The following is a 230,686-nucleotide window of genomic DNA, read 5'->3' as shown; positions in this document are numbered from 1 at the left end:
TTTGGGCGGGCTTGATGGGTTGCTGTCCTCGTTGGTGCCCGCAGGGGTTGTATCGGCTGTGGACGGGATCGGTGGGCTGTCGGATGGATTGGCGGGAGGAGCTGGCTCGCCGGGCGGGTCCAAAGCGGTGTCGATACCTGCACCCCCTCCGGTAGTATCCGTTGATCCTTTGCCGGTGTCTGTGCCAGGGCCATCTGTAGGTGATGGTGGAAGTTGAAGCTCAGGAAACTCTCCATCTTCGTGGGTATCCTTCATCACCGGGACGGATGGTGTGGTGGCGCCTTCGCCTGTGCCGGTCTTAGCTGCCGGGTTGTCGGCACTGCCGCCACGGCTTCCGCCGCCACTTCCATCCTTCGTTTCTCCTGCCCGGCCGGTTCCGCCTACGGTGTCACCCGGGCGCTCTCCGTTGGGTTTCGTGCTGATGAGTTCACCTTTGTTGTTATTGAAGTCCCATACGTTAAAGATCCCTACGGCCTGGAGCACAGCCAGGACGAGGGCGGTGGCAACGATCAGGAAAGCCAGGGGGAAAATCACCCGCATCCAGCGAGCCCTGGGTCTGGGCTGTTCCGCCCGGGGCATCATACGCTCCCTTGGTGGGGCATGGGCCGCCTGGCGATCAGGTTGCCTTGCCATCGCCTCGCGGGCTTGGTTGGTCGAGTTCGGCTGAAGTGGATTGGGTGCCGCGGGCCTGCTGGGCTGGGCCATCTGGGCGGCCTGGGCTGATTGCACGGCTGCACCCTGTGGCATACCTTGCGGAACAGGCTGCTGCTGAGCATGTTGGGGGACGGGTGCCGTGGGAAAAGTCGAGACAGGGGCAGCCGGAGCACCGGGGGTAGGTGCCGTGATGGTGGCGGAGCATTCCGGGCAGGGTCCGCTTACCCCCGCCATCTGGGCCGGGACTTGGAGTTTCATGCCGCAACTCGGGCAATGAAAGGTGATCATTTCGGGGTTTTGCATCAATCCTGTCTGGGTTGTTTCCGGTCGCTATTCCGGGCGCACATTCTAGCAACTCAGCTTGCGTTGTCAATCTAGGAAGGTTAAAACATCGCTAAGGTTTAATGTTTTGTTTAAAAAATCCTCCACCGGTCGATGGCGGAATATGCACTGGTTTTGAGCGGTTTAGGCGTCCATTTTCTGAAAGAATACTAGCTCGCAACGGTATTTACGGTGCATCAAACCTACCGCAAGAACCTACTCATTTTCACTATGTCCCACAACTCACCAGCAGCCACCATGCCCGTTAGGACAGCCGGACTGATCTTGTCGTTTATGGCCACATCGCTGTGTGCCGAGGAGGCAAAACCTGCCGCGGTCGATATCCCGGCACCGAAGTACTTCGAGGTGACCAAAAAGGTGCACGCATTGGTTGTCAAAAACTCCCAAGCCCAAACAAGCCTGGACGCCTATACCGAACTTGTTCCCAAGGCGGGTGGTGCCAAGCTCGCGATGTTGCCGGTGGCAGGTGGTGAGTTCCTACTCGGCTCACCGGAGGACGAGGAGGAGCGCAACGCCGACGAGGGGCCGCAGAAAAAGGTCAAAATCGAGCCGTTCTGGATGTCCAAACACGAGATCAGCTGGAAGTTCTATACGCCGTTCTATCAAAATGGCGTGGCGCGCGAGAAGGACGGCACGTTGATGAACCCCACCGGCAAGGAGGATCTCGCCACCATCGTCTGCCAGCCGACTCCGCAGTACCATGACATGTTTTTGAATAACGCCTTTGTCAATGATGGTGATCATCCAGCGATGGATATGACCCACCACGCCGCCAGCATGTTCTGTCAGTGGCTCAGCGCGCAAACGGGTCATTTTTACCGGCTCCCCACCGAAGCCGAATGGGAATACGCCTGCCGCGCCGGCACCACCACCCGCTGGTCGTTTGGTGACGATGAGGAGAAGCTGGGCGATTACGCCTGGTATGAGGACAACTCGAATTTCACCTACCAGGAAGTGGGCCTCAAGGAGCCCAATCCGTGGGGTTTCCACGATATGCACGGCAACGTCGCCGAGTGGGTGCTCGATCAATACAGCACGGATTTTTACCAGCAGATCAAAGAGGGCGCCATCAACCCATGGAACGTGCCCACCACCCGCTATCCACGTGTGGTCCGCGGTGGCAGCTGGGACGATTCCCCGGCCACCACCCGGAGTGCCGCACGCATGCCGTCGGACAAAGGCTGGAAGAGCAAAGACCCGCAGATCCCCAAAAGTGTCTGGTATCACACCGATAGCCAACACGTCGGCTTCCGCATCGTGCGGCCTGTCAAGATCCCCAGCGCCGAGGAAATGCACCGTTTCTGGAACACCGACTGGTGTACGCCCGAGCGGAACCGGGAGGATTTGTAATCATCCGGCGCTCATAATGGGAGAGTGGTTTTGAGAAACAATTGATTCTACCGCTGATTACGCAGATTTTAAACTGAGCTTAGGTTGAGAATTCACCATCCTGAATGCGGAGGATGTGCAATCAGTCCCGCAGCTGCGGGATCCGCGCAATCCGTGGTCTACATTACGAGTCCACTCTAGATCTATCCCTACGTAGAATCCTTATTTACGTGGGGCGGAAAATAATATCCCCGGATCTCACTCACGCATTGCCAAGCCGCGCCACGTCTCCCTATGCTGGCGCAGCCCGATGTCATTTGTCCACCTTCACGTCCACACGGAATACTCCACCCTTGATTCCACCGTCCGTACCAAGGAGCTCGTAGCCCGTGCTGCGGAGCTCGGTATGCCTGCGGTCGCGATGACCGATCACGGTAATCTATACGCCGCCGTCGAGTTCTATCAGAATGCCCGCAATGCCGGTGTCAAACCGATCCTGGGCTGTGAAGTCTACCTGGCACCGGCATCACTCCATCATAAAAAAGAAGTCCCCGGCAGGAAGAACTCCAGTCACCTGACACTGCTGGCGAAAAACAAGACAGGCTGGGAAAACCTCGTCAAACTCGTCTCCATTGGCCACCTCGAGGGTGATTACCTTGGCGAACCAAGGGTCGACCGCGAACACCTCGCCAAGTTTGCCGAAGGCCTGGTCTGCCTGAGCGGTTGTGTCAACGGCGCGGTCAACGAGTGGCTGCATGCCCATGATGTGGATGGTGCGCGCAAGGAGATCATCGGCTTGCGCGATATCTTCGGCGCCGAAGACCTCTACCTCGAACTCAATGACCAGAGCCTTGAAATCCAACAGGAGATCAACACACAGTTAAAGTCATTCTCCGAAGAGCTGGGCGTGAAAATGGTAGCCACCAATGACGTCCACTTCCTGCACAAAGAGGATGCCGAGGCGCAGGATGTGCTGATTTGTATCGGCCAGGGACGACTTCTGTTAGATGAAAACAGGAAACGCTACCCCGAGGACCACTACTTCAAAACGGCTGAGGAAATGCGCGCCTTGTTTGCTGATTTTCCAGGCGCGTGTGACAACACCCTCGAGATTGCAGAAAAATGTAATGTCGAGCTGGTATTGGACCCGACCAGTTCGGACAAATACCCCCAGTTTGACTCACCCGACGGCTCGCCGCGGGAGGAGTATTTCCGCCGGGTCTGCTTCGAGGGGCTGGCGCACCGCTATGCCGATGGAAAACTGGAAAAACTCGCGGAAACCGAAGGAGTCAGCGTCGAGGTGATGCAGAAAACCCTGGATGACCGGCTCAACTACGAGATCAAAACCATCAACGATCTCGGTTTCGCCTCCTACTTCCTGATCACCGCCGACTTCATCCAGTGGGCACGCGACCACGGCATCCCCGTGGGGCCGGGCCGTGGCTCGGCGGCCGGCTCACTCGTCGCCTACACCATGGGCATCACCGATATCTGCCCGATGCGCTTCGGCCTGCTCTTCGAGCGATTCCTCAACCCGGAGCGGGTGAGTCCCCCCGACGTCGATATCGATTTCTGCCAGACCCGCCGACCCGAGGTCATCGAATACGTCCGCCGGAAATACGGCGAGCGCTCCGTTTCCCACATCATCACCTACGGAACCCTCGGTGCCAAGAGTGTCATCCGCGATGTCTCCCGCGTCATGGGTATCAGCTACAGTGACGCCGATATGCTGGCCAAGATGATCGAGGTCAAACCCAAGGTGAAACTCCAGAAGGAGTACGATGAGAAAGAGGAGCTGCGCGAAATCATCCAGAACAGCACCACCTGGCAGGAACTCTGGAACTTTGCCCTCAAACTTGAAGGCCTGAAACGGAACACCGGTGTCCACGCCGCCGGTGTCGTGATCGGTGACCGTGCGCTCGACGACCACTGTGCCCTGACCCGGGGAAACGAGGGCGAGGTGGTCACCCAGTGTGATATGAATGCCATCACCGAGCTGGGTCTGTTGAAAATGGACTTCCTCGGACTGAAGAACATGACCGTCATCCAGGACGCGGTCAACCATATCAGGAAGCACACACCCGACTTTGATATCAACAATGTCTCCCTCGAAGACAAACCCACGCTTGCACTCCTGAACCGCGGCGAAACCATGGGGGTGTTCCAGCTGGAATCCGGCGGAATGGTGGAAACCTGCCGGAAGTATGGCATCGATAAAATCGACGACATCATCGACCTGCTCGCGCTCTACCGACCGGGTGCCATGCAGTTTATCGATCAAATGATCGAGGTCAAAAAGGGTAAGAGTGAAATCCAGTATGAGCATCCGTTGTTAGAAAAAATATGCAGCGACACCTACGGCGTGATGATCTATCAGGAGCAGGTGCAGAACGCCGCCAAGGTGCTGGCTGGATACACACTCGGTGGTGCCGACCTGTTGCGCCGTGCGATGGGTAAGAAAGACCCGGGGAAGATGGCGAAAGAGCGTGTTAATTTCGTCAAGGGAGCCAAGGAGACCAATGACATCGAGCCGGAGCTTGCCAACAAACTCTTCGATAAAATCGAGATGTTCGCCGGCTACGGGTTTAACAAATCCCACTCCGCCTGTTACGGCCACATTTCCTACTGGACCGCCTACCTGAAGGCCAACCACCCGGTCGAGTTCATGTCGGGCCTGCTCTCCAACGAGCTGAACAATACCGACAAACTCGGTATCTTCGTATCGGAGTGCCACCGCATGGATATCGAGATCCTGCCGCCGGACATTAACAAATCCCAGCTCCGTTTCGCACCCGAGGAAACCCCGTCCGGGAAAATGGCGATCCGCTACGGGCTGGCCGCGATCAAAAACGTCGGTGAAGGTGCCATGGCCACCGCCGTCGCCGAACGCAATGAAAACGGACCGTTTGCAAGCCTGGATGACTTTTCCAATCGACTCGACTCCCGTAGCGTCAACAAGCGTATTCTCGAAAACCTGATCAGGGCCGGGGCGCTCGACTGGACCGGCGAAACCCGCGCCGGAATGTTTGCCCGCGTTGAACAAGTGGTGGCTTCCGCCAGCTCCGCCCAGCGCGACCGCGCGCAAGGCCAGGTGTCCTTGTTTGATACCATGGATTTTGCCGGCGGCGCGCCCGATCCCGAGCAGTCGACCGCTAACGGGGAAATCGAGGAGTGGAGCAAGGATGAAAGACTCGCCAATGAAAAAGAACTGTTAGGGTGCTACACCAGCGGCCACCCGCTTGACAAGTACCGTGGCGTGATCGACTCGGACCGGTTTGAGAAAATCGGCCTGCTTGACGAACTTGACACCAAGGACAAGCGTGCCCGTTACCCCTTCGCCGGCATGATCAAACACGTCGAACACAAGGTGACCCGCAATGGAAAACCCTTCGGTGTGCTCCATATCGAGGATTTTACCGGGAGCTGTGAGGTCTTGTGCTGGTCGGAGAGTTATAGCCCGGCCCGTGAGGCGAATCTGCTGATGTCCGGGAATGTGATCCGGCTCCAGGCAAGTGTGCAAGTCGATGACCGGACCGAGACCCTCAGGCTGACAGGCTCCCAGATCAAGGAGCTCAAGCCCCGGAAAAACACGAACAACGGCGCGGTCCAGATCACGCTCTGGGTGGCCCGTCATCATGACAAGGACCTTCAGGCGATCAGGGATGTGCTCAGGCAGCACCCCGGTGACACTCCTGTCGAGATCCACCTCCAGAGCGGCACCGGCAAACGGGCGACCATCGAGGTCGGTGAAAACCTCCATGTTAAAAAATCAGCGGCCCTGGCCGAGGCTCTCGCTGAGTGGACTGAGTAGCTTGTCGGGCTGCTGGCAAAACCAGCTAAAGCGAGCCTCCTCCAGGGGCGTGTTGCGTCAGGGGCGGGCTAGGACTGTTGTTCGCGTGACCGTTTGCGGAACTGGCCTGTGCTGATGCCTTCTACTTCCTTGAAGGTGCGGTAAAAATGCGCCGCCGTCTCGTAGCCCACCTTGCCGGCTATTTCCGTGGCGCTCCATGTGGTCTGGAGCAGAAGTCTTTTGGCTTTCTCGACTCTCCGGAGCTTCACCTCGGTCATGACGCCGTGACCCAGGTATTGTTTGAAGCGCCGCTGTAATGTGGACCGGGAGGCGGCAGCGGCCCGACACACGTCATCCAGGGAGAGATCGGTACCGAGGTTTCTTTCAATGTATTGCAATGCCTCCCTCATCTCGGGTTGCTCGCGGTAGGTTGTATGGCGCTCCACCAGGCTGATGCCAGGGACCACCACGCGGTCGGGTGTATGGGGGTGTTTGCATACCAGGGCATGTAAGAGCTCGGCAGCAGTGAATCCTTGCTGCTCCAGATTCAGGTCAATGCTCGTCAATGGCGGGTCGGTATAGGCAGAATCAACCTCGCTGTGCTGCCCTCCGATGAGCTCCACGTCCTGGGGCACCCTCAGGCCGCGCTTTTTCACCGCCCTGAGCACATCCGCAGCCACCCGGTCGTAGGAACAGAACACTCCGGCTGGCAGCGCCATCTGCGCCAGTGCCCGGTCGATATGTTCGGAAACAGGCGACCCGGCATCGGCGAAGGCGGTGACATGAACCTTCAGACCTGCTGCCCGTGCGGCCTGCTGATAGCCGTCGATACGCAGATCATCATGCCATCGGCCACCGCACCATCCCATGTAGTGCAAATTGCGGACACCGTGTGCCACGAACTGCTCTGCGGCGAGCTTGCCCGCAGCCTTGTAATCGAGCAGCACCCTAGGAAGTGATAGCTGGGGTTCATTCAGTCCGAGGTCCACGACGGGCACCCCCAACTGCAGCACAAAGGCATTGAGTCCGGATAGAAGCCCCGGGGGTTCTAACGCGCTGATGACCCCCACCGCGCCGGAAACATCAATATGGCGGAATGTGTTTGGCAACACCACCGTGACCTTGGCACCGGTTTGGCTGGCACAGCGAGAGATTCCACGGTGAACCTCCGACTCATACGCGATAGGTGCATATATCCAGAGCGCATGGGATCTTTCCGCGCAGCTACTATTCACGGTACTCCGTGTAAACAGCTCCCCGCACCGAGTCGAGCAAATTGAGACGATACGTCATACTTTTGACTCCGTGAGACATAGACAGGGAAGTCGGAGATCTGGTATAGACACAAGTTCAGGCCAGAGATATTGTATCTGGCTCTGTGCGAAAATACAAATTGAACCATCAACTTAACAATGAAAACACACACACTTCTCCCCGCGCTGATTTTCTCGGCTGCATTCATGTCCACGGCATCCGCTGCCAGTTATGTCTATGACATCCAGAATGATCTTGGTGCAGGCATTAATAACACCGCCATCACCGATGCTGGATGGGAAGGTAACGGCACTTGGCAAACTCGTGCGTTTGACGGCTATTATTTTGCAACCCTTACCAACGGTTCTAACGTCGCTGGAACCCCCCATGTCAGAACGCTTGCCAGGGACCTGTCTTCTGTCCTGAATGCGTCCAATACCTCACTCACACTCGACATCAAAGTTCGGATTGATGGTGATGCCAACTATAAGTGGTCGTCTGGTATTGCCGATGGCACCACCATGCTGTTGGGTATCCAAAAGAATGGCCTCGACTGGGAAATTGTTCAGAACGGTATTGTATCCACCACCAAAGGGGGATTCGTTAGCGCGTCTAACGGAACCAACTATGTTAGCCTTGTTGTTGATTACGGTGCTGGCACGGTGGATCTCATGCATGGCGCAACCAAACTCATCAATGATTACGCACTCGATCCGACGCTGACAGCGGCCTACGTTGCAAACAATGCGGACGGCCTCCAGATGGGAATGGATACGAGTTACTATGTTGGTACGGGAAGTTTCACCATCGACACAGTCCCCGAGCCATCATCCTCCGCGCTGCTTGGTCTTGCGGGTATGGCACTGGTTCTGCGCCGCCGCCGCTAGTAGCGGATACAGGTGCGCCGCCGCTCACGCTACTACGGGACCGCTACTACGGGACAGACCTTTAGTAAACGGACCACACCGTGCGAGTATCTGCAGGGGCGCAGCTCGTGTAGCGAAGGATTTTCATCCTTCGTCGGTGAGCGCTTCGATGATCCGTTCACTGACGAAGGGTGTAGACTCTTCGCTACAGGAAACTACATGTTATTTAGCCAAATGATCCGTCTAAATGGTCTAACTGATGAACTCGATGCGCTTGAAGTTTCGGGATGCAGCGGTTTGTTCTGCATTTTTATTTTTTGACTAGAGTTCTAAATCCTCCATATGCCATTTTATGGTGGTCAAATGGTGGGTTTGCATGGTCACACATATTTTGCAATCGTGGATCTGCAAATATCTTGGCGTTCACTTCATCGCGATGTTCACGCGATTTGAACACTGCCCAAGCAAAGATAACGGTATCATCGGGTCCAGCATTGGCTGACTGTTTGAATGAAATCATGTCCTTAACTTCTAGGTCGTCAGCAACACACTCCCAGTAAGCAAGTGCACCATATTCCTTCCAAATGTCACCAGCCTTGTCAGCCATGGCGGAATATTCGTTTAGCTTGTCTTTAGATAGAGGTAATAGAAATCCGTCAATGTAGTTACTCATAGTTATATGTTGTTTATTTTTAGCAGAACATTGCTATTCGTTGACTCGGGTAATAGGAACTTACAGATGCTTGACCGTTTAGGATGATTAAGCAGAGAGTGTTTACCCGATCTATTTGCTGTGAGGGTAGTAAGTTCTGTTGGGGTGGGTCAAACTAAATAATAGTTAGGTTATCGCCCTAACGGAATTGTCGTCGCCTCACCGGTATCATCGTGGGTGAGCACGATCTGGTTGGGGCGGACGTCGCTGATGGTGTAGCTCTGGCCGCTGGTTTTGCTGTGGAGCACCGCCCACGGTTCGGCGGCGGTGGCCGGGATGCGGGCGGTCATTTTGCGGCGTTTGCCGGTGCCGGTATCCTCGATCTCCACCACCGAGACGTCGGCCGGTTTAGCATCGGTGATCTTGCTGTGGTTCAGCATGCGGCGGATGCTGATGACCTTGAAGCGGGTGCCATTCAGGTCTGTCCCTGAATTGGTGAACGCCAGGTGCACATCAGCGATCACCGAGCCGAAGCGATGAGCCTGATTTGCAGGAATTACTTGCGGCGACGAAGCATTAAGAAAACGCTTCCTAAACCGAGCAGTGCCGTTGACGTCGGTTCTGGAACCACGTTCGCAGTGATGTCAAAACCCTGAACATAGTAGGTATCGGAGCCGTCGATGGGGGTAATAGTTGGATGAATTCTGTTTCTCAATTGAAATTCGGTTGTGAAGTTGTACGTTTGGCTTGGTGCAAGTTCATAAGTGTCTGCCGTTTCACTTGTCGAGAAAGCAAGATCATGGCTAGAAACGGATCCTAAAGTGGCATTGGTAGAGGAATCATCTAAAAAACCGTCGGTGGTACTATCGGCAGCGCCATTAACCCCAATGCCTGCAAAGCTGGGGCGATTGTTACTCCCGTCAAAAACAAAGCCCCGACCAGTCGCATCGGTCCAGAGAAGATGATTTAGATCAAAATTGACTGTTACTCCTCCTGGTAGAGCTCCACCATTAAGTTGAACGTTTGAGAATGTGAAAATCAACAACTGGTTCTCACCCAACTGTTGAGCAGTAGTGGGAAGGCTGGTACCGAGTCCCAAGCCTGCGTTGCCTGAGGTCACATAAGCATTCGAATTCCCGGTGGTAACCGAGATATTTGCGGTGACGTTATTGCCAAGTGCAACATTTGTCCGTTCCAACAAGCTCGTAGAACCAACAACAATGGTAGGAGTTCCACCGTTAGTATTTGTTCTACGCCAGCTAAGAAGGGTGTTTGAGGTTCCTCCAGCTGTGAAATCGACTAGAGCGGCTTGAACGGGCGAACAAGCGATGATTGCAGCAACGCTGCTGATGGTGACTAGGTGGGTTTTCATATGAGTATTGTGTTAAGTGTTAATGGAATCAACCAACCCATCTCGGTTCAGTTGGGATGGCCGATTGTTGTTGAGAATAGCGAAATCCTCCCTTGGCGGCTACCTGCTAATATTAGTAGGTCAGCCTGTTGACCATCTGCCTACTCAAGCAGCCCGGAGCGGAACGCCTTGGCCACTGCACCGGACTGTGATTGGACGTGCAGTTTTTTATAGAGATTTTTGACATGAAAATTGACCGTGAAGTAGCTGACACCCAGCTCGTCAGCGATTTGCTTGACCGCAAGCCCCTCGGCCAAAAGCTTGATCACCTCCATTTCCCTCTGCGACAAACCAAATTGCTCCGTTGGTTTGGATATGTGCATTTCACGGATTACCGTTTTCGCAACGGCGGGGCTCAACGCTGCCCCGCCCTCGAAGACATCTTTCAAGCCACGGATGATTTCCTTGGGCGTCGCCGATTTCAAAAGATACCCGGCAGCCCCCGCATCCAAGGCGTCGAGCACCTTTTCCTTTTCTGAAAAAACCGTCAAAACCACCACGGCCACATCCGGCGCTAGCTCCGCCAGTTTTTGGATACCTTCTACACCACCCATCCCCGGCAAGCCGAGATCCATCATGACCAGATCCGGATGCGACTCAGTCGCAAGGGCTTCAAAGAGGGTGTTGCATGACGAAAAGACCTGACCACAAGCCATCTTTTCCTCCCGGTTCAAAAGGCGCTGCAAAGTCCGACGATAGCCGGAATCGTCTTCAACTAACCAAATGTTCATATTCGTCATGTCAGTTCGATGTTTTATAGGAGTGATCTGTTTGATTCAACAATGCCTTTAAGGGAACCCTCAGAACCACCCGGGTGCCCTCGCCGGGGGACGCGTCCAGATCAAGGTCGCCACCCATTTCCTGCGCACGGTTTCTGATGCTTTCCAGCCCCTGCCCTGTTGATGCTGCCGCCAAATCAAAACCGCAGCCATTGTCGCAGACAGACACCTGCAGCTGTTGCGCGACAATCCGGAAATCCAACCAGACCTGGGTGGCGTGCGCATGGCGGGCGCAATTGTGCACGACTTCCTTGAAGAACATGATCATATGGCGTTTGAAGGTCAGCGACACGACACGATCCGGACAATCCTGCGGAACTTCAACGGACACATCCACCCCGACCAGCACACGTTGGGCTCGCTCCGTCAGCTTATGAATCAGCACAGGCAGGCGGACCGTGTCCTTGTCGATGACCCACACAACTTCACGAAGGGAAGCCCAGGCCTCGCGGGAGATCAGCGCCAGATCGGAAAGATCCTCCCGAACCTCCTCATTCACATCGGCATGCCGCAGCTGCTCGGCAATCAGCGAAATACTGCCGAGACTGCTGCCCACATCATCATGCAGATCAGAATGAATCTGTCGGCGTAATCTGACCTGTGCCCGTTTTCTACTGCGGCGCATGAAAACAATAACCGCCAGTCCTCCCGCCAAAACCAGCAGCCCCAGCGCGACCAGCGCCCGTTCACGCATGAGCTGCCACCGCTCTGTCAACCGCAGTCGCTCGGCTTCCAGCCCCTCAAGCCGGACCTCATGTGGTTTGCCCGCCGCAAGTTGCCGCAGCCATCTTGAAACATGCAAAATATCCCGCCCCCCAACCTTTCCATCAACCAGCGCCCCCAATGCAGATCTCTCTTTCAGCCCAATACCCCGAAGTGTTACACGCCGGCCTCTCGACAAATTGCGCCCTGACTTGATGATCTCAATTTCACCAAGAGACAGCACCGCCTGCCCCTGATACACCGGAAAATCGTTACACTCGATCTCCAGGGCATCAATCAGACTGCCACCACCGGCTATCCGCAGCATGTTGTTGCCGGGATTCTTCAGCATGTCACGATCCACCAGGAGAAACCGCTGCTCCTTGCCCTGCGGACTCTTTCGGACAATGCGATGGATTTTCATCTCTTTCGGAAAGCCATACCCCGGAACATCGATCCTGTCAGGACTCTGCCCGGGAAACAGGTTGACCCAGCCTAGTTGCTCCGTTTTGTTCAATTCCACCCTGATCAGCAATGGCTTCTTCAACCTCGCTGCCGGCAACTCCATGACCAGATTGCCGCCAACGCCGCCCTGCGCCGAGAGCGGCATGCCAAGAACCTGTCGCGGAGAACTCAGATAATTCTGACTCCAGTAAGGTGCGGACTCAAAGCTCGATGAAACCGACATGACAACGGTCTTCTGTTTTTCGCCCTGGCGGATCGGATGTATCCTGCCCAGTGAAAAAAACTCGAGGCCATTTTCCTCATGTCCACCAAAAACCTCCAGTCGCAATACTCCCATCGGCTCCGCTTCCGGAGGAAAAGCAAAATAAACCGGGCGCATGCCGGGGTCAGGAAAATCCTGCTTCGTCCAATCGACATGAACCTTGCCTCGCTTTCCCCCGTCATCGACCGAACAGATTCGAAAACGTTTCGGAAATGCATAACCCCGAAGGTCTGATGATCGTTGATCGAGAGCAGGCACCATAACAAAGGCCCTGGTAGGAAAAGCCCCAGGAACAAAATCCAGGGTCCACAACGGCTCCTCCGGCACCCCTTCAACCGCCGGGATGTAATCACTGTGATAACCGAATGCATCGAACTGCTTCGCAGGTTGCAGCGGCGCCAATGCATCCAGTGCCTGTTTTTCCTGCTCAATCAGCTCCTCAATCCGCTTTAATCGCGCGCCAATTTTATAGAACGGAATCTCCGACACCATGGACACCTCATCCGCTGGCGGAGGCCGGAGCGGGTCGGAGTAGCCCTCGTACGCCTGCACAACGCTCCCGAATAAAACCAGCCCCCCAACAAAACACATCAACAACCGGCACATCTGCCCTGCTACTGGGACAACTCCAGCGAACATCTTTCCGGGGCTGGCCATGATGGGATGATTTCTTAGAGTCGCCTAGAATGCCAGAAATAAATGCGTAGCAAAAAGGCAGAGCAATCAAGCAGGGCAGCTTTTTCCCTGCTTGATTAGCCCGGCGAATTACCATGAAACTGTCGCATCTACGACAAACTCCAAGTCTACCACGTCGCAGCCGCCGTCGCCATAGCGGTTCTTGCCGGTGGACGCGAACAGCTCAATCCGCCATTGAACGCTACTACGGGACAGACCTTCTGTAAACGCTCTCGCATTGGGAGTGTTCCCGGAGCGGGTTCATATGGCGCGCAGGAGTAGCAAAGGCTACCCTCCGTCGCTGAAGCTATGGAGGCCAGGCTGGAGAATGAGTAACAACTCACTTGTAAGGCTGCTGCTTAATAACCGTTGGTTAGATGAGCAAGGAGTCCCTAACATGAAGGAGATATGGGTCGCTCTTCATTACCCTGAACAAAGAAGCGTTCAGGAAGTCTGATTGGAACCGCCGAATACAATGCACGATCCCTCCGGCGCAGCCACTTCCGCATAGCCGAAGGCAAAGCCGTATGTCCGGTGGTGTGGGACTCGTGGCTGACGCTAGTCAGTCACGGGGACCCGATTAGGCCTTGGTTTTTGAGTTACTGAAGCCCTCGAACCTGAGCATCGCAAACTGGGCAGTCGTGAGGCTGAGTTGCCTCAGGAGGCGTGCCTGATCCGACTCCGCCATGTAGGGGTGACTTCCCGTGTGGCTGAGCAATCCATAAATCTTGTCGATAGCCTCGCGCTCGCGCTTCTCAAGCAAGTCTTCGCGCTCAAGATAATCGCGAACCGCAACTGGGCGAGAATAAGTGCGACCTGCTAGATCCTCGCCAGAACTCAACCGTGAATGGTTTGAGGCGATCTCCTGCAATACCGATTCAAGAAACTTCCGGCTATTAGCTATGCAATCCGACCAACGTCCGGCACGGTAGTGATCTTCGGAGAGCCTAAGAGCTTCAAAAGCAACTTCTCGATTACCTAGATTCAGATCCTTGTGGAGACGATTGAGGACTCCTACTTCCTCTTCAACGTCGAGAACATCCTCTTCGGGGAAAAGAAGCGTGCCATCGCGGTAGACATAGCCGTCAAGCTCAAGCGCCCTCTTCATTGATGTCACGATCTTCTCATAAGACCGCTTGTAGTAATCTTCGGCCTCAGTGTAATACCAATGTAAAAACGCTTCAGCGATGTCATGAAGATAGCGCTGGCCAAGGGCTTGACGTTGCTCCCAGGTCCAATTCTTCGTCGCATTGACCTGGGACTCGCCGGTGTGTAGCCGAAGGATCCAATCCTTGAGATTCCTTGGGTAGTTTAGAGTCCGGATCGCATTACAGAACCAGGACTGAAAGTCGTTCCCGTAAAGGAAGTCGTAAAGATTTGTCGCATACACCTTCGCGCTCGAGTATTGCCCTCCACCACCAGAGAACTTCTTCACGTATGCGTCGGCAATCGTAAGCGCTGTTTTTCGCGAGATCATCGGTATATTCTTGACCGAACATTGTTATTCGTTGACTCGGGTAATAGGAGCTTACAGATGCTTGACCGTTTAGGGTGATTGAGCAGAGAGTGTTTACCCGATCTATTTGCTGTGATGGTAGTAAGTTCTGTTGGGGGGGGTCAAACTAAATAATAGTTAGGTTTTCGCGAGATCTTCGGGATTTCTGTTGTTGCTGGAGGTTTTATGACGGTTTCGGCTTTGGTCACAGATCATTGATTGCTGATCCGCCTTGGATTTATGCCTTTCTCTGGTTCGGTTGGGTGGCTGGTTTGCGGGCGGGAAAGAGCTTGGGGGATAACGCCGGGTTATCGCCCTAACGGAATTGTCGTCGCCTCACCGGTATCATCGTGGGTGAGCACGATCTGGTTGGGGCGGACGTCGCTGATGGTGTAGCTCTGGCCATCGGCGGTGCGGAAGTGTTGGCCGGTGCGGGCGGCGTAGGCCTGGCCGCTGGTTTTGCTGTGGAGCACCGCCCACGGTTCGGCGGCGGTGGCCGGGATGCGGGCGGTCATTTTGCGGCGTTTGCCGGTGCCGGTATCCTCGATCTCCACCACCGAGACGTCGGCCGGTTTGCCATCGGTGATCTTGCTGTGGTTCAGCATGCGGCGGATGCTGATGACCTTGAAGCGGGTGGCGGGGATGGTGTCGCCTTCCCTGACGGTGACCTGTTGTTGTTTCCCATACAGCATCCGGACCTGGGCTTCGCTGCCACCCGACTGGACGGCGTTGGTTTTTTCAACCATCAGAGGGAGTGGTTTTTCCTGGTAGTCGAGCATGGCAAGGTCACGGGCAACGTCGTCGGGGGTGGTTCCCTTGCTGGCGATGGTTTTTCCGGCGATAAACGGCAGGTGTTTTTTAGCGGGGGGGGTGGGCGAGGGCTTGGACGGTGAATTGGACGGCGGGTTGCTGGTCACTGCCGGAGTGTCAGGTGTCACGCCTGGCGTGTCTGGAGTCACTGAGGGAGTATGCGGTGGGGTGGCGGGTGGTGTGTTTTCGGTGCTGGGGCCATCGGGGGAGGGTTCCGTCTGTGGCATGTCGGCGGCGGCGATGACAGGCGGTGTCCAGTCGACCCCCTCCTCCTCGCTGGGTTCGGTGATGGTGAGTTCGGTGGCGTCCGGGTTCTGGTTGAGCAGGTTGGCGATGCTGGTGTGGTTGGATGCCTCCGCGACCTGGGCGGCGGTCCAGCCGTGTTCATTGACGGCAAAGCGGTTGGCTCCGCTTTCGAGGAGTGCGCGGACGGTCTCGGTGTGGCCGTTTTCCGCGGCGAGCATCAATGGAGTCATCCCGCCTTCGTGGCGCACGTAGACCGAGGCGCCGAAGCTGGTGAGGGTCTCGATGACCTGGTGTTTTCCCTGGGCGGCGGCGTAGAGCAGGGCGGTATCGAGCTGGCTACGCGAGTAGGGGGCGATTTCCTCAACACAGTCGGCGTGGCCGCCATCGATGGCGAGGATCAGGGCGGAGCGGTTTTTCTGATCCTTGATCTCGGTTTTGGCTCCTTGTTTGAGCAGGTAGCGGACCATGGTGTGATTGCCCTCGCGTGCGGCAAGCATCATGGGTGTGACCCCGTCGAGGCCGGGGGTTTCGATGTCCATGCCTTTTTCTAACAGGAAAGCGACGGATTCCTGTCGCTGGCTACGGGCGGCGAGGTGGAGTGCGGTCCAGCCGTTGTCGTCTTTACTGCCCAGGTCCATGCCTTGTTTGACAAAGAGTTCGAGAGCGCGGATGTCGCCATTTTCCGCAGCGCGGAGGAAATCCGCCGGTGTCGCCTGATAGCCGGATGTCTCCAGTTCCTGTGCCGCCTTTTCTTTTTTGTCACTGCACGAGACGATCAGGAACGGGCTGGCGGTCAGCGTGGCGAGACAGAGGAAAATTTTCATAAAGGCATACTACTTTATATTTCCTAAGTTTCAATCAAGAATGAGCCGGGCACGACGGGTGCTGTGCGGATGGGGCAATGTTCATCATGGAGGGTTGCTTTTTTTTAGCGACGAAAGACATTTGAGGCTGGCGGATGGTGGTGGATAAGTTATGGAGTAGGCACCGGAACTGGTCGATGCAGGTCAAGCGACGGTATGCAAAAGCAAGAAAGAATATGATTGAACGCAAAGAGGATGGTGCAGGTGATGGAGCGGATAGCGAAAAAGCCTATGCGGATCAAAAAGAGACCGTGCTGAGGGAATTCGAGGAATACTTCGGGATGATACCGTTCTGGCTGGTGGCCTCCCCATCGCGGGTTAACCTGATTGGCGAGCATATCGATTATTGTGATGGTTTTGTTCTACCGCTGGCGATCAACCGGTACGTGATGATCGCCGTGGCACCTAACGGCACATCCCAGGCCAATCTGGTCTCCACGATGTTCCCGAACGAGTCGGCGATCGTGATGCTCGATGAGCCACCCGTGGCGGGTGTGCCGGCCTGGGCAAACTATTTCCGTGGTGTGCTGGATGGATTCCGGCAGAAGGACTTCTGGCCCTTGCCCGGCTTTGACGCCCTGATTCATTCGACCGTGCCGCTCGGAGCGGGCCTATCCAGTTCCGCGGCGCTTGAAGTGGCCGCCGCGACCGTGGTCGAGGGTATGTTGGGTATTGACATCAACCCGAAGAACAAGGCGCTGCTCTGCCAGACGGCTGAACAGAGGTTTGCCGGTGTGCCGTGTGGTATCATGGACCAGTTTGCATCGGTCTTTGCTAAAAAGGACCACCTGGTGTTGATTGACTGCCGGTCTGAGGAGGTGCAGTTGATTCCGTTTGCCGATGACACTGTGAATGTGATTATTGCTGATACCAAGGTGCAGCATGAGCTCAGCGATGGTAGTTATGCCAATAGGAGGAAGCAGACCGAGATAGCGTTGTCCATCCTTGGCAAGCAATCCTGGCGCGAGGTGAGTATAGATGACCTTGAATCTGCTAGAGGGGAGATGAGCGAGGTGGTGTTCCGGCGGGCGCGGCACGTGGTTACTGAGATCGACCGCACCCAGAAGGCGGCGATGGCACTGGCCCGTGGTAAAACCGATGAGGTGGGTGAACTCATGGCGGCGAGTCACAGGTCGTTACGTGATGATTTCGAGGTGTCATGCAGGGAGCTTGATATCATGGTGGAAGCGGCCTGGTCCATAGGTGAGGAAGGTGGTGTGTTAGGCAGCAGGATGACCGGTGGCGGATTTGGCGGCTCGACGGTCACCTTGGCGCGTGCTGACCAGGCGAACGCCGTGATGGAGGAGATGGGCAGACGTTACTTCGAAGCGACCGGAATAGAACCGCATGTCTTTTCTACATCAGCTGTGGACGGGGTAAGCCTGGAAGAGCTGTGAGCCGGCTGTTGGCGCCATGCACTGGAACTACAAGCCAGAGCCGACGTCCATGGCAAAGAGGCAAACGTCATCGTCGAACTTGGCCTCGGCGGCATGTCGGCGTGCCTGGTCGATGAGGCTGTCCAGGCACGTTTCGAGATCGTCGTTGATGCATTTTTCCATGGTGGCGACAACATGTGGAATCCCCAGTTGTTCACCCGAGGAGTCTTCGACTTCATGGAGGCCGTCGGTGAAGATGAGAAGCCGGTCGATGCTGTTGAGGGAAACGGTTTCCGCGGTGTAGGGTGCCTGTGAAATCAGTCCCAGGGCCGGATTGGGTTTTTTGTGCGCGGGTTGGATTTGTTTTCCCTTGCCGCGCCTGACGGATATGGGTGACGGGTGGCCGGCGCAGGAGAAACGAAGCGTTCCCTCCTTGAGGTTGACCACGCAGTAGATCGCGGTGGCGAAGAGCGTGACCCCGGCGCGTTCGAAGATGGAGACCAGGCCCTCGTTGATACCGTAGAGAAACCACTCGGGACTGGTGGCGGAATCACGTTCCTTTTCCATCAGCCCGCGGAGCATGGAAACGACCAGCGAGGCTCTAACACCATGACCCATGACATCGCAGAGAAAGATGCCGATACAGTGTTGGGAAATGGGCATGACCTCGAAGAAGTCGCCTGCCATCGCGGAGGCGGGCGAGTACCGGCAGCCGAAGGTGACTTCCCGGTCATGACTGCGCAGAACCAGGCCGTCAAGGCTCTGGGGAAGCAGGGCCTGCTGGATCTCCCGGGCGAGCTGGAGCTCTTCTTCGAAAGCGACATTGCGTTGATGCAGCTCTTCCGCGGTGGCGGTGAGCTGGCGTTGCACCTTGACCAGGTCGGTGATGTCATGGCTGATGCCAAAGGTGCCGCACAGCTGGCCTTTGCGATCGAGCCATGGCAGCTTGGTTGCCTCAGCCCAGGTGGTTTCTTTTCCTTCGTAGGTTTCCTCCTGCAGGGCGTTGATCAAGGGGACGCGGGTTTCCATGACCTCCAGTTCGTTGGCCCGTGCGAGGTCGGCGTGGGCCTTGTCAAAGTAGTCCCGGTCCGATTTTCCAATCATGTCCTCCGCGGATTTGGCACCCAGCCTCTTGGCCAGCGAGCTGTTGGTCAGGACGAAGTTGGATTCCTTGTCCTTGTAGTAGACGTTGACTGGTATGTTTTCTATGAGTTGGCGGAGTTTGTATCGTTCTTCCTCAAGATTGATCTCAGCATATTTTCTCTGGGAGATATCGATGATGGAGCCCACGATCCGCTGTGCCTCACCATCCTCACCCCGGACACAAATCCCTCTGATCCGGAGCCAGTGCCAGGTGCCGTCGGGATGATTGTAGCGGCAGTCGAGGGCCAGAGTATCCTCACCCCCTTGAGCCAGCGTTTTTTTGAAGGTGGCCCGTAGCTCCGGTAGTTCTTCCTCGTGGAAGTACTGCTTGGCGTGAGTGATGATGTTAGGTGCTTGGTCTGCGGAGTACCCCAGAAAACCGAGCACCCGGTCCGAGTAGTAAATATCCTCTTCTCCCACATACCAGTCCCAGACACCTTCGTTGGATGCCAGGAGTGCCAACTCGAGCCGGTCCTGTGGGTTGGATTTCATTGCCTGCAGATCCTAGACGCTGGTGGGCGGGGGAATCAACACCGAAGGATGGGCTTAGAGATGTTTTTCCAGCCAGTCGATGGTCTCGGTGATAACCGTGTCGTAGTGCCCCTCGAACGAGTGGTCGGCACCCGGGACCGCTACCAGTCTGGCCGGACCACGGAGGGCATCGTGGAGATCCTGGCTATCGCGTGGCAGGACGACATCGTCGTCGCTGCCGTGGACGAGCAGCCAGGGCAAGCGCAGGCTTCGGGCCGCATCGAGGGTATTGTTGATGTGGTGCAGGTCGTCGACGTAGCTTTGGGACAGGGGGAAGTCGTCTTCCCACATGAAGTCTGCGTCGGGGGTGACGTCACCAAACTCTCGCTCACAGAATTCCCTGGTATAAACCATGCCTGCGAGGGAAACGAGTAGGGTGATACGCTCGTCGCGTGCCGCTGTGAGCGCGCCGACGGCTGCGCCCATGCTGTGACCGATGTAGACGATTTTCCTGCCGTCGCCGAGTTGGTCGATTACGGCGGTGAGGTCACCTATTTCCTTGGTGATATTGGAATCGGCAAACGAGCCTTCCGAGTCACCGTTGCCGGACCATGAGACACGCAGGCCCGGATAGCCGCGGTCAGCCAGGGCACGGGCCAACCAGAACAGCAGGGGCCGGTCTTTGTTGCCCGTGACACCATGGCCGAGAATAACCAGCACGTCATCGCGGCTGCCTTCGTGGTAGGCGGTATCGAGTCGTTCCCCTTGTGCATTGCGAATCGTCAGCATAAGAAATGAGTGATGTCGAGGTTGTGGTGATCAAGAACTTGTGCGCCCCTTGAAGGTGAGTTCGGCGATGCCCGATTTATCGAGCTCACCGAGCCCGAGCTCGATCATGCGCTGGTATTGGTGCTGGGTCGCGAGGGACAGGGGCAGGTCGAGTCCTTCCCTGGCTCCGAGAGCGTTGGCAATACCGCTGTCCTTGGCGGCGTGGGCGGCGGAGAACCAGCACTGGTGGTCGCGGTTGATCATGTCGTCGCCATCGGTTTCGAGGACGCGGGAGTTTGCCCCTGTCTGGGAGAAGACCTCACAGAGCATCCTGGTGTCCAGGCCGAGGGCATCGCCAAGTCCCAGGCCTTCGGCGAGGGCGGCGGTGTTGATATTCATCACCATGTTGACGAGAGCTTTGACCTTGGCCGCCTGGCCGGCCGGACCGATGTAGCGCAGCTTGCTGGAAAGCTGGTCCAGCACATCTTTACAGCCGTTGAATACCGCTTCATCACCGCCGATCATCAGGTAAAGGCTACCGTCGCGGGCCTGGCTGATGCTTGAGGCCATACAGGCTTCCAGTGAGCTGGCGCCCAGGGTGTTGGCTGCGTTTTCAATCTCCATATGCACCTCCGGTGATACGGTTGCGCAATTGATGAATATCCGGCCGCTTGCGTGCACTAACAAGTTGTCGGGTTCATTGAAAAATATACCACGCATGGCATCGTCATCGGTGACAACCGTGAGCACAAGATCGGCATCGCGTGTTGTTTCTGCTAGAGATGATGCCGCATGGCATCCCAGCTCCCCGGCAAGCGCCTGGGCGGTTTCCCGGCGGATGTCATAGACCGAGGTGATACGGTGGCCGCAGTCGTGCAGGCGCCGTGCCATGTTGGCGCCCATCCGGCCCAGACCGACGACGGCGATATTGCGTGGTGATTGTTGCATAGTGTTAGAAAATCATTGAGGCTGGTGGAAAGTAAGACCGCCTTCGTGGATACGGACCTGTTGAAACAGATCGGGACGATGGAAGTCGGGTGCCCCCCCGTCGGCTGGTGTAGCGGTGAGGAATTTCTGGTCGGGGGAATCGACGATGAAGGTGACATTCATCCGTGTTTCCGGACCGAAGTCCAGGCGTGCCTTGAGCACATCCAGCGGGATGGATGCGGCGGCCACCCAAGTGCCGTCGGGAGCGAGATCAGAGAATGTTTGCACTCCGGGAACCTCGACATCCTGCTTGTCAGCGCGCACCCGTGGGGCGGTGAACTCGGCACTCCACCAGGCACCGTTGGGAGCGAGATTGAATTCGAGGTAACGGCCTGATGTCGGATGACTGAGGAAAAACTCGGCGACGTCATATTTCCAGAGTTCCGGGGTGAAGATGCCGGGTCGGGCCTGGGGGTGGAGGCTGGCCGGCTTTCGGCGTGTGGCGACAAACCAGAAACTGGCGTGGTCGATGGCCAGGCCAAACGCGGCGGGCACATCGAGCTTGTGGCCAAACCAGTCGTTTTCGAGTCCGAAGAGGGCGAGGTCGAGAGCCCCCCACTGAAGAGGGGCGCTTTTGTGTTCGATCAGCATGCGTGCACCAATTGTGAGGCTGTAATGACAATTTGCCAAAGCTAAAAATCAGGCAAATTGTGGGGATATTTGCAATTTTGGAGGCTATATTGCGCATATTTTGCTTAAATGTGACATTTTATCACACTTCGATGAAAAATTCTGGCGTTTTGGGTTTATTTATGTTGTGAATAACTCGCTCACAATAAGTGCGCAACCACGATAAAACCTAGACTTTCCAGAGACCAATAACCATGGACACCATCGAATATATCGGACCACGCCCGAAAAAACCCGTACGCAAGTCATGGGGGGGTGGATGGTTGATGATCCTCTTTGTGGTGGTGGGAGTGGGTATCGTCGCCAAGCCGTTTATTTCCCAGCTACTCGCTCAGGATAATAAGGTTACCGAGCTCAAGGTCGAGGAAACCGTTGCTTGGCTCGGCCAGGGGGACGGCTTTGGCAACCAGCTTGCCGCGGCGGCACTGGAGCGCACCCGTGAGGAAGTCACCTACGACGATTCCTATTATAAGATTCCCTACCCCAACGGCGATGTGCCGGCAGGCAAGGGGGTATGCACCGATGTGGTGGTCCGCAGTTACCGAGCCCTCGGGATCGACCTGCAGAAGCTCGTCCACGAGGACATGGAGCGGAATTTCAGGATTTACCCACAACTCTGGAGCTTGAAGGGGCCGGACACCAATATCGACCACCGCCGGGTGCCCAATTTGCAACGCTTCTTCAGTCGTTTCGGAAAGGAAATAGAACTTCCGGAGGAGGGGTCGACAGCCGAGGATTTTTCCTTTGGTGACATCGTCGCATGGCGATTGCCACACGGCGCCACCCATATTGGAGTGGTGGTTCCCGGACCGGGTTCGCACAGGGATGAAAAATGGATTGTCCACAATATTGGTGGAGGACCCGAGTGGGAGGACAAGTTGCTCGAGTATCAAGTGATCGGCCATTACCGGTTCGATGGTACGAAGTGAGTCGCTGGTGGGCCGTTCAGTGGGCAGGTGGTGGAGCGTTGTGACCTGCCGTTTTTCCGACTTCACCACATACTGGGGTAATCAGATTTTTAACCCTTGCTTCTTACCTCTTTCCTCTCGCATCATAACCGCGTGAGTCAAATCCATGTTATCTTTGGTTCCGATGAGGGCACTGTGTCCGAGCAGGCGCTTGGCCTTTTTACTAAGCTGAAACCGGAGGGCGGCGATGATTTTTCCCAGGAAACGATCGACGGGGTGGTGGGTAATGCCGAGGATGCGTATGCGGTCTGTGGCAAAGTGATAGAGTCATTGCAGACCTTGCCGTTTTTCGGAGGGGGTAAAACGGTGTGGCTGAAAAATGCCAACTTTCTCGGCAGCGACCGCACCAGCGAGGCGGAGCGTGCGAAGGAGGGGACCGAGGCGTTGATCGCCTGCCTTGAAGACGGACTGCCGGGTGATGTGCATTTTCTGATCAGCAGCACGGCCATCCATAAGGGCCGGAGACTCTATAAATTCCTTAACAAGGTGGCCGATGTCAAAACCTTTGATAAGCCGGACATTAGCCGCGATGGCTGGCAGGAGAAGATCATGCCGGTGGTGAAAACCAAGGCCCGGAATCTTGGCCTGACATTGACCGGTGATGCCTTGCACCTGTTTATCATGCTGGTAGGCGTCGACACCCGCCAGATCGACAATGAATTGGAAAAACTCGATATCCATCTGGATGATCGACGCGAAGTCACGGAGGATGATGTCCGTGAGATTGTGCCACTCAGCCATGCCGGCGTGGTGTTCGAAATAGGGAACGCCTTGCAAAAGAAGAACGCCGCCCGTGCCTTTGAACTGATCGACCAACAACTCGCCCGCAAGGAGTCGGCCATCGGAATCCTGCGGGCGTCGATCATCCCGACGGTGCGTAACCTCTATATGTCGGCGGCAGCGAGCCACGGGAGGAGTATCCCTAACGGAAATTACAACCAGTTTTCCAGTGCACTGAACAAGTTGCCTGAAAACGAACGGGCATGGCTGCCACAAAAAAAAGACGGTGGGGTGAATGCCTACCCGTTATTTCTAGCGAGTCAGAACGCCGGTGCCTTCGGCGTGCAGCGTCTGGGTGAGGCGATGAAGGCCTGCCTTGACGCCGACAAATGCCTGGTCAGCACCGCCCTTGACCATCGCACGGTGTTGCACCGGCTCATCGCCACCATCTGTGCTGCCTGAATCCTTTCCGTCCAAGCGATGAAAACCCTCGCCATAGCCATAGTCACCGGGATAGTAGCAGGATTGTTAGGTGCTCTGTGCGGGGTTGGCGGCGGCATCGTCATGGTGCCTGCCTTTGTGACGGTTCTCGGGTTTAAGCAGAAAGAAGCGGTGGCAACCTCACTGGCCGTGATCATTATCGTGGCGCTTGTTTCGACACTGAACACCTCACTGAGAAAAGGGGAGTCGCTGATTGATTGGCGGGTGGTGGCATTTACTGCCGTGGCTGCAGCACTGGCTGCGTGGTTTGGCACCGACCTGATGCACAAGCTGAGCAATCAACACCTGACACGTATGTTTGGGGTGGTTCTGCTGGTTTTCGGAACAAAGATGTTACTTGGAAAGTAGTGGAGTCCGACTTGTTAGCTGACGAGTGAGTGTAGCTCGGAGGGATGGTGGAACAGGTAATCGGGTCTGGATTCCGCCAAGGCGGCGGCTGAGTTAAACCCCCAGCCGACAGCCGCGACTGGGATCTGTGCCTTTTTAGCCGCTTTGACATCGCGCAGCTCATCCCCGATGTAGATCATATCTCCGGGCTTGATGGAAAAGGTCCTGCAGATCGAGCGGAGGTGTTTTGATTTACCGGTTAGTTTGGAGGTGGAGGAAACAAAGGTAAAGATATCCTCCAAGCCATGGTGTTGAAGAAAGAGGTGGACGTTTTCAGTGGAGTTGGATGTCAGGATACCGAAGTGCTCGGTCTTCTGGCGCAAGCGGGGGAGGGCGTCGGCGATGCCCTCGATCAGAGGTAATCGGCTAATCCGGGACTTGAGCATCTGGGTGCCCTTGTACAGGAGCTTGGGGACGAGGAGTCTGGGGACCCCGAGATGGTCAAGAAAGTCATTGAGCTTCATGTGACGGAGAATATGAACCTCGTCCTCATCAATGGGTTTCAGACCATGCGTTTCAGCCATCTGGTTGTAGATCTTCAAGCCCTCGTCCAAGGTGTCGGCGATGGTGCCATCAAAATCAAAAACCAGTGTGCTGTATTTCATCATCAGTTCACTGTGACACTATGCGCAATTCCTTCAACGTGCGATGCAAAAAAGGTGAGCATTGTGTCACGCAATGGTTCGGTCCGACCGGATTAATCCGATAAACATGAAACGATCGACACCTTGCCCGACCGGATCAGCCACCGGATGTTCCAGCCATCGACCAGACAACCGTATTCACGGTCAGTCGTGTCATGCTGGTAGGCGGGGCGGGGGTCATTGGCCAGGGTCTTTTCGATCAGGTGTTTTGTTCCTGTGTCCAGGGAGTCGCCGACTCCATCCTGCCATTCGACGGCCATCAGGGCCGGCGGCTCCTGAGCGAAGCCTGCCAGGGCATCAGGCAACGAATCGGAGAAGGGGATGTAGGGTTTGATATCGAGAATGGGTGTGCCATCGACCAGGTCCACGCCACGCAAATTGAGGACCGGGCCATCCGGGTGATCCGGATCGATGCCTACCAGCCTCACGCATGACAGCCCGATTGGATTCGGCCGGAAAGGAGACCTGCTGGCGAAGACACCCACTTTCTTGTTTCCCCCGAGTCGCGGCGGCCTGACAGTTGGTTTCCAGTCATCTCGAATCGCCTGATGAAAAACAAACACCAGCCAGACATGGGAAAACCCTTCAAGTCCTTTGACGGCATCAGCTGACCGGAACTCCGGCTCGAAAACCAGCTCGCCCCAGGCTTCGTCGACGAGTCCCGGCTGTCGGGGGACACCAAACTTTTCCCCATAACAGGTGCGAACGTGGCCAATGATTTCAACATTCATCATTCAAAATTCAACCTTCAGAAGGGTGTCAATGCACATGCGCGTCACCACCTGCTCCCCATTCGAATCCAAACTGGAGCCAGACGCTGTGGTCCCCGCCACGTTCATCAGAGTGATCGAAGTTGTATTGCAGTCGCGCGACAGACTCGATTTTTCCGAGGGAAAAATAACACGCAAGGGAGGGGGAGACCCGGTGGCGTTCGGGAAGTTCAGGATCATCGACACCCTCCAGATAATCATAGCGCAGACCAATTTCCCACTTGGGGTTCAACTTGTAGAGAGCCGCTGAAGTGACGGCGAGCTCCTCGAATTTTCCTTCGTCGGTGCCAATCCTACGCAGCATGGCCTCGTTTCTCCAGGTGAATTGTTTGCCATGGTCCTCGTCCTGCAGCCAGGTGTAGGTGAGATCGACCCCGAAGAGTCGGCCGGTTTTCGCCATGAAATTTTCTCCCTGCAAATAACTAGCGCCGTAAATAAACTGACAGGTATCACTGGGCCAGACGATTGCCTGGTAATGCACGGAGAGAACGTTCCTATCCCAAAGGGCTTGCCCAGCTTCCTCGCTGTGATCGTGTGCACCGCCGGCGTGTTCCGCTTCCTCGTGATCATGGCTAACAGCATTACCAAACGACAGCGTCAATCGGTCGTTCCAATGGCTTGGTGCCATCCACGTGATTTCCACACCCTCGATGACCAGGCCATCGTCACCGAGGAAACGCACATTGCCGAGGTTGGCATCGACAAATTTCCAGGCATGGTTATGGATGTTGTTTTGAGTGCCGACGGTGGCCAACAGCCGACCTGCCTTCATCTCGAAGCCACCGGGAAGGTTTAAAAACCTGGCATAAAACTCTTCAAGCTCCGCATCCCAGCCGTCAACATCGTTCCACGAAATAATACCTTCAGTAAAACCGGCGATGTGCTCGCCATAAAGAATGTCGGCACCCAGTGAGAGACTGGGCACGCTGAATCCGGAATGGACGGGATCGTGTCCGCCGTGGGCGAGGCCAGCGTCCTCGAGATCCGTATCTCCCAGGACGGCCCGCAAGTGCGCGCGTGGCTCGATCAGCAAGGAAGGCCCCGTATCGTGATCGCAGTCGACACCCCCAAAGGGAATGTCCGCAGGGGCGCTTTCATTCCCCGTGGCCGGTGAAAAGAGGGCGCATAGGATCATGCAGGCGGGGATGTGAGAATAAAGCGACGGCATAGGGCTGGAAAAAATATCGGGACATGGCGGATGACCGCGTCCCGACACATTAGTCGTTAAGATTGGCACTGACCAACCCTAAATCGAGCAGATGGAATTCTAGCGTACTTCGCCCGGGCCCCAGTCGAAGCCAAACTGCAGCCAGATACTGTCTTCGTCGCCGTGTCCCTTGATGTCATCGTGGTCGTACTGGAGACGCACGAGGCCCGTGAGATCATTACCGAGGTCAAACCTTCTGGCGATGGACAGTGAGGTGCGTTTTCTTTCTAACAACTCGGGGTCCTCGACACCCTCAAGATACTCGTAGCGTAACCCGGCTTCCCAGTTCTCGATGAATTCCCAGAGCAGGGCGGTGTTGTAGCCGTTGTCCTCGAAGCCACCTTCGTCGTTCTCGACATCGCGCATGATCCACTCGCTGCGCCAGCGGAACTGGCGACCACCGGGTTCAAGTCCGTTTTCACGCCAGGTGTAGGTGAAATCAGCCCCGTAGATATCAGTGGTCATGTCGAATCCATTATCTCCTGTTAGGAAACTGCCGCCCACCTTAAAGCGGTGGAAATCGTTTGGCCCGAACTTCGCCTGATAGCGAACCACGATGACATCCCCGACGGGACGAGCCATTTCCGCCTCCTCGTGATGGTCGTGACCTACGTGCCCCTCGTCATGACCTTCATGTTCATGGGCGACCGGTGAGCCAAATCCGACGCTGAGAGAATCTGTCCACGGCGTGGGCGCGATCCAGGTCAGTTCACCGCCGTCATAGGCGAAGCCGTCGTCACCGAGGTATCTGACGTTGGCGATATTTGAGTTGGCAAAATCCCAAGCGTGTAAATGGTGCGCGTTCTGGTCGCCGAAACGTGCCAGCATGCGGCCCCCACGGACCTCGAAGCCTCCGGGCAGGTTGTGCAGTTTGAGAAAGCCTTCCTCAAATTCCGCGTCGAATTCTTCCCCGTCTGTTTTGAAAATATTCACCGTGGTAAAGCCGCTGACGTATTCGCCGAGGTAGATGTTGCCGCCGATTTCAAAGCCCTGGAAATTGAAGCCGTCCTCCGAGGGATCATGACCTGCAAAGGCGACTTCATCAGCGGGAAGCGAGGTGTTTCCGTGAGTCAGCCGCAGATGCAAGGTAGGCTCCAGCCGGATCGATGCTTCTTCTTTGACCGGCGGCACCGTGGCTTCTGTGTCCGGATTTGCTTCTGCTGTTAGGGTGAGAGGCATGACCCCAAGCAACGAGGAAACGACTAGGTATTGGGTGTTTTTATGGTACATTCTTACTTTTGTTGTTTTTGTTGTTCGTTTGCAGGCGTTTCAACGGCCCGTAGTTGGGGTTTACGAAATAGGCGATGAGGAAGATGATACCCAGCACCAGGACGATGGCCGGGCCGGTCGGGATGTTGAGGGGGACGGAAATCACCACAGCCAGCATGGAGCTCAGGCAGCCGACGATGCCTCCGCCCCAGAACAACCACCGCGTCTGGTTGGTGAAGAGTGAGACGATGGCACCCGGGACGACGAGCAGACCGATCGAGAGGATCGGGCCGACCGCTTGGAAACTTGCCATCAGGGCGAAAATCATCAGCGCGTAGAGCAGGTAATTCATCCAGCGCACACCCACCCCCTGCACGGCAGCGACATTCGGTTCAAACAAGGTCAGCAGGAGCGGTCGCATGAAAAGGGTCGCGCTCAGAAGGATGAAACAGGAGATGCCAAAGAACACCTGCAAGTCGGAGTCACTCACAGAAAGGATGTTTCCAAACAGCCAGTCCTCGAGATTCTGCACCGTGTGGGTGTACTGGATGAGAACGATTCCCAGCGCGAAGGCGGTGGTAAAGAATATCGCCAGCGCGGTGCTCTGGGGCAGCCGGGTGTTGCGGGTCACCGAGATCGAGCCGAGCCCGACAATCAGGGCGGCGAGCAAGGCTCCCGTAAACGCACCCGCCTGGGTCAGCGCGCCGGTGATGAGCACCACAATAACGATGCCCGGCAGCAGGGTGTGGCAAAGCGCGCTCAAGGTCAGCGAGCTTTTCCGCAACAGGACAAAGCCACTGACAAAGCCGTTGGTAAATCCGATCAGCGCCGCCGCCACCAGGGCGCGGCGAAAAAACGGCATATCGAGCATTTGCAGAAGTTCATTCATTGTCCGCTGTTTTGAAGGTGAGGTTGAGGTTTTCCTCGGTGAGCACGGTCTGGCACTCCCCGTAGGCCACAATGTTGCGGTTGAGTAACAACACGTGATCAAAGATATCCGCCAGCGTGTTGATGTCGTGGTGGGAGGCGATCACCAACCGGTGTTCCATGGCAAGCTTGCGCAGCAGACGGGTCAGGTTCGCCGTATGGTCACGATCAAGCCCCGTAAACGGCTCGTCTAACAACAGGACATGCGCCTCCTGCGCCACCGCCCGGGCGATGAACGCGCGTTGTTTCTGGCCTCCTGATAGCTCACTGATCTGGCGGTTGGCGAGCTCGCCGTCCATTTCCATCAGATGGAGTGCTTGCTCGACCGCGAGCTCATCTTTTTTAGTGAACTTCCCCCACGCGCCGAGCTGGGAGTAGCGCCCCATTTCCACAACGCCACGGACGGTGACCGGGAAGTCCCAGTTGACTTCCTCGTGCTGGGGAAGGTAGGCGAACTCGCCGCCACGGCACTGGACGTTGTCCTCGCCGCACCAGGAGACGCTTCCGGTCTTGCGCTTGACCAGTCCCGCGATGGCTTTGAGCAGCGTGCTTTTGCCCGCGCCGTTAGGCCCGACCAATGCCAGGCTGTTACCGCAGCGGACCTGAAGGTTGATGTTTTCCAGGACACTGACATCGCGGTAGGCGACTTCCAGGTCGCGGATGATCAACTCGTGAGTCTGACCTCGGTTGTGGGTATGGGTGCACTTACTCATGATGTCCTCCCGTGTTGTATTCGAAGGTTTCGTTCATTTCCCTGGAGCTGCTGAAAAAGGAATACTTCTGGCCTTCTCCATGGTCCGGGGAAATGCTCACCTGCACGAAGTGGTGGCTGCCGTCCACGGCATCGTCGGGCCAGACGACATCGAGCCAGTAGGTGACATCCCGGTGGGCGACGAGTTTTACGTCGCGGTAGTCCGGGTTTTCCGCAGGCGAGGCAACGCTGAGAAGCACCACGTCCTCCCCGCCGCTCTCCGATGGCCGCTTGAGGGTGTAGGACTGCGGTGGCGTTGAAAACGTAAACTCGATCTCGGCCTCCACCGTGTGCTCGCCATCGTCGTTTGCCTGTTGTGGGGCAGCCGGGGTGGCGGGCGCGCCGGTGTCGATGTAGAGACTGCCGGCAAATCCGACAATCGCCAGAACGACGAGCAACAGCAGGGCTTGGATCGGTGGCTGGCCTTTCATGCGTTAGAAAAAAAATCGGGCTACGTGGCAGTGACCGCCGGGTGTTAGCGAGCGAGTGCCGAGACGATTTTACTGACGTTGTCCCTCATCATCTTCTCGTAGTTTGTCGATCCGTCAGCCGCCAGCGTGCCTCCGATGCGGACACCGGCTTCCCTGGCGATGATCTGCAGCGACTTGGGGTTCGCCCGCTGCTCCGGGAAGATGGCTTTGACATGGTTTTTGCGCAGCTCGCTGATCGCCAGCGCTTGATAGCTGGCACTGGTCTTTTGCTGGGCGGTGAGGCCTTTCACCGGCAGAGCCTTGAACCCGTATTCCTTGCAAAAATATCCAAACGCGGCGTGCGCCGTGCTGAGGATGCGGTTTTGACGCGGGATGCGACTGACCTCACGCTTGATCCAGGAGTGCAGGGCAGACAGGCGTTTTGAGTAGGCGGCGGCATTGGCCTTGTAGGCGTCCGCGTTCGCGGGGTCGGCCTCGGCATACTCCTTGGCAATGACACGGGCGGCCTTCTGCATGTTGCTGACGCGGTGCCACCAGTGGGGGTCGATCGCACCGTGCGCGTGCTGCGGACAACACACATACTGACTGTCGCGACCACTGATTTTCTGCGACGGAATAGTCCTTCCCACCTCAACCACCTTGGCGCTGCTGCCCAGGGTGCTCCTGAGTTTGTCCAGATAGGTTTCCAGGTTTTTGCCACTCGCCAGATAGAGGCTCGCCCCCTTCGCCCTGAGCAGGGCCTTCGGCGTGGGCTTGAAATGATGCGGGTCCTCATGGGGAGCGATCAGCTGCACCACCTCGGCGTGCTGCCCCGCCACCTGACGGGCAACATCCGTGATCAGGGGGTGCAAACTGGCTACTTTCAACCGCGCAGCTTCCGTTGCTGTCGTAACCAGCGCAAGTATGGAAATTCCGAGGAGCAGAGAGATCTTTTTCATGGCGGAAGGAGCGTTAACGCAAGATAGAAACTATTGCAAGTATTTTGCGTTAACATTTTTTTGTTAAGTCCGGCCATTTGGTGTTTGGCGTTTGTTTCCTCGGGTTTAAAAGACAAACCATGGTCACTCGCTTTGCGCCATCACCGACAGGGATGCTTCATTTGGGGCATGCTTATGCGGCGGCCTATGCGTACGATTGTGCCATGGAAAACGGGGGACGTTTTCTACTCCGGTTCGAGGATATCGACGTGACGCGGGTGAGGGATCACTACTACCTCGCCATCGAGCGGGACTTGTCATGGCTCGGGTTGCAATGGGACGGAACGCCGATCCGTCAAAGCGACCGACTCCCTGCGTATCTGGAAGCCTTGGAAAAACTCAAGTCGCTCGAGGTGGTCTATCCCTGTTTCTGCACCCGCCGTGAGATCCAGCAGGAAATTGAATCGATGGGAAACGCGCCCCATGGTCCGGAAGGCACCTTGTACCCTGGGACCTGCCGGTCATTGTCAGCCATGGAACGCGCTGACCGGATCGCGGCCGGGCTGGGGCACTGTTGGCGACTCGATACCTGCTCCGCAGCCAGACTCGCCGGGCCACTGGGCTTTGAAGACGAAATCAAAGGCCGGGTGGAGGTGGATCCTTTTTTGTTAGGCGATGTGGTGCTTGCCCGAAAAGACATCGCCACCTCCTACCATCTCGCGGTTGTGATCGATGATGCTTTTCAGAAAATCACCGATGTCACCCGTGGCGAGGATCTGCTTGCATCGACCCATGTGCACCGGTTGTTGCAAAAATTGTTAGGCCTGCCGATTCCCACCTACCACCACCACCGGCTCATCCTCGATGATCAAGGAAAACGCCTCGCCAAGCGTGACGACTCCCTCAGTCTCCGCACCCTGCGTGAGCAGGGGAAAACACCGGCAGAGATCTTCGCCATGATGTAAGCAGCCTGGTTCTGGCTCCCCGGCTGTATAATTTACAGAGCATTTACACACAGGCGGGGAAAATGCGCCTATTCTACGATCATCAACGAAAGATGATCCCATGAATCGCAGAAAAATAGTTCAAATATTTGGTGGCACCGTAATTGCCGGTACCTTGAGTCCACGGCAGTTGTTTGCCCATGAAGAAAAACATCCAGCGCATCGCCACTGGCACCCTCCGATTTTGCCGCATGTCCGTCCCAGGCCCCACCATCCCGCACCAGTGCAGGTAAGTTCCGTGGACGTATCGGCGAGGATCGTTGGCAGGATGGCTACCACGACCATGACCATGTCCCTGCACAATCCGGGAAACCGGCAGCAGGAGTCCGTCGTCATCATCCCGGTTTCGGTCCATGCCGTAATACGCGAGTTCGGACTCGAGGGTGCCCAGGGTAAGTTCCCCGCCAAACTCGTTCCCCGCGACGAGGCACGCAAAATTTACGATGAAATCGTCCGCCGCTCACTCGACCCTGCCCTGCTGGAATTCGCGGCCAGCGGTCTGGTTAAATCGAGTGTCTTCCCCGTGACTGCCCATGGGACTTGCCGGGTGCGCCTTGTCTACGAGGAAATGCTTGAGGTCGACGGCAACCGGATCGATTACACGCTGCTCCGAACCGAGTCGCCCGAGTATCACGTGCCATGGAACGTCGCTGTCGACTGGACCGTCAAAGGTGGTCTCGCCGGTGTCTACTCACCCACGCATCATACCGGGGAAAGTCGGGTGGGCCCTAACCGGATCAAGCTGACCAACCAGGGGAAGATGCAGCCGGGTTCATTCCGCCTATCTGCGACGCAGCGCAAGAACAAGCAAGCCAGCGCCTCCATCATGGCCTATCCCGGTAAGGAAAAGGATAAACATGGCGGCTATTTCCTGCTTCTGCTTTCTCCACCTGCCGTCGAGAAAAAACAGCCCGTGTTACGTGAAGTCACCCTGGTCATCGACAAGTCGGGAAGCATGGCGGGAGAAAAAATGGAGCAAGCCCTGAAGGCCGCCACCCAGGTCATTGAAGGACTCAACGATGGGGAGGCATTTAACATCATTGTCTACAATGAATCGGTCGAGGTCTTTGCGGAGAAGCCCGTGATCAAAACGCGGGACAGCCTGCTGGCTGCCAGAAAATACATCTCCAGCGTGCGTGTCAGCGGTGGTACCAATATCCACGATGCCCTCCAGGTGGCTACCCAGCAACAAGCAACCCAGGGCATGCTGCCGATTATTCTTTTTCTAACCGATGGTGTGCCAACAATCGGCCAGACCCACGAAGGAAGGATCCGCGAGGCCATTGCCAGGGCGAACCGGCATCATCGCCGTATCTTCACCTTTGGGGTGGGGGTTGATGTCAATACTCCCTTGCTCTCACGCCTGGCTGATGACTCCCGTGCCCGCGCCACCTACGTATTACCGAAAGAGGATGTGGAGGTCAAGGTGGCCGCTGTCTTTCGCCGCCTGTCTGGTCCGGTGCTCAGTGACCCCGGACTGGTATCCACTGACGAAAACGGAAAGGTCACCCCTGGTCTGGTCAGTGATGTCCTTCCCGCACGCCTGCCCGATATGTTTGATGGGGAACAGGTCGTTGTGTTAGGTCGCTATCACCAGAATGGCCAACTCCATTTTAAACTAACAGGAAACGATCAGGAGGGGCCACGCACCTTCAAGTTTGACCTGTCATTGAAAAAAGCCCGACTGGGAAACTCCCATGTGCCACGACTCTGGGCGACCCGGAAAATTGCCGTCCTCACCGAGGCTCTACGCGATCTGGGGGCTGAAAATGGCAAGCCGGTCAACATGCAGGACCCCAAGGTCAAGGAACTGGTCGATGAAATTGTCCGTCTCTCCACCGAGTACGGTATCCTCACCGAATACACCGCCTTTCTGGCCACCGACGGCATGATGTTTAGCAACAACATGCACCGCGATGCGGTGAGCCGCGCTTCTGCGGAGATTCATCACAAAGCCGTCCAGAAACGATCCGGCGCCGCCTCCGTGAACCAGGATTACAACATCCAGCGCACCAAGTCCGCCACCCAGTTGAATCCCGGTAACCGATACCTCGACGATGGTCTCAAACAAGCCGAGGTCAAACAGGTCTGCCAGGTCGCCGACAAAGCATTCTACCGCCAAGGCAACGAGTGGGTGGATGCCAGTCTGGCCGGTAAGGAGATCGGCTCCACCCCAACCCGGAACATCAATGTCTCCAGTCCCGAATTCCAGAAAATAGCCACCCGTCTCATCGCCGACAACCGCCAAAGCTGTCTCGCCCTGGGCGAAAACATCCGCGTCGTCATCGACAACCAATCCTACCTCATCCAGTCAGGAAAGTAGGACAGCTTTGCAAGCTGTCGACAACCCAAGCAACAACAACCCAAGCAAATAAAAACCATGAAAACCCGAAACACCATCGCCACTGCCATCACCCTGGCAGCCCTCACACTCCAGCCCGCCATGGCTGAGAAACCCGAAGCCAAGAAACCCGACCAGGCGAAAGTCCAGATCGCCATCCTGCTCGACACCAGCAGCAGTATGTCCGGCCTGATCGAACAGACCAAAACCCAGCTCTGGAAAATCGTCAACACCTTCATCGATGCCCGGCAGAACGGACAGGTGCCCTACGTCGAAGTCGCGCTCTACGAGTATGGCAAAGACAGCCTCAGCAAAGAGGAACACTGGATCAGACAAATCCAGCCACTCACCCGCGACCTCGATGAAATCAGCAAACAACTATTCTCCCTCCAGACCAACGGCGGTGAGGAATATTGCGGTGCGGTCATCCGTCGCGCCACCCAGGACCTCAAATGGGACCCGTCTAACAAGGTGTATAAAGCGATTTTCATCGCCGGCAACGAAGCCTTCACCCAGGGACCCGTGAAAGCAGATGAATCGGTCAAAGCTGCGATCGCCGCCGGTGTTATCGTCAATACGATCCACTGCGGCAGCGAGCAGGCCGGGATTTCCGGAGGTTGGAAAAACGGAGCCATGCTGGCAGATGGCAAGTATCTGACCATCGACCACAACCGCGCTGTCGTCCACATCGAGGCACCCCAGGATGCCGAGATCGTCAGGCTCAATACCGAGCTGAACAAAACCTACCTCGCCTACGGTCGCATCGGTGCTGCCAAGCAGCATGACCAGGTCGCACAGGATAAAAACGCCGCCGAAAAGTCCTCCAGCGGGGCTGCTGTCCAGCGTGCCATTTCCAAGGGCAGTGCCAACTACTACAACGGCAACTGGGATCTTGTTGACGCCTGCAAAGACAAGAAGTTCGATATCGCCAAGGTCAAGGACAAGGACCTGCCGAAGGAGATGCAGAAAATGACCCTCGAGGAACGCAAGGCCCACATCGGAAAAACGGCCAGGGAGCGTGCCGACATCCAGGCCAGGATCCTTGATCTCAACCAGAAACGCAGTGCCTACGTCGCGGAAAAACGCAAGGAACTGGCTGAAAAAAGCGGGGTGCAAACACTCGACGAGGTCGTGGCCAAAACGGTCCGTGCCCAGGCGGAGAAAAAAGGCTACGCGTTTAAGAAATAGACTGCGTAAACCGGTTCGCCACAGCCCGTCCACCAAGGTCTCCTGGTTCCAAGCACTACTTAGAGCACCTTGGGCACGACCCGAAGAACTCGAGTTCGTGGTAGAGGTTTTTATAACCCGTGGTGAACCGGATTTCCTTTTCCAGCTCGTGCACCGGGCAGGGCGCATTGATGGGTTCTATGGAGCCGCATTCGGTGCAAATCAGGTAGTCACGATGCTGGCCGGGGAGCAGCAGGGCGAAATAGGCGGCCCGCTCGTGCAGGCCGAGCCGACGCAGGATCGCCTTGTCGGCAAGGCGCTGGAGAAGACGAAAGACAGTCGCTTTATCGCACTGGTTAGCGAGGCGTGGTGACTCGGCGAGTTCCGCCAGGGTCATCGGCCGGTCGCCCTCTAACAAGGTTAATAAGAGTTCCTCAAGCGCCTTGGTGCGCCGTAGTCCCTCGGCGCGGCAGCGGGTGATTAGGTTGTCTAGATCGGTGGGCATGGGGGGTAAGTTTCAAATACCAAACTCCAAATACCAAGCTGCGGTGGGAAGCGCTTTGGTGGTTAGCAGGCGTCGAGTAGTGGGTAAGCTGAGTGAGACATACAAAAGGCGCAAGCCTTTCGCTTTTTGGGTATTTGGAGTTTGAAACTTCACAGCAGTCCCGGTTGTTGTGGATCTGGTGTTGCTCCGATCTTGGTGTAGGCGGCGGGCAGGGCGACGCGGCCCCGTGGGGTGCGTTTGAGGAATCCTTGCATGATGAGGAAAGGCTCGTGGACTTCTTCCAAGGTGGAGGCGTCTTCACCGATGGCAACGGCGAGGGTGGAGAGGCCAACCGGGCCGCCGTTGAATTTATAAATCGCGGCTTCAAGGATGCGTTTGTCCATCTCATCCAGACCGTCACTGTCGATTTCGATCATCGCCAGCGCATCGTGGGCAATGGCCGGGGTGATGGTACCGTCGGCGCGCACCTGGGCGAAGTCGCGGACCCAGCGGAGCAGGTTGTTGGCAATACGGGGGGTGCCGCGCGACCGGCTGGCGATTTCCATGGCGCCGTCTTGCTGGATTTCAACGCCTAACAACTTTGCGGAACGCAGGATGATGTGGGCTAGTTGCGCGGCGGTGTAGTAGTCGAGCCGGTTGACCAGGCCGAAGCGCGACCGCAATGGTGAGGTCAGCATACCCGAGCGCGTGGTAGCGCCTATGAGGGTGAATTTGGGAAGGTTGAGCTGGATCGAGCGAGCGGACGGGCCGGAGTCGATGATGATATCGAGCCGGTAGTCCTCCATCGCGGGGTAGAGGTACTCCTCGATCGCCGGGTGCAGTCGGTGGATCTCATCGATAAAGAGGATGTCGCCTTTCTGGATATTGGTCAGGATGCCGGCGAGGTCGCCCGCCTTTTCAATCTGCGGGCCGGAGGTGGTGTGCAGGTTGGTGCCGGTGGCGTTGGAGACGATGTTGGCCAGCGTGGTCTTGCCGAGGCCGGGGGGGCCGGATAGCAGGATGTGTTCGAGGACATCGTCACGCATCCTGGCGGCCTCGACCATCAGCATGAGTCGCTCGGTGACCTTTTCCTGACCATGGAAGTCCTCGAACCCCGGTGGGCGGAGTGACTGGTCGAATTGTTTATCCGGCGACTGGTTGGTCTGCTGGTAGAAGGATTCGGACATGTTCAGGGGTCAGGGGTCGGGAGTCAGGGTTAGCGGATCAGGTCCTCCTCGTAGTAGACCTTGAAACCGGCGTTGTGGAGGACGGACATACCGAACTGGGTATCCTCGAGGTGCAGTGCCATGAGGGTTTTTCCCTCGGGGTGGGGCATGAGCGAGTAGGCAAAGTCGACGTTGGTTTCCGCTGCCCTGAGGACGTCGAGCGCCTGGGCAAGGCCACCGCCTGTTTCTGTGAGTCCGATGACAACGATCTCGGAAGTCATGTGCGGGATGCCTTTTTCCATGAAGATACGCATCGTGGTATCCGGGTCAGACACCACGAGGCGGGTCATGGCAGCATCCCTGGAGTCCTGGATGCTGAGTCCGATGACCTCGATGTTTTCGGATCTCAGCAGGCGGACCAGCGAACTCAGCGAACCCGCGCGGTTCTTCAACATCACAGAAAACTGGATGGGGGAGGTGCCGGGTGGTTTGATTTCGCAGTCGGGCATGGAACGGCGGTATTAAACCATGGTTGCCCACGTGTGGGAAGGGGATTTGTGGTTATGCCCCCCCTGCTAGAGTTCCTTGATATAAAGATTGCGCCAGCGGATCTCGCCACCGTGGGTCTGCAACTGGATGGGGCCTTTCTCGAAGATGGGTTTCTTGCGGTCGAAGTAGTTTTCCATGACGGCGGCGTCCACGACCTTTTCCCCGTTGAGGTGGACGGTCACCTTGTTGCCAACCATGATGATACGCATGCTGTTCCATTCGCCAAAGGGTTTATCCATGAGTTTGGAAGGGTTTTTGCCTGGCGCACCGGCGCTATTGTTCCACAGGCCACCGGAGCCCTTGTCGGCACCGTGTTGCCATTTGCCACCCTCCTTGGTGGTATCCCAGATCTGGACCTGTGGCACGCCGCGCAGGTAGATGCCACTGTCGGCCTTGGGGACGGTCTTGTATTCAAGCAAGAGCTCGAAATCGGCGTAGTCCTTGTTGGTGGTCAGATAGAGGCCGTGGCCGTCATTGACGAGTTCGCCGTTCTCAACACTCCAGTGTTTGTTGATGTCCATCCGGGTTTTCTGTTTGTGCGCCTCCAGTTCCTCGGGTTTCATTTTCCACAGCGTGCGTGGATCCTTGGTGCCATGGCCGAACCAGCCGTTGAGGTCCTTGCCGTTGAACAGGGCGGTGAATCCTTCCGGGGGGGTGTTGTGGGCTCCTGCATCCTTGGTCGCTCCAGCCGGAAGCTCGGTGATTTTCATACCCCGGAACTGCACGGGATCGCCGTGGCCGCAGAAGCAGATATGGCCGGAGCGGCGTTTGACCCCTGTGTGTTTCGGGTATTGTTTGGCGAGGTCATCAAGATTGGCTTGATTGATCACGGTGCCGTTGAGCTCGACGGTGACCTGACTGCCGTTGACCGTGATTTTCTCCTTGTTCCACTCGCCGACGGGTTTGAGGTGGCCTTTTTTCGCCGCCTTTAATGTATAGAGACCACCGTGGAACTGGTAGTCCATGAGTTTGGCATACTTCGGGTGGGTGTTGTCGAGCACCTGGACTTCCATACCGGTGTAGGCGGGGTTGCCTGATCCGGGGTAGTGGATACCGATGCCGTTGTTGCCGCCGGGGGGGAGTTTGAATTCAAATTCAAAGATGTAGTTGGTGTAGACCTTCCCGGTCGTCAGGTTGCGGCCTTTGGGGGTGCAGATGATGGCACCGTCCCTGACCTCGTAGCCAGCGCCCTTCCATCCGGTGAGGTCTTTTCCATTGAAAAGTGAGACGGGTCCCTCATTCGCTTGGGCGGAAAAAACGGAGATGGTGGCGATGAGGCAGCTGATGGTTAGTTTCATGGATGCATTATACATGGCTGTATGCGTAAATCTTCAAAAAAAATTGCGAAAACAGGAAGGCTGGGATAATACGGATGAGGGAGTTGTCTATGTCTATGTACCTATTTCTACGTATAAAGACACTCCGCCCGCACAAGCACCCAATAAGGATGATGGAATTTAAACAAAGAACCCTCAGTTCCGCTTTATCGCCATCTCCTCAAATCAAATACAGAATCCATATGAAAACAACAACTTGCGCGCTTGCGCTATCACTGGGACTCGCTGTTGCGAGTAATGCCGCCCTCAGTCTTACAAATGGAGACTTTAGCTCCGATACCAGCAACTGGAACAGTGAATTTGGCACCTCTCCCGACGGTTGGTTTTCCAGTCTTGCTTCAACCAATACCAATGGAAACTATGGCGAGGCCATGACTGGAGGTGGCGGATCCAATAATAATTTCACTTACGGGACTGGTAGAGTTGCTGCGCTCAAGCAAGTATCCGGCAACTACTACCAACAGACGATTGGCCTGGTTGGAGAACAAACAGGAGTTCAGGTGGATTTCCTCGGTGGATACCGTGCACATTCCTCTTACTCCACTGCCGCCCGCAACATTAGCATTGAGGTTTCCCTTTGGGATGCCACGCTGAATGTTGAGTTGGCTAGCACAACCATTGATTACGCCTACCTTGCCGCCGGTAATGCATTGGCTGCAGAGTCAAAAGTCCTCACTTATACAAGTGCCAATGGCGCTAATGATTTAGCATTACGCTTTACGAATGTCTCAGCTAACCCCTCCGGTGCAAATCCGAACACAGCCCTTATTGATGGTGTCTCCATCACAGCAGTCCCGGAGCCAAGCTCCGCGGCTCTTCTGGGACTTGGTGGACTCGCCCTTATCTTGCGTCGTCGTAAGTAGGCTGCTCTCTAATTTTCAAAAACCGCCATCCACTTTTGGGAGGCGGTTTTTTATTGGGCCGATTTCTATTTCGATTCAGTCAGCCGGATGCAGTGGCCACCGCCGGGGGCGAGTTTGGCGTTGATGGTGTCGCCTTTTTTGACGCTGATTTTCCGAACCTTGTACGACTCCCGGTTGGTTTTGTAGTGGGCGTCTGGGCCGTCCTCGTAGAGGGTGGCGGTGTAGCTGACGCCGTCCTTGAGGAAGTCGAGCTGGATGGGGAGCTGCCTGCCTTTTTCATCGCAGCAGGAGGCGACAAACCAGTCGTCGCCGCTGCGTCGTGCAGTGGTGATCAAATGGCCGATGTCGCCGTGGAGGATGCGGGTCTCGTCCCAGGTCATGGGGAGTTTGGCGATGAATTCAAAGAGATCGGCCTTGGCCTCGTAGGCTTCCGGGATGTCGGGGATCAGGCTGAGCCCGGAGTAGGTGATCAGCACCCGGGCTGTTTCCGCGGTGACGGTGGAGTAAACCTCGGCGAAGATCTTGGGCCGGTCCTTTTTGGCGTTGTTGAGGCTGTAGAGGCCGTTGCACATGTCGAGGGGGCCGGCGAGCATGTTGGTGAAGACGGTGGTGCAGAAAGTCTGCGGGGTGAAGGTGCGCAGGGCGTCCGACTGCGAGTGGCAGAACTCGCGGGTCACGTAGTTCGGGTAGGTGCGGCGGTCGCCGGAGGGGGCGACCGGGCCGTCGTGGAAATCGCAGAGCAGCTTGTGCTTTGCGCAGAGCTCGACGATGCGGCGGGTCTTGCGCACCTTGTCCTGGGGGGCGGCGCGCATGAATCCGTACTTGATGCCCGCGGCACCCCACTGCTGGTAGGTGGCGAGGGTTTTCTCAAGGTCGTGTTTTTTCTGCGCGGCGTCGTTGAGATAGAGAATGATGCCGACGTTCTTTTTCTTGGCGTACTGGATCAGGGCGGGCACGTCGATGGGGTGTTTCCAGTCCTTGGGCGCCGGTTTTCTAACAAGTTCTGGCTTGTCCGGGTGGGGTTGGATGATGAGGTGGTCGCGGCTGGTGGTGGGGTCCTCATTGGGGTCGAACTCGAGGCCATACCAACCGGCGTCGAGCAGAAGGTAGCCGAGTTTGTGTTTGGAGGCGAAGTCGATGTGGCGTTTCCATGACTCCATGCCGAGGTCGTACACAAAGCCATCGTCGGCGACGGCGCCCCAGGCGCGCCAGTCCCACATGGCGATGCCGGGTTTGATCCAGGAGGTGTCCTCGATGGCGCAGGGGGGATTGAGGTTGACCATGGTGTGGTTGACCAGCAGGTCTCCGGGTGTTTTTCCTAACAACAAGACCCGCCAGGAGGTTTCCGACGGCAGATCCACGGTGGATGCGGGCATGTTGGCCTGAAAGGCGGTGGGGCCGATGCGCTTGAGTGAAATGCCGGCGTAGTCGCTGATATGGGCCTCGAGGATGGAGGTGTAGCACTCGTCGGCGATTCTAACGGTCAGCGGAAGTTGCGAGCCTCTGTATTTGCTGAGGGAAACCGGGCCGTGGTTGGCGTTTTCGCCGTTGGCGCTCCAGCATGTGAAGTCGGCGGGGAATCTGAACTCCGTGAGGTCGGCGTCGAAGGTTTGTTTGCCTTTTCCCGGGAACTGATAGCGCACCGCCACAGCATGATCGAACACGCGCAGGACGATGTTGAAGGTTCTCTTTTCGCCGTTGGTTTCCTGCAGTTTCCAGACGGCTTCCTGGTAATGGTTCCGGATCGACGACGCCTTGCCCCAGACGGGTTTCCAGGTTTCGTCATGCGTACTGCGGTCCAGGCCGAGCTGTTGCAGGGGGCCGTAGCGAGTGGGTTTCGCTTGAAGCCCGAGGCGTGAGGACTGGATGACAGGCTGAGAGCCCATGTTGACCGACCAGTGGGGGATGCCCTCTTTGAGCTCAAGTTTGACGCGGGTGTTTTTATCCGGTGAGTGCACAAGGGTGCTTGTTTCCGCATGAAGAAAAGTGGCGGCAGCCAGGGAGAACGGGATGATTAGGAAGTAATGTTTGATTTTCATGATGAAATTGTGGGGATACTGTCATGGTCGCTGGCCGTAGATATCCACTGCCTGGAGGTGCAGGTGTTCGGGTGTCGGAGAGTCCAAGCCTACCTTGACATAGTGGGTGGTGACCGGGTTATCAAGGATGATATCCCAGGCGGTCTCAGCCTTCCGGGCCGACCAGATTTTTTGCCAGATTTTTTGGTCAGTGGAAACCCAGACAGTAAGCGTCGCGGCGCGCTCGATGTTGCTATTGCGGTTGGTGATCCTCAACGCCTTGACCGTGCAGGCGGCTTTGAGGTCGACGATGATGTGAGCGTCTTTTTCGGCATCGGTATGAAATGCGAAACCGCTTGTTGCATAGGGCCCTTTGAAGAGTGATGCGTGGTTCTTGGTGTCGTCACTGGCTGCGGAGGACATGGTGAAGTCGGCGTGGTCACGTGTGAGATTGTCACCGGGGTCCTTGCCAAAGAGGAGCGAATCCGTTGGCACCGCTTCGCGCAGTGGTATGCCAGCGACGCGGATACCGTAGCGGAGTATGGCTTTGCTATCCGGGCTTTCCGGGTCGATTTGATAAGCCTGCTGAAACGCCTGCCATGCTTCGGGGAGTCTTTCCAGGGCTACGAGCGTTTTTCCTTTGGCGCCGAGAATAAGGCACAGCTGGGAAGGGGGGTGCCGCTTGCTATCGAGCATGGCATCGATCAGTTGGAGCGCTTCCCCGGCTTTCTGGTCATTGATCAGACCCGTGATGTGGCGGACAAACTCCCAGTTTTGAAACGATAGCCGGGCTTGCCAGCCGGAGGTGTCTTCGGGGTCGGCCTGTTTCAATGCGTCGATGATTTTGGGTTCGTTGTTCAGCGGTAGTTCTACCAGCTGTGTGAGTAGGTTGATTTCTTTTGGGGTATCCTTGTTTTGGCGGGCTTCGGCAATCCGAGTGAGCAACGATGTGCGCTTGTTGGAAAGGTTGGTAATGTGATCAATGTGGCTTGCCAGGGCGGAGGGGGTGGTCAGGATTCTAAGCTCACGGCCGAAGTAGGATTTTAACAGGTGGCCATCGGGTCCGTATATCTGGACGGCGGGGTACGACCGGACTGTATTGGCATCCCAGCCCTTGTATGACGCGGCTTCCTTCTCCGCGGCCTCTTTATCGAGGTGCTGTTTGATGTGGATATTTGTTAGGACAACCGGGTTTTGCAGTGCCTGATGGAAGTCCGTGGATTGCCAGACCTGTTCGGCAAAAATCTGGCTGGCCCGGTGCCATGAACTGCCGTGGACGTAGACGGCGTAGGGCAGGTTCTTCGCCTTCGCCTGGGCTGCCGCGTCAACAAAATGTGGAGCTACGTCAGGCGCAGCGGTTGCTGCCATAACTGACACAACGAGTGCGATGGAAATAAAAAGTGTGCGCATGTGTTGAAATGATAAATCCTGGATGCTAATTCTTTTTCGCTCCGTAAACAAGGAACTTGTTGAAGTGGAGTGACGGTTGGCCTTCGTGAATGACGCGAACGTAGCCAGCGTTGATGTTCTTTTCCCGCAAATCAATACGGTGGACCCTGCCATGTTGCTTGAACGTGTGTAGGTCGGTCCATTCCTTGCCATCGATGGATGACTGGAGCTTGGCGTTGACGAGCCGGCCAAAATTCCCGTTGCGGGTGACGATGACCACACCGGAAAGATGCCCGTAATTTCCTAGCTGAACCGTAGCGGTGGCGGGTGTTGAGTCTGTGTGGAAATCGCCGCCGTGCTCCTCGATGACACCCCAGTGCCGCGAGGGATCGTCCCAGCGGTTCCCGGGTTTCTGGATGCCGAAGGTACCTCCCGAGCTAAGCAGGATGCCGGGGAATTTTTCCGGTTTGACATCACACTCCCCGTGGATCTTTGCGGTGAGCTTTCCGATGTATTGAAAGGTAGCCTTGTCGCCCCGCTTGGCGGCATCGGGTAGAACCGATCGGGCGAGGGTGTTGATGACGCCATTGAAACTGCCGTCCTTGCCCTTGGAGAGGCTCCGGCCGATGGATGAGATAAAGGCGTGGAGTCGCTTTTCATCAGTGCCGACACTGTTGAGCTGTGCGGCGAGGATGTCGGGGGTGAAGACATTTTTTTCAGCATGGATGGCAAAGGCGCTGGCCATGAATGCGTCCCGGGCCACCGGATCGTCACCGAGAAGTTTGAGCTGGTGTTGTAGGGCATCCTGGTAATCCCAGCGGGCCAGGCCCCAGTCGGCAACAGACCGCTGGAAAGCTAACAGAATAGCCTTGCGCTGTGGCAGTTTGTCATTTCCGCTCGGGAGAACTTTCGGATAAACGTATGACTTCAGCAGGTGGTAGGCTATTTCACCGCTGACTGGAGCGAGGATCTTGAGTGTGTCCTGGTGTAGGTCTTGCCATTGTGATGGCGCGGCATGGCCGGTGTTCAGGATATGAACCGACTGCGACCAGTTTTCCCAATCGAGAGGGTAGCGTGTGCGTGCCGTGCGGATGGTCTCGATGGCTTTGGTGAAGTTTTTCTTGGCGAGATAATACTCGGCGAGTCGGCGCAGGTCACCCGATGCCTTGCTGTCGGATGGATACCTCTGACCCTTGGCATTATAGACATGCCACCCCCAGGATGAGCCGTGGAAAGAGGTGTGGGTGCCACGTTGCCAGGAGAGGCTATAGGCCGGCTGCCAGTTATCGGGTTGGGTCATGACGGCGTAGGCGCAGTGGCCGGGCTCGCCCATGGTGAGGGCGGGAATGCCATTGGCGATGGCTGCGGCTGCGCCGAAATTGGAAAGCGAGCCACAGACGCCACCGACATTGCGTATGACCTCGGCGTAGTTGTCCCAGCTATCGTGGAAAGGAGCGTAGTACTGCGGGCCATGGATGGAATCGCCAAAGGGGTTGTGAAGGATCCACCGTGCATACCAGCAGGCACCGGTGTATTTCTCCGCAGGCAGGCAGATTTCCTGGTTTTGATACTCCATCGATGGGATTGAGTTCAGTCCACCATGTTGCACACCACGGGCAAGGTAACGTCTTTCGTAGACGCTGAGGTTCCCATACAAGTTGTTGAGCAGGCCGTATTTCCATTTGCTTTGGAAAAACTGGTAACGTGGCAGCATCTCGGCGGTACCCCACTCACGGCGAGGGCCTTCGAGGGCGCAGGCGGTCGCCATACCCCGGTCGACCGGGCGGGAGCCGAGGGATTGGTCTGTTTTCCAGATTTCAAAAAGCAGCTGGATGACCTGCTCTGGCTGATCGACAGGTCCCGAGTCGAACAGTTCATGTTGCCAAACTTCGGAGCCGAGCAGTTCTTTGGAAAAAGCTTCCGCCCCTGGCCCGGTCAGTTGGGTCTTGGTGACCATGGCAGCACTGTGCTGTTGCAGTAATTCACTGGCGGCCGGTGCTGCATGCAACGAGTGCATGGAGGCAAAAAAGGCGAGAACGGATGCGGTTATGGCGGATGAGAAATACATGGGGGTGACTTGGGTCATTATACAGCCTATGAGTCGCTGATCTTAAGGTGTTAAATTACTCATTGGGGGTCGAATCTACATCGGAATGGTCGAGGCGACAAGATGCAGCAAAGATAGCGATTTTGCCAGTTTTTGTTTATTAGTTTCTTTCGGGTCGCTTGTTATCTGCCATAGTAAGTTCATGAGCTTGCCACCCAGTATTTTCAACGATGTGCTTGGCCCCGTGATGCGTGGACCGAGTAGCTCACACAGTGCGGCGGCCAATCGGATCGGGCGTATCGCCCGCAACATCGTTGGTGAGCGTGTTTGCAAATTGATCGCGAATTATGACCCCAATGGTTCACTCGTTACTACCCATAAAGATCAAGGCACGGATCTAGGTCTCTACAGCGGCATCCTCGGATGGGAGCCACACGATGAGCGATTGCCAACGTATCCGCAGGCGCTTGAAGAAGCCGGGGTTGAAGTGGTGGTGAACTACGTGTCCTACGATGCACCCCACCCGAATTTTTATCGCCTTGAGATGATCGGTGAAAGCGGTGCCTCGTATCACTTCGATGCGATTTCCACGGGTGGTGGAATGATCGAGCTTCAAGCCATCGATGGTATCCCACTTGGTGGTGTTGGCGATCTTCACACGACACTTTTTTGGCTCGAAGACCAACCTGACCTATCCGGGGATAAAGATTCCAACATATTCATCAAAGCTGAGGACATCAACTGGCTGCCTGGCCGTAATCGAGGTGGTTTGTTGAGATTTGACTCCCGTGAAATACCCGCTGATGAGGATGTGCAAAAACTAGGCCAAACACTCGGGTCCCGTCGTCACCGCGTTTTGCATGCCGTCCTGCCCATTCTTTCCAGGAAAGATCTAACTGTTCCTTTTGCCTGCTGTGGGGAAATGGAACAACACCCCGGGTTTTCTAACCGTCCTCTCTGGGAAAGTGCCGCCCAGTACGAAGCAGCACGTGGTGGTATTACTGTGGATGAAGTGATGGAGCGGATGAAAGTGCTGGCAAAGATCATGGCGGATGCCGTGGCAGACGGGTTAAAAGGCACCGAGTATGAAGACCGTATCCTGCCCGCGCAAAGCCCCGGATTTTCCCAAGCGGAAAACGATGGCCGACTCATTCCCGCCGACATCAACAACCGGATCATCCGTTACGTCTCTGCATTGATGGAGATGAAATCATCCATGGGCATCATCGTGGCTGCGCCCACAGCTGGTTCATGTGGCGCGATGCCAGGTGCAGTTCTGGCCATCGCGGATGCTATGGGTGCCGATGAAGATGATCGTGCACGGGCCCTGCTGGTAGCTGGCCTCATCGGGGTCTTTATCACCCGTGATGCCAGTTTTGCTGCTGAGGAAGGCGGCTGCATGGCTGAGTGTGGATCTGGCTCGGCGATGGCTGCGGCTGCGATCGTTCATCTGGCAGGTGGTAGCACGGCGCATCAACTAGCCGCTGCCTCAAGCGCGCTGCAAAACTGCTTTGGCATGGTCTGCGATCCTATCGCCAACCGGGTGGAGGCCCCTTGTCTCGGCAAAAACGTTATGGCTGCCACCAACGCGCTTTCCTGCGCGAACATGGCGCTTGCCGGCTACCAGCACCTCATCCCCTTTGACGAGGTCGTGGTTGCGATGAACAAGGTTGCCCGGCAAATTCCCCGTGAACTGCGGTGCACCAATCTGGGTGGCTTGTCAATCACCCCCACTGCCGGAAAAATCGCACAACGTCTGGCAGAAAAAACCGCTTGCTGCGGATGTGGTGATCATTGAGCACACGGAAGTGTTTCCCGACCCTGCTTGATGCCCGTGGAATATCCTTCCATCCCCCCTGGGCATGGACTTCCCTGTCGGGGCCACCTGTTGGAATTATAACGACAAGGTAGGAATTTTCTCACTTTCCAAGCGCCCTTGCATTGTGAAGTATCCGGATCTCATGTTGGAATCCAGCCAGCCACTAACTATCGCCGCCGTCGGCTGTGGAGCACGATCACGCACCTACTGTAAAATCGCGATGTCATTTGGCCATACGCGATACCGGGTGACCGCCGGTGCCGACCCCGTGCCCGAACGGCGCGAGGCGATGGCCAGGATATCCGACAACCCGGATTTCCTGGCTTTCAATTCCGCGGACGAGCTGCTTGCGCAGGATCGGCTCGCCGATGTCCTCATCATCGGCACCCAGGACAACTACCACTTTGAGCCTGCCAGGAGGGCCCTTGAAAAAGGCTACCATCTGCTGCTGGAAAAACCAGCGGCCCAGACGCTGGATGAGACGCTGGAGCTTGCCAGGCTGGCGAGGAAACACAACCGGAGGATCCTGCTCTGCTTCGTCCTGCGCTACACCGATTTTTATTCCAAGGTACACAGCATCGTTCGTTCCGGCCAACTCGGTGACGTCATTTCCATCCAGGCCACGGAGGGGGTCGAGGCCTGGCATCAGGCGCACTCCTTCGTGCGCGGACACTGGGGAAACACCTCGGCCAGCACCCCGATGATCGTTGCCAAGTGCAGCCACGACACGGATTACATCTCCTGGCTGATGGCGAGCCGATGCACGGCGGTCAGCTCGTTTGGGAGGCTGTCCCACTTTACCGAGGCACACGCCCCTGAGGGAGCCACCGACCGGTGTACGTCCGCTTGTCCCCATGCTGCCCCGCAAGGTGGTAACTGCATGTACGACAGTCATCTTTACCTCGGCAAACACGCACGCTGGCTGGATATGGTCTACCCGCACCCGACTGAGCGCAGCGATGAGGATGTGTTAGAGTGGCTGAAGACATCGCAGTGGGGGCGGTGCGCATGGAAGTGTGACAACGATGCCGTCGATCACCAGGTGGTGAATATGGAATTTGAAAACGGAGGAACCGCCAGCCTGACGATGACGGCCTTTGATTGTGGTCGATCCATTGAAATCTACGGCACCCAAGCCACCCTGCGCGGTGGGGACGCATTCAAAAAATTCTCCGGGGCGGATATCACCATCCGGAACCACGCAAGCAGCAAAACTGAGTTTATCACCCTCGAGGTGCCCAAGGACGATGGCTACCAAGGTCATGGCGGCGGTGATTATGGACTGGTCAATGCCATGGATGCCATTTTCCGTGGTCAAGGGCCGGACAGCTCACTGATTGAAAACTCGATTGAAGGACACCTGATCGGATTTGCCGCCGAGGAGTCGAGACTTGCGGGTGGAATGCCGGTGCGACTGGATCGCTTGCACTGATGGTAGGACAGCTTTGCAAGCTGTCGGCAGGATATGTGAACGGGGACCCGGGTTGCCGACAGCTTGCCAAGCTGTCCTACTTTCTCTCCGACCCCGGTTTGGTGCGGTGCTCGCCAAAGTATTTCTCGCTGCGGTAGCGAAGCCACACGCGGAGTGTCTGCGGCACCTTCTCCCGCTGTTCCGGGGTGAGGGTCTCGTAGAGGGCCAGTGCCTTCTGCCGTTCGCCGCGGCAGGCGCGGTTGTTGTGCGCATCCCAGTAGCTCCGTGCCACCCGGATACGACGGCACACCTCCTTGACCAGCTCCTTGCCGGTGAGGGGTTTGTTAGAGGTTTTCTTTTTGGCGGGCATACAGGCGGTGATCGATTGGAAATCCATCAATCCAACAGGTAGGAGGCATGTCGACCCCAAAGTGCCCCGGCTATGGCTGCTGCGCTTTTTTCAAGGCGTCGGCTACCAGCGGCTTGAGGCTTAGTCCCTGCACGGATATCGAGAAAATGACGATGACATAGGTGACGAGCAGAATGACATCTCGAGTCTCGCCCATACTCGTGGGAATGGCCAGGGCCAGGGCCACGGAGATACCGCCACGGATACCACCCCATGTGAGGATGTTGATCACCCCCGGAGTAAAGAGCCTCCAGCGTTTCAGGATGTTTACCGGGATGGCGACGGCGATGTAGCGGGCTAACAGCGTGACCGGAATCAGCACCAGACCCGCCATCAGCACCGTCGGGGAAAAGTCGAGGATGAAGACCTCCAGGCCAATGAGTAGAAATAGGAGCGCGTTGAGTATTTCATCTATGAGTTCCCAGAAGGTGTCGACTTGCAGCCGTGTTCTCTCGCTCATCGCGTCTTCACGACCATGGTTTCCGATCATCAGTCCCGCGACGACCATCGCCAGCGGGCCGCTCATGTGAAGCCACATGGCAAACCGGTAACCGGCTGTGACAAGGGCGAGGGTGATCAGGATCTCGACATGGTAGTGGTCGATCGATTTGAGCAGCTGGTAACTGATGTATCCTAATAAACCACCGATCAGGATGCCGCCGCCGGCTTCCTTGATAAACAGCAGGGCGATGTCCGGAACCGCATGTCCACCATCGCCATGCGCTCCGACACCTGCAATGCCAAGCAGCGCGAGATAGACAACCACACCCACACCATCATTGAACAAGGACTCGCCGGTGATCTTGGTTTCCAGGGATTTGGGTGCTCCGGCGGTTTTGAGAATCCCTAACACCGCCACGGGATCGGTCGGGGAAATCAACGCTCCAAAGACGAGACACCAGATCCACGGCAGGTTGATACCAAAGATTTGAAACAGGTAATACGATGCCGCGCCGATCAGGAAGGTCGACAGCACAACGCCGGCGCTGGCCATGATGCTGACGATACGCCCCTGTTTTTTAAGTTCGTTTAAATTCACATGCAGAGCACCGGCAAAGAGCAGGTAACTCAGCATCCCGTTCATCAGGGCTTTGTTGAAATCGATGTTTTCTACGAAATCGTGCACCGTTTCGGTAAGCCCCGGAGAAAACCGCCCGATGCCGATCAATACCAGGCTCATCACCAGGCTGATCAGCATGATGCCGATGGTGGTCGGCAGCTTGATCCAACGATGGTTGGCATAGGAAAAAAGCGCCGCGAGCGTCAGGAGAATGGCTGAGATGTCGAGAAGTTCCATCGGGGTGGCGGCATGATGCAGGAGGAAGTGGTGTCGGCAAGGAGGAATACGGGGGCAGGGCATGAAAATCATTTGCCGCCATGCATGTGTTGGTCACTGATCGGGCCACTTCCCCGGGATGGATTATTCAGCTTGGTCATCGTCACATAAATCTTAAGTGATTCATTCTTGCACCTTATTAGGTTTAGGGCTTATCCTCTCCACGCGATTGTGCCTCTCACTTTTTGCGTAAGAGGCCAGTATGGGTCAGCCACCAGTTGACATGCCTTGCATGTCATTCCCGTGTATCAAGCAGCCTGCCGCAAACGCCGATATCATTTCAAACATACAACAAGGATAATTTAACATGAGTGACTATGCCAAAGGACTCGAAGGAGTCATCGCCAATGAATCAGCCCTGAGTGACGTGCGGGGTGCCGAGGGAAAACTCTCCTACCTCGGCTACGATATCGACGACCTCGTCGCCAACTGCTGTTTCGGCGAGGTGAACTACCTCCTGATGAACGGCCGCCTGCCCAATTCCAAGGAACTCAAGAACTTCCAGCAAAAACTCCGCCATAACCGCGAGCTGCCGCCACAGGTGATCGACTTTCTGAAGAACGCCCCCCACGATGCCTCCCCGATGGACGTGCTCCGCACCGGGGTTTCCATGCTCGGACTTTACGATAAACGCGCCAAGATCGGCGAGCCCGACCACGAGGCACTACACGAAGCCGCGATTTCGATCATGGCCCGCGTGCCGGTGATCGTCGCCTACTTCCACCGTGCACGCATGGGGCTCGACCTGCCACCCATCCGCACCGATCTCTCCGGCGCCGCCCACTTCCTCTATCTAGTCAACGGTGAGGAGCCTACGGCAGCAGCCACCAAGACGCTCGACGTCGCTTACATCATCCACGCCGACCACGGAATGAATGCCTCCACATTCTCCGCCCGTGTGACCGTAGCTACCCTCAGCGACATCTATTCCGGTATGACCTCCGCCATCGGCACCCTCAAGGGGCCGCTTCACGGTGGTGCCAACGAAGGCGTGATCCACATGCTGGAAAAAATCGGCAGCGAGGACAAGGTCGATGCCTACGTCGAGGATTGCCTGGCTAACAAGAAGAAGATCATGGGGATCGGCCACCGCGTTTACAAAGTGCTCGACCCACGTGCCCCGCACCTCAAGAAGATGGCTCTGGAGCTTACCGCGGACCTCGGCGAGCCCAAGTGGATCAACATGTCCAACCGCATCGCCGAGATCATGCTTGAGAAAAAAGGCCTCAACGCCAACGTCGATTTCTACTCGGCCACCGTTTATTACTCACTGGGTATCCCGACCGATCTGTTCACCCCGATCTTCGCGATTGCCCGCTCCGCCGGCTGGGCCGCACAGATCCTTGAGCAGCTCCGCGACAACCGCCTCTACCGTCCGCTCACCAAGTATGTGGGGCCGCAGGAAACGATGCCGGTTCCCCCCATGAACGAGCGCTAGGCCGCAGGACCCGCGGGTCCGTTGCCACGCGGATCGTTTTTCCAGGATCAGCCGCGTCATGATGTTTACACAACCATCGCATCACTTCACAAACCGGTCCGGAAAGCTGGTGCTAGGCTGCTTTGTCGTTGCAGCACTACAGTATGCCGGCATGGCGGGGACGCACGCGCAGGAAGCGTCGCCGCAGAGGATGAACATTCTCTTTATCATGTCGGACGACCATGGCAGGAACGCGACAAGTTGTTATGGCGGCAAGATTGTCAAGACACCGCATATCGACCGCTTGGCGGAGCAAGGGGTGAAGTTCACGCAGGCCTTCAGTAACAACTCGGTGTGTTCGCCGGCACGGGCAAATTTACTGACCGGCAAGTACAGTCACCTGAGCAGCGTAAAAAGGCTGATCATCAACTACGGCAGGCTGAGCGAAAAGTTTGACGGCAAGCAGGTCACCTTCCCAAAACTCTTGCAAGGAGCCGGGTATCAGACGGCGGTGATTGGCAAGTGGCATTTGGGCTCGCGACCCACCGGGTTTGATTATTTTGCTGTGACACCATTTTTCGGCGACTCTTTCAAGTGCCGCTTTACGATTCCCGATCAGCCATGGACGGGAAAGGACCGGGATGGCAAGCTCCAGACCGACGGGTACTTTACCGATGCGACAACGGATCCGGCGTTGGACTGGATAAGGAAAAGGGACACGAAGAAACCCTTCTGTATGCTGCTGCAGTATCGTGCACCACACGCGCCGTTTGTGCCTAACAAGAAACATCAGGATTTATTCAAGGACAGGGTTTTTCCTGAGCCCGGGAATTTGCATGATCAGTTTGAAGGGCGCGCGCCGGCGCATTGCAAGGACTTGCACAACAATAACATGATCCAGCAGAAGGTGATTTTCGGCGGTGCGCCCAGGAAGCAGTGCAACGGTGATTACGATCACGATGTCAGGATTTTATACCAGGATTTTATGCGTCGTTATGCACGCATGGTGGTGAGTCTGGATGAAAATATTGGACGTGTGATGGACTATCTGGACGAGAGCGGCTTGGCAAAGAATACGGTGGTGATCTACACAACCGACAACGGGTATTTCACCGGCGAGCATGGTTATTTTAACAAAATGTGGATGTATGAGGAATCCATTCGCCTGCCCTTGATTGTGCGCTCCCCCAAGGTCCGTGGAGGGCAGGTGGACTCCCACATTGTGAGCATGGTCGATGTGGCTCCCACCCTGCTCGATTTTGCCGGGGTGACCGTTCCGGCGGAAATGCAGGGGAAGTCGATCAAACCCTTGCTGATGAATCCCGATGCAAAGTGGGACAACGAGTTATACTACCATTACTATGGTTTGCTGCCTCGCGAATCCCCCCCGGAAATGATCGGGATCAGAACGCCGTATGCGAAGTTGGTCTTTTACCCCAAGCTCGACCAGGCTACGGCGTTTTGGGAGTATTTTGACCTGACCAAAGACCAGGGCGATATGCACAATCTTTATCATCATCCTGACTACAAGGAAAAGGTAAAGCTGATGAAGGAAAAATTGTACACCCTTGCCAGCAAGTATCAAGACAGGGAAGCGTTGGAATTGATTGGTAAAGGCAGGTAATCGAGCGCGGCTCCGGGGTGGCGGGAGTAATGGCTCCTGGAAAAAGACCGTGGAATGCGTGTTGCGAATGTCAAAAATGATGCTTGGCAACGTTGCGTGAATCTGCTGGGATTAGTTACGACTCTCTACATTATCGATGTGATTCATGCAATCACGGCCAGCCACAAACAAACACCATGAAAAAAATACATATCCACCTCATTTCCCTCACGCTGGGGCTTTTTAGTCTATCTGCCCAAGCAGCCGTGCTGTTGTACGAGCCGTTTGACTACACCGCGAATCAACCCATCGCCGGTAAAGGCGGCAGCGAATCTGGATTCGACGGTAGCTCGACCTGGTCTGAGAACGCCCTGGGCACCACTGAGATCACATCCGGTTCGGCGAACTTTGGAAGCCTTGTCACCACAGGTAACAAGTTCCATTACATCAACTCGTTTGGATCTTCCAATTACGACCATCTCGCATACGCATCGCGCGCCATGAACGTCTCCGCCAGTTCCGGTGATCTCTACCTTACCTTCCTGCTGCAGGGTCCAAGTGGAGTCAGATTGAACGGTGGAGTCTATATCAATGGCAGTGTCAAAGAATTCGGTGCCACCCGTACTGAGTATTTCGATGAACAGCGTAACGCAAGCCCGGACCGCCCCCATGTGTTCTTTGCTGACCAGAGTACCTCGGCAGGTGCCAACCCCGTTACTGCCACCACTTACATGTATGTGCAGAAATACACGGGACTTGGCACTGCATCAGGCGGCACGGCCCAGCTCTGGCTGATCGACTCGAGCCAATACGACATCATCGCGGCAGACGGTATCGTCAACACCGCCGATCTCGATGCCAACTGCCTTACTTCCACCTCCGTGCTTACACTGGCAGGGGCGGCGCCAACCCTTGATGGCAGCGAGCAACTCCGTCTACTGCTCCATGACTACGGCGGCGGCAATTCCGATTACACGCTCGACGAAATCCGCATCGCCACCACCCTGCACGAAGCCATGGACATCGTTCCCGAGCCGTCCTCAGCGGCACTTCTCGGCCTTGCCGGCTTGGCACTGACCCTCCGTCGTAGAAGGTAAAGGCATGCATCAACTCACAACGCCAAAGCGGCGTTTCACCCGGTGGGACAGCCCTTTGTCCCACCGGTTTTTTTATCACTGGTGCCTGTTAAACATCCATGGGCAAATCGTTTACACACGTTCCGGAGGGATTCCACCTGCGTATACCCCTGCCGCCGGTTGCCGTTGATATCGTCGATGGCGAGGCCTTGCTCCGGATTCCGTTTGCCGCTTACACGGGAGCGAAGGGGCTGGTCCGGGACGCAGCCGTGCCTCCCGTCACCAGAACCCTGCGTGTCCGCACCTACGGGAAGGATATCATCCGCATTAGCTTCGATCCTGCGGGCCGCGAGGAGGAAACGACCGACATGCTGACTCCGGAGACGATCCCGGAGTTGCTGCCATTGTCGGCCGAGACGAGTGGCACATGCATTGAGTTGTATGATTCGCAGGGCGTGAAACGGGCCCGCTTCAACACCGCACCCATTGCCACCCGGCCATGGAGCGATTTGTTGCCGGCTGGCGAAAAACTTCTGGAAGCCGAGTGGTTCCCCGACGGCGGCACATCCGTTCCACTGGCTTCGTATGACCGCTTTGCCCACGGCGTCATCGATTCCGTTTCCCTTGGCTACCTTGAAAAAGAGGGGGGAATCCAGCACACCCTGTTTTCATTCAAGGCGGATGCCGGGGAATGTTTCGCCGGGACGGGGGAGCGGTTTGCCAAAATGGATTTGTCGGGCCGAACCCTGACCCTGGAAAACGACGACGGGCTGGGCGTGAATTCGCAGCGGACCTACAAGAACATCCCCTTCTACCTCTCAAGCCGACCCTACGGCCTGTTTGTCCACAGCAGTTGCCGGATGCATTTTTCCCTGGCCGGCCAATCCACCCGTGCGGCGCAAGGCCTGGTGGAGGACGCTTCGCTCGACCTGTTTTTATGCGGCGGCGGGGATGTCCCCACGGTATTGCACAACTACTGTCGGCTGACCGGATTCGCACCAAGCCTCCCCCGCTGGAGCTACGGCATCTGGATGAGCCGGATGACCTACCACTCCGCGCAAGAGGTTGAAAATATCGGCCGCAGGCTGCGCGACAGCGACTTCCCCTGCGATGTCCTGCACGTCGACACCGGATGGTTTCCCCGCGACTGGATCTGTGAGTGGAGGTTTAGCCCCGACCGCTTTCCCGAACCCGCGAAGTGGATGGCCGGTATGAGGGAGCAGGGGTATCGCATCACCCTGTGGCAGACTCCTGATATTTCCGAAAAAAGTGACGTGGCCGGCACCGCCCGGGAAAATGGCTACCTGCCGCGGGTCAACGCCGGCGGGGACGCGGGCTCTGATTTCAGCCGCCAGGGGATTGTCGGCCCCATCGATTTCAGTAACCCGGAAGCCGCGTCATGGTATCAGGACGGATTGTTGCGGCCTTTGTTGGATATGGGCGCCGCCGCCATCAAAACGGATTTTGGTGAGAACATTCCCATGGATGCGCAATACCATGGGCTGCCGCCTGCAAAGCTACGCAACCGCTACGCCCTGCTCTATCAGAAGGCCGCCTTCGAGGTCACGGAGGATGTTTACGGCAAGGGCGGATCGCTGATCTGGGCGCGCGCCGGCTGGGCCGGCTGCCAGCGTTACCCGGTGCACTGGAGTGGTGACGCCGAATGCTCGTGGCAGGGTATGGCCGGCGCCCTGCGCGGCGGACTTCACCTCGGGCTGAGCGGGTTCACCTGCTGGTCCCACGATGTGCCCGGTTTCCACGGCTCGCCCGATTTCATGAACAGCTGGCCGAGCGACACACTCTATGTACGGTGGACCCAGTTCGGCGTTTTTACTTCACACATGCGCTACCACGGATGCAGCCCGCGCGAGCCCTACGAGTATCCCGCCATCGCAGACCTCGTCCGCGACTGGTGGAAACTCCGCTATGCGCTGATTCCCTATATTGAACAACAGGTCGAGAAGTCGGCTGCGTTGGGACTGCCCATGCTGCGCCCGATGATCCTGGCGGACGAAACCGATCCCACATGCTGGCACCTCGATGACCAGTATCTGTTTGGTGAGGATTTCCTCGTGGCTCCCGTCATGAATGATGAAGGTGTCCGTGACCTCTACCTCCCCGCTGGAAAGTGGATCAACTTCTGGACCGGCGAGCTTCTGTCCGGTGGCAGGTGGCTGAAAAAAGTGGAGAGCCCCTTACTCCACCTTCCCGTTTTTGTCCGGCGTGGAGCCGTCATTCCCATCTACCCGGACCACGTCAACTGCACCGACGAAATGGACCCCGGCCGAGTCACGGAAGTGGAGATCCGCGAGGGATTCGAGGGGCTGCCTGTCTGCCCCGGGCTGTGGACAGCCTGACACCTCATTGATAGCCTCAGGAGCAAAGGAAATGTCACACCGCACGCACTACCGGGATTGCATCCTTGCCACTGGATGAAAAGCTGAAATAGTGGGCGGCACCAACGATGTATTCCGCACCACTCAATCCACAACGCTATGAACAACCAAAGTAATATCGTCCGCCTCTCGATCATGATGTTCCTCCAGTTCTTTATCTGGGGAGCATGGTATGTCGCCATGTGGGGCTTTTTAGCCAACAACGGTATGACCGCCCTTGGGGATGGTGGCTCCTATGACGCCGCCGCCTATACCGTCGCCCCCATCGCCGCTATCCTCGCCCCGCTCACCCTCGGGCTGGTCGCCGACCGCTTCCTCAACACCGAGAAAGTCCTTTCCATCCTGTTCCTGGTGGGTGCCGTGCTGCTCTATATCGCTCCCAGCCTGGCAAAAGGAGGCGCGCCCGATTCCTTGCTCGGCCAGTTCAGCCACCCGATGATTCTCTGCCTGTTAGCCTACATGCTCTGTTTTATGCCGACGCTCGGGTTGACTGCCAGCCTGTCGTTCAGCCACCTGGAAAATGGAGAAAAACAGTTTCCCGTCGTCCGCGTCATGGGAACCATCGGCTGGATTGTGGGAAACTGGGCCATGTGGATCTGCCGCTCAATCGGTCTGGATGCGGACAGGTTTTCCGATAACTCACCACATATTTTCACCGCTGCGGCCATCGCTTCAGGCATCCTCGGCCTCTACTGCCTGAGCCTTCCTAAGACGGCACCTCCCGCCAAGGGCCAGAAAATCAAACTGGGCGAAATCGTCGGTATCGATGCCTGGGGGCTGTTGAAAAACAAAAGCTTCCTCGTCTTTGCCCTCGCCAGTTTCCTCATCTGTATCCCGCTCGCCGGATATTATGCCAAGGGTTACGGCTATGTGGGCGATATGGGAGTGCAGCTGTTTGGGTCCACCACCGGAGCCATGAGCACCGGCCAGATGTCCGAAATATTCTTTATGCTCATCATGCCCCTCTGCTTTGCCAGGCTCGGTGTCAAATGGATGCTCACCATCGGGATGGGTGCCTGGGTGGCGCGCTACGGGCTGTGGGGATTCGCTTTCGGCCAGGAGGGTGTCTTGCTCACACTCCCCATTTTCCTCGGCATCCTGCTGCATGGAATCTGTTACGACTTCTTCTTTGTCACGGGCATGATTTACACCGATAAAAAAGCGCCGGCCGCCATCCGCAGCCAGGCGCAGTCGCTGATTGTCATGCTCACGCAGGGCCTCGGACTCGGGATCGGCGCCCAGCTGTTCGGTCGGTGGACCGCGGCGTGCACCACTGGCGACAAAGTGGATTTTGCCAAATTCTGGTATGCACCGGCAGCTTTTGCGCTGGTCGTCATGGTGTTGTTTGTCCTGCTGTTCTGGGATAAGGTCGATAAAAATGTCGATGCCGGCGACGTAGCCGAAGCAGCCTCGCCCGACGGCGAGAGCGCGGTCTAATCCAAGGAATTTAAACCCGCCATTACCCGAAATATCACCCCCAATCCCACCGTATCCAATCGCATGCACGATAAACCACCGACACTTCACAGCCGCAGGTCGGCCCTCAAGGGGCTTGCTGCCATGGCAACCGTCCAGATTCTGCCCGCGCACATCGCCCTGGGCGGCCCGAAGGCTCCGAGCAACCAGCTGACCAAAGGCATCATCGGCTGCGGGGGTATCTCCCGCTCCCATTTGCGGATGCCGGGTAAACTGCTCGCGCTCTGTGATGTCGATAGCAATCACCTCAGGGACCGGAAAGCCGAAGCCGCCAAGCTCGGTGCCGGGAACGTCGACGGCTACGAGGATTTCCGTGAACTGATTGCCCGCAAGGACATCGATATCGTACATGTGGCCACCCCGCCCCACTGGCACGCCTTGCAAGCCATCGCCGCCGTCAAGGCGGGCAAGGACGTCTGGTGTGAGAAGCCGATGTCCCGGACGATCGGTGAAGGCCAGGCGATGGTCAAAGCCGTTGCCGAACACGAGCGGATCTTCCGCATCAACACCTGGTTCCGTTTCAAAGACCGCTACTACGGCCTCAGCCGCCCCGCCTCGGAAGCATGGAAGGTGGTTCACCACAAACTCCTCGGTGACGGCCCCTATACCTTTAACCTCGGCACCGCATTCGTCGGTAACTGGAAACTTGGCCAGTGGTCGGGCCGCACCGACCTCACCGAGCAACCGGTCCCCAAGCAACTCAACTACAACGCCTGGCTCGGGCCGGCACCGGTGAAACCCTACCATCCCCACCGTGTCCACGGCTCGTTCCGCGGCTACTGGGACTACGATGGCGGCGGCCTCGGCGACATGGGCCAGCACTACCTCGACCCCTGCCAGTTTGTTCTCGGCAAAGACAACGAGAGTCCGGTGCATGTCGAAGTCGATACCCAGAAACAACACCACGACGCCGTGCTTCCATGGCGTCGCATCGAGTTGACTTATGCCGATGGCACCAAGATCATCATGAATGCCGAAAACAAACCTGACGAGCCCATCATCACGGGTCCCAAGGGCAGCATTTACCGCCACTTCAGAACCAAGGATGTGCCGGATCTCAACGAGAAGCTCAAGCAGCTGCCGGGACCACCACCGATGATCACAGACTTCCACCAGGCCGTGCGCGAGCGCAAAAAGTTCGCTCTCAACGAGCAGAACGGCTTCCGCTCCTGCACCCTCATCAATATGGCCAAGGTGGCCCTACGCCTCGGTAAGCCGCTGAAGTTCGACTCCGACAAGCTCCAGTTTATCGATGACGATGAGGCGAACAAGTTGGTCAACCAGCCCATGCGCGGCCCTTGGAAGCTGTAATTTAGCATTTTAGATAGAGCATTTAACATTTATGACCCAGCTGCCCCGAAAACCTCGGGGCAGCTCTTTAACCACCATTCAACCCATGTCCCAACCATCCATCAAGATCCTCTGCGCCGGCGCCGGCCACATGGGGCGCTCACACGCCCTCGCCTATCACAATATCCCAGAATTCGAAATCGTGGGCATCTGCACACGCTCGGATGGCTCGGGCGAAAGACTCAACGCCGAACTCGGTGTCGATTACCCTCTTTTTGACGACTACTATGCCGCTCTGAAAGAGACCCAGCCCGACGCCGTTTCCATCTCAACCTACCCCGACACCCATGCGGCCTACGCGATCGCGGGTTTCGAAGCGGGCTGTGATGTGTTTGTCGAGAAACCCCTGGCTGAAACCGTCGAAGAAGCCGAGAAACTCGTGGCCTCGGCCAAGGCTAACAACCGCAAGCTGGTGATCGGCTACATCCTTCGCCATCACCCGAGCTGGCAGAAATTCATCGAGATGTCCCATGAGCTCGGCAAGCCACTGGTCATGCGCATGAACCTGAACCAGCAGTCGTTTGGCGGCAACTGGGAGACCCACAAGGCCCTGATGAGCTCGATCTCTCCAATCGTCGACTGCGGGGTCCACTACGTCGATGTCATGTGCCAGATGACCCGCTCCAAGCCGATTCGCGTCTCCGGTCTGGGTGCCCGCTTAACAGACGAGCTCCCCGAGGGGAAAATCAACTACTCCCACCTGCAAGTCACCTTCGAGGACGGCTCGGTAGGTTGGTATGAAGCCGGCTGGGGGCCTATGATGAGCGAAACCGCGTTTTTTGTCAAAGACGTCGTTGGGCCTAACGGCTGTGTCACGATCGAGGCGAAAGAAGCCGCCGGCGAGGGGGCCTCCGCCGATGTCGATGCCCACACCAAGACCAACACATTGCGCCGGCACTTCTCCGAACTGGACGATAACAACCAGTTTGTCAAAAAGGATGAGTGGACCGAAACCGGCGACGAGCCCGACCACGATGAACTCTGCAAACGCGAACAACTGTTTTTCCTCAATGCGATTCAGAATGATGTCGATCTCACCAACCACATGGACGATGCCATCCACTCGATGAAGATCGTCGCCGCCGCCGACAAGTCATTCCGCACGGGGGAGATGATTACGCTGTAAGCCGATACTCCTGTGTATCTTTTTCACTTTACATGTTTGCCATTATTTTGGTGAATGCTAGCCGATAACCTATATAGCTTATGAAAACAACCACCATGCGCCCCGCTTTTTACGCCTTCATGATCCTGATGCTGCCGAGTTTCTGCTTGGCAGACGCCAAGGATGAAAACCAGGTCTTTCGTTCGCCTAACGGATTTACAGCCACCTTCATTGGCCAAAAAGGAGAGGGGCCGGGGGCAACCATCATCAAAAACAAGGATGGCAAGGAAGTCGCCCGCATTGCAAGTGTCTACCCGATGTCCTTCAGCCCCGTGGCAGACATCCTGCTGGTCAAGGAATGCGCTGCCGATGATGATATCCGCCAGTATGTGTTAAACATCGGCGCGGGTGAATATCAGAAAAAAGGCAGGCGGACCGACTACGTCTTCGGTGGCCGTTATGTCATGTCCGCCAAGTGGTCCAAGGACGGAAAAACCATCACCCTGGTCAATCGGCCGGGTCTCGCCGATTTGGCGGAAGAGACATTTAACGTCGCCGAGCTGCTGAAGGGCAAGTAACCGGCGGTCAGCCACCTTGTCCTGACCAGACTGTTTGCCATTTTCCTAACCATCCAGATTGCGCCACTGGCGACAGCTGACCACACCGTACTCGCGGATTACTCGAAATGGATGGTCCAACGGCGCATCAGTAAGTGGCATGTTGTCAAGATACACACCTTCATGGCCAGTGAGATTAACATGCAAAAAGCCATCCACGCCGAGACCTAACCGATCCGGCCAGGCGTTCCACAAAGCGGCACGCTTGCATCAGCCAGGGAATCGGCAAAATAGCTTGAAGCCCTGACTTGCCACGCGCCCTAGTGGCACTCACATTGCCCCATCCCTCATTTAGCAGCAGAAGGCACAAAGACCACAAAACAGAGGTTGTTGTACTGAGCGCGGGAATAAACCTTGATTGTGTGGGTCTTGATATAGGGCGGACGGCTGGACCCAGCTTTGGGGCTGGCGAGGCTTGACTCGCGTGGCGAAAGTGCTGCTACGGAGGGACAGAACCGTCGAGCCGGTTCAGAAAAAAGCGGTGTCAAGCCACGCGCACTCCATTTTGCCCAAGGGTATTTGCACCATCTATGACCGCGCACTGTATGACTCAACGGATCGGTAGTGACTCTCTGTGCAAGTTGTGATTTTTGTGGCTTGATGCTTTTTTCATGTGCGTGATTAGCACTCTACTTCAGAGCTGGTGCCACTCCCGTGCCGGATTTCTTGGCGAGTTCGGCATGCCGCTTTAGCACGGTCGCGTTTTCGGGGTTGCCGTGCACACTTACCGTTGCCCCGGGATCGTTTTTCAAATCATAAAGCTCCACCGCATCGATCTTGTTCGTTTTCCGATCCCGCCACTCGGTGTAACGCCAGTTTTTGGTTCTAACACTCGTCCCCCGGAATCGCCCCTTATCGTACTGACTGAAGGCAGCCTGTTTCCACTCGATCGTAGGATCGTCGATCAGTGGTTGATAGCTATGCCCCTGACAATGCTTCGGCACTGGCAGACCGGACAGTTCACAGAGTGTGGGGTAGATATCGACAAACTCACAGAGCGCATCGATTTTCTGCCCGCCTTGTTTTCCGGGCACCCGGACGATCATTGGCACGCGCGTCGCTATTTCCTCATTGGTATGTTTACACCAATCACCAAAATCGCCGAGATACCAGCCGTGGTCACCCCAGAGAATGACGATGGTGTTGTCCTTGAGTCCGAGTTTCTCAAGAGCACCGAGCACGTGCCCGACATTGCGATCCATGTAACTCACAGCCGCATAATAACCGTGGATCAGCTCGCGCGTCTTGGCGTCATCGAGAGTGGCTTGCGTGGCGTCGATATCAACATACGCCTTAAGCTCCCCCCACGTTGAGTGCGCATACTTCGGGCTGTTTTTCGCATTTTCCCGGGCAGGTATGGCAATGTCATCGCGCTTGTAGAGATCCCAGTATTTACCGGGAGCGACAAACGGCAGGTGGGGCTTTGTAAATCCTACGGCTAGAAAAAACGGCTTGTCCGGGGTTTTTGAGTATTCTGTTAGTCTGGCTACAGCTTCATCCGCGACCTTGCCATCGCCGTAAACATTGTCCGGTGCATCACCCCCATTTTCCACAGACGGCCCCATCATCCGGCCTTTCTGGTGCGGATGTTTCTGTAACGCATCCTTCGACTCCTGGGTATAATACTGTGGTGCTTTCGGCTTCCACGGCTGCTCACTCCACCCTTGTGGAAAATCGTCATTCCGGGCGTGGTAGATTTTCCCCAGCGAAACCGTCCGGTATCCATTCTGCCGAAAATGCTGCGGCATACTCAGCACATCGGGCTGTTTTTCCCGCATCGGAGTGAAAAAATTCCACACCTTACTTGTTTCGGGTCGGGACCCGGACAGCAGGCTGGCCCGTGAAGCGCCACAGACCGCCACCTGACAGTAGGCCCGGTTAAAAAGAAACCCCTCGTCCGCCAGCTTATCGATGTGGGGTGAATGAATATGCTTCGCCCCATAACAATGAAGCTCAGGACGAAGGTCATCGATGGCAAACATGAGAATATTCGGTTTCTTATCTGCCGCTGAAACCAAACTCGAAAAGGTAAGCAGAACAAAAAGTAGAGGCCTGGTCGGGATAAACTGATTTTTCATGAATCGTTGATGTTTTTTCGCTAACTGACGTTATCTTCACCAAAGTAGGCGGCAGTGACAGAAAATTCGGATAAAACCGTATTATTCCCAATTCATGATCAGACTGGCTCTCTCACTTCTGCTTCTCACTTTTGCTTCGACCATGGCGCAGCAGGCCATGCCGCAATGGAAACCCCTCTTCAACGGCAAAGACCTGACCGGATGGGTGGATGTGAATACCTCACCTGAAACATGGGAGGTGCAAAACGGCATCCTCATTTGTAAGGGCAAACCAATCGGGGTCATGCGCACGGACCAGCAGTATGAAAACTACATCCTGCACATCGAGTGGAAACACACCGAGGCGGGCGGTAACTCCGGGGTATTTGTATGGAGTGACCCCACACCGGCGAAAGGCAGCCCCTACCCCAAGGGGGTCGAGGTACAAATGTTAGAACTCGATTGGCCGAAACTTCATCCGGATAAAAGCGGCAAACCACGCCCCATTGAGTTTGTGCATGGCGAGGTCTGGGGCATCATGGGACTGCACACCACCCCCGATAACCCCCGCGGGGTGAGAAGCAGCTCGATCGAAAACCGTTGCAAACCACGGGGCGAGTGGAACGTCTATCAGGTCGTCTGTATCGACGGGGTCATCAAGCTCTCGGTGAACGGAAAATTCGTCAATGGCATCAGCAAGGCCACCCAGAAAAAAGGCTACATCTGCCTGGAGTCCGAAGGAGCTGAAATCCACTTCCGTAACATCAAAATCCTGGAGCTTCCGCCAGGTGTCACCACACCTAAGCAAACCGCACCTGTGATCAAATAATCCTCTTACTGCCTCTTTATGAAATACCTCATTCTCTCTCTAACTGCCATCGCCACCCTCAATGCAGCCACACTCACTCTCGCTGCTGAAAAATCCATCACGCTGGAAAACAAACATCTCAAGCGGGTCATTTCCATGGCAGGTGGAATCCGTACCAGTGAGATCTATAACAAGCTCGACGGCAAGTCACTGACTCCGACTGCGGGTTACGCATTCGTCATCCACTTCGCCGATGGAACCCGATTAACAGCCAAGGATTTCACCATTGAGAAATTCACTGAGACCGAGTCAGCCCAATCTGCCAGACTCAAAATTGAGCTTTCTTGTGCCAAACCTGCCATCAAGGCCACACTCGAATACTCACTCGACGATCAGGATTTCTACACCCGTAAAACACTCACCCTGACGCCGGCGAATGACCTCAAGGTCAAGAAAATCGATCTCGAGTCACTCACCCTCGCCGAAGCCTGGCAGCCATACACCCTTTCCCAGATCACTGCCAGGGGAGCCGCCAAGTGGCGACCCGGCCTCGGGCAGCCACTCTACACCAAGACCACCGGCACATTCTGGGGTGTCGAGTTTCCCGCCTCGGTCAACACGGTCAAGGACGGCAAGCTGACCTGCTCCTACTTGGTTGGTAAAACGCTCGCGGCTGGAAAAACTTACACCACTCACTCCTCTGTGTTAGGTGTTTCGGACAAGCCGGAGTTTATCAAAGACGCGTTTTTTGATTACATCGATCGCACCCGTGTTAGACCGCTTCGTTTACAGACCCAGTATAACTCATGGTTCGACTACGGTCAGGGTGTCAGTGCCGCTAAAATGGCCAGTAGCATTAAGCACATCAGCAACGAACTTCACACAAAACGTGGAGTGCCGCCGCTGAAAGCCTACGTCATCGACGACGGCTGGCAGAACACAGGCGATGATTGGTCTAAAAAAGCATGGACCGTCAACGGCAAGTTCGATCCCCTTTTCAAGGACAGCTTCGCCGCCACCAAGGCCGCGAAATCCAATCTCGGCCTCTGGCTGAGCCCGGGCTGTATTTTTGGTGGGCAACGGGCGATTCCCAAACTCAAGGCCGCCGGTCACCGGTCGCTTGATCCATGGATGTCGATGTCCCACCCCGCTTACATGCGGAAACTTGAAGAACGCATGGTCGAGCTAACAGAACAAGGTGTCACCTACTTCAAGCTCGACGGCGTGTTCGGCCACCTCAACACCCGCAACTTCGATATCCCCGGATTCAAGGGTTCGGAACAAGAACTCAACGAGCCGAAATACGATGCACAAAAAATCCAGTATCTCACCGACGGCAGCGAGCGACTGATGAAGATCTTTGCCGCCATGCACAAAGCCAACCCCGACGTTTACATCGTTATTTCCAACGGCGCCTGGCTCTCTCCCTTCTGGCTGCAGCACATTGATGCGGTCTGGATGATCAACGCCGGCGATGCCGCAGGAGGCTCTAACCGCACCCAGGAACTCACCTACCGCGATGGTGTTTATCACGATATCGCTGTGAAGGAACACACCCAGTTTCCGCTGCATTCCATCTTCAACCACGAGCCCAAAAAAACCAGCAGCAAGGAAACCAAGGACACCTTCCGCCGTTACCTCTACATGAACATGTCACGTGGCACTGGCTTTGTGGAACTCTACATCAAACCGTTTATACTCAAGGAATACGACTGGGATGTGCTCGCCGAAGGCCTGCTCTGGGTGCATGACGTTTTCCCCACATTCAAGCGGTCTCGTATGCACGGTGGCGATCCGAAGAAAAACGATGTCTACGGCTACACCGCCTGGCTTCCCGAACGTGGATACATTTCCATCCACAACCCCTCCTCCGGGGAAAAAGAATACACCATCACCCTCGACCGCAGTTTCGGCCTGACGCCCGGATCAGAAAAATCCACCTACCTGCTCAGCTCTCCGATCGAGGATTGTTTAAAAGGCCTGAAGAAAAGCTACCGCCACGGCGACACCATCACGCTGACACTCAAGCCTGAGGAAATCCGCATCCTCAACTTCGATACCAAAAACCGCGACTGGTCACAGCTCCGCGCCCTCCAAACCCGCACCAAGGAGGACTACATCGCCCCCCCGAAACCCAAGCCCGTTCCGGTCAAGGGCCACGCCATTCTCGGGATCTGGAAATACGGCCCGCACACCCGCGAGTTCAAGGAAAATGGAACCTGCACCCTGACCTCGGGAGGGAATCGGCAATGGACCAAACCCTTTAAAGTCATTTCACCCCGAGAAGTCGTGGTAGGCGGTATCTACAGCCACCGCATCAACAAGGATGGCAGCCTGGACATCGAGGGTAAGTACACTGCCACGAAACAGTAGCCGGATCAAGCTGGATGGAAGGTAATCGTGTCAACCTGCTACCTCCATGACCGGCTTGCTCAAGCCGTAGAGAAAGAAGAGGAAATGGCTGCCGTATGCTTCTTGCAGAAGGGATCAATCAAGCCGTTGTCACTAAACGGGTGACAATTCAGAATGAGAGTTTACTCTTGCCCTCACAAAAACTAAGCCATCAAACAAAAATGAACCGTAGAAAATTTATTCAAGGTAGTGCCTTCACGGCAGGAACATTCGCCTTTTCAAACGTGGGCTTTGCTCAAAATCCAGGAAAAAAAATACGCGTCGCGTGTATTGGTGTCGGTGGTATGGGCGGTGGTGATATCCGGGGTGTGAAAAATGAAACCGTTGTCGCCTTGTGTGATGTGGATGACCGTTCTCTCAAGTCGGCTGCACAACTCTATCCCAGTGCCAAGCTGTACAAAGACTACAGGATCATGCTGCGGGAGATGAAGGATGGGATCGATGCGGTCACGGTATCTACGCCAGACCACACGCATTTCCCCGCGTCGATGATGGCCATGTTTGCCAATAAACACGTCTATGTGCAGAAACCCATGGCACACAATATCTGGCAGATCAGGCAAATGGTGGCCGAAGCCAGAAAGCGCAAGCTCGTCACGCAAATGGGTAATCAGGGGCATACCTTTACAGGTATTCGTCTGGTCCGCGAATGGATAGAGGCCGGCCTGATCGGGGAGGTGAAAGAGGTGATCGCCTGGACTGACCGCCCCTATCAATGTTACGCATTCAGCCCTGAACAAAAACAATATCCCAAAGCAACCCCGGTACCCGGTTACCTGGACTGGGATTTATGGCAGGGATGTGTCAAGGAGCCGACAGCGCATGCAAAAGATGTCTTTCATCGCTTGTATTGGCGCGGTTGGTGGAGGTTTGGTATGGGAGGGCTGGGTGATATCGGATGTCACACACTGGACACGCCATTCTGGGCGCTCGATCTTGAAATTGCCCACAAAGTGGATGTCGAGGTGGACCATGTCAACCCAGTGCATACCCCGCCTGGCTCCGTTGTGACCTATCATTGTAAACAGAAGAAAACGGGGAAAGTGATTCCCATGACCTGGTATGAAGGACCCAAAGTTCCCAAACTACCCGCAGCAATGGTCGGAACGAAGCTTCACAAAGAAGGCGGCTTGATCATTATCGGTTCAGATGGGATTGTCTATCATCCCGGTATGCGACCTGACAGCCCGCGCTTATTCCCCGAGGAAAAATGGACGGCCTTCCGCAACAACCCGGAATCACGCCCGAAGGAAGTTTACCCGCGCATCAAGGGTGGACCTATCGCAGAATGGCTCCGTGCCATCAAGGGGGAGGGTCCCGCACCCGGTTCAAATTTCGACTATGCCGGCCCTTTGACGGAGATGATCGCTCTCGGGACATTGGCGATACGTACCGGTAAAGGGATGGATTACGATGCTGGAAAAATGCAGATTACCAACAACCCCGAGGCGCAGGCGATGATCAAGGAGGAAGCGCGTGAAGGGTTTCGACTGGAAGACCTGAAGGTTTAAAGGTGATACCCATTTGCCGGCTATGCTGTTGTGTTAGACAACCATGAATCCTTCGCTACAGCAAACCCCAAGGCTGTCAAGGCCCAGATAACCGACTAATTGGCATCAGAGCACAACCACGCAAGGGCGGCATCGTATGCGTTGTACTCAAATGACCGAACTTCAGCGGATACAAAATGGGCTGCGAGCCTGGGAGCAGCGGTGGCAAGCTTGCTGTCGGTGACCAGAGCAACTTTCCGGATTTTCCGGTGATGGTTTCTAACAAACTGAATATGGTGGATCAGTCCGGAGAAATCCTCCCAGCCAGGAAACTGCCGGGTATGGATGAGAAGCCCTTTCATGAAAGGGTGAGCGGCAAGGTAATCATCAACGGATTTCGACAGTTCTTTGAAGTCTTGTTCTGATAGCGGACCGCTGGGTTCGACGACGGCGATTGCGTCCTCGGTAAGCAATTTGTGGGTAATCATGGCTGGTTGTGCTGGTTGGTTGTCGTAAATCACGGCATTTCGTCCGACTGGCGGAGTTTTGACCGCTCACCCAACTCTTCGAGGAGTTCGATCTGCACTTGCTGGATCTCGACAAGTCGCTCCCATTGCTGCATCAACAAGTGATCCATTTTTTCATGGAGGTGACGGATTTCCAGCTCGGCTTTGAGGTTGATCTGGTAGTCGTGTTCTGAGCGGACGCGATCTTTCGTCTCCTGGCGGTTCTGGCTCATCATGATGACCGGTGCCTGGACCGCAGCGAGGCAGGAGAGAACCAGGTTTAGAAAAATGAAAGGGTAGGGATCGAACGGCCTCATCAATAACACGATGGAGTTACAGCCTATCCACAACAATAGAAACCCAAAGAAGCTGAGTAGAAATGTCCAGCTGCCGCCAAAGGAGGCGACGCGGTCAGCCAGGCGTTCACCTGGAGAGGATGCGGTCTCGGTCTCCGCGCGCAGCTCCGGGGACATGAGGTCATGCTCCCTCATGCTCTCGATGACGCTTTCCTCCAGTCCCGTAAGCTCACCCTTTTCGCTCACTAACAGGTTCTGGACATAGGCCGCACGGAACCGGGCGAGGTCCTGTCGGCAGATGTATCCATGACGGTCGAGTCCGGGTAATTCCCGCTGTATCTCCGCCAGGACTTTGGGACGCACGGCACCGAGCGGGAAGGTTGCCGAGGGCTGGAAATCCTTTCCGCAAACACTACAGGTCCTATGTTCCTTCGCGTCCGGCATGGCGGGCTTAGTCGATGAGTTTACCCAGAACGGGATGGGATTTTTTCAGTTCATACAACAACTGCTCATAGTGCCGGAGGTGGCGTATCGCTTGCGCAATTAAAAATATGGCCAACACAATCAAGGCCGCGCAAATGATGAGCAATGGCAAGAGAAGGTGGATGACACTCTGGTCCTGGTAGGACTTGGCGGTCGCTATCAGAAGACTCAAAACAGAGAGCGGCAAAACAAAAATGGCCGAGCCCGTGCGCAGTACCGAGAGGGCTGTGCGTTTCTCGGAAAGCAAAAGCTGGGCTGAGTCAAACCATTCACTGTTGTCCTGGGTATGGTCCGGGTCCTGGGTGTCGGTATTCATGTGGAGAGCTGGAAACTGGGTTGTCAGGTGCAGGCATCAAAGGGTGATAAGACAAGCATAACCTATGGGGGATTGGTATCCGGGTCAAGGTGGGATTAGGGCTCCAGGGGACGCGCGGGTGAGCTTCATACTTGTCGATCCAGGTCGCAGTGAATGACGGAGGTCATCACCAAGTGGCTTCCTCGGTCGGATCTTCGTTGCAACAACCGCTTTGTTGGTTGTAGTGTTGTGTGGCAGTGTCCCCTGGAACAGACAAAGCTCGGCATAGATGAAAAGAATGAAACGGATATCACGCATGATGATGATATGGATCGGCTGCCATTCCGTGGTATCCCTTGCGGAATGTTCAGAGGCGACGGGGATCTTGGCGAAGACGATTAATACCGGGCAGTCCGTGGAAACAGGCTTGCCTGTCAACAAGGGATTGCTGCTCGATCTTGATGCCGATAAAGGCGTGGAGGTTGAAGAGGGAAACAAGGTCAAGGCGTGGCATAACCAGATCAAGGGGAATGCGGCCGGGGTCTTTGTGAAGCGCGATCCCGGCCGGAAGGTGCCGGGCTCGGGTCGACCCTCCCTGTTGAAAAACGTGCGGAAAATCGGCGGCCATCACACCCTCGCCTTTCACCGTCAGGAGCTGGTCAACATGGATGAGGATGTTTTCGATCCTTTGCTAACAGGAAATGGATACACCTGGATTTCTGTGATGTCGATTGCTAGGCAGGTCAAGGGAAAGAAGGATGTGCATTCATTTTTTGGCAATCTGAAAAATGGACCAAACTACGAAGGTTTCTGGGGATGTATCGCCGACGATCATCGTGTCTGGATGGGTTCGCGATGTTGGCCGAAAGTGAAGGAAGGAAAACAGGCGTTATGGGATAAAAGGAACCCGAAGGTGATCGCTCCAACGCCATTGACCTTGCACCGGTATTATCTCGTGATGGGTCGTATGGGATCGGGAAAAGGCGTTGTGGATTTGGATCTGTTTGTGGATTCAGCGACAGCGGTGGCCACTGGAAAAATGCCGGTAAACCCGAAGGCCAATGCATCGAAGATGGCGATTGGCCAGGAGCGCGACGCAACCAATCACCCCGGTTTTGAATCGTTTATCGGCGAAATTTCCCGCTTCCTGGTTTTTGACCGCCCCCTCAGCCAACAAGAGCTTGACGTAATCAGTCGCTATCTCATGGCCCGTTATCACATTGGAGCCTCCCAATAATCCGCCCTGTCGCCGCCCTGGTTGCTGCACTATTCCCTGGTCTTATTCTTCCCGTTGTGCTTGCCGGGCACCTTGGCTGCCGGGGCCTGGCCACCGGCGGCGGTGGTGAACGACCAGACATCTCCCATGACAACAGCCCCCCCGGGCTGCTCCGTGTCCACACGCCAAAAGTAGGTGGTCTCCTTCTGCAAGGCATGCTCACCGGTCAGGCTGACGATGTTCTGCGGGTTGTTTTTTGTGGATACTAACACAAGATTCTCCCGCTTGGTTCCAAGATGGATTCTGGCACGCACACCTCCCAAGCCACTCAAATACATGAGATCCGCATCGACCGGGACTCCCTCCGCCGCCATTTTAGGAACTGGCATCGAAGCCTTGGCATCTTGTCGACCGGGAATCCAGTAGCTGTCCGCCCCATACTCATACGTTCCGATGTCCGGTGCCCCACCGGTGAAGCCCGCGTTGACTGGTACTGACACACCTTTGATCGAGCAGGTCACGGGTACGGCCTTGTCGATCAGCTCCACGGCATCGGCCCGAGGTCGGAAATCCCAGTTGACCGGATCGCGAAGCATATCCTTCAAGCGTCGTTCACTTTTCCGTTTATCGCCGTAGTTATTGGAACTGATCCCGGGCACCGGCTGGTCTGTTAGCATGCTCGCGGCATTGTTGCGGGTGATGGTCTCTGCGTTACCCCCCTTTTCGGTGGCGATGTTCAACTCGCTGCCCCTGTTGATACCGAGGTTGTGGTAGACCTCGTGATAACTTCCCTTCACCCGGAAACCATTCCCTCCCGAGGGAGACATTTTTTTGAGATTCCCGCTCATCGCCACATTGCGATAGAGGTTGCCGTGTACGCCTGTTAGTGGTTTGTTCGCCCCGTCCCAGCGAAGGTCCCTTTGTCCGTTGTTGATCAACCAGTTGTAGCGAACCACTGATTCCATCATGTGTTCATCCGGGATATACATGGATGAGCCGTCCGTGTGCAGGAGGCCGCATCGGGTGTGAAAGTTCCACTCGCACACGATGGGTCGAATCGCCGTGGGGTCGTAGTTGGATACACTGAAGCGTTTGATGTTCCGCTTTTGGTAGCGGTTCGCTGAAAACCCCTGGGCATTGCCACAAACCGAAAGGGTGTTGCGACGGTAAGTCAAATCCGCGACTTTATCGAAATTCAACGTACTGCTCGGATCAAAGGGTTTTCCCATACCGTTGTCGTTGTTGGCACAGGCATAGTCGATGTAGGTAAACAGGTTGTTTTCGATCAGGATGTCCTCCACAAAATCGCCCGTGATGGCGCTGGCATCGGCATAGCGGAACGTGCAGTTGTAAACGGTGATATGGGAGCAGAAATCGTCTTCCGTGCCAGTGAAGCTCGCTGTTTCCGACGGCCCGAGGACCCCCAGGGCACGCTTCGAGCAGGCGTAGTATTTGAAGTCGCAATTCTTGATCGTGATATGGTCGGAGTTGTTGAATGAGAAGGTCGTGGCAAAAAAGTTCAAGCCATCGACGACGATGTGTTGGCTCGCCGCATCGCCGGTGATGGCGAAGGTCCTCGTTTTTCCGTAAACTCCCCGGCCTTCAGGGGATTCTCCGTTGTCGGCCCAAAGGTAGAGTGTTTGGTTGGTTTCATCGAAGGCCCACTCTTGAGCCGTGTCGAGCATCCGGCGCTCCGCGTTGCCGACTCCACCCTCGAAGAAATACCCCAGGGTGGTTTTGAACTTCATCAGCTCAGGGCGGTAATCGAACTCAGCTGACCCTGCTTGGTGATTCTCCACGATACGGGTGCCGGTTGCATGGGCGCCGAAGTTCATCAGCGCCACACAGCCGTTGAAAGAATAGCCCGCATGCGCAATCGCCTTTTCCCCATGACCGCCGTCAACGACGTGACCGCCGCCGCGTTCATTCCTTGTTTCCCGGGACCGGTGGCAGCGGGCGGCAGTCCGGTGCCAAACCTCGTCGGAAAATGCCAGGGCATTCGGGAAACGCGCCAAGGTCATCAGTTTTCCATCGACAAACAGCTGGGTGATATCCTGCTGCGTGGTGGTTTTGTAGACATTGCCCACATCCACCGACCACGCGCCGTCGATTTTTTCTGTTCCGTCCAGGATCACCTTTTCATCTTTGTAGCTGGTCAAGGTGATGGGTTGGCCCGGCGCCCCGGACTTGCCATTGAAGCATACCGATTCACGGTAAACACCGCCGCGAATCACGCAGGTTTCACCCGGCTCCATGATGTCCACCGCACGTTGGATGGTGGCAAAGGGCTGTTTCAGCGATGTTCCCGGATTTTGATCGTCACCATCGGTCGACACGTAGTAGGTGTCGGTAAATTTAGCTTCCGACTCTCGGCAGCCGGGCAGACAGAGAAGTGCACACAAGCTGAATAGAAAAATGTGACTGTTAGAAAAGTGTTGTCCCGGTGGAGTGGTCGAGTGCATTATGTTGGAGAGATCGTGGGAATAAAATGGAAAATGAGTTTTATCCAGTGAGTTGTGAATGCCGCTACATGGGGTGGGCTTTTTATGAACTATTGGGCTTTAGTACCCCAGCCTTTTATCAACCACATTGAGCAGGGGCTCGCCGGCGGCGAACCGTCTGAGGTTTTCGCGTAGGAGGGCATTACGTCGTTCGCTGGTGATCTCGGATTGTCCGGCCACGTGGGGGGTGATAACGACGTTGGGCATCGTCCAGAGGGCGTGATTGCCGGGCAACGGTTCGGGGTCGGTGACGTCCAGGCAGGCACCGGCCAGCTTGCCTGATTTCAGTGCCGCCACCAAAGCTTCGGTGTCGACAATTTTTCCACGCGCGATGTTGACCAGGTAACTGCCGGGCTTCATCGCGCTTATGGCGGCCTTGTTGATCATGTGTTTTGTCTCAGGTGTGAGGGGCACGGCAATAACAACGACGTCGGCCTCGGGCAGCATCTTGAGAAGGTCGTTAGGTTTGCCAACCTTGGCGATGTAGCCGGGCGACGGTGTATCGCTTCGACGTGTGCCAATCACCCGCATGCCGAATCCGTGTGCGCGCTGGGCGATTTCCGTCCCAATGCCACCGAGCCCAATGACCAGCATGGTCTTTCCCTGCAGGGCGACAGATTGGGTCTTGGTGTTGCCCCGCGACCAGGTGCCGTCATCCTGGCGATTCCCATACTCCCGCAGGTTGCGAGTGATTGTTAGAAGCATGCCCATGGCGTGGTCGGCAATGGCTGGCCCGTGAACACCACGACAGTTCGTGAGTACGATGGAGTCGTTTTTCATCAATGGGTCGATGCCGAGGTATCGGTCGACACCGGCACTCATGACCTGGACCCAGGCGAGCTTGGGTGCTTTTTGAAAAAACGCGGGGCTGGCATAAGCGGCGTCAATTCCGTGGGCCTCGCTGGCACGGGCCAGCGCCTCTTTTGGGGATAGTCCGGACACAATCCTGAGATTGGGCACGACACGTTTGAGCGCCTCATGATCTTGTTTGGATATACCGCTGCTGAAAAAGGTCAGTTGCGTTTTTGGATCGGATAGCTTGATGGCAACCTTGGCATTACGCAGCGAGCCCACCTCTTCAGCGAGCGCCTTGGAATCAACTGCACCTGCCGGTCCAGCCTGGGTGAGGGGACAGAGGGTGAGCAGGACGGTAGTGAGTAGGGGGATTTTCATAAAATGGATGAGTGGTTGTTGTATCATGGGTGTCATGGCAGTGGTATGGAGGTCAAGCTATTTGCCGCGACTCTTATCATTGTTGTTAAGCCAGACCGCCTTTTCATGGAAACGGTGATCCTTGCTATTCTGCACCGGACAGCGGATGAGGGTGTTTTTTTCCAACACGGTAGCGGGTCCGTTCGCAACAAGGATACCACGACAAAAGGCATCGCGGATATAGCAGCCGCGGATGATACCGGTGGAATTAAAGAACGCGACGGCATCATCCCCTGATGCGATAAACCGGCATTGGTTCACAAGGTGGCCTGATGAGGTCGGATCGTTTGGTTGCCCGATCTGTGGGCCACCGCCGGGGGCCGCCAGACAGGGCGTCTGACCGTTGATCGGCGGCGACCGGTCTGTCACGCAATGCAGGATTTGCACTTTCTGGAAGCCGCCTCGGAATACGCCACGCGTCTTTTGTGTCCATTTGACGGAATTGAAAATAAAATCCGAGCCCTTGGAAAGCCAGTATGTCTGCCCGCCGTGTTTTGACTTGATGCCAATCAATGCGCCTTTGGGATAGTTCGCCACATGACTCTTCCTCTTGAACTCGATCTCCCACAGCCGGCCCCGGAGATGCCTCGCGCGGACCCAGGGAATCTGGTGGTTGTCTGCCTCGATCAAATGGGGGTCGTTCCTGCTGTTAGTGTAACGCCTCAGATAACGTCCCTGATCGCTTTGGGGATTAAAGATCATCGCGGGGGTTGGAAATCCCCTCTGGATCTCAAGCATCACTTTTCCGGGTGAGGTTTCGATGACGAGCCCTTGACTGACGGTGTAATTCTTTCGGGTCATATGCATGTCGGCGAAGGTGACGCGGTACACGTCCCGTCCAAAAATGGCATGTTTGTTATCACCGAAGACCAACACGGTTTCATCCATACCCTTGCCCTGAAAAACGAGGCGCCCTTCCGGGCCGGGCTTGACCCCGCTCAGATCAATGGTACCCATGCTGTCGCTGTTGTCTTCCAATGAAAACGTCCCTTTGTCGAACTCCAGCATAATCACATCATTGGGTGATTTGTTGAAGTGGCTTTTGGCATCCTTCACCGCCTGTCCGATACCACCGGCGGTCATGCCGTATTGGGCACGGACATTCCACTTGAGTGTCTCCGCCTGTGTCAGCGGATGGACACCAAACAGGAGTAGCGATATAATCTGGATTTTCATGTCAATGCGTATCCTTACCAGTCCATACCCTAGCGATGATATGTTGTGATGAGCGAGTTATATTTTGTAGTTCTGTATCAACCCACCAGCTTGACTGATGCTACAAGGAGCCGCTGCGAACAACTGTGTTTATCCCGGCAAACAGAGGATCAGGTATATTTACACCTCTTTACCTGCTGTGCACTCGCTGCGTGGGTTGGATACATGACTGGAGCAACCTACCATGTAGATTGCAATCCATAAAACGATGGTGATTTACATGATTCTTTTTATTCACTCAAGGTGTAGCTCAACCAGTTGCGTAGATCGTAGGGAAAATCACGAGCGACAGATGATACCGCCTACTTCGAACGCTCACTTATCTTTCCCATACTGGATTTCATCTGATGCCAGATGCGGTTGCATTCACGGAGGATTTTTGAGAGTTTGACTTGGGTGCCCTTCATTTTCACACATTCCATCTGATGCGATTTCCCATGGAATTGAAGTTTCCACCCTCGAAATTCAGTCGGGGATCCTTCGGGGAAGTTTCGAATGCCCAGTCTAATTGATGGTTTGGCCACTACGGTTTGGTAGGTGCTCTCAACTTTGTCCAGCCATGCATCAGGTGTCAGGTTTTGCCTTACCCAGTCGGAAACCTGCTTGGAAATCCCGGCATCATAGGAGGTGATGCGCTTGCGCAAAAATTCCTCGGAATGAGGAAGGCAGAGTGCTTCACGGCCAAAGTTCAAGTGACGTAACTCCTCGATATTCTGCAAATCGACTTCCTCACCCATTCCATTGTCGCCGATTAGAATGACATAAGCACCTGAAGCCATCGCCTCCATCGCACAACGAGCCTTGCAGAAAATAATATCATACTCATGTAAATGTTCTTCCGGTTGATCAAAAAACCCATCGGCTCGTTCACCGGCTTCATGTAATTCGAGACCAAGTTCTATGCATACTTTCCGGATGAGTTGGAAATGTGCATCCGTGCGGATCGAGCCGGAATAGATCAACGCCTTGCGTGGGGTATCTGCAAAGGTGCTGCGTTGCTGGAATCGATCCACATCAACAACATTTCCAAGCAGGTGCACGGCTTCTCTGCCCACTCCCGTGGTATTGGTGATTCTCCTGGCTGTGAACCGGTCTACGGCCGCGTAGGCATCTGTCATATACCCAGGTGTTGGCTCGTCTGCACGACTGAGGCCATCATGGCAAACATATAACAACGGAGCTTCAGGAAAGGCGCAAGCTGCACGCAAAGACACCACGACGTGCTGACCATGGATCATGTCCGGAGTTTCCAAAATGGAGGCAAGGTCGTCCGTGACCGTAAACCCGTCAGCTTGTAGTTCTGCTGCTGTATTGCCGAGGCATGGACTGAAAAGCAGCACCTCATGGCCGCGCTTGCGCAAGCCCTCGGCCAGTTCAACGGCATATCGTTCTGTGCCGGAGCGGCGGCTTAAGGCGCCATTGGTAATCAAAATTCGCATGCGGCTCAGTCTGTTAGCAAGATGCATGGAATTGTTCACGGCACGCTTTCGCGAATGGAAGTACGTGTGTTGAAAATAGAATCAGGTCTGCATACTTACCTTCTGCGACACGCTTGCGCCCATAGGTTTCATAATAGACAGGTTCTTGGGGTGCAGGGATTTCCGGTGATGAGGCATTCTGATATAGTAATACCTCAGTTTTAAAGGCATCGGCGCCAGCGTGTGCAATAGCCATTTCCACCTCCTCGGCAAGTTCGGGATAATTGTGTGCCGCCGCAAGCTTTCTTTGAAAATCATGATCATCCAAGTGGATGATCTGATCATGATCCTTCGCGAGTAATGCAGTCTCAGCCGGGTTGTCCACCAGGTTAAACGAAAAATTATCGACAACATATTCTTCCGCGCGCAGCCGTGCACAGAGAATGTTGATCATGTAGCGTGTCATGTCATGTGCGGTGTTATAACCTTCGATTGAATCACCAACAATGGTTAACTCGCGAGGGCCAGCTGCGGAGACTGATTGATAGATATCCACCAAAGCTGCGGTAAATCGAGTGGCATCCATCGCTAACAGATCATGATAGAAGTCCCCGTCTTGCATTTTGCCAAAGAAACTTCCTTGGCTGGCATCGGCATTGACAACCACCTTATCCGTGGATTCGATACGCCCTTCACTCAAGGACCCTGAGCCATTGGTGAGCACAAAGACCTCGGGTCGGTGTATTTCCATCCAGCGGTAGGCTCTCAACTCATGCCCTGGATGTCCAAGAATCATGTATTTATTCATTCTGTGATAACGTGCAAGGATTGATGTTATGCGAATCAATATGTTAAGTAAATATTTATTTGGAACGCGGGCATGGGGTGCTCCTGAACCTGGAATAGATTGCGCCGACAAAGCGTCGCCATGTTGGGGTCTGGCGCTATGGTGTTTTTACTGCCCAGCGCAGCTTGGCGGAGCTAGCCCTTGGATTGTCGTATTTCTCGCTGTGTGAGGCGCGAATGACATTGTCGCTGATGGCACTATAGGCCCCGCTTGCGAGCCCCTCTTTGAAGGCGTTTTTCACCCGTCGGTCCTCGCCGCTGTGGAAGGCCAGGACCGCGACGCGTCCGCCCGGCCTCAAGCAGTCGGGGAGTTCGCGCAGCCAGCCGTCGAGGACTTTGAATTCATCGTTGACCGCGATGCGGAGTGCCTGGAAAACAAGACGCTGGCTGAGTTTGATACGGTCCGCATCGTAGGATCGGGGCAGGGCCTGCGCAATGGCACGGGCGAGTTCTCCGGTGGTGTCAAATGCCTGATGGGCCAAGGCGCTGGCCAGTCGCGAGGCGTTGGGCTCATCTGCGTTTTCGCGCAATAGGTCTGCGAGGTCCTGTTCGTTGAGCTTTTTGATCAAGGCACTGGCTGACACCCCTTTGTTAGGGTTCATACGCATGTCGAGCGGCCCCTGGTGCTTGAAGCTGAACCCGCGTGCGGGGTTGTCAATCTGCATCGAAGAGACACCGAGGTCGGCGAGAATGGCATCGGCGCCGTCGTGCCAGCCGGTTTTTGCCAGCACAGCGCGCAGGGCGACGAAGTTGGTGCGCTCGCACTTGAGGGATTCAGCCGGGAAACCGGCCGAGCGCAGACGCGTCTCGGTTTTGGGCAACTCGATGGGATCCTGGTCTACACCGAGCAGGCAACCGCCGGGTTGTATGGCTTTTAATAGTTCTATGGCGTGACCACCATATCCGAGCGTGCTGTCGACCACCCGTTGACCCGGTTGGACAGAGAGTGCCTGCATGATTTCGCCCACCATGATAGGCACATGTTGCCCGGCGGGAGTTTTGCCACCAGCCAGGACATGGGCCACAGTATCCGCGTAGCGTTCTGGATTGAGCTCTTTGTATTTGTCCTCGAAGCGCCGCGGGTTCCTGCCCCTATATCTTACCCGGCGCTTGTGGGGTTCCGAAGTCTCTTCACTTGTCATGCCCCGAACATGAGGGACGGGCGCAGGGAAGCAAGCGGAATGGGAGGGAGAAGGGTCGGGAAATGAAGTAGCGGCTTAAACGCTGCTTGAAATTCAACCAAGCGAGCAAGCTTTCAACTTGAATTTTAGGCCAATTCATTTCATGATGCAATGATCATGAGGAACTTATCCCTTTTATCAGTCGTAGCCATCCCGTTTATCTGGGTATCCAATTCCGTTGCCGAACCATTTACGGGGAGTATTGTCTTTGAGCAATCAGCCATGGGCGGAGCGGGCGAAAAAATGTTTAAAGACCTCGCTCCTGGCAAAATCACCGTGCACATCGCCCCGCACGCTTACCGCCAGGACGAGGTGGGTGGTATGAACGAAGGTAGTTTTGTGATCAAAAATGGATCGACGTCGGCGCTGATGCTGAACACTAACAAAAAAACAAGCACGCTGGGAGGAGCCGCGAATATTGATTCATACAAGGAGGAGGTGCGGAAATTCATGGTCCATCATTTTAAGACCGAGCTGGAGGCGACCGATGAAACACTTGAGATAGCAGGTCATCAGACGAAAAAATACAAGGTGCTGAAATCCGCCTTCGTCAAGCCGGACGCGGTGGCCCACATATGGGTGGCTGAGGATATTGACTTCAGCGGTCATCGCTACGATTTTCAGTTTCCAAATAACCGGACCACAGCACCACTACCCATGTCGATCCCCGTTGAAAAAGGGAGCGTATTGAAAATGGTTGTGTTGGAAAACGGGACGACTGTCACTGTGGTGGCGACGCGTATCACTCCCGGGAATCCTGATCCTGCGCTCTTTACCAAACCGACCGATTACCAGGGTGCGGACTTTCCAGAGCCACCAAAGGAAATGGAAAAACCTACGGGTCCCATCGCGGATGTATCGAAGTTGGCCGCATCCGTCACTAACGGAATCGGCATGAAACTCGTCCTCGTCAAGCCCGGTGAGTTTTTGATGGGGAGTTCGGAAGACGAGCCGAACCGACACGATAATGAAACCCAACATCAGGTTAAAATTACCCGCCCCTACTACATCGCCACCACAGAAGTGACACAGTCACAATGGAAGGCCGTGATGGGTGTGGATTCACCATCGAACTTTAAAGGTGACGATCTGCCGGTTGAAAAAATCACCTGGCAACAGGCACAGGATTTCTGTCAGCAGCTATCAAAAAAAGAAGGGAAGAACTACCGGCTTCCGACAGAGGCCGAGTGGGAGTATGCCGCGCGTGCAGGGGAAACGGTCGATTTCAAACCGATGAAAACCTCCGAGCGTAAAGCATGGATCGCGGAGCGGGCATGGTTCTATGACAACGCCAAGTACAAGACGCATCCTGTCGGCCAACTCAAGGCGAATGCGTGGGGCCTGTATGATGTGTTAGGTAATGTCGAGGAGTGGACGAGCTCGGGTATCGGGAAATACCCGCAAGGCCCGGTAATCGATCCGCAAGGGTTTGTCAGTGACAACAAGGTTGTGCGCGGCTCAGGCTGGATCAGCAGTTATGATTGGATTCGCCCGGCAGCCCGGATGAATCAACCTGCCGATAAAGAAAAGTCCACCATTGGTATGCGGGTTGTTTACGAACCATCGGCAGAGTAGTTGGCGGTTCTTCATAGGGGCGGCTGGTGTAATGTTAGGTAGATTTGCCGAACAGCAGGTCTTGCCTGCTTGAAGCTCCTGATAAAAGCATATCCACCCATGCACGGCTTTACTTTTCTCGCAAGATTTCCCAGACTCGGTGCCTTGTGAGTAGAAAAAATACGTACCGGAGTTCGATCGTTTGCATCGCCCTGGCGTGTGCCGTCGCTATCGTTTACGCGCAGACGGCGACCTTCGAGTTTGTTCGTTACGATGACCCGCTTACCCTGACAGAGAATACAGTGGTCATGCGTGGATTAACCATCGACGGCTTGGTGCACGCATTCACCCGTGCCGAAATCAACCTCTATCATCCAGTTACCACGATCTCGCATATGGCCGATGTGAGCTGGTTCGGGCTGGATGCGGGATTCCATCACCTCGCTAATGTTGCCTGGCACGCGTTGGCCTCCATACTGCTCTTTCTCGCGCTGCGCTCGCTGGCGGGCAGGCTCTGGCCGAGTGCCGTGGTCGCCGCCCTGTTTGCGCTGCATCCCGCAAACGTCGAATCCATCGCATGGATATCCCAGCGGAAGGATACAATGGCCGCTTGTTTTGTTTTCGCCGCCTTGATTGCCTACTGCCGATATACCCGGGTGCCGACGCGGATCAACTATGCCATGGTCTGTGGTCCTGTGCTTCTGGCCATTCTGGCGAAACCTGTGGCCGTGGTAATTCCAGTCCTCCTGCTTGTGTTCGACTACTGGCCTCTTGACCGTTGGCGGTGGCAGTGGTGCAGAATAAGAAATCTGGCTATCGAGAAAATCCCCCTTTTAGCTCTCTCGGTGGTGGGTGGTTTGCTTGCCCTCTATTTCCAGTCTGAGAGTGGCAATGCAGCGACGGGAAGCCTGCTCGGTCCAGTGGAAAAGGCCGCCATGGCGATGCATAACTATGCGCTTTATCTTGGCAAGGTTTTCTATCCGGTGGATCTCGCCTACTTCTATCCCTATCCCGACCGGGTATCCACATTGAAACTCATCACAACAGCAGTAGTGGTTGGTGCGGTCAGCGGGTTCTCGTTGTGGGCGGCCCATCGTGGATATCGATATGTCCTGACAGGGTGGCTCTGGTTTCTTGTGGCACTGGCGCCGACGATTGGTCTCGTCCCAGTGGGGGAATCTTTTCTTCCTGATCGATACCTCTATTTGTCTTCGATTGGGATTTTCATCATCGTTGTGTGGGGAACGTCTGATGTCCTCGACACACTTCAGATGTCGAGACGGGAACAGCGCTGGATCGCAAGCGTTTCAGCCATAGCGTTACTCGGCATCATGGCATTCCAGTCCTATCATCAGTGCCGTGTCTGGCGAAACACACTGAGCCTGGCACAGCATGCTGTAGATGTGGTGCCGGATAACTACGCTGCCTACGATATGGCGGGGACGGCACTCCATGAAGCGGGTCGTATCGATGAGGCCATAAGCTGTTTCGAGAAGGCTATTACGATCCGGCCGGATCACCAAGCCGCCTACGTCAATCTTGGTGTCAGCTACCAGGCACTTGGGCGGGATGATGAGGCACTGTCAGCCTACCTCAAGCAACTTGAGGTTTCGCCCGGAAATATACGGGCAATGAGTGGTCTTGGAAGTATCTGGATAGAGCGGAAAAACTACCTTGCCGCCGAACAGGTATACCTCCAGTGGAGCTGTGTTGAGCCAGACTCACCCAAGGTCTGGTCCAATCTGGGTGCAGCACGCTTTTATGGCAAACGCTGGCAAGCGAGTGCTGAGGCCTTCCAAAGGGCCGCTGAGTTAGAACCTGGAAACAAGGAACATCTCAGGAATAGCAGGGCGGCGATGGAGATGATACACAAGTAGAGGGGCAAAGCGGGACGCGCAATCCCTTAAGTGAGTATACAGCCTCTATTTGGCTCGCAGTTCGCGCGGCATGGGCTAGAATGGGTCACAATCACCGCCCGACGGATGCTGGAAGTGTTCATTCATTGCTGGCGATAGTTGCCTAACATTTGCATTCAAAATTCGATGCCCAAACCAGCAAAACCATTTAAGCCCACCCCGAAAAGGTTTCATCCCAGCAGTCTGCCCATTATCTACGAGGATCACGACATCCTGGTGGTCGATAAGCCAAGCGGACTGTTGACGGTAAGCACTGACCGCGAGCGGGACCGGACGGCTTATGCCTATCTGATGGAATACGTGCGCAAAGGGCAGGCCAAATCGCGGAGCCGGGTGTTTGTCGTGCATCGTCTCGACCGCGAGACATCGGGGCTGTTAGTGTTTGCCAAGTCTGTCGACATGAAAAGCAGGCTACAGAAGGAATGGGAGGGTTTCCAGAAAACCTATCATGCCGTGGTGCGCGGTCGTCCTCCGGAGGAAAAGGGCGTGCTTGCCTCCCACTTGGCGGAAAACGGCGTGCATAAAATGGTTTCCGTAAAGTCTGCTGACGATGGCAAGCTGGCAAAAACCGCTTATCAAGTGGTCAGGAAAACCAAGGGGTACAGTCTTCTAAAAATTGATTTGATGTCAGGAAAAAAACACCAGATCAGGGTGCAGCTTGCCGATTGCGGGTGCCCGGTGGTGGGTGATAAAAAATACGGCAAGGGTGAAAAGGGAACTAAGCGTCTGATGCTCCACGCAGGCTCGCTAACGATTAAACATCCCTATACCGATGATTGGATGACTTTCGAAAGCAACATGCCCCAGTATTTTGACGCCCTGTTGAAGGGCGCGCACTAAGCTCGCACGATGATCAGCGGCGACGGCCTCTGTTTATTGTATGAACACTATGCGGAACACAAATTTACCGTGAACCTTTCCGTTTTCGTCCAAGCATCAAGGTTCCCGCAATGATCAACATGATACCAGCGGATGGTTCGGGGACTTGAGCTGGCGCATTACCTGCAAATCGGTAATCAGAGCCAGATGCGGAGGTGATGGAAATGTCCCCGTTGTCCAAAGGTGTGTATCCCCCGGAACCATCGGAAACGAGGAATTCAGCTCCCATGTAGTTGAAAGAATACTGCAGGTTAGCGGCAATTCTCCATGATGCGTCGCCGAGGTCTTCACTCTGGCTGTCGATCATGGCATGGGTTGTAAATTCCCTGTGGAATTCAAACTGCGCGCCAAAGGTGATCGGGAGGTCGTAGGTGAGCGTGAGTCCGGTATTGGCGGGGATGGCATCACCGGTTGCCCCTGTGTCGGTGCGTAGACTGCCACCCCTTGTTTGGTCAAAACCTCCTGATGTCAGACGCGTTCGTAAGCTCCATTCGGATAACCCGTAGGCATTGAGTGGGGGAGTGCTGACGTCGTTTTTCAGGTCACCTGTGACTTGATAGCTGAATCTCATTATACCCATGTTTCCGGCTTCCAGTCCATGCCCGACCGTGACAATGTCCCTTATGTTAAGATTAACCGAGGCATCAGGATTTGACAGAAACCCAGATTCATAGCGAGCTTCGGCGTAGAGACGGGTGGATAGGGCGTTGGCACTAAACCCTCCGGATGCCTCGTCACTGGTAAACTGGGTAGCACCGGTTTCAGGATGAAATGGGTCCAGAAACACACTACCGTTGTTATCTTCTATGAGAGAGCTGTCGAGTTCGATTCTTAGACTGATTGTAACTTCGGCGCTGTAGCTGGTGATCGATGAAAAGCAGAAAACTACGACAGCAAGCAGTATGCCCGTGGCAAGACGGTGTTCTGGAATGTGGTTGTATTTCATGGCTAGGAGGAGTTGTACATCATTAAAGCATCGGAGATCAAAGCATAGTATCGGCTCGCATGACAAGATAAAATTCTATCAACGGAAACCAAGAAACCAAGCCGGCCAGATATTGAAGCACGCCTTGCTGGAGGGGGGCCGGCTGAACCAACAGTTACAGGAAGTGGCAGCGCGTGAAATGTTGTCGACTTTCCGGCAGCGAAATTACGAGGTTTTCCAGTATGAAAATGCGCCCTGATTCCAGGGCATACTGATGCAGCTGTGCGTTCTGAGTCGACTCAAGGAGGTGATGTAAAACGAAATTCAAAAAACATGCGTGGTCGGAAATGGTGAGTGGGGGTAAGCCGTTGTTTCCAATGTCGATGGCCAACTGTAAAGTTGCGCTCAATAAACGCAGCTCGTATAAATACTCCACATGAAAAACTATTTTGCCGGACTCGACATCGGAGGAACTACGATTAAATGCATGCTTGTTGACACTACTGGCGAGCTTGTTGGTGAACTCATCGAGGTACGTAGTTTCGTAAAAGAGGGATATCGCCGGACTTTCGGCCAATTGCGCGAAGCGATGTCTGAACTCGCACAGCAAGCGGGGATTACCACCGATGACATTGCCGCCGTCGGGCTGGACGTGCCGGCGCCCTGTTCGAATGGCGTGGTCTGGGGGAAAGCCAATCTCGGTGATGACTGGGTGGGCACGGATATCCAGGGAGAGTTTTCCAAAGCGGTCGGTAAACCGGTGATTATGACCAACGACTGTAACGCCGCCGCTTTTGGCGAGTGGATGTATCGTCGGGACCATCAGGGCGGGTTGCTCTACGTGGCTCCCGGCACTGGTCTGGGCGGTGGTATGGTGATGCCCGGCGGATTACTTTATGAAGGCAATACCGGCCTCGCCCTGGAAGTGGGCGACCTCTCGGTGCCGCGTTTTGAAAACGGCGAACTGCCGGTCGATGGCCGTGGCCGCAAAGGCTGTATGGAGGCATGGGTGTCACTGATCGCATTGCGCCGACAGCTCGCCAACGCTCTCACCCAACCGCAATACAGCGGGCACCCACTGGCGAAGTCAGATGCTCCGATCGAGGAAAAGGCTTTCCAGGTGCGTGACTACGCTGAAGAAGGAGACCAGCTCGCCCGCGAAATCTTTGCTCTACAGGCCAATGTATTAGGCCACGGGCTCGGGGATCTCGCCAGTATTCTTGACCCGGGATTGATCACCATCGGTGGTGGCCTGGCCGAAACCGGATTCCGTGACTGGTTTATTGAAGAAGTGAGAAAGGGCTTCGCAGAGAGAGCCATGCTGCCCTACCAACGATGCCCGCTGCCACCTCACGCGCCAACCACCCTGATCGAGTGGGCGATCGGTGGCGATGGGGCCGCTGCCTACGGGAGCGCCCGCAAAGCCGCCGAGCTTATGCCCGGGTAGCCGGGTGCAAACTGACTGGCCTGCTCCCGTTAGGGTCAAAAAATGCGTGTCGGTTAGTAAGATCCATGCTTACACTTTTCCCCGACATGAGAACACTTGCCATCGGAGACATACACGGCTGCCTTGCCCCGCTTCAACAACTCTGGGAGGTCATCGACCCCCAACCCGACGACCGTATCATCTTTATGGGCGACTACATCGACCGGGGTCCTGATTGCAAAGGTGTGATCGATTTCCTTATCCACCTGCATCAGCAGAAATGGAATATCACCTTTCTCTCGGGCAATCACGAGGAGAAGTTTTTTCTCTCGGAAATGGATCTGACCGACCGCGATCACTGGCTCCGGGTATGGGGGGGGCCTGAAACGCTTGAGTCCTACGGTCCTGGAGGTTTCGACGATATCCCGGATTGCCACTGGGAGTTTCTCCGCAAGTGCCGCCCTTATCTGGAAACCGATACCCACATCTTCGTGCACGCCAACCTGGAGCACGACGTTCCTCTCGACCAGCAACAGCCCTTTACTCTGATCCACAAGAAGTTTGGCACACCCAGACCCCATATGTCCGGCAAGGTCATGGTCTGCGGCCATACCGCCCAAAAATCCCATGTTCCCGCCAACCTTGGCCACGCCGTCTGCATCGATACCGACGTAGGCCGCGGCGGATACCTGACATGCCTGCACGTCGAGACTGGCAACTACTGGCAGACCAACTTCGCCGGCGGGGTGCGGGAAGGCAAGATCTAGCGAAGCGGGTTTTATACAGAACATTAACACTTGAGGTTCAAAAAACAAAACACTGAAAAAAATCATCCATATCGACATGGACTGCTTTTACGCGGCCATCGAGGTGCGCGAGAACCCCTCTCTGCGCGGCAAACCTGTCGCCGTCGGCGGCGGTAGCCGACGTGGTGTGATCTGCGCCGCCAACTACGAGGCCCGGAAGTTCGGCGTCCACTCCGCCATGCCCGGATTCAAGGCCACCCAGCTGTGCCCGCAGCTCATCATGCTGCCAGTCCGGTTCGATCTCTACCGGTCTGAGTCCGCCAAAATCAAGGCCATCTTCGGCAGATTCACCGAACTCATCGAGCCTCTATCTCTCGATGAAGCCTATCTCGACGTCAGCCACTGGCAAAGCACTGCGGCTGCCATTGCCAAGGAAATACGCGCCGAGATCCACGAGGAAACAGGCCTCACGGCATCGGCGGGAATTGCACCTAACAAAATGCTCGCGAAGATCGCCAGCGACTGGAACAAACCCAACGGCCAGTTTGAAATCAAAACCGGGGACATTCCCGCATTTATGGAAAAACTTCCGGTCAAAAAACTCTGGGGTGTCGGCAAACGCATGCAGGAAAAACTGCAAGCCATCAACGTGCAAACCTGTGGCGACCTGCAACAATTTGATAAATTCACCCTCTCACGCAAATTCGGTAAATGGGGTATCGACCTCTACGACCTCTGCCGGGGCGAAGATGGTCGTGGTGTGAAACCTAGCCGCAGCCGCAAATCCATCAGCCAGGAAACCACCTTCGCCGAAGATATCTCCGACGTGCAAACCCTCATCCCCAACCTCCAACAAATGCAGTCGTCCATCCAGGAGACCCTGGATACAAAGTACCGCACCCGTACGGTGCGCTCCCTGGTCATCAAACTCAAGTTCTCCGACTTCACCCGCACCACCGCCGAACGCGCCCACCCCGCCCTGGACACAAGCATCTACACCACCCTGTTGCAAGAAGCCTGGAGCCGGGGCCAAGGAAAACCCGTGCGCCTCTTCGGAATAGGAGTCAGACTAACAGACGAAAAAATCGACCCGCAGATGGAGATGTTTTAGGATGGTATGACTGACTGGTTTTAGCTAACTTGAGCAAGTCATGGAACCTTCTGAGAGAAAGCGATTGATTCATTACATCCTGCTCCTGGCACTGGTAATTGGCGGGATGGTGTATTTGAACCAGTTGCGTAAAGCTACTGCAGGTAAATCGTTCGAAGACCGGGCAAGTGAAGAAATGCAGGGGGGCGAATCAAAGACAGAGCCTCCGGATATGTCCAGAGGCTCTTGATTTGTGTGTCCTATAATATTGTTTAGCGGACCAATCTCATGATCTGATCGGTGGTGAGGCTGGCCATTTCACTGCCATGTTCGTCTTTGAACCACTGGCTGACTTGTTCCATGTGGGAGGGCATGGGTTTGATCAGGATGCCCTCCCTTGTGGTCTCCACAACGAGTGTGGAGTCTGGTACGAACCCGAATTTCTCCCGGAGAACCTTGGGGATCGTGATCTGTCCGTTTTCATCTATCTTCACGTGAACAGGATAAGTTATATGGCGCAATTTTCAACAAGAGAATTGCAGGTGTGAGTCGATGATCAATCATGACTTGTAGAAGTAGGTTGGACAAGCTATGTCATCTGGGTGCGTGCCTATTATTACTTGCTCCTATTAGTTGATGTCTTGTTGCTGCTGACAGGCTGTCATTCCAAGCAAACGATCCGTCCCGACAGCTTGATTGTGGTCAAGGATGTGCAGATCCCGGACAGTGAACCGCTGTTGGCACGTTTTGCCACCCACAGCTGGGTGGATTACCGGTCCGATACCCGTTCGCCATGGAGGAGGATCGAGATTGTGAATAAAACCAGCGGCCTACAGCACCACACCATCCCGGACGATGTTGCGCATGCAGGGAAACGTTGGGGCAATAGGGTGCGGATATTGTCACAGTCGGACGGCAAAAAGAACCCTCGCTTTGTGAGCGACATCATGCGTTTTGCAGAGCGTTATGATGCCTCGGTTTACCGTGTATGGCCGGGGCCGAACAGCAACAGTTTTGCCGAGAATCTGATACGCGGGGTGGATGGAGTGTCGGCTGTGTTAGATCATAATGCCGTCGGTAAGGAGCATGGGTTTTACGTGGGAAAAACAGCTGGTGGCACGGGACTTGAACTGCAGACACCTTTGGTGGGGTGTGCCTTGGGACTGCGTGAGGGAGCGGAGCTCAGCCTGTTGGGTCTCAGCGGTGGCGTTGCGCTGTATCCACCTGTGGTGAAGATTCCTTTTTTGCCCAGATTGCCTGGCAGGTAATAGAGGCTTGCATCCCGGGTGGTGATCCGCTTTACCTCGGTCATGTCTAAATTAGTTTGTCCGCTTTGCACCATGGAAGACGTCCTTGACCTTCCCCGGAAGTACGAATGTATGACCTGTGGTCATGAGTGGGAAAAAGAAGAGCAGGGGCGTGTGGTCAAGGATGCCTATGGCAATGTACTGGAAACGGGTGACATCGTGCAGATGGTGAAAGATTTGAAGCTCAAGGGAAGCTCAAAGGTGTTGAAGAGCGGGATGAAGTCCAAGCCAATCCGCATCGTGGATGGTGATCACGAGATCGACTGCAAGATGGATGGTTTGTCCATTGCCCTGAAAGCGCAGTTTGTCAAAAAAGTGCAGAGTTAATCGATAGCGACACGCTTCGACTCCTCGAACTTGTTCGCTTTGGCGTTCCAGCGGTAGTGGATATACACTTCCCTGCTGACTGGATCGCCCCGTTCGGTGAAGGTGTGCTTGAAGCCTTCCTTGGTTTCGAGAAGATAGTGGGTTGATGGTCCGCCGTCCTCGGGGTGCAGGTAGTTATCCTCCATCTCTTCCGATACCGTCATTGCCTCGACCTTGCCGCTGCCGTCCTGGGCAAAGGTAAACAGCATGAAGTGGTCCCCCCAACTATTGCCCCGCTGCCCCAGGTTAAACTCGCTGATGCCGTCTTTGTTGAAGTCGTGGGTTACGACCGGCCACGTTCCTTGACGGAAAATAAGATCCCCACCTGCGGTGAGGGGAATACACAGGGGGTCGAGTGCTGTCGTGATCTCTTCAGCGCCCGATTTTTCCAGGTGCAGGGAGAATTTGCCCTGATGGTAAGGTTTACCTAGGATCTGAACGGATTTCCCCTCGGTCATGACCAGATAGAGAAGTCCTGTTAGTTTGTTGCCCTCTTTGTCTTTACTGTAGACCACGCTGGTTGCGGCGATGACCTGCCCGCCGGCTATTTCAGCGGCGGCTTTGACAAAAAGGATAAAGGTAATAAGGCAAGTGAGCGCGTGGCGAATGATCATGTCCACCATTCTATCTGGGATGTTGTGTGCCGCCAATCATAAAGGTTCCCGGGACTCGACGATCAGCGTGCCCCGCCAGTCGCGGCGCATGTGAATTTTCTCGCGGAGGCAGTCTTTCGCCTTTAAACCACCGTATTCAATGATGAGTCTGGCGGTTAGACGGTGGATTTCCATTTTACCGAAGCGGAGGACGGGAGTGCGTTTCTCGCGTAGAAAGCAATGGAGTGGGACGTCGCGTTGGTCGGCATTCCACAAGTAGGTGGCCGGTGGGAAGTCATCGAGCGCGCTGAGCGAGAGAAAGACCTCGCGTAGTTCCGCCTCGGTGTGGTTTTTTTTAAGTCGACGTGCGGCGTTTTTGCACCGCCAGGTTTCGAGGAGTGCCCGTTTGGGATCGGAGCGATCCTCTTCGATTTCGGCAAAGGCCAGCAGGAAGTGTTGGCGCATTCCGTGCAGCCATTGGGTGCGGGTAATGGTGCCGGCACGATAGTATGCAAGGAGTCGGTTCGGTGCAATGAGTGATGGGTGCGCCATGGCTGGTCTTGGCTCCGGGCACGGGTGGCGGGCTGACAAGGCTTGGGCTGAGGTTACTTGCCAGGTTTTTTATTCCTCTGCTTCGCCCGGGATGGGTTAGGGTCAGGTTTTTTTTCGGAGGCGAACCTGAACCCCTTGTGTTCGGCGAGCGTGTGTGACTGGCTCATGATTTTCTGGAGTTCGGAAACGATTTCGGGATTGGCCGCTGCGATGTTGTTTTTTTCTGCGGGGTCTTTCTCAAGATTGTAGAGTTCGGGTGCGGGGTTGCGTATGGTGCTGGTTTTTAGGAGGACGAGTTTCCACTTGCCTTTGCGCACGGCGCGTTTACCTCCTTGTTCATGGAATTCCCAGTAGAGTGAGCTGTGTTTTTTCTGGCCCGGCTTACCGAGAAGCGTGGGGACCATCGACAGGCCGTCGGTATCCGCCTGGGGGGCGGCTCCTGCGAGTTCACGTAGGGTGGGGGAGATGTCCCAGAAGGCGGAGAGGTGATCGGAGACGCTGCCGGGTGCTATTTTTCCCGGCCACCAGGCGATGGTTGGTGTTCTCACACCTCCTTCATAGAGGTCGCGTTTGCCGCCGCGTAGCGCGCCATTGGAATGGAAGCTGCTGCGTTTATGGCCCCCTTCCTGCATCGCCCCATTGTCGCTTGAAAAGATGATGAGGGTGTTGTGATCGAGCCCGAGCTCCTTGAGTTTGTCGATGACCAGGCCGACGTTGTGGTCCATGTAGGAAACCATGGCGGCGTAGGTGGTTTTGGGTTCGGGTTCGAAGGAATAGTGCGAGTGCTTTCTGGGTGGCAGCGGCGTTTCCTTGAGAATGGGGCGGTATTTGGCTTTCCATTCCTCTTTGGCCCGCAGGCTTGCATGGGGGATCTGGAATGCGAGGTGGAGGAAAAACGGCCCGTTTTTTTGTTTTTCTATGTATTGAAGAGCCTCGTTGATCACCAACTCCGAGCTATAGTGGTCGCCTTCATGGAGCGAGTTGTTAGGGTATTCCACCTTCTTGCCATTTCTCCAAAGATACTTGGGAAAATACCAGTGGGCCTGGGTGTGTGATGAGAAGCCGAAGAAATAGTCGAAGCCTTTGGCATTGGGCAGCGAGCCGTCGTCGGAATTGCAGGCCAGGCCGGATTTTCCGATCATCGCGGTATGGTAACCGGCTTTTTGGAGTGCGCGCGGGAAGATCTCGTCTTGCGGGTCCGGTCTGAACTGAAGGGAACCATTGCCGCGCAGAAATGTATGGCCGCTATGTTTCCCGGAAAGCATGCAGGCCCGAGAGGGGCCGCAAACGGTGCTGCCGGCGTAGTGTTGGGTAAAGAGCATGCCTTCCTTGGCCATCTTGTCGAGGCGGGGGGTTTGGATCACCTTTTGTCCATAACAACCGAGGTCGCCGTAGCCCAGGTCATCGGCAAGAATATAAATGATGTTGGGTTTAGCGGCGGCGGAAATGCCAAGATTCAGCAAGAGTGAGGCGAGGGCGATGTATTTCATACGTAAAGTGAGTAACGGGTCTAGATGAATGCGTTGACGGATGCTGGATCTTTCAAGTATTCCAGGTCATTTTACACATTCCGCAGCCGATGTAAATGAGCCTGGGTAGGGATGTGTTAAGCGCTCGTCACGATACCAGGTCTGGAAAGCACTTAAGGAAAGCGGGGTCAACCGGAGCTTCGATGTGGGTGTGTTGTCCCGTGACCGGGTGGGTCAACGAAAGGCTTTTCGACTGCAACAACATCCTGGTTCCGGTGCCAAGTGATTTTCCTAACAAATTAGAAGCCTCAATGCCTGCGTAGCGATAATCTCCAACAATGGGCAGGCCGAGGTGGATGAGATGTCTTCTGATCTGGTGGTAGCGCCCGGTATGTGGTGTGGCTTCGACGAGCGAGAGCACAGGTGTTGTTTCTTCACTCAAACAGGTCGGCGAGATGCTGGTTAACCGCTGAAAACCGGTGCGGGCCTCTTGCACGGGGGAGTCCGGATTTTTTTGCAAAGGGAGCCGGCATTCCCATGGTTCGTCAGGTGCCGGACCGCTGACTACGGCCCAGTATTTTTTACAGACTTCATGTCGTTCAAGGGCACGGTGCAGTGATCGTGCCGTATTGCGAGCGAGTGCGAACAGGAGAACACCCGTTGTCGGCCGGTCAATCCGGTGGATATTATAAACGTGCCGGCCGATCTGGTCGCGCAGGATTTTCATCGTTACCATGTCCCCCTCCTTGGGGATGTCAGCGGGGTGCACAAGATGCCCTGCCGGCTTATCGACCGCTACGAGCCACTCGTCCTGATAGAGGATGGTGAGTGGTTCATCGGGCGCAGTCATCAATACGCGTGTCTACGGGTTAAGCTTGTTTGTCAGCATCCTCACCGTGTTCCGTGTGATTCCGGGCTGTGTGGCTTAGGCCGCTTTTTCCCCGGAGTGTCTCTTCCTATACTCCTTGAGATATTTGAAACCGACCAAGCGGCGGTTTTCCTCGTCGAGTAATCGATACCCGGCGCAGGCGATGCTCTCGCGGATGGTCAGGCAGGGCACCTGTTGGAAAAGAGGCTCGGCATTGTGGCACCTTTCCAGCAAGTAGTTAGGAATTTTCGAGCTGAGGTGGTGGATGTGGTGGAATCCGATATTGCCGGAAAACCACTGGAGCACCTTGGGAAGTTTGTAAAAGGAGCTGCCCTCGAGCGCCGCTGCTGCGAAGTTCCACTCGTCATGGCGCGCCCAGTAGACATCCTCAAATTGATGTTGCACATAAAACATCCAGACGCCGGCCGTGGTGGAGATTGCACAGGCGCTGAGCTGGAACAGGAGGTAATGCTGCCAACCAAACACGTAACAACCGAGCGCGACCATTCCGGCCACCCCGATATTCGTCCACCACACGGAGCGGCGGTCTCTCCACTTGGCTTTTTTCGATGAAAACCGTTGCCAGACGAGAAACAGGAACATGGGGGCGATGGTAAACAGGACAAGCGGGCTGCGAACGAGACGATAGGCTAACTTCATACCCTTGGAGGAAGCTTCATACTCCTCGATGGTCATGGTCCAGATGTCGCCCTCGGCGCGACGGTCCAGGTCACCAGCCGTCGAGTGGTGCACGCCGTGTTCCCAGTGCCAGAAACGGTAGGCGGTGAATGTCAGGACGCCGGTGATGTATCCCAGGATGTCATTGGCCCTGCGGGATTTGAAAAACGACTGGTGACCGCAGTCGTGGAAGATAATGAAGGTCCGCACGGTCAGCCCGCCGATCAGGAGAATAAACGGAATCGTCAGCCACATGGAGATATCCCGGACGAAATAGAGGGCCGTCCAGCAGGCGAACCATGGCACCAGGGTATTGACAATCTGCCAGCTGGCTCTAGGGATGCTGGGCTTCTGGTACTGCACCACAATCTTACGCCATTTTCCCGGGTCCTTGTAGACCTCCTCCTTGTCGATGATGGGTTTTTCGTTCACGCTGTGCGACTTCTCGGTCAGGATGATCCAATCTGCAACCAAATAAGCGTATTATTGTGGTCGCAAACCCGATAATCAACTCAGGCACAGGCAAATAGGCAGGAATAGCCTGCTGCCTTCGATGCACGATGACCGGTATCCGTCATGCGTGGATGAAAAAAACTACCCGGCTCGTAATCGAGCCGGGTAGTTAGTCTATGAAGAGATACTCGCGTGGAAAAACTTGAGTATAACCAGGTAGATTCTTAGTTTGCCCGGGAGGCGCTCTAGGTGAGGCGTGATATCAGCAGCTCGCGCTGGTATACCAGTTCCTTGGGCAGGTGTTGATAGAGGCTGAGGAAGAGTTCACCCTGGGAGAGGACCTCCTGTTTCCATTCCTCGTTGTCGATGGCCATGACCTTGTCGAAGTCCTCCTCGGTGTAGCCTTCGAGGTCAGAGACATCGAAGTCCTCGAAGTGAGGGGTCCAGCCGATCTGGGTTTCGTGGCCGGGGATACGTCCGTGGCAACGTTTGGTGATCCACTCAAGGACACGCATGTTGTCACCGAAGCCGGGCCAGAGGAACTTGCCGTTTTCATCGAGGCGGAACCAGTTGACGTGGAAGACGCGTGGCACATGTTTGATCTGGTTGCGCATCGACAGCCAGTGGCCGCAGTATTCACCCATGTTGTATCCGGCGAACGGTAGCTGGGCGAAGGGATCGCGGCGGACGCCGGCTTTCAGGCCGATGGCGGCAGCGGTGACCTCAGAGCCCATGGTGGCACCGACGTAGACACCGTGTGACCAGTTGAACGCCTGGTAAACCAGGGGCATCGTGGACGGGCGGCGACCGCCGAAGACGATGGCGGAAATAGGAACCCCGTCAGGGTTCTGCCACTCCGGGTCGATGGTGGGACACTGGTGCGCGGGAGCGGTGAAGCGTGCGTTCGGGTGGGCGGCGGGAGTCTCGGACTCCGGTGTCCAGTCGTTGCCCTTCCAGTCGATCAAATGCGCCGGCTTCTCCTTGGTCAGGCCTTCCCACCAGACATCGCCGTCATCAGTCAGGCCGACGTTGGTGAAGATGGCGTTCTCCAGCATGGAGTCCATGGCGATCGGGTTGGTGTCATAGGATGTTCCCGGGGCGACCCCGAAGTATCCGTTCTCCGGGTTGATGGCGTGCAGGGTGCCGTCCTCGTGGGGCCAGAGCCAGGCGATGTCGTCGCCGACGATGGTGGTTTTCCAGCCGGCTTCGGCATACTTCTTGGGTGGCACCAGCATGGCGAGGTTGGTCTTGCCGCATGCCGATGGGAAGGCGGCGGAGATGTAGGTCTTTTCACCTTCGGGTGATTCCAGACCCAGGATGAGCATGTGCTCAGCCATCCAGTTGTGCTCGCGGGCGATGTTGGATGCGATACGGAGTGCAAGGCACTTCTTGCCGAGCAGGGCGTTACCGCCGTAGCCGGAGCCGTAGGACCAGATCTCACGGGTCTCGGGGAAGTGGCAGATGTATTTGTCGTCGTTGCAGGGCCACTCGGAATCCTCGACTCCCTCGGTGAGCGGCATGCCGACGGTGTGCATACATGGAATGAAGTTGGCGTGGCCGTCGCGTTTCCTGGGAGCGGCACCGCTTTGTTCGTCCTCAAGGCGTTTCAGCACCTGGGCACCCATGTTGGTCATGATGCGCATGTTGGTGACAACGTAGGCACTGTCGGTGATTTCAATACCGATTTTTGCGAGAGGAGAGTCGATGGGGCCCATGCAGAACGGGATCACATACATGGTGCGCCCTTCCATGCAGCCGGTAAACTTCTCGTGCATGGTGGCGAGCATTTTCCTGGGGTCTGCCCAGTTGTTGGTTGGCCCTGCCTGATCGGGGCGGCGTGTGCAGATATAGGTGCGGTCCTCGACCCGGGCGACGTCACCTGGGGACGACCGTGCCAGGAAGGAGTTGGGCCGTTTCTCCGGGTTAAGGCGTGTGAATACGCCGGCATCACAAAGTTCCTGGGTAAGTTGGTCCCATTCTGCCTGTGAGCCGTCGCACCAGCGAACGTCTTTAGGTTGACATAGAGAGGTCATTTCTGCCACCCATTTTGCGAGGGCGGGGTGTGTGGTTGATGTAATTTGACTCATGACGGCGTTCTTCTAGCACACCAGTCAGGTCAGACAACAGTATTACACAATATGCGTGTGTACGGGCAAATTATGCTGATTCAGAGCTTGATTTGTAGTTTTCAGGCGATAGATTAGCAGGTTCCTGACGAAAAATGCTGTGCTCCTCATTGCGTGGGAGGACGCGCAGGGGGGCTAAACGGGGAGTTTTTTTCGCGCCCGGGATGTTTCTGCTTTGTGCGCGGGCATGGAGGGTATAGCGTTCTGGCCAACCTTTCAGGACAGCTTTTCAAGCTGTTGTCCCGAGCAACCGTTAATTACAGCCTTTTTCATTCTTTATGATTACCGCCATGATTGAACCCAACAACATCCACCTCTACGTCATTATGTCCCCCAACTACGCTCTGGTGGCCTCGCAGCTTGAGCCGAAGGCGTTTGGCCGGCATTACGCCACGGGCAGTTCACGTTATTACAGCGGCACGGTGATCTTCGCCGAAATCGACAACAGCTATCGCCATGATTTTTTCAAAATCGATGAGTTGTTGAAAGACGTTGTCGCCACACCGGAGGGAGTTCTGAAGCGTACCAAGTTTATTGCCACCTACCGTGTGTTAGAGCACATTGACCTCGCTGCTTTCCAGGATCTCTACGTGGTCTCGGTCGAGGGTGAGGTGTTAGGTTTGCAGAAGACACCGTACCAACGGCAGCACGGGCCGGGTTTTGTCAGGACATACCAGGAAATCTGTCCGTTCAGCGGGGTGGTGCTTTCCCACATGACCCCCCCCGAGTTTGGAGAATATATCACGGACCCGGCCCAGCCGAAGGGTGCACCCAAGGTGGTGTTTACCCAGGTGGACCTCAATATTGATGATTTCCTCAAGCAGATTGAGGCCAATCCGTTTCATCACAGCCCGCTTCCGAATGTCCATCCGCAGAAGTTGCGCGACCAGATCCTTGAAATCAAAGGCAACCCTAACAAGAAGACCAAAGGTGTTAGCCTTGACTCCGCGATTGACAAGTTGTCCTTCCTGCGTCTGCGCGGAGGTTTCTGGATTTGCAGCGGGGGTTTTGGTGGCGAGATGATCTTTTACCCGATTCCCGACGAGGCGACCCTGGAGAAGGATCACTACGCTTTTTACAAGTCTGTTAGTGGGTAGGTGTTAAGTAAGTAGGTGCGCAGGTAAAGAGGTAGGTAAGTGATCGTGGCGACACGGCTGCTTCCGATGTTTTCACTGACCTACATCATCACTTAATGACTGACTTACTTTTCTTCTTTCCCCGTTTTCTTGGCTGCCTTTTTGCCGAACTTGCGTGGTTCGAACTCGAAGCCGATCTTGCCGTTGCTGGCATCAAAGGTGAGGTAGGCTGAGAAGGCGCGTTTGGTGCGCTTTGAGATGAAGCCCTGAAGCAGGTTGGTTTTACCTTTTTCAATCAGCTGGATTCCCTGGTCGGTGGGTATCTCACACTGCAGGATGGTGCGTGAGATGCGGATGCCGTCAGGGTCGTTTTTGGTGGTGATGGCCGGCACATACCATGCTTTGGCGGTCTCGTAGATTTTGACCTTCTTGCCGTCGGGAGTGGTGACGCTGGCAACGACCTGTTCATCGTCAAGTTCGTCACGCTCGTTCTCGCCGTCGTCAAAGACAAAGCCGACTTTCCATTTCCCCTTTTTACCAGTCTTGGTTTCCTCCTGTTTGAGTTCTAGGGCTGCTTCGAAGGGGCGGTTGAAACGGGATTTGAAGCCATCCAACGGACCGATGAATTTCTTGGCAAGCAGTTCTTTCGCCTCCTGCTCGTTGATGAGGCGGGAGGCGATGTATTTACTCATCTGGAATGCGCACTCGGGGTTATAACACTCGTAGGTGGCATCGGTGGTTTTGAGTCTATCAGCGTGGCAGTTAGGGCAGGTGGCGACGAGGTCCGGGAAAACTTTGTTTTTCAGCTCCGCGGTGTATTTCTTCGCCTTGTTGACGATGTCGGAGGTGAAGTCGATGATCTCGTGCATGAACTCGGGGCGCGAGAGCTGGCCGTGTTCCATCTGGCGTAGCTTGCTTTCCCAGTCGCCTGTCATCGATGGTGATGCCAGGGCGTGGATACCGAGTTCATCGGTGATTTCGATCAGGCGGATGCCTTTGCGGGTGACGTGGAATTCACGACCGTCGCGCTCGATGTATTTCTGGCGGATGAGGCCTTCGATGGTGGCGGCGCGTGTGGCCGGGGTGCCGAGACCGCGCTCGGACATCGCTTCCCGCAGTTCCTCGTCATCGATGAGTTTCCCGGCCCCCTCCATGGCGGAGAGCAGGGTGGCTTCATTGAACCGGGCGGGGGGTTTGGTCTGGTCGTCCCTGACTTCGATGTGGTCGACCTTGGCGGATTCTCCTTCGGAGACAGAGCAGAGTTCATCCTTGCCGGAGGCAACGCCCGGTTGTCTGCCGTAGACGGCGAGCCAGCCCGGGGTGACGAGGATTTTTCCGGTTGTTAGAAAAGCGTCTGTGATTTCATTGGATGATGCGGGCGGGACGCCCACGCTCCCTTGGGTGGTGACCCGTGTAATGCGGCGGGTGTTGAGGAACTCGGCGGCTGGGTAGAAGACGGCGAGGAAGCGTTTGGTGACGAGGTCGAAGATTTTTTCGGCGGCCTCATCCATTTTCACGAAGCGGCCTGTGGGGATGATGGCGAAGTGGTCGGAGATCTTGGCGTTGTTAAAGACGCGCTTGCTGGGCACGATGAGCTTTTCCGAGATGGCGTGTTTGGCGTGTTTGCCAAGCTCGCCACCTTGTTGGGCGATGGCATCGACGGTTTCGTGTACCTTGCCGAGATAGTCCTCCGGCAAGTAGCGCGAGTCCGTCCGGGGGTAGGTGAGCATCTTGTACTTCTCGTAGAGTGCCTGGGCGACCTGCAGGGTGCGTTTGGCGGAGAAGCCGTAACGCGAGGATGCCTCGCGTTGGAGCGTTGTCAGGTCGTAGAGCTGTGGTGATGCCTGCTTGGTGGGTTTCTGTTCCTCGTGTACGGTGCCGGTCTTGCCTTCGCACCGCGCGCGGATCGCCTCGGCGTCCTCCTTTTTCCAAAGGCGCTCTGGGCGTGAGTGGGGCAGCTTGGCATCGCGTTTCCAGGATTCATTGATCCAGCGTCCCGCGTAGTTGCCTTTTTCGACTGAGAAATCGGCATGGACTTCGGAGTAGGCCTCGGGGATGAACTCGCGGATTTCCATCTCGCGGCGTGCGAGGATGGCGAGGGTGGGCGTCTGGACGCGTCCTGCGGCGGTGATGTTAAAGCCGCCATGGCGGGAGCGGAAACAGGTCAGGGCTCGGGTGGAGTTGAGGCCTACCAACCAGTCGGACTCCGACCGGCATTTGGCGGCATCACGCAGGTTGTGCATGTCCTCATCGCTGCGGAGGTGTGACCAGGCGTCGAGGATGGCGCCCTGGGTCATGGATTGCATCCAGAGGCGTTTGACCGGTTTGTCGATGTTTCCGAGCTCGAGGATGTAGCGGAAAATCAGTTCACCCTCGCGGCCGGCGTCGCAGGCGTTGACGATGGTGTCGATGTCCTTGCGGCGGCAGAGGCGCAGGACCTGTTTCAGTCGGGCCTCGGACTGCTCGATGGGTTGGAGTTCGAATTTCTTGGGGATGGCGGGTAGCACATCGAAGTTCCAGGGAAGGTTCCTGGGCTGGCCGTTCTTGCCGATCGGGCCCTGGGGCATCTTGAGTTCGACCAGATGCCCCACAGCTGAGGTAATGACAAAACCTTCGTTTTCGAAGTAGATATCGCGGCCCTTGCCTTTTTTTTCGAATTTCCCGACTTCGGGTGCTTTGGCAAGCGCGCTTGAGAGATCGGTGGCGACAGAGGGCTTCTCTGCAATGATGAGGGTCTTCGACATGGAAGGTGGAACTACGCGCGGAATGGCCAATTGAAAAGGGAAATTTTTCAAGATCAGCTCTTTCCTGATACATTCCTACTTCGTAGGAAGGCTGCGGAAAGAAAAACCAGACTCTTCCTGCGGGTCTTATTCCGCAGGCTGATGGAGGGGTTGCCACATGGGTTTGGTGGTGGTGGCGGGACGGCGGAAAGCGCGGTTATCCCATCCCTTCTTGGTCACGGGTTCCTGGGCTTTGGCCTCGCTGACCTGCACATCGAGATTCACCGTGATGGGGCACTGACAGAGTGGGCAGTTCCCTTCGCAAGCCTTGACGGACATCGTCAGCACCCCGCCACATTCGGGGCATGGGAAACTTAATCTGTAGGCAACTGGAGGCATAGCGGGAAGAATATTAGCATGGCTAATTAATCGATCAAGATATAATTTATAATCCCGCTGATAATTAGAAGCCATTGTTTAAAAATTCGTTTAATCCCCACCTGTCGGACCGGTCATGCAATGAAGTCGCATCCTGGCCAGGTCGATGTACTGAGGTGCTGGACCTCTTGCGTAGCGGGCAGAAAAACAATCGGCTTTAGTGTGCCTGAAAAAGGGGCCCTTTCCTTTGATATTGTTTTTCGAGTGGTTTTAGGTCAGAGGTGAAGCGCAGTGGGGAATTTGAATCATGGGAATGTTTGGCGGCTTGTCTATCTGGCGTTGTTGGCAGCGTGGCTTGCCGGCTGTGCAACGCGTCAAGTGCCCGCCCCCAGTGGTCGCGTGGATGGGAAGCGTGGGATCAGCCTGCCTGCCGACCATGCCGCCCACGATGAGTTTGCCGTTGAGTGGTGGTATTACACGGGGATCATCAAAGATGACGCGGGGGCTGATTACGCGTTTCATGTGGCGTTTTTCAAAAGTTGGGCGGGCAAGGAAAAGCGCTTTGGCATCCCGGTGCGATGGTTTGGAAACCCGTGTCAGTTTGCGCAGGCGGCCGTCACGGATCTCTCTACGGGCCGGAGATATGTGAAGGAGGTCATCGGCAGTCGTCGACTGGGAACCGCGGGTGCGACGACCGATCGATTGATGGTCTGGACAGGCAAGTGGGTGGCCTTTGACCGTGGGGCTGGTCAGCCTTGTGTCCGGGTGGATCTGGGAGGTGTTGAGCTGGACATAGAGCTTGAACCCGTCAAGCCCTGGACGTTACACGGAAAACCGGGGATGGAGCCGGCGTCCCGCAGTTATTACATGTCCTCAACCCGGATGTCGGTGAAGGGGACGCTGAAGCGAAATGGTTCCTTGAGCAAAATCACCGGTACTGGTTGGGCTGATCATGAGATGATGGGGCCTGATGTCGCGCGTGGTGCGGATGGCTGGGATTGGTTTGCGCTACAGCTGGATGATGGCAGCGAGCTGGTTCATTACGCCCCCAGGCATCTGGATGGCTCGGCGCCAAAGAGGGGGATGACCGTAAGGATCGACCAGAGGGGTGTGAGGCATGTTCTTAAGCCCGGAGCTTGTAGGGTGGAGCCGACGGAGCACTGGACTTCCCCACGGTCGGGTGTGCGTTTCCCTGTGGGCTGGAGACTTAACATTCCTCCGTGGGGCGTCGATTGTAATCTCGCCGCTGCTTTTAAAGACGGGGAACTCTATGGTCGGTTTTCCCAGATTCGCTACTGGGAGGGTTTGGTCAGGGTGGCAGGTAGAAAAAATGGGAGGCCACTTTCGGGCCACGGTTACGTGGAACTCACAGGCTACGATCGGCCGCTTCGCAATTTCTAACAAATCCTCCTTTTTATCGCGTAGTGGCCTGATAGATTGTAGGGCGGCCCGGCTGCTGCTGAATCGGCTCGGGGTCGACCTTGAACCAGGTGCTCTTCCGAGCGCGTTCCTTATTGTAAGGGGGCGCAAAAATATCGACCAGTTGGGTGAGTCGTCCGGCTTTGAGCCGGTGGATATTCCGGGCTTTTGAAGTCAGGGTGGAGACGTGGCCTTTGCTGAGGGTGGCGCGGGCGGTCTCGGCAAGGAGGACGTGCTGGTCATTCTTGTGTTCGATGAGGTCGTAGTTCCAGACATCGATCATTCCGGTGGCGCAGAGGATGACACCGGTCATGTCCGGGTGGTCGTGATGCGTGATCTGCTCGTCTTTTTCAAACTGGAGCAGATTCACTTGAAAATCGCGTTGTTCCTCGAGGTCGTAAAAATCGACCCGTTGGTTGCCGAGACCATTTTGGGTGTTGGCAAAAGCCTTGGCAAGAGCGGGGTCCTTGAGGTTGAGTCGGAGTGCGAGCGCGGCGGCTTTTTTGACGTAGTCGTCCTGGTTCCAATGGTCGAGGTGTTGCTTGGCGGTTTCCATTTCCACCGCTTCCAGAAAAGCATCCCAGTTGATCACGCCGTTTTCCGGAACCCGGCCTTCAAAGGCATTCGCTCGCGTGGCGATCGCATTGATCGATGGCAAGGCCAACCCAAGCCCGAGGAACCCCGGGATGGAGGTGCGGATGAAGTGGCGGCGGTTGTAGTCGTCCATGGTCAGTGGCAGATTAGCATACTGATAGCCGAGGGCAATAGGGGACTATGTTTCAACCCAAAGCGACTTCAGATAATGTTCCCCGGTGTATTCCTCCGGCATCGCCAGCGATGTGATGTTGGCTCCGGGTGCCCCTTCCCTGACCATGCGGAAAAAATCACGCGGGGCCAGTTTGCGGCAGTTGGTGCAGCAAAGGATCCAGCCACCGTCAGCGAGGCATGCGTGTGCCAGGGCAACGAGCCGATGGTAGTCTTTTTCGACCCGGAAAACCTTGCCCTTGTCATCACGGGAAAAAGTCGGGGGGTCGAGGATGATTCCGTCAAATGTCCGGCCCTGCCTGGCGAAACGTTTCAACCAGTGGAAGGTGTCACCTTTGCAGAAATAATGCTCGGCGGGGTTGAGTTTGTTAGCCTGGAAGTTGTCCTTTGCCCAGTCGAGGTAGACCTGGGAAAGGTCGAGGGTCGTGGTGGTCGCCCCTCCGAGCGCGGCGCAAACGGAAAAGGCCCCGGTGTAGGCGAAGGTATTGAGAACCGTTTTTCCGGGGGCGGCAAACGCGCGCACCCTTTTGCGGTTCAAGCGTTGGTCGAGGAAAATCCCCTGGGAGTATCCGGCCTGGAAGTGGATCTTGTAGTGCACACCACTTTCTGCGGCGATGAATGGCTCGTCTTGGAGTGGGCCGGCGATGTGGGCAGGATCTTCTTTTTCATGCTGGTCGAGGCGTTTCCAGTAGCAGGTTCTGCCTTGAGCCTCCAGCCATGCGCGGACTTCGGGGTCGAGCGTGTTGGCGCGGGAGGCGACGACCCAGCGGTCGGCATAGGAGTCCAGGTACAGCCCGGGCAAACCGTCCCCTGCACCATCCACAAGGCGGAGGGCGTTGGTATCAACGCTGGGAATGGATGTCCGCTTCTCAATGGCTGACTGGAGTTTATGCCTTATCACGGGGTTGCAATCTCATGAACTCCCACTATCATCCAGCTCGAAATGTCTGATATTCAATCCTCTCTCGATAGTGCGGTGGCGGCTGGTCATCTGCTCGAATCCTCCCGTGATAACATCCATGCCCTGCTTGGGGGCACTACGAGTCCGGTTGCCGTCCAAGCTATCGCCGAGCTCGTGGAAGGCGGCTCCTGGGAAGAGCTGAACGACCGGTTTTACAAAACGCTCGCCTTTGGCACCGGTGGCCTGCGTGGCCGGACGATAGGCCGGGTGGTTACCACTGCCGAGCAAGGGGCGGGCGGCCCGAATGATCGACCCGAGCACCCCTGTGTGGGAACAGCCTCGATGAACTTCTACAATGTGAGTCGTGCCATCCGCGGCATGATCATTTATCTGAAGCGATATCTCGCCGAGCAGGGAGTCGCTCGCAAACCGGCTTTTGTCCTTGGCCATGACACACGTCACTTCTCGCGTGATTTCGCGGAGTTCTGTGCCAGGGTCTGCACTGAACTCGGATGTGATGTGCACCTCTTTGATGGTCCGCGTGCGACGCCGGAAATTTCTTATGCCATCCGTGCGCTCAATGCGGACGCGGGGGTTGTTCTAACAGCGAGTCATAACCCAGCCCATGACAACGGATTCAAGGCCTACTTCAACCAGGGGGCGCAGCTTGTGGAGCCCAATGCCACGGGAGTGATCAATGAGGTGAACGCACTCGTCAGCGAGGCTTATGACACCCTTCCGGCAAGTGAGCAGGGCACACTGAACATCCTGGGCGATGTGATGGACCGCGTTTACATGGACGATGCCAAAACACTTCTACTGCGTCCTGACCTGATGGCAGGGGGTGATGAAAAACCCAAGGTTGTGTTCACCAACCTGCACGGCACCGGTGGCCACTGTATCGTGCCGCTGCTCACCGAGCTTGGGTTTGAGGTGCTGACGGTTCCTGAGCAGGATGTCCAGGATGGCCGGTTCCCTACGGTGGCTTCACCGAACCCTGAAAATGCTCCTGCCCTCGCCATGGGGATTGCACTGGCGGAAAAAGAAGGTGCGGAAATTGTCATTGGCACTGACCCCGACTGCGATCGTATGGGCGTGGCGGTCCGCAATGACGAAGGGGGGATGCAGTTGCTGACAGGAAACCAGATTGGCTCGCTGATGGCGTGGTACCGGACCAAGACGTTTTTTGACCAAGGTGTCATCACCGACTCCAACCGTAGTCGTGCCGTATTGATTAAAACCTTTGTGACCACAGAGCTGCAGCGTGCAATCGCTGAAAAGTATGGTGTCGGCATCGTCGATACGCTGACCGGTTTCAAATACATTTCCGCGAAGTTGCAGAAATACGAGGATGCCATTCCGGCGGATAAAAAAGGCGACTACCGCTCACTCAGCCCTGAGAAGAGCCGGGCACTGCGTCTCGAGTATTCGCGTTTCTTTATCTTCGGCGGTGAGGAGAGCTACGGCTACCTTGGAACCGACACCATCCGCGACAAGGATGGTAATGGAGCCGCTGTGATGTTTGCTGAGCTCGCTGCCTATGCGAAAAGCGAGGGGAAAAGCCTGGCAGCGCTCATGGATGACCTTTACAGGGAGTTTGGCTATCATCTGGAGCTGGGCAAAGCGCTTGTGATGGAGGGTGCCGATGGAGCAGCACAGATCAAAGCACTGGCTGCTTCATATTCAGAAAATCCTCCTGCGGAAATCGATGGCACACCTGTTTCCCGTGTGCGCGATTTCTCCAAGGATGATTTTGAAGATGTCGAGGGTGATGCCATTCCGAAGGAGGGGATGTTGATCATCGAGCTAGTGGACGGTCGGTCCTGCGCAGTGCGTCCGTCCGGCACGGAGCCTAAAATCAAGTATTACCTGTTTGGAAAAGACGAGCCGTCCGCCGACTTGCAAACAAGCAAGGACAAGGTGGCCGCCGGCCTGGAAGCACTCTGGGTGGCCCTTGAAGCCGATGCGCAGGCAAGGATGGCGTAGTAAAACTCCAATCCCGCAGCCGCGGGACCCAAATACCAAGAAGGCACCCCTGCAAACTTAAAGAAAATCCCGTGCCTTCCGTAATTTCCGTGGTTTAACATGAGCCTGCAATCTCAAATCAATCAATGGGCTCTTTGGCCGTGGCTCATGGCACTTGTTAGCGGGGTGCTGTTGGCTCTTTGTTACCCGGGATGGGATATCAGCGGTTTGGTCTGGGTGTGGATGCTGCCACTCTTCCCCGCCATCTGGCGAGGGCAAAAAAAACGCGATGGCTTTTGTATCGGCTACCTGACAGGTCTTGTTTTCTGGTCGGTCAACCTGAGCTGGCTCTGGACCGTCAGCGGACTGGGCGCGATGGCCTTGGCTGCATTTCTTGCGCTTTATTTCGGGATATGGGGGGCGATTGCCGTGAGCGCCGGGAATCCATGGAGAAAAAAATCCGAACCGGACAATGACTCATCCTCCGGTGGGGTGAGTAGGATTCAGGCTAAAATCGAGAAAAAACAACAGGGTAACAAGCGTGGATTGTTAGGCGGAGCTCTTGGTGAGTCGGGTCACTCCCTCAAGTTCGCTTTCATCAATGCCGCCGCCTGGGTCTCCCTCGAGTGGCTCCGTGGCTGGTTGTTCACCGGGTTTGGTTGGAATGGCCTGGGGGTGGCTTTCCACGATACACCCGTGCTTGCACAGGCTGCCGATTTGGTGGGTGTAACCGGCCTTTCCTTCCTGCCGGTGTTCTTGAGTGCGGTGCTTGTGCAGACGGCAAGCCGACTGAAATCAGAAGCGGCAGCAGGCAAGCTCAAACCCCGACTCGACTTCAGTGTGGCTGCACTTCTGTTAGCCCTGCAGTTTTGTTACGGTGTCTGGCGGGTGAAAGACGTCAATGGCTGGGAGACCGAGCGTGTCCGGATTTTATTGGTACAAGGGAATATCGCGCAGGACATCAAATGGGACCCGATGGCCGTTGTTGACATCCTGCAAACGTATTCTGATACCACACGTGAGGCGATTGAGGCTTTGGAAAGGGACAACGTCGCCTTGCTCGAAGCGAACATCAACGGCGACGCTGTCGAGCTCAAGCGACCCGACCTGGTGATCTGGCCTGAAAGCGCGTTGCCGACACCGCTCTACTTTGCGGATAATTTTGAGGGTTATTTGTTGCCTGGGGACGCTGGTCATCTGTTTGATGAGGAAATCCGTCCCTTGGGTCACTTTACCCTGGTTGCGGGGATGAACGAGTTCGAATCAGACTTCGATGGGGAGCGCGCCACCTGGAAAGAGGGCGGGCTCCAATACAACAGCATCGCCGCCATCACCGCGGAAGGGGAACTGGAAAAAAGCATCACCACCTACCGGAAAATGCACCTCGTCATCTTCGGGGAGTACATTCCCCTGGTCGACACACTTCCCTTCCTCGCAAAACTGTTCAAGTTTTCAGCGGGCGCTGATTTTGCCGGGAATTTTGATGCCGGCACATCCACCGAGCCGATGGTGGTCCCGGTCAACGGCGGCGAATTACAGATGATTCCCAGTGTTTGCTTCGAGGATACGGTGGGCCGTCTGACACGCAAATTTGTGCGCCCGAAACCGCAAATCATCCTCAATGTGACCAACGACGGCTGGTTCAAGAAAAGCGTGGCCGCTACCCAGCACATGGCCAATGCCCGCTTCCGCGCCATCGAGCTGCGCCGCCCCATGGTGCGCAGTGCCAACACGGGGGTCAGCGCCATCGTCTCCCCGACCGGAAGCCTGGTCGATCCCGTCACGGGCGAACGGCAGGTGGTCGAGGACGAAAACGGCAACCATTTTGTCAAATCAAGTGTCTATGGTCATGCCTACGCGCCCAAGAACGGACCGATGACGCTCTACTCGATCCTGGGTGACTGGTTTTCCTTCCTGATGATGGCCGTTGTGCCTGTGGTTGTTGTTAGTAGGAGGTTGGCCAAAGGATAAGGGGTAACAAAAAATCACCCGCACGGAACCGGGGTCGTGCAGGTGATGTGTGTTAGGTTGACAGGTTGCACTAGAAGTTGAAGCGCGCGCCTAGCTCGTAGATGATTTCACCATCCAAGGTTATCGCGTCGTCAAACATACCAATGCCGGTCAGGCTGGGGTCGTCCATCCAGACGTAGCGGGCACCTGCAAATACCTCGATGGACGCGCTGATGTTGTAGGACAGCCCTGCAAATGCATGGGCATAGAAGACAGCGTCATCGAATGTGACCTTGTCAATGGTTGTGTAGAACTCGAGATCCACCAGGGCGATACCGGCGCCCGCACCAATGTACCAGTTCAGGTTGCCGGCAAGGGAGCACTCATACTTGTAATTCACCGTGATGGGCATGATCTCCGCTTCCAGCCCTACCCGGATTTGTTGGCCGAGGTTGAGACCCAGGTAACCCGCGACGTCAGCGGCACCTTCCTCGCGATGGAAGCCGGCGTCTTTGTCCGAGTAACCGACCTCGAGATAGATGGCCTGGGAGCAGTTGCTGCCGGGGCATTGGCGCTCCACACCGATATGGAAGCTGTAGATTTCCTCATCCCAGTCGTTTTGGACCGTTTCAGCCGAACCGCCCGCAAACCATGACCAGAGGCACGGGGCAGGAGGGGGGACAATGACTTCCTTGGCGGAAGCGACAGGGCCAGCCAGCGTTGTTCCAGCAAAGGCTATGCCGAGCAGTGATGTGAGTAATGTCTTTTTCATAGCGCCTGGCACTATAAAGAGGTGACTCGCAGTATGGCAATCCAAAATGCTTCGCCGGTGTTTTGAATTTACTCAACAAAAAACCTGCACGGAGCCAGTCCGTGCAGGTGATGTGGTTAAAGTATGGCGGGTTGTTTGTTAGAAGTTGAAGCGGCCACCAAGTTCATAGTGAACTTCTTCGTCAAGAGGTGACTGGACACCGAACACATCATCCATGAAGATGAAACGGGCACCGCCGAAGATTTCAAAGGACTCGCTGAGATTGTAGACGAGGCCTGCGAAGATGTGGGCGTAGAATGCGGTGTCATCCTGTGAATTGCTGACGAATGGTCCGCGGACCTCCGTGTCTACGAGAGCAATACCTGCACCTGCACCGATGTACCAGTTCAAGCTGCCTGTGAGAGCACACTCATACTTGTAGTTCAGCGTGATGGGAATGATTTCTGCAGATACATCATGCGCTGCATAATTGACATTGGTTGATGTGAATGGGTCTTGGTAATAAACCCTCTCGTTGTCTTCTGTGTAGCCGACCTCAAGGTAGATGGCTTGTGAGCAGTTTGATCCTGGGCACTTGTATTCGGCACCTACGTGCAGGGTGTAGATTTCCTCATCCCAGTCGCCTGTGACCTGGCCTGCAGAAGCTCCTGCAAACCATGACCAAAGACAGGATGGTGCTGGTGGTGCGATCACCTCTTTGCCTCCTTTGGCTGAATAATCTTCTCCCGCCTGGGCCGTGATGGCAAGGGCGAGACCGGTCAGTAATGTCATAGTTGTTTTCATAACAGCCACTATTATACACGTCATTGTAGGTCATTGCAAGTCTTAGATGAGCGTGGAAACAGATCGTCCGGGTAAGGGTATGGAAGGGTATGGGCATGAAAAAGCCCGACCAAACAGTATGGCCGGGCTTGGGGAGGAAGGGGGGTGCCAACCTAGAATTTAATCCGTCCGCCGACTTCAAAGTGGATGTTGTCGTCGAGGGTGGCGATTCTTTCCACACCGTGGAAATCCAGGAAATTCCCTAATGTGGGTTCATCCATGTAGATGTACTTTGCGCCTGCGAAAATCTCAAACGACTCGTTGAAACTGTAGACAATGCCCACAAAGACATGGGCAAAAAAGACAACATCGTCGTCGATTTCAACGTATTCACTATGCCTGAGGTCGGCATCGACAAGAGCAACGCCAGCGCCAACACCGGCATACCACCGGAGCTGGTCGGTCAATCCGCACTCATACTTGTAGTTAAAGCTGATAGGGATGATTTCCATCTCGAGCCTGTAACTTTCGTAAATGCCGATCCCTTTGACAGGACCCGTGTGATCGCCATAGGCATTGGTTCTCAGGAGGGCTTGTTTGGAGAGCTCTTTTTCGGTGTAGCCGACTTCAAGATAGAGGGCGTGTGAGCAGTTGTCACCCTGGCACATGTGCTTTGCACCTACGTGGAGGGTGTATATTTCCTCATCCCAGTCACCACTGAGATAGCCGCCTGAGGCACCGGCAAACCATGTCCAGAGACAGCTTGGAGGTGGAGGTGGTATGATTTCCTTGCCTGATGGCATAGGATCGGGTCCGGCTTGCACCGTTGCTGTGATAGCAAGTCCGAACAATATGGGGAGCAATGTCTTTTTCATAGCACTAGCAATATATGCACAGTGCAAAAAGATGTCGATGATAAACGTTGTTTGTTTTGGAGGAATTTTTATCTCTAAATAAATACCTTACAGGCTGTATTGCAGGGGTTTATGGTCATGCATAAATTGCCCCACCTCCTTCAATTGCCAAGGGGATACAACCCTTGTGTTTCGTGCAGGGTGAAACGTCAAAAGGGGTCGGTATAACCAGAAAGAATAACACCCATGCCGTCCTTGCATCATCCGAGGCCGGCGGGAGTGGCTACCGAATCACGCCACGCTCACTTGTGCGGATGAATGTGATCATTCTCGCGACGTTGGCGTCGCTGGCGAATTCTGAGCCGGCCAATTCCTCAGTCAGTTCTGAGAGATTGTTCTTTTTGCTGAGGAAGAGTTTTTTATAGGCCTTTTTCATGGCCCGGCGGGTTTGCTCGCTGAAGCCGCGGCGCTGAAGCCCCACCATGTTGAGGCTCCGGACAGCGGCCGGGTTGCCATCGACAATGGTAAACGGGGGCACGTCCTGGACGATTTTGGTGCAGCCGCCGATCAGGGAGTGCTCACCGATGTGGCAGAACTGGTGGGCGCCTGATAAGCCGGAAATAATGGCGTAGTCGCCGACCTTGCAGTGGCCTCCCAGGGTTGCGTTGTTGGAAAGGATGCAGTGGTTGCCTACCTGGCAATCGTGGGCCACGTGCGCGTAGGATAGGAATAAATTGTGGTTGCCAATACGGGTGGGCACTTCCTCTGTGGTGCCACGGTGGATGGTGGTGTTCTCGCGGAAGGTATTGTTGTTTCCTATGATGAGCGCGGTCGGCTCACCAACGTATTTGAGGTCCTGGGTGATTTGCCCGATCGCGGAAAACGGGAAAAAGGTATTGTTCTCACCAATCGTGGTGTGGCCTTCGATAACCACGTGTGACTTGAGCACGCTGCCTGCACCGATGTTGACATTGGCACCCACCACGCTGTAGGGCCCGACCTCCACCCCTTCAGCCAGATGGGCGGAGGGGTCGATGATCGCGGTCGGATGGATCAGGGAGTCGGCCATCGGGGTGGAACGGTTGGTTTTTTTGTGAAATCGGTTAGTTGTCGAGCAGTGCAAACTTCAGCTCACCGGAGGAGGCGACTTCACCGTTGACCATGCAGCGGCAGACCGCGGAGCCGATGTTGCGCCGGACTTTGAGGATCTCGGCTTCGATGAACAAGGTGTCGCCCGGCAAGACGGGTCGGCGCCACTTGACATTGTCGACACTCATGAAGTAGCCGATTTTCCCCTGGTTCTCTGGTTTGCGGAGCAGGAGGATGGAGGCGACCTGCGCCATTGCCTCGACTTGAAGCACGCCGGGCATCACCGGGTGGCCAGGGAAGTGGCCTTGGAAGAAGGGCTCGTTGATGGTGACGTTTTTCACGCCGGTGCACTTGTTGTCGCCTTCGAAATCGACCACGCGGTCGAGCATCAGGAAGGGGTAACGGTGTGGTAGGATCTGCATCACTTCATTGATGTCTAACACACCCTCGCCGTCGGGGATGTTCAGGGTTGGCACCATGGTGCGCATGCGCATGTATTCCGCTTTCAGAGTAGCGGCCATCTCGGTGTTAGGGCCGTGACCGGGTTTGACACAGATGACGTGGCCCATGATGCGTTTGCCGCTGAGCATAAGGTCGCCAATGACATCGAGTGCCTTGTGGCGGGCGAACTCGTTGTTGTAGCGCATCGGCTCCTTGCTCATGACCTCGTCACCCCGGACAACCACGGCGTTTTCAAGGCTTCCGCCTTTGATCAGGCCCTTGTCGAGCAGTGGCTTGACGTCCTCGTAGTAGACAAAGGTGCGGGCTGGGGCGATCTCCGTCTCGTACAGTTCCGGAGTGATCTCGCTGGAGAAAAACTGGGTGAAGCGACCGTCGGGGCCGATGTTGGTGCAGGACACGCGGAATTTTTTATCCGGCACAATGGTGATCAATGAGCCGTTATTCGTTTCAATGTGAATGGGTTCGCGGATTTCCCAGACTTTGCGCGGTTTGTCCTGCGCTTCGATGCCCGCCTGCTTGATGAGTTCCACATAGGGTTGCGCGGAGCCGTCGCCGATCGGCGGCTCGTTGGCGTCCATCTCGATAATGGCATTGTCGACGCCCATGCCGCAGAGTGCGGAGAGGATGTGTTCGACGGTATGCACCTTCACGGAGCCTTCCGCCAGGGTGGTGGCGCGTTCGACGGTCTGCACCTTGGCGACATCCGCATCAATGAACGGCTGGTCGTCTAGATCGACGCGGCGAAACTTGAATCCATGCCCGGCGGGCGCGGGTTTCAGGGTGAGGGTGACTTTTTCTCCAGTGTGGAGGGAGGTTCCCTCCAGGGTGGCACTGGAGGCGACTGTGTGTTCCATCTCGGCGGACATGCAAAGGGGATAGGGCAAATAAACTCGCCTGACAAGCATTTGCGCGTGCAGATAACCCCGGTCCGGGTATCAGGCCCCTGTGATGCCCGTGTACTTGGCGTTGAGCACGTTCCAGGGCTCCCTCATCGGCCTGTGCATGGCGGCCTTGGCGGCATGGTTTCCTGTGATCGTCTGTTGGGTGTTGTCCCAGCCGACGGTGCCACCGTGACGGGCGGCGAGATCGACGAGATGACAGGTGATGTCCGAGCGGATGGCGGATGCGAGGCCGGAGACGGGTTTGGTTTTGCCTTGAATGGCATCAATAAAGTTTCGGAAATGCCCCCCGTTTGAATGGACAAGGCGTTTCTTGCCCGGGTTTTTCATTTTCCCGAGCAGTTCCCGCGATGACGCCTGGATGCTGTGTCGTGCACAGTAGACCCATCCTTCACTCCCTTCGAAAAGGGTGCCGTGACTGTCAGGTCGGAATTTTTCGAGTTTGGGCAGGTATTTTTGGATCGACTTATCGTCTGCAAAGCGGATGTGCATCCCGTTGGAGTAGAGTAACTCGGAATCCCAGCCCGTCATGGTGTCAAAGAGGCCGGCTTTTGGAAAAGTTCCCGTGGCTTGGACCTCTTGCGGTATTGTGATGCCGTTTTCGTCCAACCACCACTGGAGTTGGTCGATCGGATGGGCACCCCAGCCAGCGACAAAACCGATCGCGTAGTCGTAGATATAATAGATGCCATTTCCTTTGGGACTCCTTGGGTTGCAGCGGTCGTTACAGTAAGGAACCACGGGTGCCGGTCCGAGCCAGAGATCGAGATTAAACCCGGCGGGTGCGGGTGAAGGGGTGTTGCTGCCGCCCTCGCTGCCCCCGGGTGCCCAGACGGTGATTTTTTTGATGTCGCCGATGTGGCCGTTGAGAACGAGTTCGAGGGCGGGACGCACGTAGGCGGTTGATCGGTTCTGAGTGCCATACTGGATCTGGAGGCCGGGTTGCTCCTTGATGATTTCCTGGCAGGCAAGACACTGCTCAACACTGATGCCAAGGGGCTTTTCGACGTAGGCGTGTTTGCCGGCGCGTGCTGCCAGAAGGAGGGCCGGCACGTGCCAGTGGTCGGCTGTCGCGATATGCACAGCATCGATACCCTCATTGAGGATGGTGCGGAAGTCAGCCGTCTCTTTGAACTGTTTTCCCTTCAGGTTGCGGTGCGACTTGAGCTGTTTGATTTGTGCGGCGTTGGGGTCTGCCAAGGCAACGACTTCAACGTCTGGCATGGCTGCGTATTCGTGGGCTGCACGGCCACGGTTCCCGCAGGCGACCATGCCTATCCTGATACGTTCACTCGGCGCGGCTTTACCTCCTTTTCCCAATGCTGTGGCCGGGATGATGGTCGGGAACCCGAGGGCACTTGCAGCGCCCAGCGAGGTCTTGATAAAGTGGCGCCGTGCGAGGTTAGGTTTGGTGTTTCTGGTGTTCATGGCTCGTTGGTAGATACGGGGATAATGCGTTTCTAACGTACTTTGGCAGTCCATAGCACACCCCGGAGAATGATCTGCTGGACGTCGGGCTGGCTGAGGGACTGGGCATCGTGGCCGAGTGAGGTGGTGAAACAGCGGCCACGACCGAATCGGCCGACAAGGACGCAGGGTTCCCAGCTTTCGGACCCACCGTCGGAGGAGGCTGAGAATGAGGATGCCAGAATAATGGCACCGGGGTGCACGAGGGGTCTTCTCCAGAGCTCGTCATGGATGGCTTTGGGTTGCCACCCCCGGGTCACGGGATGTCTGGCGTTGTCGATGCGGAGTGGAAAGCGGTGTTTGGCGCCATGGGTTGTTTTCCCGTTTTCCCAGGTCATCAGTCCGATCGCACGATAATCCTTCCAGTCGTAGAATGAGGATGTCCCGGCATGGATGCCGACGTGTCCGCCGCCGTTACGGACGAATTCAACGTAGGCATTACGAGTGGTTTCAGGCCATTTTCGGGGGACCTCTCCTTTTGAAGAATAACTGTTCCAGTTGGACACGATGAGGTCCACCCCATTGAAGTCGGCCTGGGTCAATTGGCTTGGGTTTTCCATGACGTGCACATTGATGGTTCCCGATTTTTCGAGGAACTTCTTTATCACGGGCGTTGTCACTTTCCAGTTGTGATTATTCTGTCCGGAAATCATCAGCACGCGGATGGGTGCCGCGTGGATCGGGTATAGTGCCACCCCTAGAAGCAGTGTGATGATGAGTGCTTTTTTCACGGTTGGCGACAGCTTGTCTATACGGCTTGAGTGCTGTGGATGGGTAACATGCTAACAACCCCGGTCTTTCAGGCTTTGGGCGGAAAGTGTGACATTGTCTGCGCCGGTGATTTCCAATGTGGTTGCTGCATTGTGGTTTTCGGTGATATCGGCATACTTGGCCCCCCTCTTGAAAAAAAATGAAAAAACATCCAAGGAATTTGACGCTCGTGTGTCTGATCAATAGGAAGCATGATGTCACAAAATGCCAAACAACGCGCAAAATAAGGTCGTGCGTCTTCAATCTACCCATTCAAGAAGCGTGAAACCTGAGGAGAAACCCAGCGTCGAATCCCTCTTCGACGCCGAGGAGTCACCGTTGTTGCGCTACGCCTACAGCATGGTGGCCCGTCGCGAGGTCGCCGAGGAAATCGTCCAGGACGCCTTCCTCAAGCTACACAAACACTGGCAAGACATCGAATCCCCCCGCGCCTGGCTCTACCGCGCCACCCGCAACCTCTCGCTCAACCACCTCAGGAAACACCAACGCGAAACCCTCGACAACGACCCGGACTGCCGGGAAAACCCGCTCCAGCAACAACCCGATGATCGCCTCGGCCGCATGGAGGCCATCGGCACTCTGCGCATCCTGATCGAAGAACTCCCGCCCGACGACCGCGCCCTGATCCATCTCAAGTACCACGAGGACCTCTCCTACGGCAACATCGGCGAGCAACTGAAACTCGGCACCGGCAACGTCGGCTACAAACTGCACCACCTCCTCAAGCACCTCTCCCAAGCCCTGCAAAAGGCAGGCATCACCTCCAGCCGGGGTTAAACTCCAAATACCAAGGGAGCGTGGGCGTCCCGCCCGCCATCAACCCAAGCCAAAAGCAACCCAAGCACTCCTGAAAAATCCTGCCCCAAAAAAATGAACGACAACCTCCACACCTACATTGAACCCGAGCTAGAGGCCCGGATCACCGCCCTTGTCCTAGGTGAGGCCAGTGACTTCGAGGTGGATGAGTTGGAGCGTCTGATCAAGGAAAAACCGGAACTTGCCATTTTTCACCGTCGGGTAGAGGTGATACACGAATGGCTGGGCGATGCGATGCAGCCACAGCAAGATGAACAATGGCAGCTGTCGAATGACCGCCGGGCGGAGTTGAAAAAAGCTTTTTCCAGGACTGGGAAAACACCGACCCAACAACCGGCAAAAAGCCAGCGGCACAGATCGATCTGGAAAAAACAAATCCGCGCCTCAGTCGCCATTGCCGCATGCCTGATGCTCTGCCTCATCCTCTTTATGATGGCCACCCCGGTTTACAAACGGTCATCAGTGGAGAGATTTTCTCCAGAAATAGTCACCTACCAGGCTTCGGAGGCTGAAGAGTTGTTACCCTTGCAGGAAAACAGGCGCATGATGGAGCTCCAAACACCTCTGCCCAAGGAAATGATAGAGGGAACCCCCTCTCCCATCCACCGGCCTGCCAGGACACCCTGGAGTGGGAAGGATTCATCCTTCCGAAGCCTCTCCGAAACAGAAGAAGGCAAAAAAGAAGATAATAAAGAAAATAAAAAAACCGTCGCCAAACGCGAAATGGGCCGATCCGTTGCAAAAAAACCGTCGTCACCCAGTTCATCGATGGCGAGGGTGATTGCATCTAACACAAACTCACCCGCAGCCGTGCCTGTGCCATCTGTCGATATGCCGATCCCCGAGCCATCACCCGATTTCGGCAACGGCGAAGACTTCGGCGATGGCTGGGGTAGCGGTGCAGCCGACGGTAGCAAAGTAAGCGGTGGTTCTGGCGGCGGCAGCGGAGATGAATCGGGAGCCGCCGACCCCTTTTCCTCTCGGGCGCCTGGTAGTACAGGTAAAGCTACAAGCGGGCTGCGCAGTGGTGATTTTGCCACCACCCGCAATTCCATTGATGCCATCTTGAATAATCCGGACCGGACGGCCCCCTCTGAAAGACAGGATATGCCTCAGCCTCAAATTGGTCAAAAAATGAATTGGGATGCCCAGGCACCGATCGATTCAAACGGCCGCATGACCCTAGGGGATCGTGATGAAAAATCGGCAAGCAGTTACCATTTCAGACTCTCCGGAGAAGCTAAAAAAGCAAGAACCAGCCAGGACAATCAATTTCTATATTACTCTGAGTATGAACCACCCGAGTTGCCCAATTCAATTCACAGGGGAGGTGAATTCAAGGGAGGCTCGATTGCAGAAAAGGAAATGGCAAGGAGGGGCGCCACCGTAATCCCTGAACATGCTGACAAAGCTAAAGACGTGCGCAAAGGCCTCTATCTGGGTGAAGGTTACCTTAACCTCGGCAAATATGAGGAAGCTGAGAAAGAGCTTCAAGAAGCACTGAGGGTCGACCCCTATAACAAACAAGCGAGACGTTTGTTAGAAAAGGTTGCTGCCAATAAATCCGATTATTATCGCGCCGCCTACGATCACACCCGTGCTGAACTCCTCAAGGAGGTCGATAAAGCCTGGGAGATGACCGTGCCTCCTGAAAGCCAAGCGGCAGCCATGCCGTCAAGTCGCCCCACAACCACCACCCCGTCCCCCGTCACTCCCAAAGCGCTGCCAGACGAAACCACAACGGCCGCCACTCCGTTTTCCACCTTCTCCCTCAACGTCGCCGATGTCTCCTTCAAGCTCGCCAAGGTGGCTCTGTTGGAAAATGGACAGTGGCCCGATGCCGCCAAGGTGCGCACCGAGGAATTTGTCAATGCCTTCGATTATGGCGATCCCTCACCACGACGCGGCGAGCCGGTTGCCTGTGCCATCGAACAATCAGCCCACCCGTTTTTACAGCAGCGGAATTTACTGCGCGTCGGTATGAAAACCGCCTCGATCGGTCGGTCTGCCCCGCTCCGCCTCACGATATTGTTAGACAACTCAGGCTCCATGGAACGTGAGGACCGCGAGGCTTCTGTGCTTGCCGCCATCCAGGTGCTGGCAGCGCAGCTGGGGCCGCAGGATGTGATCACGCTGGTGGGATTTGCGCGTCAGCCCCGGCTTCTGGCCGACCGCATAAGCGGCGACAAGGCGCAGAAGCTGGTTGAGATCGTCGCCAATACTCCGAGCGAAGGTGGAACGAACATCGAAGAGGCTTTGCGCCTCGCCCGCACACTGGCCAAACGACAGCACAGCGAGGGTGCCCAGGACCGCGTTGTCCTGATCACCGATGGAGTAGCCAACCTCGGCAATACCATCCCGGAGGAACTCTCTAACCAGATTGTCGCCATGCGCCAGGAGGGCATCGCCTTTGATGCCTGTGGCGTGGGTGCCGAGGGACTTAACGACGACATCCTCGAAGCCCTCACCAGAAAGGGGGACGGTCGCTACTACTTCCTCAACCGCGCCGAGGATGCCGATAGCGGCTTTGCCAAACAACTTGCCGGTGCCCTCACGCCAGCCGCGAAAAACGTCAAGGTGCAGGTCAAGTTCAACCCCGGCCGCGTAACGCGTTACCGCTTGTTAGGGTTCGAGAAACACCGCCTGAAAAAAGAGGACTTCCGTAACGACAAGGTGGACGCCGCTGAGATGGCCGCCGAGGAGGCCGGTAATGCCGTTTACCAAATTCAAGTCAACCCCCAGGGCACCGGGGAGTTGGGCGAGGTCTTCGTCCGGTTCCTCGATGCCGGTTCCGGTCGGATGGTCGAGCGCTCATGGCCACTTCCCTACGAGCCACAGGCACCGTCGTTTGACCTCGCCACACCCTCCATGCAGCTCGCAGGGACCGCTGCCATGCTCGGTGAAAAACTCCACGGCACCGATGCCGGCTCTGTCAGGTTCTCCATGATCTCAAACACACTCAACCAGCTCAGCGGTCACTTTTCCTCCGATGCCAAGGTCCGCGACCTCATCAGCATGTGCAGGAAGGTCAAGTAGGACAGCTTTGCAAGCTGTCGACAACCCAAGCCACAACCAACCCTGGCATGCCGACAGCTTACAAACCCGCACACCAATTTACATCCTCTTTACCAACGTCACCTCACCACCATGATAATTAAACCCATGATCAAAAATGTCATTTTCACCCTGCTCCTGGCAGCTGGAGCAGCCATCGCCCAGGACCAGCCTGCTCCCGCTGCCGGTGTCCAGGCTTCTGTCGACGAAAACGGGACGGGTGCCGTCACCCTCACCGCCAAGGGTGTTTTACCCAAACCCCCGCTCTTTTTCAACGCCAGGGCCACAGCGACGGCCAGACTAACAGCAAGCGAGATCACCCAGTCCATCGAGCTGGACCTGGCTGTTTTCCAAGGTCACCCCGAGCTGCTCACACTGGCATTACACGGTCAGGGGGAGGTGACATCCGTCACAGGCGCGAGCCTTGTGGATTGGGCGGTGAGGACATCAGCCGATGGAACACAGCGGTTCCTGGACATCAAACCCGTGCAACGAACAGGAGCCCCCCAACAGAGGCAGTTGCAAATGACCGTGAAGTGCCGATCCGAGATCAAATCCCTTCCTGCCACAACCCAACTGCTCACTCTTGGGCCGGGTAAAGCATCGGGGTTTTCCTCTACGCTAACAATTGATCCCGGTGGGATCGATGCACGTGTTTCTAAAATCGCCGGTATGCAACCACTCGAAAAAGACTGGTCGTTTTTCAGCAATGGCGACAGCACGCTTTCGCTGCAATTGAACCCGTCTGGCGCAGCTCCCGCCAAAGTGGAATTGCGTGGGGTGCGGATTGTCGGTCGGGTCGACGAAAAACTGGGCAGCGCCAGCTTCACCCTGACCGCCACCGCGCATGTCGCCGAGGCCGATGGCGGAGTCGTCGACTTCCTGAGCGGTCGTGCCGCCGTCAGCAGCATCCAGGGCAGTCCCGACTATCGCCTCACCCTCAAACAGCAAGCGCAGGGTGGCAGCATCTATCAGCTGGAGTTCGACCGGGCCGGACAATTCCCCGTGCAGTTGGAAATCATTGCGCGTATCGATGAAGATAGCGCCGGTTGGAAAATGATCGACTTCACCGCCCCGCAGGGTGCCGTGGTGCCGGTGCAGTTGTCAGGCCTGGCGGCGAATGTGGAATTTAATAAATCCCAGCCGCTCCATCCGCGTCCGCTGGCAGACGGTTCGGGAGCTGGCGAGTGGCGCGGGTTTCTTCCCGCCACCGGGCACTGTGTGCTCGCATGGAAAAAAGGCCGCAATGCCGGCGAAGGAAAACTGGCCTACACCAGCAAGGGACTTACCGATGTCTCGGTCGGTGCCGGTTTGTTGCGCCAGGTCAGCTTGATCGAACTCAAGGTCCTCCAAGGGAAGATCAACGACGTCACCCTGCGTATGGACGGCCCCGGCGAAGTGCTCGATGTCGAGGGCACCCATGTGGCCGGCTGGACCGTGGTCGCGGGCCCGGGTGGAGGCAGACATCTCAAAGTGAGTCTCAGCCTGCCGTTAGAGGATGATGGTGTGCTGAAAATTCGCAGCCAGCAGGCGCTTGGAAACTTTCCTGTCACCGCGAATCCCATGCGGCTCACTCCTGTGGACGTGCTCCGTCATTCGGGCCATGTCCGACTCAGCAATGCCGGTGCGGTGCGGCTCGAAACCGCCGGCGTGCAGGGTATGATGCAGCTTTCCCCCGAGCAATTTCCAAGCAAGGCGATCAAGGCGCGGCAGGTCTTTGTCTACCGTTACCCGTCTGCCGATTACACCTGGTCGGTCCGCGCCGACCAGATCCTACCCGAGGTTTCGCTCAACGAGGTGGTGGTATATGAACAGAGCGAGAGCGACCGGATTATCCAGGTGACCGTCGAACTCGATATCCGTGAGGCTCCACTTCGTGAGTGGGAAGTGAGGATTCCCGACGGCTATGCTGTTGCCACACTCGTTGGTGCCGAGGTGGCCGACTACGTGGTCGGCACTTCCGTGGAAAAAGGCCTGCGTGATGTCAAGGTGCTGTTCAACCGGGCCGTGGCTGGCCGACAGCTGATCTCTCTGCGGCTGGAAAAGAACGCTCCCGCCGAGGCCGGTATCTGGCAGCTTCCCGTGCTGGAATACCCGGATGTCAAATCCGTGCGCGGCCATATCGGTATCTCCGCCGCCGCCGGATGGAGGGTCGTTCCCGACAAGGTGGACGGACTAACAGAAACTCCGCTGTCCTATTTCCCGATGAAAAATCCGGACATCCAGCAGACCTACCGTCTCCGCGCCAATGCAGGTGACAAGGCATGGTCGGCATCCATGAAAATCGATGCCCGCGAGCAGAGTGTGCAAGCGGACGTGTTCCACCTCTACTCCCTGAAAGAGGGCATGGCCTATGGCTCGGTCTTGCTGAACTACTTCGTCGTGGGCGCGCCTGTCAACCAGTGGGAGCTTTCCGTGCCCGAAAGCTTTGGCAATGTCACCATCGAAGGCCAGAATGTCCGACAGTGGCGTCGGGTCGAGGGGGATAAGGTCATCGTCCAGTTAGAGCAGCCGGTCAGTGGTGCCGCCACCTTGTTGGTCACTTTTGAAAATGCCATGAGTGCCCGCGGCGGTAAGCTGAAACTTGCGGAGGTGCGCCCCATGGATGTGCAAGGCGAAAGCGGTTTTATCGAGGTGGTGAGTCCTCTGCTTGGTAATCACAAGGCGATCAATGCCACCCCGGGGCTACTCGAAATCAGTGCCCAGGAACTTCCCGCCGAGTTCCGTATGCTGACCACAGCCCCCGCCATCAAGGCCTGGCAATACGCAGCCCGTCCGTTTGAAGTGGAAATTGAGGTCGCCTGGTATGAGCCGGGCCAAACCCTCGACCAGGTCGTCGATTTTGCAGAACTGAAAAGCCTCGTCTCGCGCGACGGTCAGGTGATGACCGAAGCCACCTTCTATGTGCGCACCCGCGGTCGACAGGCTCTCAAGATGACCCTGCCCGGGAATGCCCGGCTTTGGGATGCCCGGGCCAACAACCAGAGCATCACCACACGCAAGGACGGAGATCTCTATCTACTGCCACTGCCCGCCGCAGATGACCCTAACAAACCTGTCCGCGTGGTCGTCCGCTACGGTGGTGCTGCCGACAAGGGAAACAAGGTGCAGCTCGGCGCCCCCATCCTGACCGCGCCGATGATCATTGCGGGTTGGAAAGTCAGTGCGGAAAAAGGGAGGCTCCTGGTTCCCGCTGACAACGACAGCGGTGTCCGTACCCCGCCGCTGACTCAGACTGGATTTGAAAGCCTGCAAGGCCGGGGGCCGGCCGTTCTGGGGATCGCCGTGCTCTTTCTGGCTGGTGCCTGTTTACTGAGACGCAAAACACCCGCCGCATGGAGCAGGGCATTCACGATTCTAGCGTTTGTCCTGATCATCATCCTCTCCGTCAGCATCGCCCGGGAAATCATCGGTGAGCGCCGGGTCAACCAGCGCTATCTGGAAATCACCGCCCAGGTCGTCTCTGCCGATGCTCCGGTCAATGTGACCTTGCAAAACATCGCACCATGGCGTGCGATGGTATCGTGGTTGGGAATCATCGCCGGTCTCCTGGGCGGCATCGCCCTGTTAGGAGGCCTTGTCCTGAAAAAATGGCGCAGCCTCTGGCTGAGGGCCTTGGCGATCGCGGCTGTCTCCGGTGGCATCCTCGCCCAGCGTGGTGGCGGATTCGTCTTTTTCTACACACTGGCTGCCATCGCCGCACTGCTGTTGATCCTCGCATTGATCAAAACCTTCAACCACTGGAGCCGCTGGAATGCCGAGCGGGCGAAACGATTGGAAAAGGAGCGTGCAGAAGCCGATGAGGTCGTCGCGCTCGGGGCCGCCGATGGTCATAGTGGTATGGCCACTGAAGGTGCCATCAAGCTGCTCGTCCTCGCCGCTGGCTTGGGCTTCATGTTCTTTGCTGCCACCCCGGCTGTTGTCGCCGCGGAGGATTCCCGGGCGCTCGATTCTGTCAACCAGACGTGGAAAATAGAAAAAGACCGCCTCTACGCCACCATGGATATCCAGCTCCAGGCGAAACAAGGCGTCAGCTATCTCCTGTTACGCGAACCAGCCATCCTGACATCATTTACCGGTGAGGGGCTTCGTGTCAGCAAGATCAAACAAGGGGACAACACCGTCTGGATGCTCGCAGCCGACCAGGCGGGCGCCCTTACGGCTACGGCGACCTACGAGATGCCAATGCCCGCCAACCATGCTGATTTTATTCTCCCGTCCGGGATGTCTGCGGTGCAGAAAATAAGTGCCGAGATCGACCAGGCGGGTCTCGAGATTTTTTCCAACGCCGCCGTGCAAACGGTACGTTCCGAAGACACAAACAAAGTTGCCCTGGTGCTGGCACCCCTCCGGCAGGTGGTCATCGGTGTCCGTGCCAAGGGGCGTAACATCGATGCGGAGGAAACCAGGTTTTATGCCGAGATCGCCAACCTCTACCTGCCTTCACCTGGTGTCGTTGACGGTGTGCATCGCATTACCATCCGACCGGCCAGCGGTAAGGTGGACCAGCTGGCGTTGACGGTGCCTGCCGGCTTTACCGTTGGCGACGTCACCGGCACCCCGGTGGGAAACTGGCGGTTCGACCCTGCGAGCCGACAGCTTACGGTGGATCTGGAGCCTGCCCAGTCGCGTGTTTTTTCCATCCTCGTCGAAACCCAGCGTGGCCTTGATGCCCTGCCGGCGGCAGTCACGCTGAACTCCATGAGCGTCGCCGGTGATGCTGGGGAGACAAATATGTTAGGGTTGGCATTTGGCCAGGAAGCACAGCCTGGAAAAATCACCACAGAGGGGCTTTCCGTGGTCAATGTGGACGACTTCGACCAGAACCTGATTCCCGCTTTCGCCAACGACCAGAAAGTCAAACGGGGTATCCTGCACAAGGTCTATCGTTCTGCATCGGGTGCCGGAAGTGTGAGTCTGCAAGTCGCTCCCGTGAAGTCAGAGGTGCGGGTGGTTTCCCAACAAGAACTAACCCTCGGGAGTGAGCGTATCCTTCTTTCAGCCGTACTCCAGACCAGTATCACCCGGGCAGGTATTTTCAAACTCAGCTTCCCGCTACCCAAGGGGATGGAGGTGGAGTCATTGAGTGGCCGGTCACTCAGCCACTGGACGGAGTCGGATAATAATGGTGCACGCATCGTCACCATGCACCTCAGTGGTAAGACGCTTGGTGACCAGCAATACACCCTGGCACTAACCGGCCCCCCGGCGAATGAGCTCGGCGAGTGGCAGGTTCCCCGGCTTCTTCTCAACGAAGCCGTGCGCCAGAGCGGTCAGCTGTTAGTGATGCCCGAAAAAGGTATCCGTGTCCGTGCCATCGACCGGAAAAACGTTTCCCGTATGAATACACAAGCCAGTCTGGATGGCCAGTCGACCCCACAGGTCGATCCGCGCGTCAAACAATCCGGTGGCCTCGCCTTCAGGATTTTACAATCGGATTGGAACCTCACCCTCGGTATCGAAAAGCTGGACCCCTGGATCACGGCGAACCTGCTACACGAGGTGACGCTGCGCGAGGGGCAGACCCGCACCCGGCTCGCCGTGGTCTATCAGATCGAACACGCGGCCGTAAAATCGGTCAACGTCCAACTCCCCGGCCTCAGCGAGGAGGAAGCCCGCACGGTGCGTGCGAGTGGCACCGCGGTCAAGGAAATCGTGCATCTCAAGGATGATGTCTGGGAGCTGCGCTTCCGCCGTGGTATGCTCGGCGGGGTGTCTGTGCAGATCGAGTACCAACGCGGCGCAGACCGTGGAAAAGGGGGCTCGGAGGTCATTAACCCGGCCCTGTTTCCCAAAGCCAAACGCCTGGTTTACTACATGGCGGTGCGTACGACCGGTCGGCTTGATATGCAAGTTGCCCAGCCTGGAAATGGCTGGCGTGCCTCGGACTGGACCGCGGTTCCCAAGGGGCTGCGCAACCCCGCCGATACCAGCGTGCCCAACCTTTGTTACCGACTCAACGAGCCCGAGGGCTCGCTCAAGGTGGCACTGAAACGCCACGAGATGGCAGACACCTTGAAGCTGCGCGTCACCGGCGGCAAGATGATGACCATTTTCTCACCCGGCGGGGATACGCTGACATCCGTGACCTTGCAAACACGCGTGCTGGAAAAAAGCACCCTGCGGATCAGTCTGCCCGCCGATGCCTCACTCTACAATGTGCTGGTCAACGACGAATCGGTCCACGTGGTGAAAGAGGGAGCCGATCACTTGTTCCATGTTGCTCCTGGTCCGGTTGAGTCCGAGCCGGCGGTTGTTTCCCTGGTCTACTCCACCAAGGCCAGCGGCGCTGACATCAAACTCGCCGCCCCGGGGTTCAATGTCCCCATTGAATCGCTCGAGTGGGAGGTGCTTGTGCCCGAGGGATACCGTCTCGACGCCGCCTCCGGTGAGTTCGAGCTGCGCGAGAGCTGTGGTATCCGCGACTATACGATCGACGATTACCTGGACGCCATCCAGCGCAGTCGGACGGAGGAAGCCCAGAAGGGCCAGCAGTCGTTGCAAAAAGCCAACGACTACCTCCGCCAGGGAAAACGCAAGGAAGCCGCCAAGGAACTCAGCAAGGTGACCAAGAACTACGCGGTCGACCAGGCATCCAACGAAGACGCCCGGGTGCAGCTCCGCCAGCTCCAGACGCAGCAGGCGCTGTGGGGGCTGAACACCCGGCGGCAACGCATTTACCTCGACAACAAAGCCGCTGGCAATGGAGTTTTCCAAAACCGTGACCTGGAGGACTCCGCCGTGAACAACCCCCTGTTCAACGGGCAGCAGGAGTTTGATGTTCGAAAAGTGGACGACTTCCTGCGTGGCAACAGCCTGGAGGAAAAACAAACGCTCAAGCAGATTGCCAATCGACTGATCAGCCAGCAGATCGCCACCGAGCCCGCCCCGCAGACCATCAGCACCATCGTCCGGGGGCGTGGTGAAGTCCTCCGGTTCACCCGTGGCATCCAGGTCAACGGCGGCAAGGAACTCGCCCTGGAACTTGATATCGAATCCACCAACGGCGTCAGAATCACCTGGACCCTCCTCGTCCTGATCGGCATCGGCCTCACTGGCGCGGTGGCATTGAAAAACGCCAAGTCATCAACGTAACCTACCACGACAAGACTACGAAGACCGGAAAAAACCGCGTGCTAGTGCGGCATGAACAGACTTGAACCGATTTAGAGAGAATCTCCTATTGGGTATCATTTGAGCTTGTGTGAAGATCTCCTATTGGGTATAGTCCGTCCATGCCTCGCAAAATCAAGGCGTTGATCAAAGACCTTAAGAAGGCTGGTTTCAGTCAAGTGACAGGGGGTAAAGGATCTTACCGGAAATTCGTTCACGGCATGGTTGAAGGATTTGCCCTCATTTCTGGCAAAGAGGGTGATGACGCAAAACCTTATCAAGAAAAGCACATCAAAGAAAAAATTGAAGAATCCAAAAAGTAAAAACCGAACAACTAAGTTAGGAGCAAAAAATGCAAAAAAAGGTTGATAGACTAGCGTCGATGTATCCAAAAACTGTGCGATGGAGTGATGCTGATGAGGCCTTTGTCGGGACGGTTCATGGACTTGTAGGCGATTGTTGTCATGGCGATGATCCCTACGATGTATATCGGCAGTGCGAGGAAATTGCACGCGAGTGTGTCGAAGCCGCTTTTTCCATCAAGAAAGAACTCCCTCCGCCACCCGATCACATTAAACCGATCCGTCCACTACCGGTTCCGGATCCGGCTGTGATAAGGAAAGCTCTTGGCCTTTCCCAGGTTGAGTTTTCCCGCTTTCTGGGTATCAGCCCAAAAACCCTACACAAGTGGGAGCAAAAAACCAGCAGCCCGAGTGGGGCGGCTCGCTCCCTGTTGAAAATTGCCGCCGAAGAGCCCAAAACCGTTCTTCAGGTATTGGGTGGCTGAATTGCGAGGCATCAATGAATCAAGTTAGGGGGCACCTTGGTGCCACGCAGAAGCGTGGCCGGCAGCTTGTTGGCAGTCATTTTGTGGCTTTGAAGTAAGGTTGTTTTGGATATGCTTGGCGGCAGCAGATGATTTCCAAACAAAAACAGGGGCCGGGTCGTCGCCGGGGCCGTCGGGTTGCGACCTGGGCCAGCGCCTTGCTCAGTGCTGTGATACTGGTGGCATTGGGAATGCGGCTCGACTGGGCGGTATTGCTTAGCGAGCTGGAAAAGGTGCGCTGGTCGTATATTCCCCTGTTAGTATTGATCACGCTGGCCACCTTCTGGGTGCGGGCCCTGCGATGGCGGCATTTGCTGTCCAACGGCAACGAGGTATCCCGGGTCAGTTTGTTTGAAGCAACCTTGGTCGGGTTTACCGCGACGTTTATTCTGCCTCTGCGTGTCGGGGAGGTGGTCCGTCCCTGGGTGCTGAGCCGATGGCAACCGGTCAGGTTTTCAGCGGGCTTGGCCAGTGTGGTGGTGGAACGTGCCTTTGATGCACTTACCTTGTTGGTTTTGTTAGGTGTGACCATCGCCCAATTGGATTCGGTGCCAGCCATTGTCTCGGCAGGAGTCAAAGTAGTGGCCGCTCTCGCCGTTGTCATTTTTGTGATCATGATCGCCGCCTACCTGGGGGCAAACCAGATGGTCAAGCTGGGTGAGGGGATGGTCACTGCCGTATTTGGCAAAAAGTGGCCGGACTTTGCCAGTCGGCTCGTGGCTATGGTGGAGGATTTCCTGACCGGGCTGCGCGGGATTTCCAGCGTGAGGGATCTGGTGTGGTCGGTATTCTGGTCGGTCGTTTTATGGGGTTTGTTCGTCGGGCTTTATCAGGTCGGGTTGTTGGGTTTTGGCGTGGAAGCGACGATGTGGGTCGGGGTGAGCGTGTGTGTGATGATAGCACTGGCCGTGGCTGCACCGGGGGCACCGGGGTTTGTCGGCACCTTTCAACTTGGTTGTGTGGTGGCACTGGCTCTCTTTGGCTACCCGGAGGAGTTTGGTATCGCCTACTCGATCGTGCTCCATGCATTGCAAGCTATCACGGTGGTGGCATGTGGATTTTTCATCCTGAACCGGCGGGGACTGAATCTATCGGAGATTCGTGAAAAAAGTAGGACAGCTTTGTAAGCTGTCGGCAACCCAAGCACACATCCTGCCAACCGCTTGCAAAGCTGCCCTACCTTGCGCTATACGTCTGAAACCCGCTTTCGTTCTCGACGTACACGGCGGACAAGGAGGTTTCCTCGGAGGCAACCTGCTCGATTTCCTCCGGGGACATCAGCATGAGTGCGGTCGACCAGGCGTCGGCAAAGGCGGCGGTCGGACTACGCGACCAGATCATCGCATGCTGGGCTGCGTGGTCTGGCTGGTTGGCTCCATGCGCATCTGGATGCACGATGTGGCTGCCTTGTATGATGGTTCCGGAGGCGCTCAGGGCTTCGTTTTTCAAATCAACGCGTAGCACCTCCCTTGCTCCGCTGAGATCAATCGGCCAGCTTGCATCACCGATGGCAAGGTGGGTGCTGGCTCCTGCCGAGAGTAAAGCACCGTCGATCTCATGGCCGCTGAGTAATTCCTTGAGTTGGTCGAGGGTAAAGCCCTTGCCGATACCGCCGAGGTCGATCACCCGGCCTGGTGCGTTACAGGTGACGGCCGGTGTGTCGGGGTGCACGGTCAGTTGACCAACGGGCGCGGGAAGGGTGCCATCCTGGCCGGTTTTCAGGTGTTCGATCATGGTTCCCAACGTGGGATCGAACAGACCTCCGGTGTGGAGATATGCTTCCATGGCTAACAGCAGACACGCATGGCACTGCTCGCTGATGTGCAGGGTTTCGCCGGCTTGCAAGTGGTTGATGCGGAACACGTCACCGCCTTCGTGGTAGCGGCTCAGTTTTTGTTCCAGTTCATCGATCAGGTGGATGCATTCGCAGGCGAGGCTGTTGGCCAGCGACTCATCCTCCGTGCTCAGCCGCAGGGAATAGGTCGTCTTCATCGCCTCGTGGTGAATCAGGTGATGAGGCGGGAAAGTGGTGGGCTTGGCCGGTAAACTCATGGGGTTTCCGAGGGGTCGGGTGTAATCCATTGTTGCCAGTAGTCCCGGCGCAGGTAGAGCATGACCGGGACGTTGGTGCGCAGGGTGCGCGGCAGGATGGTGTGGGTATCCTTTAACTGCCCAGTGACTGCGTCAGCCATTTCAGGCATGGCTATGACCAGTGGACAGCCGTTGATCGCGGGTGCGGGTTCAGGCCAGTATCCGATCGATTCAAAGTCGCGCAGGTACCATGGCAGTGGCCAGTATTCGCTGCCTACCACACCGATTGGTTCCAAGGCACCAGGCGGGAGTTCTTTCGAGAGCTCTTGCAACCAGGCCCGTAGGGATTCGACATCGCGACTGGTGGGGGTGTAGGCGTAGGGGTTGCGGGAATCGTTGGCGAAGCGACCGATGGCAAAGCCCGACAAGCGTTGCTGTTGGAAAAGCACGCCTAGCAGAAGAATGGTGGCGGCGGCTTTGACGGGGAGTTTCCAGTGGGAGAATCCACGGAAGCTCAACCCGGCGAGTAGGCAGAAATGAGCCCACGGCAGGCACATCAGCCATGGGGTTTTGTAGGAAATCAGGCTGTAGATGAGCAGGTGGATGATGGCGGAATAGGCAACAAAACGGACGATGTTCTCGTGCTTGTTTGGATGTGATTTCCCAGGCAGGTAGCTACGGACCAGTGCGACGAGTGCCAGGACCAGAACCGGCAATTCATGCCACCAGATACCTCCCTTGGTGGGCACGGCGAGCATTCCAATGTAGTAGAGCATCGGCTTGTCGTGACCGGCGGTGGTTTTGTAGACAAAGAAGGTGCGGACCGCGTCCCAAGCCCCCTTGAGGTTGCTTAATCCATCGGTGTAATACCATCCCGCACTGAGCGCGGCGGTGATCAGAAACGCGATGGCCGGGTCGCGGTATTGCCGCCACAGTCTTTTGCGGTTGTTTGCCGTGTTGTGTTGGTTGATGCTGCGTATGTTAGAAATGGCCAGAACGATTCCTGCTGCGGTCCAGGCAATGATGCTGATGGCAAAGGTTTCCTTGGTGGCGAACATCAGCCCGACCAGTCCACCGATGCCGGCAAACTTGAGGGTGAGTGAGAATTTCGGACGCAGAAACAATACAATCACCACAGCGAGTCCAAGCAGGGTCAGCAGCATTTCGTGGATAAACATACGGCTGTAATAAACGAGCAGCGGAGAGGTGGCCAGAAGCGCCGCCGCGACCAGCATCGCGGTATCACCAAAGCGACGGCGCCAGAATACGGGAATCATGACTAACAGTGTGCCCGCAATCGCCGGCACGAGCCGCAGGCTGAGCTTGGTCATTTTCTGCCACGATGTTTCACCGTTGATCTTGCAAATCGGTTCAGCCGCCGCGCTGAGCAGGGGGCCGTGGTTGTGGACCGGGTTAAATGAATAACCTGCGCCGGAGTTGGAGGCGGAGATCCGCTGCGAGGTGATCCTCGCGCCGGTGGCCTCGTCAAAATGGAAGGGCCGGTCGGATAACTGGTCAAAACGCAGCGTACCCGCCAAGGCGATCACGGCGATCCAACAGAAAAAGAGCCAGACTTTGCTTGAGGTATGCATCGATTGATTGAAAGATATGTGAGCAAGGACGTGTTTACATGCAAGTGTCGGAAATGAAAGGTCAAACAAAGCGCAGGATCCTGCTGGTCACTCCAGTGTGGAAGGATTCGGCCCGCCTGGCTGTCTTTGGCGCGGAACTTGCGGCAACCTTGTCGACCTGCCGGCACGATGTCCACTGGGTGATAGCCGACGATGGCTCAGGGCCAGAGGAGCATCAAAAACTGGCGGCGTTGCACGGTGAGTTGGCCCGGGTTTTTCCTCATGTCTCGCTTCATTTTGCCAACGAACACCGTGGTAAAGGCTCTGTCGTGCGCGAGGCGTGGGCACTGTATCCGGAGTCCGATCTGTTATGCTTCGTGGATGCCGATGGCAGTCTGTCGCCTGACGAGCTTGTTAGAATGTTGGATGTGGCGGAAGGATGTGGTCAGTCGGTGCTCGCCATCCGCAACCGCACGGATGACACGCATGTGGATTTGAGTCTGGCGAGGACGGTCGCCCACCATCTGTTTGTCCTGGCGGTGAGAATTTTGGTGGGTGTGAAGAGCCAGGACCCGCAGTGCGGTGCCAAAATCCTGCGGGGAGCCGACTACCGGTTGGTCGCCGGTTTTCTTCAAGAAGATGGCCTGGCCTTTGACGCCGAGATGCTAACAGCCTTGTCGGATCATGGGGTGAGCTGGAAAGAGCTGCCTGTCAGCTGGATTGAAAAGGACGGGGGCAAGGTAAAACCCATGCGTGATGCATGGGGTATGTTAGCCGCCCTCTGGAGAATCCGCACCCGCCTGAGAAGCGGTGGTTTTAAGGTGAGTTGATCTGGAGTGCGTACATAAAAACCCCCGGTCACCATCTGGCAACCGGGGCTTGGAATATGTGTTTGCGTCAGGTGGTTAAGCCATGACGAGTGTGCCTTACTCAGGCTTGCCGAAGACCTCCACCTCGATGTAGTTGTTCATCTCGTTGCTGGTGTTGCCTTTGCTGTAGAGCCGGACGTAGCGTCCCTTGGTGCCTTTGCCGTTGACTAACAGACCGTAACGGGTTTCGAGATACGGGTTGTCTGTGCCTTTGCCGAGCTTGGATGAGTCGTCATAGTCGTTGTTAAACAAGGTCGTGACACCCGACTTGAACTCAGGGTCGTCGGAAACCTGGACGATGACATCGTGGTAGACACGCTTTTGGCTGTGGAAGTGCCAGACGAGGATCGCGTAGAGCGGGCTGCTTTTCTCGAGATCAATCTGGACCCACTGGGTGCCTTCGGTGAGTTCGACAAAGAAGCCTTCGCCGGCTTCCTTTTCACCGTCGGTGATTTGCGCAACCTCGCCGAGGATCGGATAGTCGTCGCTGGAGGTGACCTTTTTATCCTTGGAGAGAAGGACCGTGCCTTCCGGGACGAGGAACTTGGGAAACTTCTTGGTCTCGGGGCTGAGGTTGGGCACGCCCTTGGGACGTGGTGAACCTTCGATAACCTCCTCGGGGAGTTCGGTTTTCAGCTGGACACCGCCCTCGGTTCCGATGCCGGGACCGCTGGAGCCGCCGGTGTCGCCATTGGTGGTTTCTTTTTTATCGTCGCAGGCGCTGAACATAAAGGCCGCGGTGGTGCCGAGGATGATGGATGTGATTTTGGTTGTGGTTGGTTTCATACTTGTAGTTGTTCTGGGGTGAAGATGATGGGTTCTTTTTGAAGTGCGGATGGGTTCACCCAGAAGATGGGTGCTTCGCTTTCGAAGGCGTGGCGGGCGTCACAGTTGAGTGTGGCGTCACCACGGACGGAGGCAAAGAAGTTTTCCAGGTGGTTCTGGTGAGGGGGTTTGTTGAGCACGCCGGGGATGGTGAACTCCTCGGGCGCGGCGGAGGCGTAGGAGGAGATACCATCGGTGGCCTCGGGCTTGGGCGGCGCGGGTTTTCTGCGCAGGTAGCCACGTTGGATGAGGTCGTCCCATTCGGGGGCGGTACTCTCACGGAAAATCGAGCTGCTGGCGGCCGACTCGGAAATCTTGATGGTGGCATCGGTGCCCATGAAGCTCTCGTAGAAACCGCCGCCGGCGCTGGTGGTGGTGAGCACCTGGTAGAAGGCGCGGACGGGCCCCTGTTCGGAGTCGTATTCAAAGATAGCCATGACGTTGTCAAAGTGCTCGCGGGTCTTGAAGTAATCGTTTCCAGCGGAGGCAAAGACGGACTTCGGCTGGCAGCCGAGGAACCAGTTGAACACATCGATCTGGTGGGCACCAAGGTCCGAGATCGGGCCGCCGGAGAGATCGCGGTAAAAACGCCAGTTCATAAACTGGTGCATGTCCTTGAAGCCGTATTTAGCGAGGCGATCGGAATCAATGGTGAGTCTCTTGCTGTATTTGATGTCCTGGGAGGACTTGACCGCACGGTTCCACTGGCCGTTGATATTGACGATGGTACCGCAGATCTTGTGATGGTTGATCAGGTGGTCGAGTGTGTAGCGGTAGCGCGGGTTGCTGCGGCGCTGGTGGCCGATCTGGCAGAGTTTTTTGTTCCGTTCCATGGCACGGACCATGGCGCGGGCACCGTCGATGGTGTTCGACATCATCTTCTCACAATAGACATGCAGTCCGGCGTCCAGACACTTGACGGTATGGGGTGAGTGCCAGAAGTCGGGCGTGGCAACGATGGCGACATCGAGACCTTTTTCCTTTTCCAGGAGCTCATCGATGTCGGTGTACTTGGTTGGCATGTGGCCTTGGAGAGCCTGGACTTTTTTGGCTCCGCCGTCCAAATTGTAGTCCCAGATGTCACAGACCGTTTGGAAGTGGATGCCGGGGATGTTGGACATGGCCTCGAAGAGCACGCGGCCCTGCTTGCCCATGCCGATCAGGGCAACGTTGACTTTGTTGTTATTGCCTTCAGCGGCCTTCAGGATGGACGGGGCACCCAGGATCAGTCCCGCGCCTGCGACGGTGCCGCTTTTCGATAAAAATTCTCGTCGTTTCATGGTGGATTCAGGTGGAATGAGGTTGGCTGGCTGATTACCACTTTTTGAGGATGCAGAGGCGGTTGTGCTTGGACCAGTTGAGCGCCATGGCGATCATGATCACGTGGATGCCGAGCCAGGCGACGCCCGAGTCTTGTTTGATCAGGATCAGGCCCCAGGTCAGGCTGACATAGAGCAGGCCCAGCAGAAAGAGGCTGACGCGGCTACCAATGCCAAGGAGGATGGTGATGCCGAGGATAAGCAGTGCGGGTCCGAGCACGAAGTCATAGACCTTGAGGGCCCAGCCCATCATCAGGGGTTCGCCTGCGAAGGTGTCTTTCATCGACTCAGGGATGCCGTGGTAGTTGTCGAGGGCGTAGCCTTTGGTGCTGGCGACCTCGGTGAGGTCGGCGTCATAGGCTTCGCCGTCGATCTGGACAGCTTGCTCGCTCATGACCTTGCCGGCGAATTTTTCAATCCCGGTCTGGAGGGCTCGGACACCTAGCCAGAGGCGGAGCAGGAGGGTGGCGAAGACGACACCGAGGCAGTCGTGGCATTGTTTCGCTTTGGATTCCTGGCATGCTTCGGCGGATTCTGTTGACTCTTTGGACATGGTGTTGGGTGGTGTGTTGGTTGCTGGTTCTCACTAGTTGATCGCCCCAGGCTGGAAAAGTGCCATGGTGGCGGAAAGTTGTTCGTCGTCGTAGTATACGCAAATGGGCCTGTGCGCTTTCAAATAATATGCGTCAGATTCAGTGCCAATATGCGTCATGTTTCCCCTGCGAGTCAAGTGCAGTAAAAGTCACCAGATGGCTTTACCCAGGATATGGAGAAGGACACCCACCAATCCCCCGATGAGGGTGCCGTTGATGCGGATAAACTGGAGGTCGGGGCCGACTTGTTGCTCGAGCTTTTCCATCAGGGTGTCCGGATCCCAGTCCTCGATGGTGCGTCGGATCATGGTCTCGAGGTGCTCTCCGTGCTGTTCGAGGATGCGGGCGATGCCGTCGAGCAAGACATCTTCAATATTGGTCGCAAGGGCCGGGTTCTGGTCGACGGCTTGTCCGAGGGAAATGATGGTGGTTTCAAGATGCTCAATGCTGGCTGGCTGATCGCGGCTGAGGTCGTGGTCGAGGCTGCGGCGGAGTTGTTGCCATAGTCTGTCAGCGAGCTCCCTGCTCTGGGGGTCGCCGAGCCATTGGTCGCGGATGTTGGTCAGTTGGTGGGCAAGCTCCGGATTGCTGTCGAGCTGGTTTTGCGCGGCGATGATCTGTTCATGGATGATGTCCCAGAGTGGTTCCGTGGGGTCGTTGCTGGCGGCGATGAGTTTTTCCTCCACACTGCCGGTGGCGCGTTCGGAAATATCCTCGGCGATCGCCTTGGAGAGTTTTCCGAGCAGGGGGATTTTCTTGAGCGGTGCTTTGCGTCCGGCAGCCTCTTCGATCCGTTCTTTGTTGGATGCCAGGGCGTTGGCGGTTTGAACTAACAGCGGGGCGAGTAACTGGCGGTAACGGTTCTCCGACAACAACCAGTCGAGCAGTTTGGTGCCCAGCTCGTTTGGCTGAATGGTACGGAGTAAATCGATCAGCCGGGTGGTGATACGGCGGTGGGTGCCGTGGTTTTCCAGGGTGTTGAGTGCGGTTGGGATGGTTTCGACGGTTTGGCGGGCGAGTTTGTTAGCCTGTTCCCGGGATGTCATCCAGTGGGCTGTTTTCTGTACAAGTTGGAGTTCACGGACCTGTTTGCAGATGCGGTCGGGGGTGAGGAAGTTGCCCCTGACAAATTGTGCCAGCGCGCGGCCGATGCGGTCTTTTTCCCGCGGGATTACAGCGGTGTGCGGGATGGGAAGCCCCAGTGGGTGGCGGAACAGGGCGGTGACCGCAAACCAATCAGCCAGGCCACCTACCATGCCGGCCTCGGAAAAAGCCCTCAGCCATTCAAGCCACGGCCAGGTTTCCTGGTAGCTGCGAGCAAAGACATACATCGCGGCCATCGCGGCAAGCATGCCACCTGCGGCAAGCTTCATGTGTTTCATGCGTGCGGCCCGATAAAGGGCGGCTTCACTGCTGGAAAGGTCTATCATGCCTGGGTGGGTCTCTCTTTATCCGGCTACTGTCGAGGCTACTTCATCACGGGTCAAATACCTATATGCTCCGGGCTCCAGAGCGGGGTCGAGCTGGATGTTTCCCATGGAGAGTCGATGCAGTGAGGTGATCCGGTTGCCCACGGCATGAAACATGCGCTTGATCTGATGGTATCGCCCCTCGTAGATGGTGATTTTTGCCTGGTGGGTGCCGAGGATCTCAAGATCCGCCGGTTGGGTTGTCAGGTCTTCGTAGGCAAAATAAATACCACGGGCAAAACGGGTGTGCGTGTCCTCGGTGATGGGGCCGGCGGTGGTGACGAGGTAAACCTTGGGCACCCCCTCCTTGGGTTCTGTCAGCTGGCGCGACCACTTCCCGTCGTTGGTGAGGATGAGCAGGCCGGTGCTCGCCCTGTCGAGTCTGCCTGCAATGTGCAGTGTTGTTGGTTCATCGACCAGGTCCAAGACGGTGGGATGTAGTGGATCGGTGGTGGCGCTCAGATACCCCGCAGGTTTGTTGAGCATGATGTAAACGGGGGTCTCATCTTGCAGTAACTCACCATCCAGGGTCACCTGGGTGAAGTGGCCAATCTCCCGCTGGGAGTCTGTTTCCGGCGTTCCGTCGACGGTGACGCGCCCGGCTGCAAGGATGCGGCGCACCTCATATTTTCCATGGGGTGTATGATGATAGAGAAAGCGGGAGAGTTTCATACCGGGGGATATTTAGATGTTGCCAACTTGACGGCAGGGGGTCGAGCAAGGATACTGGCTGTTATGAAAACCCTCATCCTGCCCCTGATTGCCATTTTTTCACTCGGTGTCGCCGAGGCCGCCCCGAATAAAAAAGATCCCATTGAGCAAGGGCTGCGTGATGCCTATGACGAATATAAGAAAAAAAACTACGGCCAGGTAAGCGACAAGCTGCGGGAGCTGATTAAATTGTTAGAAGAGAAAAATGAAAAACGTGCGGAGGTGGTATTACCTGAGAAAGTGAAGGACTGGCAGGGTGGTGATCTGGTCCGTGAAGACCTGGAAGTTCTCGGTGGTGGCCTGTCAGTCAAACGCCACTACCAGAGCGGGCGCAAGAATATCATGGTCAAGCTGGTCAAGGATTCACCTCTCGCCGATAAGATCATGAAGTTGCTCACCAATGATGCTCTGGTGCAGCTGAGCAAACGTAAAACCCACACCATCAATGGCGTGCGCGCCGTGATGGAGAACGAGCGGAAGCTGCAAATGGTGATAGGTGATGAAATTCTGTTGGAGGTGGTGGGCGATAAAGATACAACGGAGCTTGATGTGGTGGGATTTACACGTAAGCTGGACATCAGTCTGATGAAAAAAATGAAGTGATGCAAGGTCACTCGATGAACTAACCATACTGGAAACGATGATTAAATATATAACAGTCCTTGGAATGTGCGCCGTGTTAACTTCCTGCGGCTCGACCGGTGGCGGCGGTCGAGGTGGAGCCGCAAGGGGTGGCAGTGATGCCGCCGCAGTCAGCTGGAAGGCGGTTTCAGGGGTGACGACCACGGTCGATGGTATGCGCGAGGTGATGAAAGCCACCGTCAATGACCAGGAGGTGGTTGCCATGCTGACGTGGCGCGATTACAGTGCCAGGCTCGATGGCACCGTCACCAAGTGGTATGGTGACATGGCATCGCCGCCACCGAAGTTCGTCGCCGAGTCGCTGATCATTTCCATCGATGGCAAAGGCGTGATCGTACCGCAGTCGAAGACCCGCTATCTGGCCTCCCAGTGGATGAATGAGTCGAAGCATCTGGGTTTGGTGATGAAGGGTGACAAGCTCTGCGTATTTGTCAACCTGGGTGATGGTGGCGAGAGTTGGACGGCGAGTTACGTTGTGGACCCTGCGACCGGGGCACTGGTTTCCCATGCTGTCGAAGACGGACCTGCGTTTCATAACCGCTTGATGCCTTGAGGTGACCGCTTGTAGCCATGAAACGATCGCCGACAGCATTCGAGCAACGTGTATATGATCTTGTACGCAGGGTTCCCGCTGGCAAAGTGGTGACCTACGCTACGATGGCGCGTGCGCTCGACTGCGGCTCGGCCCAGGCGGTCGGGCAGGCGTTGAAAAGGAATCCGTATGCACCCGGGGTGCCATGCCATCGGGTGATCAGAACAGACCTGACCCTGGGTGGTTACGCAGGCAAAACAGACGGAGCCAAGTTGAGGGAAAAGCGATCCCTGCTAAAGGCCGAAGGGGTGGAGTTTGATCCGTCTGGCAGTTTGATCAATAAGCGCGCTGTGCATCATTTTAAGTAGTTGAATAGTTGGCTGATGGACGTAACCATAGGTCAGAAGTTAGCCGGTGGGTTGCTCGGGTTCTTTGAATTGCTGGCCATCATAGCGGTGGGTCTGTTTTATTGTTTTGTCACCCTGATCTGGGTCATCTTATGAAGAAACGGCTCAAGAAAATGGGTTTTCAATAGCAATAGTTTATCATGAAGTGCGGAAGCAGGCTTTAGCACTCCAAATTATGTGAGAACAGTTCAGCTGCGGAGTATGGATTGCAGGTTAGCGGATACGTTTGATGAACTTATCTAACATAACAGGCCAGTCGGCGGCGAGGTCCTTACCGGGTGTTCCCATACCGAATCCGTGTTCCCTGGCCGGGTAGAGGTGGAGCTCGCAGGGCACCTTGGCGCGGGTGGCGGCGGCCGCCAGATTGATGCTGTTCAGTGATTTGACGGGGTCAAACTGGTTGTGGACCAGGAACATCGGCGGGGTGTCTTTGGTGATGAGGCGTTCGGCGGAGAGAGCGATCTTCTCCTGCTCCGTCGGGTTGTTGCCGAGGATTTTCCTGGTGCAGCCATGGGCGTAGGGTTCGATGGCGCTGATGACGGGATAGATCATCGCGGTGAAAGCCGGCTTGACGCTGATGTCGCTCACCGGATCGCCTTCCAAGGTGTCGTGATAGCGGGTGCCGACCATGCTGGCGAGATGGCCGCCGGCGGAGAAACCGATGACACCGACCTTGTGAGGGTCGATTTTAAACTGTGCCGCGTTTTTCCTGACATGGCGCATCGCCTGGCGCGCGTCTAACAGTGGTCCGGGAAACTGGTAAGCCTTGTCCCTGGTTGATTTGCTCACACGGTAACAGACGACAAAGCTGGTGATGCCCTTGCTGGCGAAAAAACGCGCCACGCGGTCGCCCTCTTTTTTATCGGCGAGAATGTTGTAGCCGCCGCCGGGGAAAATAAGCAGCCCGTGCCCCGTGGCCTTGGCGGGGTCGGCGGGGAAGACCCGCATGAACGCGCGACTGGTCTCACTGATACGCTCGGGATCGACCTGGACATAGGGCTTGTGCTTGTAGGTTTCAGAGAATCCGGGGACCTTGTCCGGCCAGAGTGGGATGGGATCGGCGTGGGACATGGAGGCGGCGAGTAGCAGACTGGAAAAAAGAAGGGTGAGCGGCTGGTGCATGGTCGATAGGGTGGTCATGAGTTACAAAAACTGCCAGTAGTCAGCAGTCAGTAGTCGCCGGCGGTGTGGGCGGGCTGGATCATCATCACTCACTTGATCAGGTTGTGTTGCTCGTGCGGATCCTTGGCCAGGTCGAACTTGAGGTAGGGTTTTCCTTTTTTGAAAATGGTGTGGCTGTCCTGGGTGATGGTGGACTTGTTGCCGGCCCAGAATGAGTTGGCGATGCCGTCGCTGTCCGCCGAGGGGTCGTCGACGGTTGGCACAAGGGATTTGCCATCGAGGTGGGAAGGTAATGCGATGCCAGCGACCTGACAGAGAGTCGGGTAGATATCGATGGTCTCGACGACGGCCTCAGTGGCCTTGCCGGCGTTTTTCTGTTGTGGCACTTTGATGATCAGCGGCGAGTGAAGCGCGGTGTGATAGAGGTGGTGTTTGCCCCAGATTTTCTTTTCGCCCAGACTGAACCCATGGTCGCCCCAGAGAACCACGATGGTGTTGCCGGCCTGCGGATTTTTTTTCAATGCCGCCAGCAGTTTTCCCACATTGTCGTCCACGTAGCTGGTGCAGGCGGCGTAGTGTTTGCGTGCCTTGAGCGCCTGGTCGGAGTCTTTGCGGGGGTCGGGACCGATGTAGCTCATAAACTCGCCACTGGAGTGCCAGAGGGACGGGCCGACGGGTTTTTGGGGCGACGGGATGGGAGGAAACTCGACATCCTTGTAGAGATCGAGAAAACGCCTGGGTGCGGTGAACGGGAGATGGGGTTTGATGAACCCGACCGCCAGTAGCCACGGTTTGCCGGACTTGCTGAGCTGGTCGAGCTCGGTGAGGGCATTGGCGGCGATGAGGTCGTCGGGGTAGGCGGGTGACTGGGTGGTGGTTTCCACAACGGGGTTTTTCCCCTTGATACGTGGTTTGCCCCCGGCGTAGCCGTGCATGGCCGCCTGGGGTGTTTTCCAGGGGCCGCAGGGCATCAGGGCCCGGGTCCAGGCGCCGGGGATTTCAGGTTTCGAGGGGTCGTTCCAGTTCCTGCCGGCGTTGCCACCGGGGTAGTGGGAGATTTTTCCGATCGAGACCGTGGTGTAGCCGTTGGCTTTGAACGTGTGAGGTAAACTGGGGGCGGCGTCAGGTTGGTTGAAGTAGTTTTTCGTCTGGTCATTGTTTGCCCGGGCGGGTGGATAGAGTCCGGAGAGCAGACTGAAGCGGGAAACACCACAGGTCGGCGCCTGGACGTAGTGGCGTTTGAAAACCCGGCCCTGGCTGGCTAGTTGGTCGATGTTTGGTGTCCGGATGTGTTGATGTCCGTATGCCGGCAGTTGCGTGTTCAGATCATCGATGCAGATGAGCAGGATATTGGGTTTTGCCGCAATCGGAGAAGCGAGCAGACCAATAACAAATGCGGTGAGGGAGAGAATTTTCATAGGGTTGGTAAGTGTCTGTTACGTAGGAAGCAGCGTCGACATTTCAGTATGATTTTCAATCGAAAATTGACATTGATAGATTATATGGCTAGTGGACATTCATGAGGCATCTACTGGTATTCGGATTGTTGCTGGCTGGGATGACGGGAGCATCGGCTGGTTTTAAAATACCCAGTCACGTTTATAGAACCGGCAAATTGGATGAGGCGGTCGCCGAGGCCCAGAAGGAACAAAAGGCACTGGCGTTTGTTCTGACCGATGAGGCTTCTACGTGAGGCCCTTGTAACGCTTCCAGTTTGGAGGCTTTTAAACGCTTAAAGAAAAACTCCGTGATCGTCTATGTGGATTCGGAACAAAAGGATGGTATGGAATATCTTTCCCCGGTGGTTGTGGGTGGACTTTATGCCAACTCCATGGGGAGGACGATACCCAAGGTGGTGGTGGCGTCACCGGACCAGACACAGCTGTTTGCGGCGATGAGCTACGCCCAGACAAAGAATGAGAAGGCATTCAGAACGGTTGATGCCTTGGTGAAAGCGGCGTTGGCAGGTGATGTCAAGGGCGGCCCCAAAGACGCCATTGAGAAATGGCCGCTCTTAAAGAGTGGTAATATGTACACTGGCAGGTTCGTGGAATTCAAAGAGGATAAAAATCTTCTCATACTCAAAGCCAACAAAGGAAAACCGATGAAGATTCCTTTTCAGAAGCTATCAGCGGGCTCCAAGGCCTATGCCCGACTCATGGCTGCTGGAGGTCCTGAAGCAGCAAAGCCACAAGCTCCTGCTGACGGGTATCCCATTGAATCATGGGAGAGCGCCAAGGGAGGCAAGTCTATCCAGGCCAGGTTTGTTTCCCTTCAGGACGGCAAGATCACGCTTAAAAAATCTGACGGCAGCCAAGTGACTTTCAGTCTGACCCTGTTGTCGGAAAAAAGCCAGCAGCGTGCTAATGAACTGGTTGGTGAATAACGAGGTATTGTTTCATAGGTTCCCGACTGCGTCGTAGCACCTCAACAGGACCTCGCGGATGTTGCCATGGGTCTGCTCCCACCAATCAACGAGGTGGGGAGAAAGCTGCTGGTAGTGGTCTGCGGCAAGATGCTCGATGCAGAGTCGGAGGATACGCAGATCAGGATCAAAATGAAGTAATTCCGGGAGTTTCCCACCCTCGTGTCGTGATACTAACAGACCACTTGTCCGTGATGTGAGTTGATAAAATCTCCGTCGCGCCAGCCAGCTGAGCTGCTCTTCACCATCGAGGATGACGGTGCTGTCTGCACAGTTTTCCAACTGTTGCCAATGCCCTGGGCTGAGGTCGCGTTGGTCACGGTTCAGGAAGAAGCAGATGACGTGGTCGCCTTGTCCGGTGAGCCGTTTTTTCCACGCATCAATGAAGGTGGTTTTACCCGAGCCATGCCGACCTGTGAGTGTGCCGCGGTGATTGTTGTTTTTCCATCGCCCGTCGATGGTATTCCAGTCGGTCCCCGACCATTCGGGGCGGAATGCGAGCAGTCGCTCGACTCGATCAGTGGCAAAGGGATTATCGCGTGCGTTCACTGCGTTTTTGCTTCATTTTCCGGCGCAGCCAGCTGGCTTTTTTGTCGCCTGTCACCGGGTTGTCGAGACTGGTCAGCACGATTTCCCGACCATTGGGTGTGAGTGTGAACTCGCGGCGGATGGAGGTTTCCCCGGGTAGCAGCACCGCCTCAAGCGCCCAGGTCAGCGAGATGATTTGGCCTGAAAAGCTGTATGGCTCGTTGGGCAGGGTGAAGGCGAACTTCTCACTGCCCTGTGAGGGTGCCGTGGGCGAAACCGGCCAGGTAAGCTCGTCGATCAGTTCGATGTCCTGGGTGCCCCTGCCACTGGTGAACCAGAACAATCGTATCGCAACGTTTTTTGTGCCGGCCGGGCTGTTCCATGCCAGGGTGCCCGAGATGGTGTCACCGGGAGTGAACTCGGTGTTGTCGTAATCGACCTGGATGTGCAGCGGTTCGGGCATGATGGAGGTTTTGTTAGTTGGCGATATCGGATGGACGGACCTTGATGTCATACTTGTCAGACACGTCCGGCCAGACGGAGATTTCACCTTTGACGTGCACCGACCACTTGATGCGGTTGTGTTTGGACTTCCATGTCGGCATGATAGGCATAGTGCCGGTATCGAGCCTGATCTCGGCGGCTCCTGAAATGCTCTTGCGTGGATCCGGGGTGTCGATCAGGGCTTGCTCGTAGAAGACCTCGGTTTCCGTGACGGTGTCGGTGCCACGCTGGTACTTGGCCTCCTCTTCACCCACCAGGTAGATGGCGAAGCGGGTCAGGCGATGGGACCCTCCGGACAGGCGCCATGCCAGCTTTGCCGGCTCACCCAGGGTGATGTCGCCCGGTGTCAGGGTGAGCTTGGGGGACGGGTTGAACAAAGCGAGGAAGCGGTAGAAAACGTGGCCAATGAAGCCGAGTCCGATCAGCACAAAGGGGGTGATGAAAATGGTGAGAAACCACTCCGGATTACCGCGCTGCCAAGCCTTCACCGCCTGCCAGACAAAGACGGAGGTGATACCGTTCCAGAACAGCGCGAAGGCGATGGCACCGAAGAACCAGCCGATGCGTTTGCCTCCCGGGCTGAAGGTGCGGCGGGCGGAAACAGGGGAGTCGGCCACGCTGTCCGGGGTTTGCCGCAGCGAGTCGAAGGAGTTGTTTCTGGCAAGCAGGGTGTTGGCAGAGTGGCTGAGGCCGCGGTTTTTTACCTGGGGTTTTTTGCGCAGCATCCACCACAGTCCGCCGACGCCGACACCGATGAACGGGATCGGAAAGAGGGCGAAGAGTGCCCACCAGCCGAGGTCGCGTTCCAGCAAGGCCTGCCAGGGCTTGTCGGGATTGACGTAACAGGTGATTTTTTTGCCTTTCGGGTGCTGGTTGACCTTTTCCTGTTTGCTGTCGCGACCGCTAGAGCTGCCGGACATGAGTCCGATGGTGTTAGATTTGTATTGTTTCCCCCCGAACTCGTAGCCGTAGAAAATATCCACACTGTAGGTCGTGCCATCGTCATCGCTGTGGGATTGTATCCGGCTCCAGATGACCTCGGCGGGTGTTTCCCGCCAGCCTTTGGCATCGGTGTATTTGATCCATTGCGGGATGACGGCAAAGACCAGCACCCCGAGTCCGGCCAGGCCAAATGCGGAGAAAAAGGGAATCATGATGGCCCTGGGGGCGTCGCCACTGCTTTTTTGCGATGACAGGGCGGAGCTTTCATTTTTCTTCTGCTTGCGAGAGAAGATGATCATGCCAATACCGATCGCGACAAAGCTGGCGCCAAAGATGGCAAAGACAAGCCCTCCCCAGGCATCGCCGGAGCCGGCTAAAAGCACTGACTCCCCGGGCGACTCAGGATTGACGTGACAGCTTTTCAGTTTGCCGTCGCGGTGTTGTTCGATCAGTCCGGCGAGGTCTTCGTAGTCGTTTTCCCCGGTTTGATCGGCCCAGACCCGGTCGCCCGTGTGGGTGACTCCCTCCCACTGGTAGGTGTACAGGATGGACGGCTGGAAGGCGGGATCGGTGTTGGGATTGGCAACGACCTCAAAGCTGGTCACCTCGCAGGGAGTCTCAGGCCACGCCGCACGATTGAGGGCATCATAGCCGGTCTTGAGCCCGATGATCAGGAAAATGGAGCTGAACGCCGTCCAGAACAGTCCGAAAACCAGCAGGCCACGAGCGGATTTAATCGTCTTACTCACGTCTTCACCTGCTTACTTTATTTTTCCAACCCGCGTCTTTACCTGAGCCCAACTGCCTTGCGCACGCGGTCGAGCACCTTGACCGACTCGGCCCGCGCTTTCTCAGCTCCCTTGGCGATGACCTCGTGTACGTAGTCGAGGTTGTTTTCCAGCTCTTCACGTTTTTCTCTAACCGGAGCAAAGTGTTCCCAGTAGGCGTCGAAGACACGCTGCTTGAAGTCGCCGTAACCAAACCCACCCGCCTCGTGGTCGGCGATCATTTGCTGAAGCTGGGCCTCATCGGCAAATAGTTGATATAGCGCGATAATCGTCGAGCCATCGGTCGGTTTCGGGTCCTCGACCGGGGTGGAGTCGGTGACGATACGCATGATCGATTTTCGCAACGCTTTTTTATCCCCCGTGAGCGGGATAGTGTTGTTGTAGCTCTTTGACATTTTCTGCCCATCGAGTCCGGGCACCACGGCCGTGTGCTCCTTGATCTGCGCCTCGGGGATGGTGAGGGTATTTTCGCCAAAGCGGTCGTTGATCTTGCCGGCGAGGTCGCGGGTCATCTCGAGGTGCTGTTTCTGGTCCTTGCCAACCGGAACCAGCTCCGCGTCATAAAGCAAAATATCGGCCGCCATCAGCGTGGGGTAGGCGAACAGCGCGTGGTTGGCGTCGAGGCCTTTGGCGATCTTGTCTTTGTAGGAGTGGGCGCGCTCAAGCAGTCCCATAGGGCAGACGGTCGAGAGAATCCACGCCAGCTCGTTCACCTCCGGGATATCCGACTGCCGGAAAATGGTCGCTTTTTCAGGGTCCAAACCACAGGCGAGGAAATCGATCGCCAGGTTTTGGATGTTGGCTCGCAGGGTGGCGGCATCGGACATGCTGGTCATCGCATGATAGTCTGCGATAAAGTAAAACGCGTCGCCTTGATCCTGGAGTTGAACCGCAGGCTGCATGGCGCCGAAGTAGTTGCCGATGTGAAGTTTGCCGCTGGGCTGGAGACCGGTGAGAATACGCATGCGTTTTGGTTAACTGGTCATCGGCCATTGGTCAATAGGCATCACCCTGAGTGTGTGTTTTCGGCGGGTTGGGCCATGACAAATTCGTCCGCCACTCCTCACGCGGGTAACGCGTCAAGGGCAAGGCGATCAAGCCAGGGGTGTTTGAACCGCGAATGGACGCGAAAAAACGCGAATGAGGATGATTGCTTATTGAAGCTGGCTTGATTTGATTTTCAGCCAGAAAATATTCACGATTTTGAATGGTTAGGATATGAAAGCAAAGAGTGGAAAGCAAATGAGAGGGGACCCGTGGATGCAAGCCATCGCTTCCTCGTTAGAACTAATCACCTCCCCGGCCTCCGTTGATGACATACAAGATCCCTGCCATTGCTTTGTTGTCGTCCGGGCCGACATTTTTTTCCAAGGGCTTTGCCCCCTGCCGTCGACCGGGACCAAATTTACCACGGTTTTTTTCATACACTCCGCTGACGAACTCCTGACTCCCGATCACTGCTCCACTGGTAAAATACTTCACCCTGCTACGCAGCAGTTCATAACGGGACAACCTCCCGCGCCGTGCCAATTCCTTTTTCACTTTCTCCTTCGGAATGCCTTTCCTCGCATTCACCTGATAGAGCTTGTCTTCTTTCACTTCTTCGCCGTCCGTCATCAGCCAGCAACGATACCACGCAGCACTGTCGTGTTTTTTATCAGTCCAGCTGTCCAGAGGCCTGTTCATCACCTGACAAAGCCCGCGACGTGCCCGCTTGCTGCCGGCCACTGCCTCCGCATAGCCACACCAGCGGTAATCCTTGGGATCCTCCACAATCCCCGCTCTCACAGGGTTCAGGTCTATGTAAGCGGCCATCGTCTGCAAAGCCTCCCCGTCCTGCACTAACACACTCTTGAAGCGGTCCATCCACAGCGTGCCCCGGCGGCCGTGTTTCTTGTTATACCACCGGCTGAACCTCTCCTTCACCTCCTTTACAAACAGGCTCAGATCACAGAAGCGGCGACGGTATTTATCCAGAAACTTCTCCGCATCAGCCTCCATCTTGTGCTCACGCATCCAGGCCAGTTCCTCCCTGACACGGCTCACATACGCCTTGCTATAGAGGGTGGAAAGATGCTGTAAAAGCCGCTCCTCCCCGGCACCCGCCTTCTCACCCTCGCGATCATTGAAACGTTCCAAGAAGCTTTCCTTGTCTGGCACCCTCAGCAGGACATGAAAATGGTTGTCCATCACACAATAGGTCAAAACCTTCACCCCGCAGAAGTTCGCCATACGCCACATAATACGGCGGAACGCCTCCTTCTCCTCCGCCTCGAACAGGAAATCTCCGCCTGTTGTCCTGCTCATCACATGGTAGCAGTAATCGTCCTGGTCACCACCTAGGATTCTACACCGCCCACCCGACCAGGATCTATAAATCCGCCCGCCCGCCCCCATCATATGCCCGGTCTTGCAGTCAACCTTCCCAAGGTCGCTTAACCCCCGTATTTTCTTGCTATGTGTCCTTTTCATAGGCTCAAGTTATACAACTTTCACGGGATATCAACTACTAAATGCCTGGCATATAGTAGTTGGGCATATAGTAGGGCAAATGATGGTGAGCTGTTTGATTCAGGGGGGCACTTACACCCGGCCACGCTCTCCTTTTTTCCGGTAGGCCATGAAATAGAGTACCGGCACGGCCATTCTGGAGAGTAGGAGACTGGCGATCTCGCCGGCCATCAGGGCGATGGCGAGGCCCTGGAAAATGGGATCGGTCAGGATCACCGCCGCGCCCACCACCACGGCCATGGCGGTGAGTAGCATGGGGCGGAAACGGACCGCGCCGGCGTCGATCACCGCCTGGTCGAGTAGCATGCCTTCCTTTTGCCGGAGTTCGATGAAATCGACCAGGATGATCGAGTTCCGGATCACGATGCCGGCGCCTGCCATAAACCCGATCATGGATGTGGCGGAGAAAAAGGCCCCCATGGCGCCGTGGGCGGGCAGGATGCCGACCAGGGAGAAGGGGATCGCGGCCATGACGATCAGTGGTGTTAGAAAACTTTTGAACCACCCGACCATGAGGATGTAGATGATGACCAGCACCACGGCAAAGGCGGCACCGAGGTCGCGGAAGACCTCCAGGGTGATATGCCATTCACCATCCCATTTTACCGACGGGGCGTCGGATGATTCCGGGAGTTTCAGGTTATGGATGGGAAGGGTGGCCGTGGCACCGCCAAACTCACGCGCGTCGAGGGCGGCGAGTTTTTTGTTCATCTGCAGAATGGGGTAGACCGGGCTTTCCTGCGAGCCGGCCACGTCGCCGATCACGTAGGTGACTGGGAGCAGGTTTTTGTGGTAGATGGCGCGGTCGATGCTTTTTTTATCGAGGGTCACCAACTCGCGAAGCGGCAGCAGGTGGGAATCGCCCGACCGTATATTCAGTGCCAGCAGGTCTTCCGGTGACGTGCGCGCGGCGCGTGGGAGCTGGAGCACAATGGCGACGGGCTCCTTTTCCTCGTCGAGGTGGATCAGGTCGACCGGCATGCCGCCGGTGCCGATCTGGAGGGTCTGGGCGATGGTTTCCGCGGTAATGCCGTGAAGTGCCGCCTTTTCCTTGTCGACCTTGAAGCTGACCCGCTGCTGGGGGGCCTCGAGATACCAATCAACATCCACCACGCCTTCGGTGGATTCAAAAATATGTCTCACCTCGCGGGCGAGTTTTTCGCGTGACTCCAGTGTTGGGCCGTAGATTTCTGCCACCAGGGTCTGCATGACCGGTGGGCCGGGGGGCACCTCCGCGACGGCCACGGCCGCACCGTGTTTTCTCGCGATGGCGGCGAGTCGGGGGCGGACCCGTTTGGCGATATCATGGCTCTGAGCGTCCCGGTCGTGTTTGGGTAACAGGTTCACCTGGATGTCAGCGTAGCGTGAGCCGCTGCGCAGGAAGTAGTGACGGACCAGGCCGTTAAAGTTATACGGCCCCGACGTGCCGGCATAGATTTGGGTATCGATCACTTCGGGCTCCCCGGCAATGGCAGTGGCGAGATCGCGTGCCACATTGGTCGTGGATTCCAGGCTGCTACCCTCCGGCATGTTGAGCACCACCTGGAACTCGCTTTTGTTGTCAAAGGGTAGCATTTTCACCTTCACCCAGCCGATTCCGACGCAGGCCATGCTGGCTAACAGAAGGATGACCGTGATGATTAAAAACCCCCAGCGTGCCCAGAAACGATGCAGCAGGTGATCCATGAACCAACGATAGGACCGGGTGAAGAGGTCTTCTTTGCCCTCTGTTTTAGCTCCATGACCCGTCGCTTTGAGTAGCCTAACACCCGCCCATGGCGTGACGATGAAGGCGATCAGCAAAGAGAACAGCATCGCCGAGCTGGCACCGATCGGGATCGGCCGCATGTAGGGCCCCATCAGTCCACCGACAAAGGCCATCGGAAGAATCGCGGCAATCACCGCCCAGGTGGCGAGGATGGTCGGGTTTCCAACTTCGATGACAGCCTCCACCGCAACGGGAAAACGGGTCCGGCCTTTGTTTTCGGGCAGCCGGTAGTGGCGCACGATGTTTTCCACCACCACGATGGCGTCGTCCACCAGGATGCCGATGGAGAAAATCAGAGCAAACAAGGTGATCCGGTTCAGGGTGAATCCGTATAGGTAGAAAACGAGAAGTGTTAGTGCGAGGGTCGAGGGGATGGCCACGGCCACCACAAACGACTCCCTCCAGCCCAGGGTCAGCAAAATCAACAGGCTGACGCTGAACACCGCAATCCCCATGTGGAACAGGAGCTCATTGGATTTTTCCTTTGCTGTGTCGCCATAGTGCCGGGTGATGGTAACATCGACATTGTCGGGGATGAGGCTCCCCTGCATGGATTCCATACGGGCGAGCACCGCCCCGGCCACGGTGACGGCGTTGGTCCCCGGTCGCTTGGCCACGGTGAGGGTGACGGCTTCCTCGGGTGTGCCTTGGTTGGCGACATCGGTGTGCAGCACAAAGGTGCTGCGGTCGCCAATCCCGTCGTGGATCGTCGCGACATCACGCAAGTAGACGGGGCGTTGGTTGCGGGCACCAATCACGAGGTCGCCGACGTCCTCAGCGGAGCGCAGGAAACCATCGGTCTCGATCAGGATCTCCATACCGTTTTGTGTCAGGGTGCCGGCACTGGTTTCCCGGTTGGCCTGATGGATGATGGGTGCAATATCCGCGATGGCGAACCCGCGTGCCGCCAGACGCGAGGGGTCGAGATCGACCTGCACCCTGCGTTTTTCTCCCCCGATGATCGTGGTTTCCGCGACATCGGGAACCGCCTTGATCCGATCCTCGATCTCCGCGGCAAGACGGCGCAGCATCACCGCACCAAGCTCGCTGGAATGGATGGTCAGCGCGAGGATGGGCACGTCATCAATCGACCGGGCCTTGATCAAGGGCTTGGTGACACCGGGCGGAATGATGTCGGCATTTTGCGCCAGTTTCTGGTTCAACTGCAGCAGCGCGGACTCGACGTCGTAGCCGACCAGAAACCGGACCACGACCAGGCTCTCCCCAGGTGTCGAGGTGCTGTAGATGTATTCGACACCGTCAATTTCCCAGAGCAGCTTCTCCATGGGTCGGCTGACCCGGTCGGCCACTTCACTGGCGGTGGCGCCGGGCATCGACACCATCACATCGATCATCGGGACCTTGATCTGGGGTTCTTCCTCGCGCGGGAGCAGGAGGACGGCAAAAACACCTAACAACACCGAGCCGATGATGATCAGCGGGGTGAGTTTGGAATCGATAAACATCGCTGCCAACCTGCCCGCCAGCCCGCTGGGCTTTGGCTGTCCGCTGGGCTTTGGCTGTCCGCTGGGCTTTGGCAGCCCACTGGGTTCCTGCTCGTTAGTAGGCGAAGACGAATGACCGGACTTAGCCATGATGTTATCGGGTGGTGAGGGTGGAGCCGTCACGGAGGTCGGCAGGCGGATGGAGCACCACCTGGTCGCCAGCGGCGAGGCCGGAGAGGATCGAGCACTGGTCGTTCCGGTAGGGCACGGTGCGGACCAGCCGAAGCCTTGCCACTCCATGGTCGTTGACAAAAACAGCCTCCATCTGTCCGCGCCGCGCCACGGCGCTTGCCGGCATGAGGAGCAGGCGGCTTTTTCCCGTCGGGATCATCGCCTTGCCATACATACCGGATTTCAGCGCGGCGGATGCAGTTAGGTCGATTTTCACGAGAAAGGTCCGTGATGCGTGATCGGCGGAGGGCTCCAGCTCACCGATTTTACCTGGGGAGGTCAGGTTGGCGGCGGCGACCTCGACGGCGATCGTCTGGCCCGTTTCCAGCGTCCCGGCAATCGACTCCGCGACGGCGGCTTCAAGTCGGAGTGACGCGGGATCTTCGATTTGAAACAAGGCGCGCCCAGGGGTGGCGAGGTCACCGGCATCGGCGAGTTTACGGGTGACGGTGCCTGAGAACGGAGCTTTGACCACCGTCTTCGCCAGCGAGGCTTTGATCAAACCCAGGTTTGCCCTCGCGATACGCTCGGTGGACTCGGCTTGTTCATACTTCGCCCGACTGGTCACCTGGCTATCCAGCAGCTTGACCTGTCGCGCCAGTTCGCGTGTGGCATGATCCAGGGAAGCCTCCGCCCGGGCGAGCGAGGCCTCCAGCTCGGAGGCGTCAATGCGTGCGATGACCTCGTCCTTTTTGACACTCTGGCCACTGACCGCGAGAAACTCGAGGATACGACCCGAGATGTCGGCGGCCACTGTCGCCTCGTGCCGGGGGCGGACGGTGCCGACCACGGACTCGTAGGTGGGTGCATCCATTGCCACGACCTTGCCGAGCTCGACCTTGACGGCTGGGCCGGCCGGATCTGACGAGCTGGCCTTCTCACGTTTGTGACAGGCTGCCAGGGTGAAAATGAGCACCAGAAAAACGCCCGTGCCATACTGTTTCATAACTAGGTGTAACCAATCACATCCAGGATTTAAATCAAGTTTGAATCTGGGTTTAGGTCGCCTGGTTAATAAGGAAACATGAACTAAAAAAGATCCTGCAAGAGGTGAGAAAAAAGCACCGTAGCGTAAGGTTAATGAATCCTCGAAAAAGCTCGGTTTGGAAGCGCGTGTTTTTCTGGCTCTCGGGAGCGGGAACCGAAACCCTGGAGCAGTGCCCGAACTGGGAGCAACGCAAGTACGTCGCCTTCGGCGCAACCGTGCTGGTGCCCTGTGCGTTCGCCTTCATCGCCTGCGCCTACGCCCTCTCCACCCTCACGCAGAACAACTGGGTGGTTTTTCCCGTCGCCGCCGTCTGGTCGTTTATCATCATGACCATTGATCGCGCCCTGCTCGCGAGTTACCGCCCGTTTCTCTCGCCGTTTAAAAAACTCGGCCAGTTCGCACTCCGTTTTGTGGTCGCCATGCTGATGGGCCTGACCATCGCCCACCCGCTGGTGCTGCTGCTCTTCCAGGACACAGTGAGCGGTGTGATCGAGGAGGCCCGGTCGGCTCAGATCGAGCGGACCAAGGAGTCGTTTAAAAAGGAAAAGGACACCCAGCTCGCGGAAATCCGCACCCAGGAGGCGGCGATCGCCAAGCAGAGGGAGAAATGGAACGACAGCTTTAACGCCAAGTTCCTCGTCGCCCAGGATAAACAGGCTGATGAGGAATTTGCTGGGCTGACACCTGAGCAACAGGCCCGACTGAAAACCTCCATCGACGAGGCCACCCAGACTTTTACCACCCGTGTTGAGTCCATCGACACCGAGATCGCAACCCTCACCCCGCAGTACACCAAGATCCAACAGGAGCAGGCGTTCTGGCAGGAGCAGTTTGAAAAAGAGGTGAACGGCCAGCGCAGCGGCATCCGCGGGCTGGGTCCACGGGCGCGAAGTATCCGCGACGACCAGTTGGCGTGGCGACGCACCGAGGCGGCCCGGCTTGGGGTGATGCTCAAAAGCCTCTCCGAGGAAAAAAGCGCCCTGCTCGCAAGCATCGCGGAATCCAAGGCCACGGCCATCGCAGCCTTTGAGAAAAAACTCGAGGCCGAGCGCGCCATCGCCGCCGTTGAAGAGGCACGGGTCGCCGCCCTGCGCCGTAAAGTGCAGGCGGACCAGGCCGACCAGTTTGTCGAACAGCAAAACCAGATCCGCACCACCATCAAGGAGCAAATCGACTCCATGCTCGTCGAACTCAAACGCATGCAGGGCGAGCTGGCCGCCACCGGTGCCGACGAGCGGGCCACGATCACAGCCATCGCCAACGACACCCGCCGCGACATCCTCACTCAGACGCTGGCACTGCACCACCTTTTCCAACAAGGGGAAAAGGGAGGGAAGTTTGCCTTCACCACCTACTGGATACTAACAGCTTTGTTCATGCTCGTCGATACCATCCCGCTGATGGTGAAGTTTTTCTGCAAGGCAGGGCCTTATGATAAATTGTTAGATCGCGACGAGGTGCAGTTTGACAGTGACCACGCCGCCTTCATCAAAAGCCACCACCGCTACATGAAAGAGCTTGGTGATGGCAACCTCATCGCCGTGACCCGCAACAAGACGCTGGAAAACGCCCTGGTCGATGGTGTCGAGCACTCGCGTGCCGCCCGCGCCTTCCTCGACTCCATGATCGAGCTCGAGCGTGCTTTCCACGAAAAGATGTTAGCCGAGGAAGAGGAGTTCGGATACGCCGGTCCCGAGAAACGTCAGATGCTTGAAGCGATGAAAAAGGGTTTCTACGACGACATGCACCGCCGTATGGAGCAGTTCTTCGCCCACTCGCACACGGTCAGTGCGCGCACCGGTGTCTAACGAATCTAAGTGCCGCAGAATGTCTCGGTGACGATTTCGCAGGCTTTGGGGGGAGCCTCAAGATCGGCGTATTGCGCTTGCTCTTGGTAAGGGTTTTCCAGGGCCCCGGTCAATCGGTGGAACGGCGCGTAGTCACCCGCATAAGCGCCTTGGATCGCTTGTTCGACCCGGTGGTTGCGCGGGATCAGGATGGGGTTGGCTGCTTGCATGGCTTGCAGACCTTTGTCTGCATCGACAGCACCCTGCCATTGCTTGAACCAGTTTTTGAATGCCTCTTTGTCAGGAAACAAAGCAGACAAGTAATCGGAGTCGCCATTGTTGACGGTGTTTGTCAGGAGTCGGAAAAAGAGAGTGAAATCCACTTGCTGGTTGGCGATCAATGACAACCCAAGCTGGATGACATCATCGTTGCTGGTGGTTGTCAGGCCGAATTTAGCGCGGAACCGGGTCATGTATTGATCGGCAAAATACGCTGAAAACCCGGAGAGCACGTCTTCGGCAACCGCCATGGCTTGGTCTTCCTTTTCATCAAGCAACGGCAGGAGTGTTTCTGCCAGTCGCGTCAGATTCCACAACGCGATGTTAGGCTGGTTCCCCCAGGCGTAACGTGCCTGCCGGTCAATTGAACTGAACACACACTGGGGATGGAAAACATCCATGAAGGCACACGGTCCATAGTCGATGGTTTCACCCGAAACGGAAGTGTTATCCGTGTTCATCACGCCGTGGATAAAACCAAGCGACATCCACTGTGCCACCAGTTTTGCCTGCGCCTGAAGCATCGATTTTAAAAAGGCGGCGTAGGGTGGAGCTGGATCAGCCGTGCACAGGCACTCGGGGTAGTGCCGGGCAATGGCGTAGTCGGCCAGGGCACGCACCGCCTCCGTATCGCGCCGGGCGGCAAAGTATTGGAAGGTCCCGACGCGGATATGGCTCGCCGCCACCCTGGTAAACACCCCGCCCGGCAGCGGCCCCTCCTGTCGGAGCACCCCCTCGCCCGTGGTCACCGCGCCAAGTGCGCGTGTGGTGGGCACGCCCAGTGCGTGCATGGCCTCACTGACGATATACTCCCTGATCACGGGACCGAGTGCCGATTTGCCGTCGCCGTTTCTTGAAAAAGGCGTCCGCCCCGACCCCTTCAGCTGGATATCACGGCGCTGGCCTGTGGTGTCGATCACCTCGCCTAACAAAAGCGCCCGACCGTCACCAAGCTGCGGCACAAAACCGCCGAATTGATGGCCGGCGTAAGCCTGGGCAAGCGGCTCGGCTCCGTCTGGCAGGCTGTTGCCTGCCAGCATGGCCACCCCCTCTGGTGATACAAGCCAGTCGGCATCGATGCCGAGTTGTTCCGCCAGTTTGCCGTTCACCTTGACCAACCCGGCCCCGGGAACCCGGGCAGGCTCCTGTTTCACATAAAAACGCTCCGGGAGTCGGGCGTAGGTGTTGTCGAATGGAATAGCGGGCATGACGGGTGTGGGGAAAGATAGTTGATAAGCATGCCGAGACAAGGCCTATAACATTCCTTCACAAGGTGGTTTGAAAAGTAGGTTTTGTCCCGGTTGCAGTGACTTTCGCTCGCCATTGGCACGGATGTTTTCTAAGAACCGTGGCATGAGTATCTATGCAGTTGATTTTGGCGGCACCCGCATCAAGGCCGGGATTGTGCGGGACGGAGGGGTTCTGGTCCACGATGCCATCGCACACAGGGCCGGGGCGTCGTTGGAAGCATCCATGCCGAGGGTCAGGGAACTCTGTGAGACGTTGTTGGCTGCCGCTGGTGGCGACATCAAACCGCAGGCGATGGTTTGCTCGCTGCCCTGTATTGTGGCACCGGACCGGAGTCGGGTCACCCGCACCTTCGGGAAATACGATGACGCCACGGAGTTTGACCTCAAAGCCTGGGTGAAATCCGGGATGGGGATTCCCTGTTGGTTGGAAAACGACGCGCGTGCCGCTGCGATAGGCGAGTGGAAGTATGGCGCGGGTGTTGGTGTGGAGAATCTTACCATGATCACACTGGGCACGGGTATTGGCACGGCCGTCATTTGTGAAGGCCGACCGCTTTTCGGCACCCACGGTGTCGCCGGAAACCTCTGCGGTCATAACACGATGCATGTGGGTGGTCGCAGGTGCGTCTGTGGCCTCGATGGCTGCGCGGAGGCGCACGTTGCCTCCTGGGCGCTCCCGGGGATCGCCCGGGAGTCGGAGCTTTTTCCCGAAAGCGCGCTGGCATCGGCGGAGATCATCGACTACCGCACCGTGTTCAGCGAGGCTGCGGCGGGTGATGAGCTGGCTGTTGATTTACGGGACCGGGCCATTGAATACTGGACCACACTGGTCATGAACCTGATTTACCAATACGACCCCGAGCGTATCGTCATCGGCGGAGGCATCATGGCGGGAAAAGATGTCATCCTTCCCGCCATCCAGGGTAAACTGGCGGAGCGCATCCCGGCGCTGCACAGCCGGACAAAGGTACTCGCCGCCGAGCTTGGTGATGCCGCCGCCCTCGCGGGAGGCTGGGCGATTTGGGAAATGGACCAATGACCGTCTTTCCCAGGAAACAGAGGACGGGAAAACAAGCACTCTCCCCAAATCCGCTCTTGCATAGGTGTTTTGGATTGCTTAAATAACGCTTCACCCCCCTGACCTCCCCTTTTTCCGACGATACCTCCCCCATGGATGAACTAGACTTTACAGATCCGGACGACACCACCGGGCATCAGAACCTCGGTGGTATGTATGCCGACTACTTCCTCGATTACGCGAGCTACGTGATTATGGAGCGTGCCGTGCCGCATCTGGGGGATGGCTTGAAGCCCGTGCAGCGCCGTATTCTTCACTCGATGAAAGAGCTTGAGGACGGTCGCTATAACAAGGTCGCCAACGTCGTCGGAAACACCATGAAGTACCACCCGCATGGTGATACCTCGATTGGTGATGCCATGGTGCAGCTCGGCCAGAAGGAATTGCTCATCGATACCCAGGGAAACTGGGGGAACGTGCTCACAGGCGACAAGGCGGCCGCCCCACGTTACATCGAGGCGCGACTCACCCCGCTCGCCCTCGAGGTTGCTTTCAACCCGAAAACCACCGAGTGGAGCCGTAGTTATGATGGCAGGAACCAGGAGCCTGTCACACTGCCGTTGAAGTTCCCCTTGCTGTTGTCCCAGGGGGTCGAGGGGATCGCCGTCGGCCTTGCCTGCAAGATGTTGCCTCATAATTTTATCGAGCTGCTGGAGGCGAGTATCTGTGCACTCCGCAAGCAGCCATTCGAGCTGCTGCCCGATTTTCCAACCGGCGGCATCATGGATGCCAGCAATTACAACGACGGCCTGCGCGGCGGCAGGATCCGGGTCCGGGCCGAAATCAAGATCGAGAAAAAACGTATCCTCCGCATCACCCAGGTGCCCTTTGGGGTCACCACGGGTAGCCTGATGGACAACATCGTGGCGGCCAACGACAAGGGGAAGATCAAGATATCCAAAATCGAGGACAACACCGCCGCCAACGCCGATATCCTGATCCACCTTCCCGCCGGGGCCGATTGCAAAACCTCACGTGATTCCCTCTATGCCTTCACCGACTGCGAAGTCTCCATCTCGCCGAATGCCTGTGTGATCCACGATGGCAAACCCCGCTTCATGGGAGTCTCCGAGATCCTCAAACACAGCGCGAAACAGACCAAGTCGCTGCTCAAAAGGGAGCTTGAAATCCGACTCGGTGAGCTTGAGGAAAAATGGCACTTCTCCTCGCTGGAGAAAATTTTCATCGAAAACCGGATCTACCGCGACATCGAGGAATGTGAAACCTGGGAAGCGGTCATCGAGGCCATCGACAGTGGGCTCAAGCCGTTCAAAAAACTGCTCAGGCGCGAGATCACCCAGGATGATATTGTCAGGCTAACAGAAATAAAAATCAAGCGGATCTCGAAGTTCGATAGCTTCAAGGCCGACGAACTCATCAACAAGCTGGAGGAGGATATCGCGGAGGTTGAGAAAAACCTGAAGAATCTAACACGCTACGCGGTCGCATACTACAAAAACCTGATCAAGAAATACGGCAAAGGCCGCGAGCGCCGCACCGAGATTGCCGAGTTTGGTGTGGTCAACCGCACGCAAGTAGTCGCGACCACGGAAGTCCTCTACGCCAACTACAAGGACGGCTTCGCCGGCTGGGGGCTGAAGAAGGACGATGCGGTTGAGAAGTGTTCGCGGATTGATGATGTGATTTGCTTTGACGGTGAAGGCAAGATGCGCGTCATTAAGATTGCCGACAAGGCGTTTGTCGGCAAACGCATCCAGCACATCGCTATTCTGCGTAAGGAGGAGGAGAAGATCTACTCGATGATCTACCGCGACGGTCGACAAGGTGCTGTTTACGCGAAGCGCTTCAAGCTGGGCGGGGTCACCCGCGACAAGGAGTATGATCTGACCCAGGGAACCAAAAACTCGCGTGTGCTCTACTTCGCCGTCCACGACACCGAGGAGGCAAGCGCCGAGAACATGGTGCTCATCCACCTCAAACCCGTGCCCCGCCTGCGCAGCCTTTCCCGTTTGTTCAGCTTTGGTGAGCTCGCTATCAAAGGCCGTGCGGTCAAAGGTAACCTGGTGACCAAACATGCGGTCGATCGCGTGGTCAGACCGCCCAAGGAGGGCGATGACCTGGAGTTGGAGTGATTGTCTTTGTTAGGCCGCGGCTGGCTATTTCCCGGCCCGGCTCAACATGATGTTCCGGAAGGATATCCTCTTGCCCTCGTTGCGGATGACGATCTTGCCCGGCCCCTTGGAGCCACCGGTCGCTTCATTGACAAGCGCCCCGTTGATCCGGACTTTGACGCTTCCCTTTGTGACGCTGAGTTTGAGCTGGTGCCACTTCCCCGGTGGATCGTCAACCGGAGCCGTCCGGGGGGCGCTGAAGGTGATGGCTTTTCCGTTCGCCCGTGCATGGAAACCGCCAATGGCATAAAGGTCGCCGCATGCGCCCGGCAGGAGTTGCACTTCGAGATACTTCCCCTCGTTTGCCCCGGCCGCCTCGTTTTCCTGGGTAAACAGGATACCGACCCCGCTGTCGCCGTCCGGTTTGTCGATTTTAAAATCGAGGGTAAGGACGTAGTTTTCGAACCTCTGTTGCGTGCGGATGTCACCGCGAATGCCCCCCAGGCATACCAACTGGCGGTCAACCACACTCCAGCCCGTTTGTTGCTTGTCCACCGGCCTGCCATTCTCATAAACATCCCATCCGGCCAAGTTCCGGCCGTTGAAAAGACCGACGATCAAGTTTTCAGGTAACTCGCCCCTGATACCTGCCTTGTTACCCGAGGACCATCGCTTCCACCTGGCGGCCGCCTTGTCTTGCCGAGGCGGCGCTTCACTGGGGTCGAAGCCGAAATCCTGTCCGCTGAGCGCCTTGAGCGCCGACCAGCTTTGGTGACGTGTAAAAAAGTCCGGGGACTCAAGGAGTCGGGCAAACGCCGGTAGGCAGGCTTTGTGTCGCAGTCTGGCGAGCGACAGCGCCGCGCTGAGCCTCACCTGCTCGGCGGGGTCATGGAGTAGTTGTTGCAAAGGGCCTGAGGCCACCCGAACGGGCAGGCCGGCCAATGCCGCAGCGATGAGGCTGCGCACATCGGCGGACTTGTTAGCGAGCTTTGCCTCGATGAGCGGTAAGTCGTCCGGTGTGACCGTCGCCCGAGCCGCCTGGTGAAGTGAGCCTGGGTCTATCTGCCATCTCCCGGATTGGACAATGGACACCATCGGGGCGAGGGCACCTTTGGACCTGGCTGTGTTGATTTGATGAAGCAGTCGATTGAGTCCGGCGCTTTCGTATTCCACGGTAAAGCGGTTGGCGAGGTCTTCGAGCCGGGTGCGGACCTCAGGTTTGGTTTCCTCCTTGGCCATCCGCCGGACAAACACAGGAAGCGCCGGCAAGTGCGTGAGTTTTTCAAATGCCTTATCACGTACTTCGAAAGCATCCGCATCCAGATCATCGATGAGGGTTTTAATCTCCTGGTTGTTTGCAGGGTTGTGGCAGAAAAAGCCAAGCGATGCGCGGGCATCGTTTGGATCGATCGACAGGTCTGCCCCGGCGATGCCAAGTAGCATGAAACCAGTCACGAGGGATGCTGGATAAAATTTCATAGAGCGTAAAGTGCCCTGCCTTGTGCCTCGCCAAGACTCCGTTATCAAGCCTCTTTACCGGAATCCGGGTGCGATGGGGGCGGGATTTTTTGCGCGGATGTTTTTTTCGACAAGAATCCTTGACCACCGGGCTACTTTTGTGAACACTGTTCACATGAATAAATCCACCCTTAAGGAGTCGCCTCTGCTTTGCTCGATGATTTCATTTTACCGTCGCTCGCTGTGTTTCCTGCGGGGTCGGAAATGGGACCCGCACCCCAGCCCCCAATGGCAGCAGCTCGAGTTACCCTTCACGCGTACCCCGGTGAAACGCTGGAACCGTTGACCCTTCCCTCCATGCCTCCCACCCCACCCCGAGCCTGCCCAGGCTGGGATCGCCCGTTGGGAAAGGAGGCGCGTGTGCAGGACAGGTGCAGGCCGTGTGCAGGCTGGTGATCACGGTTGAACAATCCGTGGATTAGCTTAACCTGACCGCATGACCCGCCGTTTCACATCCATCATTGCCGTCCTCATCGCTGTCATGGGGACGGTCTCCGCCGAAAAATGGCTCACTTACGAGCGCTGTGAGCTCGCGGACGACAAGTATTTCGATGGCGACAGCTTTTCGGTCAAGGCGCTGACCGGTTACACCTATGTCTTCCGACTGTATGGTGTTGATTGCCCTGAAACGGATAAACGGGTGAAATCCCGACTCGTTGAGCAGGCGAAGGAATTTAACATCGAGGAAAAGGACGTCATCAAGTGGGGTAAAAAAGCCGCCGACTTCTCGAAGAAGTTCCTGCGCAAACCCTTCACCGTCTATACCCGCAAAACCAAGGCCGGCGGCGCGAGTAAAAAAGCGCGTTACTTCGCCATTGTGGTGAATGCAGAGGGCAAGCGACTCGATGAGGCCCTGGTTGAGGCCGGTCTTGCCCGCGCCTACGGCATGGGCGCCGAGTGGGATGAACCCTTCTGGCATAAAACCATAAACGATCTGCCCAGCCGCATGACCTCCAAGCGTTTTATCAGCAAACTCCACAGCCTTGAGAGCAAGGCCAAGCGCGACAAGGCCGGGGTCTGGAAAAAGTAGCGTTGCTATGTGCCCGCCATCCCGTCCCGGGGCTTGATCGCGCTGCCCCGGCTCCGGTGTTTTGTTAATTGATCAAAATGATCAATTATGGTTAAATGCCGCCATGAAAAGTCTCAGCATCATCCTTACATCGCTGACGGTCCTTGCCGCATCCGTTTTTCTGACCTCCTGCTCATCGCAGCTCAAGGCCCGGGAAAGCTACATCGTGCACCAATTCGACTACGGTAAAACGGCCTACGTGGGCCCCGATGGCAAAGCCACCGCACCGCCACGCGCACCACGGCGGGTGAAACGTATGATCGCAGCGGCCAACTCCCTCACCGACAAACCTTATGTCTACGGCGGCGGCCACCGCAGTTTCAACGATACGGGTTACGACTGCTCAGGCGCCGTTTCCTATGTCCTCCATGCCGGCGGCAAACTGGACCAACCGCTGGTGTCGCAGAATTTCTTCGATTACGGGAAAAAGGGATACGGTGACTGGGTTACGGTCTATGTCCGCAAAGGCCACGTCTTTCTGGTCATCGCCGGTGCCCGCTTTGATACCGGCGGCACCTGGAACTCGACCGGTCCCCGCTGGAAACCCCAACGCCGTGGGGCGAAGGGCTACTACGTCCGGCACCCGAAAGGACTTTAACCGCAAAATACGCGGAAGTTACTTTGCTCGATCCTCCGCTTGGAGGGGTTGCATACCGTATCTTGACATATTGGGCCTGCTTCGTGGTCAAAAACATCCTTGATTCTTACCCCGTTCCCCCTACACCTTCCGCACACCGCGCAGCGGTGCTGTTTGTCGCTCCAAACTTCAAACTGAAAACTTCAAACTCCCGCGTAGCGGGCCCCCCGATGCCCAAGGTATTTATCAAGACATACGGATGCCAGATGAACGAACGCGACTCCGAGCAGGTTGCCCGGATGTTTGTGGAAGGTGGTTACACCGTGACCCAGGATGAGAAGGCAGCGGATGCGATCCTTGTCAATACCTGTAGTGTCCGCGACCAGGCAGAGCAAAAAGCACTCGGCAAGATGGGGATCATGGGGAAATACCGCGATACCCGGCCCCACCTCGTCTACGGCTATATGGGCTGCATGGCGCAGAGCCGGGGCAAGGAGTTGTTTAAAAACATCCCCCACCTCGATGTGGTGGTGGGCACCCAGAAATACCACAAGGTTTTTGAATACGTCGACAACATCCTGACCAGGCGGATGGAGCAGCGGATGGATGACCCCTCCCTCTCGTTGACCGGCGGTAACATCTGTGATGTCGAGGAGGAAAAGGACTCCCAGAACACCATCCGCGACCACGTTGCCCAGGCCGACCAGACCACGGCCTTTGTCTCCATCATGCAGGGCTGCAACATGCGCTGCTCGTTCTGTATTGTGCCCGACACCCGCGGCAAAGAACGGAGCCGACCGATCGCTGACATCGTCGACGAGTGCCGGGGGCTGGTTGAGAATGGTGTCAAGGAAATCACCTTGTTAGGCCAGATTGTCAACCTCTACGGCCGGACCGAGTTTCCCAGGGTCGATGGCAAGTCACCCTTCGTCCAACTGCTCGAAGCGGTGCACGGGATCGATGGGCTGGAGCGCATCCGTTTCGTGTCGCCTCACCCGATCGGTTACCGCGCCGACCTGGTGGCCGCCTTCACCTACCTGCCCAAACTGTGTAGCCATATCCATTTCCCGATGCAGTCCGGATCGGATTCGATTTTAAAACAAATGCGCCGACCCTACAAGCATGCGAAATTTGTCGAGATCTGCGAAAACATGAAGGCGGCCCGACCCGATATCGCGATCACCACCGACATCATCGTCGGTTTCCCCGGCGAGACCGAAGAGGATTTCCAGGCGACCGTTGATACCGTCAAACAGCTTGAATTCGATAATGCCTTTGTTTTCCGTTACTCAAAACGCCGCAACACACCCGCCGCCGAGATGGGCGGCCAGCTGTCCGAGCGTGTCAAGGAGGAGCGGAACCAACGGCTACTTGAGGTGGTCAACGAACTCTCGATCAGGAAAAACGAGGCCCTGGTCGGCAGTCACCAGCGGGTCCTCTGCACCGGTCCGTCCAAGACCAACAAGTCCCGGCTGATGGGCCGGACCAGCCAGAATAAAATCGTCATCTTCGATGGTGACGCAGAGCGTATGACCGGAGGGATTTTCGATGTCCTGATCGAGGACACGACCGGGTTTTCCCTATACGGGACGGCGGTCATCCGTTGATTTCCAGTATCCATGAGAGGGCTTACTATGGTTCACATCAAACAATGGACACCGATCATCGCAGTGGCAGTGATGATGGGGGTCGCGGGTATCAGGGCGGATGAATATTCCTATGGCCAGGTGCTGCAAACCGCCGAGACGAACCCAGGGATGACAAATAAGCCTTTCCTCCCCGGTAATTCTCCGTAACATCCGCCCCAACATTCCCCGACTATGCATCCCTACGAGAAAATTCCCCTGAATATGGCTGGCTACGTGCTTGCTGCGTGGCTGATCGGTCTGCACCTGTGGATGCTGCTGAAACCAGCTGAAAGCAAGGCGTTTTTCATCAAGCTGCCACGCAACAAGATGCTGGGGCCGTGGTTGATGGGTGCCGGAATGCTCTGGTTCTGGTTACTGGTCGCCCCCGATGGCCTCGGGCCGTTGAGCAAACTCCAGATGGACCTCGGTGAGTTCAACCGGGCCAAAAACCTGATGCGCCTCCTGGTGCCAATCGCCGCAGCCGGTATGATCATGCATGTAAAGGAATTCCTCACGGTGCGTGCAATCGGCCTGTTAGCCCTGATGGCCGCCGCGCCACTTCTATACTCCGCCTACCTGGAGCCGCCCGCGAGCCGCTTGCTGGTCCCTGTTTTCGCCTATGCGATGATTTTCAAAGGCCTGTTCTGGGTCGGTATGCCCTTTCTGATGCGTGACGCCATCACCTGGGTCACCAAAACCGACGGCCGTTACAAGCTTGCCGCCCTCGGAGGGCTGGCCTACGGTGTCGCCGTCTTGGTTTGTGCCATCCTCTGGTGGTAGTGTGCCGTCGCATTTCCGGCACGAAATAATTGATGTGAAATAATTGATGTGGCGATTTTGGGATTGTGTGTCTAGGTTATTCCATGATCCTCAAGTTGAATGATTCCAGGCGTGTTGTTGTCTACCGGGGTTTCACCCTGATTGAGCTGCTGGTGGTGATTGCCATTGTGGCAGTGCTCGCCGCCCTGATTTTCAGTGTTTCCCTTCGGGTCATCAACAACGGTCGCAGTGCCAAGGACCTCGCGCAGCTTCGTCAATCGGGTATCGGGATCACAGCCCATGCCAGTGAGACCGGTCGCTACCCGCTGTCCCAGCAGGCCACCAAGGGCGGCTACTTCTGGATGGATCATATCCGCGCATCGGCCGGAATGCATTCCGAGGGGTCGGATACCTTCACCCACGCAGACGCCGAGCCGTTCATGTCGAAGCGGCTCAATGTCAGGATTCCGTCTGATCTGGGCAGCGGGGGGTTACGCGCACTCAAGCACTATGCTTGTGTCGAGGCGGTCATGCCATGGCGCGAGGATGCCAAAGGATACCCCGGCGTCCCCTTTGTCGCGCTCAAGCGTCCCTCCACCACGGCGATGCTCATCGATGCCCCGGCCCAAAATCCGGAGAGTGTGGTCAAAAGCTCACACATCAACCTCTGGGGAGGTGCGTTCCGTTCTCAATGGTTCTATCGTGCGGCCTGGCCACAAGCGGATAACCCGGCCAAGGAGGATGAGGAGATCGCACCGGAAGCTTGCGAGGCTGTGATTGATTTCAGACACAATGGCAAGGCGCATGTGCTGTTTGCCGATGGACATGTGGAGTCCCTTAAGTCGAATGAGTTTCGTTACAGCATGTTTACCAACGCCTACTAACGCACGGGATACCTGTTTTTCCAGCGTCCGGCGGGTGGTGACGTCCTGTAACCGGTTTGTGGATCATTCACCGGGCTTGGTTTGTTGCGGCTGTTGACGTTGGGCCTGGATGCGCGACGACAACTTGTCGATTTCAAGATTGAGGGAGTTGATGCGTTTCTGGCTTTCCGCTGTGATGGCTTTGCTGTTGAGGGCGTCCAGTTCCTTTTTGAGTGTCACCAGAACCTTCTCGAGACCCTCGGCGCTCTGGTCGCCGGGGAACTCCGCGACCAGTTGATCGATGACGACGGATGCGGCATCCTTTTGGCACCAGGCGTGACGTGCGTAGGCTTGGTGGCCGTCCATCATTTTAAACCAGGTGGCCGCATAGCGGCTTAGGTCGATCTGTTGTGATTTCGCGTGAGCGACCACAGCCCGCAGCTTGGCGGCCATGGTTTTACAGATATCGGTGGTGCGCTTGGACTTGAGGTGTTTTTCCAGCTCGATGCTTGCCTGGTCCAACATCCTTGTTGCCCATGCTTTGTTGTCCACGGGTTTTTTTGCCAGACCGTGTAGCAAGAGGGCGCATGGATCTTGTTTGGCAATGTATTTGCGGGCACGCTGGTCGTAGGTGACATAGAGTCCCCTGTTGTTGAGCCTGCTGTGTTGCTCCGCCAGCCAATCGGCTTTGAGGCCGGGACGTTTCGGGTCTTTGATGGAGGCAAGTGTGGAATTCAGTCTGTCCAACAATTTCCGCCCATCCTCATCGGTCCGGAAAAGTGAGCTGAAGTGTGTATCCAGCTCACGGGACACGTTGACCAGGGTGGCATCGAGCCCTTTGACATGGAGTTGATAGCGCGTCAGTAATTCTGAAGATGTCGGGTTTTGTGCTAGCGCCCCATAGATCTGGGCGCACAGTTGCTTGTCTCCGGGGACAGGTTGTTGCTCCCATATCTTACAGATGTTTTTCCAGGTTTCAGAGAGCATCCTGTCGCTGTGTTGAAAGCCTTGTTGGCCCTTTTTGGATTCCAGGGCCTTTTGAAAATCGAGCCAGAGTGCGAGAGCTTGTCCGGGGCTGGTGGTGGCGGCACAGGTTGCACGCGCCAGGCTGATGTTGCACGGGTTAAGCATCAACGAGCTTTTGAGCAGGGAATGCCGCTGACCGGCGGACAGGTGAGGCTGGAGTTCCAGGCATAATGACCAGCCAAGCAGGGAATCGGTAAAGCCGTCGAGTCCCCAGTTCATCGCGGCGGCGAGTGCCACAAGCTTGTTGCTGTCGTTGCCAATGGATGTGGGGTTTTGATGATCGAAGTACCATTTGATGCCCGTCCTGGCCACGGTGGCTGAGTAAATACCATTTGCTTTTTTCAGGGAGCCGGGAAATGAGTGACCCGGTGAGGCACAGTTCATCATGCTCATGCCAAGGGCGGCACCTGCTTGCATGTTGGTGCTGGTGTGGGTGCCGCAGACGCCACCGTCCTTGCGCATCATGGCCAGACTGCCGTAGGCGTAATCGAAGGGGGTCAGTCGGCGCAGTCGGAGCATGGTGGCGTCCTGCGCCACTTTGCCGACATATTCGACATAACGCATCGGGCGTATCCCCCGGGCCATTTCCAGCCAGGCATATTCCGCCTCGCGTAGTGGTTGGGGAGAGTTGACCAGATAGATGGCAAACGGCCAGGCGTCGGGCAGCTCAACCTTGCGTGACGGATCATTGGCATTGCTGATTTGGTAGGCCAGCCATTCGGCAGGCGACGGCAGCGGGTCCCGGTTTCTTGGCAGGAGGCCCTTGGTCATATAGGCCTCGGAAAACAGCTGCCATGCCCGGCCCAGAGCCTTGCGCTCGGGCAGGCGCCACGACACCCCCTTGTATTTCCAGTTCAGGCTCTCGCCACAATGGAGGGGCTGGAAATCCTTCACCTTACGCTGCATGTAGGTGTTGAATTCAGCCTGGAGTGGTTTGCTTGCTACGATGTCGCAGGCCCTGATTGGTTTTGGTCGTGGCTCCACCTTGGTGATTTCCCCCGCCTGGTTGAGCGTTTCCGTTTCATACATGAAGTTGATGACGTGATCATGGATGTCGTAGGGGCGGTCCTTGGGGTGTGTGTCCACCCTGACCAGCGGGTTCCCGGGGATGACCACCTTGATCGGCGGGCGTTTTTTCAGGCTGATCCACGGCAGGGCTTCCGGGTTTTTCAGATCGACCTGACGGGCATGGAGCATAACGGCTGCGAGCACAAGCTGCGGGTACTTACGGACGTTGGCGTCACCCAAATCCAGTGTGAGCGAATGCAACAGCACCAGTGCCTGGGCAGGGGTTCCGTGTTCCATGCCGTAGATGGCGGATGCGATGACGGGGGACTGGTCAACCCAGTCAAACAGCGGATCGGGCAAGGAGATCGCATGTTGCTGAAGCGCCTTGATGGCATCCGCCTTGCGGTAATTGAGGTAAGCCAGCCTGGCTTCAGGAGTAAAGCGATGGTTGTTTTTCCCAAGTTGCAGAAGCAGTTGTTGTTTTGACTCGCTTACCGGGCTGTCCGTTTTTTCCGCACCATCAACTTGCGTGGTGTGGGCAAAGGGAGAAGCGATGGAAAAAAACAAAAGTGATGTGGTTATTCGTCTGAAGGTCATGATGTGAATGGTTCGGATTACCGGGGAAGGGGAGGCTGACAAAAGAAGCGGGTTATTTTTCCAGTGGGTTTTTCAGATCCCTGAAGGCATCCCTGACGGGGACCTTGGCCTTGCCGGACTCGTCATAAATTCCCATGCGGGAGTAGCCATTGGAAGATCGATTGCCGGTGTATTGCTTGCGCGACCGGTAATCTGTCAGCAGCCAATAGGTGTAGCCGGCGAACGGCGGGCTGTGTTTTGAGAGGACCTGCCATTGTCTTTTCAACAAGTCGGCCTGCCAGTCCTCCGTGCCTTTTTGGGTTACGGAGCCACGTTTCCCCCGTTTCGACCACGCACCGTTTTCCAGGATGATGATGGGTTTGCCCGGGTTTTGCCGGGTGACTTTTTTCAAATCCGGATCGAGTTTTTCAAAGGGGTCCATGGCACCCCGGTATTCGTTGAAGCCGACGGCATCGGCGTGTTCGAAATGCGGCTTGCCCAGGTGTGGATGCCAGGCGGCCCAGGTGATGGGGAGTTTTTCAAAGCAATCGATTTCATGGACCAGATCACGGCCCATTTTGAGAAAGGGTTCGTATTCCGGGCAGAACTGGTGGCATTCGTTGTGCAATCCCCACATCACCACCGAGGGATGGTTCATGAGGTCCCAGACTGCGCAGCGAGCCATGGTCTGATAGATGGAATACGGGTCTTTGGTCTGGGCCGCCATGGCTTTTTCCCGATACCAGAACCCACCCCATTCGCCACAGACTAAAAACCCTTGTTGATCGGCTAACTGATAGAAATACGGATCGCGCTGGACGACGTGGGCGCGGATAAAGTTAGAGCGACAGTCCCGGGCCAACTTGAACAGCTCCAGATGGTCGTCATTCGTGATGGCGCCGCCTCGGGTGAAATGCTCACTGTAGATGGATGAGCCTTTCAGGAAACAGGACTTGCCGTTGAGTTTGAAAGTCGGGCCATCTGTCTCAAAGCTGCGGAAGCCGAAGCGGGTGCAGAGCTGGTCGATGGGGGTGTCATGCGTGTCGTAGAGCATGGTCAGGGCTTCATAGGTCGTGGGCGACTGGGGTGACCACTCGGTTATTTTACCAATGATGGTGCCGGTGAATTTTGCAACGCGGGTCTGACCCGGTTCAATGACAAAGAGATTGCCTTTGTTAGGAGGCTCGGAGTTGAATGAATACTGGGTGGACACCCTGATCTGGAAGGGGGTTTTGCCATGGTTGGAAATGACCACGGCCTGCCTGATCTGCCCATGTTTCGGACTGACCAGGCATTTCCGGATGGAGACGGCGGGCTCATCGATCAGCGCGACGCTTCCCATGATGCCGGCGTACGGCCAGCAGTCGGGCGCTTTGGGATGAAGGGTGTGCACGTAGCTGATCTCCTCCCACCCTTTGCCTTTGGTTTTAGCTTTGAAATTCGGCAGTCGCAGCACTTTCAGGGCGAGGGTGTTGGCTCCCGCTTCAAGGTGGCCGGTGACATCGATGGAAAAGGGTGCGCCGCCGCCTTCGTGCAGCGCGATTTCGTTGCCGTTGAGATAGACACGCGCACGTTGCTGCACGTTGATGAAGGTGATTCTTTGCCGTCTGGGGACGGTGTCCGTCTTGGATGGTTTCCAGCTGAAGGACTTCTGATACCAGGCGGCACCGTTGTAGTGTGGCGGGTTGTCAGGCGACTGGTCGTCCCAATCCCAGTAACGACCACCCGGTGTGGCGTCCCAGCAATGCGGGACCTTGATGTTTTTCCAAGGACCGGATGCCGGCTCGGAGGAAAACCATTTTTCCGTGACGCCCATGGACTTGGGGTCGAAGCGGAAAGCCCAGTCCCCGTCAAGGCTCATGCGCGTCCGGTGCGGGTTGTCGGTGAGATCATTAAAATCTGGCCTGACCTGGTCGTAGTGGAATACCACGGGAATGCCATTGATGGTTCTCGTTTCCACCTTCATCGCATGGGCAAATTCCGGATGGTCCCCCATGTCCGGGTCCGCTTGCGCCGCAGCGGATGGAACGGTGGCAGCCAGTAAATAAAGCAGCGGAAAAAAGCTCGTGTGATGGTTGGATGAAAAAATCATTTAATCTGTAAATCGCGTAGAATAATCCACGTCTGGTGGTCGTTGCCAAGGGTGATCCTGAGTGCCTGGATGGTGGTGGGCTTGGTAAATCTAACAATTCCAGTGCCGAAGGTGAAAAAACCCGCCTTTTGGAAGGTGGTGCCGTCGGTGGAGACTTCGATGTCACCATCGACGATGATGTCGTCATTGGTGTTGGGTTTGCCGGTGGGGATGTCGATGCTGGTGACGGTGACGGGTTTGGCAAAGCGGTAGAGCCATTGGTCGCCTTTTTCACCTTTGCGGTCGCTCCAGAACCAGTCGGAGCGGACCCAGTTGGCCGCCTTGTCGGCGGTGTTGGACCCGTAGTGGGAAACCTGGGTGGTCACGGTTGTTTCAGGCTCGGACCAGACAGACCGGTCGAGCAGGATGCTGCCCCGCGAGTCGTGGCCGCCGTCACCTTCGAGGTTGACTTCGAGCGTGTAGCTGGCCCCGTTGTGGAGTGCTTGGACGGGTAGGCGGAGGCGGGCGTTGCGGTCTTTGCTGTGGATGGGTTTGCCGTTTGCCGAGGCGATCACGCTGCCGTTTTCCAGCAACCTGGCAGCGTGGATGCGGGTGCCGTTTTTCCCTCCCTGGTACTGGCACTCAAGAACCCAGCTGCCGGCGTTGGTGAGTATGTTGGTGACGTCGAACGTGAGTGTGGCGCTGCCCTTGCCGAGGGTGTTGGCATCCCAGTGACCGAGGGGCTCCTGGATGGCGCCTGTGACCACCTTGCTCATCCGTCCATCCGGGCGGAGGGTGCGGTAGCGGAGTTTGGCGGCTTGTTCCGAGCTGAGCGGCTGGCCGGAATAGAGGGTCGACTGGGCGGTGGGCTCGGTGCCGTCGAGGGTAAAGACGATCCTGGCCGGCGCGTTGTAGGGTGGCTGGATGGTGATTTCCCCCTGACTGACGACCGCCTGGGGTGGTTTGACGCGGTAGCCGACCTTGAGGGTGTCGAGGTAATCGAGGTGGCTGGATAACCTGGTGCTGAAGTCATCCCACTTGCGCTGCTCCTGGCGGGACCAGCCGACCTCGGCGGTGGCGCAGGCGCGGGGCCAGAGTTTGTAATCGGCATTGGCTGGATCAGGCACAAACTCGGTCCAGAGCGCACAGTGGACACCGAGGATGTTTTTCTGCTGGTCGGCCGTGAGCTGGCCTTCGAAGAGAGGATTCCACGAGTAGGCACGCTTGGTGTCAACGATACCAGCCCACCAGTGGCCGGTTTCGCCGGGGCCAGGGTATTTCATATCGAAATAGTTGTGGGGGCCGACGGCCATCACCGTCGGGTAGCCTTGTCGGGCGGCATTGAGTCCGGCCCCGATACTGATCCACGCCATCACACCGGTGTCCTTGGAGAGCTTGCCTCCGTGCATGATCTCGTTCCATCCTAACAGGGTTTTCCCGTGGCCTTTGAGGATGGTTTCCAGTCGGAGCATAAACATGTTCTGCAGCTGGTGGGCGTTGGTCATGCCGTTTTTCTTCATGAATGCACGGTGCTCGGGCGAGGCGTTCCACGCATTGACATTGACCTCGTCGCCGCCGACGTGGATGTATTGGTTAGGGAAAAGGGCCGCGATTTCACCAAAGATGTCGTTGAGCATTTGGTAGTTCTCCTCGCGGACGACCGAGAGCACGTTGCCCTTGAGGCCGTGGACCCCTTTTCCCGTGTCTCCGTCCTGTTTCGGCAGTACTTCGGGGTAGGAGAGGGCGATGGCCATGGCGTGTCCGGGAACGTCGATTTCCGGTATGATCTCAATGTGAAGCGACTTGGCGTAGGCGACGATTTCCTTGATGTCCTCCTGGGTGTGGAAACCACCGTATTTTTGGTGGGCGAGCGGTGAGTCCTGGTCGTATTTAGGCACAGGTCCGCTGGTGCCAGGCCCGCGCCACGCTCCCACGGAAGTGAGTTTGGGGTATTTTTTAATCTCGATGCGCCAGCCCTGGTCATCGCTGAGATGCCAGTGGAAACGGTTCATTTTATGCGCCGCCATGGTGCGCAGCAAGTGTTTGACGTAGGCCTTCCCCATGAAGTGGCGTGCTTCATCGAGCATCAGCCCGCGCCAGCCGAACCGGGGCGAGTCGGTGATGGTCAAGTGGGGGATTTGGTTGTTTTCAGCCTGTCGGATCAGCTGAAGCAGCGTCTGGGTGCCGTAGAAAATTCCGGGCTTGCTGGCCGCGACCACATGCAGGCCATACTGGTCGACCTGCAACTGGTATCCTTCGGTTCCCAGCCGGTCCCGCAGGCTGGAATCAAAGCGCGTGGTAAGGTGTAGGGTCTTGCCGTCCTCCTGTTTCCACAGGCGTGCCTTCAAGTGCGCAGGAAACCGGGAAGAAAGGGCTGTAAAGAGCTCATTTTCCCCCGATTCGATGATCAATGGCGACGGAAGGGTGTATTTTCCCGGCAGGATGTGCATCTCATTAGGCTGCGGGATGAGGTGAAGCTTGGCTTCGGCGGACCATGTGACCGGACTGGTCAACAGGCAGAATAAGGCGATGAGTTTCATGTGATGGAGTGTTTTCCGGATTGCAATGAGTCAACCAAGCGGTAATACGGCCCGACAAGCCCAGGTTTTCAGTCGATTTCTATTGCACATTAGAATCATTCTAAATTTAGACTTGTCAGCCTGAAAATCCGGGCTAGTTTTTCCTCCCGGGCGGATTAAGGCCGGGTTACCGATGGAAAGCAAGGTTACAGAGCATACTGACTGCGATCACATGAACAATCCCAAAATCAAGGGTTTGCGCATGACGCGTCAGCGCTGTGAGGTCTACAAGGTCCTTATGGGGCATCGCGACCACCCGACAGCAGGCGAAGTCTACGAGCGGGCGAAGTTCAACATGCCCGGGATTTCCCTTGCAACCGTCTATAATTGCCTGGAGGCACTCGTCCAGCACGGTGCCGTCCGACAGGTTAATTTTGAGCGCGAATCGTCACGCTATTGCCCGAACCTCACTGAGCATGGCCATTTTCACGATGAGGAGACCGGTGCCATCATCGATGTCCCGCTCAAAAAGGGAGCCAAACTTTCCGATCTGCTCGACCTTCCCGAAGGTGCCCGGATCGAGAATCTCGAGATCACCCTCCGGGGTACACTTTCCAATCACTAATCAAGAATCACAAATCATTAATTACAAATCGTTATGAGCCTAGTTATCAAAGACCTGTACGCCAACGTAGAAGACACGCCCATCCTGAAGGGACTCAACCTGGAAATCCCCAAAGGTGAAATCCATGCCATCATGGGACCTAACGGGTCCGGCAAATCCACCCTCTCCAAGGTCATTGCCGGACATGACGACTACTCGGTGCAATCCGGGTCTGTCACCATGGACGGCGAAAACCTGCTCGACATGGACGTCGATGAGCGCAGCCGTGAGGGTGTGTTTCTCGCCTTCCAGTATCCGGCCGAAGTTCCCGGTGTCTCCAATGCCAACTTCATCCGTGCCGCCCTCCAGGCCCGCCTTCCCGAGGGTGAGGAGATCGATGCCGTCGCTTACTACAAGAATCTCTATTCAAAAATGGACGTTCTTGAAATGGACCGCAAGTTCACCGCCCGTGCGGTCAACGAGGGCTTCTCCGGGGGGGAGAAAAAGCGCAACGAAATTCTCCAGATGATGATGCTAGAACCCAAGTACTGCATCCTCGATGAAACCGATTCCGGCCTCGATATCGATGCCCTCAAGGTCGTGGCCAAGGGGGTGAATGCAATGCGTTCCCCTGAGCGTGGCTTCCTCGTGATCACCCACTACCAGCGTCTGCTCGACTACATCGAGCCCGACTACGTCCATGTCATGTCCGACGGGCAGATCGTAAAATCCGGTGGCAAGGAGCTTGCCCTGGAATTGGAAGAGGGCGGCTACGACTTCCTGAAGGAAGAAGGCCTGGTAAACGCCTAACCCATTACTGATATGAGCCAACAAGCAACCATAGACAGGGAAACCCGGAATGCGATTGATATCGATCGCAGCAAGGGTGACTTCCATTTTCCGGAAAACCACAAGTTTGACGCGGGGACCGGACTGAGTTCTGCGACTGTCGACTACATCAGTGACGTCAAAGACGATCCCGACTGGGTGCGTGCGTTTCGTCACCACGGTTTGAAGACCTTTCTCGAAAAGCCGATGCCAACCCACTGGGCGACCAAGGACCTGGAGAACATTGATTTTGATAAAATCCGCTACTACCTCTCCGATGGTCAGAAGCCTAAGCGCAGCTGGGACGAAGTTCCTCCCGAGGTGTTGGAAACCTTTGAGCGTCTCGGGGTTCCCGAGCAGGAGCGTGCGTTCCTCGCCGGTGTGGAAGCCCAGTATGACTCTGAAGCGGCGTACTCCAACGTGAAGGAGGAGCTGGAAAAAGACGGTGTGATCTTTGTCAACTCCACCGAGGGACTCAAGGAGCATGAGGAGGTATTCCGGCCTTGGTTCGGCAAGGTGATCCCCACGGGTGACAACAAGTTCTCCGCCCTCAACAGCGCCGTTTTCTCCGGTGGCTCCTTTATCTATATCCCCAAGGGGCTGAAGGTAAAACACCCGCTGCAAGCCTACTTCCGCATCAACTCGGAGAACTTCGGCCAGTTTGAAAGAACCCTGATCATTGCCGACGAAGGAGCCGAGGTGATGTACATGGAAGGCTGCACGGCACCAAAATTCGAGACCGCCACCCTGCACTCGGCGGTCGTCGAACTCGTTGCCATGAAGGGTGCCAAGATCCAGTATGTCACCGTGCAAAACTGGAGTTCCAACGTCTTTAACCTCGTCACCAAACGCGGCCTCGCCCACGAGGACGCCGAGGTGCGCTGGATCGACTGTAACATCGGCTCGCGCCTAACCATGAAGTACCCCGGGGTGGTCATGAAAGGCGAACGTGCCCGTGGCGAAGTCATCTCGATCGCCCTGGCCAACACCGGCCAGCACCAGGACACCGGCGCCAAGATGATCCACGCCGCCAATAACACCACCTCGAACGTGATCTCCAAATCGATCTCCGTTGGCGAGGGTCGCTCGACTTACCGCGGCCAGGTGCATATTCCTAAAAACCTCAAAGGTTGTAAAAACAACACCGAGTGTGACGCCCTGCTGATCAACTCAAACAGCCAGACGGATACCTACCCGGCGATCACCGTCCGCGGTAACCAGCACGTCACCCAACACGAGGCCAGCGTCAGCCAGGTCAGCGAGGAAATGCTCTTCTACATGCAGCAGCGCGGTATCGATGAAGCCCACGCCATGAGCCTCGCCGTCAACGGCTTCATCAACGACCTCGTCCGCGAGTTCCCGATGGAATACAGCGTCGAACTCAAACGCCTCATTGATCTGGAAATGGAAGGCAGCGTTGGTTAGTCCAACGCATTGGTGATGCGTGATTTGTAATTTGTGATGCTCTGCAGCGATGACTTACGATAGCTTTGAAGAAGTTCCAGTTTGGCAGGATGCTGTGCGCCTTGCCGAGCTTGTTGACGACTTTGTGCGGAGTAAGCCTGGGCAGCACATCTTCAACAATCACCTCACCAAGGTACCCAATTCCAATAGCCTTTACTAACAATTTTACGTCCATGACCACGCACTCACAAATCACGAATAACAAATCACAAATACCATCCGCGCCAGTCCCAGCCTGGTTTGCAGACCTGCAACAATCAGCTCTCAAGGAATACCAGGACATCCCGATGCCCACCCGGAGGGACGAAAACTGGAGATTCGGAAATCTCAAACAACTCGACTTCGATGACTTCACCCCGGAGGAGAAAAGTGAAATCAGCTACTCGATCCCCAAACTGCCTGAAGGTGTGATTTGCCTTCCATTTGAACAGGCGCTCCTGGAGCACGGAGACCTTGTGAAGGAACACTTCATGAAACGTGAAACCCGGCTTGGCTCGGTCAAGTACACAACACTGCACAAAGCAAATGTGAAAAGCGGCCTCTTTGTCTACGTCCCCGATGGTGTCCGGGTCGAAAAACCCATCGAGGTGAGCCATGTCATTTCCGGTTCTAACAAAACAGCCTTCCCCCACACCTTGATCATCACCGGCAAAAACGCCGAGGTCAGCGTGCTCGACCGCTTTACCAGCGCCAACGAAGACGACACCGGCCTCTGTATCGCCGTCAACGACCTCATCGCCGGCGACGGCTCCAAGCTGAGCTACTGCGCCATCCAGGAACTCAACCTGAGCAGTCGGATGATCCAGGTGAATGCCACCCAGGTGGGTCGCGATGCCCATGCTGTTGCGTTTACCCTCAACACCGGTGCCCAGTGGGCGCGTAACGAGGCGATCAGCCTCATGGACGGTGAAGGTGCCCACTCGGATATGCTGTCATGCTCGATTCCCTGTGGAACCCAGCAATACGACCAGCGCACCTACCAGCACCACGCCGCGCCGCGCACGAACAGCGACCTGCTCTATAAAAACACCCTTTACGGCACCTCCCGCACCGTTTTCTCCGGCCTCATCCTCGTTGACGAGGGGGCGCATTACACCGACGCCTACCAGACCTGCCGGAACCTGATGATGGAGGATACCGCTGAAGCAAACTCAATGCCCGGTCTGGAGATCAACGCCGACCAGGTGAAATGCTCACACGGCAGCACTTCTTCCAGTATCAGTGACGATGAGATATTCTATCTCTGCGCAAGGGGTATTCCACCACGCAAGGCACGCCGACTGATCGCCAACGGATTCTCCGTCGAGGCCGTCGAACGTCTGCGCAACGAACGGCTGGAAGAGGCTGTTGTCGAGGCGATCGACCGTAAATTCGCGACGATTCGATAAACCGCTCCTGCAAACTTTGTTTTGGCAACATTAATTTGTTCATTTTTTATTGAACAAACACCCCATTCTATGGTCTGTTCTCAGCAGCCAGTGATGGGGTTTTTACCGTACATGCACCGTGGCTTATACTTTTTATCCTGTGATTGCATGGTTTTGGTCAAAAATTGGCTGATCGACCAAGGGCGGTAGCGTGACCGGACAATTTTTTTTCACCCTTCGATCCTTGTTTCATGCGGATCAGCGGCTATACATTACTAAGTTGATAAACTTAGCAATGATTTTTCCCTTGCGTCTGTTGCTGCACTGATGCATGTCCCCTCCGCGCAGCCGGGCATTGGCGGTCATCGGCTTTAAAACTTTTGCCATTGAAGCTTCAATAACACGAGATTATGAAAAGATCAGAAAACAACATCCATCCGGAATTCGACCGGCAGATATCCCGGGAGTGCAAAGAGACGCTCCTTGGTCAAAAGGGTCTGGTGGTCTGGCTGTATGGTATCTCCGGCTCGGGCAAGTCAACCATCGCCATTGCGGCGGAAAAAGTGCTGCACAAGCAGGGCCGGATGACCACGATCCTCGACGGCGACAACCTGCGCACCGGTCTGAACAAGCACCTTGGGTTTTCCGACGATGACCGGCGTGAGAACATCCGCCGCGCTGCCAATGTGGCGAAGATCTTCGCCGAGCAGGGAATTGTTACCCTGGTTTCCGTGATCACACCGCGCCATGAGTTGCGCGATCTGGCCCGGGATATCATCGGCGATGATTACTTCGAGGTCTTTGTGAAGGCCAGCTATGATGTCTGTGAACAGCGCGATGTGAAGGGACTCTACGCTAAAGCGGCCATCGGTGAGATTGCCAACTTCACCGGTAAGGACAGCGCCTTCGAAGAGCCCACCTCACCTGATCTGGTGATTGAGACCGAAGACCAGTCTGTCGAGGACAGCGTTTTTGTACTGCTTGAAGCCGTCAGGGACAGGATTTCCGTCTAACCATTTATTGCCATGTCGAACTACACCTTGAGCCATCTGGACCACCTGGAGTCCGAGGCAATTTACATCCTACGCGAAACCGCCGCACAGTTTGAGAATCCGGTCCTGTTGTTTTCGGGCGGCAAGGATTCCATCGTGATGGCGCATCTCGCCTACAAGGCATTCGCTCCCGCCAAGATCCCCTTTGTCCTGATGCATGTGGATACGGGACATAATTTCCCTGAGACGATGGTTTTCCGCGACCAGTTTGTGGAAAAAATCGGTGCCCGGCTGGTTGTCGCCAGTGTGCAGAAATCGATCGACGATGGCCGTGTCACCGAAGAAAAGGGAGTCAACGCAAGCCGTAACGGGCTGCAAACCGTCACCCTGCTCGACGGCATCGAGCAATACCAGTTTGATGCCGCCCTCGGCGGTGGCCGTCGCGATGAGGAGAAGGCGCGCGCCAAGGAACGCTTCTTTTCGCACCGTGATGACTTCGGCACCTGGGACCCGAAAAACCAACGTCCTGAACTTTGGAACATCCTCAACGGCCGTAAACACCACGGCGAACACTTCCGCGTGTTTCCTATCTCTAACTGGACCGAGATGGATGTCTGGCAATACATCAAAAAAGAAAACATCGAGCTGCCCAACCTCTATTTCTCACACGAGCGCGAGGTCTTTGAGCGCAATGGCTCGCTGCTCGCCGTGACGGAGTTCGTGACGGTCCAGGACCATGAGGTCGTTGAAAAAAGGATCGTCCGCTTCCGTACGATTGGTGACGCCACCTGCACGGGTGCCGTCGAGTCACCGGCGGCGGATATAGATGCCGTCATCCAGGAGGTCGCATCCGCCCGCCAGACCGAACGTGGCACACGGTCTGACGACAAACGATCCGAAACAGCGATGGAGGACCGCAAAAAAGAAGGCTATTTTTAGAACATGCGCCCACTCTTCAGACTTTCATTATTTTCAGCATGAGCTCAAACGATACATCAGGATACCTCGACATGGATTTGCTTCGGTTCACCACCGCAGGCAGCGTCGACGATGGAAAATCCACTCTCATCGGCCGCCTTCTCTACGATTCGAAGAATACCTTTGATGACCAGATGGAAGCTGTCGAGCAATCCAGTAAACAGCGTGGTGATGAAAACGTCAACCTCGCCCTCCTGACAGACGGTCTCAAGGCGGAGCGCGAACAAGGCATTACGATTGATGTGGCATACCGCTACTTTGCGACCCCCAAGCGCAAGTTCATCATCGCCGATACCCCGGGCCATATCCAGTACACCCGCAACATGGTGACAGGGGCTTCCACTGCCAACCTCGCCATCATCCTTGTTGATGCCCGCAAGGGGGTGATCGAGCAAACCTGCCGCCATTCGTTTATCGCGAGTTTACTGCGTATCCAACACGTGGTGGTGGCCGTGAACAAGATGGATCTCGTTGACTACTCCCAGGAGGTTTACGATCGGATCGTCGATGACTACAAACAGTTTGCCTCCCGTCTCGACAGCTTTGTCGACATCAGCTTCATTCCGATAAGTGCCCTTAAGGGTGACAATGTGGTGGATCGCTCGCAAAACATGCCTTGGTATCAAGGTTCGTCACTGCTCTATCACCTGGAAACAGTCTACGTGGGAAACCAGGAAAACCACGTCGAAGCACGCTTCCCGGTGCAGTGGGTGATCCGCCCGCAGTCGGATGAATGGCACGATTTCCGGGGCTACGCAGGCCGCGTTGCAGGCGGGGTGTTCAAACCCGGTGACGAGGTGACGGTGCAGCCTTCCGGATTTTCCACCAGAATCAAAGCCATTCACATGGATGGCCGGGAAATCGAGGAGGCATTCAGCCCTCTTTCCGTGGCGATCACCCTCGAGGACGAAATTGATATTTCCAGGGGGGACATGATTGTGAAATCCAATAACCCTCCCCGGGTGGCACAGGATATTGATGCCATGATCTGCTGGTTCTCCGACAAGCCCATGGCCCCGAGGGGAAAATATATCCTGCGCCACACCTCGCGTGAGGTGAAGGCCATCATCAAGGAGGTTAATTACAAGGTGAATATCAACACCTTGCACAAAATCGAGCATGATCTGGAATTCAAGCTTAACGACATCGGCCGGATCAGCCTGCGGACATCAGCGCCGCTGATTCACGATAACTACAAGCGCAACCGGATCACGGGCTCCTTCGTGCTGATCGATGCCCAGACCAATGAAACGGTCGCAGCAGGCATGATTGCCTAGGGAGGCGGGACACTCCTGCCTGCCCGCCATAGCTTCACGCGAAGGCTGGTCCCTCGGCAGCCCAAGCAAGCAACCCAAGCCACTCCGCAGTGGACAAGAGTGTCCACACTCCCTATTTATCCAAATAAAAAAATGAGCGTACCATTACTTGATGTAAACGCCCAGAACCACCCCATCGCCGGGGAGCTTCGTGAGGCATTCGACCGTGTTCTAGAATCAGGCCGTTTCATCATGGGGGATGAGGTCGAGCAATTTGAGGCCAGTATCGCTGGATTTGTCGGAGCCAAACACGCCATCGGAGTGTCATCGGGAACCGATGCGATCCTGCTTGCCCTGATGGCCTTGGGGATCGGTCCCGGGGATGAGGTGATTTGCCCCAGTTTCACGTTTTTTGCCACGGCCGGATGTATTGCCAGGACGGGTGCCACACCGGTATTCTGCGACTGCCATCCTGACAACTTTAACATCGATTTCGATTCGGCCGGCCAGTGTGTCAGCGAGCGCACTAAAGCCATCATTCCTGTCCATCTGTTTGGCCAGTCGGTGGACATGGACACCTGTTCCGCCTTCGCCGAAAAACATGGCTTGGCCGTCGTCGAGGATACTGCACAGTCGCTCGGCGCAAAATACGGAGACAGGTTTTGTGGCGCGATGAGTGAGTTCGGCACCTACAGTTTTTTCCCGTCCAAGAACCTGGGTGGCCTTGGTGACGGCGGCTTGGTGGTGACTCAGGACGACCGCTTGGCCGGGATCGCTGTCAAGATGCGCAACCACGGCATGCACCCACGTTACTATCACCAGCTGGTAGGGGGCAATTTCCGCCTCGATGCGCTTCAGGCCGCCTTGTTGAATGTCAAGTTTGCCCACTACGCCGACTATACCTCCCAGCGCCAGCGGAATGCCGCTTACTACCTGGACCAGCTGTCCGGGGTCGATGGCATCACGCTTCCCATCACGGACGATGGCAATACCCATATTTGGAACCAGTTCACGATCCGGGTTCACGGTGGTAAGCGTGACGCACTCAAACAATCGCTCATTGACCAGGGGATAGGATGCGAAGTGTATTATCCGGTTCCCATGCACCAGCAGGAATGCTTCTCAACAATGGAGCAGGAGAAGCGGGTGGAGTTTACTGTCACGGACAGACTAGCCACCGAGGTATTGAGCATTCCCGTCTACCCCGAACTCGTCCGCGAACAGCAGGACGAAGTGGTCTCTGCAATCAGGAAATTTTTCTAACACACTAAATATACATGATTACACCCAAGAAAATCTGTTGCCTAGGTGCAGGCTACGTCGGTGGCCCGACCATGGCAATGATTGCGGCCAAATGTCCTGACATCCGTGTCGATGTGGTCGACCTGAACGCCGACCGTATTGCCGCATGGAACTCGAAGGAGCTTCCGGTCTACGAACCTGGCCTCGATGAAGTGGTGGACAGTGCGCGTGGCCGTAATTTGTTTTTCTCTACCGAGGTGGAGGAAGCCATTGTGGATGCAGATATTATTTTTGTTTCCGTGGGTACCCCGACCAAGACCTACGGTATGGGCGCGGGTCGTGCGGCCGATCTTTGTTACATTGAGTCGGCAGCCCGTATGATTGCCAGGGTGGCGAAAGGGCCGAAGATCATCGTTGAGAAGAGCACGATCCCGGTTCGGACGGCAGAGGCGATGCGGACCATTCTAGCGGCCAACTCCGGGGACGGTAAGTTCCAGGTGCTTTCAAATCCTGAATTCCTGGCAGAGGGAACAGCCGTCGAAGACCTTCAAAACCCGGACCGCATCCTCATCGGTGGCCAGCGTTCGCCGGAAGGCGACGCCGCAGTCGAGACTCTCGTCAGCGTCTATAACCGCTGGATTCCACGGGAACGGATTCTAACCACCAACCTCTGGTCGTCCGAGCTGTCCAAGCTCGTTGCCAACGCATTCCTCGCCCAACGGATTTCATCGATCAATTCGATCTCCGCCCTTTGCGAAAAAACAGGTGCCGATGTCGATGAGGTGGGACGTGCCATTGGGTTTGACTCCCGAATCGGCCCGAAGTTCCTGAAGGCCTCCGTTGGTTTCGGTGGCTCTTGTTTTCAGAAGGATATTTTAAATCTAACCTATTTGTGCGATCATTTCGGTCTCCCGGAAGTAGCCGCCTACTGGGATCAGGTGATCAAGATGAACGACTGGCAAAAGTCGCGCTTCTCGGAGAAGATCGTCAAGACGCTCTTTAACACCGTTCGCGGCAAGCGGATAGCTGTCTGGGGTTTTGCCTTCAAAAAGGACACCAACGATACCCGGGAGTCGGCTTCCATTTATGTGTGCCGAGATCTATTGATGGAGGGAGCACATATAGCGCTTTATGACCCGCGTGTGCCGGTTTCCCAGATCCACGAGGACCTGCGATATGTGGGTGTTAGCCAGGAGCTGCTCGATACACAGCTCGTCATCTGTAACTCATGTGAGGAGGCTGCCGACAACGCCCACGGTATCGCCGTGCTTACCGAATGGGATGAATTCAAAACTGTGGATTTTGCCGCGGTTTACGAGCGCATGTACAAACCCGCCTTCCTCTTTGATGGCCGTAACGTGATTGATCATGACGCCCTTCGTGAGCATGGCTTCGAGGTCTATGCCATAGGCAAAGGTTAAGCGCTCTTGATGCCCCGATCCTGGGGGGCAACTACAAATATTCTGCTATGAAACGCATACTCGTTACTGGCGGGGCCGGGTTCCTCGGCTCACATCTATGTGAGCGTCTTCTCAATGAAGGCAATGAAGTCATCTGCATGGACAACTACTTCACAGGATTCAAATCCAACGTGGCCCATTTGATGGATAACCCCCGGTTTGAACTTCTGCGCCACGATGTGATCGATCCATTCAAAGTGGAAACCGATCAGATCTACAACCTCGCCTGTCCCGCTTCCCCACCCCACTACCAGTATAACGCCATCAAAACCATCAAGACGTCGGTCATGGGAGCGATCAATTGCCTGGGCGCCGCCAAAAGAACCCAATCACGCGTCTTCCAGGCCTCGACCTCCGAGGTCTACGGCGACCCCGCTGTCCACCCCCAGCCGGAAAGCTACTGGGGCAATGTCAACCCGATCGGTATCCGGTCTTGTTACGACGAAGGTAAACGCGCAGCGGAAACGTTGTTTATGGACTATCACCGGCAGAATGGGGTCGATATCCGCATTGTCCGTATTTTCAATACCTACGGACCCCGCATGAATGCCGAGGATGGCCGGGTTGTCTCTAACTTTATCTGCCAGGCGTTGCGTGGGGAAGACATCACCATCTACGGCGATGGTACACAAACGCGCTCCTTTTGCTACGTCGATGACCTGATCGAAGCGTTTGTTCGCCTCATGAACCAGGATGACGTGACCGGCCCCATCAACTGTGGTAATCCATGCGAGTTCACCATGTTGGAACTTGCCGACAAGGTGCTGGCGAAAGTAGGCGGAGCATCCAAACTCGTTTTCAAGCCCCTTCCCGGAGACGACCCCAAACAACGCCAGCCTGATATCACACTGGCGAAAAAACACCTCGATTGGGAGCCGACAGTAGGCCTGGACGAAGGCCTTGACCGCACCATCAAGTATTTTAAGCAAGTGGTTTGACGGAGCGGGTGATCTACCCTGAAGCCGGGAAATACCCCCGCCCATCCGACGGCTTTAACTATCAATACATTCCGGAATATAATGAGTAAGCCTAAAGTGTATGTTGGAATGAGTGCCGATCTCATTCATCCGGGCCATATCAATATCATTGATGTTGCCAGGGAGTATGGCGAGGTCACTGTAGGGCTTCTAACGGATAAGGCGATAGCAGGTTATAAACGCTTACCCTGTCTTCCCTTTGAACACCGGAAAAGAATCATAGGTAGTCTTAAAGGTGTTAGTCATGTGGTTTCGCAGGAAACGCTCGATTACGTCCCGAACCTAAACAAAATTAAGCCGGATTATGTGGTCCATGGAGACGACTGGAAAACAGGCCCTCAGAAAGAAACCCGTGCACGGGTTATCGAGGCTCTCAGTCAATGGGGCGGTAAACTCATCGAACCCAAATACACCGAGGGACTTTCTTCGACGGCCCTCAACAAGGCTCTGAAGGAAATAGGTACAACACCGGGAATACGGATGGGAAAATTACGCCGGTTGCTAAGCTGCAAACCCATCGTAAGGGCCATGGAAGCTCACAATGGAATGTCAGGGCTGATCGTGGAACGTTGTAGCGTCGATGACAATGGTGTCAAAGAGGAGTTCGATGCCATCTGGCTCAGCAGCCTAACGGATTCGACGGCAAAGGGTCGGCCGGATATTGAGTTCGTCGACAGGACTTCGCGTGCACAAACCATCAACGAGATTTTGGATATCACCACAAAACCCATCATCTATGATGGTGACACAGGCGGCATCACCGAACATTTTACCAAGATGGTGCGATCTCTTGAGCGTTTGGGTGTGTCGGCTGTCATTATTGAGGACAAGGAAGGGCTTAAACAAAATTCACTTTTCGGCAGTGAGCGACCACAGCACCTCCTTGATAAACCGGCGATGTGCGCGAAGATTAACGCGGGCAAACAGGCACAGGTCACGTCCGAGTTTATGATCATAGCCCGGATCGAAAGCTTGATCGCACAACAAGGAGTGGCCGATGCCATTGATCGGGCAGAGGCATATATCAAGGCTGGAGCTGATGCTATCATGATTCATAGCAAGGAGCAGTCTGCGGATGAAATCGTGGATTTTTGTAAGGCCTATAAAAAATTGGACCGTAGGGTGCCGTTGATCAGTGTTCCCACCACGTATAATCATCTCTACGAGGCTGAATTGGCTGAGCTGGGTTTCAGTATGGTCATCTATGCCAACCACCTGCTCCGCAGCGCGTACCCCGCCATGCTCCTAACAGCTGAAACCATCCTGAGGTCAAAAAGATCAAAAGAGGTTGATGGCTATTGTATGTCGGTTAAGGATATCCTGGCTCTTGTCGAGGATGAGTAGGAAGAAGGCAATTATTGGCATGGACGAATGATTGATTGCGCACATTTTTTAAATACCCTGACGGCTCATGGCATCGGGTTTTATGCCGGGGTGCCGGATTCCTTGCTGAAGCACTTTTGTGCCTATCTAGACCAGAATGTTGCCAGTGAAAATCATGTGATAGCCGCCAATGAAGGTGGCGCGGTTGCCCTTGCTTCAGGCCATTACCTCGCAACGGGTAAGCCTGGTCTGGTCTACCTGCAGAACTCCGGGTTAGGTAACTGTGTCAACCCGCTGCTCTCCCTGGCTGACAAGCAGGTGTATTCCATACCCATGCTCCTTATGATCGGTTGGCGAGGTGAACCCGGACATGCGGATGAACCGCAGCACATTAAACAGGGCGCCGTTACGCTCCAGCTTCTGGAAAGCCTTGGTGTCCCCTACGAAGTACTACCCAGGGAAGAAGAGCCGGCCCTGGAGCTTGTTCGGAAATTGGTGGAACAATCGGTTGCGGAACGCTCCCCCGTTGCTTTGGTTGTTCGGAAAGATACCTTTTCCCGTTTTCCAGCCAACCCACAACAGGATGCTGTTAGGACTGACCCAAACCTAACCCTGGGCCGGGAACAAGCCCTGCAGGCATTACTCGACAGACTGGGCCCGGATGTGGCGGTTGTATCAAGCACAGGTATGATTTCCCGTGAGGTGTTCGAGTGCCGCGCAAAAAATAAACTCGGTCATCATCAGGACTTTCTTACCGTCGGCAGCATGGGCCATTGTTCGCAAATTGCCTACGGTGTTGCAAATGCCAATCCGGCGATCGAAGTATGTTGCATCGATGGTGACGGTGCGGCCATCATGCACATGGGTGCCATGGCTATACTCGGCCAGTATCGCGGCGGCAATTTGATCCATGTTGTAATCAATAACGGAAGACATGATTCTGTCGGTGGGCAACCCACTGCGGCATTCGATATATCCCTATCCGGGATTGCATCGGCATGCGGCTATGAAAAAAGTTTCACCGCCAGCACCCTGGAAGAAATGCATGCTGCGCTGGACCTCATGACGACGGAGAGAGCAATGGCATTTTTAGAGATCAAAGTGCTTCCCGGATCAAGGCCCGACCTTGGCCGCCCGACTCTGTCACCAGCCGAAAACAAAGAGTCTTTTATGAACCACTGCAGGACCAGGTAGCCACCGTATGAAGCAGTCGTCTGCCGATATTGGAAACGTGGATGGTGCGTGGCTTGAGCTGCGGGCCTACGTGGAGCAGCTGGGGGCAAACAATATCCTGCTCGTCACCCTTCATGCCTCCTATCAAACATGCGGTGCCGCCGCGATTGTCCGTGCGTTATTTGCTGATAAAAAAATCACCCGCGTATCCGATTACTCGGAAAACCCTAAGGCCGAAGAGGTAGTCAAGCTACTTCAGAAACTAGACAGGCATGAAGGCTATGACCTCATCCTGGCTATTGGCGGGGGGAGCGCCATGGACTGCGCAAAATTAATCAAAGCCTATTGGCATAGCCCCGACCCCGTCTACGGGCACCTTCTGAAGGGCCAGGAATTAACCCCCTGTGATCTACCTCTGGCCGCAGTTCCCACCACCGCCGGCTCCGGTAGTGAAGCGACTCATTTTGCCGTGGTTTATCTAGGTAATGAAAAAATTTCGGTAGCCCACAAAAAATTACTCCCGGACCGCTCGTTCCTGGTGCCGTCGCTACTGAAAAGCCTGCCAAGGCATGTTGCCGCCTCATGTGCCATTGACGCCCTCTGCCAGGGAATCGAATCATACTGGTCAATTCACTCGACTCCTGAGTCAAGGGAGTTAGCCGCCGAGGCAATCCAGAAATCCTGGCGGGCAATGATACCAGCGGTCCTTGATAAAAAGACCGACGACCTCCAGCTGATGGCCGAGGCTTCCCACCTTGCCGGCAAGGCAATCAACCTAACAAAAACAACTGCTCCGCACGCGGTTTCCTATGCTCTGACGACATTTTTTGGTGTAAGCCATGGCCACGCAGTTGGTTTGCTCATGCCATTGTTCCTGGTGTATAATGATGCCGTAACATCATCCGATTGCCTGGACCCCCGCGGTGTCGCGTGGGTAAAAAACAGCGTCTCTCAAATTGCACGTATGCTGGGTTACGACAAGGTGGAACATTTGGCGGATGGACTAACAAAAAGGCTCGGAGAGTTGGGGTTGGAGACAAGTTTAGTGAAACTCGGTATCCAATCAGACCAGGACCGGGCTCTGATCATTCAACACGGGTTCAATCCTCAAAGGGTGAATAACAACCCTAGGAAATTAACACAATCAGCCCTGCTCACCATGCTACAGTGCAAGTCAGGTTGAGAGACAAGTGAATTCTATCAAACACACATGAAAAAAGCACTCATCACCGGAATCACCGGACAAGACGGCTCCTACCTCGCGGAGTTTCTCCTCGAAAAAGGATACGAAGTCCATGGTATCAAACGGCGTGCTTCTTCATTCAACACCGAGCGTGTCGACCACATCTACGAAGACCCGCATATCGAGAATGCCCGTTTCCATCTTCATTACGGCGACCTGACCGATACATCCAACCTTACCCGCCTGTTGAGTGAAATTACCCCGGATGAAGTGTATAACCTCGGTGCCCAGTCGCATGTGGCGGTCTCCTTTGAGGCCCCTGAATATACCGCTGACGTCGATGCCCTCGGCACTCTCAGGCTTCTGGAAGCGATCCGTTTCCTCGGCCTTGAGAAGAAAACCCGTTTCTATCAGGCTTCCACCTCCGAGCTTTTTGGAGAGGTCCGGGAGATCCCACAAAAGGAGACCACGCCCTTCTATCCACGCTCACCCTACGCCGTGGCCAAGATGTATGCCTACTGGATTACGGTGAACTACCGCGAGTCATACGGTATGTATGCCTGCAACGGCATCCTCTTTAACCACGAATCCCCGCGTCGAGGAGAAACCTTTGTAACCCGGAAGATCACCCGGGCGTTGTCTAACATCGCCCAAGGGCTTGAGCCCTGCCTCTACCTCGGAAACATGGACGCTCTCCGCGACTGGGGCCATGCCAAGGACTACGTGCGCATGCAATGGATGATGCTCCAGCAGGATACGCCGGACGATTTTGTGATCGCCACCGGAAAACAAATATCCGTCCGCGACTTCGTCACCATGTCGGCTCGCGAGGCCGGCATAGAGCTCTCATTTTCCGGTGTAGGATTGCAGGAAATTGCCACCGTAAGCGCCGTTGATTCCGAAAAGGCACCCGCCGTTTCTGTTGGGGATGTGATTGTTAAAGTCGATCCGCGCTACTTCCGCCCAGCCGAAGTGGAAACCCTGCTGGGCGACCCGACAAAAGCCAGGGAAAAACTCGGCTGGACTCCTGAGATTACCGTCGAGGAAATGTGCGCCGAGATGGTGGCTAACGACCTGGATCAAGCCAAACGGCACGCCCTGCTCAAATTGCACGGCTACAACGTGGCTGTTGCCAAGGAGTCTTAAAGGCAGCGTGGGCATCTTGCCCGCCACCAACCTGAGTACGCGTCCCAAGCAATATGCATATCCGGGAAAGATGAAAAAACTCCTCATACTCGGTGCTGGTGGAATGGTGGGTTCGGCGTTGGTTCGCGCCGCCGAAAACCGTGGCTACAAGGATATACTCACACCGTGCAGAAAAAGCCTGGATCTTGTCAACCAGGCTGACACCCACGCCTATCTGGCCGAACACCGGCCGGATGAAGTGATTGTAGCAGCAGCCAAAGTCGGGGGAATCCACGCCAATAACACCTACCCGGCAGAGTTCATCTACAAGAACCTGATGATTGCCGCCAATGCGATCGAAGGCTCATACCAGGCAGGCGTCACGCGTTTGCTCTTCCTTGGCAGCTCGTGTATTTACCCAAAATTGGCACCCCAGCCGATGCCCGAGGATTGTCTTCTCACATCTGAACTGGAGCCGACCAATGAAGCCTACGCCGTAGCCAAGATTGCCGGTCTGAAACTTTGCCAGCACTACCGTTCCCAGTATGGTGTCATGTTTCACTCCGCCATGCCCACCAATCTCTACGGCCCCGGCGACAACTACCACCCTGAGAATTCCCATGTCATCCCCGCGATGATCCGCCGATTTCATGAGGCCATGGAATCCGGGGCGGAGACGGTCACCATCTGGGGCACCGGAACACCCCGGAGGGAGTTTCTCTACGTCGACGACCTGGCCGATGCTTGTTTCCATCTCATGGAGTTAGAGAGCCCGCCCGATTGGGTCAACGTCGGTTATGGCGAGGACGTCACCATCATCGAACTCGCCCGGGCTGTGGCGGATGCCGTTGGCTATCAAGGTAAGATCGAGACCGACCCATCGCAGCCTGACGGCACCCACCGCAAGCTCATGGACAACACCATCCTCCGTTCACTTGGCTGGAAACCCAGGGTGCCATTGAATGATGGGCTGAGCAGTGCCTACAAGTATTTTTTGAATGCCGTCGACTCAGGATCACTAAGGTCCAAATAACCTGATAGATTTAATTATGAGACGTGTTTTTGTTTCCGGATGTTACGATATTATTCATGCTGGACACCTCCAGTTTTTTGAAGAGGCAAGGGCACTCGGCGATCACCTGACAGTCAGCTTTGCCTCTGAAGACGTTCTCTGGCATCACAAACAACGCAGGTCGTCGATTCCTGACGAACACAAGAAGGCCGTGCTTGAGGGTCTTCGAATGATCGATGAGGTTGTCATAGGAACTGACCATGATATGGGCCTGGATTTTAAAACCTATTTTCTCGAAGCCAGACCCAATGTGTTGGCCGTCACCGAAGACGACCAATACGAAACCATCAAACGCGACCTCTGCAACCAGGTTGGAGCCAGCTATCATGTGCTTGCCAAAACCCCTCCTAAATTCGACCCGGTTTCCACATCGGGCATCGTCAAATGGGTCAAGGCTCCCACTGAAGCACCTCTCCGGGTCGATTTCGCAGGGGGTTGGTTGGATGTGCCACGTCACTCCCGCGAGGGTGCCTATATTGTCAACTGCGCCATCTCGCCACTTGTTAGTCTGCGTGCGTGGAACTACGAAAAACGCTCCGGACTCGGCGGCAGTGGCGCATGGGCACTTCTCAATGGAGAAGACGGCGTCGATGCCGAGCTCGACCTCGGAGTCGGTTGGCAAGACCCCGCCGTCATCCGGGAAACCGGACTCTGCGTCTGGCGCAGCGGTCAACGCCCGGTGCTCGATTTCAAAAGAAATGGCGATATGCTGGCAGGCAAGATGGCCATCCTCTGGACCGGCTCCGAACACGATACCCCCGGCTTCGCCGATCGCCAACGCGATTACGACAAAATCGAGACCTCGGCGAAGTTAGCCCGTCTGGGAATTCTCAACGAAGACATCCAGCAACTAGCCGAAGGCATCCGCCTCTATCATGATGCCCAACTCGACGAAGGTATGGAGCCGCTCCCAAACATCGCCGGCGCACTGGCCTGCAAATACTGCGGCGGTGGTCACGGCGGCTACGCCGTCTACCTCTTCGACACCCAAACCCAGCGCGACACCGCCACCACCCAAACCAAAAACCTGCGCGCCATCGAGCCTTACTGTGTTTGAGTCGGGAAGTCTGGAAGTCCTTGGAGTGCGGACGGCTTGCCTCCGCTCTGCGGCTGGGAAGCTTGCTTCCTGCGGCGGGGTTCCATCGTCCAGCCAATTTTGGGCTTCCATCGTCCAAGAAAATTTTCGCGCATTTCGCCTATTTCGCGGTTCCAAAATTGCTCCCATCGCCCAAGAAAAAATTCGCCCAATTCGCCAGATTCGTGGTCAAAAAATGAAGTAGCAACCCAAGTCTTCTTTCGCGTATTCAGCGTATTTTGCGGTCAAAAAAACAGCCTCACGGCCAGGTCCTCATCCGAAAATTACGTGTCTTCCATGGTAAAAAAACAATGACTTCAGGACGTCAAGACGTCAAGTCTGCCCGCAGTAGCCTTGGCGAAGGAGGCACTTCCCGGCTGCCGTCCTTCAAGACGGTAAATGTCATCGGTTTGCCCGTCGCGGTCACCACCTATCAGAATGCCATCGACTGGATCAAGTCCGCCGCCCTCGACCACAGCCGGGCCTACGCTGTCGAAGCCGCCAACACCCACGTCGCCGCCCTCGCCAGACACGACCGCAGTTTCGGCGAGACGATGGGAAAATTCGACCTCATCACCCCCGACGGCATGCCGCTGGTCTGGTCGGTGAACCGTCAGCTGGAGGAAAAAGAAAAACTGACCGACCGCGTCTACGGCCCCACCTTGATGTTGAGAACCATCGAGGCCACCCAGGGAGATCACGGGTTCAGCCACTTCCTCTTCGGCGGTAAACAAAGCACGCTCGACAAACTCCAGCAACGATTCGCCACCGATTACCCGGAGACCACCATTGCCGGTGCCTACTCGCCTCCCTTCGGGGAATGGCCAGAGGACGAGCTCGACCGCATCTGCCAGAAAATCCGCGACTCCGGCGCCAACCTCGTCTGGGTCGGCCTCGGCTGCCCCAAGCAGGAACACTGGATCGCCCGGCACAAGGACCTACTCCCCCCCGCCGTCTACTTCGGCATCGGCGCCGCCTTCGCCTTCCACGCCGGCGAGGTCAAACAAGCGCCCGCCTGGATCCAAAAATGCGGCATCGAATGGCTCTACCGCCTCTGCAAGGAGCCACGCCGCCTTTTTAAAAGGTATTTCACCTACAACACTTTTTTCGTTTGGTACTCAATAGGGGACCAAATGAGAGACTAGGGGTAAAGTCGAAATGCTGAAACAGCACGTTATGAGTTCATAGCTCATTTCCTATTTTTAATTTAACTTTCCACCTCCCCAACTTCAAAAAAAAATGAAGCTTTCCATGCGCATACGTCTATTGAACGAATATATTAAATTGCTTCGTTCATACTGGAGGGATATGGTGCGATACTCCAAACACGCTTGTCTGGGATGGAATCGTAATAGCTACGATTCCGGCCAGCATGAAGGCAGGATCATTGCATCCTATCATGTTGTCGAAAAAGGTTTAAGCATGCCGGATTTTCGCCCCTGCTTTGGAGTGCCCATCGTAAAGTCACTTATTAGGTTGCTACAACAAGGAGGTAGGAAATTTAATTGGTGCAATAATATCAATTACGTAACAGCGGTTCAAGTGGTGCGATCTTACATGGATAGACACCACGATTTAGGTATTGATCTTAGTGAATTATATACTGATGAGGAAATTGACTTTGGTAAAGATGATCCATGTGTATTGGATGTTGTGGCAGGGAGTCGTAACTACCAGAGAGAAACATATTTTTCAAAATCGCAAAGTAATTTTGCAGAATTTGCGAGAAGCCGTCATAGTTGTAGGGTCTTTGATTTAGATAAGACAGTTGAGCTAAAGAAAATATATGATGCCATCGACACGGCAAGATTTTCGCCTTCCGTATGTAACCGGCAATGCTGGCGAGTACACGTATATCAGGATAAGAAGCGAGTGGATGCCTTGTTAGCTTTGCAGGATGGCAACCGTGGTTTCGGTCACACTATTCCAACAATCTTGGTTGTTACAGCCAGCCTAAAAGTTTTTGATGGCTTTAAGGAAAGAAACCAAGCCTTTATCGATGGTGGTTTATTTAGTATGAGCCTGATGTATGCCTTGCACCATCAGGAGTTGGGCTGCGTGCCGATGTGTTGGTTGGCTTCCAACGAGCGGGACGATGAATTTCGCGGGCTTGCTGGCCTAAGTGATGACGAGGTGATTATGATGTTGCTGGGAGTGGGCGTACCGGTAGATGAATTTGCTGCGCCAGCCTCACAAAGGCGATCCATCGAGGAAATTACGACTGTATATTGAACAAATTGACCTTTGGGGAGACAAACTGCGATTATTTGATGAAAATTGGAATACTCACATTTCATCTGGGACCTAACCACGGAGGGTACCTTCAGGCGTATTGTCTATGTGAGTATATTAAGTCCATGGGACACGAGGTAGAAATCATCAATTACAAGAATGCGCACCATCACGATCGTGAAACCTTCAGACCGTGGGTTTACCGCCGTCCATGGAAGTTGTATCATGCTTGGATTAAGGAGCGAGTATTCAGGAAAGCCTATCAAGAACTCCCGCTCAGCGAGTTTACTACCAATGTGAACGAGGTGAAATGGGAGAAGTATGATGTGGTGGTTATTGGCAGTGATGTGGTTTGGGATTTTTCATGGCCGTGGCTCGGGCACGATCACGTCTATTTTGGTGATTTTGGCAGGGAATATCACGGCAAGAGAATTGCCTACGCTCCCAGTTCAGGCACAGTGCATCCTGAGACAGTTATTCCCACTTGGGTGAAAGAAGGCCTGGCAGGGATGGACGGCATTTGTGCCCGAGATGAGAACACCGCCTGCATCGTAAGGAAGGCCTGCGGACGCAATCCGCTGGTGGTGGTAGACCCCACGTGGTTGGATATGGAATACTGTGAAACTCCAGTAACCAAGGAAAAGCACTTAGTGGTTTATGCCTATGAAGTTTCTGAGGATGAGCGAAAAGCTATTGTAGCCTACGCAAGAAAAAACGGCCTCAGAATCATCGCCCTAGGTTACTCCCAGAGCTGGGCAGATGAGAATAATATGAAACTAGGGCCGCTTGAATGGCCGGCGATCATGGAGCGAGCCAGTGCCGTGGTGGCAGGCACTTTTCATGGCACCTTGTATGCGATTAAGACGCAGAGTCAGTTCGTGACTCTCTACAATGATCGTATCAAATACCGGATTCAAAAACCCTTGCAAGTAGCAGAGCTCGAGCAGCGCATGTTAAAATCGGCAGCTGACTTTGAGGAAGTCATGAACCAAGTTATCGACTACCGAGTAGTCATGGATCGCCTTGGCCCGTATGTCGAAAGCTCACGTGCTTATCTGAGCGAACACTTAACGTAACAATTAATTAATTTCATAGAATGAATCAACGTACCATAATTCTGGCAGTCCTTTTTGTCGTTCTATTACCACTAGCTTTATTGTTAGGGCAATGGTCAGCCACTGATCATGAGATGGCCATGTCCGTGGCTGCTGGAATTGTGATTCTGGTTGTAATCGCAGTCATGCAACGATCCATCTGGCTGCTTATTCCCTTGTTCTACGCTTTCAGATTTCCGCTAAGCCTGCTGCCTGGAGGATTTGCATTAAAGGACGTTATAACGATGGGGGTTGCAGTTGTAATGGTCATGATTTGGATGGTAAAGCGTTATGAAATTCGTTTGAGATTTAGCTGGATAGAAGGAATGATACTGATTCAATATGCTTGCCTGGCACAAGCATTTATGAGGAATCCTGTGGGTTTGTCTATTCTAGGCGGGGATACGGTAGGAGGGCGTCCATATTTTGAAATCGCAGTGACGGCTATCGTCTTTCTAGTACTGGGTACACAAGTTGTGGATTTAAAAAAGGTTCGGTTGGCTGCGAAATTTTATTTATTTGGTGGCATAGGGTCGGCCGCGTTGGAGGTCGTGGCAAGTGTGTTCCCTAGTATAGGGGTTTATATTGCAAGAATCTATCAATTGAACAGCATCGGGGGGATTATGTCCTCCTTGGCCGTCGAAGGGGGATACGGCCAGGTAAACGAGTATAGTGTTGGTAGGAAGGAGTATTTATCGTATATAGTGAAGCCTCTCTTTGCATGGCTGCTCGCTATTACCCGACCATTAGGATTGGTGAACATCCGCAGACCCTTAATAGTATTGGGGTTTGTGATTGTCATGCTTGCGGCGCTATTGAGTGGATTTCGTAGCTTGTTAATCTGGATAGGCATGATGTATATTGCAGCTGCCATTATACGACGCCATAAAGAGGATATTGTTGTGGCTGTATTAGGAGGCATCATTATGTTATGCGTACTCGTCGGCGGAAATGGCCAGATTTTTGATCTGCCTCTCCCTGTCCAACGGACTCTTTCGTTTTTACCAGGAAATTGGGATGCTCTGGCCGAGGGGGATGCTAACAGCTCGGCTCAATGGCGATACGATATGTGGAGAGAGGTGATGACGTCCGACAAATATATTGAAAATAAGTTCATTGGTGACGGTTTTGGATTCAGTATGGACGACCTGAAATTCCAGGGGCAATTGTATATGGAAGGTGGTTTGACTCCCGAAATGATGCAGGAGCACTTTATGCGCGCGGGGCAGTACCACAGCGGCCCCATCCAGACGATTAACCGGGTAGGTTATGTAGGACTTTTTCTACTTACCATCGGGATGATTATTTTTGTGCGGTATGCCTTGCGGGTGATTAGGAGGGCGGAGGGGACACCCTATTATATTTACGCGATGTTTGTGGGTTTGCCCATGGTTGTGTATCCATTCTTTTTCTACCTTGTCATTGGTGGTTACCAGGAAGCAATGGCGATGATGACCATCAGTGGAGGCATGCTCAGGTTGATTGAAAACTCCATGGACCGTTTCGGTGATGGCACCGTGTCGGCAGGCTAGACTGTGTGGCCTGGGTGCGGTCGCTGCTTGCCAAATAGCCTGCATTCCCTGCGTCGCGTTGATGTGGAAAAACGAATACCTATGCAAATGAACGATATATTACCGACCATACTGGGGCGTGATCATTCCTTTCTGCGTGAGGACATGGAGCACGCGCGTGCCAACATCAAGGATGCTCTCGGGAGTGCGCGGGTATTGGTGATCGGGGCGGCCGGGTCCATTGGTTCCGCGTTTGTCACCGAGCTGGCACAATATGGATTAGGTGGCTTGCACCTGCTCGATGTCAGCGAAAACAATCTGGTGGAGGTGGTGCGCCAGCTCAGGTCGGGCGGCATTCACCTCCCGGATGATTTTAGAACTTACGCCATCGATTTTTCCGCGATGGAGATGGCAGCATTGCTCAAGGTTGAACAATATGATTATGTCTTGAATTTTTCAGCGCTGAAACATGTGCGGTCAGAGCGCGATCCATACACCTTGATGCGGCTGCTGGAGGTCAATGTCGCTGGTAACGCCAGGCTGCTGGATGCACTCGCCGGCCAGAAGCAGCTGCAGCGTGTGTTCAGCGTGTCCTCGGATAAGTCGGTGCGCCCGGCGAATCTCATGGGTGCCTCGAAGGCATTCATGGAAAGGATCTTCCTCTCACGGGCAGATGAAATGTCATTCACCAGCGCACGCTTTGCCAATGTGGCGTTTTCGGATGGCAGTCTGCTGCACAGTTTCCGGCATCGCTTTGAAAAAAGACAGCCTCTCAGCGCTCCATCCGATGTGCTGCGGTACTTCATCACCCATGAAGAAGCGGGCCAGCTGTGTTTGCTCTCTTGTTTTGATGGCAATAACCGTGAAATCTATTTTCCGCAGTTTCGTCCAGACAAGGATATGATGAGCTTCGCCGATATTGCCCGCACGTTTTTACATGCGCAGGGGTACCGTGCTCTGGAGTGCGACAGTGATGCGCAGGCGCTTGCCAAAGCCGCCGAAATGCAGCCGGGTGACCGTGATTGGCCCTGCTATTTTTCCGGCTCGGATACCAGCGGTGAGAAAATGTATGAGGAATTCAATGACCCGGACGAAAGCCTGGATCTTGATCGCTACCAGACGGTGGGCGTGGTGACGGATCCCGTCTATCATGGTCGTGAGGGGTTAGACAAGGCTCTCGCAATGATCGAGGCCTGTAGAACCAAGGGAACGTGGACCAAGGAGGATCTTGTCCGGGCCGTGGCGACGGCCGTGCCTGAACTCAACCATGTTGAAACCCATAAGAATCTCGACCAGAAGATGTAATAAACAGATATGAGAAACATTCCATTATTTGACCTCAATTTCGGACAGGAGGAAGAAGATGCCGTTATTGAGGTACTGCGCTCGAAGTGGATTTCCATGGGGCCAAAAACCAAGGAATTCGAAGATGAGTATGCCCGCTTGCACCATTCCTCCCATGCCATCGCAGTGACGAACTGTACGGCTGCGCTTCATCTGGCTTTGAGGGTTTGCGGAATTGGTCCGGGAGACGAGGTGATCGTGCCATCGTTGACGTTTGTCGCTACGGCAAGTGCCGTCAGGATGACCGGTGCCGTCCCTGTGTTTGCAGATGTTGTGTCGCTGCAGGACTGGACTATTTGCCCCCGGGACATAGAACGCAAAATCACGGCAAGGACCAAAGCGGTGATACCGATGCATTTTGGTGGCCACGGTGCGGACATGACCAGGATTTGTGCTCTAGCTAACAAACACGGTCTCAAGGTCATTGAGGATGCCTGCCACGCCCCGCTTGGGCAGCGGGATGGACGTTACTTGGGCACCTTTGGTGATTTTGCCGCCTACAGCTTCTATTCGAACAAAAATATGGCGACCGGTGAAGGCGGTATGCTGCTCACCCAAAATGAGGAATTTGACCAACGCTGCAGGCTGCTCCGCGCCCACGGCATGACTGCGACCGCCTTTGATCGCGAACAGGGTAAGGAGTTCTACGATGTAGTGGACTGGGGCTACAATTACCGCATGGATGATATCCGGTCGGCAATAGGTCTGGCCCAGCTCGCTAAGCTCGAAGCCGATCTGGAGAAACGGCTCGCCCTGGCCAATCGCTATCGCGAGAATCTCGGGTCGTGTACTGATGTTTGTGTGCCGTTTGCCGATTACCCCGGCGTCTCCTCCAACTACGTCATGGGAATACTACTCAATTGCGGAAATAGGAAGAACATCCGGAAGGCCTTAGCCGATGAGGGCATCGGCACGTCCATGCATTACCCGCCGGTACATCAGTTTGCCTGTTACCATGAGTTTGCAACACATCTGCCAATGACCGAGGACATCGGCAGTCGTGAGTTATCACTGCCGCTGCATTTTAGAATGGAAACTGAAGACGTGGATTACGTTTGTGAGGAACTGATCAATACATTAGCAAACCAATGATATGAAGGACGGTGTTTTTCTAGTGGGGGCATTTCATGAAATGGTTGAATTGCTCGAATCGCTCAATGTACCCATCCTGGGTTTGATCGACCATAACAAGGATTTGGATGCATGCTGCAAACAATACCGTATTCTTGGAGACGACCATTGGCTGTTAGGTCACGGTCCGCAGGAGACAGCTGACCAGGTTGTCATTTCTCCGGACACCCCTACAATAAGAGAAAGAATAGCGGTTTCATATCAGAAGCGTGGTTTTCACTTACCCGTGGTTGTTGGCGGTGAGGTGTCAAAATATGCCCAATTGGGGGCGGGCACGGTGATTCAAAAACTCGCCTATGTCTCGGCAGGTTGCAGATTAGGTTGTGGTGTCAAAATCAACATTGGTGCAAGGGTGATGCATGATGCAACCATTGGTGACTTTGTTACAATCGCTCCTGCAGCTGTGATTTTAGGTCATGTGACGATAGCGGATGGTGCCTATATTGGTGCGAATGCTACCATACTTCCACATGTGCAAGTGGGTGCAGGAGCCACAGTCGGCGCTGGAGCAGTAGTCACGAAGGATGTGCCGGCAAACGAGATCGTGAAGGGGGTGCCCGCTTGTTAATTTGACCTCTTTGCGGTTTGTTTTGATGATCGGTGAAAAAATAAATGTTGATACGACCTCCACGGGGGATGATAGGCTGGGATGTTCTGGATCATTCAATTCTGGTGAATCTGGGACGGGTCTCGTATTCGTTATACCTCTTGCAGCTCATCGTATTGATATGCCTTGCTCCCTGGCTGACGAGGAAGCTGAAAATTTATCCATGGGTGAATAAATTGCGCAACTAACAACTATTTATCGTGAATACAATAGAACCAGCAAAGTTGACTAAACTGAAGGCAGTATCCATTCCCCCGGATATGTCTATCCGCGAGGCGTTTTCCAAGATGGACTCTGATAACGTACGTCTGTTATGTCTCATTGATAGCGATCGGTATCAGGGGATTGTTAGCGCAGGTGATATCCAGCGCGCCATTATCGCCAATAAGAGCCTTGATACTCCTGTGCGGGAAGTTTTGCGAACAGAGGGTGTTCGGTTGGCTCATCAATCGGATGACTTTGAATCGGTCAAAAAATTGATGCTGGAATTCAGGACCGAGTTTATGCCAGTTCTCAACGATGAGGGTCAGCTTGTGGATGTTCATTTCTGGGATGATGTATTCACTCATGTAAAACCATCCAAAGGGCAGATTGATCTGCCGGTTGTAATTATGGCAGGAGGAAAAGGCACACGCTTGAAGCCATTCTCTAATATACTTCCAAAGCCGCTGTTTCCTTTGGGTGACAAAACCATCGTAGAAACCATCATGGACAAGTTTCATGATGTTGGTTGTCGACGCTTTCATTTCTCCGTTAATCATAAGGCGGAGTTCATAAAGTCGTATTTTGATCATTTAGAGGGCGCGGATTACAATATCAAATATTTCAAGGAAGATGAACCGTTAGGGACAGCAGGTAGTTTAAATCTGATCAAGGGCCAAATTAGCGAAACGTTCTTTGTATCGAACTGTGACATCGTCATTGATGCTGACTATAGCGAATTCCTTGACTATCACCGTGAGCAGAATAACGAAATCACCATGGTCGTATCTCTGAAGCATATTAAGATTCCTTATGGAACGGTTGAGACTGAGGAAGGCGGGCAAGTGACTAATCTGACAGAGAAGCCAGAACTGACGTATATGATTAATGCCGGCCTATATATTCTTGAACCTCATTTGCTAGAGGAGATCCCCATTGGAAAGTTTTATCATATCACTGACCTCATTGATGCAGCTAGGATGAGGGGCGCGCGCGTTGGAGCCTATCCCATTAGCGAAAAATCCTGGTGTGATATTGGTGAATGGGCTGAGTATAGGCGTACATTAAGTGTGTTAGGCATTGCTTGATATTGGGTAGAAAATTTGGTGTTTGTGTTGCGTAAAAGATTCAGCCTATGAAGAACTATCTATTGATTCTTTTCAGCCAGGTTTTGCCAACTTGGTTCGGGCGTCAGGTGCGCAACATGACTATGGCTCTTAACAAGAAAGCCGAAAAGCCCATGCCGTTTCTTGAGGGGATCGATCATTTTGAATCGCCCCATAGGAAAAACAAAAGCGTTCTGGTGGTGATGAGGCCATCAGCCTGGCTTACAGCATTAGCGCAGTACCCGGATATCAAGCTATACAACAATTCAGGATTTATCTATGGTCTTGTCCAGGCACTCAATGCCAATGGATACGTTGTCGATTTGCTCGCAGAAAATACGCCCATAAAGTTGACAAAGGAGTATGACCTTTTCATTGGTCACGGCGGTAGCTGCAAACCTACCATTGAGCAACTTGCTCCTGGAACTCCCATCTATCAATATATATCAGGCTTATATTGGAAAGTGTTTGATATTGAATCAGATGAACGGTATAATCGCTTCTTTAATAAATATGGAGGTCGAAAACCGCAAGCGCACCGGCGGTCGATTACCGAGATGATTGAAGGTTTGGAGTATTTGAATGAAAAGGCAGGCGTCTTGTTTTCAATCAACTGCCCAAGAATGGTTGCTGCATATGGCTCGTACGCAGAAAAATTCTACTTTACAGGCTTGGGGGCATACTTGGATGAACTATTTAAGGTAAATATTGAGGATAGAAACTATGTTGAAGGCCGCAAGAACTTCATCTATGTCGGGGGAACAAGTGGCAACTTACAGAAGGGCTTGGATCTGCTGATTGAGGCATTTTCTAAAACCCCTGAGCTGAACCTCTATATCTATTGCAAAGTGGAGGAAGAGATCCTGCAATACTGTAGGAAGGAGCTGGCTTCTCCTAACATTCATTACATTTACCACTGGCGCTACAAGCCGTTTCATAAGAGCTTAAAGAAACTTCTGCAGAAGACCGTTTATTCAGTGCATGCGCCTATCAATATTGGCATGGGTACCGCTTTCATGGCTACGATGGGCGTCGGCATGATACCCGTGGGTTATGTCGATCTGGCCGATCCCGGGGAGAGTGCTGTGCTGACAGACTCTTGGCAAGTGGATGCTCTGCGGGCCTGTATACGGGAGGCTAGCGAGAAGTCGCCCGAGTGGTGTCGCGAGGCTTCAAGGTTGACGGTGGAAAAATATCGCGCACATTCTGATCCTGACACGGTACAGCAAAATTTCAGGGAAATGTTTTCTCTGGTCAAATAACTGATTGCGGTTAACTTGTTAGTTTGCTGCCAGATGTCAAGCAGGCGGTGTTGATCCTCAAACCTACAAATAAGGTGAATATCAAGCGATACTACATTCTCATGACCACATTACTTACCGTCGGTAATGTATGTGGGCTTGTTGATGAGAATGCAAATGGCATGAGCGATGTCTGGGAACGGAAGTTCCAAGTGGTCGATGCCGACCCACTGGCCGACCCGGACCTTGATGGGCAGAACAATCTGCTTGAAAGCATAGCTGGCACGGACCCCAATGATAGTGGATCGGTGCTGAGTATCGAGCATACGGAATACAGCGCCAACTCTGCGCTTGTCAGCTGGCAAAGCTACCGTGGGCAGAGGTATCAGCTTGAGAGATCTTCCAGTCTGTCTACAACAGGCTGGGTGAATGAGGGCGGGGTGATGATTGGCACTGGCGGGATGATGCTTGCCAGGGCTGCTCAAACGGGGGATTTACATCGTTTTTACCGGGTTGTGGCACTCAGCGGTCAATCAACGCTTTTACAGGATGCCGCAGCATCAATCACCCATGATACAGACGGTGACGGGCTTAGCGACATTTCTGAAATCAAGCTGGGCTATGACCCCTTTGACGCCCAGTCGCATTGGCGGGCGCCCGGAATCAGTTTTGGTGCGAGTCTGGTAATCAGTTGGAGTTCCTCGGAAGGTAAAATCTATCGATTGCAAAGTAGGTCCGCGCTGCCCGGAAGCGAATGGGAATACGATGGGGAAGCACTCCCCGGAACCGGAGAGCCCATGGTTGTGACCTCAGTGAGAACTGACAGCGCACAACGTGAATATCGTGTCCTGGTAGAGGACGTGGATACAGATGGTGATGGTTTGACGGACTGGGAGGAACTTCAGGTTGGGTATAACCCGCAACACGAGAAAACAGATCCTTTAGGTCCGGGAGATTGGCTGGCGATGCAGGAGCTGCTGACAGCTGATAACGTCGTCTCGGTGAAGGCGAAGGAGGCGGTTGCCAATATCACGCGCATGGAGGACGGCGCATTTGAGTTGATTCGCACGGGAGGTCTGGATGCCTTGCAGGTGGCTTACACGGTCGGTGGCACCGCCGTCGCCGGTTCTGACTATGAATCCTTGAGCGGCACGGTAACCATGCCCTTCGGCCAGAACTCCGTGGTGATTCCGGTCAAACCCCTGGCCAGCTCATCGTTGAGCTTGAGTGAATCTGTGGTTGTAACGCTCCAGGACCTGTCGACGTATGATCCCGGAGTCCAGGATTCCCAGCAAATCAATGTGATCAGGGAGGTGGCGATCAATGTCCGGGACCATGGCGCCGTGGGAGACGGAGTCACCGACGATACTTTGGCTATCCAGGCTGCCCTTGAGGCTTTGGAAGCATCAAACACACACAACACACTGCATTTTCCTACGGGTCAATACCGCTTAAATCAATTAACTCGTGATTATTATACGATTAGCAGTTTATGGCGTATTTTGACCTTTGGAGCAAGTGATCTGGCAGGGCGCGACATTGTGTTTTCAGGTGATATTGGGTCCTCATTATATTCCACGGTGAGTCCCACCCGTGCTCATATCATGGTAGCTATAGCTTCGTTCAGATCCTTGACTTGTAGAGGCGTGACTTGGGAAAAAGACAGCGTACCGTTGTCTGAAAAAGCAGGTGGTGAGCCTAACGGTGCTGATGGAATTTCCTTAGTGGCTGAAGATTCTAGGATCGTAGAACACGTTAAGTTCCATGGCTGCAAGTTCATTAACTGCCATGGGGCGTTGATGATAACAGCCAATGGATTTGATCGTCGAGGTCATTTGCGCCAGTTAGGGTTTTATCACTGTGACCTCCTGAATCCATTTGGCGCTAATACGGAAAACAGCACATCGGCATGGGGAGGAGGGCAGCAAACCTACATATCCCAGTGGGTCGGCGACGCCATCTACAAAGGGAACGTTTTTGAAGGTGGTGGGGCCGATATGACGGATACCACAACGAGTCCTGGCGGGTGCCTCAAGGACGCCGCTGTTATCGGAGGGCCACAGCGCTTGATATTCCAGGACAACATCGTTAGACGAATGGGCATCGAAGCCGTTTTTCATAACGGCAGGGCAGGGTGGATGAGCCAATCCTTGACATCATTCACTATTCCTCCAGCTGACGGAGTTACAGTATCGACCGTGGATGTTCTGGATATTCCAACTACATTCGAGCCAGGGCAGATTATTATAATGCACACGCCCACGACAGCGACAGTTGAGGGAAAAGATAGCGTGTTCAGAGTAACGGCATATGATGCTATCAATCGAAGGGTAAGCCTTGTGAATGATGGTTATATTATTAATGCTGATCCAGGTATGAGTATACCGTTGCGGGCGGATATCTATCTGGATACTGCAACGCCACTACCGTTGTCGCGCATCGAAAACAATCTGATCGAAGGGTATTTTCCACCCGGCTCAGACGACATCGCCTACAGTGTAGGGATTACGATGAATACGCATGCGCTGGTCAGGGGAAACGTCATCAAGGGTTATGTCGTTGGAGTCATGTCTTATAAGGAGAGAATGCCGCATCCATGGTCACGGGGGTTGATGGTTGATTCCAATATAATTCTAGCGAGAGATTCCGCCCAAGACATACCGTTTGGAGTAATGGGTGTTCGTTCTTGGGCAAAGGATCAGGAAATTAGTCGCAACATTGTGATGGCACCCCTATCCAGGAAATTTGCCGGTATTGTCGCATACGGGGATGGAGCCTTAATCCAGGACAACTGGGTAATTGCCATGCAGGTAGAGCGCCATGACTATACTTCAGGGCTTCGCTCATTGGGAGTGGGTATAGGGAATTCTGGAATCAATACTGTGTTTGAGGGGAATCGCACATTCGGGTTTGATGTTGGCTGCGGCCCCGCTGGAGCGAGTCAATCAATCCCTCACCGGGTGATTTCTCACTATAGCCTGAATGATACCTTGCCGGTCGACCCCCGTGGGGTGATCCCGGAATAAGTGCCGTTGCCATACAGGTGATACGGTTGGCTTTGAAGTATGAGTGCCAAGTCACAAATTTCCAAAACCATCGCGAGCTCGTGGTTGTCATTGGTGATCATAACTGCATGCCAGTTGATTATGATTCCACTGGCGTTGGGCGCCTTGGACAAGGTGGATTTCGCCTTGTTTGCGGTGATCACCCAAATGATGATGGCCATCATGCTGGCCGAGGTGGGAGTGCGCTCCGCCTGTGCCAGGCTGTTGATTGATGCCCGGGCCCAAGGGAGTGCAAAGTATAACAAGGTGTGGATGGCCTCGGTGTGTGTATTTTGCACACAGGCTGTGGTGATGCTTCTCCTGATCCTAGGCTTGGCACCGTTCTTGGCGGATATTTTTAATTTATCTCCGGAGCAACGCGACTTGGGGCAGGCGATCTTCTTAGTGGTTGGTCTGCTGAACGCTCTGGGCTACGCCCTCAGTATATTTTCAACGGCACTCTACGCGGGTCAACGTTTGGCACATGTGAATGTAGTTTCAGCGGTCACCGGGGTGATTCAGCTGATTTCATTTACAGTAGCGATAAAATCTGGTGCCCAACTATGGGCCTACCCGATCAGCATGGCGACCGTCTCTGTGTTCTCAAACTATTTATTAATTAAACAAGCCTTCAAATACCGATTGGTGGGGGTGTTTAAGATAAAATTGGTCGAGTGGGAAGAAGTTAAAACGGTGTTCCGCCTGGGAATGGATGTGTTTGTCGCGGCCATGTTTTCTGTGGTCATGGGGAACTCCCTTCTTCTCTTCAGCGGGCATCTGTTGACTCTGGAGCAGACGGCGATGCTTGCCGTCAACCTCAAGTTGGTGAGTATGATGACTAACATATTGCAGCGCATCCCTGGGTCTGCCAGTCCGATGCTGATGAAAATGGTCAGCGAGGGGAATGATGTACAATTTAGAGTATGGTGGAAGCTGATTACCAAAGCCACCATCAGCATTGCCTTGATTTGTGCAGGCATGTTTGTGATCTGGAATAACAGGGTGGTAGAGCTCTGGACGTCTGAGGACATGCTATTGGGTAGCACGGCTGTGTTGTTGATCTCATTAATTCCGTTCCGGTATCTGGCTCATTATCAATTTGTTAATTCTTTGACGATCTTTAAGGAAATTCGGAAGGTGAAGTGGTTGCTAGTGTGGGAGGTCATTCTGTATGCTGGGTTGGCATGGGTGCTGGCAAAGCAATTCGGGTTGATAGGACTATTGTCGGCGAATTTGTTAAGTATGTTGGGAGGCGCGCTGTTCTCAGGTATGAAGTGGTTTGCCATCTATTCAAGAATTCCGTTCAAGGCTTTAGTGCACCTATTTCTAAAACCGGTAATCTCCTTAATGTTGGCATTTGCTCTCCTGTATATGTTAGGCGGCTTGATCGGGCGGGCTAACCTGCTCACAGATATTTCCTTGTCGTTTCTATGGGGGGGGCTTTCCCTGGTGATGGGTTATCTGTTTATTCTTGATAACCATGACAGGGGGCACTTGTTAACGCTGTTGGGGGCATTCAGGAGACGATTGTCAAAAAGGGCGGTCTGAAGCGTGGTTTGCGCGCTCTAAGATAACGAAGAGATTTTATGAAACAAAAAGTAATGTTCATTCTGGGGACGAGGCCTGAAGCCATCAAGATGGCACCGGTCATACGCTCCTTTAAGGAAGCTGGCCACTATGAAACCATTGTCGTGGCGACAGGGCAGCATCGCGAAATGCTTGCTCAAGTTCTGAATTTTTTTGAAATCCAACCGGACGTTGATATGGGTTTGATGGTGCCGAACCAGACCTTGCCCGAGTTGACGGCAAAGGCTCTGGCTGGCTCGAGTTCCCTGATTGTCGAGCATCAGCCGGCCATCGTTCTGGTGCAGGGTGACACCAGTACGGCGTTTGCCGGTGGTCTGGCCGCCTTCCTCAACAAGGTGCCCGTCGCCCATATTGAAGCGGGGCTCAGGAGCGGGCGTATGGATTCACCATTTCCAGAAGAGGCCAACCGGGTGTTGCTCAGTAAGATAACAAGTTTACATTTGGCTCCGACCCGTGGAGCTGCGGACAACCTGAACGGTGAGGCTATTGACCAGGGGGTGCATGTTGTCGGCAACACGGTTGTGGATGCGTTGTTGCAGGGGCTTGAGATCATCAGGAGCCGCGGCGAGGAATCCTATTTTGAAAAGTTTGAGATGATCGATTTTGAGCGTGAAGTCATTTTGATAACCATTCATCGCCGTGAAAGTTTTGGTGAGCCGATCAAAGAGATTTGCAAGGCCATTAGAACGATTGCCTCGCGTCATATGGATAAGACCTTGGTCTATCCGGTTCATCCAAACCCGAACGTCCGCAATGTTGTGGAAACGGAGCTGGCCGGCATCGATAATCTGCGTTTGTTGAACCCGCTTGAGTATTCTGATTTCATTTGGATGATGTCGAAGTCCTCGCTGATCCTGACGGATTCAGGTGGAGTGCAGGAGGAGGCGCCTACTCTGGGTATCCCTGTCCTGGTTGCGCGTGAGGTGACAGAGCGTAGTGAGGGGGTGGATGCCGGTGCCGCAGTCATGGTGGGATCCGACGCGGATTTGATCGTCCGCAAGGCTGACGAGTTATTAGCGCTCTCTGTGGCCGAGCGAGCAGGCATCGTCAACCCGTATGGCGATGGCAAGACATCGTCCCGGATTCTGGAACTGGTAGGGCAGATGTTATCATGAATCTGGCACACATCTCACATTGTTATAAACCCGTCATTGGCGGACAGGAGGTCTATATTGAGAACCTTCAGAAGATCCTGATGGCCGAAGGAATCCAGGGTGATGTATTCCAGCCGGACCGGGGAGTGACAGACAAGGATGTAAAACCGGTGTTTCGCATGCGGGTAGTGCCGCGCTATATCCATGGAGCGGAAGCGCATCTGTTTGATTTCTTCCTTAACCTCGCACATGCCAGGGAACTGGAACAATATGATGTGATCATTGCTCATTATGCCTTGCATGCGTGGGCGCAACGAAGGCATGCCTACAAGACCATCGTGTTGTCCCACGGTGTCGAGTGGCATCAGGAAAACCAGACATGGGATGACAAACGTAGAGAGAAGACCGCCAAAAAATGTTTTGATCTGTTTCCCCATGTGGTCAATGACACCCATTATCTGCGCTATCACGGACTGGATGCCCCAGCTGGTGAACATTGCTTCCAGGAGGTGGCTCCCGGCAAGTGGTTCATCCCGAACTGCGTTGACGGTGCCAGGTTCCGCCCAGGCCTGGGGCATGCATCTTTGCATGGCAGGAAAGTGATATTGGTTCCTCGGCAAATGGTGGCGGATCGAGGCATTGACCTTGCTATCAAGGCATTTAAGCACCTTTCGGAAACGGATGCGGAGTTGGAAATGTGTTTGCTGGGCAAAAGGCGGCCCGGTCCCTATATCGACATGATTGACCGGTTGATTATCGATAGGGAATTAACGGGAAAGGTTTATTTTGCAGAAAACGTACCAAACGAGGAAATGCCTGCGTGGTATAATGGTGCTGTAGTGACGCTGATCCCCACCCTGCGAAGGGAGGGCACATCCCTGAGCGCGCTGGAAAGCATGAGCTGTGGTGTGGCCACGGTATCCACCAATGTTGCCGGGTTGGCGGACCTGCCTACCGTGCAATGTGCACCCGATGACATCGCCATGGCCGGCGCATTGCAGAAGACCCTGGAAAACAACGCGGAAGTTGGCGGGCAGCAGCAGAAGATTGTGAAGGCGACTTTCAATATGCATAACTGGGCTGAGGCCTGGTTGCGGGTCATTGGGGCTGTGGCTAGCCAGTAGAAGAAGCCCGGGCCATCGGGCGTGATGTGGATTTTTCGATTTATATTTTATGGGTAGCATGTATCCTGTCAGGACCGAGATCATGAAGGTGTCTTTATTTCAAATACTCATCACGCTCTTCACTGTGGGTGTCATTATCGCCGATGGTGTCAGAGCTGATGAGCCGGAGGAGTTGCTTTCACTTCGAAAGGCCTATGCCGATGCCCACGTAGAGGCTTTGGAGCCGCTCACAAAAAAATATATGCAAGCATTGGCATCTCTGAAAAAGAAGCTATCTCAAGCTGGCGATTTGGAGGGGGCTATCATTGTCGAGTCTGAGGAGAAAGGAACCAACAAGACGGCTGAGAAAGACCAGCCACGACAGCTGGTCAGGCTGAACCGAATCTATGAGTCCTCGCGGGAGAAAATCTCCGCAGAGGTGACGGCCAAGTATATCAATGCCCTCAAGGAGCTTCAGGTAAAACTTACCAAATCAGGAGACCTGGAAGGAGCCGTGCAAGTGAAGACCGAATATGAAAAATATGTCGCTGAGACTCAAGGTGACAAGAAGGACGCATCGGAAAAAAAGGCGAAGCTGTCCAGGAGGCAGATCGAGAAAATCGTGACATCGGGAGAATGGGAGTGGAGATCCTCCCATAAGTTTTCAGGGAAGCCCGCTATAGATAATGTAAAGTTTTATGAGGACGGTCGCTGTAGTGTAGAATGGATTTGGAAATGGGAAATCGCCAGCTCTACCAGCTTGAAGGTAACCTTCCATGATAGGAACTACTATGTTTTCGATATGGACTACGATAAGAAGAGAGGGGTGTCGAATATCGAGGAAGGTTCGTTTCGTCAGGAGGAAAAAGCGCGCGCGAGCATCATGTTGAAAAAATGATTACCCTGCGGAGCGCAAGTCCTTATTCAACCTTGGGAGGCGGCTTTACGCGTTGGGTGTTCCGTATATCGCCGCTTGCCGCTGCAGCCCTCAGGTGCGATATCCCCCGGAATCATCCGGGGGCGGATGGACCGCATACCTGGCTGGTTTGATGCCGGTAACCTCGGAATAAATTTATGAAAGCAGTAATATTAGCAGGAGGCCTGGGGACACGACTCTCGGAGGAAACGTCTTTAAAACCCAAACCGATGGTGGAGATTGGTGGCCGCCCGATCTTGTGGCACATCATGAAGATCTACAGTGCCCAAGGCATCAATGAATTCATCATATGCGCGGGTTACAAGGGGTATATGATCAAAGAGTATTTTGCCAATTACTTCCTACATATGTCAGATGTCACTTTTAATATGGGCAATAACTCCATGGAGGTGCATCATGCGCGTGCTGAGTCCTGGAAGGTGACGATCGTCGATACTGGTGATTCAACGATGACCGGGGGCCGGATTCGAAGGGTGAAAGACTATATCGGGGACGAAACATTCTGTTGCACTTATGGCGATGGTGTTGGCGATGTAGACATCAAAAAACTCATCGAACACCACCGGACTGAAGGCAGGGAGGCCACCTTGACGGGGGTGCAGCCTCCCGGCCGTTTTGGGGCGATCAAGCTATCCGGCCACAAGGTGAGGGCATTCCAGGAAAAACCAGAAGGCGATGGCTCATGGATCAACGGTGGATTTTTTGTCTTCGAGCCTTCTGTCATTGATCGTATTGCCGCCGACGCAACGATTTTGGAGCGCGAACCCTTGGAGGGTTTGGCCAGGGACGAGCAGTTATCCATTTATCTGCATCAAGGGTTCTGGCTCCCCATGGACACCTTACGTGACAAAACACAGCTTGAGGAAATGTGGCAGAACAATAAGGCACCTTGGAAACTTTGGGACTAGGCTCAACGAGTAATCATTATGTTTGGAGGAGTCTATCAAGGAAAATCAGTGCTGGTGACTGGCCACACCGGTTTTAAGGGATCGTGGCTATGCGAATGGCTGTTAGGTCTGGATGCCAGGGTTATAGGCTATGCCTTGGCTCCCCAGGCGCACGAGCTGCTCTTTGACCAGTTGAAGTTGTCGGAGCGCATCGCGCAAGATCACCGAGGCGATCTTGCGGACCGTGGGAGCTTGGCCGAGCTGGTCAAAGAGACCCGGCCCGATATTATTTTGCATCTTGCTGCCCAGCCGCTCGTTCAGCTTTCCTATCAAATCCCGGTGGAAACTTTTGCTACCAATGTCATGGGCACAGCGCATCTGCTGGATGCCGTGCGACTTTCTAACCACCCATGTAGCGTGGTGGCAATTACCACTGATAAATGTTACGAAAACCGTGAGTGGCTGCACGCATATCGCGAGGAGGATGCCATGGGGGGGCATGATCCCTATAGCGCCAGCAAAGGCGCGGCCGAGTTGGTCATCGCCTCATACAGAAACTCGTTTCTATCCGCCTCCTCGAAGGTCAATCTTGCCAGTGCCCGGGCCGGTAATGTGGTGGGTGGGGGTGATTGGGCCCAGGACAGGATTGTTCCCGACTGCATCAGAGCTCTTCAAAAGGGGGATCGGATCCCCGTGCGAAATAAAACGGCGACAAGACCGTGGCAACATGTGCTGGAACCCTTGTCCGGCTATTTATGGCTCGCAGCGATGTTAAGTAATGCTGTTTTGCGTGGGAACACTCCAAGGGAAGCCTTGCTGGGAGGATTTAATTTTGGCCCGAATTTGACTAGCAATAGAACTGTGTCGGATCTGGTGCAGGAAATCCTGGTGCACTTGCCGGGCGAATGGTCCGATGAGTCAGACCCCGACGCCCGCCACGAAGCAGGCAAATTGAACCTTGCGATTGATAAAGCATTCCACCTATTGCGGTGGCAGCCCGTATGGGGGTTTGAAGAGACAATCAAGAAAACAGTGCAGTGGTATATGGAATCAGATGTCCATGGAAACCCCGCTGATTACACCAAGGCCCAAATAGATACCTATGTGCGTGATGCCAGGGAAAAAGGCATTGTTTGGAGCCAATCAATTTAATACACGAGAGATGTCAGCAGAAGATATAAAACAAGAAATCCTCCGGTTAACTCGGGAATACAGCCGAATGACGCACCAAGCCAACCGGCCTGGACAGGATGCAATGCACGCGCCGTTCATCGCAGGAGAGACAACGGTGCCTTACGCGGGACGAGTCTTTGATGAAGATGAGGTCGAAGCCGCCGTTTCTTCGACCTTGGATTTTTGGCTGACCATGGGGCCTGAAGGTGCCGCTATGGAACAAGAGCTGGCGGAGTTCATGGGGGTGAAACACTGCTTGCTGGTCAACTCAGGCTCATCTGCAAACCTGGTGGCGATCAGTGCGCTCACAACCCACAAACTCCCTGCGCACAAGCGTATCATTCCCGGTGACGAGGTGATTACCGTGGCTGCGGGTTTTCCTACCACGGTGGCTCCCATCGTACAGGTTGGCGCTGTACCCGTGTTCATTGATGCCAAACCGTTGACCGGCAATGTGGATGTTACCCATCTTGAACAAGCCTATGTCCAAGGGAAGACCAAGGCCGTGATGATTGCGCACGCCCTGGGGAACCCCTTCGAGCTTGGCGCTGTCCTGGCCTTCTGTAAAAAACACGACCTGTGGCTCATTGAGGATAACTGCGATGCCCTGGGATGCACCTATTCATTGCCGGTGGACAAGGCCGGGGAACTGGGATTGGACCACCTGCTTAAACTGGCTGCCAAACGGGCTGGGGACGGGGTGTACCCTAATGTGAAAAACGGTGTCCTCACCGCCTATACGGGCACCTTTGGCGATATATCAACCCAGTCATTTTATCCTCCGCACCACCTGACCATGGGTGAAGGCGGCTCCGTGAATATCATCCGGAGGGCGCCGTTGAAGACCTACGCCGAAAGCTTCCGTGACTGGGGCCGCGATTGTTGGTGCCCCTCCGGTAAAGATGACACCTGCTGCAAGCGATTTCAGTGGCAACTGGGAGAACTACCCGAGGGATATGATCACAAGTATATCTACAGCCATCTGGGCTTTAATGTTAAACCGCTGGACCCTCAGGCCGCCATCGGGCGGGTTCAACTCAAAAGACTTCCCGAGTTTATTGAAGCCCGCAAGGTCAACTGGCAAAAATTGAGACGTGGCCTGGCTGGCCTGGATCAGTACATCGATTTTGCTCTGCCGACCCATGCCACAGCATGGAAAGATGATGGCACTTTCGAGTGGGATGGCTCAGGCCACCAAACGGAGTGTTCCTGGTTCGGCTTCAAGATGACGGTTAAGGAGGATGCCCCGTTCAGTAGAACGGAGTTGGCGCGGCATCTGGATGAAAAGAAAATCGGTAATAGGATGCTCTTTGGTGGTAATTTGGTGAAACAACCAGCTTTTGTACAATTGCGGCATGACCGTCCGGACGCGATGCGGGTTGTGGGCGATCTTCCCGGTGCGGACCGCATCATGAATCATACGATCTTTCTTGGAACCTATCCCGGACTCACAGACGCAATGATTCAGTATATGATCGATGTCATTGTTGAGTTTGTGAATAGCAAAGCCTGCACAACCACGTAATGGAATTAGTCAGCGAATTACTCAATGGAGTCAAGGTGATCAAGCCATTTGTCTTTGAAGATGAAAGGGGCAATTTTGTAAAACCCTACCATCATCATCAGCTTGCTGCGCTTGGCATAGACTTTGAATTGCGTGAAGAATTTTTCTCCACTTCGGCGGCAGGTGTTTTGAGGGGCATGCATTTCCAGGTGCCCCCTCATGCGCATCAAAAATTGATTTATTGTATATCAGGCTCGGTGACTGATGTATTGCTTGATCTCAGGGTGCAATCCCCTAGCTACGGCCAGGCGGTATCCATTGAACTTTCAGAAAGGAACAGGCATGTTGTTTATGTTCCCGTTGGCTTCGCCCACGGTTTCTACAGCCTCGAGGATAACTCTTGTCTTGTTTACAAAACCGATGAGGTGCATGCACCCGAGTCTGATCAAGGGGTTTTATGGAATAGCTTTGGTTTCACATGGCCAAAGCATGGAAATGAGACGGTGATTTCCGAGCGTGACAGCAAACATGTAAAGTTAGAGGATTTTAACTCGCCATTTTAATGATGAAGATATTTTTAACAGGAGCAACCGGCTTCATCGGCTCACATTTTATTAATTGTGCCCATCAAGCCGGACACAAGATCGTAGCATTGCGGCGCAGTGAAGAAAGCCAACCACGCGTAACATTGCTAAGTGAGCCCTCATGGTTAACCAAAGCTTTGAGGGATGTTGACGAAGACGATATGGCTGAGTGCGATGTGTTGGTTCATCTGGCAGCCCACTCAGCAAATGTACCTTATGATACAATCGAGAATTGTATGCAGTACAATCTAATGGACCCTCTTAAGCTGTTTCATCGCGCCGTAAACGCAGGGCTCAAGAGGTTTATCGTAGCGGGTTCATGTTTTGAGTATGGAAAGTCGGGAGAAAGGTATGTGGATATTCCTGTTGATGCCCCCCTTGAGCCAACCAGCAGTTATCCTGCTTCGAAGGCAGCGGCATCAGTTGCTTTTCATGCATTTGCTTATGAGCAAAATGTTAGCCTGCTCATTCTTAGAATTTTCCAAGTGTATGGAGAAGGTGAACTAGAATCACGTTTCTGGCCGTCCTTACGCAAAGCTGCGCTGGCCGGTGAGGACATGAAAATGACAACCGGTGATCAAGTTAGAGATTTCATGCATGTGAAAGAAGTGGCCAAGATTTTTGTCAGTAATCTTGAACGTGAAGATTTAACCGAAGGGTTTCCAATTATTGAAAACATAGGCACGGGTAATCCCAAGACATTGGCTGAATTTGCCCAATCCGAATGGAAGAAATTTGGGGGGGGAGGCAAATTAATCCTTGGGGCACTGCCTCAAAGAAAAAATGAGGTGATGAGATTTGTTCCAAAGATAGCGAAGCGATGAATAACAAATGGTAGATCCATTCAGTTTGTTTATTCCTTAAAGTGGTAGTGTAAATATTTGTCTGTAAAAGCTGCTATACCCTGACCCCGCCGCAACGGCAGGCGATGGAGCGTAGCGGAATCGGCTGCCGTTGCGGCGGCGCGCCATCCCCCCTCAGGGGTTGCCAGCGTCCGCCCAATGCTTTTGAATGAAGGTTCTAACACAACCAAACAAAAGCAATGAACGAACAGACACATCCTAGCCATAACGACGAAATCATCAACCTTCTTCTCGCCGACGGACTCGAAAACAGTCTCTCAAAGATCGCTGAACTCCTCATGAACACCGCCATGCTGCTTGAGCGCATCCACCACATCGGAGCCGCCCCCTATGAAAGGGACGCCGTTGAGCGCAATGGATATGCCAACGGTTTCAAGCCGAGGTCCTTCCAGACTGCCGTAGGCAAAATCAACCTGCAGGTTCCCCAGGTTCGTGACAGTGACACGACATTCCGCACCTCACTGCTTGAGAAGGGTTCGCGCAGTGACCGATCACTCAAGGCCGCCATCGCCACCATGTATGTGCAGGGAGTCAGTACACGCCGTGTCACCCAGGTCATGAAGGGACTTTGCGGCTTTGACGTTTCATCAGCACAGGTCTCCAAGCTCACCTCTGAGCTTGATGCCGAGTTCAAAAAATGGCGTTCACGCCCTCTACCCGAAGTCGCCTATCTGCTGCTCGACGCCACCTACTACAAGGTCCGCATCGACGGCACTGTAAGGGATTGCGCCACCTTGAAAGCCATCGGGGTGAGACGTGACGACGGCAAACGCATGATCCTTGGCGTCTCCTGCGCCCTCTCCGAGGCAGAGATTCATTGGCGAGAGTTCCTGACCGACCTCAAGGAGCGCGGCATCGGCATTCCCGACATGATCACATCCGATGCACACACAGGTCTCAGGGCAGCCCTCAAAGCCACGTTCAATGCCAGTCCGTGGCAACGCTGCCAGTTCCACCTTCAGCAGAACGCCCAGAACTACATCACCAAACAGCACCTCAAAAGCAAGGTCGCGGCAGATCTGCGAGCCGTTTTCAATGCAGACAGTCGGGAGCACGCAGAAGAACGCCTCAAGGACTTCGTCAACACTTATCGCAAAGACCAGCCAAAGCTCGCAGCCTGGGCCGAAGAGAACATTCCTGAAGGTTTTGCCGTGTTTACCTTGCCTGAGGCACATCGCAAGCGCTTGCGCACATCCAATGCCTGCGAAACACTCAACAGCCAGATCAAACGCCGCACTCGGGTCGTCGGACTCTTTCCAAACGAAGACTCGCTACTGCGGCTCGTGACCGCTGTATTGGTCGAAATCTCCGAGACTTGGGAAACAGGAAAATCCTACCTCAAGCTCAACTAACAAAAAAACAAACAGAAACAAAAACCGAATCTTCAACAAAAGCCATCAGCCACTTTTACAGAAAAAATATTGCGCGGCCCTTAAAGTAAAAGGATGGGTAAGAATATCATAATTTACTGCAACCACATTTCGGCAAATGTGGGGGTTCCTGGTGTTAATCAGGCACTGATTTCTGATATTAATATTTATAGTCAGTCTAATCATACAGTGATTGGCTCCGATTATAATAATTACTATCGATTTAATTGGTCAGAGGATAGATCAGTAATATCAATGGACATGATCGTAGATCATAGAGATCTAGATGCCTCAATGGTAATTTTCTCTGGTTTTGACCCGCTCAGGTGGGTATTGCCAAAAATGTTGAAATGGAAGACGCGTAACTGCATAATCGCTTGTTGGACTTGGGGTTTCTTTACAAAACAGCAATCTTTGGGAAATTGGGAAAAGGGAAAAGTTCCTGGGTGGATAAAGAGAATCGCAATATTCACTAAAAAGTATGCGATAGGTCCGTTTGTGGACTATTACTTAGTTTCTGGAGAGGCTGAAATGAGAGACTCAAAATTATGTTCACAGAAGTGTGTACAAATGCCGATGGGTCGCCCGCAATCTGCCATTCTAGATGGTTGCGATGAAGTAGATTTTTCCCAGGTTTATTTTGCCGAGGAATCTTTGAATTACTTGGGCCGTGGTCGTTGGTATGAGAAGGGGATTGCTGATATTGTTAGATATGCAAGCACGCGCAATGGTAAGAAATGGAAATATAGGTTCTTTATCTCATCAAGGGATGCTGAATTTGATGAAGAAGTAGAGAGGCATAAATTTCCTAATGTGGAGTGGTTTTTTGATGTATTTGGAAAAGAGAATATCCCATGGTTTTTTAAGTGTGCCGCATTTATTACTATCAGTCGCAACCCTGTCCAGACCCGGTCATCTTATGAGGCCCTATACTCAGGGACACCGATTGTAGTTCTCAGGGAGGGATTTATGGATGGCTTTAAAGAGACTCTGGACGCCAATGGGTTGGTAGGTGCAATACGAGTTGTTAGTGAAGAGGAATATGAAACCTTTTCATTCAAAATAGGCGTAATGGATCATGAGTCTAGATCAAAACTAGCATGTGTGATGAAAACCATTCTTGACGCACAGAAATTCGGAAAATGGTTCGGTGATTGGTTGGATGAGCCGGTCGCCCCGGCAAGCTATTACCAGCATATCTCGCAGGTTCTGCGTTCAGGCAATGCCGGTTCGGATTAAGCCAGTTGTTCAGCAACCGCGGAAAGAAGGTAGTGCAAGATGGAAAGTCTTAAACAGGAGGAATTTTTCAACGGCTACTGGTCGTATCTTGAGGCGCATGGAATTCCTTCGGTCATTTTGCACAGCTGGCAAGAATATCCGGATCATATCGCATCGGATGTCGACTATTGTGTGCCGCAACAGCAGTTGCACCGGATCATCCCCCTATTGAATGATTACTGTAAGCAGAGCGGTTGGTTGCTCTGTCAGATATTTCAGCATGAGAAATCAGCGTATTTTTGTGTCTGCGCTTCGAAAAGTGCCGTGGGTGATTTGATCATGCTTGATGTGTGTGGTGACTACACCGTTAGGGGAATTCGCCAGGTGCCGTCCCAGATATTCATCGAGAATAGGACGTTTAACGAAGAGAAACAGTTCTGGGTGTTGAATCACGATGCGGAATTGGCCTATGTGCTGACCAAGGCCGCAGCCAAGAAAAAAAAGCCGGAGGAGGTCATGGGGCGGGTTCAGGAACTGTTGGTGGGTATGGATGATGCCGCCCGCACCCGGATGGCGGGATTTTTGCCGCAGCAAAAATGCTTGTCTCCAGCGGCTTTATTGGATGACCCGGCTGGTTATATTCTTTCCTCCGACTGGTCTCAACAAATCGGCCGAGCAAGTGGTTCAAGCTGGTTCGAGTTGGCCAGAAAGCTCAGGAGAGTCATGCAGCCGACGGGATTTCACATCGAAATCAGTGCGGCGAGTGACCCTGAGTATATGCGCACAGCGGAGATGCTGGAGAGGGCATTGCACGATACCTGCCGCAATACCTGGGTGATTGCCCCCGGAGACCATGGCGTGTCCTGTAAGGATTTGGTGCTGGCAAAGATTAAATCGACCTTGATTCTATCTCGCGCCGGGACAGCTGTCTGGCCAGCGGTGGTACCGCGGCGATTCGGGGTGGACTTGAAGATAGAAGGATCAGTGCTGGGTCCGGATCAGGAGATCGCTCGCCAGTGGATACTCGACCAGGTTCTCGCTGTCAGGGAACGCATGGCGGGCAGGACGTGCCGGCGATGGCTCAATCAATAGCGTAGGATGAAATCAATTTGTATAGCGATCCTCGGAACCGACGGATCAGGAAAAACCACGGTGATCGATGCATTGACCGGCGAGCTGGAGAAAAATTACGGATATAAGACGGATTACTCACACCTGCGTCCACACTGGCTCCCTGACCTTGGAGTCCTGAAAGGTCAAAAAAAGGCACCGGATGCCGGGGTGGTGACTGAACCGCATGCCCTGCCGCCAAGCGGTTTTCTCGGGTCGTTGTTCCGTCTCTGTTATTACACTCTTGATTACACGGTGGGGTATTGGTCCGTGGTTCGACCGAAGCTCAAAAAGCCGAAGCAAGTGATCATCTTTGACCGTTACTGTTATGACTTTCTCGTCGACCCACGACGCATGCGGATTGCCCTGCCGCGCTGGATACTCACGGGCATGCTTCGTCTTGTTCCCGAGCCGGACAAGGTGTTTTGCCTGGGTGCCGAGCCGGAGGTGATTTTTGAGCGGAAACCGGAGACTTCACTGGAGGAGGTAAGCCGGCAGATTGACGAACTCCGCGCCCTTTGCTCGGGAAATGAGAGAGCTGTATGGATCGATACGGGCGGCACGGTGGCCCAATCCTGCCATGAGGTGCTGGACGCGCTCAATTTGAGTGAAAGCGTGAACTAATCCATTTTAAAGAAGATGGAGCAAGAAGCAATGAGGCCAAAGGTATTGATGTCGGCCTACGCCTGTGAACCATGCCGGGGTTCTGAGCCAGGGGTGGGCTGGAACTGGGCGATGTCGATGTCCAGACATGTCGATGTCACCGTCATCACAAGGTCGAACAACAGGCCGGTCATCGAAGGCTGGTTTCGTGAGCAACGTGCAGATACAAGGTGGGCTCCACCGGAGTTTATTTACCACGACCCGCCACGCATCATGCTGTTTGCCAAGCAGAGAAAGCTGTTACCTGTACAAGCGTTTTATCTTGTCTGGCAGATCGGCGTGTCCCTGTTGATGCGAAAGAAGCTGAAGGACTTTGATTTAGTGCATCATGTGACCTTCAACTCAATGATGTCGCCTGGATTTTGGTGGGCGCGATCGACACCTGTGATATTGGGCCCGTTGGGTGGGACTTCATGTGTAGCCCGGGAATATAAAGCGCTCTATGGCAGGGCGATTTGGAAAGAAAACCTGAGGGGGTGGCTCATCCGCAACTGGAGTATGCTCCCCTGGCTGCGGATGTCATTCCGCCGCGCGGCATGCATTCTCTGTGCGAATAGCGAGACCGAAGCCTATCTGGCAGCCAGGTATCCGGAGAAGACAAATCGCCTGCTAGAGACCGGGGTGATGGCATCCGAAGTGGAGGCGGAAGTAACCGACAGGTCCCGTGCCGAGGACAGCATGCGCATAATCTGGGTGGGTGCGATTGAGCCATGGAAGGCGCTTGGCATCGCCGTTCGTGCCTTTGGCCAAGCCCGGGCTGAGTTATCGAATGAGTGCGACTTGCAGATTGATATCGTGGGCACAGGTAGTGGGCTTGAAAAAGCGAGGTCAGAAGTGGCTGCGCTGGGACTTGAACAGAATGTTACCTTCCACGGCGCATTACCCTTGGAGGAAACCCGGGCCCGGATGCGAACGGCAGACCTCATGGTTTTCAGCAGTATCAAGGATACCTCAGGGAATGTGGTTCTCGAGGCAATGAGCATGAGTAAACCTGTTGTTTGCATCAATCATCAGGGCGCAGGGGATATGACCACAGACCGCACCGCCATTCGGGTGTCGCCAGGGACGTTGCAGGAAACCGTGGACGGCATGGCCGCCGGTATTGTCAAGCTGGCAAGAGATGCCAACCTGCGTCACGTATTGGGGAGGCATGGGCGGGAACGCATTCTCGAAGAATACACCTGGGAGAAAAAAGCAATCAAGATGAAGGAAATCTATCAACGCGTAATCGGAAGGAGCAAGAGGTGTCAGAACAAAGCGTAGATTTCACCATCGTCACAGCGAGTTACAACTACCACCAGTACATCCGCGAGATGCTGGACAGTGTGGTGGCCCAGGCTCAGAACGGGGTGACATTGGAGCATTTGATCTTTGATGCCGGCTCCACCGATGGGACGCTGGATATCATCAGGGAATATGACGGTGTAAAGCTCACGGTGGAGCCGGACAGAGGCATGAGCGATGCCATCAACAAGGGATTCAAGGCAGCCCAAGGGAAGTGGGTGATGTGGCTCAATACCGATGACCGACTGAAACCCGGCGCCTTGGCTGCGGTGAAGCGATTTGCAGAGAGCAAGCCGGAGACCGATGTGATCTACGGGGCATGGGATTTCATCGATGGTGACGGCAAGTTCATGCGCACGATGTCTTTGTTCCCATTCCGCAAACTGATGCTGGCCCATTACGGATGTTACATAGGCTCGACCGCGACATTTTTCAGAAGGTCGAGTATAATGGACGAGGGATTGTTGTTGAATGACCGGTTCAAATGCGTGATGGACGGCGAGTACTACAACCGTCTGGCATCGCTCGGGAAAAAGTTTGTTTACCTGCCATGTGTGCTGGCTGATTTCCGCCTGCACGGTGAGAACATCAGCCAGAAACATCTGGGCAAAGACGGTATCGACCAGGCATTGAGCTTGCAGCTGCAGTATGCCGAATCGCGCGCGATCCGTCGGACGTACGGGCTCAGGCTGTTTCGGTGTGAGAATTTAAATTCCGTAGTGGACTGCATACTGGCGTATTTTTTCAGGGCCCTGAAGGGGGGGCTCAAGCTTATGCATCGACCGGTGAAGTTGAAATAATGAACAGTACCAACGACAGTGAGCTGGCCAAGGCGTTAGAAGGGCACGGGGAGATCCTGGCTGAACTCGATTTCTTTTGTATCAAGCGCCATGGATACTTGTTGCTCGCCTTGCCGCGTGATGCCAGTGCTGCGGGTGCGACACTGGGGCTTTACCATCCCCAGGCGACCCGTGCCAGGGTGCTGGTCTGGTTGGTCGGGATGATGCTCAGGTTCCGGTGCCATGTATTATTACCAAAAATCAAACTCACTGTGCGCTCGGAAAGTCCGATGGCATCGATGTTGGAGCAGTCGGATTCCATAGGTTACCTGTTAGGAAACCCGGAATCCGCAAGTCGGCGTGTGATTATCGTGTATCGGAAAAAGGATCAATTGCTGGTGGACAAACTGGGTTTGCATGGTGGCGCACGGGCATCGGTGATCAGAGAGCTTGGGATCATCAAGGAGCTGCCTCCCGGGAATAGAGCGATCCCCGTAGTGGTTAGCCACGATGTCTCGGAGCAATGGGCGTCCTATGCAACCCGGTATCTGTATGGAAAATCCCCACGTAAGGTGGACGATGCCAAGGTTCTCGACGTTTTGAATCATTGGCTGAAAAACAGTCAGCGAGAGGCACTGCATCAGACTAGACAATGGCAGGAGATGGTTGGTTACGCAGCGGCCCACAATGTCGGCGGTCTCTGGAGCCAGCTTGAAACAGTGGCGAACAAACAGGTGCAGGTCGGTTTGTTTCACGGCGACTTCGCTCCTTGGAATATCAAGGTGTCGTCCGAGGGCACGGTGGCTGTGATGGACTGGGAGTCTGGCTGCGCTCATGGGCCGGCTGGCTGGGACTGGCTGCACTACATGATTCAAAGCGCGACCTTGGTAGACCATCACAATCCGGCCAAGGTGCTGGATATCTGCCGGGAATGGGCGAAATCGAACGCCGGCAGGGATTTTCTGGCAACTGCAGGCTGGGGGTCAGATGTCGAGTGCTGGTTAGGCAGCTATCTGGCATACTCCGCGTGGATCGGAGGTTTTGATCGTGAAGAGCTCCTGGTGGAGTGGATGAAAGTATGAGTCAACAAGCAGATATTCTATTGGTCGGGCAGACGCCGCCGCCATTTCACGGCCAGTCTGTGGTGACCGGCATGTTGTTTGACCACAGATGGGACGGGTTGAAGGTGGAGCGGCTGCGCATGGCATATAGCGATACCATTGACGCCGTGGGCAAGGCCGGCCTTGGCAAGGTGATTCATCTGTTAGGACTCATTCTGAAGACCTGGTGGATGGCCCTGAGTAAGCGGCCACAGATTCTCTACTATCTGCCTGCAAGTGCCAATAGGACGCCCGTGATCAGGGACATTATCTATCTTGGCGCCGTGAGATGGCTGTTTCCCAAGACCGTGTTTCACTATCATGCCGGAGGCCTACCGGAGTACTTGGAGACGGCGGGGCTGCTGGGCAAGCTTGCCAGGCAAGTTTACTCCGGCGCGGATCTCAGCGTTGAAATCAGTAAGACGGAACATTCTCCAGGACGCTTGTTCAGCGCCCATAAAACCATCCATGTGTCAAATGGTTTGGATGTGGAGCCTTTGCCCAGAAGCCGGACCTCGGATGCCGAGCTGCGCGTGCTCTTTTTAGGCGCCCTGAATGAGGGGAAGGGGGTGCTGGATGTCATCAGGGCCGCCAAGATGGCACGGAGCCAGGGCTGCCGGTTTCATGTCGAGATGGTCGGTGCGTGGTCGTCCGATGCATTTCGAAAAGAAGCCGAGAAGCTGGTGGCTGATGCGCAACTGACTGATTTTGTTCGTTTCCCGGGGCCGATGAAAGGCGCTGAAAAGTGGCAGGCGTATGCGGATGCCGATGTGTTTATCTTCCCGTCGCATTATGAAGCGGAAAATTTTCCCTTGGTCTTGATCGAGGCCATGGCCTTCGGGCTTCCGGTGGTGAGTACCAACTGGCGCGGAATTCCCCAGCTGGTGGGTGACAGCGGGGCGGCGATGCTGCTGGACATCCATGCGCCGGAACAGTACGCCGAGGCGCTGAGGAGCTTGGCGGGCAATGCGGAACTGCGCTTGGAAATGGGCCAGACTGCGCGCGCTCATTACTTGCAGCATTACACGCGTGGTGCCTTTGTGGGAGCCATGGAGGCGGCGTTCAGGAGTGTGTTGGATGCTGGTGAGCCGGGGAGCCTCAGCCGGAGTTGAATTTAAAGTTGATTGTTTTGAACCGAATGACCACATCCATCGTTTATCTCGCATTGCTGGCCGCAGGGCTTGTCGGAATTACCTTGAGTGTGCCGTTACAGGCACCGGCGGTGATTTTTCTCGGTGCAGCGGCGTGTTGTGCGGCGCTGACCTTGTTGTTCAGACCGGGCAGAGTGTTGCCGGCGAAAGGGCTGCTGGTGCTCGCGACGGTGGTGATTGGCTACTTCGCCACTCGGGCAGCGATGTCGCCGGTGCGGGATCTGGGGGTTCAGGATCTGATGCTTATTTTGCCCGCAGGCATCCTTTATCTGGTCGCAGGCTTCGGTCTCGCCGGGAGACCGGCTGCCGGATTCAGGCAGGGTCTGGCGTGGGTGGTGGTCTTGCTGCTACTGCTCCATACCGGAGCCGCGCTGATACAGCTCTCCGGGTCCGATGGATATTCGTTGTCCTTCTACTTTACCTCGTCGGTGGCGGCGAGTGGCGACCGTGTCACCGGCATGTATGGTTACTACGGCAGCTTTGCCAACTTCATGGTGATCGCAGGACTGCTCTGCCTGAGCCTGGGGGCATGGGGCCGTTTTGCCAAGACTGCGAAGGTGGGCTTGTTGGTGTTAGGCTGTGCGGCGCTGGCCCTGGCGCTGTGGTCGCAGTCGAGATCGGCGGCGCTGAGTTTGATCGTTTCCTTGATCGTTCTGGCAATTTTATTGATCGTTTCCCTGGCGCACCAGAAATCGAGCATTCGGCGGCGGGGCAATGTCATTATTTCTACGCTGGCTGCGGTGGGTTTGTTAGCATCACTGGCCGGTGGCGTTTGGGTGTTTCAAAACCGTGCCCATGACAGCACGGAGAAGGCATCGGAAATGATGTTCGATTCCGGAGTCCGGATGCCATTTTGGTCGATGGCGGCTGAGCAGTGGGCCGACTATCCGATCGTGGGTGCCGGCAGCCGCAGTTATTCTTATTTAGCCAACCGGTATTGGAGTCCGAACTTGCCGACCAGCGAGGCCAATCCGGAGTTTGTCCATAATGAGTATTTGCAAGTGCTGGCTGACTACGGGTTGATCGGCTTACTCCTGGTGCTGGCCTTACTTGCCTGGCATCTGGTGGTGGGGGTGCGGCAAATCCGGACGCTTTCCAACCAGGTGGGCGAGGATGGTTTCTCGCAGGGGTCCAATGCGATGGCTCTGAGCATCGCGGGGGTCTGCGGTATGGTGGCGATGGCGGTGCATGTTACCTTTGATTTTAGAACGCATTTGCTGGCAAACCTGTTGCTGCTGGTCTGCTGTGTGGTTTGGGTCCTGCCGGTGGTAAAGTGGGGGGGGCGGGGAGCCGGGGAGTTCGGGAGTCAAGAAGTTAGGAAGTCCAGAATAGGCAGTTGGTGTCTGGCTGCTGTGACGATGGTTTTGGCGCTGGGCGCTACGGGGCTGGGGGCATGGCAGCTTTGGGGGGGCGTGCCGCTGCTTGAAGCCAGAATAGCCAAGGAGGACGGGGAGTGGGATCCCCAGGCCGTGCCGCGCGACCAGTGGATTCCCGCCCTGGAGGAATCGGTGGCCAGAGTCCCTGATTTTAATCGATATCAACGCTTGGCCACCCTCTATCAACTTGAGGCAAATGACTTGTCGGGTGCGGATAAGGAGGCCATGACGGAGCGGGCCAAGACCGCCTATCAGGCATCGATTGAGCGCAACCCATTCAATCCCATTCCGTGGATTAACCTGGCTGATATGTATGGCAGGGCAAAGCAGTATCAACAGGCAGACCAGGCCTATTCAAAAGCCTCTGAAATGGCCAAGGCGCGGGAGCGATGGTTCCGCATGCATTCACGCTGGGCCTCGTTGCAACAGCAGTGGGCCGGCAAGGAGTGGCGCAGCGGAAACAATGAGGCGGCCGAAGCGCATTTTGTACGAGCCAAAGAGTTATATTCAAAGAGTTACGAATATGCCTATTTCTATCAGAACAAACAATGGGTGGTGCAATACACTCGTTTGCTGATTACCTACGCGCGATTTCTAGACAGTCAAAAACGTTTTGAAGATGCCGAGCAGCTGTTCGCCGAGGGGCGGGAACAGGTCAACTGGGTGAACTGGCAGCGTGATAGCAAAATGAATTTTTACTATGGTCAGCACCTCTACGACCATGGCCGCCACATCTGGTACCAGCGCCAGCCGCAGCAGGCTTACCGGCTGATGCTGAAGTCGAGAGCCCAGTTGCTTCAGCACCAGGGCATGATGAAGGATGACGTCGAAAAAGGTTTCGCCGAGCAGCTAGCCGCGGTGAACAAGGTGATTGAGTTCCTGGAGCAAACGGGAATCAAACCCAATTAACATCATGGCGGAATTGTCTCAGAACCCGCCACGGCTCAAGGTGCTGGTCACAGTCTTCGCGTGTTCGCCAGACCAGGGCTCGGAGCCTGGGATTGGTTGGGGCTGGGTGCGGGCTTTATCAGGCGTTTGTGAGCTTACCGTGCTGACCACGACCTGTAACCGGGCGGGGATTGAGTCGTATCAAACCCGCGAACAGCCGGTTGCAGCTCAATTTGTGTACGAGCAGGTGTCATCGTTTTCAGCGCGCTTGAATCGTAAGGCAAAAAGTAAAGTGGGGGTGCTTGTTCGTCTGCTGCTATGGCAAATCCGTATAAAAAAAAGGATACGGGCCATGGTTCATGAAAATGATTATCACATCCTGCATCACCTGACGCTGGGCTCTTTCCGAATGCCGTTTTCTGTCACCGGGCATGGCATACCCTCAGTGGTCGGGCCGGTGGGTGGCTGTGAAATGTTTCCACCGCATCTGCTGCCAGAGGGAGAGCCTGGAATACGTCTTCGCGAGATTGTTAGAAACCTCATCACATCGGTGCATGAGAAGTATGGCTTGGGATTGGCGCGATACAAGAGTGCCGGGCTTACCTTGTCGTGCACCAGGGAAATGCAACACATCTTTGCCAGGTGGGGTGTCAGCAGTCTGGTTTTTCCGAATATCGGAATGCACCCTGAGCAGCTGCAGAGTGCTCCTGGAGGTGATCGGGTCGATGCCCGTGATGGAGGCTTGAAACTGTTGTTTGTTGGTAACCTTCTTTATTGGAAGGGGCTGGAGCTAGCCGCCATGGCGATGGAGTCCCTGCCGGAAAACGTTACCCTGTGCTGCGTTGGAGTGGGGGCGGATCGTGCGGCTTTTGAGAATCTTCTAAAGCGTCGGAAGCTTGACAAGCGGGTTGAGTTGTTAGGGTCGTTGGCGCGTGACGAGCTGCTGGAGAAGTATGCTGCCTATGACGTATTCTTTTTCCCAAGTCTCCACGATTCAGGTGGCATGGTGGTGATCGAGGCGATGAGGGCGGGTTTGCCGGTGATTTGTCTGGGGGCGGGGGGCCCGGGTGTTTCAGTGACGGAGCAGTGTGGTAGAGTTGTCACCCTCGGCCCGAAATTGGATGTGGTAGAGGCATTGCAGGAAGGGGTAAAGTTCTACCTTGAAAATCCGGACATGCTTGCAGCACACGGAATTGCTGCTAGACGAAGGGTGAACGAGGAATATAGTTGGGGAAGGAATGCCCATCGTATGATTGGTTTGTATCGATCCTTGATCAAGGATCAGTCATTGGTTTAACGGTACCCAGGATGGGAGATTTATTATGATAGCGCGTAAAAAATACACTTATCAGGATTTTTGGGCTATGCGCGGCCGGCAGTCGATGTGGTTTACACTTCATGTCAGCTATCGTCTGGGTGCGTATGTCGCGCTATGGGCATCGAGACTCCGGGTGAGTCCCAATGTCATATCGCTTATGTCGGCAGCGATCACGATCCTGACGACCTTGCTGGTGTTTTACATGGGACGCGGCAACGTGTGGTCAGGGCCTGTGTTGATCATGGGGTTGCAACTGGGTTATGTCTTTGACTGTGCCGATGGCCCGTTGGCCCGGGTGACGGGGCAGGGGAGTAGTTTTGGTGTGTTGATGGATAAGATCTCGGATCTGGGTTCAGGCATGATGTTCCCCTGTGTGATGGCATTTGCCGCAGGGCATTATTATTATCCCTACATCGAGGGGCGACCGGATTACACCCTGCGGGTGCTTCTCTGCGTCTTATTCCTCAGGGTGACACTCAGCGTCTGGATGTGGCTCAAGGAACTCGTTGTTTACAAGGCCGACAGGACCAGGGAGGACCCAAGAACCCACAGTCTGTGGTGGCGGGTGAAAAAGGCTGTGGGAATATACATCGATGAGCCGATTTATCGTTTGGGTATTTCAGTTGCGTGGATTGTCGGTTGGTTCTGGGAATTCATTATCATCTACAGCGCGGGTATTTTCATCATTATCATAGTTTATATACTCTCTTCGAAAAAAGAGATGGACGCAATGGACCGGAAGAGGTCTCTTACCAGCTAACCCTCACCTGGCGAAAATCATCAACATGGACAAAGTACGATATAAAAATTACATCCTTCCGGTAGCCTTGATTGCAACCGTCATACTGGTTTACTGGCTGATTATTCCAATTTACCCGAACAGCTCAACGTCCAAGGATCGTTTGATTCTTTACATAGCGGACGCTTGGAAAAAAGACTTTGTCCATGGCTGGGCGGTTCCCTTCCTGTTTGTGTTCTTTGTTTATCGAGCTTGGCCAAAGATGGCATTGGAGTCGGTCAAGGGCTCTGTGTTGGGGTTGTTAGGGGTCCTGTTTGCCGTTCTCTTGTTTGTGGCTTCGGTCAGGACGCTTCAGCCCAGATTGCCACTGATAGGTTTGCCGTTTCTAATCGTGGGTAGCGTGATGTATGTATATGGCTGGAAGGTTGCCCGTCATATGTTGTTTCCGGCATTTTTTTGGTATTTTGCACTATCTGTTCCCGGTCTTCAGCAGGCCACCAACGTGCTGCAGATCGCGGTGACCAAATCCTGTTATCATGTGGGGACGTTTTGCGGCATGGACTTGATCAACTCGGGGACGACCATCCGGCCCGCGAGTGGGTCCTGGGATGACCTGGATATTGCGGAGGGATGTAGCGGGATCAGGTCGTTGATGGCGTTGGTGATGATCTCAGCGATCTATGCTTACTTCACCCAGAAGTCGTTGTGGAAAATGGCCGTTCTGTTTGCTTGTGCGTTGCCGCTCGCCCTGGTGGCCAATTTCTTCCGTATCTTTACCATTCTGGTACTCGCCAATATGGGATTCAGCAAATTCGCTGCCGGTGCTTACCATGACTGGGCCGGCCTGTTGTTCTTTTTCCCCATCGCTCTGGCGGGACTGTTTATGATCGACAAATTACTCAATTGGAAGAGTAACCGAAAGGTGGTTAGGACGCGGCGAGTTGAATAAGCTGGAGGCTTGTTGAATGCCCTTCGGGCGTTGAATATTTGCTGCGCAAATGTTGAATGTCTCTGCGAGACGTTGAACGATCCTTCAACCAAGCCGCAAGGCTCATTTCAACTCCTTCAACCCTTCAACCGAGCCGCAAGGCTCTCACTTCAACCCTTCAACTCTTCAACCGAGCCCCAAGGCTCATCTCAACTCTTCAACCCATCTTATGACCTCCGACCTTCCCGACTACCCGACTTCCGACCTTCAGGACTTCAAGACTTCTCGATTTAAAGATTCCAAGACCGGCGTCGTCAAGCGTCTCTACATACTAGCCGCATTTATGGCGGTGGGTTTTTCGATGATCTGGCTGCTGCCCAAGTCCGGCTCGATGAAACCCTCCCGGCTCGCGCGTCACCTGCCGATGCAGTTTGCCTCGATGACGGGGAAGCGGGTTGAGATCACGGGTAAGGAATTACAAATACTGGCCAAGGATACCGAGTTTGAAAGGGCGCAGTATGTGAACAACGACAACCCCTACCAGCCAGCGGTCGAGGTGTCCGTGGTGTTTTCCGGAAAGGACCTGAACAACAGTATTCACCGGCCCGAGCGCTGTCTGCAGTCGCAAGGATGGAATTTTACCAAGCAGAGGAAGGTTGTGATCAAGGGGGCTTTGCCGGATGGCTCTGATTTGCCGTTTCGGGAGATTGTTTGTGAACAGTCGGTTAAACTGGAAAATGGCAAAACCATTAAAACGATGCGTGTGCAGTATTATACGTTTTTTGGGCACACCGCGATTACCGAGGACCATTACGGGAGGACGTTGCAGGATATGAAGGACCGTCTGTTCAAGGGCTACGACCAGCAGTGGGCCTACGCCACATTTTCGATGCCCGTGACCCAGGTCTATGCTGACCAGGGGCTCTTGGAGGGCCCGGGCGTATTTACCCTGGAGCAGTCCGAGCAAATGCTGGAGGACTTCATCCGCCAGTTGTCACCCTTGGTGATTGATAAAAAGATCGAATAGTGGGATAAGCAGGCAGTCGGGGGGGGCGTCAGTGATTATAGATTGTATTCGTCCTGGAAAATTCAATTATGTTAGGATCCAAACAGCGGGAACAGTTCTCTATCCAAGCGCTACAGTTGTGTGACGCCTTTCTCGTATTTGTGGCATTCTGGGTGGGTGACAAGTTGCGCCCGACCCTTCGGCCCCTGTTCGGTATGACTGAGGGGCAGGAGCTTGGCTTGTCCGAGATTTCCTGGCTCCTGTTCATCGTGGTGCCTTTTACGCCCCTGATTTTGGAGATGTTCGGGTTTTACCGGAACATGATGCGCAAGACGGTGGCGCAGTCGGTGGCGCAGATGTTCCGCTGCATTTTGTTGATCGGTGTGGCCGTGGCCGTGATGGTGGTCTTTTTCAAGATGGCGCCATCGAGTCGATTGGTGCTCTCGGTCGCTTTTTTCCTATCAGCCGTATTGTTACTGATACGGGACGGGATCGTCAGGGCAACCTTGAAAAAGGCTGCGCTTGAAGAGGGGAACCGGGAGCGCGTTGTGCTGGCTGGTGAGCCCGAGGACATCGATGAGTTACTGGAAGCCATGCCGAACGAGGTCACCGATTACTGGCAGGTCGTCTATAAGTTTGATTTGAATGAGGGTGACTTGAATGCCTTGGAAAGAATCCTGACCGATGAGCCAGTTGAGCGGGTTGTTATCGCGGCAAAGCATACGGCATTCCGTCAGATTTCGAGGACCGTGGAGCTGTGCGAGAAACAGGGTATCGAGGCATGGGTGTCGGCCGGGTTTATTCGCACCCAGGTATCGCGACCGACGTTTGATAACCTGGGGGGCAAGCCGATGCTGGTGCTTCGTGCCACGCCGGAGCTGTCCTGGGCGCTCCTGGCAAAAGCCGCCATGGACCGTATCGGTGCATTTCTGTTCATCCTCTGCACCTCGCCTATCTGGCTGTTCGCCTATGTGGGTATCAAACTCACCAGCCCCGGGGCACCCGCTTTCTTCCGTCAGGATCGTGCCGGCAAGTATGGCAAGCCGTTTAAAATGTGGAAATTCAGAACCATGGTTCCTGATGCCGAGGCGAAGCTGGCGGAAGTGAAAGAGGAAATGGGTAATGAAATGAGCGGGCCGGTGTTCAAGTTGGAAAACGACCCCCGTGTTTTCCCCTTCGCCCGTTTTCTCAGGAAGTGGAGTATCGATGAACTCCCGCAGATGCTCAATGTGCTTACGGGGGACATGAGCCTGGTGGGGCCGCGGCCTCTCCCGGTTTACGAGGTGAAGGAGTTTGAAAAATCGGAGCACCGTCGCAGGCTCAGTGTCAAGCCGGGCATCACCTGCACATGGCAGGCTGGTGGCAGAAACACGATCACGGACTGGGAAGACTGGGTGGAAATGGATCTCGCTTACATCGACAACTGGTCGCTTTGGCTGGATGTGAAACTACTGGTCATGACCGTTCCCGCCGTCCTCTTTGGCAAGGGCGCGAAGTAGTGAAGGTGCCGGGATGGTGATTTTTTACCCATGTCAGGTCTTTGGGGTTGTCATTACGGAATCTGAATCCACACTCACGCGCGAGGTTGCTCAGAGAGCAGTTTTCGATCACAGCAACAACCATTGCTCATAGCAATAACTTGCAATTCCATGAAAATATTAAGCGGCAATGCACACCAGAAGCTCGCAGTAAAGATCGCAGCCCGTCTGGGCCACGAGTTGGCGGACGTTAACGTGACATCATTTCCCGACGGGGAGACATTTGTTCAAATCAACGAAAATATCCGCGGGGAGGACGTCTACCTGATCCAGCCGACGTGTCCTCCGACCAATCATAACTTGATGGAAATGCTCATTATGGTGGATGCGGCGAAAAGGGCCAGTGCGGGCCGCATCACGGCCGTGATGCCGTTCTTCGGGTATGCCCGTCAGGACCGTAAAGACCAGCCCCGGGTGCCGATCACGGCCAAGCTGGTGGCCAATCTCATATCAGCCGCCGGCGTGGACCGCGTCCTCACGATGGATTTGCACGCCGCCCAGATCCAGGGGTTTTTCGATATCCCGGTAGACCATCTCTACGCCAAACCCGTCTTCATCAAGCACCTGCGGGAAAAGCACGGTGATGACGCCAGTAACCTGACCGTGGTTTCCCCTGATGTCGGTGGTGTGAAAATGGCCCGGTCCTATGCCGACAAGCTCGGCGCGGAGCTCGCCATTGTCGCCAAGCACCGCGTCAGTGCCACCAAGGTGGAGGCGATGAACGTCATCGGCGATGTCGCAGGCCGGAATGTCCTGCTGGTCGATGATATGACCGAAACCGCAGGCACCCTTTGCGCCGCTGCGAAAATCCTTGAGAAACACGGAGCCAAGAGCATCTACGCCGGTGTTTCACACGGCGTTTTAGGTGACATGGGACGTAAGCGGATTGCCGAGTCCTCGATCACCGAGTTGATCACCACGGACTCCGTACCCATGGCATACGGGGAAAAGGTGACCGCCGTATCCATTGCCGGACTGATGGGGGATGCCATCCGCCGGATCCATGATGGTAAATCTGTCACTTCTCTCTTTGACATTGAGGCATAAAGTGGTAAAGACCCGCCCCCGGGAAACGCTGGCTACTCACTCAACTACCCGCCGTCGGTAAATCCCGGTCCTGCTCCTTCATCCGAAAACTCACAATTCAAGTACCAAAATACAATGGCTAAACCACAAACTTTACAAGCAGAAGAACGCAACCGCACAGGGTCCGGCGTTCTTAAGCAAATGCGTCGCGAAGGCTTCGTTCCTTCCGTTATCTACGGCGGGGGCTCCGAAAACAGAAACATCAAGGTCCACGCAAAGACACTCGCCGATATGTTGCATCACGCGGCATCCGACAGTATCCTCGTTAACCTCGATGTCGTAGGGGTCGGCACCCAGCTGGCGTTCCTTCAGGACGTGCAACACAACGCGATTTCCCGTGAGATTGTGCATGTTGACTTCCTTGCTGTTAACGAGAACACATCAATTCATGCCAACCTTCCCCTGGAGCTCACTGGCGAAGCTGCCGGTGTTCATGCCGGCGGTCTGCTCGAGCAGCAGCTTCACAGCCTCGAGGTCAGCTGTCTTCCCAAGGATCTTCCGGAAAGTATCACCGCCGAGGTCACCCACCTTCAGATTGGTGATGCCCTTCACATTGGTGATATGACCTTCCCGGAGGGGGTGACACCTTCCCTGAACGACGATGTCGTGGTGGCTCTTGTTGCCAAGACCCGCACGGCGAAGAGTGAGGATGCCGATGGCGCCGACGGCGAAGGTGCCGCTACCGAGCCAGAGGTTACTTCCGAAGCAGCTACTGCCGAGTAACACCCACAAATTACCACT

190 protein-coding genes and 1 pseudogene (1 of these 191 cut by a window edge) are annotated in these 230,686 nt (G+C 55.3%); 110 read left to right on the top strand and 81 right to left on the bottom strand.

Going from position 1 to position 230,686, the window contains the following annotated elements:
* On the bottom strand, positions 1 to 912 hold the 5' portion of the coding sequence (locus H7A51_11990; protein MCP5536937.1) for a hypothetical protein. The gene continues 663 nt to the left of window position 1, outside the view; only the first 912 of its 1,575 coding nucleotides appear in the window; it begins with the start codon at positions 910 to 912; its stop codon lies beyond the left edge, outside the window.
* A gap of 294 nt (positions 913 to 1,206) precedes the next feature.
* Between H7A51_11990 and H7A51_11985 the strand changes: the two genes are divergently transcribed.
* Together H7A51_11985 and dnaE are read left to right on the top strand one after the other, a co-directional pair.
* A complete protein-coding gene (locus H7A51_11985) occupies positions 1,207 to 2,346 on the top strand; it encodes a formylglycine-generating enzyme family protein (protein ID MCP5536936.1) in 1,140 nt (379 codons plus the stop codon).
* A gap of 289 nt (positions 2,347 to 2,635) precedes the next feature.
* Entirely contained in the window at positions 2,636 to 6,136 is a 3,501-nt protein-coding gene (gene dnaE, locus H7A51_11980) for a DNA polymerase III subunit alpha (protein ID MCP5536935.1), read from the top strand.
* A 68-nt stretch (positions 6,137 to 6,204) separates the two neighbouring features.
* On the opposite strand, the gene H7A51_11975 is transcribed toward dnaE, so the two are convergent.
* Positions 6,205 to 7,350, bottom strand: coding sequence for a substrate-binding domain-containing protein (locus tag H7A51_11975; protein MCP5536934.1), 1,146 nt, complete (start codon positions 7,348 to 7,350; stop codon positions 6,205 to 6,207).
* 177 nt (positions 7,351 to 7,527) lie between these two features.
* On the opposite strand from H7A51_11975, the gene H7A51_11970 reads away from it, so the two are divergent.
* Complete coding sequence (locus H7A51_11970; protein ID MCP5536933.1) at positions 7,528 to 8,256, top strand: PEP-CTERM sorting domain-containing protein; 729 nt, start codon at positions 7,528 to 7,530, stop codon at positions 8,254 to 8,256.
* A 289-nt stretch (positions 8,257 to 8,545) separates the two neighbouring features.
* Here H7A51_11970 and H7A51_11965 read toward each other — a convergent pair whose 3' ends face one another.
* From H7A51_11965 to H7A51_11935, 7 genes are all read right to left on the bottom strand, one after another.
* Positions 8,546 to 8,908 carry a DUF1428 domain-containing protein gene (locus H7A51_11965; GenBank protein ID MCP5536932.1) on the bottom strand — a complete coding sequence of 121 codons (363 nt, stop codon included), beginning with the start codon at positions 8,906 to 8,908 and terminating at the stop codon, positions 8,546 to 8,548.
* 170 nt (positions 8,909 to 9,078) lie between these two features.
* Positions 9,079 to 9,411, bottom strand: coding sequence for a hypothetical protein (locus H7A51_11960; protein MCP5536931.1), 333 nt, complete (start codon positions 9,409 to 9,411; stop codon positions 9,079 to 9,081).
* 32 nt (positions 9,412 to 9,443) lie between these two features.
* A complete protein-coding gene (locus H7A51_11955) occupies positions 9,444 to 10,259 on the bottom strand; it encodes a PEP-CTERM sorting domain-containing protein (GenBank protein MCP5536930.1) in 816 nt (271 codons plus the stop codon).
* Positions 10,260 to 10,399: 140 nt separating this feature from the next.
* Positions 10,400 to 11,038 carry a response regulator transcription factor gene (locus H7A51_11950; GenBank protein MCP5536929.1) on the bottom strand — a complete coding sequence of 213 codons (639 nt, stop codon included), beginning with the start codon at positions 11,036 to 11,038 and terminating at the stop codon, positions 10,400 to 10,402.
* Position 11,039: 1 nt separating this feature from the next.
* Positions 11,040 to 13,163: a hypothetical protein gene (locus H7A51_11945; protein ID MCP5536928.1), complete on the bottom strand. Its 2,124-nt coding sequence runs from the start codon at positions 13,161 to 13,163 to the stop codon at positions 11,040 to 11,042.
* 598 nt (positions 13,164 to 13,761) lie between these two features.
* A complete protein-coding gene (locus H7A51_11940) occupies positions 13,762 to 14,658 on the bottom strand; it encodes a hypothetical protein (GenBank protein MCP5536927.1) in 897 nt (298 codons plus the stop codon).
* Between the two features lie 326 nt (positions 14,659 to 14,984).
* The gene (locus H7A51_11935) at positions 14,985 to 16,556 is read right to left on the bottom strand and encodes an ankyrin repeat domain-containing protein (protein ID MCP5536926.1); all 1,572 of its coding nucleotides are present in this window, start codon (positions 16,554 to 16,556) and stop codon (positions 14,985 to 14,987) included.
* 215 nt (positions 16,557 to 16,771) lie between these two features.
* Here H7A51_11935 and galK point away from each other — a divergent pair, with 215 nt between their 5' ends.
* Complete coding sequence (galK, locus tag H7A51_11930) at positions 16,772 to 17,992, top strand: galactokinase (GenBank protein ID MCP5536925.1); 1,221 nt, start codon at positions 16,772 to 16,774, stop codon at positions 17,990 to 17,992.
* A gap of 27 nt (positions 17,993 to 18,019) precedes the next feature.
* Here galK and H7A51_11925 read toward each other — a convergent pair whose 3' ends face one another.
* From H7A51_11925 to H7A51_11910, 4 genes are read right to left on the bottom strand one after another with little or no spacing between them, the layout of a single operon-like run.
* Complete coding sequence (locus H7A51_11925) at positions 18,020 to 19,606, bottom strand: SpoIIE family protein phosphatase (protein ID MCP5536924.1); 1,587 nt, start codon at positions 19,604 to 19,606, stop codon at positions 18,020 to 18,022.
* 54 nt (positions 19,607 to 19,660) lie between these two features.
* Positions 19,661 to 20,374 (bottom strand): alpha/beta fold hydrolase, encoded by a 714-nt coding sequence (locus H7A51_11920; GenBank protein ID MCP5536923.1) that lies wholly within the window; start codon positions 20,372 to 20,374, stop codon positions 19,661 to 19,663.
* A gap of 30 nt (positions 20,375 to 20,404) precedes the next feature.
* On the bottom strand, positions 20,405 to 21,301 hold the full coding sequence (locus H7A51_11915; protein ID MCP5536922.1) for an NAD(P)-dependent oxidoreductase: 897 nt from the start codon (positions 21,299 to 21,301) through the stop codon (positions 20,405 to 20,407).
* Positions 21,302 to 21,313: 12 nt separating this feature from the next.
* A complete protein-coding gene (locus tag H7A51_11910) occupies positions 21,314 to 21,931 on the bottom strand; it encodes a hypothetical protein (GenBank protein MCP5536921.1) in 618 nt (205 codons plus the stop codon).
* A gap of 305 nt (positions 21,932 to 22,236) precedes the next feature.
* On the opposite strand from H7A51_11910, the gene H7A51_11905 reads away from it, so the two are divergent.
* From H7A51_11905 to H7A51_11895, 3 genes are all read left to right on the top strand, one after another.
* The gene (locus tag H7A51_11905) at positions 22,237 to 22,899 is read left to right on the top strand and encodes a DUF1287 domain-containing protein (protein MCP5536920.1); all 663 of its coding nucleotides are present in this window, start codon (positions 22,237 to 22,239) and stop codon (positions 22,897 to 22,899) included.
* A gap of 132 nt (positions 22,900 to 23,031) precedes the next feature.
* A complete protein-coding gene (holA, locus tag H7A51_11900; protein ID MCP5536919.1) occupies positions 23,032 to 24,120 on the top strand; it encodes a DNA polymerase III subunit delta in 1,089 nt (362 codons plus the stop codon).
* A gap of 18 nt (positions 24,121 to 24,138) precedes the next feature.
* A complete protein-coding gene (locus tag H7A51_11895; protein ID MCP5536918.1) occupies positions 24,139 to 24,507 on the top strand; it encodes a sulfite exporter TauE/SafE family protein in 369 nt (122 codons plus the stop codon).
* A 14-nt stretch (positions 24,508 to 24,521) separates the two neighbouring features.
* Here H7A51_11895 and H7A51_11890 read toward each other — a convergent pair whose 3' ends face one another.
* The 8 genes from H7A51_11890 to H7A51_11855 all read right to left on the bottom strand — a co-directional run bounded on the left by H7A51_11890 (position 24,522) and on the right by H7A51_11855 (position 31,423).
* Entirely contained in the window at positions 24,522 to 25,154 is a 633-nt protein-coding gene (locus H7A51_11890) for an HAD-IA family hydrolase (GenBank protein MCP5536917.1), read from the bottom strand.
* Between the two features lie 89 nt (positions 25,155 to 25,243).
* On the bottom strand, positions 25,244 to 25,921 hold the full coding sequence (gene tsaA, locus H7A51_11885; GenBank protein MCP5536916.1) for a tRNA (N6-threonylcarbamoyladenosine(37)-N6)-methyltransferase TrmO: 678 nt from the start codon (positions 25,919 to 25,921) through the stop codon (positions 25,244 to 25,246).
* 28 nt (positions 25,922 to 25,949) lie between these two features.
* Entirely contained in the window at positions 25,950 to 27,095 is a 1,146-nt protein-coding gene (locus tag H7A51_11880; GenBank protein MCP5536915.1) for a hypothetical protein, read from the bottom strand.
* A gap of 132 nt (positions 27,096 to 27,227) precedes the next feature.
* Positions 27,228 to 28,397 carry a hypothetical protein gene (locus H7A51_11875; GenBank protein ID MCP5536914.1) on the bottom strand — a complete coding sequence of 390 codons (1,170 nt, stop codon included), beginning with the start codon at positions 28,395 to 28,397 and terminating at the stop codon, positions 27,228 to 27,230.
* Positions 28,387 to 29,265 carry a metal ABC transporter permease gene (locus H7A51_11870; protein MCP5536913.1) on the bottom strand — a complete coding sequence of 293 codons (879 nt, stop codon included), beginning with the start codon at positions 29,263 to 29,265 and terminating at the stop codon, positions 28,387 to 28,389. Before H7A51_11870 ends, H7A51_11875 begins: the two co-directional genes overlap by 11 nt.
* Positions 29,258 to 30,016 carry a metal ABC transporter ATP-binding protein gene (locus H7A51_11865; GenBank protein MCP5536912.1) on the bottom strand — a complete coding sequence of 253 codons (759 nt, stop codon included), beginning with the start codon at positions 30,014 to 30,016 and terminating at the stop codon, positions 29,258 to 29,260. The genes H7A51_11870 and H7A51_11865 overlap by 8 nt, the downstream gene beginning before the upstream one ends.
* The gene (locus H7A51_11860; protein MCP5536911.1) at positions 30,009 to 30,485 is read right to left on the bottom strand and encodes a hypothetical protein; all 477 of its coding nucleotides are present in this window, start codon (positions 30,483 to 30,485) and stop codon (positions 30,009 to 30,011) included. The genes H7A51_11865 and H7A51_11860 overlap by 8 nt, the downstream gene beginning before the upstream one ends.
* Before the next feature lie 44 nt (positions 30,486 to 30,529).
* Complete coding sequence (locus tag H7A51_11855; protein ID MCP5536910.1) at positions 30,530 to 31,423, bottom strand: zinc ABC transporter substrate-binding protein; 894 nt, start codon at positions 31,421 to 31,423, stop codon at positions 30,530 to 30,532.
* A gap of 119 nt (positions 31,424 to 31,542) precedes the next feature.
* Between H7A51_11855 and gluQRS the strand changes: the two genes are divergently transcribed.
* From gluQRS to H7A51_11840, 3 genes are all read left to right on the top strand, one after another.
* A complete protein-coding gene (gene gluQRS, locus H7A51_11850; GenBank protein ID MCP5536909.1) occupies positions 31,543 to 32,367 on the top strand; it encodes a tRNA glutamyl-Q(34) synthetase GluQRS in 825 nt (274 codons plus the stop codon).
* A gap of 262 nt (positions 32,368 to 32,629) precedes the next feature.
* Positions 32,630 to 34,729 (top strand): VWA domain-containing protein, encoded by a 2,100-nt coding sequence (locus tag H7A51_11845; GenBank protein MCP5536908.1) that lies wholly within the window; start codon positions 32,630 to 32,632, stop codon positions 34,727 to 34,729.
* A 57-nt stretch (positions 34,730 to 34,786) separates the two neighbouring features.
* The gene (locus tag H7A51_11840; protein ID MCP5536907.1) at positions 34,787 to 35,935 is read left to right on the top strand and encodes a VWA domain-containing protein; all 1,149 of its coding nucleotides are present in this window, start codon (positions 34,787 to 34,789) and stop codon (positions 35,933 to 35,935) included.
* Positions 35,936 to 35,990: 55 nt separating this feature from the next.
* Here the strand turns inward: H7A51_11840 and H7A51_11835 are convergent, their stop codons facing one another.
* From H7A51_11835 to H7A51_11815, 5 genes and pseudogenes are all read right to left on the bottom strand, one after another.
* Positions 35,991 to 36,419, bottom strand: coding sequence for a transcriptional repressor (locus tag H7A51_11835; GenBank protein ID MCP5536906.1), 429 nt, complete (start codon positions 36,417 to 36,419; stop codon positions 35,991 to 35,993).
* Positions 36,420 to 36,568: 149 nt separating this feature from the next.
* The gene (gene ruvB, locus H7A51_11830; GenBank protein MCP5536905.1) at positions 36,569 to 37,585 is read right to left on the bottom strand and encodes a Holliday junction branch migration DNA helicase RuvB; all 1,017 of its coding nucleotides are present in this window, start codon (positions 37,583 to 37,585) and stop codon (positions 36,569 to 36,571) included.
* Between the two features lie 29 nt (positions 37,586 to 37,614).
* Positions 37,615 to 38,073, bottom strand: a complete 459-nt coding sequence (locus H7A51_11825; GenBank protein ID MCP5536904.1) for an acetolactate synthase — start codon at positions 38,071 to 38,073, stop codon at positions 37,615 to 37,617.
* 66 nt (positions 38,074 to 38,139) lie between these two features.
* Complete coding sequence (locus H7A51_11820; protein ID MCP5536903.1) at positions 38,140 to 38,823, bottom strand: DUF1080 domain-containing protein; 684 nt, start codon at positions 38,821 to 38,823, stop codon at positions 38,140 to 38,142.
* A pseudogene (locus H7A51_11815) lies at positions 38,800 to 39,411 on the bottom strand (DUF1080 domain-containing protein). Before H7A51_11815 ends, H7A51_11820 begins: the two are co-directional and overlap by 24 nt.
* A 221-nt stretch (positions 39,412 to 39,632) precedes the next feature.
* Here H7A51_11815 and H7A51_11810 point away from each other — a divergent pair.
* Entirely contained in the window at positions 39,633 to 40,313 is a 681-nt protein-coding gene (locus H7A51_11810) for a PEP-CTERM sorting domain-containing protein (GenBank protein ID MCP5536902.1), read from the top strand.
* A 65-nt stretch (positions 40,314 to 40,378) separates the two neighbouring features.
* Here the strand turns inward: H7A51_11810 and H7A51_11805 are convergent, their stop codons facing one another.
* From H7A51_11805 to H7A51_11795, 3 genes are read right to left on the bottom strand one after another with little or no spacing between them, the layout of a single operon-like run.
* Positions 40,379 to 42,352, bottom strand: coding sequence for a glycoside hydrolase family 97 catalytic domain-containing protein (locus tag H7A51_11805; GenBank protein MCP5536901.1), 1,974 nt, complete (start codon positions 42,350 to 42,352; stop codon positions 40,379 to 40,381).
* 21 nt (positions 42,353 to 42,373) lie between these two features.
* Entirely contained in the window at positions 42,374 to 43,741 is a 1,368-nt protein-coding gene (locus H7A51_11800; protein ID MCP5536900.1) for a discoidin domain-containing protein, read from the bottom strand.
* A 25-nt stretch (positions 43,742 to 43,766) separates the two neighbouring features.
* On the bottom strand, positions 43,767 to 45,806 hold the full coding sequence (locus H7A51_11795) for a discoidin domain-containing protein (protein MCP5536899.1): 2,040 nt from the start codon (positions 45,804 to 45,806) through the stop codon (positions 43,767 to 43,769).
* A gap of 163 nt (positions 45,807 to 45,969) precedes the next feature.
* On the opposite strand from H7A51_11795, the gene H7A51_11790 reads away from it, so the two are divergent.
* Both H7A51_11790 and H7A51_11785 read left to right on the top strand, forming a co-directional pair.
* Positions 45,970 to 47,565 (top strand): L-serine ammonia-lyase, iron-sulfur-dependent, subunit alpha, encoded by a 1,596-nt coding sequence (locus H7A51_11790; protein ID MCP5536898.1) that lies wholly within the window; start codon positions 45,970 to 45,972, stop codon positions 47,563 to 47,565.
* Between the two features lie 64 nt (positions 47,566 to 47,629).
* Positions 47,630 to 49,018, top strand: a complete 1,389-nt coding sequence (locus H7A51_11785; protein MCP5536897.1) for a Gfo/Idh/MocA family oxidoreductase — start codon at positions 47,630 to 47,632, stop codon at positions 49,016 to 49,018.
* Positions 49,019 to 49,094: 76 nt separating this feature from the next.
* Here H7A51_11785 and H7A51_11780 read toward each other — a convergent pair whose 3' ends face one another.
* Together H7A51_11780 and H7A51_11775 are read right to left on the bottom strand one after the other, a co-directional pair.
* The gene (locus H7A51_11780; protein ID MCP5536896.1) at positions 49,095 to 49,367 is read right to left on the bottom strand and encodes a Precorrin-3B methylase; all 273 of its coding nucleotides are present in this window, start codon (positions 49,365 to 49,367) and stop codon (positions 49,095 to 49,097) included.
* A 70-nt stretch (positions 49,368 to 49,437) separates the two neighbouring features.
* On the bottom strand, positions 49,438 to 50,703 hold the full coding sequence (locus tag H7A51_11775) for a sodium:proton antiporter (protein MCP5536895.1): 1,266 nt from the start codon (positions 50,701 to 50,703) through the stop codon (positions 49,438 to 49,440).
* Positions 50,704 to 51,049: 346 nt separating this feature from the next.
* On the opposite strand from H7A51_11775, the gene H7A51_11770 reads away from it, so the two are divergent.
* The 8 genes from H7A51_11770 to H7A51_11735 all read left to right on the top strand — a co-directional run bounded on the left by H7A51_11770 (position 51,050) and on the right by H7A51_11735 (position 61,743).
* Positions 51,050 to 52,180 carry a citrate synthase gene (locus H7A51_11770; protein MCP5536894.1) on the top strand — a complete coding sequence of 377 codons (1,131 nt, stop codon included), beginning with the start codon at positions 51,050 to 51,052 and terminating at the stop codon, positions 52,178 to 52,180.
* Positions 52,181 to 52,238: 58 nt separating this feature from the next.
* Positions 52,239 to 53,783 carry a sulfatase gene (locus H7A51_11765; protein ID MCP5536893.1) on the top strand — a complete coding sequence of 515 codons (1,545 nt, stop codon included), beginning with the start codon at positions 52,239 to 52,241 and terminating at the stop codon, positions 53,781 to 53,783.
* A 176-nt stretch (positions 53,784 to 53,959) separates the two neighbouring features.
* Complete coding sequence (locus H7A51_11760) at positions 53,960 to 54,859, top strand: PEP-CTERM sorting domain-containing protein (protein ID MCP5536892.1); 900 nt, start codon at positions 53,960 to 53,962, stop codon at positions 54,857 to 54,859.
* A 98-nt stretch (positions 54,860 to 54,957) separates the two neighbouring features.
* A complete protein-coding gene (locus H7A51_11755) occupies positions 54,958 to 57,195 on the top strand; it encodes an alpha-xylosidase (GenBank protein ID MCP5536891.1) in 2,238 nt (745 codons plus the stop codon).
* 138 nt (positions 57,196 to 57,333) lie between these two features.
* On the top strand, positions 57,334 to 58,671 hold the full coding sequence (locus tag H7A51_11750) for an MFS transporter (protein ID MCP5536890.1): 1,338 nt from the start codon (positions 57,334 to 57,336) through the stop codon (positions 58,669 to 58,671).
* A 63-nt stretch (positions 58,672 to 58,734) separates the two neighbouring features.
* On the top strand, positions 58,735 to 60,021 hold the full coding sequence (locus tag H7A51_11745; GenBank protein ID MCP5536889.1) for a Gfo/Idh/MocA family oxidoreductase: 1,287 nt from the start codon (positions 58,735 to 58,737) through the stop codon (positions 60,019 to 60,021).
* Between the two features lie 85 nt (positions 60,022 to 60,106).
* Positions 60,107 to 61,186, top strand: coding sequence for a Gfo/Idh/MocA family oxidoreductase (locus H7A51_11740; GenBank protein MCP5536888.1), 1,080 nt, complete (start codon positions 60,107 to 60,109; stop codon positions 61,184 to 61,186).
* A gap of 80 nt (positions 61,187 to 61,266) precedes the next feature.
* Positions 61,267 to 61,743 (top strand): hypothetical protein, encoded by a 477-nt coding sequence (locus H7A51_11735; protein MCP5536887.1) that lies wholly within the window; start codon positions 61,267 to 61,269, stop codon positions 61,741 to 61,743.
* Between the two features lie 668 nt (positions 61,744 to 62,411).
* Here H7A51_11735 and H7A51_11730 read toward each other — a convergent pair.
* Positions 62,412 to 63,860, bottom strand: a complete 1,449-nt coding sequence (locus H7A51_11730) for a sulfatase (GenBank protein ID MCP5536886.1) — start codon at positions 63,858 to 63,860, stop codon at positions 62,412 to 62,414.
* Between the two features lie 94 nt (positions 63,861 to 63,954).
* Between H7A51_11730 and H7A51_11725 the strand changes: the two genes are divergently transcribed.
* The 3 genes from H7A51_11725 (at position 63,955) to H7A51_11715 (ending at position 68,570) form a co-directional block, all read left to right on the top strand.
* Positions 63,955 to 64,668, top strand: a complete 714-nt coding sequence (locus tag H7A51_11725; GenBank protein ID MCP5536885.1) for a DUF1080 domain-containing protein — start codon at positions 63,955 to 63,957, stop codon at positions 64,666 to 64,668.
* 18 nt (positions 64,669 to 64,686) lie between these two features.
* Positions 64,687 to 67,020, top strand: a complete 2,334-nt coding sequence (locus H7A51_11720) for a hypothetical protein (protein MCP5536884.1) — start codon at positions 64,687 to 64,689, stop codon at positions 67,018 to 67,020.
* Between the two features lie 200 nt (positions 67,021 to 67,220).
* Positions 67,221 to 68,570 (top strand): Gfo/Idh/MocA family oxidoreductase, encoded by a 1,350-nt coding sequence (locus H7A51_11715; protein MCP5536883.1) that lies wholly within the window; start codon positions 67,221 to 67,223, stop codon positions 68,568 to 68,570.
* A gap of 95 nt (positions 68,571 to 68,665) precedes the next feature.
* Here the strand turns inward: H7A51_11715 and H7A51_11710 are convergent, their stop codons facing one another.
* The 3 genes from H7A51_11710 to H7A51_11700 are packed head-to-tail and all read right to left on the bottom strand — an operon-like array spanning position 68,666 to position 70,081.
* Positions 68,666 to 69,037: an STAS/SEC14 domain-containing protein gene (locus H7A51_11710; protein MCP5536882.1), complete on the bottom strand. Its 372-nt coding sequence runs from the start codon at positions 69,035 to 69,037 to the stop codon at positions 68,666 to 68,668.
* Between the two features lie 29 nt (positions 69,038 to 69,066).
* Positions 69,067 to 69,795 (bottom strand): DUF1003 domain-containing protein, encoded by a 729-nt coding sequence (locus H7A51_11705; GenBank protein MCP5536881.1) that lies wholly within the window; start codon positions 69,793 to 69,795, stop codon positions 69,067 to 69,069.
* Between the two features lie 7 nt (positions 69,796 to 69,802).
* On the bottom strand, positions 69,803 to 70,081 hold the full coding sequence (locus H7A51_11700) for a hypothetical protein (protein ID MCP5536880.1): 279 nt from the start codon (positions 70,079 to 70,081) through the stop codon (positions 69,803 to 69,805).
* Between the two features lie 346 nt (positions 70,082 to 70,427).
* On the opposite strand from H7A51_11700, the gene H7A51_11695 reads away from it, so the two are divergent.
* The gene (locus H7A51_11695) at positions 70,428 to 71,366 is read left to right on the top strand and encodes a hypothetical protein (GenBank protein MCP5536879.1); all 939 of its coding nucleotides are present in this window, start codon (positions 70,428 to 70,430) and stop codon (positions 71,364 to 71,366) included.
* Positions 71,367 to 71,395: 29 nt separating this feature from the next.
* Here H7A51_11695 and H7A51_11690 read toward each other — a convergent pair whose 3' ends face one another.
* The 6 genes from H7A51_11690 to rsmH form a co-directional block, all read right to left on the bottom strand.
* A complete protein-coding gene (locus tag H7A51_11690; protein ID MCP5536878.1) occupies positions 71,396 to 73,807 on the bottom strand; it encodes a hypothetical protein in 2,412 nt (803 codons plus the stop codon).
* Positions 73,808 to 73,906: 99 nt separating this feature from the next.
* Positions 73,907 to 75,019, bottom strand: coding sequence for a D-2-hydroxyacid dehydrogenase (locus tag H7A51_11685; GenBank protein ID MCP5536877.1), 1,113 nt, complete (start codon positions 75,017 to 75,019; stop codon positions 73,907 to 73,909).
* Positions 75,020 to 75,076: 57 nt separating this feature from the next.
* On the bottom strand, positions 75,077 to 76,234 hold the full coding sequence (locus H7A51_11680; protein MCP5536876.1) for a hypothetical protein: 1,158 nt from the start codon (positions 76,232 to 76,234) through the stop codon (positions 75,077 to 75,079).
* A gap of 341 nt (positions 76,235 to 76,575) precedes the next feature.
* Positions 76,576 to 77,739, bottom strand: a complete 1,164-nt coding sequence (locus H7A51_11675; GenBank protein ID MCP5536875.1) for a glycosyltransferase family 4 protein — start codon at positions 77,737 to 77,739, stop codon at positions 76,576 to 76,578.
* Positions 77,726 to 78,499, bottom strand: a complete 774-nt coding sequence (locus H7A51_11670) for a hypothetical protein (GenBank protein MCP5536874.1) — start codon at positions 78,497 to 78,499, stop codon at positions 77,726 to 77,728. Before H7A51_11670 ends, H7A51_11675 begins: the two co-directional genes overlap by 14 nt.
* A gap of 136 nt (positions 78,500 to 78,635) precedes the next feature.
* Positions 78,636 to 79,679 (bottom strand): 16S rRNA (cytosine(1402)-N(4))-methyltransferase RsmH, encoded by a 1,044-nt coding sequence (gene rsmH / locus H7A51_11665; protein MCP5536873.1) that lies wholly within the window; start codon positions 79,677 to 79,679, stop codon positions 78,636 to 78,638.
* Positions 79,680 to 79,835: 156 nt separating this feature from the next.
* On the opposite strand from rsmH, the gene H7A51_11660 reads away from it, so the two are divergent.
* From H7A51_11660 to H7A51_11650, 3 genes are all read left to right on the top strand, one after another.
* On the top strand, positions 79,836 to 81,293 hold the full coding sequence (locus tag H7A51_11660; GenBank protein MCP5536872.1) for an SUMF1/EgtB/PvdO family nonheme iron enzyme: 1,458 nt from the start codon (positions 79,836 to 79,838) through the stop codon (positions 81,291 to 81,293).
* 146 nt (positions 81,294 to 81,439) lie between these two features.
* A complete protein-coding gene (locus tag H7A51_11655) occupies positions 81,440 to 83,149 on the top strand; it encodes a tetratricopeptide repeat protein (protein ID MCP5536871.1) in 1,710 nt (569 codons plus the stop codon).
* A 165-nt stretch (positions 83,150 to 83,314) separates the two neighbouring features.
* Positions 83,315 to 84,028, top strand: a complete 714-nt coding sequence (locus H7A51_11650; GenBank protein MCP5536870.1) for an RluA family pseudouridine synthase — start codon at positions 83,315 to 83,317, stop codon at positions 84,026 to 84,028.
* A gap of 64 nt (positions 84,029 to 84,092) precedes the next feature.
* Here the strand turns inward: H7A51_11650 and H7A51_11645 are convergent, their stop codons facing one another.
* A complete protein-coding gene (locus tag H7A51_11645; protein ID MCP5536869.1) occupies positions 84,093 to 85,013 on the bottom strand; it encodes a PEP-CTERM sorting domain-containing protein in 921 nt (306 codons plus the stop codon).
* Between the two features lie 415 nt (positions 85,014 to 85,428).
* Here H7A51_11645 and H7A51_11640 point away from each other — a divergent pair, with 415 nt between their 5' ends.
* From H7A51_11640 to dinB, 3 genes are all read left to right on the top strand, one after another.
* The gene (locus H7A51_11640) at positions 85,429 to 86,439 is read left to right on the top strand and encodes an ROK family protein (protein ID MCP5536868.1); all 1,011 of its coding nucleotides are present in this window, start codon (positions 85,429 to 85,431) and stop codon (positions 86,437 to 86,439) included.
* An 86-nt stretch (positions 86,440 to 86,525) separates the two neighbouring features.
* The gene (locus H7A51_11635; GenBank protein MCP5536867.1) at positions 86,526 to 87,185 is read left to right on the top strand and encodes a serine/threonine protein phosphatase; all 660 of its coding nucleotides are present in this window, start codon (positions 86,526 to 86,528) and stop codon (positions 87,183 to 87,185) included.
* A gap of 52 nt (positions 87,186 to 87,237) precedes the next feature.
* Positions 87,238 to 88,275, top strand: coding sequence for a DNA polymerase IV (dinB, locus tag H7A51_11630; protein ID MCP5536866.1), 1,038 nt, complete (start codon positions 87,238 to 87,240; stop codon positions 88,273 to 88,275).
* 251 nt (positions 88,276 to 88,526) lie between these two features.
* Here dinB and H7A51_11625 read toward each other — a convergent pair whose 3' ends face one another.
* A complete protein-coding gene (locus H7A51_11625) occupies positions 88,527 to 88,748 on the bottom strand; it encodes an AbrB/MazE/SpoVT family DNA-binding domain-containing protein (GenBank protein MCP5536865.1) in 222 nt (73 codons plus the stop codon).
* A gap of 126 nt (positions 88,749 to 88,874) precedes the next feature.
* Between H7A51_11625 and H7A51_11620 the strand changes: the two genes are divergently transcribed.
* Together H7A51_11620 and H7A51_11615 are read left to right on the top strand one after the other, a co-directional pair.
* Positions 88,875 to 89,522, top strand: coding sequence for a DUF3750 domain-containing protein (locus H7A51_11620; protein MCP5536864.1), 648 nt, complete (start codon positions 88,875 to 88,877; stop codon positions 89,520 to 89,522).
* A 42-nt stretch (positions 89,523 to 89,564) separates the two neighbouring features.
* Entirely contained in the window at positions 89,565 to 89,888 is a 324-nt protein-coding gene (locus tag H7A51_11615) for an alkylphosphonate utilization protein (protein ID MCP5536863.1), read from the top strand.
* Here H7A51_11615 and H7A51_11610 read toward each other — a convergent pair.
* The 6 genes from H7A51_11610 to H7A51_11585 form a co-directional block, all read right to left on the bottom strand.
* The gene (locus H7A51_11610) at positions 89,885 to 90,541 is read right to left on the bottom strand and encodes a hypothetical protein (protein ID MCP5536862.1); all 657 of its coding nucleotides are present in this window, start codon (positions 90,539 to 90,541) and stop codon (positions 89,885 to 89,887) included. The two genes, H7A51_11615 and H7A51_11610, sit on opposite strands and share 4 nt — an antisense overlap.
* Positions 90,542 to 90,577: 36 nt before the next feature.
* Positions 90,578 to 91,072 (bottom strand): hypothetical protein, encoded by a 495-nt coding sequence (locus tag H7A51_11605; protein ID MCP5536861.1) that lies wholly within the window; start codon positions 91,070 to 91,072, stop codon positions 90,578 to 90,580.
* Positions 91,073 to 91,125: 53 nt separating this feature from the next.
* Entirely contained in the window at positions 91,126 to 92,562 is a 1,437-nt protein-coding gene (locus H7A51_11600) for an arylsulfatase (protein ID MCP5536860.1), read from the bottom strand.
* A 127-nt stretch (positions 92,563 to 92,689) separates the two neighbouring features.
* The gene (locus H7A51_11595; protein ID MCP5536859.1) at positions 92,690 to 93,391 is read right to left on the bottom strand and encodes a hypothetical protein; all 702 of its coding nucleotides are present in this window, start codon (positions 93,389 to 93,391) and stop codon (positions 92,690 to 92,692) included.
* Positions 93,392 to 93,466: 75 nt separating this feature from the next.
* On the bottom strand, positions 93,467 to 94,504 hold the full coding sequence (locus H7A51_11590; protein ID MCP5536858.1) for a fatty acid desaturase: 1,038 nt from the start codon (positions 94,502 to 94,504) through the stop codon (positions 93,467 to 93,469).
* 281 nt (positions 94,505 to 94,785) lie between these two features.
* Complete coding sequence (locus tag H7A51_11585) at positions 94,786 to 96,627, bottom strand: phosphoenolpyruvate carboxykinase (GTP) (GenBank protein ID MCP5536857.1); 1,842 nt, start codon at positions 96,625 to 96,627, stop codon at positions 94,786 to 94,788.
* A 329-nt stretch (positions 96,628 to 96,956) separates the two neighbouring features.
* On the opposite strand from H7A51_11585, the gene H7A51_11580 reads away from it, so the two are divergent.
* Positions 96,957 to 97,763, top strand: coding sequence for a hypothetical protein (locus tag H7A51_11580; protein MCP5536856.1), 807 nt, complete (start codon positions 96,957 to 96,959; stop codon positions 97,761 to 97,763).
* A 104-nt stretch (positions 97,764 to 97,867) separates the two neighbouring features.
* Here H7A51_11580 and H7A51_11575 read toward each other — a convergent pair whose 3' ends face one another.
* A complete protein-coding gene (locus tag H7A51_11575; protein ID MCP5536855.1) occupies positions 97,868 to 100,486 on the bottom strand; it encodes a DNA topoisomerase III in 2,619 nt (872 codons plus the stop codon).
* Between the two features lie 126 nt (positions 100,487 to 100,612).
* Entirely contained in the window at positions 100,613 to 100,864 is a 252-nt protein-coding gene (locus tag H7A51_11570; GenBank protein MCP5536854.1) for a hypothetical protein, read from the bottom strand.
* Between the two features lie 357 nt (positions 100,865 to 101,221).
* Between H7A51_11570 and H7A51_11565 the strand changes: the two genes are divergently transcribed.
* Positions 101,222 to 102,244 carry a hypothetical protein gene (locus H7A51_11565; GenBank protein MCP5536853.1) on the top strand — a complete coding sequence of 341 codons (1,023 nt, stop codon included), beginning with the start codon at positions 101,222 to 101,224 and terminating at the stop codon, positions 102,242 to 102,244.
* A gap of 13 nt (positions 102,245 to 102,257) precedes the next feature.
* On the opposite strand, the gene H7A51_11560 is transcribed toward H7A51_11565, so the two are convergent.
* Complete coding sequence (locus H7A51_11560) at positions 102,258 to 102,989, bottom strand: hypothetical protein (GenBank protein ID MCP5536852.1); 732 nt, start codon at positions 102,987 to 102,989, stop codon at positions 102,258 to 102,260.
* 45 nt (positions 102,990 to 103,034) lie between these two features.
* A complete protein-coding gene (locus tag H7A51_11555) occupies positions 103,035 to 103,925 on the bottom strand; it encodes a class I SAM-dependent rRNA methyltransferase (GenBank protein ID MCP5536851.1) in 891 nt (296 codons plus the stop codon).
* Positions 103,926 to 103,970: 45 nt separating this feature from the next.
* Here H7A51_11555 and H7A51_11550 point away from each other — a divergent pair, with 45 nt between their 5' ends.
* Both H7A51_11550 and lnt read left to right on the top strand, forming a co-directional pair.
* Entirely contained in the window at positions 103,971 to 105,914 is a 1,944-nt protein-coding gene (locus H7A51_11550; protein ID MCP5536850.1) for a phospho-sugar mutase, read from the top strand.
* 99 nt (positions 105,915 to 106,013) lie between these two features.
* A complete protein-coding gene (lnt, locus tag H7A51_11545) occupies positions 106,014 to 107,864 on the top strand; it encodes an apolipoprotein N-acyltransferase (GenBank protein MCP5536849.1) in 1,851 nt (616 codons plus the stop codon).
* A gap of 70 nt (positions 107,865 to 107,934) precedes the next feature.
* On the opposite strand, the gene H7A51_11540 is transcribed toward lnt, so the two are convergent.
* From H7A51_11540 to H7A51_11510, 7 genes are all read right to left on the bottom strand, one after another.
* The gene (locus tag H7A51_11540) at positions 107,935 to 108,615 is read right to left on the bottom strand and encodes a P44/Msp2 family outer membrane protein (protein MCP5536848.1); all 681 of its coding nucleotides are present in this window, start codon (positions 108,613 to 108,615) and stop codon (positions 107,935 to 107,937) included.
* A 138-nt stretch (positions 108,616 to 108,753) separates the two neighbouring features.
* Positions 108,754 to 109,386, bottom strand: coding sequence for an outer membrane beta-barrel protein (locus H7A51_11535; GenBank protein MCP5536847.1), 633 nt, complete (start codon positions 109,384 to 109,386; stop codon positions 108,754 to 108,756).
* A 164-nt stretch (positions 109,387 to 109,550) separates the two neighbouring features.
* Positions 109,551 to 110,252: a hypothetical protein gene (locus tag H7A51_11530; GenBank protein ID MCP5536846.1), complete on the bottom strand. Its 702-nt coding sequence runs from the start codon at positions 110,250 to 110,252 to the stop codon at positions 109,551 to 109,553.
* 262 nt (positions 110,253 to 110,514) lie between these two features.
* Complete coding sequence (lpxA, locus tag H7A51_11525; GenBank protein MCP5536845.1) at positions 110,515 to 111,300, bottom strand: acyl-ACP--UDP-N-acetylglucosamine O-acyltransferase; 786 nt, start codon at positions 111,298 to 111,300, stop codon at positions 110,515 to 110,517.
* A gap of 34 nt (positions 111,301 to 111,334) precedes the next feature.
* Positions 111,335 to 112,648, bottom strand: a complete 1,314-nt coding sequence (locus H7A51_11520) for a bifunctional UDP-3-O-[3-hydroxymyristoyl] N-acetylglucosamine deacetylase/3-hydroxyacyl-ACP dehydratase (GenBank protein ID MCP5536844.1) — start codon at positions 112,646 to 112,648, stop codon at positions 111,335 to 111,337.
* A 69-nt stretch (positions 112,649 to 112,717) separates the two neighbouring features.
* Positions 112,718 to 114,109 (bottom strand): Gfo/Idh/MocA family oxidoreductase, encoded by a 1,392-nt coding sequence (locus H7A51_11515; protein MCP5536843.1) that lies wholly within the window; start codon positions 114,107 to 114,109, stop codon positions 112,718 to 112,720.
* A 32-nt stretch (positions 114,110 to 114,141) separates the two neighbouring features.
* Positions 114,142 to 114,879: a ThuA domain-containing protein gene (locus H7A51_11510; protein MCP5536842.1), complete on the bottom strand. Its 738-nt coding sequence runs from the start codon at positions 114,877 to 114,879 to the stop codon at positions 114,142 to 114,144.
* Positions 114,880 to 115,123: 244 nt separating this feature from the next.
* On the opposite strand from H7A51_11510, the gene H7A51_11505 reads away from it, so the two are divergent.
* The 6 genes from H7A51_11505 to H7A51_11480 all read left to right on the top strand — a co-directional run bounded on the left by H7A51_11505 (position 115,124) and on the right by H7A51_11480 (position 127,855).
* Positions 115,124 to 115,696: an RNA polymerase sigma factor gene (locus tag H7A51_11505; GenBank protein MCP5536841.1), complete on the top strand. Its 573-nt coding sequence runs from the start codon at positions 115,124 to 115,126 to the stop codon at positions 115,694 to 115,696.
* 93 nt (positions 115,697 to 115,789) lie between these two features.
* Positions 115,790 to 118,771, top strand: coding sequence for a von Willebrand factor type A domain-containing protein (locus H7A51_11500; GenBank protein ID MCP5536840.1), 2,982 nt, complete (start codon positions 115,790 to 115,792; stop codon positions 118,769 to 118,771).
* Between the two features lie 111 nt (positions 118,772 to 118,882).
* Complete coding sequence (locus H7A51_11495; GenBank protein MCP5536839.1) at positions 118,883 to 125,884, top strand: hypothetical protein; 7,002 nt, start codon at positions 118,883 to 118,885, stop codon at positions 125,882 to 125,884.
* A gap of 140 nt (positions 125,885 to 126,024) precedes the next feature.
* The gene (locus tag H7A51_11490; protein ID MCP5536838.1) at positions 126,025 to 126,225 is read left to right on the top strand and encodes a type II toxin-antitoxin system HicA family toxin; all 201 of its coding nucleotides are present in this window, start codon (positions 126,025 to 126,027) and stop codon (positions 126,223 to 126,225) included.
* 59 nt (positions 126,226 to 126,284) lie between these two features.
* Positions 126,285 to 126,689 (top strand): helix-turn-helix domain-containing protein, encoded by a 405-nt coding sequence (locus H7A51_11485; GenBank protein MCP5536837.1) that lies wholly within the window; start codon positions 126,285 to 126,287, stop codon positions 126,687 to 126,689.
* Positions 126,690 to 126,817: 128 nt separating this feature from the next.
* Positions 126,818 to 127,855, top strand: a complete 1,038-nt coding sequence (locus tag H7A51_11480) for a flippase-like domain-containing protein (protein MCP5536836.1) — start codon at positions 126,818 to 126,820, stop codon at positions 127,853 to 127,855.
* A gap of 49 nt (positions 127,856 to 127,904) precedes the next feature.
* On the opposite strand, the gene H7A51_11475 is transcribed toward H7A51_11480, so the two are convergent.
* Both H7A51_11475 and H7A51_11470 read right to left on the bottom strand, forming a co-directional pair.
* On the bottom strand, positions 127,905 to 128,810 hold the full coding sequence (locus H7A51_11475) for an FAD:protein FMN transferase (GenBank protein ID MCP5536835.1): 906 nt from the start codon (positions 128,808 to 128,810) through the stop codon (positions 127,905 to 127,907).
* Positions 128,777 to 130,351: a TIGR03663 family protein gene (locus H7A51_11470; GenBank protein MCP5536834.1), complete on the bottom strand. Its 1,575-nt coding sequence runs from the start codon at positions 130,349 to 130,351 to the stop codon at positions 128,777 to 128,779. The genes H7A51_11475 and H7A51_11470 overlap by 34 nt, the downstream gene beginning before the upstream one ends.
* Before the next feature lie 53 nt (positions 130,352 to 130,404).
* Here H7A51_11470 and H7A51_11465 point away from each other — a divergent pair, with 53 nt between their 5' ends.
* Entirely contained in the window at positions 130,405 to 131,160 is a 756-nt protein-coding gene (locus tag H7A51_11465; GenBank protein MCP5536833.1) for a glycosyltransferase, read from the top strand.
* A gap of 96 nt (positions 131,161 to 131,256) precedes the next feature.
* Here the strand turns inward: H7A51_11465 and H7A51_11460 are convergent, their stop codons facing one another.
* From H7A51_11460 to H7A51_11440, 5 genes are all read right to left on the bottom strand, one after another.
* Complete coding sequence (locus H7A51_11460) at positions 131,257 to 131,835, bottom strand: hypothetical protein (protein MCP5536832.1); 579 nt, start codon at positions 131,833 to 131,835, stop codon at positions 131,257 to 131,259.
* Between the two features lie 146 nt (positions 131,836 to 131,981).
* Positions 131,982 to 133,304 (bottom strand): Gfo/Idh/MocA family oxidoreductase, encoded by a 1,323-nt coding sequence (locus H7A51_11455; protein MCP5536831.1) that lies wholly within the window; start codon positions 133,302 to 133,304, stop codon positions 131,982 to 131,984.
* Positions 133,305 to 133,338: 34 nt separating this feature from the next.
* A complete protein-coding gene (locus H7A51_11450) occupies positions 133,339 to 133,896 on the bottom strand; it encodes a hypothetical protein (protein ID MCP5536830.1) in 558 nt (185 codons plus the stop codon).
* 189 nt (positions 133,897 to 134,085) lie between these two features.
* A complete protein-coding gene (locus tag H7A51_11445; protein MCP5536829.1) occupies positions 134,086 to 135,366 on the bottom strand; it encodes a DUF445 domain-containing protein in 1,281 nt (426 codons plus the stop codon).
* A gap of 18 nt (positions 135,367 to 135,384) precedes the next feature.
* Positions 135,385 to 136,077 carry a 16S rRNA pseudouridine(516) synthase gene (locus tag H7A51_11440; protein ID MCP5536828.1) on the bottom strand — a complete coding sequence of 231 codons (693 nt, stop codon included), beginning with the start codon at positions 136,075 to 136,077 and terminating at the stop codon, positions 135,385 to 135,387.
* Between the two features lie 63 nt (positions 136,078 to 136,140).
* Here H7A51_11440 and H7A51_11435 point away from each other — a divergent pair, with 63 nt between their 5' ends.
* From H7A51_11435 to H7A51_11425, 3 genes are read left to right on the top strand one after another with little or no spacing between them, the layout of a single operon-like run.
* Complete coding sequence (locus H7A51_11435; GenBank protein ID MCP5536827.1) at positions 136,141 to 136,719, top strand: hypothetical protein; 579 nt, start codon at positions 136,141 to 136,143, stop codon at positions 136,717 to 136,719.
* Positions 136,720 to 136,756: 37 nt separating this feature from the next.
* Positions 136,757 to 137,311, top strand: coding sequence for a hypothetical protein (locus H7A51_11430; protein ID MCP5536826.1), 555 nt, complete (start codon positions 136,757 to 136,759; stop codon positions 137,309 to 137,311).
* Positions 137,312 to 137,328: 17 nt separating this feature from the next.
* A complete protein-coding gene (locus H7A51_11425; protein ID MCP5536825.1) occupies positions 137,329 to 137,658 on the top strand; it encodes an MGMT family protein in 330 nt (109 codons plus the stop codon).
* Positions 137,659 to 137,910: 252 nt separating this feature from the next.
* Here H7A51_11425 and H7A51_11420 read toward each other — a convergent pair whose 3' ends face one another.
* Together H7A51_11420 and H7A51_11415 are read right to left on the bottom strand one after the other, a co-directional pair.
* Positions 137,911 to 138,837: an alpha/beta hydrolase gene (locus H7A51_11420; GenBank protein ID MCP5536824.1), complete on the bottom strand. Its 927-nt coding sequence runs from the start codon at positions 138,835 to 138,837 to the stop codon at positions 137,911 to 137,913.
* A 71-nt stretch (positions 138,838 to 138,908) separates the two neighbouring features.
* Positions 138,909 to 140,237: a sulfatase gene (locus H7A51_11415; GenBank protein MCP5536823.1), complete on the bottom strand. Its 1,329-nt coding sequence runs from the start codon at positions 140,235 to 140,237 to the stop codon at positions 138,909 to 138,911.
* 101 nt (positions 140,238 to 140,338) lie between these two features.
* On the opposite strand from H7A51_11415, the gene H7A51_11410 reads away from it, so the two are divergent.
* Entirely contained in the window at positions 140,339 to 140,512 is a 174-nt protein-coding gene (locus tag H7A51_11410; protein MCP5536822.1) for a hypothetical protein, read from the top strand.
* Between the two features lie 90 nt (positions 140,513 to 140,602).
* Complete coding sequence (locus H7A51_11405) at positions 140,603 to 141,205, top strand: hypothetical protein (protein ID MCP5536821.1); 603 nt, start codon at positions 140,603 to 140,605, stop codon at positions 141,203 to 141,205.
* A gap of 12 nt (positions 141,206 to 141,217) precedes the next feature.
* Here H7A51_11405 and H7A51_11400 read toward each other — a convergent pair whose 3' ends face one another.
* The 7 genes from H7A51_11400 to H7A51_11370 all read right to left on the bottom strand — a co-directional run bounded on the left by H7A51_11400 (position 141,218) and on the right by H7A51_11370 (position 150,907).
* Entirely contained in the window at positions 141,218 to 141,793 is a 576-nt protein-coding gene (locus tag H7A51_11400; GenBank protein ID MCP5536820.1) for a hypothetical protein, read from the bottom strand.
* Entirely contained in the window at positions 141,777 to 142,235 is a 459-nt protein-coding gene (locus H7A51_11395; protein MCP5536819.1) for a hypothetical protein, read from the bottom strand. Before H7A51_11395 ends, H7A51_11400 begins: the two co-directional genes overlap by 17 nt.
* 13 nt (positions 142,236 to 142,248) lie before the next feature.
* Positions 142,249 to 143,967: a DUF3592 domain-containing protein gene (locus H7A51_11390; protein ID MCP5536818.1), complete on the bottom strand. Its 1,719-nt coding sequence runs from the start codon at positions 143,965 to 143,967 to the stop codon at positions 142,249 to 142,251.
* Positions 143,968 to 144,005: 38 nt separating this feature from the next.
* Positions 144,006 to 144,971, bottom strand: a complete 966-nt coding sequence (gene trpS, locus H7A51_11385) for a tryptophan--tRNA ligase (GenBank protein ID MCP5536817.1) — start codon at positions 144,969 to 144,971, stop codon at positions 144,006 to 144,008.
* A gap of 322 nt (positions 144,972 to 145,293) precedes the next feature.
* Positions 145,294 to 146,313 (bottom strand): transposase, encoded by a 1,020-nt coding sequence (locus tag H7A51_11380; protein MCP5536816.1) that lies wholly within the window; start codon positions 146,311 to 146,313, stop codon positions 145,294 to 145,296.
* A gap of 276 nt (positions 146,314 to 146,589) precedes the next feature.
* Positions 146,590 to 149,880: an efflux RND transporter permease subunit gene (locus tag H7A51_11375; GenBank protein ID MCP5536815.1), complete on the bottom strand. Its 3,291-nt coding sequence runs from the start codon at positions 149,878 to 149,880 to the stop codon at positions 146,590 to 146,592.
* A gap of 4 nt (positions 149,881 to 149,884) precedes the next feature.
* Complete coding sequence (locus H7A51_11370; GenBank protein ID MCP5536814.1) at positions 149,885 to 150,907, bottom strand: efflux RND transporter periplasmic adaptor subunit; 1,023 nt, start codon at positions 150,905 to 150,907, stop codon at positions 149,885 to 149,887.
* A gap of 134 nt (positions 150,908 to 151,041) precedes the next feature.
* Between H7A51_11370 and H7A51_11365 the strand changes: the two genes are divergently transcribed.
* On the top strand, positions 151,042 to 152,757 hold the full coding sequence (locus H7A51_11365) for a DUF4407 domain-containing protein (GenBank protein MCP5536813.1): 1,716 nt from the start codon (positions 151,042 to 151,044) through the stop codon (positions 152,755 to 152,757).
* A 5-nt stretch (positions 152,758 to 152,762) separates the two neighbouring features.
* On the opposite strand, the gene H7A51_11360 is transcribed toward H7A51_11365, so the two are convergent.
* Complete coding sequence (locus H7A51_11360; protein MCP5536812.1) at positions 152,763 to 154,223, bottom strand: YdiU family protein; 1,461 nt, start codon at positions 154,221 to 154,223, stop codon at positions 152,763 to 152,765.
* A gap of 145 nt (positions 154,224 to 154,368) precedes the next feature.
* Here H7A51_11360 and H7A51_11355 point away from each other — a divergent pair, with 145 nt between their 5' ends.
* Positions 154,369 to 155,304: an ROK family protein gene (locus H7A51_11355; GenBank protein MCP5536811.1), complete on the top strand. Its 936-nt coding sequence runs from the start codon at positions 154,369 to 154,371 to the stop codon at positions 155,302 to 155,304.
* Positions 155,305 to 155,435: 131 nt separating this feature from the next.
* A complete protein-coding gene (locus H7A51_11350; GenBank protein ID MCP5536810.1) occupies positions 155,436 to 157,436 on the top strand; it encodes a DNA gyrase/topoisomerase IV subunit A in 2,001 nt (666 codons plus the stop codon).
* Positions 157,437 to 157,460: 24 nt separating this feature from the next.
* Here the strand turns inward: H7A51_11350 and H7A51_11345 are convergent, their stop codons facing one another.
* Positions 157,461 to 158,894 carry a DUF1080 domain-containing protein gene (locus H7A51_11345; protein MCP5536809.1) on the bottom strand — a complete coding sequence of 478 codons (1,434 nt, stop codon included), beginning with the start codon at positions 158,892 to 158,894 and terminating at the stop codon, positions 157,461 to 157,463.
* Between the two features lie 154 nt (positions 158,895 to 159,048).
* On the opposite strand from H7A51_11345, the gene H7A51_11340 reads away from it, so the two are divergent.
* From H7A51_11340 to H7A51_11310, 7 genes are all read left to right on the top strand, one after another.
* Complete coding sequence (locus H7A51_11340; GenBank protein ID MCP5536808.1) at positions 159,049 to 159,219, top strand: hypothetical protein; 171 nt, start codon at positions 159,049 to 159,051, stop codon at positions 159,217 to 159,219.
* Positions 159,220 to 159,369: 150 nt separating this feature from the next.
* Positions 159,370 to 159,963 (top strand): thermonuclease family protein, encoded by a 594-nt coding sequence (locus tag H7A51_11335; GenBank protein MCP5536807.1) that lies wholly within the window; start codon positions 159,370 to 159,372, stop codon positions 159,961 to 159,963.
* 103 nt (positions 159,964 to 160,066) lie between these two features.
* Positions 160,067 to 160,600, top strand: a complete 534-nt coding sequence (locus H7A51_11330; protein MCP5536806.1) for a C40 family peptidase — start codon at positions 160,067 to 160,069, stop codon at positions 160,598 to 160,600.
* A 209-nt stretch (positions 160,601 to 160,809) separates the two neighbouring features.
* Positions 160,810 to 162,186, top strand: coding sequence for a tRNA (N6-isopentenyl adenosine(37)-C2)-methylthiotransferase MiaB (miaB, locus tag H7A51_11325; protein MCP5536805.1), 1,377 nt, complete (start codon positions 160,810 to 160,812; stop codon positions 162,184 to 162,186).
* Positions 162,187 to 162,198: 12 nt separating this feature from the next.
* A complete protein-coding gene (locus H7A51_11320) occupies positions 162,199 to 162,375 on the top strand; it encodes a hypothetical protein (protein ID MCP5536804.1) in 177 nt (58 codons plus the stop codon).
* Positions 162,376 to 162,399: 24 nt separating this feature from the next.
* Entirely contained in the window at positions 162,400 to 162,987 is a 588-nt protein-coding gene (locus H7A51_11315) for a hypothetical protein (GenBank protein ID MCP5536803.1), read from the top strand.
* 83 nt (positions 162,988 to 163,070) lie between these two features.
* Positions 163,071 to 163,850 (top strand): prepilin-type N-terminal cleavage/methylation domain-containing protein, encoded by a 780-nt coding sequence (locus H7A51_11310; protein MCP5536802.1) that lies wholly within the window; start codon positions 163,071 to 163,073, stop codon positions 163,848 to 163,850.
* A gap of 63 nt (positions 163,851 to 163,913) precedes the next feature.
* On the opposite strand, the gene H7A51_11305 is transcribed toward H7A51_11310, so the two are convergent.
* From H7A51_11305 to H7A51_11295, 3 genes are read right to left on the bottom strand one after another with little or no spacing between them, the layout of a single operon-like run.
* Positions 163,914 to 166,460: a hypothetical protein gene (locus tag H7A51_11305; GenBank protein MCP5536801.1), complete on the bottom strand. Its 2,547-nt coding sequence runs from the start codon at positions 166,458 to 166,460 to the stop codon at positions 163,914 to 163,916.
* A 52-nt stretch (positions 166,461 to 166,512) separates the two neighbouring features.
* On the bottom strand, positions 166,513 to 168,531 hold the full coding sequence (locus H7A51_11300; protein MCP5536800.1) for a hypothetical protein: 2,019 nt from the start codon (positions 168,529 to 168,531) through the stop codon (positions 166,513 to 166,515).
* Positions 168,528 to 171,050, bottom strand: a complete 2,523-nt coding sequence (locus H7A51_11295) for a family 20 glycosylhydrolase (protein ID MCP5536799.1) — start codon at positions 171,048 to 171,050, stop codon at positions 168,528 to 168,530. Before H7A51_11295 ends, H7A51_11300 begins: the two co-directional genes overlap by 4 nt.
* A gap of 172 nt (positions 171,051 to 171,222) precedes the next feature.
* Between H7A51_11295 and H7A51_11290 the strand changes: the two genes are divergently transcribed.
* The 51 genes from H7A51_11290 to H7A51_11040 all read left to right on the top strand — a co-directional run bounded on the left by H7A51_11290 (position 171,223) and on the right by H7A51_11040 (position 230,668).
* Positions 171,223 to 171,654, top strand: a complete 432-nt coding sequence (locus tag H7A51_11290; protein MCP5536798.1) for a transcriptional repressor — start codon at positions 171,223 to 171,225, stop codon at positions 171,652 to 171,654.
* Positions 171,655 to 171,687: 33 nt separating this feature from the next.
* Positions 171,688 to 172,443, top strand: coding sequence for a Fe-S cluster assembly ATPase SufC (gene sufC, locus H7A51_11285; GenBank protein MCP5536797.1), 756 nt, complete (start codon positions 171,688 to 171,690; stop codon positions 172,441 to 172,443).
* Positions 172,444 to 172,455: 12 nt separating this feature from the next.
* Positions 172,456 to 173,886 carry a Fe-S cluster assembly protein SufB gene (gene sufB / locus H7A51_11280; protein ID MCP5536796.1) on the top strand — a complete coding sequence of 477 codons (1,431 nt, stop codon included), beginning with the start codon at positions 172,456 to 172,458 and terminating at the stop codon, positions 173,884 to 173,886.
* Positions 173,887 to 174,098: 212 nt separating this feature from the next.
* The gene (gene sufD / locus H7A51_11275) at positions 174,099 to 175,313 is read left to right on the top strand and encodes a Fe-S cluster assembly protein SufD (GenBank protein ID MCP5536795.1); all 1,215 of its coding nucleotides are present in this window, start codon (positions 174,099 to 174,101) and stop codon (positions 175,311 to 175,313) included.
* Between the two features lie 389 nt (positions 175,314 to 175,702).
* Positions 175,703 to 176,305, top strand: a complete 603-nt coding sequence (cysC, locus tag H7A51_11270) for an adenylyl-sulfate kinase (protein MCP5536794.1) — start codon at positions 175,703 to 175,705, stop codon at positions 176,303 to 176,305.
* Positions 176,306 to 176,317: 12 nt separating this feature from the next.
* Positions 176,318 to 177,223 (top strand): sulfate adenylyltransferase subunit CysD, encoded by a 906-nt coding sequence (gene cysD / locus H7A51_11265; protein MCP5536793.1) that lies wholly within the window; start codon positions 176,318 to 176,320, stop codon positions 177,221 to 177,223.
* Between the two features lie 71 nt (positions 177,224 to 177,294).
* Complete coding sequence (locus tag H7A51_11260; protein ID MCP5536792.1) at positions 177,295 to 178,539, top strand: 50S ribosome-binding GTPase; 1,245 nt, start codon at positions 177,295 to 177,297, stop codon at positions 178,537 to 178,539.
* A gap of 132 nt (positions 178,540 to 178,671) precedes the next feature.
* Positions 178,672 to 179,781, top strand: coding sequence for a DegT/DnrJ/EryC1/StrS family aminotransferase (locus H7A51_11255; GenBank protein ID MCP5536791.1), 1,110 nt, complete (start codon positions 178,672 to 178,674; stop codon positions 179,779 to 179,781).
* Between the two features lie 14 nt (positions 179,782 to 179,795).
* Positions 179,796 to 181,181 (top strand): UDP-glucose 6-dehydrogenase, encoded by a 1,386-nt coding sequence (locus H7A51_11250; protein MCP5536790.1) that lies wholly within the window; start codon positions 179,796 to 179,798, stop codon positions 181,179 to 181,181.
* 47 nt (positions 181,182 to 181,228) lie between these two features.
* Positions 181,229 to 182,158, top strand: a complete 930-nt coding sequence (locus tag H7A51_11245) for an SDR family oxidoreductase (protein ID MCP5536789.1) — start codon at positions 181,229 to 181,231, stop codon at positions 182,156 to 182,158.
* Positions 182,159 to 182,239: 81 nt separating this feature from the next.
* Entirely contained in the window at positions 182,240 to 183,541 is a 1,302-nt protein-coding gene (gene aepX, locus H7A51_11240; protein ID MCP5536788.1) for a phosphoenolpyruvate mutase, read from the top strand.
* Between the two features lie 27 nt (positions 183,542 to 183,568).
* The gene (aepY, locus tag H7A51_11235; GenBank protein ID MCP5536787.1) at positions 183,569 to 184,714 is read left to right on the top strand and encodes a phosphonopyruvate decarboxylase; all 1,146 of its coding nucleotides are present in this window, start codon (positions 183,569 to 183,571) and stop codon (positions 184,712 to 184,714) included.
* A 7-nt stretch (positions 184,715 to 184,721) separates the two neighbouring features.
* Positions 184,722 to 185,876, top strand: coding sequence for a phosphonoacetaldehyde reductase (locus H7A51_11230; GenBank protein MCP5536786.1), 1,155 nt, complete (start codon positions 184,722 to 184,724; stop codon positions 185,874 to 185,876).
* Positions 185,877 to 185,903: 27 nt separating this feature from the next.
* Positions 185,904 to 187,022, top strand: coding sequence for a GDP-mannose 4,6-dehydratase (gmd, locus tag H7A51_11225; GenBank protein ID MCP5536785.1), 1,119 nt, complete (start codon positions 185,904 to 185,906; stop codon positions 187,020 to 187,022).
* 70 nt (positions 187,023 to 187,092) lie between these two features.
* Positions 187,093 to 188,034 carry a GDP-L-fucose synthase gene (locus H7A51_11220; protein MCP5536784.1) on the top strand — a complete coding sequence of 314 codons (942 nt, stop codon included), beginning with the start codon at positions 187,093 to 187,095 and terminating at the stop codon, positions 188,032 to 188,034.
* 16 nt (positions 188,035 to 188,050) lie between these two features.
* Positions 188,051 to 189,130, top strand: coding sequence for an adenylyltransferase/cytidyltransferase family protein (locus H7A51_11215; GenBank protein MCP5536783.1), 1,080 nt, complete (start codon positions 188,051 to 188,053; stop codon positions 189,128 to 189,130).
* Positions 189,131 to 189,459: 329 nt separating this feature from the next.
* The gene (locus tag H7A51_11210; GenBank protein MCP5536782.1) at positions 189,460 to 190,293 is read left to right on the top strand and encodes a WecB/TagA/CpsF family glycosyltransferase; all 834 of its coding nucleotides are present in this window, start codon (positions 189,460 to 189,462) and stop codon (positions 190,291 to 190,293) included.
* 94 nt (positions 190,294 to 190,387) lie between these two features.
* Complete coding sequence (locus H7A51_11205) at positions 190,388 to 191,380, top strand: nitroreductase family protein (protein MCP5536781.1); 993 nt, start codon at positions 190,388 to 190,390, stop codon at positions 191,378 to 191,380.
* On the top strand, positions 191,377 to 192,456 hold the full coding sequence (locus H7A51_11200) for a polysaccharide pyruvyl transferase family protein (protein ID MCP5536780.1): 1,080 nt from the start codon (positions 191,377 to 191,379) through the stop codon (positions 192,454 to 192,456). Before H7A51_11205 ends, H7A51_11200 begins: the two co-directional genes overlap by 4 nt.
* Before the next feature lie 20 nt (positions 192,457 to 192,476).
* Positions 192,477 to 194,006, top strand: coding sequence for a hypothetical protein (locus tag H7A51_11195; GenBank protein ID MCP5536779.1), 1,530 nt, complete (start codon positions 192,477 to 192,479; stop codon positions 194,004 to 194,006).
* 87 nt (positions 194,007 to 194,093) lie between these two features.
* Positions 194,094 to 195,290 (top strand): polysaccharide biosynthesis protein, encoded by a 1,197-nt coding sequence (locus H7A51_11190; GenBank protein ID MCP5536778.1) that lies wholly within the window; start codon positions 194,094 to 194,096, stop codon positions 195,288 to 195,290.
* A gap of 9 nt (positions 195,291 to 195,299) precedes the next feature.
* A complete protein-coding gene (locus tag H7A51_11185) occupies positions 195,300 to 196,421 on the top strand; it encodes a DegT/DnrJ/EryC1/StrS family aminotransferase (GenBank protein MCP5536777.1) in 1,122 nt (373 codons plus the stop codon).
* Position 196,422: 1 nt separating this feature from the next.
* The gene (locus tag H7A51_11180) at positions 196,423 to 197,028 is read left to right on the top strand and encodes a hypothetical protein (protein MCP5536776.1); all 606 of its coding nucleotides are present in this window, start codon (positions 196,423 to 196,425) and stop codon (positions 197,026 to 197,028) included.
* A gap of 299 nt (positions 197,029 to 197,327) precedes the next feature.
* Positions 197,328 to 198,356: an NTP transferase domain-containing protein gene (locus H7A51_11175; GenBank protein ID MCP5536775.1), complete on the top strand. Its 1,029-nt coding sequence runs from the start codon at positions 197,328 to 197,330 to the stop codon at positions 198,354 to 198,356.
* A gap of 47 nt (positions 198,357 to 198,403) precedes the next feature.
* Complete coding sequence (locus H7A51_11170) at positions 198,404 to 199,636, top strand: hypothetical protein (GenBank protein MCP5536774.1); 1,233 nt, start codon at positions 198,404 to 198,406, stop codon at positions 199,634 to 199,636.
* Between the two features lie 1,139 nt (positions 199,637 to 200,775).
* Positions 200,776 to 202,641: a hypothetical protein gene (locus H7A51_11165; protein ID MCP5536773.1), complete on the top strand. Its 1,866-nt coding sequence runs from the start codon at positions 200,776 to 200,778 to the stop codon at positions 202,639 to 202,641.
* A 39-nt stretch (positions 202,642 to 202,680) separates the two neighbouring features.
* Complete coding sequence (locus H7A51_11160) at positions 202,681 to 204,207, top strand: hypothetical protein (GenBank protein ID MCP5536772.1); 1,527 nt, start codon at positions 202,681 to 202,683, stop codon at positions 204,205 to 204,207.
* Between the two features lie 38 nt (positions 204,208 to 204,245).
* Positions 204,246 to 205,361 (top strand): UDP-N-acetylglucosamine 2-epimerase (non-hydrolyzing), encoded by a 1,116-nt coding sequence (gene wecB, locus H7A51_11155; protein MCP5536771.1) that lies wholly within the window; start codon positions 204,246 to 204,248, stop codon positions 205,359 to 205,361.
* The gene (locus tag H7A51_11150) at positions 205,358 to 206,464 is read left to right on the top strand and encodes a glycosyltransferase family 4 protein (protein ID MCP5536770.1); all 1,107 of its coding nucleotides are present in this window, start codon (positions 205,358 to 205,360) and stop codon (positions 206,462 to 206,464) included. The genes wecB and H7A51_11150 overlap by 4 nt, the downstream gene beginning before the upstream one ends.
* A 58-nt stretch (positions 206,465 to 206,522) precedes the next feature.
* Entirely contained in the window at positions 206,523 to 207,341 is an 819-nt protein-coding gene (locus H7A51_11145; GenBank protein MCP5536769.1) for a hypothetical protein, read from the top strand.
* 176 nt (positions 207,342 to 207,517) lie between these two features.
* Positions 207,518 to 208,288 (top strand): glucose-1-phosphate cytidylyltransferase, encoded by a 771-nt coding sequence (gene rfbF, locus H7A51_11140; protein MCP5536768.1) that lies wholly within the window; start codon positions 207,518 to 207,520, stop codon positions 208,286 to 208,288.
* 18 nt (positions 208,289 to 208,306) lie between these two features.
* On the top strand, positions 208,307 to 209,419 hold the full coding sequence (gene rfbG / locus H7A51_11135) for a CDP-glucose 4,6-dehydratase (protein MCP5536767.1): 1,113 nt from the start codon (positions 208,307 to 208,309) through the stop codon (positions 209,417 to 209,419).
* A gap of 10 nt (positions 209,420 to 209,429) precedes the next feature.
* Positions 209,430 to 210,965: a lipopolysaccharide biosynthesis protein RfbH gene (gene rfbH / locus H7A51_11130; protein MCP5536766.1), complete on the top strand. Its 1,536-nt coding sequence runs from the start codon at positions 209,430 to 209,432 to the stop codon at positions 210,963 to 210,965.
* Positions 210,965 to 211,507 carry a dTDP-4-dehydrorhamnose 3,5-epimerase gene (gene rfbC / locus H7A51_11125; protein ID MCP5536765.1) on the top strand — a complete coding sequence of 181 codons (543 nt, stop codon included), beginning with the start codon at positions 210,965 to 210,967 and terminating at the stop codon, positions 211,505 to 211,507. The genes rfbH and rfbC overlap by 1 nt, the downstream gene beginning before the upstream one ends.
* Positions 211,507 to 212,352, top strand: coding sequence for an NAD-dependent epimerase/dehydratase family protein (locus H7A51_11120; protein MCP5536764.1), 846 nt, complete (start codon positions 211,507 to 211,509; stop codon positions 212,350 to 212,352). Before rfbC ends, H7A51_11120 begins: the two co-directional genes overlap by 1 nt.
* Before the next feature lie 218 nt (positions 212,353 to 212,570).
* Positions 212,571 to 213,743, top strand: coding sequence for an IS256 family transposase (locus tag H7A51_11115; GenBank protein ID MCP5536763.1), 1,173 nt, complete (start codon positions 212,571 to 212,573; stop codon positions 213,741 to 213,743).
* A gap of 93 nt (positions 213,744 to 213,836) precedes the next feature.
* Entirely contained in the window at positions 213,837 to 215,000 is a 1,164-nt protein-coding gene (locus tag H7A51_11110) for a glycosyltransferase (GenBank protein MCP5536762.1), read from the top strand.
* Positions 215,001 to 215,171: 171 nt separating this feature from the next.
* Positions 215,172 to 216,071 carry a hypothetical protein gene (locus H7A51_11105; protein ID MCP5536761.1) on the top strand — a complete coding sequence of 300 codons (900 nt, stop codon included), beginning with the start codon at positions 215,172 to 215,174 and terminating at the stop codon, positions 216,069 to 216,071.
* 6 nt (positions 216,072 to 216,077) lie between these two features.
* Positions 216,078 to 216,713, top strand: coding sequence for a hypothetical protein (locus H7A51_11100; GenBank protein ID MCP5536760.1), 636 nt, complete (start codon positions 216,078 to 216,080; stop codon positions 216,711 to 216,713).
* Between the two features lie 15 nt (positions 216,714 to 216,728).
* Complete coding sequence (locus tag H7A51_11095) at positions 216,729 to 218,015, top strand: glycosyltransferase (protein ID MCP5536759.1); 1,287 nt, start codon at positions 216,729 to 216,731, stop codon at positions 218,013 to 218,015.
* Positions 217,997 to 218,836: a glycosyltransferase gene (locus H7A51_11090; GenBank protein ID MCP5536758.1), complete on the top strand. Its 840-nt coding sequence runs from the start codon at positions 217,997 to 217,999 to the stop codon at positions 218,834 to 218,836. Before H7A51_11095 ends, H7A51_11090 begins: the two co-directional genes overlap by 19 nt.
* Positions 218,836 to 219,897 (top strand): hypothetical protein, encoded by a 1,062-nt coding sequence (locus H7A51_11085; protein ID MCP5536757.1) that lies wholly within the window; start codon positions 218,836 to 218,838, stop codon positions 219,895 to 219,897. The genes H7A51_11090 and H7A51_11085 overlap by 1 nt, the downstream gene beginning before the upstream one ends.
* Positions 219,894 to 221,027, top strand: coding sequence for a glycosyltransferase family 4 protein (locus H7A51_11080; protein MCP5536756.1), 1,134 nt, complete (start codon positions 219,894 to 219,896; stop codon positions 221,025 to 221,027). The genes H7A51_11085 and H7A51_11080 overlap by 4 nt, the downstream gene beginning before the upstream one ends.
* Before the next feature lie 26 nt (positions 221,028 to 221,053).
* Positions 221,054 to 223,351 (top strand): O-antigen ligase family protein, encoded by a 2,298-nt coding sequence (locus tag H7A51_11075; GenBank protein MCP5536755.1) that lies wholly within the window; start codon positions 221,054 to 221,056, stop codon positions 223,349 to 223,351.
* A gap of 139 nt (positions 223,352 to 223,490) precedes the next feature.
* Positions 223,491 to 224,627, top strand: a complete 1,137-nt coding sequence (locus H7A51_11070) for a glycosyltransferase family 4 protein (GenBank protein MCP5536754.1) — start codon at positions 223,491 to 223,493, stop codon at positions 224,625 to 224,627.
* A 178-nt stretch (positions 224,628 to 224,805) separates the two neighbouring features.
* The gene (locus tag H7A51_11065; GenBank protein ID MCP5536753.1) at positions 224,806 to 225,408 is read left to right on the top strand and encodes a CDP-alcohol phosphatidyltransferase family protein; all 603 of its coding nucleotides are present in this window, start codon (positions 224,806 to 224,808) and stop codon (positions 225,406 to 225,408) included.
* Positions 225,409 to 225,433: 25 nt separating this feature from the next.
* Positions 225,434 to 226,336: an exosortase/archaeosortase family protein gene (locus H7A51_11060; GenBank protein ID MCP5536752.1), complete on the top strand. Its 903-nt coding sequence runs from the start codon at positions 225,434 to 225,436 to the stop codon at positions 226,334 to 226,336.
* 208 nt (positions 226,337 to 226,544) lie between these two features.
* Positions 226,545 to 227,342 carry an exosortase-associated EpsI family protein gene (locus H7A51_11055; protein MCP5536751.1) on the top strand — a complete coding sequence of 266 codons (798 nt, stop codon included), beginning with the start codon at positions 226,545 to 226,547 and terminating at the stop codon, positions 227,340 to 227,342.
* A 68-nt stretch (positions 227,343 to 227,410) separates the two neighbouring features.
* On the top strand, positions 227,411 to 228,820 hold the full coding sequence (locus H7A51_11050) for a sugar transferase (protein MCP5536750.1): 1,410 nt from the start codon (positions 227,411 to 227,413) through the stop codon (positions 228,818 to 228,820).
* Between the two features lie 150 nt (positions 228,821 to 228,970).
* The gene (locus H7A51_11045) at positions 228,971 to 229,906 is read left to right on the top strand and encodes a ribose-phosphate pyrophosphokinase (GenBank protein ID MCP5536749.1); all 936 of its coding nucleotides are present in this window, start codon (positions 228,971 to 228,973) and stop codon (positions 229,904 to 229,906) included.
* 114 nt (positions 229,907 to 230,020) lie between these two features.
* A complete protein-coding gene (locus H7A51_11040; GenBank protein MCP5536748.1) occupies positions 230,021 to 230,668 on the top strand; it encodes a 50S ribosomal protein L25 in 648 nt (215 codons plus the stop codon).
* Positions 230,669 to 230,686 lie beyond the last annotated feature (18 nt).

The organism is Akkermansiaceae bacterium (assembly GCA_024233115.1).
In the GTDB taxonomy this organism is placed as follows: Bacteria; Verrucomicrobiota; Verrucomicrobiia; order Verrucomicrobiales; family Akkermansiaceae; genus Oceaniferula.
The sequence above is the reverse complement of the archived record's forward strand: the minus strand, read 5'-3'. Positions and strand labels throughout refer to the sequence as shown.

Coding starts and splice junctions, on each gene's coding strand:
- H7A51_11290 (MCP5536798.1), top strand. CDS start 171,223: ATGGAAAGCAAGGTTACAGAGCATACTGACTGCGATCACATGAACAAT.
- H7A51_11205 (MCP5536781.1), top strand. CDS start 190,388: ATGAAGCTTTCCATGCGCATACGTCTATTGAACGAATATATTAAATTG.
- H7A51_11255 (MCP5536791.1), top strand. CDS start 178,672: ATGAGCGTACCATTACTTGATGTAAACGCCCAGAACCACCCCATCGCC.
- H7A51_11260 (MCP5536792.1), top strand. CDS start 177,295: ATGGATTTGCTTCGGTTCACCACCGCAGGCAGCGTCGACGATGGAAAA.
- H7A51_11970 (MCP5536933.1), top strand. CDS start 7,528: ATGAAAACACACACACTTCTCCCCGCGCTGATTTTCTCGGCTGCATTC.
- rfbF (MCP5536768.1), top strand. CDS start 207,518: ATGAAAGCAGTAATATTAGCAGGAGGCCTGGGGACACGACTCTCGGAG.
- H7A51_11860 (MCP5536911.1), bottom strand. CDS start 30,485: ATGAAAGGCCAGCCACCGATCCAAGCCCTGCTGTTGCTCGTCGTTCTG.
- H7A51_11305 (MCP5536801.1), bottom strand. CDS start 166,460: ATGACCTTCAGACGAATAACCACATCACTTTTGTTTTTTTCCATCGCT.
- H7A51_11615 (MCP5536863.1), top strand. CDS start 89,565: ATGTCTAAATTAGTTTGTCCGCTTTGCACCATGGAAGACGTCCTTGAC.
- H7A51_11735 (MCP5536887.1), top strand. CDS start 61,267: ATGAAAACAACCACCATGCGCCCCGCTTTTTACGCCTTCATGATCCTG.
- H7A51_11945 (MCP5536928.1), bottom strand. CDS start 13,163: ATGGCCAGCCCCGGAAAGATGTTCGCTGGAGTTGTCCCAGTAGCAGGG.
- H7A51_11745 (MCP5536889.1), top strand. CDS start 58,735: ATGCACGATAAACCACCGACACTTCACAGCCGCAGGTCGGCCCTCAAG.
- lpxA (MCP5536845.1), bottom strand. CDS start 111,300: ATGGCCGACTCCCTGATCCATCCGACCGCGATCATCGACCCCTCCGCC.
- H7A51_11370 (MCP5536814.1), bottom strand. CDS start 150,907: ATGAAACAGTATGGCACGGGCGTTTTTCTGGTGCTCATTTTCACCCTG.
- H7A51_11295 (MCP5536799.1), bottom strand. CDS start 171,050: ATGAAACTCATCGCCTTATTCTGCCTGTTGACCAGTCCGGTCACATGG.
- H7A51_11210 (MCP5536782.1), top strand. CDS start 189,460: ATGACTTCAGGACGTCAAGACGTCAAGTCTGCCCGCAGTAGCCTTGGC.
- H7A51_11345 (MCP5536809.1), bottom strand. CDS start 158,894: ATGAAATTTTATCCAGCATCCCTCGTGACTGGTTTCATGCTACTTGGC.
- H7A51_11535 (MCP5536847.1), bottom strand. CDS start 109,386: ATGACATTACTGACCGGTCTCGCCCTTGCCATCACGGCCCAGGCGGGA.
- H7A51_11245 (MCP5536789.1), top strand. CDS start 181,229: ATGAAACGCATACTCGTTACTGGCGGGGCCGGGTTCCTCGGCTCACAT.
- H7A51_11455 (MCP5536831.1), bottom strand. CDS start 133,304: ATGAAACGACGAGAATTTTTATCGAAAAGCGGCACCGTCGCAGGCGCG.
- H7A51_11425 (MCP5536825.1), top strand. CDS start 137,329: ATGAAACGATCGCCGACAGCATTCGAGCAACGTGTATATGATCTTGTA.
- H7A51_11185 (MCP5536777.1), top strand. CDS start 195,300: ATGAGAAACATTCCATTATTTGACCTCAATTTCGGACAGGAGGAAGAA.
- H7A51_11430 (MCP5536826.1), top strand. CDS start 136,757: ATGATTAAATATATAACAGTCCTTGGAATGTGCGCCGTGTTAACTTCC.
- H7A51_11220 (MCP5536784.1), top strand. CDS start 187,093: ATGAAAAAACTCCTCATACTCGGTGCTGGTGGAATGGTGGGTTCGGCG.
- H7A51_11485 (MCP5536837.1), top strand. CDS start 126,285: ATGTATCCAAAAACTGTGCGATGGAGTGATGCTGATGAGGCCTTTGTC.
- cysC (MCP5536794.1), top strand. CDS start 175,703: ATGAAAAGATCAGAAAACAACATCCATCCGGAATTCGACCGGCAGATA.
- H7A51_11145 (MCP5536769.1), top strand. CDS start 206,523: ATGTATCCTGTCAGGACCGAGATCATGAAGGTGTCTTTATTTCAAATA.
- H7A51_11550 (MCP5536850.1), top strand. CDS start 103,971: ATGTCTGATATTCAATCCTCTCTCGATAGTGCGGTGGCGGCTGGTCAT.
- H7A51_11475 (MCP5536835.1), bottom strand. CDS start 128,810: ATGGATTACACCCGACCCCTCGGAAACCCCATGAGTTTACCGGCCAAG.
- H7A51_11820 (MCP5536903.1), bottom strand. CDS start 38,823: ATGAAAATCACCGAGCTTCCGGCTGGAGCGACCAAGGATGCAGGAGCC.
- H7A51_11780 (MCP5536896.1), bottom strand. CDS start 49,367: ATGCCCGCCAAAAAGAAAACCTCTAACAAACCCCTCACCGGCAAGGAG.
- H7A51_11660 (MCP5536872.1), top strand. CDS start 79,836: ATGAGGAACTTATCCCTTTTATCAGTCGTAGCCATCCCGTTTATCTGG.
- H7A51_11610 (MCP5536862.1), bottom strand. CDS start 90,541: ATGATCATTCGCCACGCGCTCACTTGCCTTATTACCTTTATCCTTTTT.
- H7A51_11065 (MCP5536753.1), top strand. CDS start 224,806: ATGTCGGCAGCGATCACGATCCTGACGACCTTGCTGGTGTTTTACATG.
- H7A51_11435 (MCP5536827.1), top strand. CDS start 136,141: ATGAAAACCCTCATCCTGCCCCTGATTGCCATTTTTTCACTCGGTGTC.
- H7A51_11805 (MCP5536901.1), bottom strand. CDS start 42,352: ATGAAAATCAAACATTACTTCCTAATCATCCCGTTCTCCCTGGCTGCC.
- H7A51_11760 (MCP5536892.1), top strand. CDS start 53,960: ATGAAAAAAATACATATCCACCTCATTTCCCTCACGCTGGGGCTTTTT.
- H7A51_11530 (MCP5536846.1), bottom strand. CDS start 110,252: ATGAAAAAGACATTGCTCCCCATATTGTTCGGACTTGCTATCACAGCA.
- H7A51_11520 (MCP5536844.1), bottom strand. CDS start 112,648: ATGTCCGCCGAGATGGAACACACAGTCGCCTCCAGTGCCACCCTGGAG.
- H7A51_11470 (MCP5536834.1), bottom strand. CDS start 130,351: ATGCATACCTCAAGCAAAGTCTGGCTCTTTTTCTGTTGGATCGCCGTG.
- H7A51_11870 (MCP5536913.1), bottom strand. CDS start 29,265: ATGAATGAACTTCTGCAAATGCTCGATATGCCGTTTTTTCGCCGCGCC.
- H7A51_11355 (MCP5536811.1), top strand. CDS start 154,369: ATGAGTATCTATGCAGTTGATTTTGGCGGCACCCGCATCAAGGCCGGG.
- H7A51_11925 (MCP5536924.1), bottom strand. CDS start 19,606: ATGAAATCCAACCCACAGGACCGGCTCGAGTTGGCACTCCTGGCATCC.
- H7A51_11750 (MCP5536890.1), top strand. CDS start 57,334: ATGAACAACCAAAGTAATATCGTCCGCCTCTCGATCATGATGTTCCTC.
- H7A51_11165 (MCP5536773.1), top strand. CDS start 200,776: ATGCCCTTCGGCCAGAACTCCGTGGTGATTCCGGTCAAACCCCTGGCC.
- H7A51_11360 (MCP5536812.1), bottom strand. CDS start 154,223: ATGCCCGCTATTCCATTCGACAACACCTACGCCCGACTCCCGGAGCGT.
- H7A51_11940 (MCP5536927.1), bottom strand. CDS start 14,658: ATGATCTCGCGAAAAACAGCGCTTACGATTGCCGACGCATACGTGAAG.
- H7A51_11040 (MCP5536748.1), top strand. CDS start 230,021: ATGGCTAAACCACAAACTTTACAAGCAGAAGAACGCAACCGCACAGGG.
- H7A51_11895 (MCP5536918.1), top strand. CDS start 24,139: ATGAAAACCCTCGCCATAGCCATAGTCACCGGGATAGTAGCAGGATTG.
- ruvB (MCP5536905.1), bottom strand. CDS start 37,585: ATGTCCGAATCCTTCTACCAGCAGACCAACCAGTCGCCGGATAAACAA.
- H7A51_11740 (MCP5536888.1), top strand. CDS start 60,107: ATGTCCCAACCATCCATCAAGATCCTCTGCGCCGGCGCCGGCCACATG.
- gmd (MCP5536785.1), top strand. CDS start 185,904: ATGAAAAAAGCACTCATCACCGGAATCACCGGACAAGACGGCTCCTAC.
- H7A51_11875 (MCP5536914.1), bottom strand. CDS start 28,397: ATGTACCATAAAAACACCCAATACCTAGTCGTTTCCTCGTTGCTTGGG.
- H7A51_11465 (MCP5536833.1), top strand. CDS start 130,405: ATGAAAGGTCAAACAAAGCGCAGGATCCTGCTGGTCACTCCAGTGTGG.
- H7A51_11705 (MCP5536881.1), bottom strand. CDS start 69,795: ATGCCGGACGCGAAGGAACATAGGACCTGTAGTGTTTGCGGAAAGGAT.
- H7A51_11085 (MCP5536757.1), top strand. CDS start 218,836: ATGAACAGTACCAACGACAGTGAGCTGGCCAAGGCGTTAGAAGGGCAC.
- H7A51_11640 (MCP5536868.1), top strand. CDS start 85,429: ATGAAAAACTATTTTGCCGGACTCGACATCGGAGGAACTACGATTAAA.
- H7A51_11350 (MCP5536810.1), top strand. CDS start 155,436: ATGGATGAACTAGACTTTACAGATCCGGACGACACCACCGGGCATCAG.
- H7A51_11175 (MCP5536775.1), top strand. CDS start 197,328: ATGTCTATCCGCGAGGCGTTTTCCAAGATGGACTCTGATAACGTACGT.
- H7A51_11800 (MCP5536900.1), bottom strand. CDS start 43,741: ATGCGCACACTTTTTATTTCCATCGCACTCGTTGTGTCAGTTATGGCA.
- trpS (MCP5536817.1), bottom strand. CDS start 144,971: ATGCGTATTCTCACCGGTCTCCAGCCCAGCGGCAAACTTCACATCGGC.
- H7A51_11910 (MCP5536921.1), bottom strand. CDS start 21,931: ATGCTGATCGAACACAAAAGCGCCCCTCTTCAGTGGGGGGCTCTCGAC.
- H7A51_11810 (MCP5536902.1), top strand. CDS start 39,633: ATGAAAACAACAACTTGCGCGCTTGCGCTATCACTGGGACTCGCTGTT.
- H7A51_11795 (MCP5536899.1), bottom strand. CDS start 45,806: ATGACCCAAGTCACCCCCATGTATTTCTCATCCGCCATAACCGCATCC.
- H7A51_11985 (MCP5536936.1), top strand. CDS start 1,207: ATGTCCCACAACTCACCAGCAGCCACCATGCCCGTTAGGACAGCCGGA.
- H7A51_11500 (MCP5536840.1), top strand. CDS start 115,790: ATGAACGACAACCTCCACACCTACATTGAACCCGAGCTAGAGGCCCGG.
- H7A51_11310 (MCP5536802.1), top strand. CDS start 163,071: ATGATCCTCAAGTTGAATGATTCCAGGCGTGTTGTTGTCTACCGGGGT.
- H7A51_11600 (MCP5536860.1), bottom strand. CDS start 92,562: ATGAAATACATCGCCCTCGCCTCACTCTTGCTGAATCTTGGCATTTCC.
- H7A51_11680 (MCP5536876.1), bottom strand. CDS start 76,234: ATGAAAATCCAGATTATATCGCTACTCCTGTTTGGTGTCCATCCGCTG.
- H7A51_11540 (MCP5536848.1), bottom strand. CDS start 108,615: ATGAAAAAGACATTACTCACATCACTGCTCGGCATAGCCTTTGCTGGA.
- H7A51_11365 (MCP5536813.1), top strand. CDS start 151,042: ATGAATCCTCGAAAAAGCTCGGTTTGGAAGCGCGTGTTTTTCTGGCTC.
- cysD (MCP5536793.1), top strand. CDS start 176,318: ATGTCGAACTACACCTTGAGCCATCTGGACCACCTGGAGTCCGAGGCA.
- H7A51_11570 (MCP5536854.1), bottom strand. CDS start 100,864: ATGCCTCCAGTTGCCTACAGATTAAGTTTCCCATGCCCCGAATGTGGC.
- H7A51_11560 (MCP5536852.1), bottom strand. CDS start 102,989: ATGGACGACTACAACCGCCGCCACTTCATCCGCACCTCCATCCCGGGG.
- H7A51_11855 (MCP5536910.1), bottom strand. CDS start 31,423: ATGAAAAAGATCTCTCTGCTCCTCGGAATTTCCATACTTGCGCTGGTT.
- rfbH (MCP5536766.1), top strand. CDS start 209,430: ATGTCAGCAGAAGATATAAAACAAGAAATCCTCCGGTTAACTCGGGAA.
- rsmH (MCP5536873.1), bottom strand. CDS start 79,679: ATGACAAGTGAAGAGACTTCGGAACCCCACAAGCGCCGGGTAAGATAT.
- H7A51_11685 (MCP5536877.1), bottom strand. CDS start 75,019: ATGAAAATCCCCCTACTCACTACCGTCCTGCTCACCCTCTGTCCCCTC.
- H7A51_11575 (MCP5536855.1), bottom strand. CDS start 100,486: ATGTCGAAGACCCTCATCATTGCAGAGAAGCCCTCTGTCGCCACCGAT.
- H7A51_11840 (MCP5536907.1), top strand. CDS start 34,787: ATGAAAACCCGAAACACCATCGCCACTGCCATCACCCTGGCAGCCCTC.
- H7A51_11315 (MCP5536803.1), top strand. CDS start 162,400: ATGCATCCCTACGAGAAAATTCCCCTGAATATGGCTGGCTACGTGCTT.
- H7A51_11100 (MCP5536760.1), top strand. CDS start 216,078: ATGAAATCAATTTGTATAGCGATCCTCGGAACCGACGGATCAGGAAAA.
- H7A51_11670 (MCP5536874.1), bottom strand. CDS start 78,499: ATGAATAAATACATGATTCTTGGACATCCAGGGCATGAGTTGAGAGCC.
- H7A51_11605 (MCP5536861.1), bottom strand. CDS start 91,072: ATGGCGCACCCATCACTCATTGCACCGAACCGACTCCTTGCATACTAT.
- H7A51_11965 (MCP5536932.1), bottom strand. CDS start 8,908: ATGAGTAACTACATTGACGGATTTCTATTACCTCTATCTAAAGACAAG.
- H7A51_11920 (MCP5536923.1), bottom strand. CDS start 20,374: ATGCTGACGATTCGCAATGCACAAGGGGAACGACTCGATACCGCCTAC.
- H7A51_11905 (MCP5536920.1), top strand. CDS start 22,237: ATGATCCTCTTTGTGGTGGTGGGAGTGGGTATCGTCGCCAAGCCGTTT.
- H7A51_11230 (MCP5536786.1), top strand. CDS start 184,722: ATGAAGCAGTCGTCTGCCGATATTGGAAACGTGGATGGTGCGTGGCTT.
- H7A51_11055 (MCP5536751.1), top strand. CDS start 226,545: ATGACCTCCGACCTTCCCGACTACCCGACTTCCGACCTTCAGGACTTC.
- H7A51_11405 (MCP5536821.1), top strand. CDS start 140,603: ATGGAATATCTTTCCCCGGTGGTTGTGGGTGGACTTTATGCCAACTCC.
- H7A51_11180 (MCP5536776.1), top strand. CDS start 196,423: ATGAAGGACGGTGTTTTTCTAGTGGGGGCATTTCATGAAATGGTTGAA.
- H7A51_11490 (MCP5536838.1), top strand. CDS start 126,025: ATGCCTCGCAAAATCAAGGCGTTGATCAAAGACCTTAAGAAGGCTGGT.
- H7A51_11190 (MCP5536778.1), top strand. CDS start 194,094: ATGAACGATATATTACCGACCATACTGGGGCGTGATCATTCCTTTCTG.
- H7A51_11935 (MCP5536926.1), bottom strand. CDS start 16,556: ATGAAAATTTTCCTCTGTCTCGCCACGCTGACCGCCAGCCCGTTCCTG.
- sufC (MCP5536797.1), top strand. CDS start 171,688: ATGAGCCTAGTTATCAAAGACCTGTACGCCAACGTAGAAGACACGCCC.
- H7A51_11730 (MCP5536886.1), bottom strand. CDS start 63,860: ATGAAAAATCAGTTTATCCCGACCAGGCCTCTACTTTTTGTTCTGCTT.
- H7A51_11250 (MCP5536790.1), top strand. CDS start 179,796: ATGATTACACCCAAGAAAATCTGTTGCCTAGGTGCAGGCTACGTCGGT.
- miaB (MCP5536805.1), top strand. CDS start 160,810: ATGCCCAAGGTATTTATCAAGACATACGGATGCCAGATGAACGAACGC.
- sufB (MCP5536796.1), top strand. CDS start 172,456: ATGAGCCAACAAGCAACCATAGACAGGGAAACCCGGAATGCGATTGAT.
- gluQRS (MCP5536909.1), top strand. CDS start 31,543: ATGGTCACTCGCTTTGCGCCATCACCGACAGGGATGCTTCATTTGGGG.
- H7A51_11420 (MCP5536824.1), bottom strand. CDS start 138,837: ATGACCACCCTATCGACCATGCACCAGCCGCTCACCCTTCTTTTTTCC.
- H7A51_11715 (MCP5536883.1), top strand. CDS start 67,221: ATGAACCGTAGAAAATTTATTCAAGGTAGTGCCTTCACGGCAGGAACA.
- H7A51_11450 (MCP5536830.1), bottom strand. CDS start 133,896: ATGTCCAAAGAGTCAACAGAATCCGCCGAAGCATGCCAGGAATCCAAA.
- H7A51_11635 (MCP5536867.1), top strand. CDS start 86,526: ATGAGAACACTTGCCATCGGAGACATACACGGCTGCCTTGCCCCGCTT.
- H7A51_11080 (MCP5536756.1), top strand. CDS start 219,894: ATGAGTCAACAAGCAGATATTCTATTGGTCGGGCAGACGCCGCCGCCA.
- H7A51_11720 (MCP5536884.1), top strand. CDS start 64,687: ATGAAATACCTCATTCTCTCTCTAACTGCCATCGCCACCCTCAATGCA.
- H7A51_11170 (MCP5536774.1), top strand. CDS start 198,404: ATGAAGAACTATCTATTGATTCTTTTCAGCCAGGTTTTGCCAACTTGG.
- H7A51_11695 (MCP5536879.1), top strand. CDS start 70,428: ATGAAACGGATATCACGCATGATGATGATATGGATCGGCTGCCATTCC.
- galK (MCP5536925.1), top strand. CDS start 16,772: ATGATTGAACGCAAAGAGGATGGTGCAGGTGATGGAGCGGATAGCGAA.
- H7A51_11650 (MCP5536870.1), top strand. CDS start 83,315: ATGCCCAAACCAGCAAAACCATTTAAGCCCACCCCGAAAAGGTTTCAT.
- H7A51_11150 (MCP5536770.1), top strand. CDS start 205,358: ATGAATCTGGCACACATCTCACATTGTTATAAACCCGTCATTGGCGGA.
- H7A51_11675 (MCP5536875.1), bottom strand. CDS start 77,739: ATGCATCTTGCTAACAGACTGAGCCGCATGCGAATTTTGATTACCAAT.
- H7A51_11580 (MCP5536856.1), top strand. CDS start 96,957: ATGATTGAACCCAACAACATCCACCTCTACGTCATTATGTCCCCCAAC.
- rfbG (MCP5536767.1), top strand. CDS start 208,307: ATGTTTGGAGGAGTCTATCAAGGAAAATCAGTGCTGGTGACTGGCCAC.
- H7A51_11110 (MCP5536762.1), top strand. CDS start 213,837: ATGGGTAAGAATATCATAATTTACTGCAACCACATTTCGGCAAATGTG.
- H7A51_11215 (MCP5536783.1), top strand. CDS start 188,051: ATGAGACGTGTTTTTGTTTCCGGATGTTACGATATTATTCATGCTGGA.
- H7A51_11770 (MCP5536894.1), top strand. CDS start 51,050: ATGAGTGACTATGCCAAAGGACTCGAAGGAGTCATCGCCAATGAATCA.
- H7A51_11480 (MCP5536836.1), top strand. CDS start 126,818: ATGATTTCCAAACAAAAACAGGGGCCGGGTCGTCGCCGGGGCCGTCGG.
- H7A51_11395 (MCP5536819.1), bottom strand. CDS start 142,235: ATGCCCGAACCGCTGCACATCCAGGTCGATTACGACAACACCGAGTTC.
- H7A51_11045 (MCP5536749.1), top strand. CDS start 228,971: ATGAAAATATTAAGCGGCAATGCACACCAGAAGCTCGCAGTAAAGATC.
- H7A51_11890 (MCP5536917.1), bottom strand. CDS start 25,154: ATGATGAAATACAGCACACTGGTTTTTGATTTTGATGGCACCATCGCC.
- H7A51_11505 (MCP5536841.1), top strand. CDS start 115,124: ATGCCAAACAACGCGCAAAATAAGGTCGTGCGTCTTCAATCTACCCAT.
- H7A51_11755 (MCP5536891.1), top strand. CDS start 54,958: ATGGGCAAATCGTTTACACACGTTCCGGAGGGATTCCACCTGCGTATA.
- tsaA (MCP5536916.1), bottom strand. CDS start 25,921: ATGAATGTTGAAATCATTGGCCACGTTCGCACCTGTTATGGGGAAAAG.
- H7A51_11050 (MCP5536750.1), top strand. CDS start 227,411: ATGTTAGGATCCAAACAGCGGGAACAGTTCTCTATCCAAGCGCTACAG.
- H7A51_11380 (MCP5536816.1), bottom strand. CDS start 146,313: ATGAGCAGGACAACAGGCGGAGATTTCCTGTTCGAGGCGGAGGAGAAG.
- H7A51_11595 (MCP5536859.1), bottom strand. CDS start 93,391: ATGACTGCGCCCGATGAACCACTCACCATCCTCTATCAGGACGAGTGG.
- H7A51_11410 (MCP5536822.1), top strand. CDS start 140,339: ATGAGGCATCTACTGGTATTCGGATTGTTGCTGGCTGGGATGACGGGA.
- lnt (MCP5536849.1), top strand. CDS start 106,014: ATGAGCCTGCAATCTCAAATCAATCAATGGGCTCTTTGGCCGTGGCTC.
- H7A51_11835 (MCP5536906.1), bottom strand. CDS start 36,419: ATGCCCACCGATCTAGACAACCTAATCACCCGCTGCCGCGCCGAGGGA.
- H7A51_11115 (MCP5536763.1), top strand. CDS start 212,571: ATGAACGAACAGACACATCCTAGCCATAACGACGAAATCATCAACCTT.
- H7A51_11330 (MCP5536806.1), top strand. CDS start 160,067: ATGAAAAGTCTCAGCATCATCCTTACATCGCTGACGGTCCTTGCCGCA.
- H7A51_11495 (MCP5536839.1), top strand. CDS start 118,883: ATGATAATTAAACCCATGATCAAAAATGTCATTTTCACCCTGCTCCTG.
- H7A51_11515 (MCP5536843.1), bottom strand. CDS start 114,109: ATGAACACCAGAAACACCAAACCTAACCTCGCACGGCGCCACTTTATC.
- H7A51_11415 (MCP5536823.1), bottom strand. CDS start 140,237: ATGAAAATTCTCTCCCTCACCGCATTTGTTATTGGTCTGCTCGCTTCT.
- sufD (MCP5536795.1), top strand. CDS start 174,099: ATGACCACGCACTCACAAATCACGAATAACAAATCACAAATACCATCC.
- H7A51_11320 (MCP5536804.1), top strand. CDS start 162,199: ATGAGAGGGCTTACTATGGTTCACATCAAACAATGGACACCGATCATC.
- H7A51_11300 (MCP5536800.1), bottom strand. CDS start 168,531: ATGATTTTTTCATCCAACCATCACACGAGCTTTTTTCCGCTGCTTTAT.
- H7A51_11375 (MCP5536815.1), bottom strand. CDS start 149,880: ATGGCTAAGTCCGGTCATTCGTCTTCGCCTACTAACGAGCAGGAACCC.
- H7A51_11825 (MCP5536904.1), bottom strand. CDS start 38,073: ATGCCCGACTGCGAAATCAAACCACCCGGCACCTCCCCCATCCAGTTT.
- H7A51_11095 (MCP5536759.1), top strand. CDS start 216,729: ATGGAGCAAGAAGCAATGAGGCCAAAGGTATTGATGTCGGCCTACGCC.
- H7A51_11645 (MCP5536869.1), bottom strand. CDS start 85,013: ATGAAATACAACCACATTCCAGAACACCGTCTTGCCACGGGCATACTG.
- dnaE (MCP5536935.1), top strand. CDS start 2,636: ATGTCATTTGTCCACCTTCACGTCCACACGGAATACTCCACCCTTGAT.
- H7A51_11445 (MCP5536829.1), bottom strand. CDS start 135,366: ATGATAGACCTTTCCAGCAGTGAAGCCGCCCTTTATCGGGCCGCACGC.
- wecB (MCP5536771.1), top strand. CDS start 204,246: ATGAAACAAAAAGTAATGTTCATTCTGGGGACGAGGCCTGAAGCCATC.
- H7A51_11765 (MCP5536893.1), top strand. CDS start 52,239: ATGATGTTTACACAACCATCGCATCACTTCACAAACCGGTCCGGAAAG.
- H7A51_11955 (MCP5536930.1), bottom strand. CDS start 10,259: ATGAAAACCCACCTAGTCACCATCAGCAGCGTTGCTGCAATCATCGCT.
- H7A51_11335 (MCP5536807.1), top strand. CDS start 159,370: ATGACCCGCCGTTTCACATCCATCATTGCCGTCCTCATCGCTGTCATG.
- H7A51_11785 (MCP5536897.1), top strand. CDS start 47,630: ATGGACTTCCCTGTCGGGGCCACCTGTTGGAATTATAACGACAAGGTA.
- H7A51_11060 (MCP5536752.1), top strand. CDS start 225,434: ATGGACAAAGTACGATATAAAAATTACATCCTTCCGGTAGCCTTGATT.
- H7A51_11725 (MCP5536885.1), top strand. CDS start 63,955: ATGATCAGACTGGCTCTCTCACTTCTGCTTCTCACTTTTGCTTCGACC.
- H7A51_11440 (MCP5536828.1), bottom strand. CDS start 136,077: ATGAAACTCTCCCGCTTTCTCTATCATCATACACCCCATGGAAAATAT.
- H7A51_11690 (MCP5536878.1), bottom strand. CDS start 73,807: ATGCACTCGACCACTCCACCGGGACAACACTTTTCTAACAGTCACATT.
- H7A51_11950 (MCP5536929.1), bottom strand. CDS start 11,038: ATGACGAATATGAACATTTGGTTAGTTGAAGACGATTCCGGCTATCGT.
- H7A51_11120 (MCP5536764.1), top strand. CDS start 211,507: ATGATGAAGATATTTTTAACAGGAGCAACCGGCTTCATCGGCTCACAT.
- H7A51_11880 (MCP5536915.1), bottom strand. CDS start 27,095: ATGATCCTATGCGCCCTCTTTTCACCGGCCACGGGGAATGAAAGCGCC.
- aepY (MCP5536787.1), top strand. CDS start 183,569: ATGATTGATTGCGCACATTTTTTAAATACCCTGACGGCTCATGGCATC.
- rfbC (MCP5536765.1), top strand. CDS start 210,965: ATGGAATTAGTCAGCGAATTACTCAATGGAGTCAAGGTGATCAAGCCA.
- H7A51_11775 (MCP5536895.1), bottom strand. CDS start 50,703: ATGGAACTTCTCGACATCTCAGCCATTCTCCTGACGCTCGCGGCGCTT.
- H7A51_11710 (MCP5536882.1), bottom strand. CDS start 69,037: ATGATTACCCACAAATTGCTTACCGAGGACGCAATCGCCGTCGTCGAA.
- H7A51_11790 (MCP5536898.1), top strand. CDS start 45,970: ATGAGCTTGCCACCCAGTATTTTCAACGATGTGCTTGGCCCCGTGATG.
- H7A51_11865 (MCP5536912.1), bottom strand. CDS start 30,016: ATGAGTAAGTGCACCCATACCCACAACCGAGGTCAGACTCACGAGTTG.
- H7A51_11585 (MCP5536857.1), bottom strand. CDS start 96,627: ATGAGTCAAATTACATCAACCACACACCCCGCCCTCGCAAAATGGGTG.
- H7A51_11340 (MCP5536808.1), top strand. CDS start 159,049: ATGAATAAATCCACCCTTAAGGAGTCGCCTCTGCTTTGCTCGATGATT.
- H7A51_11915 (MCP5536922.1), bottom strand. CDS start 21,301: ATGCAACAATCACCACGCAATATCGCCGTCGTCGGTCTGGGCCGGATG.
- H7A51_11195 (MCP5536779.1), top strand. CDS start 192,477: ATGAATCAACGTACCATAATTCTGGCAGTCCTTTTTGTCGTTCTATTA.
- H7A51_11160 (MCP5536772.1), top strand. CDS start 202,681: ATGAGTGCCAAGTCACAAATTTCCAAAACCATCGCGAGCTCGTGGTTG.
- H7A51_11075 (MCP5536755.1), top strand. CDS start 221,054: ATGACCACATCCATCGTTTATCTCGCATTGCTGGCCGCAGGGCTTGTC.
- aepX (MCP5536788.1), top strand. CDS start 182,240: ATGAGTAAGCCTAAAGTGTATGTTGGAATGAGTGCCGATCTCATTCAT.